The following is a 230686-nucleotide window of genomic DNA, read 5'->3' as shown; positions in this document are numbered from 1 at the left end:
ATCAACAGCTTCTTCTACGACGATGAGCTCTCTCTCGAAAACTATTCTGAAATATTCGATTCTGCTTTCATGATGCAGGCTTTTGGCAACAGTTTATGGTTGTCGATTTGGTCGAGTATTGTTGGTTTAGCGATTGCGACTCTGTTGGTCTCTTCATTGCGCCGCGTTGATTCTAAAATCCGCGATGCGGTGATTGCCTTCACCAACATGAGCAGCAACTTCTCTGGTGTGCCTTTGTCGTTCGCCTTCATCATTATCTTAGGCACCAATGGGGCGATTACCTTATTGCTCAAGCAGTACGGCTTGCTGGGTGATTTCGACCTGTATGGCAAGTGGGGCTTGCTGGCGATTTATATCTACTTCCAGATCCCATTGGCGGTGTTGTTACTCTATCCAGCGTTTGATGCTCTGAGTGACGACTGGCAAGCTGCCTCAGCACTGCTTGGCGCGAAAACCTGGCAATACTGGACCAAAATTGCGTTGCCTGTGCTGTCTCCGGCCTTGTTTGGCACCTTCATCATCTTGATTGCCAATGCGATTGGCGCCTATGCAAGCGTGTATGCGTTGACCTCAGGTAACTACAACGTGATTACGATTCGTATCGCGAGCTTGGTATCGAGCGACCTGTTCCTAGAGCCAAACCTAGCTGCCGCAATTTCCGTGATTCTGATGGCGATGCTGGCCTTCATCACCGTGATTAACCAATGGCTGATCAGCAAAAGCTACGCAGGGAAGAGAAAGTAATGAACACCGTAAATACTCGCTTTCACAAAACGGTTGTCTATTCGATTGTCGGCATCATGATGATCCCGATCTTAGCGACCTTCATCTACTCGATCTCTTCGCGTTGGGGCGCGACGATCCTGCCTGACGGTTTTACTCTGTATTGGTACATCAACCTGCTGACCGATCCTCGCTTCTTACAAGCCTTTGGTCGTTCTCTGTTTATTTGTGTGGCGGCGCTGTCATTGAGTGTGGTGTTGGTTCTGCCTGCGATTTTCGTGGTGTTTTACTATTTTCAGAAACTCGACAAAGTGATGAATATCCTCATCTTATTGCCGTTCGCGGTGCCGCCAGTGGTGTCGTCGGTGGGCTTACTTCAGCTGTATGCCGATAGCGAAATTTCTTTGATAGGCACACCATGGATTCTGATTGGTACTTACTTCACCATCGCGTTGCCATTCATGTATCGCGCGATTGCCAACAGCTTTGAAGCGATCAACCTACATGACTTGATGGACGCTGCTCACCTGCTTGGCGCAAGCACTACTAAGGCGTTCTTATTGATTATTCTGCCAAACCTTAAAAAAGGCTTAATGGCGTCACTGTTCTTGTCGTTCTCGTTCCTATTGGGTGAATTCGTGTTTGCCAACATCTTGGTCGGTACACGTTACGAGACGCTGCAAATCTACCTATACAACATGCGCCAAACCAGCGGTCACTTCACGTCAGCCCTTGTGATGACGTACTTCCTGTTTATTTTCTTACTGACTTGGTTGGCAAGTCGTTTCAGCCAGGGAACAAAATAATGAGCTATGTAAATGCGAAAAACCTCACCAAGCGTTTTGGTGATAACACAGTGTTTGAAGACATTGAATTCTCCATCGAGAAGGGGGAATTCATCACACTGCTTGGCCCAAGTGGTTGTGGAAAATCAACGCTGCTGCGCAGCTTGGCAGGCTTGAATCCGGTCGATGGTGGCGAAATCTGGGTAAATGGTGAGGAGATCACTCACCAAGTGCCGCAACAACGTGGTATTGGCATGGTGTTTCAGTCTTATGCGCTGTTCCCGAACATGACGGTTGAAGGCAACATTGCGTTTGGCCTTAAAATGAAAAAGCTTGCTGCTGACGAGATTAAGCGCGAAGTCGCGAAAGTGATTGGGCTGGTGGACTTGTCGGGCAAAGAGAAATTCTACCCGCATCAGCTATCTGGCGGACAGCGTCAGCGTGTGGCTTTGGCAAGAGCCTTAGTGGTCAAGCCGCGTATTCTGTTGCTCGATGAGCCGCTTTCAGCATTGGATGCGAAGATCCGTAAACATCTGCGTCAGCAGATCCGAGATATTCAAAAAGAGATGAACCTAACCACGATCTTCGTGACTCACGATCAAGAAGAAGCGATGATCATGTCTGACCGTATCTTTTTGATGAGCAAAGGCGAGATCGTGCAAGCAGGCACACCCGAAGAGATCTACACTCAACCGGCCAATGAGTTCGTGGCTGGGTTCATGGGACATTACAACTTGGTGCAAGCGAACAAGGCTAAACTGTTGTTCAACATTGAAACCGAGTGGAAAGTGGCGATTCGACCTGAATCTATCTACGTTAAAGAGCAAGGCCGACAATATGGCGAGCATATCTCTGCGCCGAAAACCGGCACCATTCGCAATCACCAGCTGTTGGGCAACGTGATTCGTTACCAAGTAGACGTTGATGAGTGTGAGCTGACGGTCGACCTACTTAACCGTTCTTCTGAACGACTATTGGCAAACGGCAGCCAACTTGAACTCCTGTTTAACCTTAACGAAATTCAACCTGTGAGAGCCTAAGATGTTCAAACCTTTGTATGTATTTGATATGGATGAAACGCTGATCAATGCCGATGCAGCGATGCTCTGGAATGAGTTCTTGGTTGAAAAAGGCATTGCCACTGTGCCGAACTTTATCGAAGAAGATCAGCGTTTAATGGGCCTGTATTCGGAAGGTAAGCTGAATATGGAAGATTACCTCACGTTCGCCATGCAGCCACTCGCCGATATGCCAACAGAACAAGTTACTGCTTTGGTTGAAGAGTGTGTCGATCAGCATATTTTGCCTAGACAGTTCAAGCAGTCTAAGGCTTTGATTGAGCAGCTAGCGCGCGACAACATCGACATGTTGATCATCTCAGCCAGCATGACTTTTTTAGTGGAAGCGGTCGGCCGCAAGATTGGTATCGAGAACGCACTCGGTATCGATTTGGTCGAAAATCAAGGCCGTTTCACATCTCAAATATCAGGCGTGCCAAGCTACCGTGAAGGTAAAGTGACGCGTTTGAAAGAGTGGTTAGACAATCAAGAAACCAACTACTCAGACATTCACTTTTATACCGATTCAATCAACGACTTACCTTTGTGTGAACACGCTGACTTTGCTTACTTGGTGAATCCATGCCCGCGTTTGAAAGCACTGGCCGATCAACCGAATTGGTCGATTCTCAACTGGGATTAAACTAAATCTTATATTCGAATTAGGCTCGTTCTAGATTTCATCAAGCCGCTGACTACAGCGGCTTTTTTGTATTCAATGCATTTCTGTAAGTTATGCCTGTGCGAATAAAAGCTTACCTGTAACAAGTTATTCACATCCTATGTGAGGTTGTAAATTAAACCACCGCCTTTCAATCCCTTGATAGCACTCACTTTCCTGTTTTAGTTTTTCGTGTGTAACAATTAATTTACAAGTTGACGAGTTTTCACCGTGACCGTCCATTTTCTTCGATGCATTCCATTATCTCGGCTTGTGGGCCAAATTTAATTAAGGACAAAAAACACACAACACTTAATCGTGTAATAGAAAGCACGAATAAAAAGTCACTTAATAAAAAACACGTAATACAAAACCAATAGGTACAAGGAGAAAGTTCATGGTGGATACATACAACCCGCTTGGCACGGATGGATTCGAGTTTGTTGAATACACGGCCGTTGACCACAAGGGAATTGAGCAACTTAAAGCGCTGTTTGTGTCGCTTGGTTTTGCTGAAATCGCCAAGCACCGTTCAAAAGAGGCTTGGCTGTATCGACAAGGTGACATCAACTTTATCGTTAATGAACAACCACACAGCCAAGCTGAAGCGTTTGCTAAAGTGCATGGCCCATCAGTGTGCGGCATGGCGTTTCGTGTCAACGAAGCAACGGCTGCAATGGAACAAGCGTTTAAGGGCGGTGGTGAAGAGTACAAGACAGAAATTGGGCCAATGGAGCTGAGCATTCCTGCCATTTATGGCATTGGTGAAAGTTTGCTTTATTTTGTGGATCGCTATGGCAAGCAGAGCATCTACGACGTTGACTTCCGATTCTATGACGATGCCGAAGAACGCATGGCGAAAGCCGACGTAGGCCTTTATGAGATCGATCACCTCACGCACAACGTGAAGCAAGGCAACATGGACGTGTGGTCTGGGTTTTATGAGCGTATAGGTAACTTCCGTGAAATTCGTTACTTCGACATTGAAGGCAAGCTGACAGGTCTTGTGAGCCGTGCGATGACCTCACCATGTGGAAAAATACGCATCCCTATCAATGAGTCTTCAGACGACAAATCACAGATCGAAGAGTTCATTCGCGAATACAACGGCGAAGGCATCCAGCACATCGCGCTCGCTACGAATGACATCTACAAAACGGTGAAAACCTTGCGTGATCGTGGCATGGACTTTATGCCAACCCCAGATACTTATTATGAGAAAGTTGACGATCGTGTGAAAGGCCACGGTGAAGATACCGATCTACTGCGCGACCTACGCGTTCTGATTGATGGCGCACCGACCAAAGACGGCATCTTGCTGCAAATTTTCACGCAGACGGTCATCGGCCCTGTGTTCTTTGAAATCATCCAGCGTAAAGGTAACGAAGGCTTTGGCGAAGGTAACTTTAAAGCGCTGTTTGAATCGATTGAAGAGGACCAGGTTCGTCGAGGAGTATTAGACGATGCATAAATGGATCTCGTTCCCTCATCGGGAGGGGGTGTGTTCTAAACAAGCGCATGCCGATTTTCCCGAAGAGGCAATCTATGAGCGAGAGGCGGGCCGAAGTGGTTTTTTCGGCCCTGCGGCTCACTTTCATCATCAACATGCCCCAACAGGTTGGTCGGAGTGGGAGGGCGATCTGCGCCCTCGCGCTTTTGATTTTACGCTGGTGGATAAAGCCAGTCAGATAACCCCTTGGGCTGTGCCTCATCTTTTGCACAACGCGGACTGTAAAATCCGTGTTTGGCGTATGGATGAGAAGATGGATTTCTTGGTACGTAACTCCGATGGCGATGAGCTGCTGTTCATTCATCAAGGCAGTGCTGATCTCTATTGTGACTATGGCCACTTAGAAGTGAGCGAAGGGGATTACGTGATGATCCCACGCTCGACCAACTGGCGCTTGGAGCCAAGCGAGCCGATGTTCATCTTGATGGTTGAGAACACCGACGCGGCTTACTCCTTGCCAGAGAAAGGCATGGTTGGCAATCATGCGGTGTTTGATCCTGCGGTACTCGATATCCCGTCGATCAACGAGCAATTCCGCGCTCAGTATTCAGAAAATCAAACCCAAGTTCAGGTGAAACGTCACAACAAAGTTAGCGTGATCACTTATCCGTTCAATCCATTGGATGCGATTGGCTGGCATGGCGATTTAGCGGTGGTGAAAGTGAATTGGCGCGATATCAGACCGCTGATGTCACATCGCTACCACTTGCCACCGTCTGCACACACCACCTTTGTTGGCACAGGCTTTGTGGTATGCACATTTGTACCACGCCCGATTGAGAGCGACCCTGGTGCGCTGAAAGTGCCGTTCTACCACAACAATGATGATTATGATGAAGTGCTTTTCTATCACGCTGGTGACTTCTTCAGTCGCGATAATATTGAAGCGGGCATGGTGACTTTCCATCCTGCTGGGTTTACGCATGGGCCTCATCCAAAGGCTTTCAAGGCGGGTCAGGCACACAAGAAGAAGTTTACCGATGAAGTCGCGGTGATGATCGATACTCGCCACGCGCTGCAGTTCTCTGACGAACTCGACAGTGTTGAGAACAAAGAATATGTCTACAGTTGGCAAGAGAAGTAAGGGGCAACAAGGATGAAATTAGCAACCAAGAAAAATGGCACTCGCGACGGTCTATTGATGGTCGTGAGTAGAGATCTCAAACAGTGTGTGGCTGCCACCGAAATCTTCTATGCGATGCATCTGGCGCCAACCATGCAGGTGGCTTTGGATAACTGGGATAGAGTTGTACCTCAGTTAGAAGAGTTATACACCTCGTTAAACAACGGGCATGTGACTGGCAGTGAAGTCTTTGCACCTCAGTATTGTGAATCACCTCTGCCACGCGCATATCAATGGGCGGATGGCAGCGCGTATGTAAACCACGTTGAACTGGTGCGTAAAGCGCGTGGTGCTGAAATGCCAGAAAGCTTCTGGGTTGATCCATTAATGTATCAAGGCGGCTCAGATGCCTTTATCGGCCCTCGCGACAATATCGAATTTGCTAATGATGATTGGGGTATCGATTTCGAGGGAGAAGTCGCGGTTGTCACCGGAGATGTGCCGATGGGCGCCAGTGCCAAGCAAGCGCATGATTCGATTCGTTTGCTGATGTTGGTGAATGATGTGTCTTTGCGCGGGTTGATTCCGGCAGAGCTTGCGAAGGGCTTTGGCTTCTTCCAATCTAAACCTTCTTCGGCGTTCTCTCCGGTTGCGGTCACACCCGATGAACTTAGCGAACAGTGGAAGGGTAGTAAGGTACATTTACCACTAATATCGACCTACAAGGACCAGCCTTTTGGTTGCCCGAATGCCGGTGTGGACATGACCTTCAACTTCGCTGAGCTGATTGTCCATGCTGCGAAAACTCGCCCTTTGTCAGCAGGCGCAATCATAGGCTCAGGCACTGTGTCGAATAAGCAAGGCACAGACCACGGCACCTCAATTGCGGAAGGCGGCGTAGGCTATTCATGCATTGCGGAAGTGCGCATGATAGAGACGATTCGAGATGGCAAACCGTCGACTCAATTCATGTCGTTTGGTGACTCGATTAAGCTTGAGATGTTCGATGCGGCTGGTGACTCGATCTTTGGCGCGATTGACCAAAAAGTCAGTCAATATCGATCACGCTAGCGATAACGATAAGAGTCAAGCGACAGAAAGGCACGTTATGAACGAGGGCTTTTTATGAACAAGAAGGTCACACTCTATGGTTACTGGCGCTCGTCTGCAGCCTATCGAGTGCGTATTGGGTTGAACCTAAAGCAACTTAGCTATGAGTCGAAATCGGTACATTTGGTGCGCAATGGCGGCGAGCAGCATGATCCACAGTATCGTGAGCTCAATGCCAGTGAATTAGTGCCAGTGCTGGTGGATGGTGATGTTCAACTCAATCAGTCGCTGACGATTTTGCAATACTTGGACGAAAACTATTTGTGTGAGAGCAGCCCAGACACCTTATTGATTCCTGAGCAAACACCACTGCGGTATCAAGCGTTGGCGATGGCTCAGGATATTGCGATGGAAATTCATCCTCTTAATAATCTGCGCGTGTTGCAGTATTTGGAGAGAGAATTATCGTGCGAGCAAGAGGCAAAAATGGATTGGCTTCACTATTGGATGAGCCAAGGTTTCCGTGCTCTAGAAGAGAAGTTGGCCAAACACCGAAAAACACACGGCGACTCGGTGTATAGCCTCACAGATTCGCCTTGTATCGTCGATATCTGCTTAGTGCCGCAAGTCTATAACGCGCTGCGCTTTGATGTTGATATGACGCCTTATCCGCTCATTAATTCGATTGTCGAAGCGTGTAACCAGTTGCCCGCGTTTATCGATGCGATGCCAGAGAGTCAAGCGGACGCTACTTTATCTTTGTAAACAAAAACAACAAGTTGAACCTTAATTAAACTGAGTGTTTTATATCGGCTTTGTTGCGTAATTAAATTTAGAGATAGAGCCACCCCGTTTCGGGTATTTCTTAGTCAATACGACAAGTTTCAGGCATACCTAACCCAGTAAGCTTGTTCAACGCTTTTGTCATCGCGTAAGCTTCTCCCACTTGTGCATTGTAATTTCTTAAGCTTAAACGACCACCAAGTAACTGTTTAACTCGATACATCGCTGTTTCTGAGAGGGAGCGTTTGTGGTAACCATACCGCTCTTTCCAATACTTATTTGAGCCATATAATTTCTGGCAACCCACGGCGAGATTTCGAGGGTGACCACGCTCTCAGAAGGCTGCCCCTTCTCTTGGGGGAACAAGCGCAATGGCTCCCTTAGTCTTAATAGCAGCGTGACACACTCTCGTGTCGTAAGCGCCATCACCAGACACCTCAAAGATACTTCGGCGTGTTTGTTTCAGTAAGTTCGGGAGGACTTCTCCATCTGTAACCGTTGATAAACTTAGCTCGGCGGCAATGATCTCATGAGTGCTTGTATCGACGGCAATATGCAGCTTTTGCCAGACTCTACGCTTGCCATCTGTCCCGTGCTTTTTGACTTTCCATTCACCTTCGCCATAAACCTTAAGGGCTGTAGAATCAATGGCTAGGTGCTGTATCGCTCCTCTCGTTTTAGTCTTAAATGAGACCTCAACTTGCTTGGCTCTACGACTGATGCAGGTGTAATGTGGACAGCTTAATGGAATATGGGCAAGTCTAAAGATTGAGTCGATAAACCCTTGCAGCGCTCTCAGTGGCATAGAAAAAATCCGTTTCACCATGAGTGCTGTCGTGATAGCTAAATCACTGAACCGACGTGGCCTCCCGCGCTTATTCTGTTTGTTTTGCGCCCACCCGCTTATTGCCTCTTCATCAATCCAAAAAGTCAGAGAGCCACGGTTAATGAGTGATTGGTTGTATTGCTTCCAGCTGGTTGTTTTGTAGAGAGATTTAGGCATAGGGCTACGAGAGAGAGTGGACGTAGCTGATCAGATCGTAGGTTCTTGCTTTAGTTCCATTGAATTACGCAACAAAGCCTCCCCAAATTCATAAAGGTCATTGTAGAATCCATCTCTAATATTTTTTTTGGGGTCAATTATCGATATGTCACTATATCCAAGACTCGAAAAAGTTTCTCTATATAGGTTTCCCATATAACCATAACCTATTATCACTATCTTACTCATAATTAGTTCCTTTTATTATATTTTTAAATTATAGGGGGTATTTCTAGGCTAGATGTAACTAACATATTAATTACAATTTGTTTTATATTGATGCTGGCAATATACCAAACGCACTTCAATGAATTTTAGATGTTAATTTTTCTTGTAGTTAAATTAGATAGTAACATTAGCGTTCACTACATTAAACTTCTCAAAATTAGAAGTTGTGGAAATACGAGTTTTTATTTTTAAACATCATTATTGAATATTGGCTAGTTAAGAGATATTAATAGTTATTGTCCTATGAATTACGTAAGTAAAAAGAGAACACATATTTTTCGGGGTTAATCTGTAACCATAGTTACTGCTGATGTCGTATATGGAAATACCTGTTGTCATAAATGTAACAAGCCAAAAATATCTTTGTTGCATATGATGCTTATACAAATAATATGTTCCTGAGGTAGAAATGGAAAAATTCAATATATCCAGATATCTAATGTGCAGCTTTGCCTTTGTTTTACTATATCCAACAGCGATAGATCTCTACTTAGTTGCTTTACCAGAAATTGCTAGCGACCTATCTGCAAACGAATCAGAACTTCATATCGCCTTTTCTATTTACCTAGCGGGTTTTGCATCAACAATGGTTTTTGTTGGACGAGCTGCTGATAGTTTGGGGCGTAAGCCTGTTGCAATATGTGGAGCATTGATTTTTACCTTTTCATCAATGCTTGCTGGCTCTGCTGAGAACAGTAATAGCTTTCTAATGATGCGATTCTTCCAAGGTGTGGGGGCTGCTTGTTGCTATATAGTAGCCTTTGCTGTTTTGCGGGATGTATTGGACGAAAAAAAGCGAACTAAGGTCCTGTCTATGCTCAATGGGATTATATGTTCTATCCCAGTCCTTGCTCCTGTGATAGGTAACCTAATTATGATGAAATTTCCTTGGCCGGCCTTATTCACAGCAATGGCGATGATGGGCGGTGCGATAGGTTTAATTGCTTGTTTTGTGTTGAAAGAAACCTTGCCCAAAACAAAGCATACCTCCCTAGATCCAAGTAAAGAGTTTAATGAGTCCCTATATAATGGCTTTTTTATATCGCGAGTTATTTATACATCTTTAGGCGTCACTGCGATTCTTTCTTATGTCAACACTTCGCCAATGATTGTCATGAATTTAATTGGTTTCACTCGAGGCGAATATTCAACAGCTATGGCGCTGTTGGCAATGGTGGGAATGGCAACATCGTTTTCAGTCCCATTTGTTTTATCTTATGTCAAACAAAATTTTTTGATGTTAGCTGCACAATTGACAAGTTTGCTGTCGGCTATCGTTATTCTCGCGGCTCACTTGAATAGCGATAGTTCGACACTTTATATGCTAGGGTTCATTCTCATTAGCATGAGTTTCCCTATGGGTTTTGGTGTTGCCATGAGCCAGGGTTTAAGCCAGTTCTCTCGAAAAGCAGGTCAGGCAAGCTCTATGCTTGGTATCGGGCAGATCTCTTTATCTGCATTTTACATTTGGTTGATGGCAACATTAGGTGTATCAGCATTAATGATGTTAGTTATAGCCTTAGTTGCTAGTGGTGTAATTGGGCTGGCTATAATATTATTCCACCCACATCAGTATGTTAGTGAGTATCATGAAGAAACCTCTTGCCCGAATTGATTTTAATTTATTGCTCACTTTGCAATTGTTGTTACAAGAGCAAAGTGTTACTAAAGCGGCGAAAAAGCTTAATGTTACTCCGTCAAGTGTGAGTAAATCATTAGGCAAATTGCGCGATTGGTTTGATGATCCCCTTTTTGTTAATACGCCTCACGGGTTAAAGCCAACCAACCTCGCAACCAGTGTACAAGAGCCTTTGTCAGAATGGATGCATATTGGTAACCAGATTGTTTCATGCAGAGGTGAAGATGCTCCTAGTGGAGTGAAATTTAATCTTGGGGTAGAGTCGCCATTATCACTAATCATGGTTGATGAGCTAACTAAACGTATTCATGATTCCTATCCAGAATCAACAATTAAGTTCCATAATTGGGACTATGACTCATTGAGTGCTATTACCAGCGGTGAAATAGACATTGGTTTTACTGGACGTGAAAGTCATCCGCGCTCTAAAGAGTCGTTAGAGCTTCTTCCGTATTTTATTAACTTTGAAGTCTTGTTCTCGGATTTACCTATGGTGTATGTCCGAAAAGATCATCCTGCGCTCAAGCAAAAGTGGAATCTAGATACCTTTTTGAGCTATGCCCACATTAATGTGGCATGGGAGAAAAATGATAGTTGGGCATTAGATGATATTTTGACTGAACGAGGGTATGTTCGGAATGTTAGTCTAACGATGGCAAGTTTTGAGCAAGCTTTGTTTGTTGCAGAGAAGCCTGGACACCAAATGTTAACTACAGCACCAAAGTATTGTCAGCAATATTGCAAGCAGCTCCACCCAAATTTAATTGCTCTACCTATACCTATTTCTGAGGGCTGTCAGCATAAACTACTGATACCATTTACCATGATTTGGCACAAGCGCAACAACAATAACCCCAAGGTATTATGGTTGAGGGAGACTATTAAGAACCTTTATGTTACTAGCTAAAGTTATATTAAGGGTAGAAAGCCCTCCACGAGGTTTATTCGTGGAGGGCTTTTTTGTTTCAAGTTTAAAGCGAAATCACATGCTTTATTTCATTTAACACATCGGCATTGGCTATCGCGCCGATGTTCTTGACGGGTTTACCATTCACGACCTGTTTCACCGCCAATTCCACCAGTTTTCCTGAGCGTGTTTTCGGTACATCGCTGAGCGCAAAGATCTGGCTCGGCACATGCCTTGGTGAGCACGATGATTTGAGCTTGCTCTTGATGGCAGCCAATAGTGTTTCATTTAGAACCACACCTTGCTGCAGCTGAACGAACAGCCATATCTGCTCATTGCGGTCGATGTCTTTGCCGACTGCTATCGAATCAACAATGCCATCAATGGTGTTCACTTGCTGGTAGATCTCGGCAGTACCAATTCGCACGCCACCGGGGTTGAGTGTGGTATCGCCTCGCCCGTAGAACAGATAACCGCCATGCGCGCTCTGCGCGACCTCGTCACCGTGGTGCCACACATTATCGAACCTATCCCAATAAGTGCTGTGATAGCGCTCTCCGGTGTCATTCCAGAAGCCAACAGGGAAGTTGGGTAAGGAATTGGTACACACCAACTCGCCGCGCTCTTGGTTGACCTTGTGACCAAACGAATTGAACACCTTGATGTCGACTCCGAGCCCTGCCTGTTGGCACTCACCGCGATACACTGGCGAGATAGGGTTACCCAGCACAAAGCAGCCACAAATATCCGTACCACCAGAAATGGACGCTAAATGCAGGTCTTGTTTGATGTGTTTGTAAACGTAATCAAACTGCTCTGGGTAGAGCACTGAACCGGTCGAGCACAGTGTTCTTAAGTGAGGAAGATAGTGACTGTCGATAGGCGAGAGCTCCGCTTTCTCAATCGCTTCTAAATACTTAGCTGAAGTGCCAAACAGCGATACATCCGCACGCTGCGCTAAGCCCCACAGTACATTGGGTTGCGGGTAAACTGGGCTACCATCAAAGATCACTAAACAAGCGCCACTGGCGAGTGCAGATACGTGCCAGTTCCACATCATCCAACCACAAGTGGTGTAGTAGAACACGCGATCTTTCAGTTTGATATCACAGTGAAGCTGATGCTCTTTTAGGTGGTTGATGGTGGTGCCACCAACAGCATGAACAATGCACTTTGGCTTGCCTGTGGTGCCGGAAGAGTAGAGTACAAACAGTGGTTCATTGAAGCCGACACGAGTAAATCGAAGAGGTTTTGGTTGATAGTGACTAATGATGTTTTGCCAGCTTTGGGTCGGCACATCTGGTTCAACATCGCTCTTCTCTAAATCATTACTCGGTTTCAAATAACCGATTTCACACACCTGTTTTAATTCGGTTAAGTGCTCGATGATTTCACGGTTCTTATTCACCATATCGAACGTCTTGCCATTGAAGGTGTAGCCATCACAGGTGAACAGCACCTTAGGTTTCACTTGGCCAAAGCGCTCAATCACACTTTCTACACCAAAATCAGGCGAGGTTGATGTCCAAATCGCCCCTAAGCTGGTGGTGGCTAGCATCGCTATCACGGTTTGTGGCAGGTAGGGCGTATACGCAGCAACCACATCACCTTGCTCCACACCGTTATCGATAAGCCATTGCTGAATACTAGAGACAGCTTCACACAGGCTTTTCCATGTATAACTCTGCTGTTCGCCACGCTCATTCTCAAACCAAATTGCAGGCTCATCAGGCATCGACTTGGCCAAACGCAGCAAGTTCTCGGCGTAGTTTACCTGCGCATTCGGAAACCAAACTGCATCGCGATTCGATTTAGTTTGCTGCCAGCGGCTCTCACCTTGCGCTTTGATGTCATCACCTTGCGAGCCGACCACCCCACAAAACTGCCATACGTTCTGCCAAAACGATTCCGGCTGATCCACAGACCATTGATGGAGTTCGGCATAGCTTCTTAGCTCCCTCTCTAACTTCAAGCCTTGCGGTTTTAATTCAGACAGGTCGAGACTGTCGATAAATCGGGTTACGTTGGCATCGGCGATACGTTGCTCGCTTGGTTGCCAAATGGACTTATTGCTTTCGTGCATTCCTTTACCTTTAACAAAAAGTTAACGATTTCAGTCTGGTATTTAGGTTTTATAAAGTCAAAAGATCAGAAAAATAAGCGTTTGATAGAGTTGTGTAAACAAAATGTTACACATCTACCTGTTTAGAAAAATAGTGAAGATTGGCGCTTACAAAGAGTGGAGATAGGCTTAAAGGGAGACATTCGTTAGGAGGTGTGTAATGACTCAATATCATTCTAAGCCCGTGAGCCAAGAGGGATGGGTTGAGTGGAGCCTCGAAGAAGACGCCATTTGGCACGACTTGGTGAAAAGGCAACTGGACGTAATTAGTGACCGCGCTTGCGATGCTTATTTGCACGGTTTGACCTTGCTTGATCTACCGTTAGATAGGGTCCCTCAACTCCCAGAGATAAATAAAGTGCTAAAAGAAACAACAGGTTGGCAGGTTCAGCCTGTTCCTGCATTGATCGATTTCGACCGTTTCTTTGATTTACTCGCGAATAAGAAGTTCCCCGTTGCGACATTTCTGAGAACGCGAGACGAGTTTGATTATTTACAAGAACCTGATTTCTTCCATGAAATTTTTGGCCATTGTGCAATGTTGACTAATACTGATTTCGCGGCTTTCACTGAACATTATGGAAAACTAGGCCAAGCGGCGACATCCAAGCAGCGCGCCTATCTTGCCCGCTTGTATTGGTTTACGGTCGAGTTTGGTTTAGTCAAAGAAGGGCACAAGCTGAAAATCTATGGCGGTGGCATTCTTTCCTCTCCGGCAGAAACCATTTACGCGTTGGAAGGGGACTTGGCCGTTCGTGAGCGGTTCGATCTACAAACCGTTTTAAGAACCCCTTATCGCATCGACATTATGCAGCCGAAATATTATGTGATCGAAGAGCTATCTGAGTTATTCGAAATCAGTCAGAAAAACCTATTACAGCAAGCAGATCTCGCGATTGATGCGGGGTTACTACCACCACTTTTTGAACCCAAGGAACCAACACATGTTGAATGAACAAAAATGCGAAGCCTGCAGTATCGACGCGATTGCCCTAAGTAAAGATGAGCAACAATCTTTACTGTTTGAGTTGTCTGATTGGCAGATCATGGAAAGAGACGGCATCCCGCAGCTTGAGAAGGTGTTTAAGTTTAAGAACTACAAACAAGCCTGGGCATTCAGCAACAAAGTGTCAGAGTTGGCAGAAGAAGAATTCCATCATCCTTCGATTTTATTGGAGTGGGGCAAAGTCACCGTAACTTGGTGGAGCCACTCAATCAAAGGACTACATAAGAATGATTTCATCTGCGCCTCACGCTGCGATGTGTTCGCGGTGAGTGATTAGTTTTGTAGATTTGGGGTTACTCTCTTGCAGCCTTTGTGATGTGATTACCTCATGATTCGGCTCATTAGGTGAGCCAAATACTCACTACTTTCTCATCAAGCTACTTCTCTCAAAGTAGCTTGATGTGCATCAGCGACTTGCTGCTTTCTCGCCCTACACCCCCCACTATTGCTCATAGTATTGGTTTTATGAGCCTGCTCTATGATATATTTCTCGGCCAAGTGTATTACAGACGAAGGCTAATAATGTCTATCAACCTTTCACTCCTTCCACCCAGTGAGAAAAATAAAATCGAACTGGATAAGCAAGCATCGTTTCTTGTATGGAAACTGAAGCAAGCGAAATGTGGCCCTGAAGCCATTGTTGAAGAAGCAATGAAGCTAAGTGACCCTGATGAAAAGGTGTGGTTTGAGCAGTCTGTAGAAAAATACAAACGGGTAATGGGTGTCGCATAAACGCAGATAAACCTTGCCCAGCAATGCTGTAGAATTGAAATGACACAGTAATTTGCTAGAATTTTCACCGTTAATTGAATCAGAGAGAAGATCCCGATGGGAAGAAGTTTTGAAGTGCGCAAGGCCTCAATGGCGAAAACTGCAGGCGCAAAAATTAAAGTTTATTCTAAATACGGTAAAGAGATTTACGTACTGGCTAAGAACGGTAGCTCTGACCCAGACATGAACCTACCTCTTAAGCACCTGATTGCTAAAGCGAAGAAAGACCAAGTACCCGCTCACGTTATCGACAAAGCGATCGATAAAGCAAACGGCGGCGGCGGTGAAGACTTCCAACCTGCTCGTTACGAAGGCTTTGGCCCTGGTGGCACAAGCGTAATCGTTGACTGTCTAACTGACAACGGCAACCGTACGTTCCAAGACGTTCGCCAATGTTTCGTTAAGACTGGCGCGAAAATCGGTGTTGAAGGTACTGTTTCTCACATGTTCGCTCACCAAGCTGTATTCCAGTTCAAAGGCGAAGATGACGAGATCATCCTAGAAACGCTAATGATGGAAGACGTAGACGTGACTGATGTTGAGCTAGAAGACGGTGTTATCACTGTATTTGCTCCAACGACTGAGTTCTTCAAAACGAAGACGGCACTAAACACTGCGTTCCCAGAGCTAACGCTAGACGTTGAAGAAATCACTTTCGTTCCTCAAACGACTACGCCAGTAGCTGAAGAAGATTCTGAGAAGTTCCAGAAGTTCTTAGACATGCTTGACGACTGTGATGATGTTCAGCAGGTTTACCACAACGCTGAGCTGTAATCTTTACAGTAAGAACAGTTATTAAAAAACCGAGCCTAGTGCTCGGTTTTTTTATGTCGGTAACAATGATTAATTACCTTGATCATTGTTCCGGTGGTTCTATAAATAACTTTGTAGTTCATGGCGTTATTCATCGCATAAACTTACTTTGGCTATCGTTTTTGATCTCGGGCGACATAGCCACTCGGCGAGCTTTCTGACTTGTGGTAACAAGGTTAGGCTCAGTGTGAGTGCACACGGCCAAGCAACCAAAAAGCTGTCTAACCAAATTGGTGGCCATGCTTGGCTGAAGCCCATCTTATAACCCGATATGATCCCCGACATCATGACAGCCATGACCAGTGAAGACAGTATCGCGGTGACCCAGTGAAGCTTGTTGTTCATTCGCTCTCCTTAGTGATTTTATTATTGGAATGTATTAAGGTTACTCCTATCCATAAATGAGAAAAATAGGCACATATAGAAGTATGAGTTCCATATTTGGAAATATTGATGATCTATTCCTGTTTTGTACTGTGGTAGAAGAGGGGTCGTTGTTATCGGCATCTAAGCGACTTCAGTTGCCTGTGTCGACCATGTCGCGCCGGTTAACCGCCTTGGAAGAGCGCCTGAGCATCCGTCTTTTGGAAAAGAAAGGACGGGAGCTGGTGGCCACTAAAGATGGAGAGGTGGCCTTCTCAGCGCTGAGCAGTGGCATGGAATCTCTGCATCAAGGCTTTAGCTGCTTGCTTGAAGAGCGTGATGCAATCCAAGGTAAGATAAAGCTCGCGGTGCCTCATGCCTTTTATAGTGGATTTCTTCGTCCGACTGTCGAGCAATACCTCACTCAGTATCCGAACGTGCAGCTCAATCTTATTCTGAGTCAGCAGCAAGTGGTCCCTGAAACTGATCGCGATCTGTTGATCACATTTCAAATATCTGACATGGACGGAATGATTGCGCGACAATTGTTTAAGGCCAAGCACGGTTTTTTTGCGAGTCCAGAATATTTGGATTCCCACGAGGCTATTAAAAAGCCGGGTGATCTAGAACAACAATCGTGGATTAGTGTGGATGAAGTTTTTGACATGCCGCTGTACAAATCCGACCGCTTAGAGCAAATGGTGACGATTAAACCTAAGTTTATTGTTAATGACATTCATGCAGTGGCAGCTGCAGCGCAAAAGGGATTGGGTGTCGCCTCATTACCTTTTCGTCATGTTTCCCCGGAAATGAACCTGATTCAAGTGCTCCCCGAGTATCATCGGGGTGATCGCCAAGCGTATTTAGTGTACAAAGAAAGAAAATATCAGCCGAAGGCATTGACCTTGCTCATCGACGCTTTGATTGAATGTTTTCAATCAGTTCATAGTGATGAGTTCAGTCAAATGAAAAGGAGAAAGAAATGAAAGTAAGTTTTATCGGGCTAGGTGTCATGGGTTTCCCAATGGCGGCCCACCTAGTCAAAGCCGGTTTTGAGGTGACGGTATTTAACCGCACTCATAGCAAAGCATTAGACTGGGCTGATAAACACCAAGGTAAAGCGGCAGAATCTGTTGCTGAGTGTGTCGTAGAAGCTGACGTTGTATTGGTTTGTGTAGGTAACGATGACGACGTGCGCAGCATGACAACCAGCGAAACAGGCGCACTGGCGGCAATGAAGCCAAACGCGATTCTTGTCGACCACACCACAACGTCAGCGGTCCTGTCTGAAGAGCTTGAAGTAGCTGCGAAGAAAGCAGGTGTTCGCTTTATGGATGCACCAGTGTCTGGTGGCCAAGCGGGCGCAGAAAATGGCGTGTTAACCATCATGTGTGGTGGTGAGCAAGCGCTATTCAACGACCTTCAACCTGTATTTGAAGCTTACGGTAAATCGTCAGTTCTGATGGGTAAAGTCGGCCAAGGCCAACGCGCGAAAATGGTTAACCAGATCTGCATCGCGGGTGTATTGAACGGCTTATCTGAAGGTTTAGTGCTTGCTGAAAAATCAGGTTTGGATATCCCAACTCTGGTTGATTGCCTTAAAAACGGTGCAGCAGGTTCATGGCAGATGGAAAACCGCGCTACCACAATGACGCAAGATAAATTCGATTTCGGCTTCGCCATTGATTGGATGATCAAAGACTTAGGTTTTTGTTTAGATGAAGCAGATCGCCAAGGTATCCAACTGCCGTTGACGGAAAAGACTAACAACGCATACAAGGCACTGTCTGCTGAAGGACAAGGCCGTATGGATACCTCAGTTTTGATGAAAGCCGTGGTTGAAGAGACGAAGAAGTAGAAAGTCGAAGTAATAGAAGCTTCGCTTAGATAACTAAAATAGTCGCTGATTAGCGGCTATTTTTTTGCCTAAGATAACTTAGAAATACAAAGAAGCGTTTGTTCTGAAACTCACCGTCGAACAAAATCTTGTTGCAAATCTCATATCACAAGATGAGCTTGGATCATTTCCGAGACTGTAAAAACTGTTCCCGACGTCTTCTGATGGGTGTAGTCCATCGCTAGAGATTGGTTTGGTCTGTATTGTTGGTTAATAATTACCGCATAAACCAAAACACAGATTTACTTTTCATCTAATTAAGGCTTCAAATCATGACAAAACCATCAAAACTCTTTACCAGTATCGCTTCTGCTTTGGCATTGACCGCTAGTGTTTCAGTATGGGCTGATGAGCAAGACTTTAGTTCGATGCAAATGCAAGGTGTCGAAAAAGTCGACATTCAAGTTGATATAGAAGGCGCTGCGCAACGTTTATCGCAAGCGGTTCAGTTTCAAACTATCTCTAACCAAGACCGCAGTGATTTTGATGAGCAGGCTTTTCGTGACTACCACCAGTTTCTTGAAGAATCGTACCCATTAGTGCACAAAACGCTTAAGCGAGAAGAAGTCGGTGACCCGCGTCCTTTCAGCTTAATTTACACTTGGGAAGGTAAAGATCCATCACTTGCTCCCGCTATCTTTATGGCGCACCAAGATGTTGTACCAATTGCGGAAGAGTCTCGCGATGAGTGGAAAGAAGAGCCCTTTTCAGGAGTGATTAAAGACGGTTATATCTGGGGACGCGGCTCTTTAGATGATAAAAACCAACTTCAGGCACTTTTAGAAGCTACTGAAATGAAGCTAAAAGAAGGCTTCCAACCTGAACGTACCATTTTGTTTGTTTTTGGTCACGATGAAGAAGTAGGTGGGCCTGAAGGCGCGAAGCACGCTGCTGATATCATTGAACAACGTTATGAAAAAATCGCGTTTGTTATGGACGAATCTGCTCCATTGGTCCCTGGAATATTCCCTGGCATTCGTGAAAATACAGCATTAATCGGTATTGCCCAAAAAGGCTTCGTTAGTCTTGAGATTGCTATCAATGGTGTTGGTGGTCACTCATCACAACCGGGCGAAGAATCGAATATTGTCGCGTTAGCAAAAGCAGTTGAGAAAGTTGAAGCAGCGCAATTCCCTTACAAAATTCATGATGCGGTGAGATATCAATACCGTTACATGGGTCCAGAGCTTCCAGAAGCGCAACAACCTCTGTACAAAGCCGTAGCTTATGGTGAAAACGATACAGTGACAGATTTAGAGGAAAAGTTTATTGACGTCATGTCTAAAAATCAGGTTACTCGCGCCATGCTTCACACTACAACGGCAGTAACTATGTTTAATGCCGGCATTAAAGATAACGTGTTACCGCCAGCAGCCACCGCTGTTGTTAACTTTAGACCAATGCCGGGTGACACTCCTGAGGTGATTATTGAACATGTGAAGAAAGCGATAGGCGATGAAAGAATGACCATTCGTGATATATCAGCATCAACGCCTGCAACGAATGTTGCGGATCCAAGTGGCCCAGGCTACTCCATGTTAGAGAAGACCATTCGTCAAACTTGGGGTAATGATCTGATTGTCTCACCGTTCTTTGTTATTGGTGGTTCAGACTCTAAGCACTTCCAAGCCCGAGATTTTGCCCCTGATGTATATACAATGACGGCGATACAATTAGAAAGCGTAAAAGAATTCGAAGGCTTTCACGGCGTGAACGAACGTATCTTAGTTGAAGAATACGGCCGCTCTATTGGGTTCTTCTACCAACTAATGGATAACCTCGAAAATCTGTAATTCAAATATTATTGAATGATATAAACGAGACAATGGCTAAGATTTTCTTAGCCATTTGTTTATTGGCTCTTATTCTTATTAGAAAATATTGACATGAAAAATACATTATTAATGGTTATGGCTTGCTGTTTTAGTTTGTTCACACAAGCGGCTGAAACGATATCTTGGGAGTCATTAAGACCTGTGCAGAATCAGTATCAGGTTCTTTCTCCTGGGAATAAGGCACTACTTTCTGAGATTTACGCCTACGAGGCTGTTCAAAAAACTCGTCAGTTAAGTCCAATGGAAAAAGATGGATACAATCAACGCGTGGTATTGGCTGAAAAGTTTGGCTTAAACGTACGTGAGCTGCTTGTACAAAGAACACAACAAACGAACGATATTGTTCCCGACCTTAGTATTAACGATATGAAATTAGCCGGGTTTTTAGTCCCGCTCGAAATGGAAGGCTTAATAGGAACGCAGTTCATTTTAGTGCCAACTGCAGGGGCTTGCATTCACACACCTCCCCCACCTGTAAACCAAACGATTTTGGTCGAATTTCCCGAAGGCCATGAATTGCAAAGTTTATACACACCAGTATGGGTGACAGGGAACATTAAAACAGGGGCGGTTGATACGTCAGTTGCACTTTCTGATGGCAATCAAGATATTCAAACTGGATACGTCATTGATGCGTCGGATATTGAGCTTTATCACTAAATCTGATCAACTAATTTAGAATATAAAGGGTGACTAACGGGGAAATAGTAAGGTTCAGTCGACTCACTATGTGCCGTCTAACTCACTTCTTTTCATGCTCCCCACTTTGATCTTTGATGGAAGCAATCCATCGGAGGCGATGAGGCGTTATTCCGTTTTCCTTATACCGTGTCTGTATTTATACAGGCAACTGGCTCGCAGCTTTTGCATTCAGTTCGCCCTACAGCACTTATATACCCATAGGAAAACCAATATGAAAAACCTAATCGCTATATCCATAGTAACGGCTCTATCTGCAAGCTCAGCGTTTGCCAATGAGAGCGTTAATGAATTATCTACAAATACAGATGTTTACAACACTCATGACTTTTTCTTGAAAAAAGGCAATCGAGTTAAACTTCAGTTTCCTATCGAGCAATCCAAGTTTGCTTGGCAGAACCTAAGTCGTTTCTACCCTACCGCTCAAATTGAACGTGATGGACCTGTTTATCAATTCCCATATCAAATTGATCAAAATATTGGTGAAATATCAGCGGCTGTACACGGTGAGAGTAAAACTCTAAATGAACACCTAGATTCCTACCCTGTCGATGCTTTTCTTGTTGTTAAGAGTGGAGAGGTTGTCTTTGAGCGTTACAACACGATGCGAAAAACAGACAAGCATAATTGGTTTTCAAATTCAAAAATCACAGTAGGTATCGAGCTGGCTAAATTGGTCAACGAGGGTAAAGTTAACCCGAGTGATCCTATTTCTAAATACATTCCTGAATTAAAGGGATCTGACTGGGATACCGTATCCGTTTCTGATACTGCAAATATGGCGACAGGCTTGAACGCAACAGAGCACGATGAGCCAGAGGCTGACTCACGTATAAATCCAGAACAACCTTGGTTTAAATGGGCGGTTTCCATTGGTGTGTTTGAAGGTGAAGGCAACCAAAGCCCACTTGAAGTGCTGGCTGAAATGAAGCGAAGAGCACCGGGCGGAAAAACATTCGAATACAATTCAATTAATACGTTTGTTCTAGCACGACTTATTGAGAACGTTCGTAACTTACCCATGAATGAGATTGTCAGTCGTGATATGTGGCAGAAGATGGGGGCCAATAATGACGCTTATACTGTTGTTTCTCCACAAGGGGGATACCCTTTAATGTTTTTCTCAATGAATACCACAATTGAAGATATGACTAAATTCGGTATGTTACTTACTCCGTCAGCCACAAAGTTGGGCAATGGTGGTGTTAGCAAAGAAGTCATTACGTTAATTCAAGACTCTGGTAAACCAGAAGCTTACGGTGGTGGTTATGTGGGTAAGATGATGGAAAACTCTTTCTACAACGACACAAACATCAAGAATGGTTATCAATTTGATGCAATCTTTGAGGACGGCGATTTATTCAAGGCAGGTGTTGGCGGTCAAGGTATGTATATTTCACCAGAAAAAGATTTAGTTATATCTTTCTTTTCAACCAGTGACGGTAAAAACCAAGAAGAAACTTATGCTCGTGAGATTGCTAAATATTTTAGCCGCTAATTATGCACGGTGATTGCCACCTAATGTGGTTAATCATTGATAGGTTTGGACATTGAATAAGTTTTATTTTTTTGTAACGCCAGTCGCCTGACTGGCGTTTTTTTGTTTGCTGAGCTTGGTTATTGATTCCCTGTGAGTGCGTGATTAAGTATCACTATATCTTTACATTTACAGAGCGATCCATTATCGCTTGTGGTAAGGCCGAACTGAGTAGTAAATCGTGGCTATTTTAATAAAGAAGAGTGAGAGGGTGTAAGGAAAACAAAACTAAAAAAGGCGAATCTCTCGATTCACCTTTTAACGTATTATGGTTTTTGGTCGCTTTAGAAGAATACTTTGTATTGGAACCAAACCACGGTGTCGTCAATGTCTAGTTTTTGATTGGTTGATTCCATGCTTCCATAAGTATTCTCAACCTTGACTTGTCCCCAACGTGTTTTGTCTGCCGAAAAAGGAGTTGCTGCGAGTAGGGTGGTTTTAACAGTACTCGTTTCAATATCACCATCCATGTACGTAAATTCTGGGTAGGCTGCAAAGTAAGTACCATCGGCGCCCGGCTTCCAAACTGCATAAGCAGCAGCCATACCACCTACGATGCTATTGTCTTTCACACCGAAGGCACTAGTTGTACTGTCTGAATATTCACCGCCCATCACTGCTGCGCGGCCAAAAAAGGTCAGGGAGTCTATTGGAGTTCTAAAAATAGCAATACCACCGACTGCAGCTGTAGTAAAGCTTGCATTATCAATGATATCTAATGATGCGGCTACACGAGGTGTCATGGCATTATTTACATTGAACACATGGAAGTATTGAGCTCGGCTGTCTTTATATTTACCTTCATTATCCATTGAGCCTTCCAATGTGACCATAGACATCTGCCCATTGTCATAAGTATATGATAGAGCGCCCGATAGCTTTAGATCACCTATGTTGTTGGTTGCCACATACATATTAGTACTAGCGCGAGTCATATCGGACGGGTCAACTTTTTGAGTGTCATCAGCAAATGCTGAAATAGAAATGGTAGCAAGTAAAGCCGTAGACAAAGCGGTCATTTTGAGTGTAGTCATGGGGAGTTCCTGAATTATTTAAGTTAAGTTGCTGAAGCAATGACGCAACTTTACATAAGGTTTTTAGACTCATTAACTCGCTAGCGATGGGCTTAAACCATCATTGTCATCCAAACAGCGTCGGGAAAGGGGGGGGAGAGCGGTTTCTCGTGGTAAAAAATATATTAGTAAAGTGTATTTTGGAAGATATCTAGAATTGAAGTTAGAGCATGTTGATAGAAGTGTGTTGTTTGATAAGAAAAACAGACGCTGTATTGGTTAATATAGATTCTGGTGGTAGGATTTATTATCGAATATGAGGGCTCGCAGGGCATAACATGAACTTTAGTCTTGAACAATTAAATACTTTCGTTGCGGTATATGAACAACAAGCTTTTAGTAAAGCGGCGATAAAATTAAACAAGCATCGAACAACGGTTGCACAAGTCATCACGAGTTTAGAAGACCAGTTAGCGATCACCTTATTCGATAGGTTGAGCCGCAGTGTCGAACCCACTGAAGATGCAGTACTCCTTTATCATTACGCAAAGCAAATACTAGAGCAGGCAAAAACGCTTGATAGATTTGCATTGAGTCTTTCATTTGGCGGGTTAGAGTCGGTGACGATTGCTTATGCGAGCTTTTTACCTCATCACGTTGTTTCTAAAATTCGTCGACAGCTTTATGAAGATTTCCCATCCATGAGCGTTAATTTTTTGGTCAGAACGAAACCAGAAATAAAAGCAGGAATTGAAGACGGAAGTATTCATTTTGGGATTGTGAACATATATGAAAGCAAAGTGATTAATAGTATTGATTTTACTTTTTTGGGGAATATGCCTTTTGTTCCGTTTGCTCATGCAGAAAGTGAACTATCTGCTAAGCCAACAAACGAGACACTCTCAACGATGAAATCTTTACGCCAGTTTGTATTGAAATCTATGGTCGACGATAACATGACGGAGAAGGCTGTTGTTTCTTCGAAACATGAATATGTTGATCAACTAGCTGTCATTGTTAAGCTTGTCCAAGATAATTTTGGCTGGGCTCTTTTACCTAAGTCTATCATTGAGTCTGAATATGAGACTGAAAACTTGGTAGAGGTAAAATGTGACGAGATCAAACAAGAAATAATGATTCCCATATCCCTTTGGTGTCCACATTCAAAACAGATTGCTCAGGTAAAAAAATCGATCATCAAAGTTGCGGATTATTACATAAATAAATCAGTATACTGAAAAACGGACATTTTATTGAGATGAGTTCATAAGGCAATAGAAGTACTTATCTTGATGAGCTAACTATTATGAACTCGTTTAGGAAATTTTTAAATATAAAATTCCGTAGGTTAATATTACATACCGCGGAGCGGAACTGAGCAAACTTTTAGCATTCTTACTTGAATGACTTGTTATATTTACCGAATATATACACTAAATTAAAATTTACTGAAATCTACATTTGGCAGACTTTCAAAGCCTGGTTTAGCAAATAAATACCCTTGCATTAATTCAATGCCAAAATCTCGCAAGCAGGTGAATTCTTCTTTAGTTTCAACACCCTCAGCTAAAGGGGTTGTTTTTAAATCACGAAATATATTTAAGCAGTTTTTTACTATTGATTGGCGAGCGTGATCTTTATCAATATTGCGAATGAGTTCCATATCAAACTTTACTATACTGGTCTGAAATTCAGCTAACAATCCTAAGCCAGCGTAACCAGAGCCAAAATCATCAATTGCTGTCTTAAATCCTAATTTACTGTAATACTCAACTATACTTTCAATTAAATTAACATCTTCAATTTTTTCAACTTCTGTAAACTCAAACATTATTTTATCAATTGGAAAGTTATATTTATTGGCCGCATCTAATGTTGTTCGAATACAACGTTCGGGTTTGTATATAGCATTTGGTAGAAAGTTAATACTAAGTATTGAATCCATTTTTAATTCGGATGCAAGTGCTATCGCCTTAACTCGACATAGTTGATCAAACAAATAACGATTATCATCATTTACTTTAGATATTATTGAAAATGCTGATTCATTGTTTAAACCTCGAACCAAAGCTTCATACCCATAAATTTTATTCGTTTTGCAGTTGATAATTGGCTGAAAAGCCATTGTGAAGTCGAAGTCAAGTTTACTTTTATCAGAACAATTATCACATGACAATCTGTCATAAATTATAGGTTCTTCTTTCATTTCTATATCCTTAACAAATATAACGCTAAATTAAGAGTAAATATAACATTTTAGTATCGAGCGAGCACGAGTTAATACATTCAGCATATCTCAAGTATTCTACCTAACCAACTGAAAAAAATGCATATAATGCAATATGGGAGTCAATCGCCCTCTGGCTCACTTTGGCGCAGAAATGAGTCAGCTCTGATCAAGGCTTTAATTGGAAAATGTCATATTGTGTTTTGAGCCGTTCATTTTATCCTCTCCTACTCGTACTTTTTGTTTGCTGCTCCTACGACTCACACCTCCACTCAACCATTCACTCCTCGCTATTACCATTCGTCGCATTGATAAAACTGCATGACAAATTCTAGTTAACCTTTCAACGTCAAAAATTTAAAGGGATTAGAAATCATGACTACTTCACACTCATTTACTTCAAGCTCTACCAATTCTCTGCTTAAGCGTTCGTTACTGATTGCGCTTGTTTCGTTTGCACCGTCGTTAGCTTTGGCGAACCCGAGTTCAGATGTGCTTGATATCTATAACCAAGCGGTGCAAGGCAATGAAGACATGGTCGACGTGGCTTATGAACGTCTTAACGACACGCTGCAACAAGACGGCGCGACGCCACTGACTTTGGTTTACTTAGGAAGCACTGAGACTTTAATGGGCCGTGATGCGTTCTTGCCTTGGAACAAGATGAAGTATGTCGAAAAAGGCTTATCGACCATTGATAAATCATTGGTGCTGCTGAAAGACGAAGACCAACCGATTCATGAGCAACCTCGCGTTCAAGGGCTGCCAGATTCTTACCTGACTCGCGCCATGGCTGCGGTGACTTACACCTCTCTACCCGACATGTTTAACCATTTCGATCGTGGTTATGATCTGTTCCTTTCGCTACTGGCGGAAGACGCTTTCCAACAACAACATTTCGCTGCGACTTCGTGGATTTACCGTTATGCCATTACCGCATCGATTCGTGCTGAAGACTTCAATCAAGCACAAGCGTGGCTAGAACAAATGGAAACGGCCGATGCTGGCAATATCGAAACTATGACGGCGAAGGCCCTAGTAGCGAAAGCCAAATAACAGCAGCGAAAACTCAATTGCGGCTTGCGAGAGCTTGAGAGTGGATGGGTAATCAGAGGACAACGGAATGATTGAATTTAAAGATATCGGCAAAGCATATGTCACGGGCGGTCAACGTGTTGATGCACTAAACGGAGTCGGTGGACGTATCCAACGCGGTGAAATGGTCGCTTTGTGTGGCCCGTCGGGTTCAGGGAAAAGCACACTGTTGAACATCCTTGGTTTGTTGGATATGGACTATCAAGGCGAGATCAATATTGATGGCAAAGCGTATCCAACGGAGCAAATCGCCGCTGCGCGTTTTCGTCGTCAGTCGTTGGGTTTTGTATTTCAACGCTTCAATCTCGTTCCTGTGATGACCGCGCTTGAAAACGTCGCTTACCCATTGATGTTGAATCAATACTCAAAACAAGAACAGCAGACCAGAGCGCAAGATATGTTAGAGCGTGTTGGGCTAGGAGATTACGTACATCACCGCCCAGATAACCTTTCAGGTGGTCAGCAGCAACGTGTCGCGATTGCCAGAGCGTTAATCCACAACCCAAGCTTGGTGATTGCCGATGAGCCGACGGCTAGCTTAGACAGCCACACTGCCAACCTTGTGATCGACATTATGAAAGAGCTCGGGCACGAGATGGGCACTACCTTTATTGTCGCAACACACGACCCAAGAATGGCGCAGCGTTGTGATCGAGTGATTGAACTTATCGATGGACAACTGGCACCACAAGCCACAGCAACGGAGGCGATCTCATGGGCGAGTTAATACAAAGAATGAGTACGTTTTTACTTCCTACTTCGGTGCGTTTGGCGTGGCTTAATTTATTGAGAAATGGTCGCCGTAGTTTGTTGTCGGTATTGATTATCGCCATTGCCGTATTTGCACTCACCAGTGCGGGTGGTTATGGACTTTACACATACGAATCTTTGAGAGAGTCGACCGCGCGCGATACTGGTCATCTCACCTTGAGCACGCCCGGCTATTTTGAGCAAGATGAAGACATGCCGCTGAGCAATGGTCTGGATAACGTTCAAGCGCTCACCAAGAGCATTATTGGCGACAGCGACGTGCGCGGTGTGCAGCCACGAGTCTACTTCAGCGGTTTGGTGTCTAACGGCAGTAAGTCGACCATCTTTATGGGAACGGGCGTTAATGAGCGTGAGTTCGACATGAAAGGACCGTTTCTTGATGTGCGCAGCGGTCAAACACTCTCGGATGTGAAATCACCAAGATACGACAGCCAAGAACCACAAGTGATGCTAGGTACCGACCTTGCACGTAACCTCAAAGTTGCGGTTGGCGATTGGGTGACACTGCTTGCGACTACTAGTGATGGCGCTTTGAATGCCTTTGATTTTAAGGTGCAGGGCATCTACTCGACTGGGGTACCTGAGCTAGACAAACGTCAGTTATATGTACACATCACCACCGCACAAGAGCTTTTGGCCTCAGACAAAGTCAGTACCTTGTCGGTGTTCCTATTTGAAACCAACAAGACCTCGACTGTTCAACAGCGTATTCAAACTGCTTTAGATCGAAATAGCGCAAGTCAAAGCGAGCAAGGCACAGAGATCGAGATCACCCCGTGGCAAGATCGCGCGTTTTTCTACACCAAGGTTAAAGATCTTTACGACCGGATCTTCGGCATCATGGGCGCAGTGATGGCATTGGTGGTGTTTGTGTCGCTGTTTAACACCATGACCATGTCGGTGACCGAACGCACTCGTGAAATCGGCACCTTGTCGGCACTCGGCAGTTACCCCTCTGAAATCGTCGCAGGCTTTTTAAAAGAGGCGGGATTACTGGCGGTGATTGGCAGTGCGATAGGTGCGCTAGTGAGTGGCTTAGTGTCGGTGTTACTGCTGGTGGTTGATATACAAATGCCACCACCTCCGGGTCGAACCGAAGGTTACCCACTCAACATTTACTTCTCATTGGAATTGGTTGGTTACGCCACGTTAGGTGTGCTGACGATATGTTTGCTAGCCGCTTATTTTTCTGCTCGCAAAGGCGTGAATAAGCCAATCACGGAGGCGTTGGTTTATGTCTAAATTAACTCGTTCAATTAATACTTTGGGTTCGGTTTTTGTTTTAGCATCAGCTTTAACATCGACACCAAGCTGGGCATTCGATTCACAGCAAGTCACTGATATGATTGCCAAGGCTGATAGTTACCGCTTGAACAGTGCACAAGCTTCTAAGGTGGTCTCTTTAGTCGCGCTATATCAAGACGAACAACTCGACAAAACCCGTGAATACAACGTCTACACAAGACCAAATCGAGAGTCATTAGTGGTCTTTAAATCAGCTGTTGAAGCAGGTCAAAAGATGCTGATGATTGAAGATAACTATTGGTTATTGATGCCGAAATCTCGTCGACCAATTCGTATCACACCGATGCAAAAACTGTTGGGTGAAGCTTCGGTAGGGGATATCTCGACGCTGACATGGAGCGAAGATTACCAAGGTGAGTGGGTTGCCGAACAACAAGTTGAGATGCCGACTGGCGAGACAATCGATACTCACCACCTAAAGCTAGCGGCGAAAACCAAGGGCGCGAGTTATCAATCGATTGATCTGTGGTTAACAGCTGACCGTGCATTTCCAGTTAAAGCGGATTTGTATTTGCGTTCAGGAAAACTAGCCAAGCAAGCGTGGTTTACTGAAGGCGTGCGAGATGGCTTACCAACAGTAGTGTCGATGACCTTGTTCGATAAGATTCAACCAAGTAAAAAAACTGTAATTGAGTACCGCGAAGTGAGCGAACAAAGCTTGGCAGAGAAGTACTACAACCCTGCTTACTTATCACGTAATAGTGTGTCTGGGCTTTAGGTGGGTGCCATGAACGTTTTCAATCGCCGATTCCACATCAAGTCTTCAATCGCTACTTTACTTGCCTTGTCTTGTGTGAGTAACACGATTCAAGCGGATGACCTGAGCTTGGCGTGGGACTGGCAACTGAGTGCAGAAGCCGTTGAATCGAGAGAGTCGCCATTCAGCCCGTTACCCTCTGATAATCGTCAGTCATTCAATGGCTTGCTGGATCTAGAGGTTGGATATAACAATTGGCTTGGTCTGTTCGCAGTGAAAGCCAACGATATTTTGAGCAACAACCCTCAAGGGCAAGAGGCGAGCTTTGAATCGGAATTCATCGTGCGCGAGTTGTTTTGGCAAGGTGGTGTTGAGGTGTCGAATTCAGTAATCGGAGATCACTATCTTGATGTCACGCTCGGCAAGGTTCGCCTCGATTGGGGCGTAGGTTATGGCTACCGACCGTTAGACATCATCAAGCCTTATCGACAAAACCCGGTGGGTATTGTCGCAGAAGAGGGCGCGGGTGTGGCGTCGGCGTCACTGTTCGATATGACGGGCGAATGGACACTGCTTTATAGCGATTCGTCATGGACTTCCCAAGATGTGAATGAGTTCGAAAAGCAGAATCAACAACAAGGCTTTGGGCTGCGTCGTTACAACTTAGTGGGCGATCACGAGTATCAATGGATCGCTTATTACGATGACGTGCGCCACGGCTTGCTTGGAGCGAGCTTAGTATCGGTATTAAACCTCGCTTGGGAGTTCCATGGTTCGATGGTTTACCAGCGACAAAGCCTTGGCTATAGCCAGCCTGATTCAATGATTAAACCGGTTTATCTCGAAGAGCAGGGCGAGGCCTATCAAGCGTTAGCCGGATTAACATGGGCGAATGACACGGGCCACAATGTGGTATTGGAATACTGGTTTGATAGCCGCGCTTGGAGTGACTCTGAGTGGCAAAGTGCGATAGAAAGTGCTTTGCCTTTGTCGGTTAATCCGATGACAGCTTCGTTGTCAGGTTCTTATGCGCAAGGCTATCAGCACGCTAATTTGGTTCGACACAACATCATGTTCCACTGGTCTTTGGATTCGACATATGGCTGGTTTGAAGATATCACGCCGACATTCGATGTGATGTTATCGCCACAAGATGGCGGTTTTATTGCGACTCAGTGGATCAATTACCAGGCTTTAGATAATGGTGATTCATCGTTGAATTTGGAACTTGCTGCACGCTTTCTTGCTGGTAAAAGTGATTCTGCTTATGCCAACTTACCTGATAGTCATATGATTATTTTAAATATCAAAGGGCGCTTTTAATGAACACTTTTTCAAATAGTCAGTTTCCATGGATTAAAAGCTTCATGATAACCACTCTGTTTTGTTTCGTCATCGCCATTACCACACAGACAATTTGGGGCGGTGACCTTGTGGTCAATCTCGCGATCAGTTTTGGTTTTGGTTATAGCGCGGTGGGATCTTCTTTTATTTTGGTTGAGGTGTTGAAGAGGAAATCGAAGGTGTTTGATGTGGGTATCTCTATGGTGGTCGCGATGACTCTTGGTACCTTGAATGCATACTATTGGTTGAATGGATTCTTTGGCTCTAATATCTCTGATCTTAAATCTGTGGTGCTATTGGGCGTTATATTCTGCTCGGTTTGCTTTTACTATTTCTATACACGAGAGCAACAGCTACGGGCCGATAATGAGCTGGAAGTAGCCAAGCGTCGTCAGGCCGATCAAGAGAAGGTGGTGGTATTGAGTCAGCTTAAGCAGCTACAAAGCCAAATTGAACCGCACTTCTTGTTTAACACGCTGGCGACCATCAATGTGTTGATTGAAAGTGATAGCACTAAAGCCAAACTGATGCTCGAAAAACTGACTGACTTGTTGCGTGTGACTCTGAAAAACAGCCGCACTGAGCAATCGACCATCGCACAAGAGGTCGATTTGTTGGACGCTTATCTGAATATTCAAAAGATACGCTTGGATGAGCGCTTAGCCTTCTCGATTGAGACACACGACATCAGCGAGCAGCAAGTGATTCCGCCATTCTTGATTCAACCTTTGGTGGAGAATGCACTCACACACGGTATCGAACCAAAAGCCGCAGGTGGCCAAGTGAATATCCGTATTACCCAACAAGCCGAACAGTTGAAGATTGAAGTGGCTGATAATGGCGCGGGGCTGAAAACGCCTTCTGCGAATACGGGGCTCGGTGTTGGGTTAAGTAACATTCGTCAGCGAATCGACACCCTTTATGGTTATAAGGCGAGCCTAACGATTACTGAACAAGCTGAAGGCGGGGTAGTCTCGACGATCTTATTACCGTTGACTGACGCAACTGCCTAGAATTACAAATCAGAAAGCATAGACCAATGACGAAAGACAGACGATTTACAGTGTGAATTTAAAGGACTAACCATGAACAACCCAGTATTAAAGCCAAGCGTAACGGCGATTATCGCAGACGATGAAGCACTGTTAAGACACCACTTAGACAACAGCTTGGCTGAAGTTTGGCCGGAACTTGATATTGTCAGTAAGGCACAAAATGGTTTGGAGGCGATGCAGAGTATTCAGCAGCTTAAGCCTGATGTGGCTTTTCTCGATATTCGTATGCCGGAGCTGGATGGAATCTCACTAGCGAAACAGTTGAATAAGCTAGATTCACCGCCATTGATTGTGTTCATTACGGCTTATGACGAATATGCGGTTAAAGCCTTTGAGCACAATGCAATGGATTACCTGCTTAAACCGATCAATGAAGAGCGTTTACTTGCCACATGTCTGAAAGTTCAAGCGCGCTTGTCGAGCAACCAAGCGACATCAGATAACACATCATTACAGCCCGATATCGCGGCATTAATGAATCAGCTTCAGCAGTTATCCCAATCAACGTCACAGCAAACGCAGCCTCCTTATCTATCGCAGAAAAAGTACCTCACATGGCTCAAAGCCAGTATTGGGGAAGACATTCATCTGATTTCTGTTGATGATGTCGCTTACTTCAAAGCTGAAGACAAGTACGTCTCGATATTTAAGAAAGGCCAAGGCGGTTCGCTAGAAGAATTTATTCTTCGTGTGTCACTAAAAGAGCTAATTGCGCAGCTCAACCCAGATGATTTTTGGCAGATCCACCGTTCAGTAGTGGTGAAAGTGTCCGCCATTGATAAGGTGAAGAAAGGGCTCTCGGGCCAGATGTCAGCTTATGTGTCGGGCGAGAAGTTACCTATTAGCCGCGCCTCTCAAGTCCGGTTTAAAGGGATGTGATAAACGAGTTTTAAATGACACCTTACCTTTTACTTACTCTTACTCATTCGTGTAATTTATAAATTAAACATTTTCATGCCAATATCGATTACCTCTCAAATCTTAATTGTTTGATTTAATAAGAAATTATTACATTTTATCGATCGGATATATTGAAGAAAATCACTTCAGAGATATCGTTATGAAAGCATACTATTTAGTCGTCGTATTAAGTACCGCGTTGCTAGGTTGCAGCTCAACGCCTCAGCAGCAAACGTTATTGAAATCCGATCCGTACTGGGTCAAAGGAGAGTTAGATAACGGACTAACCTATCACGTGTACCCTGACCGAGAACAACCCGTATCAGTACGCCTGCTTGTTCACGCCGGATCTTTTCAAGAGAGCGAACAACAAAAAGGTTACGCCCATTTTGTTGAGCATATGGCGTTTAATGGCAGCAAAAATTTTTCAGGTAATGATGTAGTAGAACTATTTGAGCAATCTGGTGCTAGCTTTGGCGCTGACTTAAATGCTTATACTTCTTACCAAGAAACGCTCTATAAGTTGGATTTACCCGACAATAAAAATCTAGACAGAGCGCTGGCATGGTTTAGAGATATTGGTGATGGTTTACTGCTCTCCGAAAGTGAGACCAAAAAAGAGAAAGGAGTGATACTTGGGGAGTTTCGACACTCGCGAGTTAAAGATAAGCCTCTTTCGTTTCAGTTCTATAATCATATGGTTGAGGGTACGAATTACCAAAGCCACGATCCCATGGGCAATAAAAAATCCGTTTCTAATGTGAGTGCCAAAGAATTAGAGAGCTTTTATCAAACCTGGTATCAACCTCAACTAACCGAGGTGATTGTTTCGGGTGATATTACACTGGCAGAAGTGATTCCGTTGATCGAAAAAAGCTTCTCTAGTTGGCAAAGAGGCACGACACCGGTTCCCGTGAAGAAAACATCAACGAACTACAATACTCAAGATTTTGTAGCGTACGTAGCAGGGAGCGAGTCACCAAGTATCGGGATTGTCATTGATCGTGGGGAAAGAGTGACACACAGCCATGAGCAGCAACATCAACTTTGGTTAGACGAAATAGCCCAGCAACTTATCCAACAAAGATTGAATTCTGATTTTGTTGACGCTGCGCTACCAGTGCAATGGGTTGCTTCGACTCCCTATTTCTTAGAGTACCAAAGGTATTCCATTACAACGGTAGGCTTTCCTGTCGATAGTCGAGATCAAAGTCAGCAGCAGTTTATTTCTACTCTCGCCTCTTTACGTGATCATGGCGTGAGTGAGAATGAGTTTATGAGTGTAATACAGGCCTACCAAGCGAATCTTGATGACATTCAAGTGAACTGGGAAAAAATGGATGCAGTGGCTCATGCGGATGGTAAGTCGACGGCACTGGTGATTAACCAGACGGTTCAATCACAGCTTGATTATAAATCGAGTTTGAAAGAGTTTCTTTCGAGTACGGATCTCAAAGCCGTAAATGATAATTTAGATGATTTACTTTCAAGCCCTTATATTTTGGGATTAGGTTTATCGTCTAAAGAAGATTTGCAGGCAATGAATGACGAGCTAGAAGATGTCAGGAGAGTCTATAAGAAAACTGGCAACAAACCATTGCTCGTTACTGCAAGCTCTGCGTTTAGTGTGCCAGCGTCTCAAGGAGAAATTGTCAAGCAAGTTCAGGTGAGTGACGATCCTAATTTGAAGCAATGGACATTAAGCAACGGCATTGAAGTGTGGTACTTACGTAACTCTGAGGCGGGTAATAATGTTGGGGTGTACTATGCGAGTGAGGGTGGAAAAGCGGCGTTGGATCCTTCGCTGTTTCCTGCTGTGGAGATTGCGCTGCAAGCTTCGATTCGTAGTGGTGTTGGTAAATTTAGTGGTTCGGAGCTAACCGCTCACTTGAGACGCGAAGACATTGAGATCTATCCCTTCATCAACTTTACTCATCATGGCTTAGAAATAAGCGCCAAGAAAAAGACGCTTGCAGAAGGTTTAGCTGCGCTACACACCATTGTAACTGAACCCAAAATAGACAGTGACCAGCTTGAGGCCGTGAAGTCTGAATTTGCTCAATCTCGTACCGCATATCTAGAAACACCTGTGGGGCAATTTATTCAGGTGGTTAACCGCAATAGCTATCAAACAAGCAGCCGTCATATCATGCTTGAAAGTGACGATATTAAGGCTGTCACGTCACAAGATATACTTAACGTGCAGCATCAACTCTTTCAAAAATTAAGAGACAATACGTTGGTTATTGTTGCTGATATTAATCCAGCTGAAATCAAGCCTCTTGTGCGTCAATATGTTGCTTCATTGCCACTAGAAGCCGTTGTGTCTCCTGATTATCAGGTGGCTTATAGTACTAATTCGAAAGAACGAATGGATATATCCATCAATAATGAAGACAGCAGCCAGTATTTATTGCGTGTAATTTCCCAGCAAGCTCGGGATAAAACCGCAAAAGATGTGTTTATGGACGACATGCTTCAGCGTGTATTGTCGAGCCGTCTAACCGCTTATGTTCGTGAAGAGTTAGGTTTGGATTATGCGCCTTATGTGTACTCGGTCGCACAAGACAGTGAGCCGAGTTATGACTGGCTAATAGGCTCTTTAACGGCTCCAGAAAATTCAGAGAAAATTGAACAGGCGATTGATAAGGTCATTGCTGAAGCGGCAAAAGGGATTTCTGAAGATGAGACTCGAACGGCAGCTAAGCAGCTGGTGGCAGATCTCACTCCACTCCAAACTAAGCCGACTGAACAAGCTTGGTTTATTTCGCGCTACTTAATTCATGACTATGGTGTTGAAGCATTGTTTGATCTACAGGGAATGACGGATTCTATTTCCAGTAAAGACATGACGGAGTATGCGAAAGAGATTTTTGGCGATAACAGTTATAAATTGAAGAACTTGTTAAGACCACAAAGCTAAGCCGATTAAGCTAAATCGCTTTTCAGGTAAGGAACCTATCAGCCCTGTATCTGCGGGTTTGGATCGAAGCCAAATGTTAAGTCATTTGGCTTTTTGTTTTCTCGCCACGCAGGATGCGCAAACACAGCGCAATTAGGTGAACAATTGTCAGCGTAGTGTCAAATGTCGGCGGTTGTGATTTCAAATCAATTGTAACTTTCATAGCTGTTCTATATTGTCGCTGTTTCTACCATTCAGGATTGTTGTTCATTGCTTAAACTAGGTACCCGATTAGTCTTAATGTTATTTTTACTGAGCTTTGGCTTAGTGAATTCTAACGGCTATTCGTTTCCTTCTAAGCCATTTCAAATCGAGACTGCTCAACAGCAATCTTTAGCTAATAAACAATCTTCTTCGGAAAAACAATGTAAGCAAGCCGCGGTTGTTGATCCATCAGCCTATTTAGAGTGCGATAAAGTTCAGTTGGGCACCGCGTCCGTCGGTGACAGTTCCAACTACCACGATACTGAATCGAGCCTTCAAGCGACCACTTACCGACGTATATTAACCAATGATCAAGAAAGCGGGGCCGATTTAGAGCCTTCTTATCATTTGCTTATCGACTTTTCTCCTCCTTCTTTACTGGCCTCTCTGTTGGTCAATACACCTCTGTTGGATCAAAAACAGCACTGGACCAGTATTGTGAGTTCTCCGTCCTCCCGGCTTTCTGGGTGGAAAGAGGGCAACATACAATATTCCCACTTTCGAGATCTTCTTAGCTAATCGTTTGACCCCAAATTGGTCGTATCGATGGACACTTGTGCCCGTTGAACTCGCCAGTTAATCAAATATAGCGACACATAATTTTAGCCTCACTATCGTTCAATCAGCTTGTTCTGGTTGTCGCTAGTCGTCGCTCGTGTTCGCAAAACATTAGTTATACCAATCGTAGTAAATAACTGGTCACCCTAGCTGGTTAAAATGCTCGAACATTTACTGTGATTGGTAAAAAGAAGAGATCTTGACTGTGAAAAAACGCATTCCAAGAAAACAAATCAACCACTACGCAAAGTGGAAATACGTGGTGCTTATTGCCACCATCATCATCATGGTTCTAAGTGCTCTGCCTTCTTGGTATGGCGAGAACGCTTCGGTTCAAATCAGTAATCGTTCTGAGCAAACTATCGATGCTACTCAGGTAACTCAATACCTTGCGAGTGAAGGCATCCAAGCCAAATCAGCCTTTCAAAAAGACAAACGTTTAGTGGTTATCCTAGAAGATGCCGAGCAACAAGCGAAAGCCAAAGAAGTGCTGAATGAGCGCCTATTGGACAACGCAACTGTAGCTCTTTCGATGGAGCCAGCAGCGCCAAAATGGTTGACTGACATGGGCTTCGCACCAATTCAGCTAGGCCTTGATTTACGTGGCGGTGTGCAGTTTTTGCTAGAAGTGGATATGGAGCCGGTTTACCACGCACAAGCGCAAGCTATGGTCGATGAGATCACCAGCGAAGTACGTTATGCCCGCGGCAAAGTGGTGAACAACCAAGTGGAATTCAACTTCCGTACTGACGCGGATTTCGAAAAAGCACAAAAGCTGATCCGTGAAGAGTTCCCGCAATGGTTACGTGATAGCTCAGACAAAAAGCTGACTCTAACGCAGTCTGAAGATGAACAAAGAACGCTACGCAACCTAACGGTTCAACAAAACCTACAAATCATGCGCAGCCGTATTGAAGAGCTGGGTATCACAGAGGCTTCAATTCAGCGTCAAGGTGAAAGCCGTATTCGTATCGAACTTCCGGGTGTACAAGACCCAGCAGCCGCGAAAGACGTGATTGGCGCAACGGCATCATTGGCGTTCTACTCTGTTTACGATAACGCAACGCGTAACACGCAAACGCTAAAAGATACAGATGGCAACCGTGTCGTTGTTGCTCGCAAAGCGGTACTGAGCGGAGAACACATTATCGATGCTCGTAGCGGTATCGGTGAGATGGGCAGCGCAGAAGTAAACATCACGCTGGATTCAGCGGGTGGTAAGAAAATGTCTGAGTTCTCTCGTCATAACATCGGTAAACCAATGGCAACCGTTTACAGCGAGTACAGCCGTGACAAAGCTGGTAACAGCGAGAAAACCAGTGAAGTGATCAGTGTGGCGAACATCCAATCTCAATTGGGTAGCCGCTTTAGAATCACAGGTGCAGGCAGCATGGCTGAAGCACAAGAGCTGGCTTTATTGCTTCGTGCAGGTTCATTGACTGCGCCAGTGACCATCATTGAAGAGCGCACCATTGGCCCATCTTTGGGTGCTGAAAATGTCACTAACGGCTTTGCTGCTTTGGCACTTGGCCTTGGTCTAACTCTCACGTTTATGGCGCTATGGTATCGCCGCCTTGGTTGGGTTGCGAACGCTGCATTGGTCGTCAACATGACCACACTATTTGGTTTGATTGCGATGCTACCGGGTGCGGTATTAACCCTGCCGGGTATTGCGGGCTTGGTATTAACGGTCGGCATGGCGGTAGATACCAACGTACTTATCTTCGAACGTATTCGAGACAAAATGAAAGAAGGGCGCAGCTTTGCGAGTGCCATCGACCGTGGCTTTGATAGCGCGTTCTCTTCAATCTTCGATGCCAACGTCACTACCATGATTGTTGCCGTGGCTCTGTACACCATTGGTAATGGACCGATTCAAGGCTTTGCTTTGACCCTAGGTTTGGGTCTTCTAACCAGTATGTTTACAGGCATTTTTGCGTCACGCGCGATCATCAATTTGGTTTGGGGGCGTGACCAACGCCACGATGTAAGGATTTAAGCATGAGTACTTCAAAAATGACTATTTCAGACCGCTATATTTCAGAACGCTATTTTTCAGATAAAAACATGACTCGCCTTCGTAAGGTGATGTCTGTGATTTCTATTGTGCTGTTCATGAGCTCTGTGATGCTGGTGGCAGTTAAAGGTTTTAACTGGGGCTTGGACTTTACTGGCGGTGTGGTTGCCGAAGTTCAGCTTTCTGACCAAGTAACCAAAGACGCGTTAAAAACAAAACTCGATACGGTTTTCCAACAAGACGTGCAAGTGGTCGGTATGGCAGAACAAGACCGCTGGACACTGCGTTACAGCCAATTGACGGATGCGCCACAACCGAATCTAGTGGATGTTTTGTCATCGGTGAGCGACCAAGTACAAGTGCTTAACAGCAGCGTGGTTGGCCCTCAAGTGGGTCAAGACATGGTCGACCAAGGCGGCTTGGCAGTATTGGTGTGTTTCCTAATGATCATGCTGTACCTGAGTGTACGATTTGAATGGCGTTTGGCACTGGGGGCGCTTACCGCGATCATCTATGACGTGACACTTATCTTGGGCTTATTCGCCTTTACTCAGTTCGAATTCAACCTAACGGTATTGGCGGCGGTGTTAGCAATTTTGGGTTACTCACTCAATGACTCAATCATCATCGCCGACCGTGTCCGTGAGATGCTGCGTGGCAACCCTAACGGTGACACTGATAACTTGCTTAACGAATCGGTGAAAGCGACTTTCTCGCGCACCATGGTGACGTCAGGCACCACGCTAATCACTGTATCAGCGCTTTGGTTGCTTGGTGGCGCGGCACTGCAAGGATTCGCAATTGCATTGGTTGTCGGTATTGTCAGCGGTACGTGGTCTTCAGTTTCAGTCGGTATTACCCTGCCTAAATTGCTTGGTTTGCAACCTTGTCACTACCAAGTAAAAGCACCGGTAGAAGTTGAGGGTGAGTATCCTTAGGTTGTCTATGCTCTAGCAGTACAAGTTAGCAAGTAACGTCAGTAAAGCCCTTCGTTGTAAAAAGACGAAGGGCTTTATTTTTTTTATAAGAGTCAACCAGTTAGTCAAAAGAGGCTATTTCAAAAAACAATAGATTGAGCAAGCAAGCCCTCAAGATATGAAGTATGTTTATATGACGTTAGTAGAGATGAGGCAAGGGAATGGAATATCGACATCAGTGTCATGTAGGCGATCATGGAGATGCACTCAAGCATCCAGTATTGAGTGCTCTGGTTAAATCATTAATGCAGCAACACTCACGCCTCAATGTTATCGACACACACTCAGGAACAGGGTGTTATGATCTAACCACCGCGCCAAGTAATCATGCGGGCGAGTTCGCAGAAGGGGTCGGCTATTTATGGCGAAACAAGGCTTATCTTCCAGAGTCGTTCGCGTCTTTTATGTCAGTGCTGGAATACTACAATCCGAATCAGCTTCTCACGCTGTATCCCGGCTCTGCGGCCATCACCTATCAACAAGGCCGTAGCCAAGATAGCTTCTATTTTTCAGATATTCAACAAGATGAAGCCGATTTACTTCAAACCAATATTGAGAAGTTGCAACGCGAGTTGGATGTTTCAAGCAAGCTCACCATTACCGCGGGTGACGGGCTTAAATCGCTGCCTGACGACGTAGCAAAACACGATAATCACCACCTGATTGTTATCGACCCTCCCTATGAAACCGATGCTGAATATCTGGCAGTGATTGATGCTTTGGTGAAGGCTTATCAACAATCTGAGAAAGTCTCTGCGCTGATTTGGTATCCACTTTACACGGATGACAAAAGTTCACTGATTTTGAACCACTGCGTGACCGCAGTGAAAGATGGTTTGCTACCAAGCCCGATAAAATCGGAATTGCGACTGCGCGCTCCTAAGGGCGATGACCGCCTTATCGGCAGTGGTTTGTTGCTGTTTAATCCGCCACAAGGCATGGCCGGAAAGGTAGCTGACACGCTTGATTATTTACACAATCAGCTCGCAACCAATGGTGAGGGTTATTGGCAAATGAGAAGTCTATAAATGGGATTTATGATGAACTTCTAGACGCCGTTCACTAAACTGCTACTATTTTTGTGGTTAAAATTGACCAAACGCTAACTTTTATTGATTGATTAATTGCAGTGAATCATTTAAAAATAGACTACCAATGCGCAAAGGTGCATAAAGGCTCATAAGTTAAATAATTAATCTGAAGATTAAACTCGATTGCGGTTTACCCCCTAAACTGCATTAGGCTCGCACTAGTCATGCGAGCCTTTCTTTTGCCTGAAGAAAATGCTTGTTTGTGCGTTTCATATCGATGTACCTAATTCTATTATCACCTAAAGCAATAACCTAGAAGGAATGGGTACTGATCTAATGTCATAAATTAATTATGTGTCTCATTGATGAAAACCTTGATGTAACTCGTTGATATCCTGGAATTTTAAGCATAGTGTCTAGTCTCACATCTGATACAAGGCTGAACCAATGTACGAATTCAACCATTTTGATCACTTCAACACCCCTAATTTGGCAGCTGTCAGTAAATTGTTGCAGGCGCATGGCTGTAATATTGCGTTGATTAAAGCATTACCTAAAAATGCTAATGATAAAAATCAGATATACATACACTCAGATGCGAGCTTACTTAACTCGATTTTCGCTCTTAACTTTCGCGATAGAGAAGCTAGTACTAGCCAGACAAAAAAGACCTCAAATCCCGGAAGAAGAATCCCAGAAGCGACATTTGAGCACTTTTCATGGTTATCGACTGACGGAAAATTAGCTAAGACTAAAGCCTGTAAAGCCATCATTTATGCTCAATACCCTGAAGCTCGATTATCAGGGTTTGTAACCGATGATTTAGAGATGCCACGTTCTTTGTCGGTCGATTACACAAAAAGTGATGAGTTGTTACCACGCTATCTTATTATCGGGGCAACGAAGGCTGGTGAGGCTGTCGCAATGATAGCCGTTAATCCGCCACAAGAGTTTGTCAAAGAGTTCAAAGCCCTCGAAAACTACTTTGGTTCTTCGGTGTGCAAGGCGGTTGTCATTGAACAAGAAACCGGAACTCAAAAGCTAAAAGCGATACTTAGAGAAAATGTTGCATCACAAACCTTACTTGGTTGTCGGTTTGACAAAGAGGGAAATACCATCCCTTTCACTGGGACTCAGGTACATGGTTATACTTTAGAGCGTGCTTGTGGAATTAAGCCCAACGCAGATAAAAACGGTGATATTTTTGGTATAGAGCTCAAATGCTTTACACGGAAAAAATTAACGTTGTTCACTCCAGAGCCTGATGGGGGCTTGTATAAAGAAAACTTCAACTTATTCATGACGACCTACGGTTATGAAAAAGAAGGAGCATACCGTCTTACTGGATTGCACCGTGCATATCAAGAGAACACAAAGAGCTTACTTACTCTTAAGATAACCTGTAAGCATGCAATCAAAGAAAAAGATGGAATAACAGGCAAGAAAACAATCCTGTATAAAGCTGGCTACTATGATCCTGAAATTCCAATCACAAAGCAAATGACTGATATGAAAGTTATTCTAGAAGACAGAAGTGGTGAAGTCGCGGCTAGTTGGTCATTGGAACGTTTACTTAACTGTTGGGGTGCTAAGCATAATGAAGTGGTTTATGTCCCGGCTCAAAAGCTAGTTAATGAAGAGCAGAGTACACGAGACAAAGGGTACAAGTGGAAGATTGATTTCACAGATCAAGTACTTTGGTGTAATAAAACAAATGCTGAAAAGTTATTCCAAGCTATTGATAATGGCACTGTCTACTTAGATCCTGCCCCTAAGTACTGCCCTGATAGCCCTAAAGACAACAAGCGCCGTTCTCAATGGCGCATTAATGATATTTATAAGGCTGCAGATAGTCTCTATGAAGAGACAAGACTTGTAAACTTGGTTAAATAACTCCAAAAGGGAATTTTGTGTGATAGCATGACACACAAAATTCCCAACAGAATAAAACCTATGCGATATCAAGAAATACTGAAAGGTGACATTGAAGACGAAAAGCGTATTGAGCGTAACTTACTTGCGACTAATAAGCTTTTGAAATTACTCGTGGAAATCTACGATCAGAAGAACTTGGCGATTAAACTTCAAGAGCTTGGCGGTAACTATTGCGATATCACTCGGGAGAAACTTAATAAGTGGAAAGCCAATCCTGAGGCTGGAATAATCGTCTTTCATGAAAAGGCGTTAGAAGACCTTCAAAATAAGCTTTTGCCTGTAAAACCTGCTCATTGGGATAACCCAGATTTTACTTTCATCGATCTTTTTGCTGGTATTGGTGGATTACGTAAGGGTTTTGAAGACGTTGGAGGGAAATGCGTTTTTACCAATGAATGGGATTCTGCGGCTCGACGTACTTACCTTGCAAATCATTATGTAGATGAGCATGAGCTTCCTTATTTCTTAGATAACGAGAAAGAGAACGTAGAGAAAAACACTTCTTACATGGATATCACCAAGATCACCCAAAGTGGTGATAGCGGTGTCTCAGAAGAAGACAAGCAAGCTAATATACTAAAGCATATCCCTCAGCATGATTTATTGCTTGCTGGTTTTCCATGTCAGCCATTTTCATTAGCAGGTGTATCTAAGAAAAATTCATTAGGTCGTGCCCATGGTTTTGAGTGTGATACTCAAGGAACACTATTTTTTGATGTTGAACAAATACTTATAACACGCCAGCCTAAGTACTTTGTTCTTGAGAATGTTAAGAACCTTAAAAGCCACGATAAAGGCAATACATTTGCGACGATCATTCGTTCGCTTGATCGAGCAGGATATTGGATCGCTGATATTTCCGATGTAGATAGCGATATTGAGGAAGCGATACAAGAAGTCCGCAAACGTAAACCTGAACCGACAGTCATTGATGGTGCACATTTTACACCACAGCATCGTGAGCGTATTGTTTTAGTCGGTGTACGCAAAGATTTAGCAGAAGCCAACCCAAGCTTAAAACGATTATCACTTCGTAATATTGAAAAGCCACAGAAGCATTATACTTTTGCTGAAATTCTATGTCCGTTAACTGATGCAGAAAAGAAAAAATATACGTTAACTCCTAATCTTTGGAACTACTTGTATCACTATGCATTGAAGCATCAAACCAAAGGAAATGGGTTTGGATTTGGCTTAGTAGATCCTAGCAATCCACACGCTGTATCAAGAACACTTTCCGCTCGTTACTATAAAGATGGTTCCGAGATACTAATCAATCAAGATGCTTTGGAACCAGAATATCTAACTGATAATCGAGAACATGGTATTCGTAAGAACCTTGAACGTAATGAAGTTGCAAAATCTTTTGCCGATAGACTGAAATTGAATGACCCAGAAGTCGGAGAGAAAGAGTACAAACTTGCACTTAAGGAAGGTGAAAAGAAATATGATGAGTTACATGGCCGCTACGCGCCTGAGTTTGACTCTCTATATAAAACTCCGCGTCGCCTAACTCCTCGTGAGTGCGCGAGACTTATGGGGTTTGAAAAGCCGGAGTTTGACCGCAATGATAGTGATACCGATTTTAGAATTGTTTGCGCTGATACAGCAGCTTATAAACAGTTCGGTAATTCAGTGGTGGTCCCGGTATTTCGAGCCGTAGCTAACCTTCTGAAAACTAATATTTAAAGCGAAGGCCTACATTCATTATGTAGGCCTTTTTAGTAACTACAACACTGGATAATCGGTGTAGCCTTTTTCGTTACCGCCAAACAGGGTGGCGCCGTCGAGCTCTGCTAGTTCACTGCCGTTTTGTAGACGTGATACGAGATCTGGGTTTGCCACGAATGGGCGACCAAATGCGACGAGATCCGCGTAGCCTTTATTTAGCACTTCTTCGGCGCGTTCTGGTGTGTAGCTGCCAGCGACTACGATGGTGTTGGAGAACAGTTCTCTTAGCTCTATACGGAAGCTTTCAGGGATAACAGGTGCGTCATCCCAGTCGGCTTCTGATAGGTGCAGATAAGCGATGTCACGCGCTTGCAGCGCCTTTGATGCTTCTAAAATTGTTGGCACGATGTCTGGGCAGTTCATGTCTTTGAAGGTGATGAACGGGGCTAAACGTACGCCTACTTTGTCAGCACCAATCGCTTCAATGACTGCATCCACGACTTCAATTAGAAAGCGAAGTCGGTTTTCACGACTGCCACCGTAGTTGTCGGTGCGCTTGTTTGAGTTGGTTCTTAGGAACTGGTCAATTAGGTAGCCATTGCCGCCGTGGATCTCGACGCCATTAAACCCTGCTTCTACCGCTTTTTTCGCCGAGTTCGCAAAATCTTGAACGACGCGATCGATGTCTGCTTGGGTCATCGCTCTTGGTTGGATGCAATCCACCATGTTGCCGTTTCCATTCTCATCAGAAATCCAAACCTGAGTTTCTACTGGTGCCAATGCTGAAGGTGCAATTGGCAGTTCGCCCTTTTGAAAGGTTGGGTGAGACACGCGGCCGACATGCCATAGCTGGCAGAATATCGCAGCGCCTTGTTCTTTTGCGGCTGTGGTTACTGATTTCCAACCTTCAATTTGTGCATCGGTATAAACGCCGGGTGTGAAGGAGTAGCCTTGAGAGTCGTCTGAGATCTGCGTTGCTTCCGTAATGATTAAACCTGCACTGGCGCGTTGCTGGTAATAAGTCGCCATCATATCGTTAGGTACGTTTCCGGGCTGGCTAGTACGTGCGCGAGTCATGGGAGCCATAACCACACGGTTTTGCAGTTCTAGGCCTTTCAGTTCTGATGTTTCGAATAATTTTTTCATGGTGTTTACCTTGTTGGAGTCATGTGGTCTTAAAGTTTTTGGTTTTGGTCTAGTGCTGGTGGCAAGCGGAGTTACCTGCTTTCCTCAGGGCAAAAAATTGAGTGGCTATGTGGCTTGTCAGCTCGGTTGGCTTTAGCGATAAGCAGCAAGCCGATTACAGGCACAACAACGGCTGCGAACGGAATCATTCCTGCGCCTAGTTGGCTGTCGAGAACCATGCCGCCAAGGAATCCCCCAAAGGCATTAGCCAAGTTGAATGCCGAGATGTTGGCTGTGGCGGCAAGCTCTTGTCCTTCACCACCATGGCTCATTACTCGAAGTTGCATTGCTGGAACGTTGGCGAATGAAGCAATACCGAAGATGAATACTGCAGCAACAAATAGGATCTTGTCGTCTAGGACTAGGCCGACCACAACCAATGAAACGATCATCGCGACAGCCCAAAACATTGAAGCTTTACCGAGGTTTTTATCTGAAGAGCGTCCGCCCAAAGTGTTACCGATGATTAAGCCAATACCCACAATGACTAAGATCCAAGTTACTGATTCTTGACCGTAGCCCGTGATGTGCATGGCGATAGGCGCTAGGTAGCCGTAAAGCGTCATAAAGCCAGACCAAGCAAACGCGGTGATCGCTAAACTGATCAGAAGCATTGGATTTTTGAACGCCAGAAGCTGAGTTTTGATGTCTTTCGCTTCACTGTGCCCCGTTGATTTGATTGAGATTAGAATAGAGATCATCGCAACTGTGCCAAGCGCCGCTACGGTAAAGAAGGTGGTGTGCCAACCGAATTGCAAGCTCACCCAAGTACCCGCGGGAACGCCAAGAACGTTAGCGAGCGTTAAGCCTGCGAACATTTGGCCAACGGCGCGACCTGCCATTTTCTCAGACACTAAATTGGTCGCGACAACTGCACCTATGCCATAGAAAGGACCTTGCACTAAGCCTGCGATAACGCGGCTTGCAAGTAGAAGTGGGTAACTAGGAGCTAAGGCTGACAAGATATTGCCGATGATGAACAAAGCCATTAAGCCAATGAGTACCCTCTTCTTATTAAAGCGTGCAAGATAGATGGTTAAGATCGGCCCACCAATAACGATAGCTAACGCGTAAGCACTGATTAGATAGCCTGCTTGGCCTTCTGTTATCGAAAGGGATGTCGCAATTTGTGGAAGAATGCCGGCGATAACGAATTCAGCTGTGCCGATAGCAAAAGCTGCGAGTGTCAGTATCCAAACTTGGAATGGAATCTTCTCTTTATGGATGGCTTCTTGTTTCATGATGAGCTACCTATATTAATTTTTGTTTGTTAGGGCGTTATATACATGCCCTAACAATTGCATTTTGTGTCGTTAAGGGGTTAGCCGAGCAGAGCGCCGCCGTCGATGTCGATGATTGACCCAGTTACGTATGGGTTGTTAATCGCGAATAGGTAGCCCATTGCGATATCTTCAGCCTCTCCGACTTTGCCTGCTGGTAAGTTGTTTCTCGCGTTGTCGTACATGGTTGAACGAGCTGAGTCATCCATGTTTTTGTAGGCAGTTGTCATGGTTAGGCCTGGGCTGACGGCGTTGACTCGAATCGGTGATAGCTCTTTCGCCAGTATCTTAGTCACGCTTTCTAGTGCGGCGTTGATTGCCGTTTTTACGTAAGTGCCAGCGACCACTTTGCGCGATAGCATGCCCGTCGTGAGCGTGATCGAACCGTTAGGTTTCATGTAACGTGCTGCATGCTTAGCAACGTTTAGACTGCCCCAAAACTTGGTATCGAATGCCGACTTTGCGTCGTCGATAGCAACGTCTGTCACTTTTCCAGCCGGAGCGGATGAGCCTGCCGTGACCACCAAGTGATCGAATGGACCAATTGATTCGAAGTATTCACAAATCGATTTTTCATTGCTGATATCAACGCCAGTGTGACGGCTGGCAATGTGTACTGTGTTGTCTTCGTTTCTCAATTGCATTGCTAATGCTTTACCAATACCTGACGTGCCACCAATGATGACGAAGGTGTTTTTTTCTTGGTTTGCTAGTTCGTTGTTCATGTTTTGAATTCCTACGTGTTCTGCTGATGGTTGTTATTATATTTATTCGACTAAATTTGATAATTGGCTAAAATATAAATTCATTATTCGGTTTTAATGAACAATGGGGCGAGGGCACGAATAGCATGGATAAGTTTTCAGACATGGCGATGTTCGTCAGTATTGTGAAACATCAAGGTTTGGCCGCCGCGGGGCGAGAGTTGGGTTTATCACCCGCGACCATGACAGCAAGGCTGCAGGCACTTGAAGAACGATATGGCGTGAAGTTGTTGAATCGAAGCACGCGACATGTGTCTTTGACTGACTCAGGCGAGCTGTATTACAAGGCATGTCTGGAGATATTAGATAATGTCAGCGAGGCTGAAAATCTGATTCAGAATGGTGTCAAAGAGGTTAAAGGCCCATTAAAGATCGCTGCGCCGAAAGACATCGGTAAGCAGTACATCCTGCCTATCTTGTCGGAATTTTGTCAGCAGTATCCAGATGTGATTCCTTACCTGTATTTGAACGATAACCTATCGAATATTGCGGAATCGGGCATGGATATCGTGATCCGTTATGGGGAGTTGGTCGACAGCAGTTTGATATCCAGACGTTTGTCGCCAAGCCGACGTGTGCTGTGTGCCTCGCCTGAATATCTTGCCAAGTATGGAACACCGTTGACGCCACAAGATTTGGTCGAACACGATTGTTTAGCGATGCTGCGCAGCAATGAAGAACTCAAGACATGGCACTTCCAAGATCACGACATGAAGAAGTCGATTACCGTTGTGCCAAAGCGATTCTCAGACGACGGTGAAGTGATTCGCTACTGGGCATTAAAAGGCGAGGGCATTGCCCTTAAATCGGTGCTGGATGTGCAAGATGACATTAATAACCAGCGTCTTGTGACTCTGCTCAATGGTTACATGAAGAACTTTAACACCTCGACTTCTGTATCAAGCGCCGACTTGAATGTGGTGTACATCAGTAAGAAATATCAGCCGAAGCGTATCCGACTCTTCTTAGATTATCTTCTTGAGAATTTTAGTGGTTTGGTCGAGCGATCAGACAAAGAGTAGACGACCTACGTATGACGGATCTCTCGAACTCAGCGCCAGCTTACGGACAGGGATCATTGAACTGGTTATCATACGAGCAACATAAGGATGTGATTGGAGAGAAAAATGAAAGTCGTCGGAGATACGGTTATCCAACCTTTTCACAAAGCCACCTGCCATTGTGGCGCAGTGGAACTAGAGCTCAGCCTACCTAACGGAATAGAGAAGCCGCGTCGATGTGATTGTTCTATCTGTCGTCGCAGAGGCGCGATCGTTGGTTCTGTCGCGCTTGATGGTATCAAGATCATCAAAGGTGCTGAGCATCTCAAGCTCTATCAATTTAACACCAATACCGCTAAGCATTACTTCTGCTCAAACTGCGGTATCTATACCCATCATCAACGCCGCTCAAGCCCAAATGAATATGGCTTTAATATCGGTTGTTTGGAAGGGGTGAACCCTTTTGATATTGGTGATGTGGTCACCAACGACGGTGTCAATCACCCCGCTGATCGTTAATTTATTGAGCACTATAAAGGGAAGGGATTATGTCTGAATACGGAGCTGTCATTCGTTGGAAAAAAGCGGAAGATGAAGCCTTTAGCGACAATCAATACAGCCGTGGGCATACATGGGAGTTCGATGGTGGTGTCACCGTACCAGCTTCCTCTTCGCCTCATGTGGTGCCATTGCCACTTTCGGTGGCTGAGAATGTTGATCCAGAAGAAGCCTATATTGCAGCACTTTCTAGTTGTCATATGCTGACGTTTTTGGGCATCGCGGCTAAACAGAAGTATGTGATCGGCTCTTATGTGGACGATGCAGCCGGTGTGCTTGAAGAAGATGAGTCAGGTCGTTTGTCCGTTACAAAGGTGACTTTGCGACCTGAGATTGTGTTTTTAGGAACTAAACAACCAACGGCCAAACAGATCGAAAAGCTGCACCATTTGGCACATAAAAACTGTTTTATTGCGAACTCGGTAAAAACGGACATTGTGGTAGAAACTAAAGCGTAAACAACACACGTTAACATAGAACAACCGCGAGTCTATTTGGCGCATGACTGGCGGTTTTTTTGTGTCTGTGTAATCCTACACATGGTTTTATTGAGTTGTGATTGAAGTGCTGAGTTGCTGGTAGAAAGCACTTCAGTGATCGGTAAAAGTTGGTTGACAGAGAGTTATGTTTAGCGTCCCACTGAATAGTTTTGTACATCGTGTGAGTGATAAAAGCCAAGTGATGGCGAGTGCGATTGAGTGTGGATGCCAGTTGAAGCGAGTTCGCCGTTCACGCAATTGGTTGTTGGTCGCTCAAGAGCATCAACTCGTTGAATTTAAAGCCCTGCTCACCGATGAAAAAGACGGTTGGATTGCCATTGCGATAGACAAAGTACTGCCTAAACCTGTGGTGTGTTTGGCTTCTCTGTTAGCGGCGACACCCTCGATGACGGTCGCTCAGTTAGTGATGGAATCTGGATGTTCAATGGCAGAAGCAAGGCGTGCGATTGATGAACATGAAGGGTTATAAACGCGAGCTTTAAGTAAGCCGGCTGTGTTGTGAAAAGAGAATCGCGAGCAGCAAAAAGCCCGTAACGATATTGCGTTTTTCAGCGGAATATCGTTACGGGCTTTATCATCTGTGCTGCCGTTAAGCTAAGTCATGTGGCTTATGAAGCATTGACTCGATTAAGAGTTCGCTACTTTTACACGAATCGTGTTTTTGCCAAGCTTAGTCATGTTCAGCTTGTTTAGTGCTGCTTTAGCTTCTTCGTGCTCTGGCATTTCAACAAAAGCAAAGCCTTTTGAGTCGCCAGTTTCTTGGTCTAAAACTAGGCTGCACTCTTTTACTGAGCCAAACTCAGAAAATAGCACACGGATGTCTTGCTCAGAAGTAGAGCGCGATAGGTTACGAACTAGAAGTTTCATAATAAACCTTGAATATGAATTTACGCCGGGCATTGTCGCACACTTTCATGCTCACCCTGACATAATAATTTAAGTTCATGCTTGCTTGGGTTTGTTAAGTCATGCCAGCGATTTTTAGAATCAGGTTACTCTTCGTCGAACTGTTTGATCGTGAACGCGTCTTCGATTCGGTTAAGCTCTTCTTGCTCTTTAACTCGCTTCTCTTCTTGAAGAGTCGCTTTCGTTTCGTTGAAACGTTTTTTCTCGGACTTAGTCAGGAATTTTACAGCTTTTTTGTTGGTCAGTGCGTAAGCAACGACGTCTTCACCTTTTTCTCTGCGGTCGTTTACGCGTTGTGAGAAACGTTCATTGTCGCGAGCTTTACGCTCCGCTGAGGTTAACTTGCTCATGCTTTAAAGCCTTTTCAATTAATCATGGTAGGGAATCTACGCTAAGCGAAACAAACAGCAACTACTGAGTATGAGTCTAGCCCATTTGTGTGCTGGTGGCGCATCTTAGCACAGAGGCTTGAGCTTGCAGGTATGCAATTCGCGAGATCAAACGAAACAGCCCACAACTTATCTTTGTGGGCTGAAATTTCGCGCTAAACGAACAAGATTAAATCTAAAGTTCGCTCAATCAGATTTTCTCGATGTATAAGATGACCTCACCGACCTTAAAGCCAAACTTCGACATCTCGGTTTTGTTGAACAATCGTTTGTCGTCCATTAAGAACATCCAATCATCTAGCACGACTTCATAGGTGCTGCCGTCTACTTCTATTTCTAAATCGTATTTCCAATACAGGGCAGAGCCTTGAGTCTCTCCGTATGCAGTACCCACCACATCGTTAGCGGTTCCTGAATAGGTGTTTTCTCCTGTCTTAATCAGGTTCCAAACTCGAGTTGAACGCTCGCCATCCGCAAAAGAGAACCACTCTTTAATTTCTCCGTTATCACCGTCCCATGTAGCAATAAGCTTAACGTCGAAGCGGCGTAGTAAGTTTCCAGAACGGTCGAGCACCATGCCGTAGGCCATCAGATCGCCATTAAAAAAGGTTTCAAGTTTGAGCTCGGGAGTGGTGTCTACGTGGTTATCTAAACTTGCAGAGCCACAACCCGATAGCCAAGTAAGAGAAAGCAGTGCCAGAGCGAATTTTATTACTTTTATTTTTGGACTCATTTATTTAAACCTAATAGTTGTTTGCGAAGGCCGGGCTCGGATGTATTTTCGGATAGCCAGATTGCCAAAAAGGCTTCACCAAATTGTTTGTCTTGGATGGTGCCGATCGGTTGTTCGTCGAAGTAGAACCGGCTTATATTGTCTTCTGTTACACGGATAGTGAGTGTGCTCCCTGCTTCAACGTTAGGCCACATCTCGTACAAAGGTTGTAGCCAACGTTGAATATTGTTGTTTGAGTAGCCAAGTTTGTTCCATTGCTCTTTGGTTGCGTCTACGAGGTCTTTGCTATCTATCGCGCGGTAATACTCAAGTTTCAATGCTCGATCAGAGTTGGTTGGCGTTGCGTAGAACTCCGCAGAATAAAGTGTCCAAAACAGGTAACTCATTTCGCCTTGGCCGCGCTTGTTGAGATCATCGACGACAGAAGCTTTCGCATTCCCGGTGAACAGGAGTGCAGCAAAAATTAGGGACAGGGTGATAAAGCTGAAAAGTTTGGTCGTTCTTTGCTTGCTTGCTAGGGTACGAAAGCTTGTTTGCGTACGATCGTTTGACGGCGTGCGTGCACGACTGTTGTCGCTCTCATGTTTGAACGCTTGCGTCGGGTTGCGTGAATAAGCCATAAGTCACCTCGTTGTCCTTGCTACTTCAGGTTGTACTAAGTTGGAGTAGGCGGCCACCAGTGAGGGCAACAAAATTCCCCAACTTATTGCAAGGGCAGCAACTACCGATGCATCTGGCCAAGTAGTAATAAGGGCGCCTACTTTGATGCCTCCCCAATAGCTACTAGTACCCGCTACGAACCCTATGGCGAACAAGATCACTTTCGAGCATTTTAAAAGCCAATTTAGGCTGTGATTGAAGCTGATCAAAAACATGATCCATAGACATACGAGCCACACTGGAAACCATGATTGATTGGCAATTTCAGAATCGACGGCAAACACGCCGAAGTAAAGCATGAGGCTATCAAGCAATAGCCCCAATGGAAGTAAACAGAGGATTTTCAGGTCACGACTGCGAGTCGGAGAGAGAAGGAAATGAACAACCACAATCAGTGGCGCGATGAACGGGGCTTGCGCGGTAAAGAAGGCGCTGCAAACCCAGGTCGCTTGAAACAGGACCAGATTAATAATCCAAAACTGTTTCATCTTTTGCTCCAAAGTAACGAGGTTTTCTGGCCACTAGGTGATGTGTGCTGATCACGCGCTCTTTGAATGCCCCTTCACAGTAGCAGAAGTAGAAGATCCATAAGCGCTTAAACTCTTCTGAATAACCGAGAGACTCTAACTCTTGCCAGCTGTTTTCAAAGGCGATGTTCCAGTCGTTAAGCGTGCGAGCGTAGTGCAGGCCTATGTCATTAATTTCTTGGACGACAAGGTCTGTGCTGGTCGCAAGGTGTTGAGTCATCACTGAAACCGAAGGTAGACAACCGCCCGGGAAAATGTACTTCTGAATAAAGTCGACGCCTTTGCGGTATTTATCGTAACGACTGTCGGCGATGGTGATTGCTTGGATCAACATCTTGCCTGAAGGTTTCAGTAGCGAAGAACATTTCTCAAAGAAGGTTTGTAGATATTCATGGCCGACTGCTTCTATCATCTCGATAGAGACCAATTTGTCATACTCGCCATCGAGGTTACGGTAATCTTCTTTAAGGAGGGTGATTTTGTCGGTTAAGCCAAGTGCTTTTACTCTTTGTTCTGCAAGCGCGTGTTGGGCATCTGAGATTGTGGTTGTGGTGACATGGCAACCATAGTGTTGCGCCATGAATATAGCCAATCCACCCCAGCCTGTGCCTATCTCGACCACGTTATCGTTTTCTGACAACTCTAAGCGCTCACAGATGGTTTTCATTTTGTTTTGCTGAGCTTTGGATAGGGTTTCTGCTTCTTCGCTGTAGATAGCGGAAGAGTATTGCATTGAGCTATCTAAGAAGCGCTCATACAGTTCGTTGCCAATATCGTAGTGAGCGAGAATATTTCGCTTAGAGCCCTGCTCGGTGTTGGCATTCTTACGACGCAGCAATAGGTTTTTGATGCGAGAAATCCACTGTGTCTTGTCGTCCAATTCGTCTAGCTGCGATTGGTTGCGCGCCATGATCTGGATAACGCGAGTCAGATCTGGGCTGGTCCATTTACCATCAATGTAGGCTTCGGATGCACCAATACTGCCGTTGATGACAACATCTCTAAAAAAGGTCGCATCGTGAATCACAATTCGACCTTTCAAGTCTGCTTCTCGATCACCAAACACTGAATTTTGGTCTCGCTCGATGATTTCGAGCGTCGCAAATTGCAGGCGTTCTAACACCTTGAAGATTAAAGCTCGATATTTACAGTTGCTTGAAACAGCAACGGCTTTAGCTTGTTGTTTAATGTTGTTGTTTTGTTTTGCAAGCTGTTCCATGTAAACCTCGCTGAGAACTCATTTTAATTTTTTAGGTCAACTAAGGTTGGGTGTTGTTCGTTGGTTTGAGACGCCCAAATCATTAATTGAGTTGTACTATTTAGTGACTGTAAAGGCGTTTAAGACGTTGAGTCTGGGTGCGCCACGAACGGTACTTTTTTCAGGAATAATTTGAGAGCCTGATAATAAATTCCCATCACGACTTTTATCGTCATCGCCGGAATCTTGAATACTGTTCGTCGAATGTTTTGCTTGGTTACTGACTGCTTGGTCAGTGCCAGCGTTGCATCGAAAAGCTTTTCGTCTCGTCGGCTTTCGATGTGGACTAATGTTCGTTTCGCTGGTGGCTTAATCTTCCAAAAGTAGGTCATGTTTAAGTCCATAAAAGGCGATACGTGGAACTCCTTCTTAACCTTTAACTCTTGTTGCATGTCGATCAGGTAGTAATGTCGTTGTCGCCAAGGTGTGTTACTCACTTCAGCCAACATATAGCGACACTCTCCGGTTTCGTCGTAGCAGAAAAAACAGTTGATTGGGCTGAAATAAATACCTAAACAACGGCACTGTGCCAACATTGTCACTCTATTTGACTCAGACCAAACCCCACCAAGTTGTTGCACTTTGGAAGCTATACGTTGCTTAAGTGATTTTGGTTCATTGTTAATGCTATTTTCTTTTTTTTCAGCGAGATAATCCGATTCGACAAAGCGAATCGGGTTATACCATTGAGTTCCGAACAGCGCACTACGCGCTGTGGTTTGGGGCAGTTCATCAAGATCCAGCCCCATCATATATAGTTGATAGCTGAACTCGTGGGTGATGTCGCCGAAACGGCGATGTCTGACGTTACCCCAATAGATCCCGCTGAGTTCTTCACTCTTTTCGGGAGCGCTCCCCATGCCGGGTGTCAGGGCGTGAGTGTTCATAGCGCTGAACTCGTATTCAAATCTAAGCCGAAGCGTTTGGTTACATCAAGTGCGCTGTGGACACCATCTTCATGGAACCCGTTGTACCAGTAAGCGCCTGCGAAGTGAGTTTGGTTTTTGCCACAAATCTGTTCACGCTTGTGCTGAGCTTCAACTGTGTTCGAGTTAAGAACCGGGTGATGATAAACAAAGCTGCGAATGATTTTCTCAGGTGCTATCGCGTCACTTTGATTTAGGGTTACACAGAAGGTGTCTTGGCTTTCAATGCCCTGCAGGATGTTCATGTTGTAAGTAACACAGGCTGGTCGTTTGCTGTCGCCATCGAGCATGTAGTTCCAACTCGCCCAAGCCAGCTTTCTGTCTGGTAGTAAGCGAGTATCCGTGTGGAGTACCACTTCGTTGCGGCTGTATGGAATCTCTCCCAGAACCTGCTGCTCTTGTTCGGTCGCATCACCAAGTAGGCGCAGGGCTTGGTCTGAGTGACAGGCGAATATCACTTCATCGAAGTCTTGTGTGACACCATCTTCAAATTCAATGGTAATACCAACCTCTTGGCGGGTGACCTGTTTGATTGACGTATTCAACGCAACCGGTTTGTTCAAATGTGAAAGGATGATCTCAACATAAGAGCGAGACCCTTTAGGAATCACGTACCACTGAGGTCGGTTGGCGATGTCGAGTAGGCCATGGTTATAGAAGAACTGGATAAAGAACTTGAGCTCAAACTCTTCCATCTCTTCTAAGCTTGTCGACCAAATAGCGGCACCCATCGGCAGAATGTAGTGCTGACTAAAGAAGTCAGAAAACTGGTTATCACGCAAGAAACTGCCAAGGGTAACGTCTGGAGTAAACTCATTGCTTTCAAACTGAGCCTTACACAATTTGTTGAACTTGAGAATGTCAGAAACCAAAGACCAGAATTGAGGTTTGAAGATGTTACTTCGTTGAGCAAACAGAGAATTAATGCTGTGGCCGTTGTATTCAAACTTGGTGGTGGTGTTGTGAACGCTGAAACTCATTTCGGTGGGTTGCCTTTCGACGCCCAGTTGCTCGAGGAGTTGATTGAAATTTGGATAGGTTCGATCGTTGAATACGATAAAGCCAGTGTCGATAGAAAACGCCGAGCCTTGATGTTCAATATCAACGGTGGCGGTGTGCCCCCCAACGTAATCATTTTTTTCGAATACCGTTACGTCGTGGTGCTTATCTAATATGTGCGCGCAAGTGAGTCCAGAGATGCCTGAACCAATAATGGCGATTTTCTTCATTGTTATACCATCCTTGAAGCGAGTTTTTGCCAAACTGAAGTTGGAAGCATTCTTAATAGCTTCATCAACATGATGAATCGTCTTGGGAAATCGATCTCACTCTTTCCTTGAGCAATACCGTTTACGATTCGCTGAGTTGCGACCTCACTACTAATAATCATAGGCATAGAGAACGTATTTCGCTCGGTTAATGGTGTTTCTACGAAGCCAGGGTGCACAATTGAGACATGAATATCGTGCTGTGCTAGGTCAACCGAAAGCGTTCTGCCTAAATACGTGAGTGCCGCCTTAGAAGCGCCATAAGCCTCAGCTCTAGGCAAAGGCAAAAAGCTGGCGCTTGAACTCACCAAAACCAAGCGACCGCCGGGCTTGATGTTTTTGAGCCATGCTTTTAAGGCGTAGCCAATAGAGATCAGGTTGATATTAATGACGCGCTCGAAAAGCTCCGCATCAAAATTCAATGGATCATCGATATACTCACAATCACCTGCATTCAAAATTAGCAGGTCGAGTGGCTTGTTGTGGTCAAGCTCAGGGAAATTGTGGTAATCGGTTAGATCAATACAGAGTGGCTCAATGGATGAGTGTGACAGGTCTGTTTTGTGGGAATCGACTAAAGCCTGCAGTTTGTCTGGATTGCGGCCGCAAGCAATAACTTCATGCCCTTGTTGAGCATAATCGAGTGAGAGTGATTGGCCGATACCTGAGGTTGACCCTGTGATCATAATACGCATTATCGACTCGCTCTCTTTTTGATGGATTTGATAGCACAACCTAACACTGGGATGTGTTCGTACAACATCGAGCCGACGTCGAGATAGTCTCTGTGATAGACCACTTGACCATCAAGCATTTTAAGGTGGCTGTGTCCTTGCACTTCTATTGGCTTTTGACCATTCAACTGCTTGTGAGCAAACTGCATTGTCCAATATATAGACGCCTCATCTTTCACCTCAAACTTGTGCTCTATGTGAAAGTAGCAGCTGGTTACTTGGGAATATAGGTTCTCAAAATAGTGCGTCAGTGCTTCGATCCCACTGACTTGATGCAGTGGGTCTTTGAATTCAATTTTTGGATGATACACCGTTTTCAGCACATCAAAATTCTCGGTACCAAGTTCTCGATACATGTTGAGAAAGTTATCAAGCCATAGAGAGTTATCCATAATACTCACTCTAATTATTTGAAAAAGGCTAAGGCTCTCAATCGTGCTTCTTTATGTTCGACGATGGGTTGCCAGTATTCGCTGTCTATTCCGTTTTTAGCGATAAAGTCATGTGGGAAATGTACATGCTTATCAGGGATATTTTGCAGCTCTGGTATGTACTTACGAATAAAAATGCCTTTTGGATCAAACTTTTCACTTTGAGTGATTGGATTGAAAATTCTAAAGTAAGGTTGAGCGTCACAGCCCGTACTTGACGCCCATTGCCAGCCACCATTGTTGGCACTAAAATCACCATCGATAAGGTGCGACATAAAGAATCGCTCGCCCCAACGCCAGTCAATGAGTAGATGCTTGGTCAGGAAACTCGCCACCACCATTCTTAACCGGTTGTGCATCCAGCCAGTCTCAACTAATTGACGCATAGCGGCATCAACCAATGGATAACCCGTTTTACCTTCACACCATGCTTTGAAGCTTGGGTGGTCCTGATGCCAATCTAAGCCGTTGTACTTGGACTGGAAATTAGAGCCTTTCACTAAATCAGGGTGGTGAAACATCAGATGTTTATAAAAATCTCGCCATATCAATTCATTAAGCCAAGAAAAGGCAGGTAATTGAGTGTCAAATAATAGGTCAGGTTGCTGCTGAATCAATTGAATCGCTAGCCACCTCGGACTGACCGCTCCTATTGCTAAATAGGGTGACAACCCTGACGTGCCTTTAATCGAAGGAATATCCCTAAACGCCGCGTAGTCGTTGACTTTGTTTGCTAGGAAGTTGGGAATCACGCTTTTTAATACATCTTGGCTTAATGGCCAGCGACTTGAATCAACACGCGGAAAGTCGAAATCATAGTCAGCGGAGATTCTTAAGGCTTTTAAGTCGTCAGGAAGCTGTTCTTGTGAAAGCTCAGTAGGCACGAAAGGAGCAGGGTTACAGATGATGCCTTTTACCTGAACTTCTTTTAGCCAAGCGTTCTTAAATGGCGTAAAGACTTTGAACATCTCGCCTTGTTTATTGAGAACGCTACCTAGTGGCAGCATTACATCGCAGTCGCTTATCTTTAGGTTTAGGCCGTTTGAAATCAGCTTTTGATCGCGAGCTTGTTCATCGACCTCAGGCTCTGAGTTGGCGTAGACACATGTCGCATCGAGCTGTTTACATAAGTCGACTAGTTTTGTGGCTTGGTCGTTAAAATCAGTGGCTTTGAGGTGCAGCAGAGTGATACCGAACTCCGAGAGCTGTGATTCTAACTGCTTGAGGTGGCGGTAGATAAAATCTGCTTTGATTGGTGCTAGGTGATGTCGTTGCCATTGCTGCGGGGTAGAGATAAAAACGGCGATAGTTACGCCGTTTTCAATTGCAGCGACGAGAGCGGGATTATCGTGAATCCTTAGGTCTCGTCGTATCCATAAAATATCGCTCAATATCCGTACCTCAGTTTAAGTTCTTGTGGGTGAGGGTTGAGATACACTTGTGATTCAAGGTATTCATTTGGGTATTCCATTAGATAGTGGTTGATCAGTGTTAATGGTACTAACAGAGGAATGACACCTTCGCGGAATGAGGTTATCTGATTGGCAAGCTCTTGCTTATGCGCGCTGCTCAGTTGCTTTTTAAAGTAACCCTGAAGGTGTTGCAAGGTGTTAGCATGACTACCACGGTTCGCGTGGTGAGATAATGCCGTCATCAAGCCTTCAATGTATTGACTTGCTAGTTCATCTATCTCTAAATCATTACTTGCCAGTAGCTTGCCTAGGCTCTTATAGCCTTCTACGTGATGACACATTACTAGGTACTTATGTGCACTGTGGAACTGAATTAACTTGTGTTTAGTCACTCCCTCATCGACAAGGTCTAACCACTTTTGATAGGTGAATACTCGTGTCATGAAGTTTTCACGCAAAATCGGATCGTTAAGGCGGCCGTTCTCTTCAACTGGAAGTAACGGGTTCCCATCCATAATTTGTTGGGTGAACATGCCCACGCCTGTCGATTCAGAACCGCGGCCATGATGGTGGTAAACTTTTACTCGTTCCATACCGCAGGTCGGGCTTTTTTGGCAAACAATGAAACCAGCAATGTGCTGATTGTTTTTTGAATAGTTTTGTCCAAATTCAATAAGCTCATTGGTTACATCACCGGAACCATCTGGTCGAGAGACATGGATGATGTCATCGAGTTGACGAGTTTGACGAATGGTTGGTCTTGGTGTCGGTAGACCAATTGCCATTTCTGGGCAAACGGGCTCTAGTTCGACATATTCTGCAAGGTCGTCTGTGCAGAAGCGAGAACGTTTATGTCCTGTATCAAACCGAACTTTGTGACCAGCAACACATGCACTGATGCCTATTTTGATTTTTTTGTCCATTGGCCAACTCCTTCGCTCTGTGCTGTTTAATTTAGTCTAGGCTAGTTAACAAGTTCAGAGCTGTACATAGCAGCTCTGTAACTTTTTGATTTTAAAAAGCCGATATAATTTTAGACTATTTATTTATTGGTCTCTATACCGTTCTGTATACCTGAATCACACTTATTTTTAGTAAATGTACTTACCCAATGGGTTGAATAACTGACTGACGCCTTTAGTGAAGTGCATGGCGTCGCTTGAAACCGTTAAACACACACAGCCTTCTTTCGTTTCTGGTTGATGAGTGTGTTTACCGTCTAACCAGATGAAATCGCCTTTGTTATAGACACCCATTTCGTCCTCGAAGCTCCCCTCTAACAATAGGGTTATTTCAAAGCCTTTATGTGTGTGGCAAGGTACTTGTCCGTTTTTGTCTATATGCAATAAACTGGTGTGGTGCGACTCATCATCGAAATCGAGTCTTGCTCTCGATATTTTCCCTAAACTTATCCAGTCTTTTAGTGCGACTGAGTTAAGCGCTCTAGGAAGCGTAAAAGTGGTTTTAGCTACTGTTACTTTCTGTATTTCTGGCTCCATTTCAACGGATTGAGATAAGTCAGCGGTGATTGATTCAATTGCATCTAAATCAAACTCTACGTCATCAGAAAGAAAGGTATCGATTTCTCTATGACCCAGAGGGAATTCTAAATTGTCAGTGTCAAATACAGTGTTGGCAGCTTCGGCTGTTAATTGATTAACTTGTTGTTGGCAGTGTTCACAGAGCTCAACATGGCTCGCTACAATCAAAGAAACGGAATCAGCGAGAGAACCCCCAACAAAGCTTTTCAACATATTTAAATTTGGGTGATGTTTAATCATGGTTTTGTTCTCCCATGTGGACCTTAAGTTTGGCTAAAGCGAGTCTTAGACGTGATTTGACGGTTCCTAGCGGGACATCAAGTTGTTGAGCGAGTTGTTCTTGTGACAGCTCTTGAAAGTAAACCCCTTTCACAATCGTTTTCTGGGCGAGAGGTAGTTTCTCTATCTGAGTCATTACATGACGGCTCATTAGATGGTCACCAAATGGAAGCTCGTCGTTTTGAGACTCCGCTATCATTGAATCGATTGGCCAGATATCGTCTGCAATGGTTTGTTCCGCTTTCGCTTTCACTTTTCTCAACATATCGAAAGCAGCGTTTCGCATCACGGTGTACACCCAAGTCGTCGCCGCGCCTTTCTCTTCGTTATAGAGGTGTGCTTTTTTCCAAACATTAGCCATTGAGTCTTGAACAAGTTCATTAGCCGCTGCTTCGCTACCCAACTTGCTGATGCCGAAACGCTTTATCTTGGGAGCAAAAAACTTAAATAAACTAGTAAAAGCCTGCTTGTCTCGTTCTGTACCAACCAAAATCAACCAGCTTGAAAGCTCTGCTGGTACTTTGGTTTCGGTAGGTAATTTGTTATCGGGAATAATGACATGCTCCTTGCCTTTCCCTGAACTTCTCATTTCCACTTGCATAGTATCTGACCATCATGCGAATTTGGTTAACACTACGCAGAAAGTAAAGCTCGGGATCACTTCTATTTAAACTAATTTCTATTATACGAAATTATAGTGAATAAAAATGTCTATTGCCCCGTAATGATTTGATTAAGAAAAGGAACGAGAGAAGGAAAGCTCGCGGGTTTGGTAAATTCGGCTTTTTTTTCTAGAGGGATAGGCAACATTTCCAAGAGTCTTGCACAAGTCCATTGAGAATTTTCGAAGTCAGGTGCTGGATAAAGCGTTCTGATCGATTCATTTTCTCTGAAAAGCTGAACAAGAAACGAGGTCATGATATTTGGGGTTTTGGCATTTAACTCCGGCCAGTGAGGCAAGTTTTGAAAGCAACTGGTGATCAGAGTGTCTTGTTGACGCATTGCGTCCTTAAGCTTAACTAATTGAACGCCTTCAACGTCGATTTCAAGAATATTGTCGTCAGAAATATTGAAGTCCACGATCGTTACTCTGGTTCCCCATGAGCTGAGTGTCTTGGGTTTTGCTGCATCTTGGGGGGCGATGATAAACCCACTTCCTTGAGACGCACTGGAGACCATTTTCAAATATTTCTGTTCGAAAATGCGTAGTCTCTGTCTACCGTTTGGTAAAATAAACAAAGGAAGCGGGAATACTGGCAGTCTGTCAGGTACTTCTGATTCGGTGTTATCTAACGGCTGTATTTTTTTAGCTGATTTAGGCACATAGTACTCCTTAAACATAAAATTCATTTTAGGGATATACGTTCCTAGTTTGGTGTACGATCAATTTGATGAGTCAATGGTTTATCGGGGAGTGGCCGAGTGTAAATCGGTGGTCTGCATTTTTTGTTTCACCTGTTCATAAATTCATTGTTTATCCCTTCTTTCATGATTGCCATTAGGTTATATGATTAAATAGTAGGCGAATGGATAGGTGAGATAGCGAGCGTCTATCTGAAGGAGATTTCTTTATCCGACATCACATCAAAGGAATGGTCATGATCGTTATTTATGGTATCAAAGAGCGTTTAAATCCTATTAAGTTACCGCTCTCTAATGTTTTACAGCAATGTTGGAACAGTGAGATGGGTTTACCTGATGATAAGCGGGCACATCGATTTGTTCCATTAGAAAGAGATGACTTTTTTTATCCTGAAGGGCGATCTGAAGCCTACACCGTTATTGAAATCAACATGATGGAAGGTCGAGCGGTTAACACCAAAAAACGGCTGATTAAGAAGATTTTCTCAGAAATAGAAAAACAGTTAGGTATCTCCCCTTTAGATATCGAAATTACGATAAAAGAGCAGCCATCCCACTGTTGGGGTTTTAGAGGCATGACGGGGGATGAAGCTCAAGACCTCCAGTACAAAGTGAAGGTTTAGCTTATATTTGGTTCTGCTGGCGATTTATCAGATAAATTTCGGTTCGCGTAAACCCTTGTGCTATACTCCGCGCCCCAATCCAAGTTGGCTTGCTTAATCTTAGGAAATTATTATGAGTGCTAAAAACGAACTTCAACAAATTAACAACCGTCTAGACAAGTGTCGCCACAAGTTAGCGGCTGCTAAAACTCGTAATGATCGTCCTGTTGTTCGTCAATTTGAAGACGAGATTAAGAAACTTACGAAGAAAATTGCCCAGCTTAAACACAAAGAAAGCTTCGATGTGAATCAAGAGCGTAAATCGCTGATTGATATGCCATTTAGCCGAGAAATTACCAAAGCTGAGCAAGCGGATATGGGGAAACTGAAAAAGTCTGTAAAAGGATTAGTGATTGTTCACCCAATGACGAAGATTGGTAAAGAGCTTCGTATTGAGGTTATGACAGGTTATGCCCCGAAAAAATTCTAATTACCTGTAATGGTAATAAAAAAGGAGCTAGCAGTAGCTCCTTTTTGCTTTATTAGGCATTTAGAAAGGTATTGAGCGGCGATATTATTTCTGTCGGCTTGTATTTCTTTGAGGTGATTGTTGTTAAAAAAACCTTCGATAAAGGTTAACACGTTACATACATAGCACAGAGCGAACACAGTAATGTGCTCGTTTTTCTAATCTACAACTTCTCATCTATTTACATAAATATAAGCGGAGCAACACATAATTACAGGTCACTAGACTCATTAGGGAATATGAGAACGTAAAAATATAGAGGTTATATGAATCAATTAATTTCAATAGGGCCACTAGAATCTTTCCTAATCGCGATTAGTGTTTTGTTTCTAGGCAATTTTGTAAATGTAAAGCTACCGGTTCTCAAAAAGTACAATATCCCAGAGCCCATCGTGGGCGGCTTGATCGTCGCTTTTGCTATTACAGCCCTACACTTTAATGGCGTTGATCTAGAGTTCTCTTTGCCATTACAGAATACATTCATGCTGATGTTTTTTGCTACCGTCGGCCTTGCCGCTAACTACACACAGTTGATAAAAGGGGGGGCAAAGGTATTTCTGTTCCTAGGAGTCGCCTCTGTTTATATCATCATCCAGAATGGTGTGGGTGTAACTCTCGCCACGGCACTTGGTCTCGAACCTTTAATGGGGCTGATTGCCGGGTCAATTACGCTATCTGGTGGTCACGGAACTGGCGCCGCTTGGGCACAAACTTTTTCAGAGACCTATGGCATTGCCAACACCTTAGAAATTGCGATGGCGTCAGCGACTTTCGGTCTTATCATCGGTGGTATTATTGGTAGCCCGGTGGCACAAAAGCTGATTGATAAAAACAACCTAGAGTCTGAATACGGTACTGGCACACAAACTCACGAACGTTTCCCTGAGTTGGTGACTTACAACGAATATGAAGAAGACAAAGTAACGGCGAAGAAGGTCATTGAGGTTCTTTTCATTCTTCTTATCTGTATCACTGGTGCGAGATACCTAGAACAATGGGTCGCTACTTTTGAAGTTTCGTGGTTGATGATTCCTGACTTTGTGTATGCGCTATTCATTGGTGTGTTCATTACTAATGTTTTTGAAGTGACTAAACTGCACAAAACCGACAGTGAAACGGTCGATATTCTTGGCACCGTGTCATTATCGCTGTTCTTAGCCATGGCACTAATGAGCCTGAAGCTTTGGAATATTTTTGATCTTGCGATTCCATTCTTGGTTATCCTTAGTGTTCAAGCGGTGGTGTTGGGACTTTTCTCTTACTTTGTGACCTTTAAGGTGATGGGGGCGAACTATGAAGCAGCAGTTATGTCGGGTGGCCACTGTGGTTTCGGTTTAGGAGCAACGCCAACAGCAGTAATGAACATGGGGTCTTTGGTGAGTCGATTCGGTCCATCGCCACAGGCGTTCATGGTAGTGCCAATTGTCGGTGCCTTCTTTATCGATATTGTTAATCTGATCATCCTACAAGGGTACATCTCGTTTATAGGCTAGTGGTAATACAGAGAATTGATACAAAGAAAACCAGTCGATTGACTGGTTTTTTTTATTGTTCTACTTTGCCTTTTCTTAACTGCGTTTATGCTTGTGGCGGTGAACTTATTTGTAATTCCTTTAGCAGAGAAAACGCAGATTGGGTGTGTTCACCAGTGGCAATGAATCCTACAAGCTGGTTAGACTCATTAAAGCCTCTGGCAATAATCCCTTTCGGGTCAAACTTCGCTTCCCAACTCTGAACGGTTTGAATATTTCTACCTGCCAGTTGAATAGGATAACGGTGTGTTTTTACCTTAGTAATAATATGCGGCAGCCTTAGCTTGCCTTCTCCTGTGGTGAGTTGTTTAGCTAATATGCTGGCCGACAATACGGCGGGTTGTAGGTAAGCCATTACTTGGCCTTGAATCTCAGTACAATCACCAATCGCATAGACATTTTGTATGCTGGTTCTCATTGCTTCGTCAACGATGATACCTCTGTTCACCTCAATGCCCGCTTGTTTTGCTAGTGTGGTGTTTGGCATTAACCCAGCAGCAGCGATGACCACGTCGGTCTTGATTAATCGAGAAGACGCTGTTTGCAGCCTGACGCCATCAGTAAGGTAAGTCGCATGGCTTACCATCGTATCTGTCTCAACGGTTACTCCTGCCTTGCGAAGCTCATTTTCTAATTCTAGAGAAACAAAAGGCGGCACTAGGTTACTCAACAGGTAACTCGCAGGCTCAATGATGGTGACATCTTTGCCTGCGGTTTGAAGGTCGAAGGCGAGCTCAACGCCAATGAGCCCGCCACCAATGACTGTGATTTGTTGAGCTGCGTCGATCTGAGCTTTGTGTTTTTCGAACTCTTCCAAGCTATTGAGAGTAATCGTTGCCTGAGGAAGTAACCCTTCTGCTGGCGGTATAAAGGGTGTAGCGCCAGTCGCTAGTACAAGTTTTGAGTAGGGGATGACATCATCGCCAGCGACAATAAACTGCTGCTCGGTGTTAATCTCGTTTACCCAAACGTTGGTTTTAATGACAACGTTATATTGCTTTGCTAATTGCTGAGCATTATTCATTACGAGCTGTTGAGGTGTTTGCTCATTACTGAATACGTGCGAAAGGTTCGGCTTGCTGTATTCAACACCAGAGTCCGCTGTTACCATAGTAATAGCAATGTTTTGGTCAGCTTTACGAAGCATCTTTATGGTTTGTAGGGCGGCAAAACCTCCGCCCACAATCACAATGTTATCCATATTACTTCTCCACAAACACATCTTTACCTAGATGGCATTCAGGACAAAGGAAATCATCCGGCACTTGTGCCCATGGTGTTCCCGGTTCAACGCCTTGGTACGGTTCACCTAACTGTGGGTCGTACACCCATTCACACACAGTACAGCGCCAGCAAGTGCAGTCTGCGCTGTGTACAGGCTTATCTTGCGCTTCTTCTGGCTTCTGCTCTGCCGTGTCTTTTAGCTCTGTTGGGGTGCTTGTCGGTGCTGATTCAATACGTTGAACGTTGCGCTCAACTTGTTTAGGCTCACTAACCTCGTTCGCATCGGTGAGCCAAACCTCAGCCAGTGTCATGCCGTAATCGATGCATTGACGAAGGGCGTCTGTGTCTGGTTTCCAATGGATGTGTTGTGGTGCACTGACTTCGAAATTGGCTTCACGTAGGCGAGCATCGATGCGTTTAACTGCGCCACCTGTCCAACCTGAAGACCCGAAGGCTGCGGCTCTTTTTTCTGCAAAGCGTAAGCCGTGTATCTCTTCGAGCAGCGCTGCGATCTGCGGCATCATCACATTGTTCATGGTCGATGAGCCAACGAGTACGCCCTTTGAGCGAAAGATGTTGGCAAGGATGTCATTCTTGTCGTGCTTGGAGATGTTGAACACCTTGATTGCCGTCTCTGGGCTGCCTTTACGGATTCCCTTAGCGATAGCATCGGCCATCATGCGAGTATTATTCGACATGGTATCGTAGACAATCGTAATACGATCTTCTTTGTAGGCCTTAGACCACTCGTAATACTGCTCAACGATTTGCGTTGCGTTATCACGCCAAATACAGCCATGAGAAGTAGCGATAACATCGATAGGCACACCCAAGCTCAACACTTCTTCTATCTTCGCTTTTACCAAAGGCGCGAAAGGCGTCAGGATGTTCGAAAAGTAGCGCAGACATTGGTCATGAAGTTCTACTTGGTCTAGCTGGTCGTTGAATAGGTTCTCATCGCAGTAGTGTTGGCCGAATGCATCATTACTAAACAGGATTTCATCACCGGTTAAGTAAGTCGCCATTGAGTCTGGCCAGTGCAGCATCTTCATCTCTACGAAGATCAGTTGTTTTCCATTACCGACATCAAGCGTGTCGCCAGTTTTAACGGTTCTGAAGTTCCAGTCTGGTTGATGGTGATGGCCAACAATCGAGTTCACTCCTGCTTCCGTACAGTAAACAGGTGTGTTTGGAATTTTGGCTAGTAATGCTGAAAGTGCACCAGAATGGTCTTCTTCGGCGTGCTGACAAATGATGTAGTCGATGTCGTTGATATCGATTTCCATCTCAAGGTTTGCAAGGAATTGCTCAGTAAAGCGATGATCAACGGTATCGACCAGCACCGTTTTCTCTTCACGGATCAGGTATGAGTTATAGCTGGTACCTTTGTTCATGTGGTATTCCTTGCCATGAAAGTGCTCGGTTTCCCAGTCGTGGACGCCAACCCAGTGAACATTTGATTTAACGTGAATAGTCATAATGGTAATACCTTATTTAAATATCTAAGGTCATCACTGCACTAGTTGTGCCATGTTTTTAATGTATTGTTTTGCATTGGTTTTTTTGGATTTACCTATTTGAATGTGTCTTTATGACTGTATAATTTGTGTAATCAAAATGATTCTTAAGTGTCTTTATGACTAATTTTATTCGGGCAACGTTAGGTCGTTAAATAGCAGGAATAAAAAAGGCCAGACGAGTGTCTGGCCAAAACAAGGCAGTGTTATTTAACAGTCTACGGTTCTGTTAAAATATATTTTGTAAAACGAAAAAGCGTTTTAAAGAGTAAAGCGCTGTAGCTATTGGTACATGATGCATAGCGCATGGGAGCTATTACAGCGTAGTAACCACTTCATCAAGAGCTAGACGCGCTTTTGGTTTACCGTGGTTGTAGTCTTCGCCGTCTTTGTGGTAGCCGATAGCGAGTGCGACATCAACAACGTGACCTTCTAGCTCTTCAGCAAATTCTTCGCCGATCATAGCAGCGTCTACACCTTCCATAGGCGTTGAAGCGATGCCTAGGCGAGCTAGTGTGTGCAGTGTGTTACCTAGCGCGATGTAAACTTGAGACTTAGTCCAGTTGCCGTTGAAACCTGTTTCGTCTGTGTTCATTTCTGCGAATGCGTAAGCACCTAAGAATTGCTCGTACATTTCAGCGGGTAGGTGACCAGAGCTTACTTCTGTATCAGCACGCTTAGCAAATTTCTCTTTAGTGTACTTAGGATCATGAGCAAACAGGATCGTGTGTGATGCTTCTTTCGCATGTGGTTGGTTAAACTGGAACATGTTCTCGAAAGTATTGTGGAAGCGTTGTTTTGCTGCGTCGCTCTCAATGATGATGAATTTCCAAGGCTGAGAGTTAATTGAAGAAGCAGACAAACGAAGTGCTTCTTTGATTACTTCCATGTCTTCCGCAGAGATGCGTTTTTCTGCATCGTATTTTTTAGCTGTGTAACGAGTGTTTAGATCTGAAATGATTGGATGAGTCATGTTGAATCCTAATATCTATCAATAATAAATGTTGTAGGGTTTTATGTTCAGTAACGTCAACAATAAACGGATAACGCATTTAGGCTGTATATCTATAGAAGAACAGTAAGTCTCTAAAAGACTGAACGTTTAAATGGTTATCGAACATGCCCCAATAAATCGAGTATCTGCGGTAGCTCAAGTCGATGGGTGTAAGATAATAGAAGATGGGTTGGGGAAAAATAGCGAACATATCAAATCACTATGGTGAATAATGTCCATAATAAGTAATTAAGTGTGATCTTGATGTGTTGTGGTGCGCTAAAATCAGTCGCTTAGTACGCCTTTATGCCATATTGACGCAATAATGGTGGAAGTACGCTGTCTAGGTTTGGGATATCTTCTGGGGTGATCTCAATTAAGCTGAAGCCGTGTTCTGCGTATGTTTCTCTCGTTTCAACGCGTTTGTCTGCTGCTATTGGGGCAGAGTCGGTTCCCCAAAACTGGATGTATACCTTGCCGTTTGGCAGGTAAAAGTCGCTGATCACTTCTTTTGATATTGGCAGCGGACGCTCATACGCATGCACCACTCCTGCCATATAAAGCCAGTTATCGATGATCAGCTCTCCCTTTGAACGAACATAGTGCCCATCTAAGGTTCGGTGTTTGGCCTCAAACTTCTGGCGAAAGCTAGAAAACGATACATCGGTTGAGTGGCTTTCTGCATCGTGGCCTAAAAACTCGACAACAGATTGCTTTAATCGTTTATTGCGGACCAATGAATCGTGCCACACCACGAATAAATTCTCAGTCGCTTTGTCTTCTCTTTGTTCACCTCCGGCTTTTAAGCCTGTAGAGGTGACGTGCCAGCCATCTTCTTCTTTCTTTATCCACCCAAGTTCATTGAGCAATAAGTTGATCTTCTTAGCACTGAGCTCAAAAGCGTGGCCGAGTTGCGTCGCGGTTAATGTTTTACCAGAAAATGACTCTAAGTCGATAAGCAGTTTTTCTGGCCAGACAATAAAGACACCAAACTTCTTGTGTTCGACATACTCCCCACCAAAGCTTTCTCCTCGTTCTGTGAGTACCCAACGTTCTTGTGAGCGCACAATATAGCCAGCGGTTTTTAGATCACTAAATAGCGCTTTGGCTTCTATGCCTTTTTGTTTCGCGAGTGCTGATGTGGAAATTTTGTCTGACATAGTCTTTTCTCAAGAGCAGAGCGATCTGCTGATTCATGTTGAGGCGGTGGTGAAGATGAATAGGTAAATACAATAGCACATCTCTTGCTGCTGACAGCAGTGCGTTGTGATCAGCTTTTGCTGCAAGGGTGTGGTGAAGGTGCGCATGATGTATAAGCCAATGGTGTAATCGAGAAGATGCGATTGGATAATTTTGAGTGTGATCTATGCCTTGTTGTTTTTGTAATTAAATTACACAATGCCAATTAATACTCAAGGGTGTGCGTATATTTCACGCTTTGTATGGCGTTCTTTTATACATGTCTTATAGTTTTATCGAGTGTTATTTTATTAAGTGTGATTTTAATCACTATTTATTTTTAATGATCATACATTAAAGTGTGATATAGATCATTTATTGATGAGAGTTGTTCTCACCAATTTTGCTTTGTAATTTAAATTCATGACATTTTTGTGATCTAAGGCATTGCTGTTAGCCCCAAAGTGTTTTTTGTGTGTGATGTTCATCACGAAAGTTGGGCTAGGGTGCATTTTGGAAATGTTGTGATACATTTTAATCAACTTTTGAGCACACACTTTCGGTCATTTGACCAACCAATACACTACGGGGTTCTACCTATGTTATCACCAGAAGCAAAGATCAAGGTTCAAAACTTTGGCCGTTTCTTATCTAATATGGTAATGCCAAACATCGGCGCATTCATTGCGTGGGGTTTCATTACAGCACTATTCATCCCAACCGGTTGGTGGCCTAACGAAACGTTAGCATCAATGGTTGGTCCTATGATTACGTACCTATTACCACTATTGATCGGTTATACCGGTGGTAAAATGGTTGGCGGTGACCGCGGTGCGGTAGTCGGCGCTATCACAACAATGGGTGTTATCGTTGGTACTGATATCCCAATGTTCATGGGTGCAATGATTGTAGGTCCACTAGGTGGTATCGCAATTAAAAAATTCGATGAAGCTGTTCACGGTAAAGTGAAAAGTGGTTTCGAAATGCTAGTGAATAACTTCTCTGCGGGTATCATTGGTATGCTCTGCGCAATCATCGCGTTCATCGTGATTGGTCCTGCAGTTAAAGTTCTGTCTTCTGGTCTGGCGGCTGGTGTGAACGTGATGGTTGAAGCGGGTGCATTACCTCTTGCTTCTATCTTTGTTGAACCTGCGAAAATCCTATTCCTAAACAACGCAATCAACCACGGTATCTTTTCTCCATTAGGTATCCAGCAATCTGAAGAAATCGGTCGTTCTATCTTCTTCCTAATCGAAGCAAACCCAGGTCCTGGTTTCGGTCTTCTACTTGCTTACATGGTATTTGGTAAAGGTAGCGCTAAGCAATCTGCTGCTGGTGCATCTATCATCCACTTCCTAGGTGGTATCCACGAAATTTACTTCCCTTACGTTCTAATGAACCCACGTCTAATCCTTGCTGTAATCGCAGGTGGTATGACGGGCGTATTCACTAACGTAGTGTTCGATTCTGGCCTTATCTCTCCAGCATCTCCAGGCTCTATCTTCGCAGTATTGTTGATGACACCTAAAGGCTCTTACATCGGTGTGGTTCTTTCTGTTATCGCTGCAACGGCTGTGTCTTTCATCGTAGCTTCAATCCTACTTAAGACTTCAGCTCAAGGTGACGACGAAGATTCACTAGAAAAAGCCTCTGCTCAAATGAAAGACATGAAAGCGTCTTCTAAAGGTGCAGCAGCAGAAGCAAACGTAAACCTAGCGGACGTAAAAGCAGTCTACGTAGCGTGTGATGCGGGTATGGGTTCAAGTGCGATGGGGGCAGGCCTTCTACGTAAGAAAATAGAAACAGCTGGCCTAAACATTGTGGTAACCAACTATGCAATCAACAATCTACCGGCTGATTCGCAAATCGTTATTACGCATAAAGACTTAACAGACCGTGCTCGTAACACCGTTCCAGGTGCAATGCACATGTCTCTGAACAACTTCTTAGATGCTGCAGTATACGACCAATTAGTCGCTGAACTTGTAGAAGCACAAAGTGGGGACGTAAAAGCTCCAGCTCCTGCAGCGGCTCCAACACAAGAAGGTAACAAGTTAGCACTGACTGACGACAGCATCTTCCTTGGTCTAAAAGCGACTCAAAAAGAAGACGCAATCAAGTTCGCTGGTGAGCAGCTGGTAAAACTTGGCAACGTATCGCCTGAATACGTAGCTGGCATGTTTGCTCGTGAAGAGCTTGTGTCTACCTACCTAGGTGAGTCAATCGCAGTACCACACGGCACAATCGAAGCGAAACAATACGTACAAAAAACCGGCATCGTTTTCTGTCAGTACCCTGAAGGTATTCAGTGGGGCGAAGATGAAGATGATATCGCTAAGATGGTTATCGGCATTGCTGCACAAGGCGATGAGCACAACATGGTGCTGATGGCTATTACCAATTCACTCGATGATGAAGAAGCTGTGGAATGTCTACAGAACACAACAAACCCTGCTGATGTTCTACGTATTCTCAACGGAAACTAAAAAGCTCTAGTCAAGCTCCTGAGTGAAGGAGGCCGGTATCCCCCTACTGGCCTCATTTTCGGTCTTAATCTCTCTAAGAAGATTCAGTCTGAATAGCTTACTGCTTAATGCCTAGGGCACATCGTCAAGGCATGTTGTTGAGCCGTTAGCTATCTAGATTCAAATATTTATAAGGTCAAAATTATGAAAGCGTTACATTTTGGTGCAGGTAATATCGGTCGTGGTTTCATTGGTAAGCTGCTTTCTGACGCTGGTATGAAGGTTACGTTTGCTGACGTAAATGAAACGGTTGTAAATGCGTTAATTGAACGCCAAGAATACCCAGTTAAGATTGTTGGCGAAGAGTGTGTTGTTGAAGTTGTTAAGAACGTAACAGCAGTAAACTCAGCAACAAGCGCAGTGGTAGATTGCATTGCTGAGTCTGATATTGTGACGACGGCAGTAGGTCCTACGGTTCTTAAAATCATTTCTAAGTCTATCGCTCAAGGTATTGAAAAGCGTGCAGCAGCAAACAATACTGCGCCAATGAACATCATCGCGGCAGAGAACATGGTTCGCGGTACTAGCCAACTAAAAGCAGCGGTTCTAGAGCATCTTTCTGATGAAATGAAAGCCTTCACTGAACAGCACATTGGCTTTGTTGATTCAGCGGTTGACCGTATTGTTCCACCGGCAGAAGCGGGCGAAACAGACCCTCTAGCAGTCACGGTTGAAACGTTCAGTGAGTGGATCGTAGACCAAACACAATTTAAAGGTGAGATTCCAAACATCCCAGGCATGGAATGCACGGATAACCTAATGGCTTTCGTTGAGCGTAAACTGTTCACGCTAAACACAGGTCACTTGGTAACGGCATATCTTGGTGTGCTTGCGGGCCATGAGACTATCAAAGACTCTATCGAAGACGACAAAATCCGCGCTGAAGTTACAGCAACCATGGAAGAGAGCGGTGCGGTTCTGATTAAGCGTTACGGCTTTGATCCAGAAGCTCACGCGGCATACATCCAAAAGATTCTAGGTCGTTTTGCTAACCCGTTCCTACGTGATGAAGTAGACCGCGTTGGTCGTCAACCAATTCGTAAGCTGAGCCCACAAGATCGTCTAGTCAAGCCATTGAACGGTACGCTAGAATACGGTCTTCCTAATGCGCACCTAGTAAAAGCGATCGCAGCTGCGTTCCATTACAAGAATGAAGACGACCCACAAGCGGTTGAACTTCAGGCAATGTTTGCAGAAAAAGGCTTTGCAGAGACCTTAGCGCATTATTCTGAGCTGAATAGTGACTCAGAAGTTGTTAAACTAGCGGAACAAGCTTATCTAGCATTGAAATGATCAATCATCAAAGTGCCACACCTGTGGCACTTTCTTATTACCGAGCCGTTATGCCAATACATCCTAGTCACGAAACTGAATTACTCGAAGCCCTATCAGAAGCTGAGAGCGCTAGCGCCTGCCTATTGGCAGCTTATGATGCATTGGATGACACGGTAGATGCAGTATTAAAAAACATTTTCAAGAAAGACGATACAGCGATCAAATTCGTTGTCGAGCCCCTTCTCAATAGTGGCGGGCCTTTAGGCGAGATTATGATTCGCGGCAAGCTTCTATTAGGGCTTGGTGTGATCAGCAAAGAGCTTTATGACGATTTAGAGGTTTTCGTAACCTTGAAAGAGTGGGCTAAAATACAAGGTGAAGACACCAGCTTCACAGAAGTTGATGTGATATTTGAACTCAACAAGGTGCACGCGATTCAGCGTATTATGCCTATCGAATATGATGCGGAGATGGTGGAAACCATGTCGGGTCCAATGCTTCAAATGTTCTTGGGCAGACACCATCAGAAAGTGAAGTCGACGATCGTTTTGGCTATCACAGACATCATCAACACCTTGTGCCGAGATAACGCACTAAGTTCTTAGTTTTCGTTATTAAGCGTTTTCTTTACAATTCGGCTCTCTACAACTTGTTTTACCCATCCTAGAATTTACAGTTATTGCGATTTCTCTTGTTAGAGGCGTCGCTTTTTTGTATTCGCGTCAGTATTTATCTTAGCTTTTTATCCGACCTTCTTAGCTATCGCTCCCTCCAACTATTAATTCTATTCCTTAATTACAGTCTTTTGGTTTTTCAGTTTTACGGCCGTGAATTTCAGGCACAAAAAAAGCCACATACAGTGGCTTTTTTGCTCAACAAAACCTTCAGATTATAGGTCTTGGATGTTTTCTGCTTCTAGCTCTCGGAAGTAGCGTAGAGTCTTAACTTTTAGCTCTTGTTGAGCAGGCTCATCAGCAACGATGATCGCTTTACGGTGCATCTGTAGAGCGGTAACCGTCCACATGTGGTTTACAGAACCTTCGATAGCCATTTGAAGCGCTTGTGCTTTGTTGTGGCCTAGAGAAAGGATCATTACTTCTTCAGCGTCTAGAAGAGTAGCAACACCGATAGTTAGTGCGTATTTAGGCACTTGGTTGATGTCGCCATCGAAGAAACGAGAGTTTGCGATACGAGTGTCTTCAGTTAACGTCTTGATACGAGTGCGTGAAGATAGAGAAGAGCCAGGTTCGTTGAATGCGATGTGACCGTCGATGCCTACGCCGCCCATGAACAGGTTGATTTTGCCGTATGAACGGATTTTCTCTTCGTATGCTGCACAGTGAGCATCGATGTCTTCAGCTTGACCGTCTAGCAGATTGATGTTTTCTGCTTGGATATCAACGTGGTTGAAGAAGTTCTCATGCATGAATGTGCGGTAAGACTCTGAGTGGTTTGGGTCAATACCAACGTACTCATCCATGTTGAATGTTACAACGTGCTTGAAGCTCACTTCGCCAGCTTTGTAAAGTTCAATTAACTCAGCGTAAGTAGTTAGAGGTGTGCTACCTGTAGGAAGACCTAGTACAAATGGACGCTCAGCAGTTGGAGCGAACTTGTTGATAGAATCTGCGATATGACGAGCAGCCCATTTACCTACTTTAGCTTTGTTGCTTAATGGAATAAGTCTCATTGATTTTGCCCCTAGAAATTAAATTTTACAGTGTTCTGAAACATTAATTCGCATTATAAAATAAGTTATCAAGTTCTGCTATTGTTTTAGGTCAAGTTTTTACTTTTTTCCTCGTATCTGTGACTAGAACGCTCAAAATTGCACAATTACTGTATGGATATTTGGTGGCGTTAAACAAGATTAATACGCTTGTCATATACAGGAATGTTGATTTGATTCAGTGCCTGAAAGGGTTTGTGCGTTTCTGCAGATTGATAAGCTTTGGTACATTAAAGAGCTGCAGCGTGCTCACAGGCTTTGAGAGTATAGTTGAGACGTGAAAAATAATGATGGCAATGTGCCACTATCGTGATAAAAGGAAGTTATTAAACGAGGTTAGAAGAATTCTGCTGGGTTAGATACCCGTCTGAATGGCTGGGAATAGATGCTGAATCACGCTATCACTATGAATTATCTATAAATATTGGTAAAACCAAGCAGGTTAGCTAAACTGACCAACTACGAAGAAAATCGTGTTTGAAGTTAAAAATAGAAGGTAAAAAAAGCCCAAAGTGATGAGGTATCACCTTGAGCGTTTTTACTAATCTTCTAACACTAACTCACTTTCGTATTCTTCTCTAGGCACTTCGCCACGTTTGCAGCCGTTTAGGGTATGAAAGCGACGGCGTCCACGAGCCAGTTGAATGTATTTCAACCAAACACGCTCTAACTTTGACTTAGCCTTATGAGGGTGAGACAGCACTTTTAAGAAATGTTTTTCTTCAGCATTGGTTGGCGTTAACTCACCAGTCTCAAGTGCTAGCATTGTGTCACCAAATAAGGTCAGGACTTCCTCTTCTGAAAGAGTAAAATTACCTGATTTAGCGAACCCTCGTGGGAATTTAGTGGTGTCATAAAAACGTTTTTTTCCGTGTCGGAATTCGGTCTCAGACATATCAGCCTCAGTAATGTGGTTAGATAGAAATTAGTGTTTATTGTTCACGCGAACATATTGTTAAAAGGCTACAATGGGAAACAAAATGTTTTTGCCTTTACGATAAACAATTCTAGATCGGCTAGTTAGCAGATTTATTACAGAGATGCATTTGATGGATGTGAAAGTATTTAGAACCTTTCTTGAGGTTGCAAGAGTACGCCATTTTGGGCGTGCAGCAGAAAACTTGTATTTAACGCAAGCCGCAGTGAGTGCGAGAATTAAACAGCTAGAAGGCTATTTTGATACTCAGCTCTTTATTCGTGACCGCAACAATATCAAGCTTACCTCTTCCGGTGAACGTTTGATTGGTTATGCTGAAGTGATGGTGTCTACCTTACAACAAGCTAAATTTGAGCTGTCGTTGGAAAGTGGGAAAGCCTTGCAGCTAACGTTGGGTGGTACGCCGAATATTTGGGATGCGTATTTACAAAACTGTTTGAGCGTCGTGACCGATTCCTTGGGTGGCTACGGCTTTATGGCAGAGGTGATGGGGCGTGAGCAGCTCAACCGTCACTTGTTAGAGCGAACCTTAGATATGGCTTTTGCTTTAGATCAGATCAAAGCAGAAGAGCTACACTGTAAGAAAGTCGCAGATTTGGTCTTGGTGTTGGTATCAACGCAACAGGATGATCTAGAATCTGTATTTCAACATAAATACGTTTATGTCGACTGGGGAACGCGTTTTGGTTCTGAACACGCAGAGCGTCACCCTAAAGTGCCGGCACCGTATCTACGTACCTCGACAGCCCGCATTGCCCTAGATTTCATTTTAGAGAAAGGCGGCAGTGCGTATTTGCCAGTCTCTCTAGTCGAACCTTTTATCGATTCTGGCCAGCTGCACAAGGTGAAAGGGGTTGAAGATTGGTATCGCCCAATTTATCTGAGTTACCGTAAAAGTAGCACTTCGGTTGATGCGATCATGCAGGTTGAGAAATTGGTTAATGAGATTGACCCATCGACTGCATATACGTTGCAACAAGCCGCTGATCAAGCGTCTGAATAGTAGTATTCACTTGTCACTATATTGATGAAATAAAAAGCTTATTCTATAAAAAATGGCTCTCAAGAGAGCCATTTTTGTTTTTAAACCAGTTTAAGCCTGGTATCTGTAACCTATTCCAAGGCACCTAGTTATTACGGTGCCAAGTTTTCAAAAGCATCATGTTTTAAAATCGCTATGCTTTCTTTCTAGGAGCTACAGGTTCATTAAGTTCTCAATGGACTCTTCAAGAGAGTGGGACAGATATGAATGAATCTGATTTCCATCGGTTGCGTCTATTTCAATCTTAGAAATCCCGTTGCTCGCTTTATCTTCAAGAAAGCTGAGAGATTGTTCAACTGATTGACTGGTGAGAACTTGTTGGTTTGATAAAACAATACGACACGTGTGCAGAACCATAGCCTTTTTCCTTTTATTCGATAAGCCTCTGCATCTTGGCGTGCTAAGTACTTATCGTTGACGTTGTGAGAAGAATACCTTCTCTAGGTTAAATTTAGTCTAATTGAATAAAATTAAAACTTTTTTTGTGATTTATCTGACCTTAGCTTCCGAAAATGGCTAGCGACAATGTAAGTTAACGGTAAACTTTTAGTAATCAGAATGAAGGTTATGATTAACGGGAAAATACGACATGTCGAAAACTATTCATCACAACAGCACATTAACGAGTGAGCAATGCCATTTAGCTCGTTATGCACGAGACGCTCGTTTTGATGGGATGTTTTTTACTGCGGTGAAAACCACGGGTATTTTTTGTCGACCTATTTGCCCTGCAAGCCCACCCAAAGAAGAAAATGTCGAATACTTTTCTCATCAAGCTCAGGCTTTGAAGGCGGGGTATCGCCCTTGCTTACGTTGTCGCCCAGACAGCGCGCCTTTCTCTCCAGCATGGAAAGGAGTTGAGACCACCTTTCTACGAGCTATGCAATTAATTGATAACGGCGCACTGAATTCAGGCTCGATTGTCGACCTTGCTACTCGATTGGGTATTTCAGATCGTTATCTACGAACCCTATTTGACAATTACATCGGGGTGTCACCGAAGCAATATAGCCTTTATAGCCAATTGATGTTTGCCAAGCAGTTACTGCATACCAGCAGCATGAGCATTACCGATGTCGGCTTTGCGAGTGGTTTTAATAGCACGCGCCGCTTCAATGATGCCTTTCTTAAAGAGCTGAAGCTTTCGCCAAGTCAAATCCGAAGAGCCAAGCCAAATAACAGCCTAAGTAATCATATCCAGTTAAGTTTTCACGGCCCGCTGGACTGGAATCATTTGTTGGCTTTTTATCGACGACGAATGATTGAAGGCTTAGAAGAAGTGGGCGAGGACTATTACCAGCGCACGGTGGATGTGAACGGTTCGAGGGGCTGGTTCAAGGCCACGTTAGTGACAGAGAGCCGCTTGGATATTGAGTTTGAGTTGGACGATATCAATCAACTAAGAAGCTTGATCGCCAATATACGACGCATGTTTGACTTAGATGTCGACATTGCAAAGGTCGAAGCATTCTTTACCACTATCGACCCTAATCTAGTCGCTAAAAGTGGTATTCGTATCCCTGGAGTATGGAGTACTTGGGAGGCAGGAGTCAGAGCTATTCTTGGGCAACAAGTGTCGGTCACCGCAGCGATTGGTCAGCTAAATTTATTGGTTCGTGAGCTTTCTGATACAGATAAGAAACTTTACTTCCCAACACCGAAACAGATAGCCGATGCAGATGTGAGTTTCTTAAGAATGCCGGGAAGCCGCAAGGAAACCCTAAAGCGTTTTGCCGAATACATGGTCGACAACGAAGCCGAGCATCCTTCGAAGTGGATTGACCTAAAAGGCATTGGACCTTGGACGATTCAATATGCGTTGCTTCGAGGCTTAAGTGAACCAAACCATTTGCTAGTCGGCGATTTGGTGGTCAGGAAATTCATCGAGAATCGTCCTGCCATTAATGCACAAAGCGTGTCGCCATGGGGCAGTTACGCCACATTCCATTGTTGGAATCAATCTTAATCGGAATACTAAGCTAGGAGATATCATGGCTAATCGTTTTACTTATTATGAGAGCCCGTTAGGCATCATTACTTTGCAGGCTAATGAGCAAGGTTTGCTTGGCGCTTGGTTTGAAATCCATACCACAAAGCCAGATCAGTTGGGCATTCAAGATGATAGCTTTCCGATCTTCGAATTGGTTGCTGAGCAACTTAATCGCTATTTTGCTGGTGAGGTCATTCAGTTTGATGTGCCGATTGCCGCGAAGGGAACTCCGTTCCAGCAATCGGTTTGGCAAGCGCTCACGACAATCCCTTATGGAGAAACATGGAGTTATGCCCAATTGGCTGACGCGATTGGTAACCCAAAAGCGGTGCGTGCGGTTGGTTTGGCGAATGGCAAAAATCCAGTGTCAGTGATTGTGCCGTGTCATCGAGTGATTGGCAAAAATGGTAAGCTGACAGGTTATGCGGGCGGTGTGGAACGCAAACAGCGCTTGTTGGTGATTGAAGGAAGGGAAGAAGATTAGAGAATTCTTCTATAGGGATTTTTGTTGACGAAACCCTGTCAATCAAAGCAGCAGAACAAGGGGTATTTAAGTGTAACTTCGCAATAAAATCGTCGTCTTCTGGAAAATGCTTGTTTGGTTGCATATCCTTTTATCATGTGTTTTAGGCAAGGATGCCCAAATGAATCGCTATCAATCACTTATGTTCAGCTGCAGTAGCGTGTTATTACTGACAGGTTGCTTAACGGATACCACTCGCCCTTTCGAAGTACCACAGTTGGTTTTGTTCACAGGTATGTATGAAAATGCTGACAGCGGCAGCTATCTGCTTTTTGAGTCGGGGAAAGTGACCTATCAAACCACGGATAATACGGTTACCCGCAGTTATAGCGTCGACGATGATTTGATCATCATTGAATTAAACTCTGGAAGCAGCCGAACTGATTCAGACTTGGTGATGCGAGTTCAGCATCAAGGTGAAGTACTTACCTGCAATATGTGCCCAGCAATGCAGTTAAGCAATGTCTGGACACGAGTTGAGAAGCCGAAGAAAGGTTCATTGAATTAGAAAAGGCCACCATTTAACCACAAATGAGCAGCAATACTGACCACGTAGCCAATCATGATCACTGGCATCCACTTCAAATGACCAAAGAAGGTATATTTTCCGTGTGCCGCCCCCATCAATGCCACGCCCGCCGCGCTACCAATCGACAATAAACTACCGCCAACTCCTGCCGTTAAGGTAATCAATAACCAGTTACCTATCGACATTTGAGGCTCCATTGATAATACCGCAAACATAACCGGAATGTTGTCGACAATCGCGGACAAGATCCCCACCATGATATTGGCCCAAATTGGATCCCATTGGCTGTACATTACTCCAGAAGCAAGTTCCAAATACCCAAGCAGACTTAAACCACCGACACACATTACGACGCCGTAGAAGAACAATAATGTGTCCCACTCGGCATGAGATACTCTTCTAAATACATCAAATGGTACGACTGAGCCTAATCGCTTGAGTGCGCCTTCGTCGTTGTTGGCAATCGCCATCGCTTTTTTCTGGGCGAGTGAGTTGGGTAAGGTTTTACGCAAGTAATAACCAAAGAACTGAAGATAGGCGAGGCCCATCATCATACCCATGACAGGAGGAAAGTGAATCACGGCGTGGAAAGCGACAGCTGTGGCAATCGTCATGATGAACAAAAATACGATCCTTCTCGCCCCGCGTTTTAACTCGATATGTTGGTGCACGGTATCGGGCTGAGATGTCGGAACAAAGTAAGACATGATCAAGGCTGGAACAACATAGTTCATGACTGAAGGAATAAATAGGGGAACAAACTCGCTAAAACTCACGTAGCCTGCCTGCCATACCATCAGCGTTGTAATATCCCCAAACGGACTGAATGCGCCGCCAGCATTGGCTGCTATCACGATATTCACACAGGCAAGGTTAACGAATTTTGGATTTGACCCTGCAACCTTTAGAACGACGGCACACATTAATAAAGCGGTGGTGAGGTTGTCGGCAATCGGGGAGATAAAGAAGGCCAGAATACCGGTTAACCAAAATAGAGAGCGGAAGTTAAAGCCTTTACCTACCATCCATGCCTGAAGTGCATCAAACAGCCTTCTTTCTTCCATTGCGCTGATGTACGTCATCGCGACCAACAGGAAAAGCAGTAATTCGGCGTATTCGAGTAAGTTATGTTCGAGTGCTTGTTTAGCCACCTCGGTGAGGTTGTGTTCTTGGTAGGTGAAGCCAATGATGATCCAGATGAGACCAGCAGCAAGTAAAACGGGTTTCGATTTCCGCAGTTTTAAATACTCTTCCATCATCACAACGATGTAGGCGACAACGAAAATGGTCAGGGATAGGTAACCAACAAATGAGCTGGTGAGCTTGAGAGGTTCTCCTAACTGAGCAGTAGCAGCGCCTGCCACAGTAGAAAAAAACAAAAAAGAGAGAACAACTGAAAGCTGGATACCTAGCATGGATTACGCTCCGAAGTTAATGAGTTATTAACACGCGTAAAAGCGTAGACCTAAATAAGTTCGTGGGGTGTGATAGATATCTTAATAATTCAATAGATTATGATTAAAAGATTGCCTTAGCTAAGCTATCGATAGGGCTTCGTTATTTATGTACAGCTAGGTTATTGGTGTGGTTTTATCTTGGTTTTTTATGTTGAGTTATTTATTTATTTTAGTTTTTGAATCTGGCTTTAAATTTAAATCACAGTTTTATGTTTCGCTATGGGCATTTGGGGTGAATTTATATGCTGTTTGATTTTGGTCATTAATCGTCGGATCATTAACTTGCACTATCTATATGTGTTTTGTTCCACATAAACGAAGGCATATAGAGGTTCCTATGACTAATCCAACACAAAACCATCGTCCAACTACGGTTGGTAGTTACATCGCACTCGCTTTTGCGATTGTGTTCTTTTCTGGATTCATGCAGTCAAATGAATGGTATGGGGTGTTCGATTTTACAACGCTCAACGGTTCATTCGGTAAGGTCGCTTACGATGTGAGTGAATCGGCTGATGGTATTCAAGCGGCAACGACGTCACTGCGAGGCAAAGGCGGAAATGGTGCTCGTGACGGTTTTATTTTTGCTTTGACACTTATTCCGACCGTGATGTTTGCACTGGGTATGATCAACGTACTTGAGCACTATGGTGCACTGGATGCGGCTCGCAAACTATTGACACCTCTGCTTCGCCCTCTAATGGGAATTCCGGGCAACTCAGGCTTGGCACTGATTGCTTCGCTGCAAAGTACCGATGCTGGTGCTGCGATGACGAGGCAGCTGAAAGACGAAGGGCATCTGACTAAGCGTGAAACCGATGTGTTCACCATGTTCCAGTTTACGGCGGGTGCGGCGATCGTTAACTTTTTCTCTTCAGGTGCAGTGCTGTTCACGTTGACGGCAATGGACGGCTCTCTTGCTGTCACGTCATCAATTGGTTTAGCTGTTGTCGTGATATTTATCTTTAAGTTTGTTGGTGCGAACCTATTCCGAATTTATCTCAACATTACTGAAGGCAAAGAAGACAAACCAAAATCAGACAAAGAACAAAAACTGGAAGAGGAAGTAGCATAATGAGTGAAGTTAAAGCAAAGAAACCAATGGTTACTGATATTTTCGTTGAAGGCGCTAAGAAAGGCTGGGTAATTGCCACTACTTCTACGGTACCGAATGTTCTAATGGCATTCGTCATCATCAAGGCATTACAAATCACAGGTGCACTGGATCTGATGGGCACTGTGTTTGCGCCTATCATGGCGGTATTTGGTTTACCTGGCGAAGCGGCAGCGGTACTGATTGGCGCGTGGATGTCGATGGGCGGCGCTGTTGGTGTGGTTATCACGCTGTTTGACCAAGGTATCTTGAACGGCAACCATATCGCTATTTTGGCGCCTGCTATCTACTTGATGGGCTCTCAGGTGCAGTACATGGGCCGTATCATGGGACCAATTGGTACTGAAGGTCGTTACATTCCAGTGATGATCGCGATTTCGGTATTGAATGCTTTTGGTGCAATGTTCTTGATGAACATTATTTTGTAACGTGATTTCTAAATCTTTTTAGACGTAACAAAAAGGAAACCCCGTTTGGCTTTCACCAAACGGGGTCTATTCTTTTTGTAGCCATCCTGCTACTGCGCGTTACTTATCTTTCAATAGGTAACCAATGCTCCCTGCATCGTTCCTTGATCTGGTTAAATCCTTTAACCTATCCAATTCATCGCCTTCCTAGCGGTGTCCTTGCTAACTCATCATCCCGACAAGTGACTCTATCCTAGAGTATAACTTCCTTGCTGATAACTCATCCTAAGTCATCAAATCTTCATCCTGAAGATACCTAATCCGTTAGGCTTTTTCCTGTTCCTGCCAACTCCCTGTCGACACGTACATTAAACACTCTTGAGGCTTTGTTCGCAATTGAGTTGAAGAAGTAAATGAAGACGTTAACTGAAAGAAATATGCGTCGACTCATACAAAACAAGGAGTTGGGGTTGTTTTTTAGGAAACTTCTGCGAAGCTTAGTTGTGATATCTTACTTCTATGTAAGATATCTCTCACAGGTGTTAGGGCATAAATACCACGACGTGTTTACCTCAGCAGTGAATCTATGGGTAAAACACGCCTAATAAACTCCAATTTATAGGGATAGATGATGATTACAGCACTTTACGCAGCTTTGCTAACAGTATTAATGATATGGCTGGCGATCGAAGTTATTAAGCAAAGGCGTATTAATCTTATCGCTCATGCTGATGGCGGTGTTGAGTCGTTGCAGGTAGTACGTTCAGCACAAAGTAACGCAATGGATTACATTCCAATTACGGTAATCTTGATGGGCTTCCTAGAGATGAATGGTGCCAGTGTATGGTTTATTCATGTGCTTGGCGTCGCGTTTTTATTAGGGCGAGTGATTCATGCAAAAGGGATTTTGACGAAGAACTTGAAAGGTCGAAAAGTGGGGATGGTGCTAACGCTTATCTGCATGATTTCTTTGATTGTCCTAAACTTAGTTTACCTACCTTTTGATAAAATGTTCTAGGGAGCATTATGGCATTGCGCCTTCCTCCTGCTTGGGCGATTGTCCTCGCAGGCTTGATACTGAACGTCTTGGTGCCTATCTTAGCTTAGATAATGATTTGCTTTAGCTTAACCTCAGCCTCGAAGCTGCCATTTGAATTGACGTGAAAACAAGCATTAACGTAATAGCCATCGTTTTAGTGGTGTTTGTTCGATACCAACGACCAGCATAAAACTAAGCATAAAGGTACCGAAGAATACGAGGCTATCTTTGGCTAATCCCGTGATACCTAATATTCCACAAACATTGAACAGTAAGATAATGATCAGTAGATGGCTTACATAGATACCCAGCATACGGTTTGAGATCGCGCGAACCCACGTATAGTCGCCGATGTTTGGATTAGCCAAAAGCCACATAAACATGCCCATTCCCCATAGTGCCGTACCAAACAAGAAATCATGCATGTTGAATCCAACGTCGAACGTGGTTAGCCATGCCGCCTCAGCAAAGTGAATCAACATACCTAACGTTAATAATCCCAACGCTTTAGTTGATGATATTTTCCACTGATGATGGCGAATGAGGAAACCTAAAGTCACCATTAACGTGCTAAAGAACGGACCGTTACGCGTGAAAAACGGCGCGCTGAGGTCGGTTAAGCTCGCATAGCTGCCCGCTAACACACCATACACGTAAAGCAGAACAGCCGTTGGCAATAACAGTTTGTCGAGTTTCATCTCAACCATTAAGGCGATGATCAAAACCGCACACACCAAAGCAGGAATAAACCATAAATGCACCAACCCACCCTCTAAGAAAGAGTTGAGCGGGGTGTTCATTAAAAAGCCCCAGTAGCCTTGGCGTTCGCCTAAGTAACCTAACTCTTCAACCTTAGCGAGATTGAATGGCATGACTAGGCAAATGACGCTCCATACTAGCCAAACCTTGAGTAGTGGTTTGGAGTAGTTGATGAAGGTTGTCCAAGGCGATGCTGTGAGTTTAGGTTGAATCAGATACCCTGAGATAAGGAAGAAAAGAGGCACGGCGAAGCGAGCGGCTTGGTTAAGCACATAACCAATCCATGGCACTTCATCGATTTGCCAATAAGTCAGTGCCATTTGGCCGTGTAAGCCAATGATCGCCAAGATAGCAATCACTCGACCCAACTCAATACTGGCGATGCGTTGTGAAGGCGTATGTTGAACGGAAGACATATCAGATCTCTAAGAAAATTTTCGTAGAATCTAACAGCCTTTTTATTGAACCCGTTAGCGCTAAATCAAGGGTTACGACCTTTATTTTAAGGCTTGTATTGATTCTTTGAAGCCTGTCGCAGCTATATTAAATTCATTGCAGTGAGTGCGAATATACCAAGCGTGCAAGTGATAAGAGAAACGACAGTCGTTAGAGCGATAATATTGGCAGCCAATGTTGAATTCCCACCCATCGCACGTGCCATAACATAGCTCGCAGCAGCGGTCGGTGCGGCGCTCATCAAGAAGATAAGACCAAGATCTAACCCTCTAAAACCGAAGAACAGGGCAGCTAGCGTAATCAGTAGCGGAGCCAAAACCAGTTTGTATCCGGTAGAGAACCAAGTCGGGCCCTTATCTTTTTTTAGAGAACGTATATCAAGCGACCCTCCCGTGCACAAAAGGGCTAACGGTAACGTCATATTAGCAAAATACTGCCCTGCATCTGTTACCATTTTTGGTACTGGAATCGACAATAAGTAGAACAATACACCTAAGACGATCGAGATAATAAGCGGGTTTTTGGTAAGTGTTTTAACGATGACTTGAATGGCTTTGTCACCTGATTCTTGCCCCTTTGGAGTAAGCGCAATAACAGCCTGAATATTATAGAGAACCGTCAAGGAGGCGACATAAAGAGCTGCGAGCGCGACACCATCATTGCCGTATATATTGGCAACATAAGCAAGCCCGATAATAGCGGTATTGGCGCGAAAGCCACCTTGTACTATGACACCTTGGTCTTGAGGCTTTTTAAAAGTAATTTTAGTGCTGACAGTGGTGAACACGAAGAAGGTAAGGTTGGCTAACAAGCCAAAAATGACGAGCTTTCCACTTGCGGCAAAATCGTGGTGAGACTGAACAATGCTGAGAAATAACATCGCGGGTAGAGTGACTTGAAAAACTACCTTGGATGCGACATCAATGAAGTTGTCATTGATTAAGCCAATTCGCTTGAGCATCACACCAAGAAACAGCATTAAACAGATAGGGCCTGTTACCGACGCCGAAAACGCAAACTGTTCCCAAAGTGTGTTCATTCTTCTTCCTTTGTTAGTTGATTTCAATTTCCTTTGAATACTGTCGCATTTTTCCACAGTTTCTGACATCAGAGAAAACAAAATAAGTGTTTTGCAAATAAAAATTGCAAAAAAGAACGAACGTGCTAAAAATAACGTATCAGATTTATCGTTGGTGAATAATGAGCAAGGGAAAGATAACCAAAGAGTATATTTTGAGCCATGCGTTCGCGCTTGCGAGTGAAAACGGGCTTGAGAGTTTAACGATTGGCGAGCTAGCCAAGCAATGTGGCATGTCTAAGAGTGGCTTGTTCGCGCACTTCAACTCTAAAGAGAACCTGCAGCTCTCTGTACTCGAATATTCCAACGCCATATTCACTGAAAAAGTCATCATTCCTGCGCGAGAGCTCGGGGATGGCGATATTGAAGCGAAACTAAAGCAGTTGCTCGACAATTGGCTGGGTTGGAATCATTCGTTTCAAGGTAGCTGCATGTTTATTGATGCATGGAAAGATGCGGGCAGCGAAACCTCTGTGATTCAGAAGGCGTTGCAGAAAACCATTTCAGTGTGGATTGATTACTTGACGATTCAAGTAGCCAAAGCGGTTGAGAGCAAACAATTCAGGGCTGATTTAGACCCTAAACAAGCCACTTTTGAGTTATATGGGCTCTATTTGAGTGCGAACTTGTTTTACTCCTTACGAGGGCAGCAAGCGAGCCACACGCATTTTTGGAGTGGTGTAGAACGCTTAGTCGCCAGCTGGAAAGCGGTTTAACTCGTAAGTCACTTAGTTCGTAAACCACGTAGCTTGCAAAACACTTAGTTCGCAAAACATAGAGTTTGCAAAGCATGTGAACTTTGCTGATGTAAGGTCTAACAATTTTAAGAGAAGTGGCGGCAAGCAGCTAAACATAGCTTTGCCCCATTTTTTATATCAACAAATAGCACGGTCGTTCGATTTTTAGGGCCGAGCTCGATACGCCAATGATATGGCGATACAAGGAACGGTCATGAGTGACAAAATCTATTTTAATACATCGAATAAATTCAGCTTCAAGCGCAGCCTGATTGGTGCAACAACCAACCTGCATTATATTCTTGCGCCAAACCATGCGAAGAAAACAGCGCGTAAACTGCTGCTCACACCAATGCGTACCGAGCAAAAAAACGCCGATCCGCAAGGGCTCATCAAAAGTGAAATCAAAGGTCGAGATGGCGTTTTAAAAACCTACTCTTTGGGCACGGGTCCAGTTTGGGTACTTACCCACGGTTGGTCTGGCACGGCGAGTCAGTTCTTTCCTCTGATGGAGCATATCGCCGCTAAAGGTTTTACGGCGTTGGCTTATGATCATCCTGCTCATGGTGGCAGCGATGGTGTTCATGGTCATATTCCTGCGTTTGTGAACGGTCTTGAAACTATTCTCGATTCGGTGGGTGAGGTAGCAGGTTTGGTCGGTCACAGTATGGGCACTGCTTCTGCGTTGGAATGCAGGCACGTGAAATTAGAAAACCAGCCGTTGTTGTTGATTGCACCTGTGTTGAATTATCTAGAAAACTTATTTGAGAGTGTGGCTCGTTCTGGTTACTCAATGAAGCTGTTTGAGGCAGTCGTGGGAGAAGTGGAAGAGCAGTTTAACTATCCACTTCAGTCAGTCGACCCTTATGGGAAGCTAGCACTTCGTCAATCTCAGACAATCATTGTACATGATGAGAAAGACAAGTTTTCGAAGTTTGATGTGTCTCAGCGTGCGGCTAATGAAATGGATTGTATTACCTTGATTGCGACTCAAGGCCAAGGGCACGGTCGAGTGATGAAATGCCCACAAGTATTCGAGAGCTTTGATAACTTGATTGGCTAAGCTTAACGAGCGTGAGTAAGCAGAGCGCCAACTAAGAAAACAAATCATAAAAAGGCCAACCAGATATTCTCTGGTTGGCCTTTGCTGTTAGGTGTTCAACTGATGTTGAACTAAATTCTATTTTTTAGTTGGCACAGCTAGCTGGGCCGATCTCTTTCCACACGCCCCATTGACCTGCTGTGGTTGGATCTTCACCTGTCGTCCACCATTTTGCTTCCCAAACCTTACCGCCTTGAGTCACTTGGTCGCCGCCAGTGTAGACCGCACTTGAATCCCAAGCGTTAGTACACGTACCGCCGCCTGTCGTTTTCTTAAGAACTTTTACTGAAGTAGCCGCTACCGATGTATCTGTACCATCACTCACCGTTACAGAGAAGTTCAGCGTCGTATCTTGCGTGTATTCAGCCGCGACAAAGCTTACCAAAGCGCCTTGTACTGTTGCGTTGATACCTGCTGGTACATCCCACGTGAAGGCCAATGTATCTTGGTCTGCATCGCTAGACGCTGACGCATCTACCACTACCACATCACCCGCATTGACTTCAGACGGAGCTGTAACCACTGCTACCGGAGCGGTGTTGACTGGGCCTGTTTCTTTAGGGTTTACCGTTACAACAACCGTGTCTGTTGACGTTGCGCCTTCGTTGTCTGTTACGGTTAGGTTGAATGTTAGCGTCTCTTGTTGAGTAACTTCAACAACATCGAAGCTTGCAACTGCGGCATTGCCATTAGCCAGTGTTACTGCGGTTCCGCTCACTTGTGACCAAACGTAGCTCGCAATCGTACCGTCGCTGTCTTTTGAAGCGCTGCCATCTAGAGAAACAGAAGCTGGGCCTTCAACCGATTGGTCTGCACCAGCGGCTGCCGTTGGTTTGCGGTTTACAGGATCTGTTGTACCGCCCGCAAGACCTTCATGCATTGCGTTCAGGATGTCGCCGTTATCCGCATCAATTTCCCAAGAGAATAAACCCGCAAGACCAAGGCTACGAACGTACGCGCCTTTTGCTTTTACCGAGCGGTCATCATCAAATGTGATCAACTGACCTGAAGTGCGATTCCAAACGTAAGGCGCTTCTGCCATTTCGTCGTAGCCGTATTCGAAGCCATTGATGCCTTGGTTGTTCGCACCAAGCATGTTCGCTTTAATGCCTTTGTAGTCGATAACACCATCTTCCCAGACGCCTTGTGCAGAGCTGCCTTTCAGTTTGCCGTTACCAACCCCTGTCATCGGGTCGCTAGGATCGGAAAGTGATGATGGTAATACGCCTTCCCAACCACGACCATACATCGCAGTCCCCACCACGAGTTTGTTGGCTGGGACACCTTGCTCAAGAAGCAGCTGGATGCCGTTGTCAGTGGTGTAAGCTGGGCCTGTGTATGGTTCGCCATTTTCATCAAGCCCTGAGCCATCACATTGACCTGGGCGCATGAAGTTACCGCAGTTCAACGCCGTTTGGTGACCCAACACGTTGTTCCAACCGCCGTAGAAGTCGTAAGTCATTGCGAAGATGTAATCCATGTATTGGATAGCATCGCCGTAGTCCACATCTTCAATCTTATCGTGACCGACGCCAATCGCCGAAGTGAGTTCGTAAGTACGACCGTTTTCAGCTTCTAGCTCATCTAGCATCACGCGTAGCTCTGCCATCAGGGCAATGTAAGCTGGGCCATCGTTCACAGGGTCACCAAGTTCGGGCGCCGCGCCGCCTCCACCAGGGAATTCCCAGTCGATATCCACACCGTCGTAGAATTTCCATGTGTTAAGGAATTTCTTAACAGACGCTACGAAGGTGTCACGGTTTGCCTTAGTTGTGAAATCAAAGAATGGGTCAGACAGTGTCCAACCGCCAATTGATGGAATGATTTTTAAATCTGGATTGCGCTGCTTTAGCGCCATCATCATCGCGTAGTTACCCTTGATAGGAGAGCTGTATTCGTGACCTGCTTGAGGGAAACTTTTTTGGAAAGCTGCCCAAGGGTCATGAATCACCACTTCGTAATCGTTAACGCCCTGACATGCTGTCATGAGTGCGTTGTAGCTGTTTCCGCCTACCGATTTTACTGATTCGTTAGGGCCACAAATTGGGATGAAGCCATAAAGTATATGGGTTAAGTTGTCTGCGGGCAGGTTGTCTATTGTGTAGTCACGACCATAAATACCCCACTCCACAAAGTAAGTACCTACTACTGTGTTGGGATCGGTGTTGTATGACTTGTTGTTTGGATCCACATTCATCGCAAGTGGCGCTAAGTGCGCGCCATCGGTATCGGCGATGGTGATCTGCGCAGGTGCACTCTTGCTACAGCCTGTTTCGTCACACGCTTCTATTTCCATCTCGAATAAGCCCCCCTGACCGTATTCGAATGAAGCTGTGGTTTGGCTGCCAGTGATTGGGCCTGTCGCAACTTTAACGCCATCAAAGTAGATGTTGTAAGTGTTTCCTGATGTCCCGCTCCATTGGTTGAATTTAACGTCGACCTTCGCTTTGTCGTGATATTTAACCATCTGGTTGTAGCCTGATGTGGTTTCCATCGCGAGTTCAATTTTAGAAAACTGCAGGTTGTTGGAACCGTACATGTCGATGCTAGGTGCTGTTGGAGCAGCTAATGCTGTACCAGATAGCGCTAGAGCAATGCTCGCAGCACAGGTATTTATACGAATCATACTTTTTCTCTCATTCCTTGAAGGTTACGGAACCAAATGGCCCCATAAACGGCTCCAGTCAGTTTTGAAGGAGCTTCCCTGTCAGTATTCGAGAGAGTTTTAATTTCAGAACTGAAAATAAATCTATTTTCGATGGACAACTAAAAAATTGTACGTTGTTACAAATCTGTTGCTTAGTGAATGAGAGGCTGAGTCCATGTTTTATAAAACAAAACAATGTTCATTAAGAAGATCTCATAAGTGAAATTACACGACATGAAGTTATAAAAATTTGTGACAAACTATAAGAAAAACCGTGAATTGAAGCGGTATCACAAAGCTAAGGGTGTTGGTAAACAAGCAGGCCGGAGGGAGATCTTGCGTAGGGTTACCTTTTGAATTGTTCAGCTAATGAAGCACGTCGTTGTTGCATGATACTATGAGTATCACCGATTGCAGTATCTTCATAGCCTTCTTTAATGAACTGCTGAGAAGGGGTGCTAGGAACCAATCGCTTTAAACGAGGCGAATCGTAAGTGCCACTGATGGTGTAAACTGTTTTTCCAGAACCAGTGTTGATGGTGACAATCTGACCATCAAAATCAAATGCAGTACTGATGAGGCGATGGTTCATCATTACACCCTTATCAGAAAGCGTAAGGATATCGGTATTGTAAGGTGGAGCAGCAATCTCTATCCATGTGCCATAGACATTACTTGGGCTGACAGATTGTTGGTGGGTTTGGTAAGCTAAATAACCAGCGCTGAGGGCAATCATAAAGCCAGCGAATAGGAAGCCGTAGAGTAACAAGTTGGCAAGTAGATCTCTGCTTTTAGTTAGCTTTTTTGCCATTATCTCTTCATTTTTCGACGGATATTGTTTTAGATTCTATTTACTAAAACCTTAGTTTGCAAAAATTGTTGTAAGAGTTAGAAGCAGGATCGAATGTTCCAACAAATTTGGTTGCGCTGGCGGTTTTTAATCTTTACTTCAGTATTTATGCTACCAATAAAATCGAATTCCAGAAATGACTAAGCTATGCGTATTTATTTCTTGTAGGACAGTCTCGAATTGGTTAAAACAATGATCACCTAGATTTACGCATAGGCTTATTCGTTGAGCCCAATAATTGCAATTTTGAGATAACAAGGAAGTACAATGATTAAAGAAAACACATACTTTGAAGGTGGCGTTAAGTCGTTAGCGTTTAACCAATCTGGTGCTGATGTGAGTGTTGGTGTGATGGCGGCTGGTGAATATACGTTCGGTACTGCGGCTCCTGAAAAGATGACCGTTGTTAAAGGTGCTTTGATTGTAAAGCGTGTTGGCGATGATGACTGGACAACATATCAATCTGGTGAATCTTTTGACGTTGTGGGTGATTCTTCTTTCGATCTACAAGTAAAAGAAGCGACCGCTTACCTGTGTGAGTACTTGTAATATCCTTCGAGTTAGTCTTTGACTTGTAAGAAAAAACCACGCTCCAAGAGCGTGGTTAAATAAGTGATAGTAACCGGCAGTGGATAGTGTCACTTGTTTTTACAGTCATCAAATGGATGACCAAATCGTTGTTCGTTACAAAATCTCTTCAATACTTTCGTCAACGTTTAATGCTTAAAACCAGAGCACTAATAAGTTTCAAATACTCCGTTGTTGTAGTCCTGAATAGTCTGTTCAATCTCTGCCATCGAGTTCATGACAAATGGACCATAATGCACAACCGGTTCATTAATCGGTTGACCAGAAAAAATCAGCACACCTGAATCTTCCAGGCTTTCTAAAGACAACAATTCAGCTTTTGTTAACAGGGCCAGTTGACCTTGGTTGATGACTTTGTCGCCGATCTGAATCGTGCCTCGGTACACATAAGTCATGGCATTATGAGCAACTAAAGTCCCTAACGTCACTTTTTGCCCTGAATTCGCTCGCCAATCCGCAACACTTAATGGCACACCTGTCTTTTGTAGTGGACCTTGTGCTCGCAAAATTTCTGAGTCAGCTTGGTTATGTAACTCAAACCCACCGGCTATTACTCGTAACAAACCGCTTTGTTCATTTAGATACTCTGTAATACTTCCACTTTGGAAATCATGATATTGCGCTGGCTGCATTTTGTGTGTTGAAGGTTGGTTTATCCAAATTTGAAAACCATGCAGTGCGCCTTCTTCCATTATCGGCATTTCGCTGTGAATCACACCACGGCCCGCGGCCATCCACTGTGCGCCACCACTGCGAAGTTCTCCAATGTTTCCCATATGGTCTTTGTGTTGAAAGTGACCTTTGAGCATGTAGGTGAGCGTTTCTATCCCACGGTGAGGGTGAGGAGGAAAGCCGCCAATATAGTCTTTGCTTTCATCTGATTTAAGTTCATCAATCATCAAAAATGGAGAAAAGCTCGCGTTGTTAAAACCAGCGAGTCTTTGGATTTTGACTCCATCACCATCGGAAGTGGCATGTGCTGAGATCACATGATCGACTGCTCTTACACTCGTCATTTTTGAAACCCTCATAAACTGAATAATTGTAGTTTAGGTAATTTGATTGAAAAAGAAGATGGCACAGCGTTGAGTGACTTATTCGAAAATATTGAACAGGTAACAATATAAAATTATGTCTATAATTGAATGTAGAATAGACCGCCAAGGAGGCCGCTATGGCAGTACAGCAAAAACATGGCGAAAAGAATGGTCGGGTGGGCTTTGATAACGACTTTACAACAGAGCAAAGTCAGCGTTTTACAGAAGTTGCGAACAGCGCGGTTAAACGTCGCGTGAAAAAGCGTGAGATTGAAGCTCCGTTTATTCAGTCGGCTAAACAAACTGTTCTTAAAACGGTAGTAAGACCTAAAGGCAATAACCCAAACCGAGCACGACAAGTGGTATGGATTATCATCATCGGGTTAGTCAGCCTTTGGCTGATGTATATGGCGGGCTAAAAAGGTATTTATATAGCGGCTAACTTACAGGGCTAGCTAGCGTTGACGAGTTTTTAATTGCGTAACATTGTTCCCTTCAACCTTCGCTTCAAGACAATCTTCAAGTTCAGAGGAATCAGGTTCTGAGCTGGTTAGGTTCGTCGGTAACTCTTCTATTAAGGTCGATGTCGGGTTGTCGTGATAATAAGCGTATCGGTTTTTTCCTGAATGTTTCGCAACATACATGGCTTTATCGGCGCATCTTGTTAACTCATGCAACTCTTTAGCATCCTGCGGGTAAAGTGATACGCCAACGCTGAGTGTCAGCTCTTTGATCCTCTCGTTAGTTTGGCATCCGCTTTCGAATAATCCACAAATCCTATTTAAAATACCGTCTAAATCTTTGCGGTTGGGAATATCGTAGAGCATCAGAACAAACTCGTCCCCAGCAAAGCGTGCAATTGAATAATCGTATTCATGACGTTTTCGATCTCTGGTTCGAATATTATTGCTTAAGCGATTGGCAAAATGCTGTAAGACACTGTCGCCAACATCGTGCCCATAACTATCGTTAATATTTTTAAAGTCATCAATATCTAAAAAAACCAATGCAGTAAGTGATCGCTCACTATCAACGGTCGCAAGCTTTTCAGTTGCCCACCTTTCGAAGCTCCAACGGTTCGCTAACCCTGTGAGTTGGTCCCTGTAGGCTAAGTCTTCAATACCTTCTTTATACAGGCGCTGAATATAACTTACCGCTTTTGTGTAGTAATAAGCTGACGTATGGCATACCAAGCTCATCATCAATAAGCTGAGAATAAAGCGATGGATACTGTTGAATGGTAAAGAAAAATTGCTAGGTAGCGCCGTAATTAGGATGCTGATAAAGACACAAAATGAGGTGCTGAAGATGACTCCAATTCTGAAATCATTGACGAAAATCACGGCGGCCAAAATAGGGTATAGCCAGAGGATTCGTTCTGGGATAGCGTGGCTGTGTAAGAACAGAATAATGCCTTGTACTAATAGTACACAACTTAATATTAATTCAGAATAGTGGGGGGTAATGGCTTTTCTAACATAAATTGCATTTGATATTGCGATAAAAGCAAAGCACAGTTCGAAAGTTAATAAGGTGTAATGCTGTCCTTGAAGATAAGCCCAAGTGTAAAAAATGAACAAAGCTGCGGCAATGAGCGAGAAGGAGTAGACAATTTTTTGTTTTCGAGTGGATCGTATATCCGCCATTTCTTCTATGTGTCTGCCCACTAGCCTGTTCATGTGATTTGTGCCACTAAAATTTGATAATGGCATTAATACTAGATTAAATAACAACCTACGCGGAACCTTTGTCATCTATTTAGTGTGACTACTATCAAGGTTCTAGGTTAAAGGTAGCTGAGTGAGATTTATACAGTGATGTGCATCACTGAATGTGACGGGATAGTGGTAAAGTTACATTGGAGCGTCTAATCATGGAATCTATTTTCATCATTATGTGCTTGCTTTCTAAAGATTTACTCAACATAGTTTGTATACAATAGAACTCAAAGAGACTAATTATGTTAATTACCTTTAATTGCAAAGCTCATGCTAGCGTCACTATGTTTGGTGATGTTGCACTTCATTTTATTAAGATGCTTGGACATAGCGGAACGGTTCCTGGTGCTATTGATGCCGAAGAAGTACCTCAAGCGTTGAACAACTTACGTAAGGCGATTGAAGCTGAGCAAAACCAACCTGCAGAACAAGACGATACCGATCACGAGAACGAAGACAATAGTGCCGAAGTCCCTGTCAACATAAGTAGTAGAGCTTTCCCACTGATTGAACTATTAACAGCAGCAATCAAAGAAGAGTGTGAAGTGATATGGGAAGACGGTAGTGGCAAGCAACTTTAAGGTTGCTTGACGTAAGTAAAGGTTCGTTTATCACTCTAAAGCTTTCACTCCGAATACATAAGTGAACGATGCACAAGTGAACGTAGTTGACTAATGAAAGTGAGCTGAAACAATAGGTTGTATTTATGAAGGTAATTTGACCTAAAGGATATTGGATGCGTTTCTATTCCCAAGCCCGTCGCTACGCCAGTTTGTTTAGTAGCCTTTCGTTGACCTTAGTGTCGGCGCCTAGTTTTGCCGATATGTCGACAACGCCTGTTATTGGTGGGGTGTTCAGTTCCAGTGATGTACTGAAGAATCAAGTGCTTTCAAGCCTAGATTACTCCGCCAAACTCACTCGCGATGCCGCACTTTTCACCATCGGCGGCGTAACATTAGATGCGTACATTCTTGCGCTGCCTTTAGATGCTAAAACGAAAGCGCGAGTGATCGCTCAGTTGTCCAACCCGACTTACTCAATTCCGTTAGGTTATTTTCTCTATAGTTACTACGACCGCTATTCAGGTTTGGGTAGTGAAGATGTATTCAAAGGGTATCTGTCGACAGTCTATGATAACGAGGCTTTAAAAGGCTTTGAACATAGCCTCTATTATGTCGGTGATGAGCCAGTCTCAGAGCATAAAGAGCCAGATACCTCGACTGAAGCAACAGGTCACCATGAAGGGATTCGTATTGATGAACAGTTCATTGCCAATATGGTTGTTATCTACGATGCGCTATTTGAAATCGGTGTTTGGCAAGATATGGATACCCTTCCTGAGAGCTACACCTATTTAACGAACAGCCCTGAAGATTTGGCGATCATCGCTCAAATTCAACCGATCATCGTTGATTTGATCGGTAAAGCGACATTGGGCATGGATGACGGTGACATGAAATCTGCAATGTTGGCAATTGCAGAAGATGGTAAACCAGAAAACGCCGATAAGCCGAATAACAAAGTACAAGCTCTGACGGTCACTCTTATCGATTTTATGCGCTTAAACTTGCTTAAAGCTTACCGACAATTTGTGTTTAAAGAAGAACGCGCAGAAGCGCTCGATGATTGGATGCAGCAAGCATTTAGTGACCAGCCTGATGTGCTCATTCAGTTCTTAGAATCCCAACAGAACAAACGCTTTGCGGTTCAAGTGACGGTCGATGGTTTACAGCAAGGGTTGATCGAAGGCTTGGTCGATGAGAATGCGCCTTTCATCTCGGTGGCGTATCAGAATCATAAAAACCGAGCGCAATACAAACCTAATCTAGAAACAGTGATCGAGCCTGAACATCAACAGCAGGTTCGGTTCATGGAGGTTCTGTCTGAACAAACCTATCGTGATCCGAATTATCTTCCGTTCTTCAAAAAACTCTATCAAGAGCATCGAGACAATATAAGCCGAGTGGGTATCTCTTCTACTCCTACAATCAGCGTACGTAATCTACCTATCATTAAAACGGGCGCAAAAGTGTCTGGTAATGGTGGTACGGGTATCCCTAATTTCCACTTTGTCGATAGAGAGCTCGACCGTGCGTATTACTTCTTCGGTAATGATGCGCTGCAGTTGGATGTATTGATGGCAGACAATAAGGTACAAACCATGTTTGATCGCCTTGATTATCTCAAAACGCTGAACTGCAACGCCCAGTACGATTGGAATGCGCACACGACTTATGATGGCTTAGTGAACTTAGGTTTAGGAGAGTCGTTACGTGATTACGGTGAGAAACGCTGCGTCAAAGAGCTTGAAGAGCGTTCTGAAGTTGAAGCCGTTCTGCGAGAAAAGCGTGAAGCCTTGATTGAAGATATTGAAGCGTACCTGTCTATATCGGGCTTTGATTTTTTCACTAAGCTTTCAAAGAAGGCTCAGGTTAAACAATCGATTACTCAGTTTGCCGAGTTGGATGGAAAAGGGATGCCAGACTATACCTTGGTCTACAATCCATGGCCGGATCACTTTGCGCACTTCACGGGGCCTTTTAGTGACGAAATTTTGATGCCGACTGGAGAGCTTAACCGGTTGGACTATTGGATTCGTCAGATTGAAGCGACCTACCGCAGTGCCGGCGTTTACGATAAAACCCTTTGGGGTATGGCTGGCGATCATGGTTTAACGCCGGTGTTCTACGCTCTAAATCCAGAAAAGCAGGTATTTGAAGGCTTACAAGCAGAGCTAGAGTATCCAATTGTGGTTAAGAAGATATCTTCAGACGAGGGTGAAGGGCCTAAAATCACCAATGCGCTAAGCTACCCAAGCTCGAAGGAATTGGATGTGGTGGTCGCCTCGACTGCCGGTGGTAACTTCATGATGGACTTCTTTAATTCGGCTCAAGGGTGGCAGGTTCAGCCGGTTTACCAAGAACTCACGCAGTGGTCTCCGATTGCAGCGCCAGCTGGTCAGAACATAGACATCATTAATCAGATAGCGCAACGCTTGCCTGAAAGTCTTGATTATATGGTCGTGAGAGAAAGCACATGTGATCAACAACGCTGCGCTGTTCGTGTGATTGGCAACCGTGATTTAAAACGGGTCGATGAATTGATCACTCGCGAGGGTGACAAGCTTTTCTATGAGTCGCTAGAAGAAAATCGAGCGCCGATTTTGCTTAATACGCAAAGGTTAAATCCATACCTAGCATCACCAAGCGAAGCTGATTTTGCACAGTATTCTCAATGGGTAGAAAAGTGTATTAACCGAGCGGTTAAGGCGGATGTGACAACGTGGTGTAGCAGTGTGGAGTGGACAGAGTTAACCCAATTGACTCCTCGACCTGACTCTGTCAATCAACTGGTCAATATCTACCTTGAAGATAGGGCTGGCACGATTAATTTGTTCCCGAAAGCTGGAATTGGTTATAACACCAAAGTTCCGGGGCGTCATGCTGGAGAGGATTACTTAGAGAAAGATGCCTTCATAGGATTCTGGGGAGCGCCAATTGGCGAAAACTCTCAGCCATTGAAAATTGAAGCTAACGGATCTTTAGCGCCGACACTCTTTGAGTATTTGACTGGAGAGCAGGTGGTGGCGGGCGAAAATGGTTGGGGGTATCCGTCGTTGATCGATAAGTTGGATATCTCTGCAGACCGTTAGTAATTGAGCTCTCTACTTAGTCACCGTTTACTTGGTTAGCTAGGTAGAGAGCCAATCCCACAAAATTATCATCGCTATTATCGACAACTTGGCGACGTTGTTCTTCAATGTCTTAAAATAGATTAGCGGCGTATTAGGTTAAACGATTTTAAGCGCGTGATGTCGAGTGAGCTGTTTGTGAAGTGAGTCTTTTAGCTCCATGCGTTCTACTTTGAGGTTGTGCATGCTGTCGTCATCGATAGGGCTGCCAGAGATTTCTAATTGGCGGATGTCGTAGTCGAGTTGGTGATATTTCTGCATGTCTGCTTTGAATTTTTCATCGTCGTGGTTGAGCTGAACAATGTCTAATTTAAGATCTGGGAAATCTAAGATAAAGGCATGGTTTTCATTGAGCATTGGCACTTCCTCTCTTGTCTACTTAACTTCAGTATAGAGCCTATTTTTGAAGATAAATGTGTTCCTAAACACAAAGCGAGAGTAGGATCAAAAAAGGGCATTAACGTTCCATTTTGGATGCGTTACTGCCCTTTATTATTTTAGTAGTATTAAAAACTACTGAGTTTTCTTACCAGAACGTTGTTGCTCTTTATGTGCGAGTTTTGCTTTCTTGCGTTGCTCGATAAGGTGAGCAGCTTCGCCACCGACGTGGGTTTCGCCACGAGCATTCGACAGTTGAACTTGCTTCTCACGTTCACGGAAACGCGCTTTCTGCTCGTCGCTGTGCTTATCAATACACTTAGGGCAGCTTACGCCTTTCTCAAAGTGCTCAGACGCTTTGTCTTCGTCAGTGATTGGTAGACGACAAGCGTTACATACATCGTAACCGCTCTTCTCAAGCTGATGGTTAACGGCAACACGGCCATCAAATACGTAGCAGTCGCCTTCCCACATGCTCTCTTCTTCTGGCACTTCTTCTAGGTACTTAAGAATGCCGCCTTCAAGGTGGTAAACCTCATCAAAGCCTTGCTCTTTCATGTAGGCTGTTGATTTTTCACAACGAATACCGCCGGTACAGAACATCGCAACTTTTTTGTGCTTCTTAGGGTCGAGGTTTTCTTCAACGTATTGAGGGAACTCACGGAAGGTTTCTGTGTTTGGGTTTACGGCGTTTTTGAATGTGCCGATGTCGACTTCGTAATCATTACGAGTATCCACCAAGATCACATCTGGATCTGATATGAGGTCGTTCCATTCGTTTGGCTTAACATAAGTGCCGACAACATGGCGAGGGTCGATGCCTTCAACGCCCATGGTTACGATTTCTTTCTTAAGTTTAACCTTGGTGCGGTTGAATGGTTGTTCTTCGTTGAACGACTCTTTGTAAACAACATCAGCCAAACGAGAATCTTGTTTGAACCATTGAAGAAGAGCGTCGATAGATTCGCGTTTACCTGCAACAGTACCGTTGATGCCTTCACTCGCAAGTAGCAAAGTACCGCGGATTTGGTTGGCTTCTAGCACTTCAGTTAGTGGCTGGCGAATTTCTTGGTAATCATCAAGTGCAACGAATTTATACAGAGCACATACAACATATTGAGACATGGTTTTTCCTTTCTGCGAGCTGGAACGTAAATCCAGAGCGTAGCCTTCTGATCATCGAGGTTCTAAAGTAGAGCCTTGTGTGAACGTCAGCTTATTAAAATCAGGCGCAGTATAACCAAGGCGGTACGGGACAAAAACCAACAAAAAGCAGGGTTATATAACAACACTTATAGTATGGCTATATGTGTGGTAAAAAGGCCGTTATTTGATAAGGAATGTTAGCTCAAATAAACAGTGGTACTTTGTTGTCTATTGAATATTCGGCTAAGAACTTATGTTGTATCTCATCTCAATCAGTTGGTGTTCTCCTACCATTTCCACTTCACGAATGAACTCAAAGCCGAATTTTTGATAGTAACCCTTTAGGTATTGATGGGCGTGGATTTCAATTACCTTGGCACTATGTTCAGAGGCGTGTTTTAGAAGTGCGCTAACAATTTTAGATGCGATACCAGATCCTCGATAAGGTTGCAGAACAGCAACACGCGCCATGGTTGAGTGTCCTGATTCATCAATGTGCAAGCGTGCCGTCGCGACTAAATTATCGTCATCGGTGATGAGTGCATGATGTGAGACAGGATCGAGCCCATCAAGATCCAACACATGGGGGATACCTTGTTCAACAACGAATACTTGATGACGAATGGCTTGTGCTTTCGTTATCAATTCTGGGTTGTTACCAATCACCAATTCCATTTCATTGCTCCATGCTGTCTAACGAATTTTTTGAAAACACCCTATTTGCGAGGGGCTGTACTTTTGTAACTTGCCTTTAAACTAAGGCTTTTGAATAGCTGCTTGTCTCTATATCGATGATCTCTACGGTCAGTGATGCATTGGATAGTGAAAGAGCAAGTAATTGATCCAAAATGGACTTGGAGAGCATCGCTTTAACACTTTCGTTACGCCCAGACAAAATACGCACAGAGACATGCACGAAGTCTTCTTTTACCTCACCGGTTTGGTAATGCTGATAGGCAAGGCTGCGTACTTTGATGTCTTCTCCTGTTGGTGAGAACAACTGAGATTCCATTGCGCCGAGAAACACTTGTTGGTTGAGTTGCTGACCATTAATAGTGGATGAGTGTTCGATAATACAATGCGGCAAACTGATGTCCTTTCTGTGCTTTATGGAGACCTAAAATTAAGGCCAATGTAACTCTCTTGTTGAGAATGGCATTGGCCTTTAATGCTGACTCGTGACGGTTTTCTCGGAAATAAGCCGATCAGGCAATCACCAAAGCGGTCAGTACTGTCAGCGATTACGCTTGGTTAAGTACTTCCGCTAAGCGTTTTACCGCTTCTGTTAATTCTTCTGGATTGGCGTTGGTGAAGTTTAAGCGCAGTGCAGCTTTAGCTTCATCAGCCTTTGGATAGAATACTGGGCTTGGTACAACCGCAACACCATTGGAAAGCAGAGTTTTAGCCAGTTCAAAGGTGTCACACTCTGGGATTTCAACCCAAATGAACATCCCGCCGTCTACTGATTTTAGTACACAGTCTGCAGGCAGCTGTTTTTCTAGCTCTGAAAACAGCACTTCATAACGAGACTTGTACAAAGTACGAATGTTTTCCATATGCAGGTTGAAATCTTCATGTTTTAGAAGACCAACAAGCAGCGCTTGCATGGGCACACTTGAGTGTAAATCCGCACCTTGCTTCACTTTGATCAGTGGCTCAAGGTAGCTGCGTTTACCGGTTACCGCTCCGATACGTAAACCTGGCGATGCAATCTTAGAGAATGAACGAAGGACGATAGAGTTGTCAGGGCAGAAAGATGAAACCATTGGCAGCTCAGTGCCTGTAAAGCGTAGCTCGCGGTAAGGCGCATCTTCAATGAATGCCACGTTGTATTTAATACACAGTTCAGCCACTTTTTGACGAGTTTCTGTTGCCCAACATACACCTGTTGGGTTGTGAAAATCTGGCACGGCATAGAACATCTTTGGAGATTGCTGTGCAAAGCATGTTTCTAGTTCATCGAGGTTAGGGCCAAATTCAGTTTGAGACACAGTCACAATGTTCGCTTGAACCAAACCAAACACTTGCATCGCACCCAAGTAGCTTGGCGCTTCCATTACAACCACATCATTCGGGTCAACATACGCACGAGCAATCAAATCCAAACCTTGCTGAGAGCCAGTACAGATCATTGCTGTGTGAGTCTTTGGCAATTGGTAGCTTTGCGTAAGGTGTTCAAGCAACGGGCCGTAACCCGCGGTCGAGCCGTATTGGAAAACTTCAGGCATGTTCGCTAGGTTTTCTAGCGTTGGCTTCATTAAATCGATAGGGAATGTTTTTTCGTCCGGTAAACCACCTGCCAATGAGATGACATTTGGATCGCTTGCGGCTGCGAGGATCTCTCGAATGTATGAAGATTGAATCTGTTGTAATGACTGTGCGATTTCCATGTGTTGTGTCTCGTCGTTTTTCGTTTTTATTTTATCGCTTGATATTACACGGCAATTGTAAAAAACGACGTGTCCATTTATGCTTATAAACATGTCCATTTATGCTATTTGAACAATGTCGCGACAACATATATCCCGAATCAATGATGTTCTGTTCCATATTCATCAAGACATCAGTCAGCCTTTGTCGGCAAAAGCGCTCTCTGAGATCGCGGCTTATTCCGAACAGCACTTTCATCGCACCTTCAAAAGTGTGGTAGGGGAGTCGTTGCACCAATACATTCGACGCACTCGAATGGAATATGCGGCCAACCAATTGATGTTCGATACCACGTCGTCTGTGGTGGAAATTGCCAGTAAGTGTGGCTTTAGTTCGGTGTCTTCATTTAGCCGAGCATTCAAAGCGACCTTTAACATGTCACCGGGTGAGTGGCGTAAACACGACTTACAGATCGCCGAAAAGCCCTATTTGAAAGATCCCGAAGTGGCAGCGGGCTATTTGAACGTGGCGCAGCGAGTGCTACCTGAGCCTAAGGTAGTTGAAACACCGGATCGCATGGCGGCTTATGTTCGACATACGGGTTATAACCGCTCCATTCGCAACGCATGGCTGATATTGAAAGCGTGGGCTAGCTCTGAACAGCGTGACTTTTCGAGCCAGTTTGGTTTGCATCACTCAAACCCTGCTTGGGTTGAGATGGATCAGTGTCGCTATGTGGCGTGTATCGCGATTAATGAACCGATTAAGTACCGCAGCGTGGTTAATCAGATGGTGATTCCGGGCGGTTTACATGCGGTGTTTCGATTGAATGGTCGCTATGGTGAGTTGCTACCACAGATCAGTATGGTATTAGAAAAGTGGCTACCTACGTCTGGCTTCAAGCAACGTTCTACTCCGGCTTATGTGCATTATCATCAGAATCACTTTCTCAACAGTGATGAAGTGTTTGAACTCGATTTTTACCTTCCCGTGAGTTTTTACTAACCGATTAAAAGCCACTCATTTTGCTTGTTAGCGCAAACTCAATTAACGATGGTTGTGGTGTTTTCTTGAATCAAGAGAGAAATGCTTTGTTGATAATTTACTCTAGTAGATGATGACAACGTACGGATTAAACGATAGCATTCCTTCTAATTGCAAATAGTTCTTAATATCACTCGCTAGAATATGACCATTACCCACAAAGATTATCTAAAAATCGCTTTCCCTTTCATCATCTCAACGGTGACTCAGCCTCTGCTTGGTGCCGTGGATACTGCCGTGATTGGCCAGCTTGGTATTGCTGAACTGATCGGTGGTGTGGCGATCGGCACCATCATCATGAACACCATGTATTGGTTGTTTGGCTTTTTCCGTGTCAGTACGACAGGGCAAAGTGCGATGGCATTGGGGAAAGGGAATCGCTCTGAGCTAGCGGGCAGCTTGATGCGCCCATTTGTGCTGTCTGGTTTGGTGGGGTTGGTTTTTATCTTGATACAACCGCTCATCTGGCAAGGTGCAATGTGGGTGATAGAGCCTGAAGCGAACGTGGCCGAGCACGCGCACACCTATTTTAGTGTTTTGATTTATGGTGCACCTTTTGTGCTGCTCAACTACACCATTATTGGTTGGCTGATGGGGCAGGCGAAAGCCAAAGAAGTCCTTTACACACAAGTGTTTGGTAACGTATTGAACATTGTATTGGATGCGGTGTTCGTACTCTATTTCGACTTGGGTGTCGCCGGTGTGGCATACGCAAGTTTGATTGCACAAATCACCACCTTTGCGATTGGTATGACGCTGGTGATGAAGACGAGCAACATCTCGATCTCTGAGCTCCTGAAAGGATCGAAGATGACCAAGAAAGACCTGTCGACAATCATCTCATCGAATACCGACCTACTGTTACGTACAATTTGTATCTTAGTGTTCTTCAACATGATGGCACGCACTGGTTCTAAACTGGGTACCGATGTTCTGGCCGCTAACGCGATTCTGATGCAGGTGACCTTTATAGTCAGTTACATGTTTGATGGCATTGCTAACGCATCGAGTGTGTTTGCGGGTAAAGCAGTTGGTCAGAAAAGTGCGTCGATGTTGGATCGTGTGTTAAGGCTTAACTTCCAGTGGACGGCCGGTTTTATTGCTGCGCTGACGCTTTTAACCTTGATATTCAAAGACATGATTGTTTTCTTGTTTACCGATATTCCAGCGCTTGTCGTCTTGTATCAAGAGATGGCACCGTGGTTAATTGTATTCCCGCTGGTGGCTGGCTTTGGTTTAACGGTTTACGGTATCTTTACTGGAACAGGAACCACACGTCCAGTTCGAGATTCGAGTCTTGCTACTTTGTTGGTGTTCTTGGCTGTTCAAGCGTTTGCGGTTGGAGCTTGGGGCAATCATGGTTTGTGGCTAGCGTTTACTCTGTTCTATCTTGGGCGTATCGCATTCCTGTATCCGTTCATCTCCCAGGTTAAACAGAAGTGTTTTCCAACAGAAGATACCTCAGCGGCGTGTCATTAATGTAGAACGACCATCGCCACTTCTAAGACTTTATGAAAGCGCTTTACTATTTATGTTCAATAAATTTAGTGAGCGCTTTTTTTCTATCTAATGACTGATTAGAGCCGGTCAATCAAACAGCAAAAAAATGCGATCTAGTTCAATGTTCGCTTTTCATCACCTCAGCTAAATGATAGAGTTGTTATGTTATAACATCTATTTATGAGTATCTGCGTGAAAGCCCCACTTTTGTCTGTTGACCGATTAACGATCAAAACCTCTTCGAAAACACTTTTCCAAGATATTAATTTCGATATGTATCGAGGAGAACTGTTGGCGATCATGGGGCCTTCAGGCATTGGTAAGTCGATGCTTTCACGTGCGATCGCGGGCTTTATGCCAGAAATGGTTGAGGCTGAAGGTCATATCTCTCTATCTGGTGAAGCGGTGTGTGGTTTGCCGATGTTGCAAAGAACGGCAGCACAAAGGCCGGCGGTTATCTTCCAAGATGCGCTTCAAGCGTTAAACCCTCTGGTTTCCATTGAAGGCCAACTTTGCCTTGCCTTGACGGGTACTCGCACCAAGCTTAAATCACAAGACAAAACTAAGCTCACCGAACTGTTGGTGCAGTTAGGATTCCCAAATCCAGAAACCATCTTGCCGTTGTATCCGAGCCAAATCTCTGGAGGACAACGTCAACGAGTGTGCATTGCGATTGGCTTGTTGAGTAACGCCGATATCATCATTGCAGATGAACCAACCAGTGCGTTAGATCCGGTAACAGAACAAGAGATACTCAAGCTGATTCGAGACAATGTAAAGCAACGCCAAATTGGTGGCTTGTTGATTACCCATGACCTGCACAGCGCCTTAGCGTGTGACAAGTTATTAGTCATCGATGATGGCGGTGTGGTGGCTTATGGTGCACCGAAACACGCGCTGGAATCGAGCTCTCATGCTTTCTGCTGTTCATTGAGAGACCTAATCGAATGAGCTCGACTTTATCACTAAATTCAGAAGTCTCACCGCCAATGCCTGTGATTGATTCAGAAACACCGATTGAGATTAAGTTCGAGAATGTCGGGGTTCAGTATTACTCAGTGCCGAGTTGGTTGGGTGGTAAGGCGTTCAAAGCGCTACAGAATATCGACCTCAATGTTGAAGACAAAAGCCTGGCCATTGTTGGACGTTCTGGTGCCGGTAAATCTACGCTGATTGAACTGCTGTTTGGTTTGAAAGCGCCTACTCTCGGTAGCATCAGCTTGTTTGGTCATTCGCTGCCTATTCGTAATAGCAAAGCGCAAGCTACGGTGTGTCGCTTGATTCAATTGGTGCCACAAGAACCACACACTAGTCTTAACCCTTACTACACCGTTCGACAGATCTTAGCTGAGCCGCTAAGTAACTTAAATGTTTATGGCAATCATGAAAGCATCATTGAAGAGACGCTGTTGGACGTTGGCTTACCTGCCACTTTGCTATCGCTAAAGCCCAATCAGCTTTCTACAGGCCAAGCTCAACGTGTAGCCATTGCTCGGGCACTTGTCGTTAGACCCGCGGTATTAGTTGCCGATGAGCCAACCAGTAGCCTAGATCCTGTCAATCGACAGAGGCTACTCGACTTATTGAATTCATTGAAAAAGAAGCGCGATATGCGCCTTATTTTGGTGACACACGACCTAGGTGCAGCACAAGCGCTTTGCGAAGAAATTCTGGTTCTTGACCATGGCGAGATGGTGGAGCATGGACCGACACCTCAAGTGATGAGCGAACCTGCTCATCCAGCGACTCAGATGCTGATCGAATCTCAGCCTCTTTCGAAATCTACTTGTTAAACACAACCTTATTTATTACGAAATACCGTTTATTAACAAAATACAGTTTATTAACGAAGCACAGCTTACAGAGAAAAATAACTATGCGTTTTAATTCAATCAAACTGGCTTGCGCTCTAGCGCTGGCTCTGCCTTTGACGGGCTGCTTTGACTCTCAACCAGAGTCGAGCGATGCGGCGGTCAAATCCGAAATTCGTGTTGCGATGATGCAGCCACCAAGAACAGGTCTATCGCCACTTTCTGATGACGCGTTCAAACTATCACGTTGGAGCACGGCTGAAACGCTAGTCAACCTAAGCCCAACTTCAGAAGCTGAGCCAATGCTGGCAACGGATTGGAAACACGTTGATCCACTGACTTGGCAATTCACGGTTCGCCAAGGTGTTAAATTCCACGATGGTTCGACATTAACCGCAGAGTCTGTTGTGAACTCTCTACAGAAAGCGCTGGAAGCGGCGCCTAAACCACGCATCCTAGATGGTGTAGATTTAGAAGTGAAAGCGATGGACAACTACCGCGTAGAGATCAAGACCAGCTTTGATGACCCTCTTCTACCAAGCCGTTTATCAAGCCCTCAATTAGCGATCCTAGCAGCAAGCGCGTACCAAGAAGATGGTCGTGTTAGCCCAATTGGGGCAGGTACTGGTCCGTTTGAATTGACAGAAATTAACGGTACAACCAGCGCGAAACTAAAACGTTTCGACGGTTACTGGGGTGAAAAAGCACAAGTTGAATCTGTAATTGCAGAATACGTTCCTAACGGCTTTGCTCGTGCTGCAGCTCTAAGAACCGGTACGGCAGACATTGTTGAAGCTGTGCCAGTTTCACAAATCGCGACCATTGATTCGAACCTGCTTTACGAAGTAGCCATGCCTCGTACCAACACGCTTTACCTGAACAATAAGTCAGGCGTATTTAGCGATATTGAACTACGTAAAGTCGCGGCGGCTGCTGTAGACCGTGAGCAAATTGTGAATACTGTTTATGAAAACCACGCGGATATCGCGCAAGGTCTATTAGGTCCAGCTCTTGCTTGGGCTGAGCCGATTCGACCTGAAGGTCAAGCTGTAGATAAAACGCTACAAGCAAACGGTGAAAGAATTGTTATCGGTACCTTTACCGACCGTGCTGAGCTTCCAGAAGTGGCAGCGCTACTTAAACAACAACTTGAAGCGGCTGGCTTCAAAGTTGAGCTGGATATCCGTGAATACGCTCAGATTGAAAACGATGCGCTATCAGGAAAGTTCGATGCGTTCATCCTTTCTCGTGCAACCGTTCTAGATTCGGGTGACCCAGTGGCTTATATGATGAGTGACTTTGGCTGTAAGGGTTCATTCAACCTTGGTCAATTCTGTTCTCAAGAAGTTGACCAAGCGCTAACTCACGCTGACCTACAACCATTAGGTGCACTGCGTCAGCAAGCGATCATCGCAGTTGAGCAAAAAATTCTCAACGACTTCGCTGCTATTCCATTGCTTCACGAACGTGTGATTCAAGGTGAAAGCGAGCGTGTAAGCAATGTGGTTCGTGACCCAAGTGAACGTCGCTTGGTTGACCAAACTACACAGGTTAAGAAAGCGACACAGGTTAACTAACTAAATGCTATCTGCTGAGACTCTGCGTCGAACCTTATTTATCTTGACGCCTTGGCTATCAAGAATTGCCTCACTGATTGTGGTGGTGATTCTTGTTGGCTTGATGCCTGACATTGCAGGCATCGACCCAAGCCAATCCATTCTGCGTGCGAGGGCGGGGCAACAACACCTGCTTACGCCTGAAGCTTTAGCGGCAGTACGTGCTGATCTTCAGCTTGATCGTTCGGCGAGCGAGCGCCTGATCGACTGGATAGGAAGTGCCTTTTCTGGTGACTTAGGTAAGTCATGGATTGATGGTTCTTCGGTTGCATTAGGCATTCAAAAGACAGCGTCTACGTCCCTGTTTTTGATGTCTAGCGCGCTTGTGATGACTTTCGTACTGTGTGGCGCAGGCTTACTGGCTACCTTGCGCAGTTGGAAGAAGGGCAAATTAGGGCAGAGTTACAGCAGTTTAAGCACCGTATTAATATCCTTGCCAGAGTACGTGGTGGCCTCGGTATTAATACTGGTGTTCTCAATCTGGTTAGTTTGGTTACCACCGTATGGTTGGCAAGGCTGGCAAGATATCTGGCTACCGAGTTTAGCACTTGCGCTGCCTGCTAGCGGCCTGTTTAGTCGCCTACTCAGAGACAGTTTACAACGCGTTTTAAATGAACCTTGGGTGATCACGTGGCTCAGTGCCAACGTTCACTCCAACCAAATTATTCGCTTTGCGCTGAAAAGAGCGCTGAGCAGCCTGATCCCACAGATCGCGATGATCGTGATCGGCTTGACGGGTGGCGCGGTCGCGGTCGAGCTTATCTTCTCGATTCCCGGTATCGGGCGTATGATTCTTGGTGCTGCGAAGGCGCAAGATCTGCCGATGTTGCAAGGTGGCTTACTGGTATTGCTTCTGTTTTCGATTGCAGTGAGCAGCATGAGCTTGTTTGTTCAGCAGTTGATTCTTGGCCACAGCCTGAAAAGCGGCAAGCTGATTAGTAGCCACTCTTCGTTTCGTTTTACGCAGAGTCGCGCTAAACGTATTACTGCTTTTACGATTTTCTCATTCCTAATTGCCATCGTGGTTTGGGCTGCATTTCGTGACCCATACACTAGCCAATTTGCACGTTTGGCATCACCGAGCTGGCAAGCGCCTTTGGGTGCGGATGGCATTGGCCGAGACCTGTTAGCGAGAATCGGCTCTGGTATGGTCGCGACCTTCCAAGCCGGTATCTTGGCGACGTTTTTGAGTTTGGTGACAGGCATTATCATGGGTTTCAATACCCGCTTTAGCCAAGGCCTTATCGAGATAACTAAGGGTATCCCTTACATCATTGCCGGGTTGCTAGTTGCGGGTTTAACGGGGATGAACCCGAACAGTGCATTAATCGCGATTGTATTGGTCTCTTGGGCGCCATTAGCGGCGCATTGCTCAAGCTTGATAGTGGAAGCGAAGGCTCAGCCTTATACTCACCTCGCGCCGTTGTGGGGAACCAGCAAACTTAGAATCTTCCGTTTTTATCTGTTGCCTTACGTATTGCCACCGTTGCTAAGACACGCAATGCTGAGGCTGCCAGTGATTACATTGAGCCTGACCTCGCTGAGCTTCATCGGTTTAGGAGCCAAACCGCCTGCACCGGAATGGGGCTTGATGATTGCAGAGAATTTGCCATACATTGAACGCGCGCCAATCGCTGTCATGGGACCAATTGTTGGTCTGATTCTGTTAGGTTCTGCAATTAACATGATGTTTGATGATTAACGAAAAGAGCAGGTTACTTAAGTCCTTGATTGGCTATTCGATTTAGCATTTATGTTGTAACCTTGAGCTTGTTTTTTTGGAATTGGCTTTCGGAACGGTTGTCGACCGGTTTTTAGCCTAGTTAAGTGTTCAGCGTTAAGGATTCAACATGTATCTCGTTTTGTATTGCCACAATATTGGTATGACTGATTTTTCCTTTTTTGAAACGGAAGATTTCGACAAAGAAGAGGGCTATATCGTGCGAGGTAAATGGTCGAATGATAAAGCGTTTCGTGATTACTTGACCAAGGAGTTTGGTGATATGAGTGAGTTCCGAGTGATCGACTTAATTGCCAAAGGCGCAGAAGCAGAACACTACTCTCCAGAAGAGTTGATGCGCTTATCTCTCTAACTGTCAGCTCGTAACAACTAGCTAAATAACATGTTTCAAATCGAATAAACAAATGGCAGCCTGATTGGGCTGCCATTTTTTCGTTTTAAGCTAGAGCACGTCGCTCGCAGTATGAATGGGGTTACTGCGCCACTTCATCCACCAAGTACAAGATTGATTGATACGGAATACCACTGTGATGCGACAAGCCGATCTCACAGGTTCGGCTGTTACTAAAGCCACGAGTGCAGTTGCTCGGCACTTGTTCCTTGAGTGGATGCACAGCTGCTTTATTCAACTCTGGCGTGGTAAAACCTTTATCACCCGCCCAACCACAGCATTGAATATGCTCAGGAACAATCACCTCTTCGGTACAAGCTTTAGCAAGGTTTAACATCGCACCTTCTAAGCCCATTCGGCGAGAGCTACAAGTCACATGCAGCATCACGGTCTCTTTAAGTGGTGCAAGCGTCAGGTGTTCTAACAAGTATTGATTCACAAACCCTGTCGGTTCTAGCACTTCTAATGGCTTAGTGAACTGCTCAATACTGCGTTTGGCACATGGGCTAGTGTCCATCAAGATTGGGTATTCACCCTGACGACTGGCTTGCCACAACACTTCTTCTAGCTGTTGCGCTTTGGATTGGGCTAGGTCGGTCATGCCTTTGCTGTCGTAAGGCATACCACAACATTGGTCATCTAGTTTCTTCGGCAGAATCACCTCGAATCCCGCCTTCCTAAGCAGAGACATGGTCACTTCAGTAAGAGGGCGTTGATCGCCTGCATCGCTCTGTTGCCCCATGGTTCGACTGGCACACGAAGGGAGGTAAACCACCTTCTTAGTGTTGTTCGATGTTTCGGCTGTCATTGGTGATGAGACTAGCGAGTGACTGTTGGATTGCGGCATCTCTGGAATCCAAACCGGTGTCGCGCCTTTAGTCATCGAGCGCAAGCCATTGGTTAGCTTACCGACGGTATTTGCGCCTAACACTTTGCTCGCCATTTGGTTGGTTTTGAGGCCAGCCTTAGTCAGCTTGGTGGTGGTCGAGAAGTGATCCGCTGTCCACTTCGCGATTGGCGTAAATTTCTCGTACTTGGCAATACGAAGCTTTTTAATCAAATCACCGGTGTTGATTCCCACTGGGCAACGCTCAGCACACAGGCCAGTTGCAGCGCAGGTATCAATGCCTTGGTATTCGAAGGTTTTCTCTAGCTCGCTTGCTTCTATTTCTTCACCCGCAGCACGGCGACGTTGCAGTTCTCGGTACAGAACAATGCGTTGGCGTGGTGATAGAGTCAGCGTGCGAGACGGACAAACAGGCTCACAGAAGCCACATTCAATACAGCGGTCAACAAGGTCATCGGCAGCAGGCATTGGCTTCAAATTCGTGATGTGTGAATTTGGATTGTCGTTAATAATCACGCCAGGGTTGAGCAGTCTTTCTGGATCGAACAACGCTTTGATCTGTTGCATCAAGGCGTAGCCATCTTTGCCCCATTCCAATTCCACATAAGGCGCCATGTTGCGGCCAGTGCCGTGTTCCGCTTTCAAAGAACCTTGGTATTTCACGGCGACGAGCTCGGCTACGTCATCCATGAAACCACCGTAACGGTCGATCTCTTCTTGGCTATCAAAGCCTTGGGTAAACACAAAGTGCAGGTTGCCTTCTAGAGCGTGGCCGAAAATGATCGCTTCGCTGTAGTCGTATTTATCAAACAGATCTTGCAGCTCTCGAATACCGTTCGCAAGGTTTTCGACAGGGAAAGCCACATCTTCAATGATGACCGTCGTACCCACTTCACGCACGGCGCCAACCGCTGGGAACATGCCTTTACGAATGCCCCAAAGAGTCGCGACTGTCTTCGGTTCGGAAGTGAAAGGAACCGATTCAACAATCGTGTATTCAGTCAATGCGTCCAAAATTGATTTACATTGTAAATCTAAGTCCGGCTGGGAGCTGGCGTGTGACTCCACCAAAATAGCCGCCGCTTCTAAGTTTAGGCTCGACATAAAGGCAGGCATACCCGGCTTATCAGCCACTGAACGGAGTGCTCTGCCGTCCATTAATTCCACGGCTGCAACCGGAGTTTTGGACAACGTAGTCACGGCTTTACTTGCCTGTTCGATGTCGGCAAATACCAACAGCGCAGAGGCTTTATTCGGGTGTTCAATAACCGTGTTGTAGGTGATCTCGGCGATGAAGCCTAGCGTGCCTTCAGAGCCGATCATCAGGTGTTTGATGATTTCGATTGGGTCGTGGTAATCGACCAAGGCATTCAGGGCGTAGCCAGTGGTATTTTTGAGGCGGTACTTATGGCGGATTCTGTCTGCGAGTTCTTGATTCGAGCTGGTTTGGCGGTGAAGTTCAACAATGCCATCAAACAGCGTTTTGTGTGATTGCTTGAACGCTTCAACGCTAGCATTATCTGCGGTATCGAGCAGGGTGCCATCGCTCAACACGACTTTCATGCTTTCGACGGTGCGATAGGAGTTTTGCGCAGTACCACAACACATGCCACTGGCGTTGTTCGCGGCAATACCGCCGATTTTACAAGTATTGATTGAAGCTGGATCTGGGCCGATTTTACGTTGGAAAGGGGCAAGGTATTTGTTGGCATCTGCGCCAATCACACCGGGCTGAAGAATGATCTGATTGCCGTTATCGACAATCTCATGGCCGCGCCAGTCGTCGGTTAGAGTGATGAGTACCGAGTCTGAAACGGCTTGTCCTGAAAGGCTAGTGCCAGCGGCGCGAAAGGTAAAATGAATACCGAGTTCGCGGCAGCTTTGAATGGTGAATATGACTTCGTCTAAGTTTTTGAGCCTTAGAACCATTTTCGGCACCAAGCGATAGAAACTCGCATCGGTGCCGTAAGCCAAGCGCTTTGCCTCTTGAGTGACAATGCGTTCTGTTTCTATTTTTTGAGCCAGTATTGCTTCAAGCTGCTGATAAGCTTGTGCGTCTACTACTCGCTCATGGGATGTAGTTGTCTCCATCTTTGCTTCCTTGTGCTTCTTATTTGGCACTGATCAGGGCGTGTTGACCTTTCGTGGTTAAATTTTGTTCAAGATAAAAGCGTTTTAATCGCGGCGAGGGGGAAATAGCCTAGTCACTCTAAGCCAATCCCCCTCAACAAAGAGTAAAACGCTTTTAGCTGAACCCTTCAGGCAGCGTTTGCTGGCCATTTCTACTACGTTATCGGCTTCTCATGTAGGCTAGCTACACATCGGCGCCTCTGCCTTGTATAAATACCCAGCAACTCGCTGCAAAAATCAGCTCGAAAGATCAACACGCCCTAGCTTTTTATTTTCCAGTGCTTAAACGGTGTCACAACGGCAGTGGAATTGCTGTGACACCGATTGAACTTCAGTCTAAGTCGACCAAAGCATGAGTCTGAACCTGAATCTGAACCCGAATCTAAATCAGAATCGTGGCGGTTTAATCTAGCCCCACCAAAGATTCACGCGTTAAGTCTTTGATTGTCTTAGCGCCAGTTAGAGTCATCGCAACGCGCATCTCTTTGTCGTACAGGTCGAGTAGGTTTTCCACACCTGCTTGTCCTTGCGCTGCTAATGCGTAAACGAAAGAGCGGCCAAGCAAGGTGCAATCTGCGCCCATCGCCATCATGCGAACCACATCCAAGCCAGTACGAATACCAGAGTCGACCAGAATCTTAGTGTCGCCTTTTACTGCATCTGCAATTGCAGGCAAGGCTTTGGCACTCGATAGAACACCATCAAGTTGACGGCCGCCGTGGTTTGAAACCACAATGCCGTCTGCGCCAAATCTCACGGCATCTTTTGCATCTTCTTCATCAAGAATGCCTTTGATGACCATTGGGCCGTCCCAGAAGTCACGGATCCACTCTAAGTCTTTCCATGAGATCGATGGGTCGAAGTTATCGCCCAACCAACCGATGTAGTCTTCCAGCTTGGTAGGAGAACCGCGGTAAGTAGAGATGTTGCCAAGGTCGTGCGGTTTACCCAATAGGCCAACATCCACCGCCCAACTAGGATGACGCATCGATTGGAATACACGACGCATCGCTGCATTTGGGCCACTCATTCCGGAGTGCATGTCACGGTAGCGAGCGCCCGGTACGGGCATATCAACGGTGAAGACTAGTGTTGTTACGCCAGCCGCTTTTGCGCGTTCAAGAACGTTCTTCATGAAGCCACGGTCTTTTAGCACGTAAAGTTGAAACCACATTGGGCGTTCAATCTTAGGTGCCACTTCTTCAATCGGACACACCGACACAGTCGACATGGTAAAAGGGATGCCTTTGTTGTCTGCAGCTTTTGCTGCTTGCACTTCACCACGTCGTGCGTACATGCCCGTTAGGCCAACCGGAGCTAAGGCAATCGGCATCGCGAGCTTTTCGCCGAACAACTCGGTTTCCAAATTTAGGTCCGACATGTCATTGAGGACACGCTGCTTGAGCGCAATCTCAGCAAGGTCAGCCGTGTTGCGGCGTAGGGTATGCTCTCCGTAAGAGCCGCCATCAATGTAGTGGAAAAGAAACGGAGGCAGTTTCGCTTTTGCTGCGGCGCGGTAATCAGTCGATGCGGATATGATCATAATTTCAGTCCTAAATTCTTGGGATGTTGCCCTTCTATGAGAGCTTAGCTTGAGCTGCTTGTTTTCTTTATAAAATGGCGTTAATACCCGAAGGGTTGATGTGTTCTAGTGTCCATTCCGAAACTCATCAACTGTCTTATGAGACGGTGTTGCAGTCGGGGAATTGGGTACTAACGCCAAGTGCTTTGGTTACGACTTATGGTCTACATAAGTACGTCTGTCATTTTGAACCCGTAGATAACTACGAGGCCGATGATTCCACTCATTACTAAGTAGTAGAACGTTGGGATAATTGTTTTACGCAGTGTTGCGCCTTCGCGTCCCAATAGACCAACCGTTGCCGATGCGGCGACCACATTGTGAATCGCAATCATGTTACCGGCGGCGGCACCCACGGCTTGTAGGGAGACAACTACAACGCTAGAGATATTCAGAGTTTGCGCGACTTCGAACTGAAATTGGCTGAACATCATGTTCGATACTGTGTTCGAACCTGCAATGAAAGCACCTAAAGCACCGACCGTTGCACTCAGTGCGGGGAATGCTCCGCCCACTAAGTCAGCCGCGAAATTCGCAGTGGTTACTGGCATACTTGCCAAATCAGCACCGTTCACGCCAGAGTTAATGAAGATACGTACCATCGGTATAGTGAACACCAGCACAAAGCCTGCACCAATCAGGGTTTTACTTGATTCACCAAAGGCTTTTACTAAAGGTGCTGCGCTGCGTGACTGTATTAGAACTGCAACTAATGCTACGAATACTAAGATACCGCCCGGTAGGTATAGAGGCTGAATCGCTGTGCTTACGCCGGTTTCGCCAAGGATGTTGCTGAATGAAAGGCTAACGCTCTTCAGTAGGCCTTTGAATTCAGGGCTCACACGGCTAGCAACCAGAGTCACTGCGAGCAGCACATAAGGTGCCCACGCCATCGCCATGCTCATTTTTTTATGATCTTTCTTATTGTTTGAATGAGTGTCGTCTACATCGACCTTCAAAGAACCTAGCCATTCAGCAGGCCATTTGTCTTCGCTTTCGAAATCCCACTTTGACTTTGGAACAAGGAAGCCACGTTTCGCTGCCGTTACTACAACAGCAAGGCCAACCAAACCACCAATCAGTGATGGGAACTCAGCACCTAGGAAGACACCAGTGAGTGCGTAAGGAATGGTGAAAGCAGCACCTGCGAACAGTGCGAACGGCAGAATATCTAAACCTTCAGTCCAACTTTTGTTCTTACCGAAGAAGCGAGTCAGCATCATTGCCATAAGCACAGGCATCATCACACCAACGCAGGCGTGGATGATCGCAACACTTGATGTGATCTGTTGTAGGTAAGCATCCCATGTTGAACCATTGGCAATCAGGCTTTCACCGATGTTGTGCGTATCCAAACCTTTGTTTACGCCAACGATGATAGGTGTACCAACCGCGCCGAATGATACCGGCGTAGACTGAATCATCATCCCCATTAGCACGGCAGCTAATGCTGGGAAGCCGATTGCAACCAAGAGTGGGGCAGCGATTGCAGCAGGTGTTCCAAAGCCGGATGCACCTTCAATGAATGAACCAAAACACCAAGCGATGATGATCGCTTGTACACGACGGTCCGCTGAAATATCAGTGAAGCCATTGCGAATGGTGGTGATAGCTCCGGTGTGTTTCAAAGTGTTTAATAAGAAGATAGCGCCAAACACAATCCAGAGAACCGACACCGTAATGCCGAAGCCTTGGAACACAGAAGCCAGCACGCGAGTGCCAGACATATCCCAACTTAATAAGGCGATAGCAACGGTCAATGCAAATGCCACTGGCATCGCTTTTTTCGCAGGCCAATTCAGGCCAACCAGCAGAATCGCTGCAACAACTATTGGTGAAAAGGCCAATAGAGCCAGTAGAGTTTCACTCATGGGTACTTCCTCGTACTTGTTTTTCAAACGTTCATGTTTGAAGTGAATAACACGTCATTAGTTTTGTAGGTGTAATTTGAACCCTGTAGATTCAATTGTTGTAATTAGAGTTGCTTTATTTTTAATCGATCTGATTGCAAAAGCTGTTTTTGTAATTGTTTTGTTAATTTGGCGTGAATCTACCCCTTTATTTTTTATTGATATAGGGAAATAATGAAAATAATTAATTCCAAAATTGGCATAATCAGATGCGAGCAGATGATTTGATCCTGTTTTCACAGGTAGTAGAGCTGGGTAGCTTTAGTAAGGTGGCAGAGCAAAATAACCTTACAAATTCGGTAGTTAGTAAGAGAATTGCGCGTTTGGAAGAAGAGATTGGCGTGCAATTGTTATATCGAACAACACGTAAATTAACGCTTACCGAGGCGGGTAAGGCGATGTTACATAGCGCCAAAAATGTGAAGCAGGCGGCTCAAGAGGCTATGGATGCTGTTTCAGGCTTTGGTGAAAATGTCAGTGGCCACATCAAAATGTCAGTGCCTACTATCTCCGGAGATTTGATTCTCGCAGACGCTGTTGCTGAATTTTGTAATATGCACCCAGGTTTAACGGTCGACATGTCTCTTAACAATCGATTTGTTGATTTGGTCGAGGATGGCCTCGACTTGGTGATTCGAACCGGTTATTTGGAAGATTCCAGCCTCATTGCACGTCATATATTGGATTCACAATGGGTGGTGTGTGCTTCCCCATCTTATATAGCAAAAAACGGTAAGCCTATGCTGCCCAAAGAGTTAGTTGATCACAATTGCTTGCAGTACGCTTACCAAACAACGGGTGCCAGTGAATGGCAATTTTTGCATAGTAAAGACGGTTTCACCGATAACGATAAATACATCGTGCGTGTCTCGGGCTCTTTCTCGACAGACAACGCGACCGCTTTACGCAAAGCGGCCTTGGGTGGTCACGGTATCGCGTATGTACCGCGTTGTTTGGTGTATCACGATATTAGAAACGGCCAGTTGGTAGACATATTTCCAGATTTAGTCGGAAAAAAACTGGGTATCTATGCGGTGTACCCCTTTACTCGCCAACCGCCAAACAAGATTAAGTTATTGATTGAACACATCAGAACTCGCTACCTGACGATTTCACACTATTTTTAAGCTATGAGTTTAAAGCTTAGGTTTCCAAAGTTACGGCTTCCAAGCAACGTTATCGCGTTACCATCACTTTAAATAAGGATCACGATGAGCTATTTAAAAGAGTATCAATATCCAATTACCAACAAACAGATCGTCAGCGATGACTATTTCGGTCAGATCATTGAAGATCCTTATCGCTGGTTAGAAGACGACAGAAGTGACGAAACTGCGCAGTGGGTGGCGAGCCAGAATGAAGTCACGTTCGATTACCTTGCTCAAATTCCGTATCGCGCTGAACTGCGAGAAAGGCTGGCGAAAGCGCAAGACTACAAAAAGAGCTCGCAACCGTTTGTGCGAGGAGATTACACCTATTTCTATAAGAATGATGGCTTGCAAAATCACAGTATTCTTTATCGTCAGAAAGAAGGACAACAAGAAGAGGTGTTCTTAGATCCGAACACCTTCTCGGAAGATGGCACCACATCACTGGGTTCGGTGTCGTTTTCGAAAGATTACAGCTTGGTGGCGTACAGCATTTCTGAGGGCGGCAGTGACTGGCGCAAGATCTTCGTTATTTATACTGAGACCAAACAACGGCTTGAAACGGAAATTACCGACGCTAAATTTACCGGTATTTCTTGGTTAGGTAACCGCGGCTTTTATTACTCTAGTTACGATAAGCCTGACGGCAGTCAGCTTTCAGCTCGTACGGAACAACACAAGCTGTACTTCCATGAATTGGGTACAGAACAAACCGATGACAAGGTGATTTTTGGTGCGGACAGTGCTGAGCAGCATCGCTATGTGTCGGGCTATACCACTGAAGACGACCGATACTTGATCATCCTAGGGCGAAAGTCCACATCAGGTAACAGGCTGTTCTATATCGACTTAAGCTCAGATGAACAAACCCTAAACACACTGATTGATCATGTGGATAGCGATACTTACCTTATCGACAATCAAGATGAGACCTTTGTGCTATATACCAATCTCGATGCGCCTAACGGCAAGGTGGTGAGCTTTGATACGCGCAGTCAAGAATGGAGCGATATTATTTCAGAAAAGTCACAGCCTTTAGAGATCAGCACCGGCGGTGGTTACTTGTTTGCGCACTATATGGTGGATGTTGTATCGAAAATTGAGCAGCTCGATTACCAAGGCAACTTAGTTCGCGAAATCCATTTACCCGGGCTAGGAACGGCCAGTGGTTTAGGTGGTAAAAAAGAGCAAACTCAGCTTTATTACACCTTTACCAACTATGTAACGCCGCCAACGATTTTTTCTTTTGATGTTGAATCAGGCAGCTCAGAAATCTACCAACGCTCAGAGTCTCCGTTTGAATCGGATCAATTTGAGTCTAAACAGGTCTTCTATACCTCAAAGGATGGAACACAGGTTCCGATGCTTATCTCTTATAAGAAGGGCTTAAAACTAGACGGTAACAACCCAACTATGTTGTACGCCTATGGCGGCTTCAACGTTAGCCTAACACCTTCTTTCTCGGGCACTGTTGGCAGTTGGCTAGAAATGGGTGGCGTATATGCAGTCCCTAACCTGCGTGGCGGCGGTGAATACGGTAAGGCGTGGCACAAAGCGGGTACACAACAACAAAAGCAGAACGTATTTGATGACTTCATTGCCGCAGCGGAGTTCTTAATCGCAGAAAATTACACCAGCAGCGACAAGCTGGCGATTCGCGGCGGTTCTAACGGTGGTTTGCTGGTGGGTGCTTGTATGACACAGAGGCCTGAGCTTTTCCAAGTGGCTCTGCCTGCTGTTGGGGTGCTAGATATGCTGCGTTACCACACATTCACGTCAGGTGAAGGCTGGGCGTACGACTACGGTACATCAGCGCAAAACAAAGAGATGTTTGAATACCTGCTTGGTTATTCTCCGGTGCACAATGTGGTACGAGGCGTCGATTACCCAGCAACACTGGTGACCACCGCAGATCACGACGACCGCGTGGTACCTGCCCACTCTTATAAGTTCATCGCAGAGCTACAAGACAAGCATGAAGGTGGCTCACCTGTGATGATTCGTATCGATGTTAATGCGGGTCATGGTGCGGGAATGCCATTGAGCAAAGCGATCGATCTCACGGCTGATATCTATGCGTTTACCCTGTTCAATATGGGCGTTGAATTGTGAGAGGGCAATTTGTCTACTTCCAATAAGATGTGAGTATTTACAATAAAGATTAATTGGTTTTTTACCATATCAAGTAATACGGGGCAGGTAAGCTAAAACACTTCTGCCCCCTTTCTACTTTAGCGTGATACTCAGCAACGGGGTACGCTGCTGAGTTTGCAATACGTGATGTTATGGCAGATATCAGAACATCACTGCACGGACACTTCCAAAAAGTTGTCACTTCTTAACATTTCTAGGCAAGAGTCTCGCCTGTATAATCATGCACCTTGCTTGTGGCGATAATTCGCTATTGGATATAATGTTTGCCAGCGCCTTTGCCAAATTGGCAAAAGATAAATTAACTCAAGTAGACGCTATTTTACTTCTTATACCGAGCGTTTCCTGATGACCTTCAATTCAGGAAAACAGCTGTGTTGCGCAGTAGAGCAATGTCAAAGCTAATGTCATGTTGATAGTTTTGCCATGTTTTTGGAATTGCGATTGAAGTAGTTTACCTGCTACAGCCCATGCTAAGTTGCTAACTAACGCGATAAAAGCAAGTAGCAGACTCGTCGCTGAAACACAGCTTGCCTATAAAATGGCCAATGTATTAAAAGAATTCAGGATAAGAGCACCCAAGGTAAAGCTCTCTCTACAATCCCAAAATTGTTGTCAGATCCGAGATGATTTGATTGCTGACAAAGCCGATTTGGGTGTGTTCTACCAAGTGGGAAGTGGTAATGCGCTGAAGGTTCATGAATTCAAAGAAGAGCCTTTAGTACTGATAGCCTCGCCAATGTTAAAAGGGATGGAACTACAGGAGAGGGATACACACTTTGACTTAGGTTTCATCAGTAACGGCCCCAAGTGTTTATTTAGACAGATCTTTGAAAGTACGATTCAAGAGCGCAACATCACCATCGATAATATGATTGAGCTAAGCAGCATCAACACCATCAAAAATTGTGTCGAAAGCAATATTGGCATCTCTTATCTACCTCGCTTTACTGTCAAAAAAGAATTGCAAGATGGCAGCTTATAAGAACTTAAGTTCACCGATAAGCCACAGATGGTCAAACCACAGTGCGGTTACCATGCAGGAAAGTGTGTAACCCCTGCTATGGAGGTATTTATTGACTGTATGCGGAATGAGTATTAATGGTGTCGTTTCGTAAAGTAATACAGTAACTATGTCTAAATACAGGAACGTTATCGGTAATGTTGTGAGATAAATAAGTTGTAATACAAGGGAGGGCATAAACGTTTCAGGGGAAGGATAATATCTTGCTCAGATTTACTCGTTAAGTCGATAAACTTATTCTCCAATTATAAGAGTCCTTGAAGTTTGGCTTTTTGGGGGAGTTTCTGCGCAAGCAATGCTGTTCATCCATGTTGTTAACTAATAATCTAGTTAACTGGAGTGGTAAATACTCGAAAGGTTCACAAAAGAAAGCTAATGCGAGTAATCGAACCTTCAATGAACACCAGTAAACTATCTACCATTCATACTTAGGTACCAAGCGACTATTAATACTAACGTTATAAGGCCTAATGTTGCAAATTGATATTTTTTTATCAGTTCTTCTGCTTTGTTCCCAGCAATATATACTACCAACGCGATACCAAAGTACCTAATGGCACGAGATAAGCCTGTAGCGAGTAGAAATAAAGGGAGTGAAAAATGAGTAGCTCCTGCTGCCAACATAGCAATTTGGAAAGGAATGGGTGCGATGCCCAAGGTCATGACAAACCAGAAACCCTCGGTTCTTATCCGTAGCATGGCAGTATCTAATTTTTGCTCTGTTACCCAATGAGTGACTACCCAGTCACGTAGTAGTTCGAAAATATAGTAACCAAACGCATACCCCAACAGTGCGCCGACAACACAGCCTAGAGTCGCGATAAGTGCAACTTGCCAAAGCTTATCGCGTCGTTTTTGCAACAACGGAATAAGCAATACTTCCAATGGAATAGGTACAATCGTAGATTCAAGAAGAGAGGCAGTGAAAACACCACTCAACATATTTTGAGACTCAATCAAGTCTTTGGCTTTTCGTTTTAGTATTTTAAGCATGAAATTTTCATCCTTCAAAGTGATACGGATTGAGCCTTAAAAGCTAACTGCGCCTCTCTTTGTCAATAGATCATAATAACTTTCCTCTTCATGCATCATTCGGGATTATTTGATTAGCTTAGAAATAGCCCACCCTGCTATAAAACACATCCAGATCCTAACACCACTTTATTAAACTCAGTCTTATGAACCGCATTAGAATCGATATTCCACACCTAACGATACTTGGTTAAAATCTGTTTCTGTGCTTGCACCATTCGTAACATTCTCTGCATTGAGTTCTACGTCGTACCACATATATTCAGCATTGATTAAGAATTGATCTGTCACTTTGAAACCCACACCGGCGCCAGCGAATACACCTTCGTCGTCTTTACTGCCCCTGAAGTCCGCAATATTGTAGTCTGTCGTGTACCACATTTGACCACCTTTTGCGTAAAGATCAACACGCTTAGCAATAGGAGCTATAACTTTTAGAGCAGCGGTATAGCCGTCTGTTTCGGTATTAGCTAAATTATTACCATAGCTACCAAAATCAATATACCCCCCCTCTAACGCTAAGTAAGGGTTAAAACGATAACCGACTAAACCTTGAGTAGCATCGCTGTCATCATCAAAGTCATCTTGCCCATCAACTTTCAAATAACCATAGTTGGCACCCACATAAACACCATGCTCGTTGGAGTCCGCAGCGTGTGAAAGAGTATTAAAGGTTGTTAAAGTAAAAAGGCTAATCAAAGTAACAACATTGCTTTTCATTTCGTTCTCCTAATATAAGTTCCATTCAAATATCGATTTATATAGAGCAAAAGAAATGCCAACTTTAAAAACCACTAAAAGCATACTAAAACTAACATAACATTAACAAAACCCGGTTGAATATCGATAAAGGAAGAAAAATTAATCTATTTATTACCTTATAAAAACATTTTAATATTAAGGTAAATACACACCGTGAAAAATATTCTTGTTGTTATGTAACTTTTTCAAAAAAATAATAAACATAGATTTTTCTAAACTCGATTCGAAACCACCTATTATTTAGTGAAATTTTAAAATAGATGTGATGACTCTAATTACCAGTTAAGGTGAGAGCATGAAAACGAAGCTATTAGTCGTTTGGGATAGGCTATGTTGCCCAAAGGGTTTATCATGGATACTCATTGCAAAGTACCCTCAGATAATGCGTTCACAACACAGGTATTTGCATGGTTTCATGCCTATCTTACTTCTTCGAATGGATTGAGTACTGCCGAAAACCAGAAAAGCCATCGCTTAACATCACAAGCACTGAAAATCAGGGTGATGGCAATGGCTTGGCTCAAACTGAGGTTAACAATGACAAGCAAACACCGCCAACATCATAAGAGGCCGTGTGACGTGTGCTCATGAACAATTACATCTTAGCGAAATTATTCGTCACTATGCTTGATAGGCTTTCTCCTCCTTTCGCCTCAAAGTCCAGTGTTCGAATAGGAAACGGAATCGTGATACCAGCATCCGACAGTGATTCCTTAATCGCTACAATGCTGTCATTTTGTGCTTCCATGTAACCAAAGTCGCCAGGGTAATCAATCCAAAACCATACCAACAAATTGATGCTACTATCGGCGAAACTGGCAGCATGAACCGCTGTGTCTTCGGGGTTGCTTACATAAGGTTTTTGATTAATAGCTTCTATTATTACTTTGTTCGCTAAATTAGGACAGTCCGCGTATGAGATACCGACAGGAATTTCTATTTTTCTGAGACCTTTTCGGCTGTAGTTCGTCAATATGTTACGAAAAACCATTTTATTTGGAATCATGACGTGCTGACCTGAAAACGTCTCTACAAGAGTATTGCGCAAATTAATTTGAATAACTTGCCCCATAACGCTGTTGGATTCGACAATATCGCCTATTTTAAATGGCTTGCGGATACTCATCGTGATCCCTGAAATCAGGTTTTCGGTCATATCTTGAAAAGCAAAACCAATAGCAAGCCCCAAAATACCCGCCCCTGCTAGGAGTGATGTAACCGTACCTTGCAATCCAACAAAGTCTAAAGCGACAAAAAAACCAACGGTTATAATGATCACTTTAACAATCGATGCTAATAAGTTGGTTGCTTCCTTTGAATCTACGACTCGGTTGCTCAAGTTCCTAAATAATCGACCGCCTAGGTTGGCGATAAAGATAAAAGTAAACAACGTAAAGAGCGCAACAATAAGATTAGGAATCAACTTGATGGTTTCAACAAGCCAATGCTCCAGCTTTTGCTCAATTAAATGGTTAAACTTCTCAATGTCGAAAGAGAGATTCATCTCCATGGTGATGTCCTTCATTCATGATTGGTCTTGTGATCAGTGACTATGGAATGCAAACGGATAAAGCTTGGCTTTTGATGCTTATCTCAAGTGATTCAGCGGAGAACTTTTCTCCATCAATGACATAGTGGATCGGTCGATTTGAGTCTATTTTGACTTGCTTTGCAGGCTCATAGTCAAAAAATGAGACTTGTTCTTTGAGGCCTAAGCTTGAAAGCAACACATCAGACAGCGCTAACGCTCTTTCTCCAAGCGAAGCGGTATTTTCTAAATAGGTAATATGCAATTGACCATCATCAGGTCTTGGCTCTTTCCCCCCTTGGGCAAGGAGCGTGCTAAAAGGCGACGTGTTGGCAACCACTAAGCTTTGTAATTCAGCTTCTCGTGTTGGCTCCCCATCCTTAGTGACTTCAAACCACTGGCTTTCTCCTGCTACAACCGCAGAAAATAAACCCGACAAGTAAGCAAGTTGGCCATTTTTATTTTTCTGTTCACGATGAGCGTAATCAATCATCTTCTCTTCAAACCCAATACCAAGAATAAGCAGTATTGGCTGGTCGTTACAGTACGCCAAATCCATTTTTTTAGACTTGCCAGATAGAATAGCCTCGCAGGCCTTTTCAACCGGTGATACTTTTGTCGCAAAACCATAGAGCACATGGCATAAAGCATTTGCCGTACCCAATGGGATAATTCCGAGTGCCGTGTCTGTCCCCGCGATTTGTCTTGCCACCTCGCTGACGGTGTCGTCTCCGCCAGAGACGATGATATGAGAAGTATTTCGAGCTTTTGCTTGTTCGGCTAGAGATTCCGCTGATACGTCTTTACTGGTGGTCACTATGTCTAAATTGAACTTTTGGGTAAGCTCTCGAATAACCTGCTGCTCACTCGTTTGCCATTTGCCTCCACCTGCAACAGGGTTAGCAATTAGGCAGCATTTGTCTTCAAGATTGAGCAGCCCCTTATCACTGATAGCATTCAGCACCTTTAGTTGCTTTTTGTTCAACTGTGCCGTGCTTCGTACATCATTGATATTTTTGAGCACTTGTTCCACGCTCAGAGATGGATTTTTCGCTAACAGGTATGCTGCAACCACAAACACAAACACAGAGCGACCACGGCCAAGTGCACAATGAACAACTACGGACCTTGATTGGCTTATCTGAGTATCTATCCAATTAAGAGCATGTTTAAGCTTGCGTAACTTAGGGGCTTGATGGTCAAGCACCGGGGTATTGAGGTAATGAAACTCTTCGCTGGTCATCGCACTCTCTAACCCCGAAAATTCTGCGGTGACATCAACAATACACGTTATGTTTTGAGATTGTAGAAATGACAAATCGGAGAGGAGTAGACGTCGAGAAACATATAAACCTTCTCCCACCTGCTGTATGGGATCGACTTTATCTCTTTTTATAGCCCAAGTATTGTATAAACGAATACCTAGAAAAAAAGGAATAAACACTCACCTGATCCACCAGGCTATTTTGCCATCACTATTTTTTCTAAATATGGATGGCATCTCGAAGATATAGGCTGCACTAACGATAGACATCGATAACCCTGACCAAACCAATAGTAAGCTGAATAATACATTGGGAACAAATGCTGCTATAGAAAAACAAGCGATAGCAATGAGTATATAGTACTTAACGATAAACATAGTGAGGCCTTAATTTCTCTGTGTATAAAAAAGCGGGCCCATAAATGGGCCCAAGTTGTTAAACTAAAACCTACGCTTCACTATCCAACATAGGTGACACTTCGAATCAAGCCATCTCTTGCTCATATTTTAGAGCCAAAGTTTCTTTCTGATCTGAGTCTAAAACTTTGCCAGCCGTTTGAAAGAAATGCTGCTCTTCTTCTTCTAAATGATGCTCTACTTTGTGTTTAAGTGTCTTCATCAGTGTGAGCCAAGTTGGTGAGGACATTTCGGTGTCATCGAGCTGAGCAAGCACCTTATCAATACCGTGGTGTTCAGCAATACCGTGCCTAGTCATATCAACGGATTGATCACTCTCTATTAAAGGTGCGTAGAAGTGGCGCTCTTCCGCGACCGCATGCTTAGTTAATTCTTCTTTAAGATTGGAATAGAACTCTTGCCTAGCCTGAGTATCACCTGATGTTTGGAGTATCGCATCCATCAAAAGCCGTTGCTTCTCATGGCTGTCTTTAAGCACATCAAATATGTTTTTCATATCTAGCTCCTGCTTCAATTCTTTTTATGAGGATCGGATGATTTAATTCGTGAGTTAATGCCTTTTAGCAGTCCTGATCTTCCGTACCAAGTTGCTCTTTCACGTTCTCACAGCCGTCCTCTATCTGATTTTGAGCTTCCTCTACCGCTTCATCAGCGCTTTCACCAGCTTTCTCTAAGGGGCCGTCGTCACTACATGCGGAAAGCGTAAAAGCAAAACCTGTTGCCAATAGGAAACGGAAAATAACTGTGCTTATATTCATAAAAAATCCTAACTCTTATCTTTGTTAACTAAACTCATTATCACCGATACAAGCAGCGAAATAGCAAATATATAAAACATAACTTTAGCTACTGTTGCCGCAGCGCCTGCTATACCACCAAATCCAAATAAAGCTGCTATGATGGCAAGAATAAAAAATATTAAAGTCCAGCGAAGCATAATGATCTCTCTTATATCTGTTGGTGAATTTATTATTGAATTACTTCAATTTTATCAATGACCTTATCAACATCGGATGTATTACGAGCAATAGATAGCGCAAGGTCATGTTCCGTATCTGACGTCACTGAACCCTTTAATACCACAGTGTTTTCTTTAGTTTCCACTTCAATATCAGTACCACTGACTCCCGTATTCATTAATAGTCGAGTCTTAACAATGGTCGTTATTTTGGTATCCGTTAAGACCTGTGTTGATTCTTTATTTTTATCTTTTTCATTATCGATGACCGTAAGTTCATTCTTCACCGACTTAACATCATCAAAACTTAGTACTAATTCTTCGGCAAGGGCTTTTTCTGTCTGGTTTTCAACTGAGCCCGTTAAAGTTACAACCTGGTCTTTAACATAAGTGTTAATATCAAAAGAGTTCAAATTAGAATTAAGTAATAGTGTCGTTTCTGCTTTACCATCAATCCAAGCATCTAGCGTATCTTCTTTCCACATGCTATCTGCAACCGCTGCAGAAGAAGAAGTAGCAATAACCGTTGTTAGTAGAATTTTACTTGCAAAATTTTTCATCATTTATCTCCTTTTTTGTACTTGTATTATCACTAAAGCAAACTATATGCCAAAAATTCAAGCGATTGAATTTAAAGGGTTTATATGAAAAACAAAAATAGTATTAATATTTTCAATGATGGAGGATGAATAATTTACAAGGAGTATTTGTAAAAAATATAAATATTTACCTCGTCCGAATTAGTGATACACCATAATAATATTGCTCGATTTTTATCTATCATTTTAAATACTCACTCAGTATTATTCACAAAAAATGTGGAAGAAAAGCAGGAAGAGGAGAAAAATATCCACAAGTGACTTAGACCAGTTTGGTATTTTAGTCGGCTCATCAAAGACCAATGCATAACTTGTATCGCACCCTCAGAGCGGACGATACGATTAGAGATGAACACTCTTGAAGAAAATGAAGGCAACAAAAAAGAAACATCAGAATATTTAGGAATAAGCGTAAAAACGCTCTACAACAAGCTGGAGAAGTATCAGAGTTAGATAAATTATTCACTGTTCTGAAGTAAAGGAAGATCAACTCTGTTAAAGGTGACGAGGCATATTACTTACTGCCAGATTCCATTTCCTGAATATAATTGTTGAACAAACCAAGTGCTTCTTCTCTATGCAAGCAAATTGTAGGATCTGTTCTAATAGAGTACCTGCCTGAGTCGTTTCTGCCGGGCGCTGTGATCAAAATACCACTGCTTATGGGGTATCGAGTCTTTCTGTATGTCAAATGTGGTTGCTTGCCATACCAGTAGTTATTTACAACATTTCTTATGTTTAATTTTTCAAAACTCATTTTTGTCCAAAAACGTTTTCAAAGTTTCTCAATATTTAATCCGACTTTACGTATTGGATGTCAGCTAATCCTGTTAAGAGCCGACAATATGAGCAAGCCTTCATAATCACTGAGTTGATTTTTCATATACGCCAGAAACGAAAAATGTCGCATCCATGCGACATTTCTCTTTTTGGCGGCCAAACCAGTTTTGCTATATCCATTCTAGAGTGCAATTTATTATATTCTTGATACTTGAAGTTGTAGCGTTGTTAACTGCAACTCCAACTATTTTGAGTATAGACACTTATTCAGAATATATTTATAAGACGTTGTTAATGTTGATTAGTTCCTTTTACGCTGCATTTTTTTTCGATTTGTTTTCTAAGTCGAACGATGCTGCGATAAGTTTCTTGGTGTAGTCGTTTTGTGGTGCATTGAAAATATCTTCCGTAGAGCCTTCCTCCATCACTTCGCCCTTTTGCATCACCAATACACGATCCGATAGTGCTTTCACCACCGAGAGGTCGTGGCTGATGAAAAGGAAGCCGATGTTGTGCTTGGCTTGAATGTCTTTCAGTAAGTCAATCACGGTCAGTTGTACCGATCGATCAAGTGCTGAGGTTGGTTCATCCAACAAAATGAAAGAGGGTTCTAGAATCAGCGCGCGCGCAATCGCGATACGTTGTCTTTGCCCACCAGAGAATTCATGTGGGTAGCGGTTAATTGAGTTTGGTTCTAAGCGAACCTCAATCAATGCTTTGCGTGCTCTTTCTAAACGTTCTTGTTTTGACAAGTGAGGTTGATGCACCGTTAAGCCTTCGGCGATGATCTCCCCAACTGTCATGCGTGGTGATAAAGAACCATAAGGGTCTTGGAAAACCATCTGTACATCTTTCTTGAGTTTATGGCGTTCTTTATCGGTTAATAAGCTCACGTCTTGGCCTTTGTAGACAATACGTCCGCTACTTGGCAGCAAGCCGATTAACGCTCGTCCAAGTGTTGACTTACCAGAGCCAGATTCACCCACAATGCCTAACGTTTCACCTTGTTTGAGGGTTAATGAGATGCCTTTTACGGCTTCGAAGTATTGGTTCTTGCTTTGGATGAAGTGAGATTTGATCAAGAACTTTACGCGAATATCTTCGGCACAAAGCAGCTCAGGTGCTGATGCCTCAACAGGCACTTTAGCGCCTTTCGGAATCGAGTTAATCAGCATGCGTGTGTAATCGTGTTTAGGGTGGTCAAATAATGCTTGGGTCAAACCTTCTTCAACCAATTCTCCCTTACACATTACGAGTACGCGGTCAGCAAAGTGTTTCACCACACCTAAATCGTGGGTGATGAACAAAATCGCCATGCCCATTTTTCCCTGAATTTCTTTGATCAAAGAAAGCACTTCAGCCTGAACGGTCACATCTAACGCTGTCGTAGGTTCGTCTGCAATCAGAATGTTGGGCTCATTGATCAGCGCCATTGCGATCATGATTCGCTGTAGTTGACCACCAGAAAACTCATGCGGGTATTTGTTGTACGCCTGCTCTGGCATTGGCAGATGAACGAGGTTGAACAGCGCTAACACACGTTGTTTTGCTTTCGATTTGGATACCTTACGATGGCACATTAGGGCTTCAGTCACTTGAATACCTACTCGCAGGTATGGATTGAGAGAAGTCATCGGCTCCTGAAAGATCATGCCGATTCTGTCACCACGAATCGACTGCATTTCTGGTTCAGTCTTGCCAAGAATCGATTGTCCCTCAAATTCGATGTCTGATTGCTCATCAATAATGGCGTTATCGGGAAGCAAGCGCATAAGTGCGTTAGAAGAGACGGATTTACCTGAACCTGATTCACCAACAATGGCTAAGGTTTCGCTTGAGTTAAGGGTAAAGTTAACCTTTTTCACCGCATCAATGATTCCATCATTGGTTCTGAAGCTAACGGAGAGGTTATTTACTTTAAGAATGGCCCGGTCCGACATGATATATCCTTATCAATTTAAGACATTAGGTGAAGATTGAACTTCTGACGTTGTTTTTAGTTGCCCAAAGTGATGATGAGCACGTTGAATTTGTTCTAGTTCGAGCATCCAATGCGCGCTGCGCTGAGCACTGCAAAAAGCGATAAGGTGATTGAGTAGATCTTCACTTTGTTGTTCCAATAGCCCATAGGTGCGTTGAATCAGCTCGGTGCTCTCAAGCGAGATAAACTGCATCAGTGCGTAAGACTGATTCAAGGTATCGAAGGCCTGTTGATGCTGCCCTAAACGGTTGAGAATCTCAGATTGAGCAACGCTCGCGTCTCTTAAACCTGCAAGTAGGCAAGCAAACTGGCAGGGTTTGATATCGCTTTGATATGCCGCATCTTGGATGTGATGAGGAAGAGAACTGAGAACATCACCATAAAGACGCTGTGCTTCAGGCCAGTGACCTTGTTCCATTAACTGTTCAGCTTTTAGGTAGTGCATCCAGCATCGTTCAATTTCCATGTCCACATCCTCATTTTAGAATATTTTAAAATGTTAATGATATTTATTATCAATTGCAAATTAAAATCATTCACATGTTAAGTCGGTGAATTAAAACCCTCATTATTCTTAAAAATGCGTTAAATTGTACATTATTTACCCGGTTGGACGGTCGTGTAGCGTAAGTCACTAAATTTATAGGAAATTACATCTACACTGATTTTATTTACCCCAAGTAATAAAGGACTAAGGAGGCGGCGATGGCGATGCAAAGACTCAATGCAGAACAGCTGTATCAGGTAGCAGAATTAGAGAAGCTACCATGTAAATCGACCAAAGAACTGGCTCCAATTGATGAGATTGTCGGACAGGAACGAGCACAAAAGGCCGTTGAATTCGCGATGTCAATCAAGGAAAAGGGTTACAACATTTATGCGATAGGGCGAAATGGCCTTGGTAAACGCACCATGATTTTGCGCTATCTCAACCGACATCCTCAGAAAGCGGAAGAGCTTTTTGATTGGTGCTATATCGCGAATTTTGAAGATATCCGTACACCGAAAGTTCTCAAATTACCAACAGGTGTAGGCAGTAACTTAAAGCAAGATATTGAAAAGTTAATGCGTAAATTGCTTAAGGCAATGCCACTTGCCTTTGATAATGAGATGTACTTTAGCCGAGCGGATAGGCTTAAAAACCAGCTAGCGTCAAAGCAGCAGGCTGCGTTGGAAGCGATTAGTCAAGAAGCGAAAGACAAGGGCATCAACCTGACTATCACAACGCAGGGTGATTACCAATTCGTTGCAATGAATGGCGATGAGCTTCATACCGAAGAGAGCTTTGATTTGCTGTCGCCTGAGGAGCAGGAGCAATTCGATAAAACCATCGATGCATTGGAAGTAGGGTTAAGAACCATTTCTCGTGAACTGACGGAGCTTGAAGAAACCTATACAGAGAAAATTCAAAAGCTCAATGATGATACTGCGAGAGACGTCATTACGCACTTTATCAAACAGCTGAAGAAGGATTACAGTCAATATCCAGAGATCAAAAAGTACCTTACGTCACTTCGAAAAGATATTGTCGATAACGCGGATATTTTCTTAGAAGAAAGTACAGAACAAGCTGAAATAGCGACAGCATCTTTAGATAAGAAAATACCTCGCCGTTACAACGTTAACGTGATTGTTAGCCAGAAAAAGCAAACGCTACCGGTTGTGGTAGAAGAAAGCCCGAACTACCACTCTTTGTTTGGCTATGTAGAAACAGCGACTTTTAAAGGTACGGTATTTACTGACTTTTCTCTGATTCGAGCGGGTAGTTTACACCGAGCCAACGGCGGCGTATTACTGATTGATGCAGTGAAAGTATTGGAACAGCCTTATGTATGGGAAGGCTTGAAACGAGCTTTACGTTCGCGTCAACTGAGCTTCACTTCGTTGGAAAAAGAGGTGACGTTGACAGGAGCGGTATCGCTTGATCCAGAACCGATTCCATTAGATGTTAAGATCATTCTTTTTGGTGATTATCGTACTTACCAACTGTTGCAGCACTACGATGCGGAGTTTGCAGAACTGTTTCGTGTAACGGCTGATTTTGAAGATGAGATGAAGCGTACCGCGGACTCGGAAATGCATTACGCGCGTTTCATTTCGAGCATTGTTCATGACAACAACATGCTGCATTGTGATCGTAAAGCGATAGCGCGAATCATCGAACATAGCTCTCGTCAGGCTGGTGACCAAGGTAAATTGTCCTTGCACTCAGCACATATTGCGAATTTGCTTCGAGAATCAAACTACGTGGCGAGAGGAGCGAAGTCGAATTTGATTCGCTCGACACATGTTGAGCAAGCGTTATCGAATCAGCAAATGCGTGTCGGCCGGTTGCAAGACAGCGTGATGGAAACGTTCATCAATGGTACGACCTTACTTCGTGTTGATGGCCTATCGGTGGGACAGGTCAATGCTCTGTCTGTATTGAGTACGACAGATCATATGTTTGGTGCCCCGAACCGAATCACCGCAACCACGGCTTACGGTGACGGTGAAGTGGTTGATATAGAAAGAAATGTAGACCTAGGTGGCAGCATTCACTCGAAAGGGGTAATGATACTATCTGCGTATCTTTCTTCAGTCTTCGGTAAAACGGCGAAAGTTCCACTCACCACTAATATTACTTTCGAGCAATCGTACGGTGGCGTAGATGGTGACAGTGCGAGTATGGCGGAGTTTTGTGCGGTGGTGTCGGCATTTTCGAAGCAGCCAAACCGTCAAGACATTGCGATTACCGGATCTATGAACCAGTTTGGTGAATCTCAGCCAATTGGGGGGGTGAATGAGAAAATTGAGGGGTTCTTTGATGTATGCGAGATCAAAGGGCGTTCAGGTGAGCAAGGGGTGATCATCCCGCGTTCGAATGTTCATAATTTAATGCTGCGTAGCGATATCGTTAAGGCGGTTGAAAAGGGTGAGTTTAATATTTGGGCTATCGATCATGTGACGGAAGCGATTGAGCTGTTCACTGGCAAAGCGGCGGGTGAGCTTAGCGATGAGGGGAGTTATCCAATCAATACTATCTTTGGTATCGCTCAAGCTAAACTTAACGCGCTTCGTAAATAGCTTATCGCCTTACGTAAATTCGCTAAACTCCAGTTAACTGTAAACGAAACAGCCATCGACATTATCGATGGCTGTTTTTTTATTCTTACAATCTCGAGTGCTCAAGCATTCCGTAAACGGAGCTTAATACCGTCGAACTTCAATTTTCCGAGTAAGTTTTTGGCGTTGGCTCTACCAATATCATCAAATTCGATGCCATATCGCGCGTAATGTGTCGACTTTTGTAGATTGCAGACAATCCCTCTAAGCGGAGGGATCAATGGTCCGTTGTAGTTTTCTGGCGTGATCTCTATGGATACTCTATCGGTGATCTGAATGGGTCGAGCAGTGGGTGATGTCACAAAGCGACAACCACTTTTGGATAAATCCCTAATTTCGCAATTCATGCGTTGGTCATTTAAGATAATTCTCGAACTGAGGTTTACCTCATAACGTGTTTCTTTACGAAGCTGAGTTACTTGCATCGTACTTGGCGTGGAAAGAACCAGCAGGGGGAAGGGGTCACCAACATGATGGTGAATCTGACACCTAAAGTGGATCAGCGCGCCTTCACCTCTTAGAGAATATGCACGAGCTGTCATCCAAAAACCTTCTTGGAAGAAAAAATTAAGGTCGTTGTTTGAGACTTCTGGAACCTCAATAAGGATACAGTTCTCACTGTGAGTACCGATAAACTTTGTCGTGGCGAGAAACTTTGTGCCAACGGGTGTCGAGACATTCAGCGTAAGCTCACTCCCGTGTTCGATCATGGCGAGTGCATCAGTGCTGTTAATCGTGGAAACGGTACGATTACGAGGGTCTTGAAGGGCCTGATTATGCTCCAAAGGCTTCTTCAGTGGTGCGTTCATTCTCTACTCTCCATGTGCCAACATGCGTTTGTTCGTTATATGAATAACTTTCTAACAATGGGTTATTACGTGCTAGATTTTATAGGTGTACGTTACGATGGTTTAGAGAGTGTTATCATTGGTTGATAATTTTATATTAAGCCGCGAACTCTAAAAACATTTGCTTTGATTGTAAGTACTTAGTTCTATTTCTATGCGCTTGCGTTAGTCTATTACAAGGAACTAATACTTCAAACTTTAATTGTTTGGTGTATCAATTATTTGTTGGAGTTGAGAATGAAGACCATAAAATGGGATCAAAAAGAGAATCAGATCACAGTTGAGCTAGAGCCTAACCAATTTGCTGTTGTTAAGTACCAGAAACAGGGAGATGTGCTGCATATTACCTCGACTCGCATACCTGATGACCTGCAAGGTAAGGGCTTTGGTAAGGTGATGATGGAGTCTGTGTTACCCGAAATTGAGCAAGCGGGCTTCAAAATTGTCCCTGTTTGTAGCTATGTGGTGCATTACATGAATAGGCAGCAACAATGGTCACACCTTTTAGCGTCTGAGGCATAAAACAGCAGTTATGTCTCGATCAATGGTGTCTCAATCAATATCGTCAAAAAATCCTGTTCAACCCGAAGTCAGTTTGAGTATCGATCAACCTGAACTCTATCAAAAAATTGCCACCTCACTTGGGTGTCATCGAGGGTTTGATACCCAAGTGATTCAACGTTTGTGGGGCGGATATGGTGAGTTGGTCCGTTTGGTTTTTTCTAAAAAAAGCAGTGCTCCATTCAATAGCCTCATCGTTAAACATGTCGCGTTGCCGGATAAAGCGAATCATCCAAAGGGTTGGAACACCAGATTATCTCACCAACGTAAAGTGCATTCTTACCAAGTGGAGACGGCTTGGTATCAATCCTTCACTCAACAGTGGGATGAACGTTGTCCTATGCCTGTAGGATTGCATTGTGAACTAGAAGAGAACGAGTGGCTTATCGTGATGCAAGATCTAGCGGATGTCGGCTTTCCGCTGACCTCTCAGTTTGATGTGCTCTCCGTTTTTGATGAATTGGCTGCCAAAGATACTCAACCTGAGTTAGCACTCCGTTATACATCTTTGGAGGTTAAACAGCGCAACGCTTGTCTAAAGTGGCTCGCTAATTTTCACGCGAAGCACATCCATATCGATCAAGAGCAGTCTGCGTCATTATGGAAAGTTGGCACATACTGGCATTTAGACACGCGTCCTGATGAGTTAAACGCGCTGACAGACTTACCATTAAAGAACCAAGCACAACACATCGACCGTCTACTTAGAGAGTGTCCGTATTCAACTTTAGTGCATGGTGACGCTAAACTTGCCAACTTCTGTTTTGATTTAGCTGGAGAAAACGCGGCTGCCGTCGATTTTCAATATGTTGGAAACGGGTGTGCGATGAAAGACGTGGCTTTGTTCATGAGCAGCGCGATTAGGCCGCAAGATTGCGTTGAGCTTGAATCACAGCTCTTAGACATTTACTTCCAACACTTGAAAGAGGCACTGGCACACTATCAACCACAACTCTCGTTCTATGATGTCGAAGCTGCATGGCGACCTATGTTTTATGTGGCATGGGCTGATTTCCAACGTTTCGTAAAAGGTTGGAGCCCAGAGCACTGGAAGATTAACCCGTATACTGAGCAGTTGACCTTACGAGTGCTCACTCAATTAGACGAACAGGAGTCCGTCAATGTTCGATAGAACCGCGAGCTGGAAAACGCCGCAAAATTTTTTATTACTGATTTCGATTATTGTACCTATCGCATTTTCAAGCTGGATGGTTCTGCTGAATAACTTTGTGATTGAAAAGGCGAACTTTGATGGTTCTGATATTGGGTTGCTACAAAGTGTTCGTGAGATTCCGGGCTTCTTGGCGTTTACTGTCGTGTTTGTGTTAGCGTTCATTCGCGAGCAACGTTTCATGTTGGTATCGCTGGCAATGCTAACTGTGGGGACAGCAATTACCGGTCTCTTTCCGTCATTAACCGGTTTGTTGATGACCACTATTTTGATGTCGACCGGTTTCCATTATTTTGAGACGCTTAAGCAGTCTTTGTCGTTACAGTGGCTAAGCAAAGAAGAAGCACCAGAGATGTTGGGCAAAATGATCTCGGTTGGGGCGCTGGCGTCACTGATAACTTATGGCTCAATTTGGGTGATGTTGGAGCTGCTTAACTTCAGATTTTCTTGGGTGTATGGCATCACCGGAGGAATCGGTTTTATTCTTGTACTGGTAATGACCTTTGGTTTTCCTGAGTTTCAAACTAAGACCCCACAAAATAAGAAACTGGTACTCAGAAAGCGTTACTGGCTTTACTATGCGCTAACGTTTATGAGCGGAGCAAGAAGACAAATTTTTACCGTATTTGCGGGGTTTCTGATGGTCGAGAAGTTCGGCTACTCAGCTGCTGACGTAACGCTACTGTTCTTAGTTAACTACCTATTTAACTTCTTGTTCGCAAAACGTATAGGTAAATTTATTGGGGTGGTGGGTGAGCGTAAGGCATTGATTTTCGAATACGTAGGCCTAATTGGTGTGTTTGTTGGTTATGGTTTGGTACAAAGTGCTGAGTGGGCGGCTGCGCTCTATGTGGTTGATCACTTGTTCTTTGCACTCGCTTTGGCAATTAAAACCTACTTTCAGAAAATTGCTGACCCAGCGGATATGGCATCAACTGCCGGTGTCTCTTTCACTATTAACCATATTGCAGCGGTTGTGATTCCAGTCGTGTTTGGTGTGATTTGGTTATCATCTCCTGCAACGGTTTTCTATATTGGTGCCGTTATGGCGGCAATGTCTCTTGCACTTTCATTGAATATTCCCAAGAAGCCGGAAGAAGGAAACGAAGTTCGTGTCTTTAGCTGGCGCTAACTCGGTATCGTTCTGATGAGATACGCAAAAGCTCCAATAGCGATACTGGAGCTTTTTGTAAGTACTAGAGCGGGGTTATCAGTAAGATTTACTGTGTAACGGGCTTGACCGCTTTGGGTTGTCGGATTGCAAGAATCAACTGAGGCAGCAGTGACATCACGATCATACCTGTCATCAATGAGTATTGAACCGCAGTGAACGATTCGCCCATCAACACCATTCCTGTCACGATACCAGCCACTGGGTTGGCGATACCACCGAAGGTGAAATCAACCACAGACATACGTTGTAGCAACCATACATACATGCCGTAACCAAGTGCTGTGTTCAGTCCAATTACCCACAGTAGACCCATTGCATTACGCGTATCGAAATGAGTGACAGCGTTAACATAAGACTGCGGGTCGATGAACGCATGGACGCCAGATGCGACAGACAAAATCGTACCGCCTAGAATGAGCTGCCAAGTTAAGACTTTCCACCAGTGCATACGGTTGCCTAATGATTTGGTAATGCTGCTGCCGATGACGATACACATGATTGCCGCGAACATCGCACCTAAACCGATTGGGTTCAAAGCGATTTGACTTGGGTTGAATAGAATCCACGCTAAGGTGATCAAGCCAATACCAGAAAGGGCTTGAATCAAGTGCGGACGCTGCTTCTTCACTACCCAATGGAAGATCATTGCAAATACAGGCACAGAGATCATACCCACGCCTGAAATCGCCGAAGGCAGTGTTAGTGCCATCACGAAGATCAAACCAAAGAAGGTCGCGATGTTGATCAGGCCTAAAGTGAAAATGATCTGCCACTCGCCTTTTTTAGGCAGTGTTGGTTTTACGGCTAACAATAACAACCCCGCAGGCAATGCGCGTAAAGCCCCCAATAACAATGGTGGCCATTCTTGCAGCGTAAATTGTGTTACTGCATAGGTTGTTCCCCAAAAAAACGCGGGGATCATTGCTAATAATATATTCATTAAAAATATCTTTACATTAAGATAACTATAGCGTGAACTGTATACCGAGAACTAGTGGTTGTAAAGTATCTTTATGTTAAACTAGTTTGAAGTAATTAAGACTAATAACGGAGCGAGATTGCAAATGGATGCTATCGACCGCGTAGTAGAGCAATGGGCAAAGGAAAAGCCTGAACTAGAAACTGAGCCAATGGCAATGATGGGCCGGATTATGCGTATTGCCAAGTATATGGAGACTCAAGTTGCCGAGCTTCATAAAAAATACGACATGAAACTTGGCGAGTTTGATGTGTTAGCCACCTTGCGACGTTCTGGAAAGCCTTATCGATTGACTCCCTCGGAGCTGATTGGTTCTATGATGCTAACATCGGGCGCGATGACCAACCGTCTTGATAAGCTAGAAGCCAAAGGGCTAATAAGCCGTGAGCACAGCAAAGAAGATAGGCGCAGTGTGAGTGTTAAACTGACCAAAGATGGCCTTGTGTTGATCGACGAGATGATGACTGAGCATGTCGAGATACAGAAGAAACTGGTTAAGTCTCTGTCTGCTAGTCAGAAGAAGAATACCAACCAACTACTAAAAACGTGGTTGAGTGCTTACGAGTAGTCGATGGTGGTTGATTCGACTTGTTGAACGGATTGAGTTAAATCTTATTTGAAAACCGAAGTGATGAGCTTCGGTTTTTTGTTTTTGTCTTGTAACTTAAAGTACAGCGAATTGGCTAGTTAAGCTTGGAGCATTTCGTCACTGAACAACTTTGCGCAGCCAATGCCGTTGATGGCGCAGCTTTCATCGATGTCAGAGATATCACCGCTGACGCCAATGGCTCCGAGTACCGTTTTGTCCTTGTCTCGGATCAGTAGCCCCCCTGGAACTGGCACCATGTTTCCGTGTGCCAGCACGTTTACGGCGGAGATAAATGCTGGCCTGTTGTCAGCATCTTGGGCGAGTTTTCTAGAGGAGCAACCCAGTGCGAGTGCGCCCCAGGCTTTAGCAATGGCGATGTCAGGTCGCATCATGCTAGAGCCATCTTGACGTTGCAGAGAAATCAGTTTGCCACCGCTGTCTAAGACGGCGACCGTCAAAGGTTCTGTGTGGATCTTGTTACCTGCTTTTAAGGTGCCATCGATGATGGTTAACGCTTGTTGTAGAGTCAAACTTCCCATGTTATCTCCTAGTTTTTCAAGGGGCCGTGTACCAAGCTAAGTCAGTCACTCATTACTCTTGTTGGTGAGTATCATTGACTGATTCAGCTCGGTACAAGAGTCCTAACTGGACTCTTGTAATAGCCCATAGCTGGGTAAAGTTAGGAAGGCAGCGAACTCTTCGGCTGTAGAAAGTTGATAGAAAAGATCGGCTGTCTCTTCAAATCGACCTGCTGCGTAGCGCGAGTCACCGACTTCATGTTTTATTGTGTCTAACTCTTGGTAAAGCCAAGAGTGGAACAGTTGTTTGGTAAAGATTTGGCCGTCATCTAGCGTGACGCCATGATGGATCCATTGCCAAATGTTGGCTCTTGAGATCTCCGCGGTGGCGGCATCTTCCATCAGTCCGTAGATAGGTACACAGCCGTAGCCTTGAATCCAAGCCTCAATGTAATACAGCGCAATACGGATATTCTTACGCACACCGGCTTCGTCGCGGCTGCCTTCACATGGTTTAAGTAAGGTGTCGGCATTGATGGTGTGTTCAGGGCTTTGGAAATCCATTTGATTTACTTTGCCACCAAGGTGTTTGTCAAAGATCGACATTGCTAAGTCAACTAGGGCAGGGTGCGCGACCCATGTGCCATCGTGACCGTTATGCGATTCTCTTTGCTTATCTTCGATAACCTTGGCGGTGACACGCGCCATTTCTTGCGGGTCTTTTGCTGGAATAAAGGCCGACATACCACCCATCGCCAATGCCCCACGAGCGTGACAAGTACGAACCAGTAGTTGGCTGTAAGCGTTCAGGAACTCTTGATCCATGCCGATCCCGTGACGGTCAGGCAGGATACGATCTTTATGATTTTTCAGCGTTTTGATGTAACTGAAGATGTAGTCCCAACGGCCGCAGTTCATCGCAACGATATGATCACGCATGGCGTACAAGATCTCTTCCATTTGGAAGACGGCTGGTAGAGTCTCAATCAATACGGTCGCACGGATGGTGCCTTTTGCTACGTTGAAATAGTTCTCGGTGAAACTGAAAATGTCGTCCCACCATTGTGCTTCTTCCATGCTCTCTAGCTTGGGAATGTAGTAGTAAACGCCTAAGCCTTGCTGCGCACGTGATTGATAGTTGTGGAAAAAGTACAGCGCAAAGTCCATCAAACAACCAGCAATAGGTTGATTGTTGAATTGAATGGACTGTTCAGGCAAATGAATCCCGCGAGGGCGAGCGATTAACAACGCAGGGTCGCTGTTTAGCTGGTAGTTCTTTTGCTTCTTCTCATCGAAATAACTAATGGTGCCAAGATTGGCATCTCTTAGATTGATTTGCCCTTCGACCATATTGGCCCAAGTCGGGGAAGAGGCATCCTCAAAGCAACACATGAAGACCTTCGCGCCTGAGTTTAGCGCGTTGATCACCATCTTTCTTTCGATAGGTCCGGTGATCTCTACTCGGCGATCCAGCAATTCTGGCGGCGGTGTCGCCACTTTCCACTCTTTATTCTGACGAATAGAGACAGTGTCCTTTCTGAAGTCGGGTAGCTCACCCTCGTCATATTGAGCTTGTTTTATGTCGCGGTCATTTAGCAGGGTATGACGGCGATCTCCAAACTTGTTAACGATAGCTTCTAAGAACTTCAATGCATCTTTAGACAAGATCTCTTTGTACTCAGGGTTGTCCATATTCCCAAGTACCTGCATACACAGCGTTTCTTCTCTTTCTTTTACGTCATTCATCATTGCTTGTCTCCTTTACACAATACGATGTTGTTTTGTATACAAAATGTTCTTTTTAACGATATTTATATTGTAGAAATTGTAAACAAGCAAATGGTATTTAACATTTATTTATCATTTGATCTTTTTGTAATTTATTTTTACGTAAAGATATTTCATGTAAAGTAATGAATTGTAAGCTTTTCAGGCTTGATTGCTGTTCAATAGGATAGGTTGATGTAACAAAATTGTTTCAATTTGGGCTTGATAAATGCTGAGGATGATTCATAGTACACAAAAGTTAGTTTAATTGTATACAATATGAACTGGAGGTTCGAATGGCAATTATGAAAGCGATTGAAGCAGCGGTTGAAGTGCTTAAACGTGAAGGAGTAGACATCGCATTTGGTGTTCCCGGTGCAGCGATAAACCCAATGTACGCAGCGATGAAAAAGCTCGGAGGAATCGACCACGTCTTAGCTCGACATGTAGAGGGCGCTTCACATATGGCCGAGGGCTACACACGTACCAATCAAGATAATATTGGTGTGTGTATTGGTACTTCAGGCCCGGCAGGAACAGACATGATCACCGGTCTTTATTCAGCATCGGCTGACTCGATCCCTATCCTATGTATCACTGGTCAGGCTCCGCGTGCTCGCCTTCATAAAGAAGACTTTCAAGCGGTCGACATTGAATCTATCGCCAAGCCAGTCACTAAGTGGGCAACCACGGTACTGGAACCGGCTCAAGTGCCACGCGCATTTCAAAAAGCCTTTCATTTGATGCGATCCGGACGTCCCGGCCCAGTGCTGATCGATCTGCCTTTAGATGTGCAGTTGGCTGAGATTGAGTTCGATATTGATACCTATGAGCCACTTGAACCTTACAAGCTACAAGCAACCCGCGCGCAAGTTGAGAAAGCATTAACCATGATGTCTCAATCGGAAAAACCGCTGATTGTATCGGGAGGTGGTGTGATTAACGCTGGTGCATCTGAGTTGTTGCAGCAGTTTGCTGAAATCACAGGCGTACCAGTGATTCCAACCTTGATGGGATGGGGCTCTATTCCTGATGATCATGAGCTAATGGCGGGCATGGTGGGGTTACAAACCTCTCACCGTTACGGTAATGAAACCATGCTGAACTCTGACTTTGTGTTTGGCGTGGGTAACCGCTGGGCTAACCGTCATACCGGCTCTGTCGATGTTTATACCGAAGGTCGTAAGTTTGTTCATGTCGATATTGAACCGACCCAAATTGGTCGCGTGTTTTGCCCTGATTTAGGTATTGTTTCAGATGCAAAATCAGCGCTTGAGCTAATGGTTGAAGTGGCGCAAGAGTGGCGTGATGCTGGCAAACTGCCGAACCGAAATGCTTGGGCAAGTGAGTGTCAGGAACGCAAATCGACCATGCTGCGTAAAACCAATTTCGATGAAGCGCCAATGAAACCGATGCGCGTTTATGAAGAGATGAACAAGGCATTTGGTCGTGATACTTGCTACGTGAGTACCATAGGCTTGTCGCAAATTGCTGCCGCTCAGTTCCTACATGTTTATAAGCCTCGTAACTGGATCAACTGTGGTCAAGCTGGCCCACTAGGTTGGACGACACCAGCCGCATTAGGTGTACGAGCAGCCGATCCAAGTCGCGATATTGTCGCTATCTCTGGTGACTACGATTTCCAGTTCATGATTGAAGAGCTGGCAGTAGGTGCGCAGTTTAACCTGCCATATATCCATGTGCTGGTGAACAACTCTTACTTAGGCTTGATTCGCCAAGCGCAGCGCCAATTTGATATCGATTATTGTGTACAACTGGCGTTTGATAACCAGAATGCGCCAGAGCTTGAAGGCTACGGTGTCGACCATGTAGCAGTAGTTGAAGGCCTAGGTTGTAAGGCGATTCGAGTTCGTGAACCAGACCAAATTGCAGCAGCGTTTGAGCAAGCCAAAGAGCTGATGAACAAACACAAGGTGCCAGTGGTCGTTGAGCTGATTTTGGAGCGCGTGACCAATATCTCTATGGGCGTAGAGATCAACGCCATCAATGAATTTGAACCGCTTGCCGAAAGCCGCGGCGATGCGCCAACCGCGCTAGCGTACAAATAATCATTAAGTCATGTGTATCCGTAGAGCTGAGGTTTAGCTCTACGGAAAGTCTCCAATAGAGCGAGGCTTTACTACAAACAACCAGATTTTCAAAAAATAAAGAATAAGGACAGAGTCATGGCAAAATTTGCAGCAAACTTGTCAATGTTATTCACGGAAGTTGATTTTATGGACCGTTTTGAAGCCGCCGCAGAGACGGGTTTTCAAGGTGTGGAGTACCTTTTCCCTTACGCCTTTGATGCGGATGAGATTAAACAAAAGCTTGAGGCTAATAATCTGGAGCAAGTGCTATTTAACTTGCCGGCAGGGGATTGGGACGCTGGCGACCGTGGTATCGCGGTTGACCCAGCACGCGTTGAAGAGTTTCAGGCGGGCGTACCTAAAGCGATAGCTTATGCCAAGAAACTGGGCTGTAAACAGGTGAACTGTTTGGCTGGCATTGTGCCACAAGGTGTCACTCCGCAAGACGCTCAGGCGACCTTTGTGATTAACCTTCACTATGCCGCAAACGCTCTGGCTGCCGAAGGCATTAGCCTAGTGATTGAAGCGATTAACACGCGTGATATTCCGGGCTTTTTCTTAAACACCACCGAGCAAGCGAAAGCCATTATTAAAGAGGTGGCGAGCGATAATCTTTCTATCCAATACGATATTTATCACATGCAGATTATGGAAGGCGATCTTACACCGACCATGCAGCAGAATATTGGTCAAATCGCTCACGTACAGCTGGCAGATAACCCTGGTCGACACGAGCCGGGTACTGGAGAAATCAATTATCCATTCGTACTTAACTACCTTGATGAGCTTGGCTATCAAGGCTGGGTTGGCTGCGAATATAAACCGAAAACGACAACGACCGAAGGCCTTGGTTGGCTAAACCAGTACCGTTAATTGCGTCTGGTAACCCTCAAACGTTAAGGAGAACAACATGTCTAAAATTGCATTTATCGGAACTGGCATCATGGGTAAACCTATGGCGAGTAACCTTCAAAAAGCGGGTCATGATTTGATTCTGTCGGATCATTTCAACGCTGCTCCAGCTGATTTGGTTGCAGCTGGCGCTACGGTTTGTCATTCCCCAGCTGAAGCCGCAGAGCAAGCGGATGTCATTATTCTTATGGTGCCAAACACACCTCAAGTGGAAGACGTCCTGTTTGGTGATAAAGGTGTCGAGCAAGGCCTAACTGCGGGCGGATCAACGGGCAAGCTGGTTATCGATATGAGTTCAATCTCGCCAATCGCGACCAAAGCCATTGCAGCACGTATCAATGAAGGCGGTGCTTCATACCTTGATGCTCCGGTTTCGGGTGGTGAAGTGGGTGCGATTAACGCCGCCTTGACTATCATGGTTGGCGGTGAACAAGATGCTTTTGATAAAGCACGCCCACTGTTTGAAGTCATGGGTAAGAACATCACGCTGGTGGGTGATAACGGTGCGGGTCAAACTTGTAAGGTGGCTAATCAGATCATTGTGGCACTGAATATTGAAGCGGTCTCTGAAGCGCTCGTGTTTGCTTCGAAAGCAGGCGCTGATCCAGCACGTGTACGTCAGGCGCTCTTAGGTGGCTTTGCTAACTCTAAGATATTGGAAGTGCATGGCGAGCGCATGGTTGAAGGCACTTTTGATCCAGGTTTTAGAATCTCACTTCACCAAAAAGACCTTAACTTAGCGTTAACGGGCGCACAAGAATTAGGTGTCGCACTACCGAATACGGCCAACGCTCAAGAGTTGTTTGGCGAGTGCGCCGAAATGGGCGGTGAAGGGTGGGACCATTCTGCGCTTATCCAAGCGATTGAGAAACGTTCTGACCACTCGATTCGCTAAGCTCTTTTTAAATGATGAATACGGGCTGGCATCGCATGTAATGTCGAATTGTGAATCTACTTTACGCCTCGACAGCACATCGATGAGTTAGCCCACCAGTTTCAAACAGTTTGTTTATAAATCGCGTAGTTTCGTCTCCTTTTATACGCGTTCCTGATACGAGGCAAAGGTTGAAGTTGTTCCTTTCCAACTTGATCTTAGCAGGCACCCTTTTGCCTTGTATTGGGGTTCTTTTTTCTCCGTCAACTAAGGAGTGGCTGATGGACATTGATGCTAAGCAGTTTCTGCAAACCCTTTTCTCAAGTGCTGTTAATCAGGCGCTACCTAAAAATCACATCGAACCTTTTCTACCTCAAGACATATTTTATCGCTCGGCTGATCAAGCTGGGCGAATTGTCGTTATCGGGGCGGGGAAAGCAGCTGCGTCGATGGCAGCTGAGCTTGAAGCGGTTTGGCAGGCAAAGAAACAACAAGACCTAGCACTGCGTGACCTTGAAGGCTTGGTGGTGACTCGTTATGAGCACACCGCCCCTTGCGAACATATTGAAGTGATTGAAGCAGCGCACCCCGTGCCCGATGCGATGGGCTTAGAAGTGAGTCAACGTACGCTGGAATTAGTGAGTAACCTCAACGAAGACGACACCGTGATATGTCTATTATCTGGAGGCGGTTCTGCACTGCTCAGTTTGCCCGGTGGCGACATCAGCTTGGCAGAGAAGCAACAAATCAATAAAGCGCTGCTTAAATCTGGCGCAGCCATTGATGAGATGAACTGCGTTCGTAAGCACTTATCGTTAATCAAAGGTGGGCGACTAGCAAAAGCGGCGTATCCAGCAAGAGTCGTGTCATTGGCGATCTCGGATGTGCCGGGCGATGACATCAGTGTGATTGCATCGGGTCCAACTGTACCCGACACCACCACGCGTTTTGATGCGATGGCAATTTTAGAACGCTACCAAATAGAAACACCACACTCGGCGTTTGAATGGTTGAATAATCCAGAATCAGAAACCGTTAAGCCAGATGACGCCTGTTGGAACAACGCCGAGCATCATATTATCGCGACCCCAATGTCGGCGTTAGAAGCCGCTGCTGCAGAGGCCGAAGGTTTGGGCATTCCTGCTTATGTATTGAGTGATTGTATTGAGGGTGAAGCGCGAGAAGTCGCGAAGGTACACGCTGCATTGGCCAAACAAGTGGCTAATAACAAGCACCCATTCGAGACCCCTTGTGTGCTGCTTTCAGGTGGTGAAACTACGGTAACCGTTAAAGGCAATGGACGCGGTGGGCGCAACTGTGAGTTCCTTTTAAGTTTGTATAACGAACTTAAAGGGCAAGACAACATATTCGCTTTGGCTGCTGATACCGATGGTATTGACGGTGTGGAAGACAATGCTGGGGCATGGATAACCCCACAAACATGGCAAGAAGGCACGTGCTTGTCACTTAAAGCTGATGACTATTTAGATGCCAACAACAGCTACGATTTTTTCAAACAAGTTGGTGTGCTACTGACCACAGGCCCGACGCTCACGAATGTTAATGACTTCAGAGCGATATTGATTCTTTAATCTGAACAGTTTGAAAAAACACTGTTGAATGGTCGTTCTTCTGTACATAAAAACGACCATTTTATTGCTATCAATGCGGTGACCTCGAGTTCTGAGATTCTCTTCTGGACTAATGAAGCACGTTGATTACTATGGCTTAAGTGATGGGCTGTAAAGGATGCAATATGTCTAGGATCAGACAAAAGAATCAAGATTTAATCATCGAGGTCGCGTGTGAACAATTCGCCACCCACGGTTACGCTGCAACAAAAATGGCGGATATCGCAAAAGCGGCTGACATTCCCAAACCTAACGTATTCTATTATTTCAGCTCGAAAGACAAGCTTTACAGTGCAGTGCTCGAAACCGTCATTCAGCCTTTACTGGAAGCATCTCGCCCGATTGAAGAGCTGAGTGATCCCGTTGAAGCCTTGTCTCAATATATTCAAACCAAATTGATCATCTCTCGCGACCATCCACACGCTTCTAAGGTCTTTGCTAATGAAGTGATGTCTGGCGCGAAAGTGCTGCCAAAAGAGATCGGCGATGAGCTGTATAACCAATCTCAGATGATCCTCGATAAGTTCTCCACTTGGTCAGCACAAGGCTTAATGGATGACGTACCAGCACACCACCTGATGTTCACTATATGGGCGGCCACCCAAACCTACGCTGATTTTGGCTGGCAGATTTGCAGCGTGATGCAGAAAGATAAGCTCGATGATAAAGACTACGCAGATGCCGCTGAGTTCATCACCCAGCTAGTGATTAAAGGGTGCGGTGTGAAAAGCTAACATTGCTATGTGTTTTCGTTTAAAGAAGGTCTGCGATTGCAGACCTTCTTTCGCTTCGCTCGTTAGCGTGTACCTAGTTATTCATCGCCAGTTTACCTAACTTCATGGCGGCAGCGTGGTGGCGGTGCATCAGTTGTTCCATGTCTACGCCGATCACTGCACCATCGTTAACACGCCATTTTCCGGCTACCATCACTTTGTCTGCTTGTTGAGCGCCACAAAGTAGTAAAGCTGCCAGTGGATCGTGGCTACCAGAGAAACGAATGTCATCGAGCTTGAACATCGCGATGTCGGCTTGTTTCCCTACCTCTAGCGTACCGATATCCGTTCTGCCCATTGCGCGTGCCGAGCCTGATGTCGCCCAGCGTAGGGCGTCAAAGTGTGAAACATTAGCAGATCCATATTGCAGACGTTGTAGATACATCGCCATGCGCACTTCGGCAATCATGTTCGAACCGTCGTTTGAAGCGGAACCATCCACACCAAGCCCGACTTTTACGCCAGCGGCTTCAAGATCGTTGTTCTTACAAATACCGGAAGCCAGCATCATGTTGGAAGTTGGGCAGTGGCTAATACCAATCCCTGCTTTACCCAAGCGTCTAATTTCTTCTATGTTGAAGTGAATACCATGAGCAAGCCAAGTGCGCTCGTTAAGCCACCCTACATCTTCTAGGTAATCGACAGGGCGCAGACCAAACTTCTCAATACAGAAGTCCTCTTCATCCAGCGTTTCGCAAAGGTGCGTGTGCATCATCACGTTCTCACGCTCACTGATCTTGGCGGTCTCTTTCATTAGATCGGTGGTGACCGAGAATGGCGAACAAGGCGCGAGTGCTATTTGAATCATCGCCCCTTCATCACGCTGGTGGTAATCACGAATCAAGCGCTGGCTGTCATCAATAATGGTTTGTTCGGTTTGAATGGTGTGTCGTGGCGGTAGCCCACCTTCATCTTCCCCTAGGCTCATTGAACCACGTGTGAATATGGCTCTAACGCCTAGTTTCTCTGCGGCCTCGACTTGTAAGTCGATGGCGTGCTCAAGCCCATTAGGTAACAAGTAATGATGATCGGATGCGGTAGTACAGCCCGACATCATCAGCTCAACCAGAGCAAGCTCTGTAGCTAGGCTCATCATCTCAGAATCGAGATTAGCCCAAACAGGGTAGAGGCTTTGCAACCAATGGAAGAGCTCTTTATTGAGCGCGCCGGGGTAGGCTCGCGTTAGGGTTTGATAGAAGTGGTGGTGCGCATTGATAAGCCCAGGAGTCACAACATGACGAGAGGCGTCGACGCTGTAATCTACGGGTAAGGTTGGCTCTTTGTGTTTGCCAACCAGCTCAATGATTGTATTACCTTTAATGACAATGCCGCCTTCTGCATTAGCGAGTGAGCCAGTGTAGATTGCGAGAGGATTCTTAATCCAGATGGTTTCCATTCATAGTAGTCCTTAGCCATCTCTGCCTTTTCAGGGAAGAGGGTCTTTATGTGGTATTTGTTGTTGAAAGATAATATGAACCAAGGGCGCAGAAACTTTCAGTGTTCTCATTACGCCCGCGATTCTACGGAAGTCGGTTTTACGCGAGTTAGCGAACCATTTAGTATGAGGTTCAGCCAGTTAACTCGATCATTAACTAATTAACTAATTAACTAATTAGCTTTGGGTTCAGGATTTTCTGTCGCTGTTTGAACGTTTGTACTGGCTTGTTGAACCTCTAATTGATCGCCTGAGTGTAGTGTTTCTTCAGCTTGCTCTTTCATTTCTAGTTCAACTTGCGCGTGGCTTTCGGCTAGCGCTTCTTGTTCTTCAGCTCGTGAAGATTTCGGCAACACAAGGTTTAGAACAACCGTCATAATCGTACCGGTGGTGATACCAGAGTGAAGAAAGTTCTCTAGATCATGCGGTAAGTGTTGCAGCAGTCTTGGTTCGAAAGTGACGGCTAAGCCAGACGCTAAGCCTACACAGATTACCAAGGCATTTCGTTTGGTGTCTGCGGCCTTTATCAACATGCGGATACCCGCGTAGGCGATCATACCGAACATCACAAAACCTACACCGCCTAACACTGGCTTTGGGATCGTGACGGCAATGGCGGCTAATTTCGGGAATAAGCCACCTAAAATTAATAAACCTCCCGTTGCTGCTACTACGTAACGGCTTGCCACACCTGTGATACCGACAATGCCGACGTTTTGGCTGAATGATGCCAATGGCATTGCGGTGAGAATGGAAGAGAGTGTACTACCAAGCCCATCGCCCAGTAATCCACGTTTTAGATCTTTACCGCTGACTTGAGTATGGCAATTGTTCCCTAGCGCCATGAAGTCTCCGGTTGCTTCAGCGATAACCACGATGTACACCAAGCTCATGCTGATGATGGCGCTGGCAGAAAACGTAAAGCCATATTTGAAGGGCTCAGGCCCACCAACCCATGCGGCAGAACTGATTTGATCAAGATTCACCATACCGAGTGATAGCGCCACAATATAACCGCCTGCTAAACCAATCACGATAGCTGAAGCGGCAACTGCGCCTTTACAGTAAACCGATACGCCGATCACTATGCCTAGGGAGACAAGTGCTAGAAACAGTTTCGGTAAGGTGGCGAATTGCTCTGTGTTGGCTGGAGCGTCGCCGATCCAATTCATGGCAACCGGTAAAATGGTTAAGCCGATTAAGGTAACCACCACACCACTTACCACGGTTGGGAACAGCGTACGAACCTTGTCCATGTAGAAGCTGGCACCTATCACCACAAACGAGCCGATCAGCGCCGAGCCCATAATGGCGGCAACGCCACCTTCGTTACCGATCGAAATAGCCACACCTAAAAAGGCAAAGCTCGAACCCATCACCACTGGCAGTCGAATACCAACAGGGCCAAAGCCGAGACACTGAGCGACGGTTACGATACCTGAGGCCAATAGTGCTGCATTGATCAGTGAAACGATTTCCGTGTTAGGCAGGCCAATCGAGGCTCCAACAATAAGGGGTACTGCGACAATGCCACCGATTGAGGCAAGCATATGCTGCAGCGCGAGTAGGAGAGTTAAGCTATGCGGCGGTCTTTCATTAAGGGTGTAAAGAAGTTTCATTTGATATTCCTTTGCCTGGGTTTCCGTTTACAGGCGATTGGCGGTCAAACATTGACTTCTACAAACTGCGTAGGGTCATAAAAAAGTGCACTAAATCTGTGGGGTCATTTGCTATCGACTCATTAGTACTGTTAGCTTTTTTCAAAAAACTTGGTTGGTGCTTATTTTCATTAGTATTTACATTCGACTGTCGCTCGGCTTTTGAACAAGCTAAGCGGCAGTCATGTTTGGTTGCTAGCCGATGAACACTAGCTTGGCGATGAAGATAACCGCGAGAAAGTACATCGAGATAGACACATCTTTGGTTTTACCTGTCGCCAGCTTAAGTACCGTGTAGGTAATGAACCCCAGTGCGATACCATTGGCGATAGAGAACGTCAGGGGCATCATTAGCGCCGTAATGGCAGCAGGGGCACCGTTTGTGAAGTCTTTCCAGTCGATGTGTTGCATGCTGCTCATCATCACGAACGCAACATAGATGAGTGCTCCAGAGGTTGCGTAAGCGGGGATCATGCCTGCTAGTGGTGATAGGAAAATTGCCGCTAAGAACAATACGCCAACCACAATGGCGGAAAGACCAGTACGTGCGCCAGCGGCAACACCGGCGGCACTTTCTACATAACTGGTGACTGGCGGACAACCCACACAAGCACCAGCCACACTTGAAATACTGTCAGCTTTCAGTGCTTTGCTCAGACCTTCAATTTTTCCCGTTTCAGGATTGGTTAGGTTTGCACGCTCAGCCACGCCCATCAAAGTACCCGCGGTATCGAACATGTTTACAAAAAGGAAGGCCAAGATAACGCTGATCATTGAAACATCGAGAGCGCCCATAATGTCCATTTTTAGGAACGTAGGCGCTAAACTTGGTGGCGCAGCAAAGAAACCGTTGTAGTGAACTAAGCCAAGCATCATACCGACCAAAGTTACACTCAAAATACCAATTAACACTGCACCAAATACTTTGCGCTCACTCAGAACCGAAATAATGAGGAAAGCAATAGCGGCCAGTAGCGCTTCAGGTTTGGTGAAGTCACCTAAAGAAACCAATGTTGCTGGATTTTCCACGACAATACCTGCCGTTTTTAAGCCAATCAGACCCAAGAACAAACCAACACCAGCTGTCATGGAATAGCGCAGACTCACTGGGATACTTTCAATTATCCATTGGCGTACTTTGTAAAAACTCATCCCGACAAACAAAATACCGGATATAAACACCGCACCCAGTGCCACTTCCCAGCTATAACCCATTTCACTCACAACAGTGAACGAGAAGAAGGCGTTCAAACCCATGCCCGGTGCAAGTCCAACTGGCCAGTTGGCAAATAACCCCATTAATAAACAACCGATCGCGGCACCAATACAGGTTGCGACGAATACCGCCCCTGCATCCATACCCGAAGCGGCCATGATCTGTGGGTTAACGAAGATGATATAAGCCATAGTCGCAAAGGTAGTGACACCGCCGACTAACTCATTTTTCACACTGCTTCCGTGAGCCTTAATTTTAAAGAGTTTCTCTAAAATTCCGTTGTTCGCATCTTGGTTGAGTATTTCTGTCTTACTATCACTCATGTCAGCAAGTCCTTTTATGTTGTGATCCATTTATTGAATACAGCGAGATTTCAATATTAATTTTTAAGGTTTTTCCTAGCTCTAACTCGTTATGAATGAGCTTTGCGCGGCTCATTTTTTAACTGTTAACGTTGTTAGTATTTTTATATGAGCGTGTTTAGTGAGTGCACACCTTTTGGGATGCACACATCACGCATGAATCTGTTTATTATTTGGTGGTGAAGCCTAGATCGAGATTCTAAGTTTCGGGACTAACTGCCCCGATAAGTCGAGAAACTGTAAGGTGAGACTAAAAGCGGAACGTGGTAGTGCGCATCGGGGTCATCCAAGCCGAAACGAATCACCACATCGTCTAGGAAAGGCACGCCATCTAACTCCACACCTTTGTTTTTGTAGTAGTCGGCTACATAGAATACCAATTGATATTTCCCCGGTCGGAATTCATTCCCAGCCAGAATCGGCGTATCGGTTCGGCCATCGGAGTTGGTGAGCACGGTCGCCAGCTTTTCTGTTGAGTCTTCGTTGACCTTATAAAGCTCTACCTTGATCTCTGCACCTGGTAAGCCGTGTGTGGTGTCTAATACGTGTGTTGTTAATCTTCCCATAGTCCCTTAATAGCGCTTTTGGCGCTCCTCTGTTCCGTGGTTTATCTGTCTATTTCGATCTTGCACATAATGCAACTCGTCACTTTGTTATCACTAACTATGTACGAACTGTACACAATTAGTAAAGTCAATTGTTGGAAAAATGTTAATCAATATATCTTTTTTTCTGACTTTATAGATCCTTATTATCGGTTTTTGGGCAGTTTTTGTTTGGTTAAGGTGTTGTTTTTAGTTAGATAAACAATCAAAATTTAACTTAAATAACAAAATCTTTACATTGAGATAAATAATTGTATACAATAAATGTACAGGGGTAAGGTTGCTCGGTTTTTGGAAAATCCATTCGTGGAATCATTTTGATCAACCAGCCAAAGAGCGGCTAAGCCAACCACTTATGTTAGGAGTACTTGGATGAATAAGGATTATTCAAGAAATTTGATCGGTTACGGAGCTAACCCTCCAAACCCTCAATGGCCAGGTAATGCGCGCGTCGCGGTTTCTTTTGTATTGAACTATGAAGAGGGCGGTGAGCGTTGTTTGTTACATGGAGACGACGAGTCTGAAGCCTTTCTCTCAGAGATCCCGTCAGCACAGCCGATCAAAGGCGAGCGTCACATCAGTATGGAATCCATCTATGAATATGGTAGCCGAGCGGGTGTGTGGCGTGTTCTTCGCTTGTTCGATGAATATGAAATTCCACTGACTGTATTTGCTGTTGCAATGGCGATTGAGCGTCATCCAGACGTTGCCAAAGCCATGGTCGAAGCGGGTCACGAAATCTGTAGCCACGGTTATCGCTGGATAGACTATCAATACATTGATGAGTCTGAAGAGCGCGACCACATGACCAAGGCGATCGAGATCATCCAACAAGTGACAGGCCAACGCCCGCAAGGTTGGTACACAGGTCGTACAGGGCCGAATACGCGTCGCTTGGTAGCAGAAGAGGGCGGTTTTCTTTACGACTCGGATGCCTACGATGATGATCTGCCTTATTGGCATACCGAAGCTGGTCATCCACAACTGGTGATCCCATACACACTCGATGTGAACGATATGCGCTTCTCAACCGCGCAAGGTTTCAACTCGGGTGAGCAGTTCTTCCAATATCTAAAAGACACGTTTGACACCCTGTATATGGAAGGCGAAACCGCACCGAAAATGATGTCGGTTGGTCTGCATTGTCGTCTGATTGGTCGCCCCGGTCGTATTGCTGCGTTAAGACGTTTCTTAGATTACGTCAAACTGCACGACAGCGTGTGGCTATGTCGTCGAATCGATATTGCCAACCACTGGCACCAACACCACCCATACCATCCAAATAACGCTAATCATCAACAGCGGAAGTAGCAGTGAAGCAAGGAGGCTTAACGTGACTGAATTTCGATCTTGCCAACCAACAACCATGAGCCGCGATACTTTTGTCGCGCACTTTGCTGATGTTTACGAACACAGCCCATGGGTTGCTGAAGCGGTCTATGACCAAGGTTTGAATGCCGAAGATGATCATATCGAGAATCTTCATCTGAAAATGGCATCGACCTTGTTACATGCAGACCAAGGCAAACAGTTGGCTTTGATCAATGCTCACCCGGATTTAGCGGGAAGAGCAGCAGTAAACGGCGAACTTACCGAGTCGTCGACCAAAGAACAAGCGGGGGCGGGCATCGAAAAGTGCAGCGCCGAAGAATTTGAAAAATTCACTTCTTACAACAACAGCTACAAAAGTCGCTTCAATTTCCCTTTTATTATGGCGGTGAAGGGAGCCAATCGTTACCAAATTCTTGAGTCGTTCGAGATGCGATTAGGAAATGATAGTGAAACTGAGTTTGCTACGGCGATTCAAGAGATCAACAAGATCGCGCTGTTTCGTCTCTGGGATATGTAAGTTAACGGAGTTAACAGCTATCTCAGCCCAGTCTTAGTGCGCCAAAGGTTTGATTTGTAAAAACATAAGCCACTAAGTTCTCATTTTATTATTACTTGATTAATTTCATAGGATTACACGGACATGACCCATAAATTTGAACAGTACATAAACCTTGCAGACGAAAAACTCGGCGCAGAAGCTATCTTTGCAACCGACGATTTTTTCGCAGATAAAAGCCGTCTACTCAGCCACGCAGCACCAGAGTGGAAAGACGACTTATACGACGACAACGGCAAGTGGATGGACGGCTGGGAAAGCAGACGCAAACGCGGCGAAGGTTACGACTACTGTGTCGTTCGCCTTGGCCTAGCTGGCACCATTGCTGGCGTTGATATTGATACCTCATTCTTCACAGGTAACTTCCCACCTTCGGCATCCATTGACGCGTGTTATTCACCACAAGGGGAGCCAACTGACTCAACTGAGTGGCAAGAAATTCTGCCTTCAATGGCACTACAGGGTGATCATCATCATCTTGAAGACATCGAAAGTGACCAAGTCTTTACGCACCTACGTTTGAACATCTACCCAGACGGCGGTGTTGCGCGTCTGCGTGTTTATGGCCGACCAAGCGTGGATTGGGACGCAATAGATTCTCAGCAACAAGTCGATCTAGCAGCGGTTGAACATGGTGGCCGAGCACTCGCATGTAGTGACGAACACTACGGCAACAAAGCCAACATCTTAGGCCCAGGCCGCGGTGAAAACATGGGTGATGGCTGGGAAACAGCTCGTCGTCGTACACCGGGTAACGACTGGGTAATCGTGGCATTAGGCCACCCAGGCAACATTGAACGTATCGTTGTGGATACGGCACACTTCAAAGGTAACTACCCAGACAGCTGCTCGATCCAAGCGGCTTGCGTGAAAGGTGGTACCGACGATCAAGTAGAAACACAAAGCCTATTCTGGCGTGAACTCTTGCCTGCACAAAAGCTGCAAGCGCACGAGATTCACGAATTCATTTCTGAGGTAAACGACCTTGGTGCGATTACCCACGTACGTGCAAACATATTCCCAGATGGTGGTATCAGCCGTTTGCGTCTATTTGGTACGAAAGCGAAATAGGTAAGGAAATGAGTATGAGTAATGGAATACGTCGTTTATCTATCGAACCGTTAACCAAGCAAGCTTTTGCTGAGTTTGGCGATGTTATCGAGTCCGATAATAGTGATTTCTTTATGATCAACAGTGGATCAACACGTCGCTACCACAAGCTAGCGACAACGGATGTGCAAGACCAAGACGGAGAAGCGATCATCAGCATCTTCCAGGCCACACCGTTGAGCTACCCACTGACCATCAAAATGTTAGAGCGTCATCCACTTGGTTCTCAGGCATTCGTTCCATTACTTGGTCAACCCTATTTAATTGTTGTTGCACCAAAAGGCGATAACCCAACGTTAGCCAATAGCCGAGCTTTCTTGAGCAACGGCCGTCAGGGAGTGAACTATCACAAAGGGGTGTGGCACCACCCAGTTCTCGCGCTCACCGATCAAGACCAGTTCTTGATTGTCGATAGAGGCGGAGAAGGACATAACTGTGATGAAGTTTATTTCGACAGCGATCGAGTGGCATTGCATTTGGAAGATTTGCCAACGGAAGACAACAAGGAAGAGCAACGCTTAGCTAAAGTGTTGTGATACAGGAGTTTATTATGGATCCGCATATTACAGAGTGGTTGAATTTAGCGATTCGCTGGATTCACATGATTGTTGGTGTTGCGTGGATAGGCGCATCATTTTACTTTGTTTGGTTAGAGAACAATCTTAACCGAGTTAACCCTAAAACGGGCCTTTCAGGCGACTTATGGGCGATTCACGGCGGTGGTATTTATCACCTAGAGAAGTACAAACTTGCACCACCAGAAATGCCAGAGCACCTGCACTGGTTCAAGTGGGAAGCCTACTTCACGTGGATCACCGGTGTGTGTCTACTGGGTGTGGTTTACTACCTTAACGCTGAAATTTACCTGATTGCACCGGGCTCTGGCCTTGATTCAACCACCGCAATCGCGATTGGTATTGGTTCATTTGTTGCCGGTTGGTTTATCTACGATTTACTGTGTGATTCTCCATTAGGTAAAACACCCGTGTTGCTTGGCGTTGTGCTGTTTGTGCTGCTCGTTGCTGCGACCTATGGCCTAACTCAAGTGTTCAGTGGCCGTGGTGCTTACATCCACGTGGGTGCCATCATTGGTACCATCATGGTGGGTAACGTGTTCCGAGTTATCATGCCTGCGCAGCGCAACTTGGTGAAAGCGATTGAAGAGAAGCGCGAACCGGATCCTGCATTGCCAGCGAAAGGTCTATTGCGTTCTCGTCATAATAACTACATGACACTGCCAGTGCTGTTCATCATGATCAGTAACCACTTTCCAAGCACTTATGGTTCGGAATACAACTGGTTGATTCTTGCTGGCTTAGCGGTCTTCAGCATCTTGGTGCGTCACTACTTCAACACCCGTCATGGTAGCCAGAAGTTTGCATGGACAGTGCCAGTAGCGGCATTGGGTATGATTACGCTCGCGTTTGTGACCTCACCTTACGCGAAAAAACAGATGACTCCGGTTGTGCAAGCGCCAGTGGTTCAAGAGACGCAAGTCAGCGCGACAGAATCGGATCCAGAAGAAATTGCTGCGAACAGTACGGCTTCGGCGACAACTGATGCTCAACAGGCTCCAGCGCACGCAACGCAATCTGCTAACCCAGGCGTCAGCTTTGAAACCATCAACAAAGTCATTCAAGAGCGCTGCTCTGTGTGTCACTCCTCAACCCCTAGCCACGCCGCGTTTGCTGCGGCGCCTGCCGGTGTGATGTTTGATACCCCAGAAGAGATCAAAGCCAACGTACCAAGAATTGTTGCTCAAACCGTAACAACCAAGGTGATGCCGCTCGGCAACATGACTCAAATGACTGATGAAGAGCGTGCACTCATCGGCACTTGGGTAGAACAAGGCGCTACGCTTCAATAATGATGTGAATCCTTTACCTAAGAGCATGAGTCTTAGGTGAGGCTTGGAGAGAGTTTGGTTTCGGGCACGCGCCAAACTCATCCCACCCTGTTTCCCCGGTTCCTATAACCGGGGCTTTTTATTTTTGGATAATATGAATTCATAAATATCATTTTATTTGCTTAATGAGTATGCATGCCTGTTTAATGTTCTTGGGGCTAAATTTACCAATACTGCTGATTCTATTTGGTAGTGGTAGGTGACCCCGAGATACCGCTCAAGGCGCCAACGCCAATTCTTGGTGCTGTTTTTACTTTCCCCTTACACTCTTTTCTAATATCGAACCTAGTATCAAATTTCTCTTTGTTATACAGGCAAGTCTCTCATTATGAAGAACTTCTTTGATAGCGAACTCATGCTCTCTAGCTCCTTGAATTTCGTTTTGCTATCACTAGGGCTAACGCTCGTCTTACATATTCCAATTTGGTGTGGGTTCAACTTGAGCCGACGCAAATGGAAGCTTATGGATTATTTATGGCCGCTGTTGGCGGGTATCGGCATGCTGGGTGCGGTGTCTGAAATTCGGGCGTCGGTCGCCGGTGATTGGGTCGAGACCGAACAAATCAGAGCAGTCACTATTTTAGAGTCGATTCAGCAGTTCTCTTTGGATAAATTAAGAAGCGACATCTGTACAGGTCAGCCGTCTTTAGACAATCATGGCCAGCACCATGAGGCATGTTTGTGGTATTTGAATACAGCGATCACATTCAAAGATGTCGATTTCACTCTGTTGCCCAACGCCTCTGATTTCACGGTGCCTGCGCCTAGCGTATCGCTGGTGGAAAGCGATGCCGTGTGGGTGAGTGGCATGCTGAGTCAGTATGAAAAACAAAAGAACCAATACATTAAAACCAGAGAAGCGCAGGTGAAGCAGCCACTAGAAAGCATCTTCTGGTATGTGAGTCCTTACTTAGTGTGTTTTGCGATTGCGTTACGTTTGACGAAAGTCACCGCAGAGCTCAAATTAGATAAATGCGCGTAGTTTGGTTTCTCAGTAATTATATTGAAAGGTGAAGTAATGAATGTGAGTGAGTTTTCTCGGTTGGTGGGTTTGTCGGCTCACACGCTTCGCTATTATGAAAAAATCGGTTTGTTGAAAAATGTTCAGCGGAACAGTAGCGGTCATCGAGTGTATACATCGAAAGACGTTACATGGATTGAGTTTGTGAAGCGCTTAAAAGACACCGCGATGCCACTGGATGAGATTCTAGAATACGCAAAACTGCGGGAGTTAGGGCCAGAATCGACTTCTCTGCGCCAAGTGTTGCTTGAACAACATCAACAGAATTTGCGAACCCATATCGAAGAACAACAAAAGCACATGGCAGCTCTAGAGGCAAAAATTAGTTTGTATCGAGATGGAAAAGTCCGTTGACTTAGAGTCGACTCTAACTTGTAAGGTGTTCCTGTGAACTATAAATACAGGAACAGACTCATGAATCAATCACGTTTCGACATTGGCTTAGAAAGGCTTAATCACATCGACGGAGAAGCAGGGCAACAGGTTATCGAAAGCCTGCAAGATATCTGCCCTGATCTTGCTAAATATACTATCGAGTATCCCTTTGGTGACATCTATTCGCGCCCCGGTTTGGATTTGAAATCGCGAGAGATCGCGACAGTCGCTGCACTTACCGCACTTGGTAATTGTGCCCCTCAGCTTAAGGTGCATTTGAATGCGGCACTCAATGTTGGATGTAGCGAGGAAGAGATTAAAGAAGTGATACTGCAGATGTCGGTGTATGCGGGATTCCCTTCGGCACTAAATGGCATGTTTGCACTTAAAGAGGTGCTTGCGGAGAGAGGCACAGCTTGAGATAAATAGAAAATATAGTCTGAAAAGGGAGCGTCAACTTTGCTAAGTTGCGCTCCCTTTTTATTGATTGGCTGAATTTTAAAGGTTGTAAACCTGAAGGTTCGCGGTTCTTTAAGACTAAAAAGACAGCGCGAACGACAGCAAGATAGGCAAGGTAACCACGCTCAGGAAGTTGCCGAACAATACCATAGACGCGACCTTGGGTGGCTCGACATTGAAGCGTTCTGCGAACAGGTAGTTCATCACGGCGGGTGGCAGCATGGTGAACAGCACCATCATTTGTAAATGCAGCGTAGGCAGCGGAATAAAGAAGTAGATGATGGTAAAGGCGATGGCGCCAGTAAACAGCGATTGAGCCGTGCACAACAAGCCGACCTTTAATCCGCTCAGCCTTAAATTGACCATTTGCGATCCCAGCGACAACAGCATGATAGGGACGGCAGCTTGGCCGAGTAGTGAAGTGGCTTCGTAGATTGGATTCCACACCGCAATGCCAGATAGGTTCAACGTCATCGCTAATGCGGCGGCTAAGAATATCGGCATTTTGAGGATCTGCTTGATCGGATTACCTTCACTCAGTAACGCCAAACCAACACTAATGTGCACGCATGCCGACACCACAAACAGCAATACCGCAGGGGCTAATGCGCTCTCGCCAAAGGTATAAGTGAACAGAGGAATAGCGAGGTTGCCACTGTTGCGGAACATGTGTGGCGGCGCCCAAGCTTTGAAGTTGAGCTTAAAAATCTTACAGATTGGAATCATCAATAAGGCTGGCACTAACACCGCAACCAAAGACGCAGAGATGAGTGGCAGTTGTTCCGTGTCGAGGGGCATGGTGGTCAGCGATGCAAACACCAAAGCAGGAATACAAACATCCATGTTGATGCGATTGATCGGTTTGAAATCGGGTTTGAGCCAACGGCCGACCGCAAAGCCAGCACTGGCTAAAGCAAAAACGGGAAACAGAATGCTGACGACCTGTTCGAACATAGAATTCCTTTCTAGATTGAGTGCTTCCATTTAGCTACGAAACGAATGTTTTAGAGAGACGCTAAAGTGAAGTATGAAATCGAGATGTATAAACATTAACCTATCAATATAATGACTTGGCGTCACCGAAGATCGTTGTTTGTGAACGGTTAATTTATATTTCTTTGAATGAAGCACAAAAAAGACCAGTGGCATCCGCAACTGGTCTTTAGAGGCTAGATAAATCTGGACGGATTTTTAATTAACGACGGTTGTCGCTGTCTAGCGATTGTTACTCGGTTTTCAGTCTAGCTAACGAGCTTCTTGTAGTCTTTGAAATTCACATCGTAGGCTTTCTTACCGTAGATGTAAGTCTCGCTGACGGTTCTGTCGTCACCTAAGCTCATTAATACAAATAGCTTTTCTTCAAGCTTGGTCGCTTGTTCCATTCTAAAGCGCATCAATTGGGTGGCGTGTAAGTCGAGCACCACGAAATCGGCTTCTTTTCCTACTTCCAAGTTACCGATTTTATCTTCTAAATGCAGAGAACGTGCGCCACCTAATGTCGCTAAGAACAGCGATTTAACGGGGTGCAGTTTCTCTTGTTGGAGCTGCATGATTTTGTAGGCTTCGCTCATAGTTTGCAGAATTGAGAAGCTGGTGCCTGCGCCCACATCGGTCCCCATTCCCACGCGAATTCCGTGTTCTTCCATTTTTGGTAGCTTGAACAAACCTGAGCCTAAGAACAGGTTTGAAGTTGGGCAGAAAGCGATTGCCGAATCGGTATCTGCCAGGCGTTTACATTCGCAGTCAGATAAGTGAATACCGTGTGCGAATACGGAGCGTTTGTGCAGCAGACCATAGTGGTCATATACATCCAAATAGCTGTCGCGCTCTGGGAACAGTTCTAATACCCAATCGATCTCTTTCTTGTTTTCCGAAAGGTGAGTGTGCATGTACACATCTGGGTATTCTTCTAGCAGCTTTCCTACCGTTTCGAGTTGTTCTGGTGTACTGGTTGGCGCGAAGCGAGGCGTTACGGCATAGTGCAAACGACCGCGCTTGTGCCACTTTTCGATCAGCTCTTTTGAGTCGACATAGCCTGATTCTGGTGTGTCGGTGAGGTAGTCTGGCGCATTGCGATCCATTAGCACCTTACCTGCAATCATACGTAGATTACGCTTCTCAGCTTCTTCAAAGAAAACGTTAACCGACTCTTTGTGCACGGTACCGAACACGAGTGCTGTGGTGGTGCCGTTGCTTGCTAGTTCGTCTAGGAATAGCTTCGCCACTTTGTGTGCGTAGACTGGGTTTTTGAAGCGTTTTTCTTCTGGGAAGGTGTAGTTCTCTAACCAATCGAGTAGCTGCTCACCGTAAGACGCGATCATCCCCGTTTGAGGGTAGTGGATGTGCGTATCAATAAAGCCAGAGGTGATCAGCTTGTCTTTGTATTCTTTTACTTCGAGTGTTTTAGGCTGGCGAGCCAATACATCATCAGCATGGCCTAAGTCGACGATGTGGCCGTTCTCTACCACTAAAACACCGTCTTCAAAATAGTCGTAAGACTCATCGATACCGACGTCTTTTGGGTCGGCTACGCTGTGTAAAATACTGGCGCGATAAGCTTTGCGTTGCGTTGTCATGTTTACTTCCTTTTAATGACTTCAGCGACGTTATGGCCACTGAAGCTTTGCGACTTGTATTAGGCGATCTTCTCTTCCAATGGTGGTTCGCCTACGTCGCTTGGTTGACTGTGTTGATCGGTCAAATCCTGATTTCGATATTGTTTGGTTGGGCGCTTTTGTTCAAGCGCTTGTCCTTGATAGTGTGCGATCAATTCACCCGCAACCGATACCGCAATTTCAGCCGGATGTTTGCCATTCACCGCACTAATGCCAATCGGACAAATCATGGTTTCAATTTGCTCTTGGCTATAGCCGCGCTGCTCTAAGCGGAAGTCGAACTTTTTACGCTTAGTGAGCGAACCAATCATGCCGAAGTAACGGCTGTCTTCACGGTCGATAATCGCTTTGGTTAAATCGAAATCGAGCTGGTGGTTGTGGGTCATCACTAGGTAATAGCTGTTCGGCGGCATATGTTTTACTTCGCCGACTGGATCGTCTGAGACAAGTTTTTTCACACCGTGTGGCAGCGTTTCAGGGAATACTTCTTCGCGTTCATCAATCCAGGTCACACGGAAGGGCAAGGTTGCGACAATGTGTAGCAGCGCTTTGGCTACGTGGCCTGCGCCAAACAGCACAAGGTGATTCTGTTGAGTGCCAATCGGTTCAAAGCTCAATGTAGCCATACCGCCACAACATTGACCTAAACGAGCACCTAGGTTGAAGCGTTCCACTTTGAGCGATTTTTCGCTGGCAATCAGCATTTCGCGCGCCATTTTAGTGGCCACATGTTCAAGGTGACCACCACCAATCGTAGCGATGATTCGGTCACGAGTGACAAGCATCTTGGTACCTGCATCACGCGGCACTGAGCCTCTGTCTTCAAGCACTGTCACCATCACACACGGTTCGTAGTTCTCTTCCAGTTTTGCCAGTTCGTGAATCCAATTATCCTTAAACATATGTCCTCCTAAATCCCTTCTGAACTTCCTACGCTAAACGAGCGATATGAGCCCTAAGCCGTTTCTGATTGAGCATCGACCGAAGTCGGAGCCGTTTCAGTGACTTCCTGAATCGCCATCAAAATACGCTCTGGCGTTGCAGGTGTGTTGAGCTTAGGAATCGCGCCGTCGACAGCGACATAGCTAATCGCATCTTTCAGTGCGCTCCATACCGACATACCCAACATGAAAGGCGGTTCACCCACGGCTTTCGAGTTGAAGACGGTGTCTTCTGGGTTGCTGCGGTTTTCCAAAAGGTGCGTTCTGAAATCAATCGGCATATCTGCAATCGCAGGGATCTTGTAACTCGCCGGACCGTTGGTCATTAATCGGCCTTGCTGGTTCCACACCAACTCCTCCGTTGTTAACCAACCGACACCTTGCACAAAGCCACCTTCAACTTGGCCGATATCAATTGCAGGGTTCAATGAAGCGCCCACGTCATGCAGAATATCGACACGCAGAATTTTGTTCTCGCCGGTTAGGGTATCGATGATGACTTCTGAACAAGAGGCACCATACGCGTAGTAGTAGAACGGGCGGCCGCGCGCTTTCTCGTGATCGTAATAGATCTTTGGAGTGCGGTAGAAGCCCGTGCTCGATAGCGAAATTTGGTTAAACCAAGCCAGTTCAACAAACGAGTTGAAGGTCATGATCTCATCGCGGATCTGCACCATACCGTTCTTAAACACCACCTCCTCAGGCCACACTTTGAAGTGCGAAGAAGCGAAGTCTATCAAGCGCTGCTTAATGGTTATTGCGGCGTTTTGCGCGGCCTTACCGTTGAGGTCGGCGCCCGATGAGGCTGCGGTTGGTGATGTGTTCGGAACTTTGTCTGTGTTTGTAGCGGTGATCTGGATACGTTCGACATCGACTTGGAACTCCTGTGCAACGATTTGTGCCACTTTGATGTTCAAGCCTTGCCCCATTTCCGTACCACCGTGATTCAAATGAATACTGCCATCGGTGTAGATATGGATGAGCGCACCTGCTTGGTTCAAGAAAGTTGCAGTAAACGAGATGCCGAATTTCACTGGTGTGATCGCTAGACCTTTCTTTAAGATAGGGCTTTGCTTGTTGAACTCAGCGATGTCTTTACGACGTGCGTGATAGTCACTGCTGCGTTCAAGCTGTTCGGTTATCTCAGGTAAAAAGTTGTCTTCAACGGTTTGGTAGTAATGGGTCACGTTACGGCCTTCTTCGCCGTAGTAATTCGCCTTACGTACTTCCAAAGGATCTTTTTTCAGGTAACGCGCAATCTCGTCCATGATGTGTTCAATGGTCATCATGCCTTGCGGGCCACCAAAGCCACGATAAGCGGTGTTCGATGCTGTATTGGTTTTGCATCGGTGACCGACCACAGTTGCATCGCCTAGGTAATAAGCGTTGTCTGAGTGGAACATGGCGCGGTCGACGATAGAACTTGATAAGTCTGGTGAGTAGCCACAGTTACCTGCAACGGTAATGTCGGCACCTTGAATCACACCATTGTCGTCAAAACCGACGGTGTATTGATTGTAGAACGGGTGGCGTTTACCGGTTTGCTGCATGTCTTCATTACGCAGCAGACGCATTTTGGTAGGTCGGCCTGTGAGGTGGGCAATCACCGCAGCCATACACGCTGGAGAGGCTGCTTGGGTCTCTTTACCACCGAAACCACCACCCATACGGCGCATATCAATCACGACTTTGTGCATCGGTACGCCAATCACTTCCGCAACCAGCTTTTGAACTTCGGTCGGGTTTTGTGTCGAGGTGTACACGATCATGCCGCCATCTTCGGTTGGCATCACGCTACTGATTTGGGTTTCTAGGTAGAAGTGTTCTTGTCCGCCGATCTCTAGGTCACCAGAGATTACGTGTTTTGCTTTTGCCAATGCGGCTTTCGAGTCACCACGCTGTTGAGTGTGGCTTTCTGTTACGAAGTGCTCTTTCTCTAGCGCTTCTTTGACATCAAGAATCGCGGGTAGTTCTTCGTATTCAATAATGGCTGCATGTGCGGCTTTACGTGCGGTTTCTAAATCGTTGGCTGCCACGGCAATCACAGGTTGGCCGTAGTATTCTACTTTGCCGTCTGCAAGCAGCGGGTCACCCGGTAGGATGGCGCCGATATCTAGCTCACCCGGTACGTCTTTGGCTTGAATGGCAATCGCCACGCCTTCAAATTCGTAACACGGTGATAAATCTATCTTGGTGATGTTGGCGTGTGCTTGCGTGCTCAGGCGTGCGTATACGTGCAGCTGATTTGGGAACTCAAGGCGGTCATCAATATATACCGCTTCGCCCGTTACTTGCTTGGCTGCACTGTCGTGTTTAACGCTTTTACCCACGCCAGTTTTTAGGTCTTGTTTTGCAATGGTAACCATCTCTTCGTGGGTCATCGCATTGCTCTTGTGAACAGAGGAATTTGATTTAGACATAAGACGTTACCCTTGTTTCGATTTGGTTGTTTTTGTTCTGCTGTTCAATGAAGTAACGACGCAACATATTTGCTGCCGACAGTGAACGGTATTCTTGGCTTGCACGGAAATCAGATAGTGGCTCAAAGTCGTTATACAGTTCCTGCATCGCTAACTTAATATTAGCGTCTGTCCACGGTTTACCTAATAACGTATTTTCACAACGAGTTGCACGCTTAGGCGTTGCTGCCATACCGCCGAAAGCGATACGAGCGTAAGAAACCTTGCCATCTTCAATTTGAATATCAAACGCGCCACACACCGCAGAGATGTCGTCGTCTAAACGTTTCGACACTTTGTAAGCTCGGAAGCTGTCGTTGGTTGGTTTAGGAATGATGATCTGTTCGATGAATTCACTCTCTTTTTGTGCCGTCACTTTGTAGCTGATGAAGTAATCTTCAATCGGCATAGTGCGTGACTCATCTCCGCAGCGAAGTTTGATCTTCGCGTTAAGGGCAATCAGCAGAGGAGGGGTATCACCGATAGGTGAGGCATTCGCCACATTACCGCCAATGGTGCCTTGGTTACGCACTTGCAGTGAAGCAAAGCGGTGCAGTAGCTCACCAAAATCTGGATAGTGTTTTTTCAGTAGTGCGTAAGAATCACTGATAGGTAGGTTGGCACCAATGATTAAATCGGTGTCGGTCTCTTCGCATACCTTCATGTCTTCAACAAGGTTTACGCTGATCAGTGTTTCAATCTCGCGATGGAATTGTGTCACCTCCAACGCTAAATCCGTGCCGCCAGCAACAAGCTTAGCGTTCGGGTGCGCTTGAAAAAGCTTGGCTAACTCATCCGTGCTTTTCGGGGAAAAAGCGGTGAGGTGACCAAGGCGTAAGTTGGCTTCGGTGTCTTGAATATCTTCTAGCTTCTTGATGGTGTTGCGTTCAAGCTCAGCGAATTGGTCGATCAAAGGTTGGTCTGTTGAAAGCGACATCGCAGCATCAACAATTGGTCGGTAGCCCGTACAACGACATAGGTTACCCGCCAGTGATTCCATGACGTCTTCTTTGCTCGCATCGGGTTTGTTTTTGCCTAGCGCAAACATCGACATGATGAAGCCCGGCGTGCAGTAACCACATTGTGAACCGTGAAAATCAACCACCGCTTTTTGCACTGGGTGCAGTGACTTATCTCGGTTTTGTAGATCTTCTACTGTGATTAGCTGTTTACCATGCAGCGCTGAAACGAACGTAAGGCAAGAGTTCACCGAGCGGTATTGCAACTGTCCATCAACCACTTCACCTAAAACGACGGTACATGCGCCACAGTCACCAGACCCACAACCTTCTTTGGTACCCGTTTTATTAACCTTGGTACGAAGGTAGTTGAGCACTGTCATGTTCGGTGACAGATTGTCTTCACGTCTTATTTCCTGATTGAGCAAAAAAGTAATCAAGAGACCTCCTTGTAAATCGACATATTTCCATGTGTATTCTTTTTGACTTCTAACTCAATAATTATCCATCCTGACCTCACGGTCAACTATTTATTTACAAAAATGCAACAATGTTAAGGTTTGATATATTGTATACAATTTAATTTTGGCTGTAGTTGTTTGTTTTATTGGGATTTAAATTGGAAGTGCTGAGTTTTGTGGTGCGAATGAATTAATGGTTATGTATACAAAATAAAGACAAGATTTTTGGCATTGGCGGATCAAATACTGTAGAAGCTAAGAGCGCTATTTAGGCCAGAATCGACAGTGTTTTGAGGCGAAAATGCGCCGATCTTCGCGTCTATCATTATGGGGAGGGCATAAAAAAGAGAAGTAAACGCTGAGGTTTACTTCTCTCCTGTTTTGTAAACAAAAGTTGTTAACAGATGGTTGTTAATCGCTTGTTGAATCTTCTATGACTTGCTCTTAAGCAGATCTGAGAACACCACATGCAGGTCACTAGAAGCCGTACTGCTGTCTAGGTTGAGTTTAGAACGAATGTGACTTAGGTGCTCGTGCATCAACTCTACCGCTTGTTGTTCGTTGCCAGACTCAATCGCATCCAGTAACCCTGAGTGTTCGTCTAGAGAACAGTTTGAGTGGTTACCTGTTTCGTATTGAGCGATCAGCAGTGAGGTTTGCGACACTAAACTGCGTTGGAAAGCGAGCAAAGGTGCGTTTTCTGCCATTTCGGCCAGTTTAATGTGGAACTCACCAGACAATCGTAAACCAGAGCCATAGTCGCCTTGGTCGAAGGCGCAGTTCTCTTTCGCGACCAACTTTCTGCACTCTTCTATCTGTATTTTGGTCGCGTTTTTCACTGCAAGTTCAGTGATCGCTATCTCCATCACTTCACGTGCTTTAAAGATCTGTTTGGCTTCGTCTACCGTTGGAGCAGCAATGACGGCACCTCGGTTTGGGCGGATCACTACAACTTGTTCTAAAGAGAGACGTAGCAAGGCACGACGGATGATAGTACGGCTTACACTAAAGATATCTGCTAGCGCTTCTTCGCTTAGTTTTGTGGCCGGTGGCAGCCTTTGTTCTAGTATCGCGTCGAAGATATGGCAGTAAACAACATCGTCTTGAGTTTGGCCGGTTACTTTCGTTTTTACACCTTTGGAGACAGAATTTTTGAGAGCTGTCATAGAGATAAGGGCCCTTGTTTAGTCGAAGAGGATGGGTCGAGTATATTTCATGAGTGTTACTCTATATTGTATACATTTATCTATACAATGCTACTGAATGAAAGTGCGATGCACGCTTGTTTGTTAATGATTTATAACATGTCGTTTGCACAAAAACAGGTGCATATCGAGCTGCATGAGGTTGTGCAACAGCGATACCAGGGTGTTCTCGTAACTAAACTCGATTGTCACCGCAGCTGTAAGCAACTATCTGGCTGATCTCGCTCAGGCTACGACCTGATTGCTGCTGCCACTCGTTGAAAGCCTTACTTGCCGCGACTTGTGCTCGCTTGGTGTTACGACCGCTATCGATCACATCGGTACTGCGTAGGTGCGCTTCCACGTCAGAAGATAAGATGAACGTATCTTTGCCCATTTGGCGCAAGGTGTAGGCGCCTGTATTTCCGCCCAATCGCTTGCCGTGTTTCTTCAGGTAATCCCACAACTCTGTAATGCGTTCTGAAGGCCAGTCGGCAACCATTTGTGAGAAGGAATCCGCTTCACGCTTGGCATTGTGAATCATCATGGCGTTGGCAGGAATAGTCATCACCTTAGTGAGATGGCGAATAATACGTGGATCCTGCGCTTTCTGCTCCCACATCTCATTCGGCAGCATTAGCATCTTTTCGATATCGAACTCAAAGAATACTTCTTCAAATTGCGGCCATTTCTTTCTCACCACATTCCACGAAATACCACACTGGAATACCTTCTCGGTAAAGGCTGCAAGCCAACGGTCGTCGGTGATTTGTGATAGTTCGGCCTGAGACAGTGGCGCGCGAACAATCTTTTCGAGCTCTGCTGCGCCGCCTTTACGGTGAGCTGCTCGTTGGTAAATGGTGTCGAATTTTTCTTGGGTCATTGAAGGTTCCAAATTACATCTGTGTATCTTGAGTGTGTAGCAATGCTTAATGATATGGGGTCAAACTTGCAGATGAAAAGTAGCCTAAGCTACTTACTGTCTTCAAATCAATTAAACAGCTAAATAGTTTTAAGCCGCAAGGTGTTATACCTCTGAGGCCAGTTGATCAAGAAAGCCGCGCATGTAATCAGTGCGTTTGTTGGCTTCTAACTTGGCAGATTCTGTATTCATGGTTTCAGCGAGTTTAAACAGCTTCACGTAGAAATGGTCGACACTGTAATGCTTGTCATCCAAGTCACGATGCTTCGCGAATGGGTCTTTGTGGTTATACAGCTCTGCGTTAAAGCTCTGACCCACATACAAGCAGCGAGCGATACCAATTGCTCCGAGAGAATCTAGGCGATCGGCATCTTGGACTATCTGAGCTTCTAAGGTTTCAGGTGTGATGTTGGCGCTGTAGCTGTGCGTGACAATCGCGTGATGGATCTCGTCGAGATAGGATGCGGGATAGTCGATAGATTGGAGGAAAGAGATCGCCTTGTCTGCTGCCATTTGTGAGCTTTGGGCTCTGTCTGGGTGGTTCTTAGGAAAGGTGAAGCAATCATGAAGGTAAGCGGCGGGTAAAACGACCTCAAGCTTAGCCTGTTCTTGAGCACACAAAGCCTTAGCGGTTTTGACTACGCGCTTAATGTGGCTAATGTCGTGCGCTGCATCTTGTGTCATTTCTTGCTTTGCAAAATCAAGCAGTTGGCCTTCAATTTTTTCGTTCACGCGTCCCTTCCCCCCACCTTTAGACGTTAGTAATGTTGTTTATCACCTAGCATTTATTTCATATCGACTTTAACAGTTTCAAGCGCGAGTTTTTATCTTTTATAAAAGGAATATCAACAAAAAAACCGACTCTGTGAGTCGGCTTAATATTGGCCTTTATTTGATGTGATGTGCTTTTAAGCTGCGGCCTGTTGCAGTTGCTCCAACACATCATGCAGAGAAGGGCTGATCGTGTGTCCAAGCGCTTTTACTTCTTCACAAGGCTCCACTAAATCTGGGATCTGGAAGCTGATCATGTTCGCTGCCATCGATGCGCGAATGCCGTTGTTTGAATCTTCAAATGCAAGACAAGTTTCAGGAGCAACGCCTAGGCGCTCAGCCGCCAGCAAGTAAATCTCTGGGTGAGGTTTACCGTGAGTCACTTCGCAGCCTGTACTTAATGAGGTGAAGTAAGAATCCAGACCAGCCAACTCAAGCTTCTTCTTTGCGATATCGAGCTGAGTAGAGGTTGCCACCGCGATTGGAATGTTATTCGATTTTAGCCACTCTAGCAGCTCAATCACACCATCTTTTACAGGGATAGCTTGATGCTTAACAATCGCACTGTAGCGCGTGCGCCATTCGTTGTTCAGCGCTGGGTAATCTAAGCTTTCACCGTAGCCATTTCTAAAGATCTGTTCAATGGTTTTTGCGTTGCAACCAATGATGCCTAGATAAACATCCTGCAAAAATGGCACACCTTGCGCGTGACATGCTTCTTCAAAAATTTGCATACAAAGCCGCTCGGTGTCGAGCAGCAATCCATCCATGTCAAAAATAGCGGCTTGAAAATTCATATCCGTGGTTCTTTATGTGTTGTCGTCATTAGGGGGATTATTTTGACATAGTGTCTAGGGATAGGCGAGTCAGCGTTGAGTAATAATCAGAGGAGTTGGCGATGTTATATGCCACTAAATGACTTGGAATGTGATTGATTTCAGTTTAAATAATACCGTTCAGTTATGAATGTGGCATTTTATAGGCCATGTTGTTCTAACAGATACAATAATGGTTATCATACATAACAACTATAGGTCTATCGGCTAGATTACTATTACAATTCATAAACTTACAGTCTTGTTAGCGTGACCATTATCTTATAAAAAACAATTAGCGTGAGCCTGAAATAAGAGTGTGATCAAACAATAAGTAAATTGCTGAACTTACCGAGAAAATAGTACTAGTCCATATTTTTCGTAAGGTTGCTTATGTTGTACTTTGAGTTTCTATTTTTATTAGTTGTACTTTATATCGGGTCCCGGTATGGCGGTATTGGCTTAGGTGTTGTTTCTGGTATTGGCTTGGTTATTGAGGTGTTTGTTTTCAAGATGCCACCAACGTCTCCACCTGTCACCGTAATGCTGATCATTCTCGCGGTGGTAACCTGTGCTTCTATTCTTGAAGCGGCTGGTGGCTTGAAATACATGCTGCAAGTAGCCGAAAGGGTGTTAAGGAAGAATCCGAAACGCGTTACCTTGATAGCTCCGTTTGTGACTTACTCGATGACTTTCTTATTAGGTACTGGCCATGCGGTGTATTCAATCATGCCTATCATCGGTGATGTGGCATTGAAGAATGGGATTCGTCCTGAGCGCCCGATGGCAGCGGCTTCAGTTGCGTCTCAATTAGCGATTACCGCATCGCCAATCTCGGCGGCTGTGGTGTATTACCTTGCGCAACTTTCAGATGTCCAACACTCTATTACTCTGCTTTCTATTCTGTTGGTTACGGTTCCTGCGACATTGTTCGGTACATTCTTATTATCTTTGTACAGCTTGAAACGCGGTAAAGAACTGAACGACGATCCTGATTATCAAGCGCGCTTGAAAGATCCTGAGTGGAAAAAGCGTATTGAAAACACGACGGCGACATCTTTGGATGAAGTACTGCCAACTTCGGCTCGTAATGCGGTTTTGATTTTCCTACTGTCGATTGTCGTGATTGTTATTGTGGCGATGGTGCCTGAGATCAGAACCATCGTAGACGGCGACAAGCCAATCAAGATGTCAGTGATCATCCAAATGATGATGCTCTGCTTCGGTGGTATCATCTTATTGGCGACCAAAACTGACCCGCGTGATGTGCCAAATGGCGTGGTATTCAAATCCGGTATGGTGGCGGCGATTGCTATCTTCGGTATCGCTTGGATGTCGGATACTTACTTCCAATACGCAATGCCTCAGTTCAAATCTGGCATCGTGGAAATGGTAACCAACTACCCATGGACGTTCGCACTAGCGCTATTCATTGTGTCGGTTGTGGTGAACTCGCAAGCGGCGACTGCACGTATGATGCTACCTGTGGGTCTTGGCTTAGGATTAGATCCAGCCTTGCTTATCGGCTTGATGCCAGCGGTGTACGGCTACTTCTTCATCCCGAACTACCCGTCTGACATCGCAACGGTAAACTTCGATGTGTCTGGCACCACCAAGATTGGTAAGTGGTACTTCAACCACTCATTCATGTCGGTGGGTTTAATCGGTGTCGTCGGCGCATGTTGCTTAGGCTACGCACTGGCTCAGATTTTTATCGCTTAATGTAACTGCTTGTCGCTTAATCTGCTAGCGAGATAAGAAACGAAAAATAGCGCCTAAATTGGCGCTGTTTTTGTTTGTACTGTTTGGAAGTTCTGATTGGAACCTAGGTTTCGAATTAATAACCAATATTAACGAGGCTCAAAGGCCAAAGACTGAATCGCTTCTTCTATCGTTAGGAAGTGGATCTTCATCAAGCACACTTCAGCTTTTTGGAACTCGTGGTTTCGAATCAGTTTGGTCACGCTTTCAACCGAATACTGGTCTGTTCGTTTCGCTAGAGACAGTTGGTTTGAGCTCGATTGAAGTGCGTAGCTGTCACCTTCAGAATCGATGAGGTAATCATCTTCGCCCACGATCATGTCTGAGCATTCTGCCTGAAAATCATTCTCGGATGCGACGTAAATAAGCTCATCATCGCCGTCGAGTTTTACTAAAGATGGCCAACGGATCATTACTGCCTCTGAATCATGTGTGTTGAAGTTTGTGTCGACTATAAACGCTTTCGAACCTTTGGTCATGTGCTGTCCAAAATGATTCATCGCTTTGTTTATCCAGAATGTTACTGGCGTAAGAGGCTACTTACTTAAAGAGCGTCCTAACGGAGCAAAATAGCCCAGCATCGCATTGTAGATTTCCTCTCTATGAGTGAGGTCGGGGTACAGAGGGAACATGTCTACCTTTGTTGTGCCGTCGACCAGATACGAGTTCTCGATATCTGAGCAGGACTCAATTGCGGATTCAAAAGCACGAGCCATCATCTCCGTTGGCAATGAGAAGTAACGGGAAGATGTCGCTTTATCGGCAATAACGCTGCGAGCCACATAATCGTGTTTGTCCAAGTTATTGTCGCTGAGCAATGTGGCGTCAAACAGAGACATCAAACTCTCATTTAATGGATGAGGTCGTACCTTTCTATCGTGTAGCCAACAGTCAGTGGCAAATAAGATGTGTTTTCTTGGGCCAGAGGTGTCACCAATCTCAAACGCCTTTTCAGCAATGTAGTGGTCAAACGCATGCCAAAATTCGTGGGCGAGTGCACCTGCGCCAGCGTTCTTAGCGAGCGCTAATTCTCTTTGGTTCGGTGCGTAATGTGCTTGCACGCCTTTTCTGCCACCACTGCCAAACGCTAAACCTAGCGTGCCCCGCAGGCCAATCGCTTCTGGTGGCAGAGCCAAGATATAAGCCAGGTCTGCTAGTGAATCGAATATCAGATTCGCAGCTAACTCTTTTTCTTCTTTGGTGACCCAAGCACCCACACGAATACTGCCCATACCGAAAGTCTGCTTAATGTCCATAAAAGACACCTGGTCGCCATGTCGGTAGTCTGGGCCTTTGCGCGTCTTGTATTTAAAGTGGGTTAACTTCAAAGCGGTCCTTGGAATTGGGTGCAAAGTGCAGGGTTTAGATGTCGTGTCGCCATGTTGTAGGACAACTGGGTTAAGCAGAGAAAGTTAGCACTTTTCGCGGCCAATTACAGAACAAAATGAGTTAGATTGAATTCAAAAGCCTCCCATGAAGTTGGACTGCCTTCTCGTGTCAGCGGAAACAGAGACTTGTCTGGCTTGGCATAGCTTAACCGATGCAGCCTTTGTGTAACATGGTAGCTGTCAAGCCCAGAGATTGTGACTAAATCTAACGCTTCTAAATCAAGGTAGCCATCGGGCATCATGACACGCTTGGGGGATTGAATCGTAATAACTTCACCAATCAACATTTGTGTTTGATTGCTCTTTATTGATATCTGCTCTTTCAAAACCAAGCCTATTTTAAGAGCACTTTCTAATACGAACGGCGCGGGGAACATGTCGTCATAGTACGGAGTGAGCCCGACAGCTTTGAATTCGGATGTCGACTTTGGATAACGAGCCGAGGTTTGATGCGCTTTTTGAACAAAGTCAGCGCCGATGCTGTTAATGGTGAAGTGTCGAGTTTCTAGGATATTCTCTAATGTGTGGCGGCGACTTTCTGCAGGTCGGACTATGAAGCCAAACAAAGGTGGATTCGAACCCATATGAACCACAGAACTCACCACAGCAAGATTTTCTAGCCCTTGTTTATCACAGGTACCAATAAGGTTTGCGCTTTTGAATCCCGATAGGGAATTAATTAAACGAGCACGCTCACGCTGATCCATCGCTTGGATATCTTGTCCTGAAAGGGTCATGTCCTTCATATCTTCTCTTCTTCTCATTTTTTTTTTTGACGACTTGTTTATTAACTGAACTATATATACGCAATGTAGCTTTCTAGCGATCAGCTAGTCTTTGCCACTAGGTTCAAACTAGAAAGGTACGAACTTATTCAATTTGTTATTGCAGCGGTTTGCTATTGAGCGATACCATATAGGGCTATTTCTTTGGTAAAGATTTAATTATGTCAGATGAAAAACTCGCACTAGAGTGGATGCGTCAACAAGCTCATAAAGTTGACCCCTACGTTATCGATCCATCTTTTGATGAATGCGTTGAACTACTTGATCCCGCCTTCAAGAAGGGCAAAAGTGTAGCCCAACTAAAATATCTTTTATCAGAAGCGGATCGCAGGGCGGGCGCGGCAGAGCGTAAACATGCAGCCTTAAAGTATGCCAAAGAAAAAAGCCCAAATGCAGGTCAGATCCTGCGTCTGCAAAGCAAGCTTCAACAAGTCCAGTTGGCATTGAAATTGGCGACTGGCGACAACAATATGACCATATCCCAGTTTTGTGCAGAATACGATGTCTCCAAGCGCGACGGCAATACGGCATGGAATGAGAAACTGGTTGAGCAGGGCAAGAGGAAGTAGTCTTTTAAACGCTTTACTCTTCTATAAACTGTTACGTTAGTTAATGTCATACACTTTTCAAAAACGACCTATTGTTACCAACGAACGCCTTTTAAAAGCCTGAAAAATCGCTGCTCAGGCTTTAATCTTTATAGCCAACCCGTTGCATTTTGTAGCGCCTTTCCTAATTATCGTACTGGATTTTCTCTCTATTTTTCTGAGATCGCTAGTGTGCGCGAGACACTATTTTTCGCCCATTAATCAATTTCACTTGTGACAAAGTTATCAGAATTATGCATTTTCGGTAACGTTCCCGAAAGTATCGATCTATCATCCACCCAGATAAAAAAGTGAAGTAATCAACACGACTGATTTCTATTTCTTCTTCGATATAGAGCTTGTACATCAAAAGTATAAGCCGAAATACGCTTACGAATTATTTTGGGAACGTTTGCAAACAATCCAAAAAAATTAACGTGAGAACATAAGAATGAAACGACACACTTTAGCGGTTGCTGTAACAATGGGGCTAATGACTACATCGGTATTAGCAAGTGAAGACGTTGCAGCATTAGAGCAACGTATTAATGAATTAGAACAAAGAGTTGCACAAACGGAGCAGGTTTCTACCGAAGCCAATGAAAAGGCTTCTTCGTTTGAGTTTCACGGCTATGCACGCTCTGGGTTATTGATCAACGACGACCTAAACGGCGCGACAGGTACTGGTCCTTACATGACAGCGGCGGGTGCGATTGGTGCACCAGTTGGACGACTTGGTGTGGAAGATGATCATTACGTTGAAGCGAACTTGATTCATAAGCGTTTTGCGGATGATGGTTCTAGTGCTTTGTTTCGTATCATGTTGGCCGACAGTACTGAAACAAATAATGAATGGACAGCCAGTGAAAGCCAGTTGAATGTACGACAAGTGTATTCAGAACTGAACCGCCTGAGCATGTTCTCTGAATCCGAAGCGTTTTCTGAAGCAACGTTTTGGGCGGGTAAACGATTCGATCGCGACAACTTTGATATTCACTTTTTCGATTCGGATATTGTCTTCTTATCAGGTACTGGTGCGGGCGTTTATGACGTTCAGATGAGCGACAACTGGAAAGCAAATTTTTCTATTTATGGCCGAGATTTTGGCGAGATTGATAGCTCATCAACAGATGTAGAAAACTACATTGCAACCATGAATAACCGTATTGGTCAATGGCAAGTGATGTTGAGTGGCATGACCTCAGCAGACAACGATAGCCGCTTAAATGGCGCAGCTGAAAGCGGTGTACACGCAATGTTTGCGTACCATGGAGACAACTTCTTTGGTCTGAGCGAAGGTTTCTCTAAAACGGGTATGTTAGTGGGTAGCGGCCTAGGCGCAGAGCTAAAAGGCATCGGTTCAAATGGTGATCTACTGGATGACGCAAAAGCCGTTCGCCTGTTTAGCTACGGTGTCACTCGCATTGGCGACAATTGGCGCTTAGCACCTGCATTAATGGCAGAGCATAGCCAAGATCGTCTGAAGAAGAATGACGAGTTCACATGGGCTTCTTTAAACGTTCGATTGGCTCAAGAGTTCACAGAGAACTTTGAGATGGTTTACGAAGGTTCATTGCAGTACATGGATTTGGACAACTCGACAGAGCAAGCGAGCGGCGGTTTCTACAAAGCGACAGTGGCACCAACACTGAAGCTTTCAACTAGCACTGGTTTCTTTGACCGACCAGAACTGCGTTTCGCTGTGAGCTATGTGGATTGGAGTGAAGACCTGAATGGTTACTCGATCAGCACTGAAGCAGATGCTGCAACGATGGGAGAGGGCGGCGAGGTTCTGTTTGCACTGCAGATGGAAACTTGGTTCTAATTGCCTGATATATCGTTTAGATAGAGAGTGTTAATCATGATGTGATAGTCGCATCATCAAATGCCAACCTTATCGTTTCAACTCGAAGGTTGGCATTTTTTTATCTTGGGATAACCTGATCTCTGAAATAAATTGCTAGCAAGACTCTCGGTTAATAGTGGTGAAGGTCAACACCATCTTGCTCATTTCAAAGCCTTTTTTCTCAATACGGTCGAGCAGCAGCTTGGCTCCATTTTCTCCCGCTTTATCAAACGCATAGTTAAACGTAGACAGCGTTGGTGTGCATACTGAAGCAAGTTCATCGTCACCCACGCCGAGTACCAAGACATCTTTCCCTGGAACGAGGCCCGCTTCTTGAATGGCTCTGATCGCACCGATTGCGATACGGTCAGTTGCGCAGAACAGGCCATCGAGCTTGGTGTGCTCTTTTAGAGACTGTTTAGCCAGTTGGTAACCTGACTCTATGGTGAAGTCGCCACGGGCGTGAAATTGCAGTGTGAGGTCGTTAAATTGAAGCGATTGACCGAAGCCTTCCGATCTCATCTTATCAACCGCAATATCATCGCCTTGCACGCCGATGAATCCCATATGCTTACAACCTTTCGCTATGAGGCGATTACCCGCTTCAAACCCTACGCGAGTGTCGTCGTGCACAATGCTTGGGATGTTAAACATTGAGCCGTCTTGACCCACCAATACCACCGGCACAGCAGAGCTTTGAATCGCTTTGACTAGTTTGTTGTCGAGGTGGGTGGCGTACAGGATGATGCCTTCAACGCGTTTTTGGTTAAATATTTGAATATATTCAAGTTCTTTATGGTGTGTTTGGTGCGTGCTCGCTAATAAAACATGCTTGCCCGCTTGCTCTAAGACGGCGGTTAAACCATCGACACCCTGAGAGGTGGCGTGAGAAGAAACCCTAGGAACAATCACGCCAACTAGGTTGGTTTTTTGAGACTTTAAGTCTTTAGCGACTTGATTTGGGAGGTAGCCACACTCTTCAACCGCTTTACGCACCTTCACCTTGGTTGCGTCTTTTACGCCATACTCATCGTTGATTACTCTTGAGACCGTCGACTTGGAAACTCCAGCGAGACGAGCGACATCATGAAGACTAGCCATTATTCATTATCCAATTGTAATTTTAGTTTTGGGATTGTTTGCAAACAGAGCATCAAATTCACCTGTCATTAGGGGATTTTAACCCTGTCTTCTTATTCTAGGGAGATAATTTGAAGATCATTCTCACAGTATTGAGCAGTTATCTTTGATCATTTGTTATTTCTAAGCAAAAATTTGTTTTGCAAACGTTCCCGAAAATTCAAAAGCTCAAATGATAATCCAATGGGGTATGTAATGAATTATCCAAAAATAGCAAAAGAGCTGCTTTCTCTATTAGGTGGTAAAAGTAATATCACCGCACTTGCACACTGTGCGACTCGTCTGCGTCTTGCGGTTGCAGACCAAGATAAAATTGATGAACAGGCGATTGATAACCTAGAAGGGGTTAAGGGCCAGTTTAAAGTAGCAGGTCAATATCAGATCATCTTTGGCTCAGGCATCGTTAACCAAGTTTATGCTGAGCTGGCTAAGCTGACTGAAATGACGGAAATGTCGACCAACGATGTGGCGTCTGCAGGTGCTGATAACCAAAATATTCTGCAACGCGCGGTGAAAGGTCTGTCTGATATCTTTGTACCAATCATTCCGGCAATTGTTGCTGGTGGTTTGTTGATGGGTATCTACAACCTATTGACGGCTCAAGGCTTGTTCATTGATGGCAAATCTTTAATCGACGCTAATCCGGGTTTGACCGACTTAGCAAACATGATCAATACATTTGCTAATGCCCCTTTTGTGTACTTACCTATTTTATTAGCATTTTCAGCGAGTAAGAAGTTTGGTGGTAACCCATACCTTGGCGCGGCTTTAGGTATGTTGATGGTTCACCCAGATTTGCTTAACGGCTGGGGCTTCGGTGGCGCATCGGTGTCGGGCAGCATTCCAGTTTGGAACATTCTAGGCTTCGAAATCGAGAAAGTGGGTTATCAAGGTTCAGTACTGCCCGTTCTTGTTTCTGCGTTTATTCTAGCGAAAGTTGAGCTTGGCCTACGTAAAGTTATTCCTTCGGTTCTGGATAACTTGCTAACGCCGCTACTGGCTATTTTCGTGACTGGCCTACTGACATTCACGGTTGTGGGTCCATTTACACGTGATATCGGCTTCCTACTGGGTGATGGTCTTAACTGGCTATACAACAGCGCTGGCTTCATTGGTGGTGCGGTGTTCGGTTTGATTTATGCGCCGTTCGTTATTACTGGTATGCACCATAGCTTTATTGCTATTGAAACTCAGCTGCTTGCGGATATCGCAACGACTGGCGGTACGTTCATTTTCCCTATCGCGGCGATGTCTAACGTGTCACAAGGTGCAGCGGCACTGGCGGTTGGTTTCATGAGTAAAGATAAGAAAATGAAAGGTATCGCGATTCCTTCTGGTGTGACCGGTTTACTTGGTATTACTGAGCCTGCCATGTTCGGCGTGAACTTGAAGCTTCGCTACCCATTCATTGCTGCGGTTTGTGCTGCTGCGGTTTCAAGCGCATTTATCACGATGTTCAATGTGAAAGCACAAGCACTGGGTGCCGCGGGTATTCCTGGCATCATCTCAATATCGCCAGAAAAAATTGGCTACTACGTGGTAGGTATGATTATCGCGTTTGTGACTGCCTTTGCACTGACCGTTGTTTTAGGTTTGCGTGAGAGCAGCAAGTAAAACATTAAAGCAACAGCTTAACGTTTCTCCCTAGAAGTGAAGCCCCCCTTTTCATTTCATTTCCTAAGCTTTGGGGTGCTAGCTAGGTGATTTGGCTTAGCTAGCCTTTTTATATTTTTACATGACAGCGTGAGGTGTCACCTTGCTTTCGGTTGCTACTGCTTTCGATTGTCATGATTTTCAGTTTTAAGGTAAGAAAGATGAATCAAGTTTGGGTAACTGGAGACGCCGTCGTCGACCTCATTCCGGAGACTGACGCGACATTATTGAAATGTCCGGGCGGTGCTCCTGCCAATGTCGCGGTAGCGATTTCTCGCCTTTTAGGCAAAAGCGCATTTTTTGGCCGAGTGGGTAACGATCCGTTTGGCACTTTTATGGAAGTGACTCTGCAAAAGGAAGGTGTGGATACCGAGCGTTTGGTGAAGGACCCTGAACAACGCACATCAACCGTGGTGGTTGATCTTGATGACCAAGGCGAGCGCAGTTTTACGTTTATGGTTAAGCCAAGTGCCGACCAGTTTATGTCTGTTGAAGATATTCCCGAATTTAAGAAAAACGAGTGGCTACACGTTTGCTCGATCTCTTTGGCTAATGAACCAAGCCGAAGCAGTACCTTCGAAGCGATCCGACGCATGAAAGCCGCGGGCGGTTACATCAGCTTCGATCCAAACCTTCGTGATGAAGTGTGGCAAAACCCATCTGAAATTAAGTCTGTGGTCATGAAAGCGGTTGAATTGGCTGATGTGGTTAAATTCTCAGAAGAAGAGCTGGATTTCTTAACCGATTCAACTTCGATGGAACAAGGATTGGCTAACATTGCAGATCTTAACAACACGCTTGTTTTAGTTACGCAGGGCGCGAAAGGCGTTTGGCGAGTATTTGAAAAACAAGGAGTGTTGATTTCAGGTCGCTCAGTGACGCCAGTGGATACCACGGGCGCAGGCGATGCTTTTGTTGGCGGTTTGCTTGCAAAGCTTTCTCAACATGAAGAGTGGAATAATCAACAAGTTGTCGATTCTGCAATCCTGTGGGCGAATGGTTGCGGTGCACTGGCAACCACGCAAAAAGGCGCAATGACCGCACTTCCAACGCAAGAGGCTCTCACTCAGTTTATTCAAAAAGACGCTTCAAATACGAATGCCGTCGAGGAGAGTGTATGAGTTTGAACTCGAACTGGACGGTAGAGCAAAGATATCGTCGTATAGAAGAGGTTGCACAAGACAGTATTGATGAGATGGTCAATCTTCGTAAACAAGATGCTGGCTATCCGAGCTACCATATTGCGCCTAAGTTTGGTCTGCTTAATGATCCGAATGGCTTGTGTTTCTTTAATGATGATCACCATCTATTTTACCAATGGACGCCAGTTGGCCCAGTTCATGGTATGAAGTACTGGTACCACCTTTCCACCAAAGACTTCATTCATTTCGAAGACCACGGCATTGCCCTGCACCCAGACCAAGATTACGACTCTCATGGTGTTTACTCTGGTGGTGCATTGGTTGAAAACGACAATGCATTGTTGTTCTTTACGGGGAACAAGCGCGATGAAAATTGGTTGCGAGTGCCAACTCAATGTTTTGCCAAGATGTCTGCTGACGGCAAAATAGAAAAGCATGGCGTGGTTATCGAAAACGATCACTACACCGAACATTTCCGCGACCCAAAAGTGTGGAAACAGGGTGACGATTACCTTATGGTTGTGGGTGCTCAAACGCCTCAAAAGACTGGCTCAATGGCTTTATATTGCAGTCGAGACCTGATGAATTGGCAGCACAAAGGTCCAATTCAAACTCGTTACAACAATCTTGGCTATATGTGGGAATGCCCAGATTTTTTTGAAATAGACAATCAGTCGGTGATGCTGTTTTCTCCACAAGGTGTGTCTAGCGAAAACCCATACGATTTCAAAAACATCTACTCGGTGGCTTATATTGTCGGTGACCGCCTAAATCTTGATTCGGTAGAACTGGAAAACCATCAAGATATTGCGCAGCCAGATTATGGCTTCGATTTCTATGCACCACAGACTTACTTAGATGATAAAGGTCGCCGCATTCTGATTGCTTGGATTGGTCTGCCTGAGATTGATACACCATCTAATGAGCATCAGTGGGCGGGCATGTTGTCGTTGCCACGTGAGCTTCACATCCAAGATGGTTATCTGGTGCAATCGGCTTTACCTGAATTGAAAGCGTTACAAGGCGAAGCAGTTGCGGTTGAGAGCGTTGTTGAACTGGATACAACCAGCTTCATGGTTCAGCTTGAAACGGAAACGGACGAGTTTGAGTTAACGCTTGCTAATGCTGCGGGTGATAACATCGTGTTCAGTGCCACGGAAACGGAGTTCATGCTTGATCGCAGTAAGATGTCTCAACTCTACGCGGAAGAGTTTGGCTCGGTGAGAAAAGCTCCGAGGTTGAGCATTAAGCAAACCATCGAGGTTTATGTTGATAAGTCAGTGATCGAAATCTTTATCAATGGCGGTAAGCACACAATGACCAGCCGTTTCTTCATTGATGATTTGAGTTCATTGTCGATGACTGGTGACGTGAACACCGTTTATCACTCGATGAGCCCAATTAAAGGGCTAGACGATTAAACCCCGTTTATCTTCATCAAGAAAGCCGCTGTTCAACAGCGGCTTTTGTTTGGTCTGCGACATCACTATTGCGCTAACTCTCTGACCTTGTCCATTCCCTGTTGCCCTGCATCTCAAGTCCATTTAGAGCAAACAACCAACGCTAAGGTCGAATATTACTGAAGCTGACTGCCTGCGAGCCATCCCCAAGTTTATCTAGTTTCACCACATCCCCATGATAGTAATACGGTTCCAATGGAATCTCGCTATTGGTTGGCCTTGCGTAGTGAAGTACAGCGGGTTTACCTTCCTTTTGTCGAGCATACAAATAACCGATCAACGCATGTTCAAATTGATGATAGCCATTACCCCAGTGGAAAGCCTTAGTGCGTTTGGGTTCAAGCCCTACGCCGCCATATTTGTGATCAACCCATACATCATGAAACGTCGGTAGTGTGTATTGCAGGACATCTTTCATTGAGCCATCGATCAGCGAAACCGTCATTGCGGCTTGATCGAGCTCTGCCCATTCCCATGATGACGCCCAGTTCGTGTTTGGTCTGCTTTGCCAGCCCGTAATATCTTGTCCTTGCCATGCATTCTGAAGTTCTTCGCCAAAATATTGGGATACGCGCACGAACTCTTTCTGATATTGAGCTTGGTCTAAGGTGTGCTTCATCCCATTCATACCGAATTCTTTCCATTCGGAATTATCCAATGCTTGGCCCGTAAGATAAGTCATCCAATACGCTTTGATGGTGTGTCCAAAATCGTTGTGATTGGCGTTCGGCATCTTGGCTGCTTTGCTGTGAATGGCACCGTAGAAGCGTTGTTCATCTTCGGAGTGGTAGTGCTCGACCATGGTTTGCGTGAGCCAATTCAGGTCATCAAGCCATTGTGTCTTGGTGGGCTCTTTTAGCAGGGGAGCGACTAACAGCATGTAACCGTTAACCTGATCAAGTTGCGCGACCAATTCACGTCGTGTGGCTTTGCTATCTTCGCCGTCAGCAAGTACCCACGCTAAGCCGCTGTTGTCGCTAAGTCGATATTTATCAAAGATAAAAGCTTGTTGGGCGATGAGCGCTTCTTCTACCTGTTTGTCTTGGGTGAGATAGTAGTACATCGCCAATCCAACCAGTGCATACGCTTGATCTTGAGCCGTTCGCTGTTGCCACTCCAATCCTGCTTTACCATCTTTAGTGAAGCTGATGAAGCCGCCATTTTGCTGATCTTCTAAGTGTTCAATAAGGTAGTAAGCCCCTTGCTTGGCGAGCGCCAATGCCTGCTTATTGCCAGTAAGGTGGTAGAGCACTCCATAGGTATAGGTCTGGCGTGATTTCATTCGTGTGAACTCTTTACCAAAGTGCGGCGTGATCCAGCCTTTGTCTAACTCAGGACAAACGTTAGAAACATCAAGCAATGTTCCATCATCACAACGGAAAGTCGGGAAGTTGCCTATCGGTTCTCCCTGTGCGCTAGGCATTAGCCAGTAAGGCGCTAAGCCTTCTGTCGTATGGTTGAGCCAGTTTTCTCCAGAGGGAAGGGTGACATTGGCAGATACAGCGAAACTGGTCACGCTGAGTAATGCGATGGTTGCTCGTAACATGATGTTTATCTTAATGATTTGAATTTTGTTGAATATAAACAATCAGGTCTGCACATTGTGATTAGGCGATCACAATCGACTACATTAATGTGGTTTATAGGAAGGCTCACAGAGTCGTGAGCCTTGAAAGGGGCGGTATTTTACATAGGCTCCCCAGCTTCATCTTCTTCAACCACATCGCTTTCTAAGCTCGCCTCTGCTAGCCATTTTTGTATTGATGGGCTGTTGAGCACGCGTTGTTGATACTGCTGGGCTTTTTCCGAAAGCTGGATGCCATAGGTTTCTGCGCGCAGTGCTACAGGTGCATACATCGCATCGGCAATCGACCATTCACCAAACAACCATCCCTCTGGGTATTGTTCCACTTGTGCAGACCATATTGCGTCGATGCGAGCGATGTCTTTCAGTGCGCCATCACTCAGCGTGAGCTTTCTTTTGGCTCGGCAGTTCATTGGTAACTCATTTCTGATGTTAAAAAATCCAGAGTGCATTTCTGCCGAGATTGCACGGGCGAGGGCGCGTTCTGCAACGGAAGTTGGCCAGGCTGCACCATTCAAATAGGCATCGTTAACGTATTCGAGAATTGCCAATGAATCCCACACCGCAACGTCGCCATCAACTAAGGTCGGGACTTTGGCTGTCGGTGTCACTTTCGCTAACGTGTCGTAAAAATCTGAGGTGAACAGCTTGAGCTTAACAATGTCTGCGTTGAGGTTGTAATGGTCGAATATGAGCCATGCGCGAAGTGACCAAGTTGAGTAGTTCTGGTTTGCGATATAAAGCTGCATAGATGCTTCCTTGCGTTTGGTGGGTATGCATTTGAGCTTAGGGGATTGTATTGCGGCGCACTAACGGATAATTTTGATGACAGACATTAATAAAAACGATGGGTGGTGATTTCAATATGGATATTGATGCTTTGCGAGGCTTTCTCGCGTTCGTGGAAACCAGCAGCTTCACGCGTGCCGCGAAACAGATTAATCGCACCCAGTCGGCATTCAGTGCGCAGATGCGTAAGTTAGAAGAAGAGCTTAACGTCACTCTTTTTCAAAAAGAGGGGCGTAATTTAGTGCTTACTGAAGCGGGCTTAGCGCTGCGTTCTCATGCGGAGCAGTTGGTCGCACTCCATAATATTGCGCTTAAACAAGTGAAGCGTTATGAAGACAAACAGCCGCTTCGGTTGGGGTGCCCTGAAGATTATAACGATACTATTTTGCCGAAAGTGATTCGCCTGTTGCAGCAAGCAGAACCTACCTGTTCAATCCAAGTATTCAGCCTGCCAAGTATTACGCTCAGAGGATGGTTAGATGATGGCAGGCTCGATGCCGCGATTGTCACCCGAGCGCCCGACAGCGAGGAGGGGTATTGGCTCACCAGTGACATCGGAGTATGGATAAGCAGCCCTGATTATGCGTTTGATAATTCCAAGCCTGTGCCATTGGCTCTGTTCCAAACGGATTGTAAGTACCATGCTGCGGCCGTGAATGGCTTAACCAAGCAGGGTACGCCTTATCAACTGTTGGCTTGCAGCAATACGGCTTCGGCGCAGCGCGCTATCGTAAAAGTAGGATTAGCGATTGGTGCGATGGGCAAACTCAGTGTGACCCCGGATCTGAAAATCCTCGACGACATGCCGCCGTTACCTTCGGTCGATATTGTGCTGATCTTAGCGAGCAAGCATCATCCTGTATTAGACAAAGAAGTACTCAATCAACTTGTCGAGTTGGACTCTGAGTAATTTCCGCGCACTTCCTAAAGAATCCCCAAGTTTTTCAGTTTTCTATAAATGGTATTGCGGCTGATACCCAGTATTCTCGAAGTCTTGCTGATATTGCCTTGGTTGGCTTGATACGTTTGCAGCAAGGTTTCTTCAACGGTACTTTTTAAATCGGACTTTGGCCTACCTTCGATGGCATTGGTTGTGATGAACTTATGATGATCATCTTGCGCTAATGACGTGAGGTGTTGAGCAAGATGGCTAGGTACATGTTCTAGCGTGAGTTGTGGTTCATCAATTGCCAATAGAGCTGCAACCTTAAGTAAGTTGTCCAATTCGCGGATATTACCGGGCCAGGAATAGGCGCACAGCAAACTCATTAAGTGCGGGCAGATTGTCTGTTCATCTTCTGCGTATTTATTGTGAATGTGCTCGATTAAGGCGTGTTTGTCTTGTCGGTGTTGCAGGCTTGGTAAAGTGAAGGCTAAGCCGTTTAGACGGTAGTACAAATCTTGTCTGAACTCTCCGGTTGCGACTAACTGCTCGAGGTTTTTATGGGTGGCCGCGATGATCTGGCAATCGACTTGGTAGCTTTGGTTCGAACCTACAGGGACGACTGACTTATCTTGTAGAACGTGCAGCAGTCGACACTGAGCCTCTAATGGCATGTCGGCGATCTCATCGAGAAACAGAATACCGTTATCCGCTTGGCGGATCTTACCTTGGAATCCTTTGTGGCTTGCTCCAGTAAAAGCCCCCGGGGCGTAACCAAACAATTCAGATTCGATGAGATCTTTTGGTAGTGCACCGCAATTCACCGCCACGAGTGGCGAAGATTTGCGTTGGCTTTGCTTGTGTAACGCCTTAACAAACTCGCCCTTGCCGACGCCTGTTTCTCCTAGGATTAATAGGCTAATCCCTTTATCGATAACCTTATTGGCCTGCTGCCAAGCGTGTTCTATCTGTTGCTCCCCATAGTGCAAATCACACGATGCTGAAATAGAGCGTGTGCGCTTGGTAGTAGTTCGTTTGAGGTGCTGTTTTTCAAATACAAAAGGCGTGTCTAATGAGGTTCGGTTGAATAGAGTGTCGATGCACTCGCCGACGATCGAGGTTTGATCCAGCAGTTGAGAGGCGACCTGATTGTGCGCGACCACCTCTCCAGCTTCATTGGCTATTACAATCCCTTGCCAGCCACTGTGCAATAACGATTTCTCACACGCGAGGTCAATACGAGTGGTGCCTTGTGGGATATGGCTCAATAACTGATTCTCAATGAGCTGAACCATATTTTGAACCAGCAGTTGCACCGAACTGTCGTGCTGTTGCTGCTCGCTAGTGATGTCCAATACCCCAACCATTTGCCCTTGATGATCAAATACTGGGCTTGCTGAACAACTGATAAACCGATGCTGGTGGATGAAGTGTTGCTCACCAATGATGGTCACAGGTTTGGCTTCCACAATCGCAGTGCCAATGGCGTTGGTGCCTTTGAGTTGTTCCTGCCAACATGCACCAGAGCTGAGTGCAATCGAAGTCAGTTTTTCCCTAAACCGCTCTTGTCCCCAACTAGCCAGAATCACCCCTTCAATATCGGTCAAGATCAAACGACTGTCGGTACGTGCAAACATCTGATTAAACAGAGGCAGTGCATTGCTCTCGACGATTTGAATCAAGCTTGAGGATTGATGACGTCGCTGCTTAAGAATCGACTGTGGCAGGCGAATATCTTCGGGAAGTCGTCTCTGTTTTAGCCCCGCTTCTGTGCTGCGGTGCCAAGAAGACGAAAGCCAATCTGAGGTGTTTGCTTGTTGAAGGTGCATGACTGTTCCATGTCGTAACAGTGAGGGTGTACCAAATTGGAACAGTTGAACACTGGAGTGCTTTCCATACGGCCGTTCAATGCCAACTCACTTTGGGTTGTAAAGGTTTGGTAATCATAGTTTTACAATTTATTAACAACAAGTTTTGAGGTTGTGGCGTGTGATTTGCGTTGTTCTTGTTGTGAAGAAAACACGAAGTGTCAGTGTTTTAAACAGAAAGCATAAACATGGGCGTCTTGTCATGAGTTCTTTTCTCAAGAGAAGTCGCCACAAAAATAAGACAGCTCTCGCTCAATAACGAACAACAAATCAAAGAAGGATCTAATTATGATTTACGCACAGCCGGGTAGTGACAACGCAGTAGTGAACTTTAAAGCCCAATACGACAATTTTATTGGTGGTGAGTGGGTGAAGCCTGTCAGCGGCGAGTATTTTGATAACACGTCCCCCGTGAATGGTCAGGTGTATTGCCAAGTGGCGCGCTCAACCGAGGCAGACATTAGCTTAGCACTCGATGCGGCGCATGCAGCTCGTGCGAGTTGGGCTGCGACCAGTGTGACAGAGCGTTCGAACATCCTACTTAAAATTGCTGATCGCATTGAAGCAAACCTGGAAGAAATCGCAGTCGCTGAGACGTGGGAAAACGGCAAACCTGTACGTGAAACGCTAGCGGCAGATATTCCTTTGGTTGTCGATCATTTCCGTTACTTTGCGGGTTGTATTCGAGCGCAAGAAGGCAGTGCAGCCGAGCTCGATTCAAACACCGCAAGCTACCATTTTCCAGAGCCCATCGGTGTTGTAGGGCAGATCATTCCTTGGAACTTTCCGATTTTAATGGCGGCTTGGAAATTGGCACCTGCTCTAGCTGCGGGCTGTTGTGTAGTGATGAAGCCAGCCGAGCAAACACCAACCTCAATTTTGGTGATGATGGAGAAGATCGCCGATCTCCTGCCTGCAGGTGTGGTCAACATCGTGAATGGTTTTGGTAGCGAAGCAGGTCAAGCGTTAGCTACCAGTGACCGCTTGGCTAAATTGGCGTTTACTGGCTCAACTGAAGTTGGCCACCATATCTTGAAGTGTGCAGCTGAAAGCTTGATTCCATCAACGGTTGAGCTGGGCGGTAAGTCTCCAAACATCTACTTCCCAGACATTTTTGATCATGAAGATGAGTACCTAGACAAGTGTGTCGAAGGCATGCTGCTCGCGTTCTTTAACCAAGGTGAAGTGTGTACCTGTCCATCACGTGTATTGATCCACGAATCGGTGTACGACAAGTTCATCACCAAGGTGGTCGAGCGCGCTCAAACCATCAAGCAAGGTAACCCGCTAGATACTGACACTCAGGTTGGCGCACAAGCTTCTCAAGAGCAGTTCGATAAGATTCTAAGCTACCTAGAGATTGGCCGCCAAGAAGGCGCGAAAGTACTAACTGGCGGGGAAATCGCGCAGCAACCGGATGATCTGGGTAATGGTTACTATATCCAACCAACTATGCTCGAAGGCAACAATAAGATGCGTGTCTTCCAAGAGGAGATCTTTGGCCCAGTTATCGCGGTAACTACTTTTAAAGATGAAGCGGAAGCACTAGAAATAGCCAATGACACCGAATATGGCTTGGGTGCTGGCGTTTGGACGCGTGATGCAAACCTCGCGTATCGTATGGGGCGTAACATCGAAGCGGGTCGTATTTGGGTGAACTGCTACCACGCTTATCCAGCCCACGCGGCGTTTGGTGGTTACAAGAAGTCAGGCATCGGTCGTGAGACACACAAGATGATGCTCGATCACTACCAAAACACCAAGAACCTCTTGATTAGCTACGATACGAATCCGCTAGGCTTTTTCTAAACTAGGCTTTCTAAAATAGATATGTTCTAAAGATAGCTTTCTGAATTAGAGAAAATTAACAACGCAGTCGGCTTAAGAAAAACAAAAAGCAAAACGCCCAATTCAGTGAGTTGGGCGTTTTTTATGTTTGAAGTATTCTAGCTTTTCGAAAAGAAGATCTCGGGTTTATGAGTTGGGCCGTAGTTGCCTTCTAACTGGGTAAGCTCCAAACCTTGTTTGCCAATTAAAGAACCAACCATTTGGCGGTTGAACGGGTAGTTTTCAGCGTTGTTAATGAACTCTTCCACATCGACCCACTTTGCTTCTGCAATTTCATCGGTGTCTTGAATCGCTATCTCTTGAGTTTGGGCGATAAGGTGACAAACAAAGTAGAGGTTCGATTTACCGAATTGATATGGGTGCCTTGTCGCCATGCCAACTACAGACACGAATGTTGCCTTTATGCCTGTCTCTTCTAATGTTTCTCGAACCACAGACTCTTCAATACCCTCGCCAAGTTCAATGTGGCCGCCAGGTAGTTTGTAGCCTGTCATGCCGTGCTCTTTGATCATCAGCACTTGGTTGTGTTCGTTGGTGATCAGAGCTCCAGCTCCCAAGGTGTGGGTTGGGATGAAAGGCACAAACTCCACAATCTCGGATTGATGGATCAGCGTAATTTCGTCTTCTAGACAGTTGTGGAACACAAAGCCAAGTTCGGTCGCTACCGGAATGAGGTGTGAGAGCGAAATAGGTAGACTAATCCAAATAATGCCTTTGTTATTCTGCTTTGAAAATTCGGTGATCTCGCTAAGTTCGGCGTTGAATGAATCAGCATCTTGAGGCGCTGTCTCTGGGTCAATGATGATGCCGTTAAATTTGTCGAGCGTAAATTCCACGGGTGATCCTTTATTGTTTTTGATTTAAAGGGAGTCGAGCATAGATGGAGCTTATAACATCTGTAGAGCTTATGACACCTGTATGGCTTGTGAGATCTGAAGCGGGAGGCTAGAAACAAAAACTGCGCTTGGAAGCCAAAGCGCAGTTTTAAATAGGGTCTATTGGGAGTCGACTCTAACGAATATAGTTTGCATTAATACTCACGTACCAGTGCTGAAGCTTGCCGTCCGATTTTTTGATCCATAAATCGTTGGTGTAGCTTTCGATCTTGCCGTTAACCGTTAGGCTGAATGTGTTCTCATCGAACTCACCAAGTTTTACGAACTGGTCTGTCGTAATCAGAAATGGATCCATGTCATCCACGCCAACCACATCTGAAATCACATAGTAGTGATAAGTCAGCGGCTTGCTCGCATCATTTGGGTTGCTGCGATACGCCACAAGCTTGAACGGTTCCGTTAATGGAACATCAAGCGTTTGCTTGTCCATGGTCGCTGGAATCGGGATAAACAGCCAAGCGGTAAAAAGACCGCTCAATAAAACCATCAGGAAGAAAAGAGCCTTAATTGCTTTCATAGCAACCTTCAAAATAGGTGATGTTTAAGACGTTATGGTAACAGGTTTGATTTGCTGATTGTAAGAGTATGAATAAGTGAAGGCGATACCAGTCTGTTAGGAAGTTTGAACGGATTGACTCACTGTTCATAACTTTTTGTTTTAAATCTTGGCTCACTACTCTCTGCTAACACCCCTCGGTTTGGATTGATGAGTGTAAGTAAATAACAGGAACAAAAAAACACACCTTACGGTTGCAAGGTGTGGGCTAAATAACGGTGATTACTTGTTTAGGTAAGCAGCGTGGAACTCAATGTGCTCATCAATAAAGCTAGAGATGAAGTAGTAGCTGTGGTCGTATCCTGGCTGCATACGTAGCTCTAAATCGGCATTGGTTACCTTAGCTGCTTCGACCAATTGCTCAGGTTTAAGCTGCTCAATTAAGAAGTTATCTGCTTCGCCTTGGTCTACCAACATTGGCAGTTTAGTGCCTTTGGTTTTTAGAAGCTCAGAGGCGTCGTAGTGTTTCCACTCTTCAATATCTAAGCCTAGATATTGGTTGAAGGCTTTTTGTCCCCAAGGGCATTGCATTGGGTTGGTGATTGGGCTGAATGCCGAGATAGAACGGTAGTTATCTTCATTTTTAATGCCAATTGTTAGGGCACCGTGTCCGCCCATACTGTGACCAGAAATTGATTTTACAGATGTCACAGGGAAGAAAGACTCAATCAGCGCTGGGAGCTCTGTTACCACGTAATCGTACATGTGGTAATGGCTGTCCCATGGTGCTTGAGTGGCATTTACGTAGAAGCCTGCGCCTTGGCCTAAATCGTAGTTTTCATCGTCAGCAACACCTTCGCCACGTGGGCTTGTATCGGGCGCGACAATGGCAATGCCTTGCTCAGCCGCGGCTTTGAATGCGCCGGCTTTTTGCATGAAGTTTTCATCGGTACAGGTTAAGCCTGATAACCAATACAAAACAGGAACTGGGTTTTCTTTGCTTGCGTTAGGTGGCAAGAAAATCGCAAAGCGCATGTTGCAGTCAAGCGTTGCAGAAAAGTGGGTGTATTGTTTGTGCCAACCACCAGCAACCTTTGCTTGGCTAATGTTTTCGATTGTCATCTATTGTGCTCCGTTAGGTTGATGGTTTGGGAGTAAATTTGTCTATATCACTTAAAGTTTCACCACCCACCGGGCAGGAGGTGGTGAAGACAGTTTCGCTCTGATGTTTAAGTCAGAACTGTAGTCTCGACACCTAAGTGCCAAGACTATGGGGTATTATCTATCCATGTGTAGAACAGTACGGATAGATTCACCTTTGTGCATTAGGTCGAATGCTTCGTTTACGTCTTGCAGACCCATAGTGTGAGTGATGAACTCTTGAAGACCAAACTCACCCGCCATGTAACGGTTAACGATTTCTGGAAGCTCAGAGCGGCCTTTAACACCACCGAAAGCAGAACCACGCCATACACGACCTGTTACTAATTGGAATGGACGAGTTGCGATCTCTTGGCCTGCACCGGCAACGCCAATGATGACTGATTCGCCCCAACCTTTGTGACAACATTCAAGTGCGGAGCGCATAACATCTACGTTACCGATACACTCGAAAGAGTACTCAACACCACCGTCTGTCATCTCAACGATAACGTCTTGGATTGGTTTGTCGAAGTTCATTGGGTTGATGCAGTCTGTCGCGCCAAGCTGTTTTGCTAGCTCGAATTTGCTCTCGTTGATATCAACACCGATGATGCGGTCAGCACCAGCCATGCGAGCACCAATGATTGCAGAAAGACCGATACCACCTAGGCCGAATACAGCAACGTTGTCGCCTTTTTCAACTTTAGCTGTGTTCAGTACTGCGCCCATACCAGTAGTTACACCACAACCTAGAAGACAAACCTCTTCAAGTGGTGCTTCTTTGCTTACTTTCGCTAGTGAGATTTCTGGAAGTACCGTGTACTCAGAGAAAGTAGAACAGCCCATGTAATGGAAAATTGTTTCGCCATTGATAGAGAAGCGGCTTGTACCGTCTGGCATTAGGCCTTTGCCTTGCGTTTCACGAACGGCTTGGCATAGGTTAGTTTTACCAGATTTACAGAACTTACATTCGCCACATTCAGCTGTGTAAAGTGGGATAACGTGGTCGCCAATCTCAACACTGGTCACGCCTTCGCCGATCATTTCAACGATACCGCCACCTTCGTGACCAAGAATTGAAGGGAAGATACCTTCTGGATCGTCACCTGATAATGTGAATGCGTCAGTGTGACAAACACCAGTAGCAACGATGCGAACTAGAACCTCACCAGCTTTAGGAAGTTGTACATCAACTTCTTCCATTTTTAGTGGCTCGCCAGCTGCCCATGCAACCATTGCTTTTGATTTTATATGAGTTTGACCAGGTTTAATGTCGATTGTCATTGGATGCTTCCTATATATGTCAGTACTGCGGATAACCGTGCCATTAGCTTCAATCCGTTAAGCGTAGTTGAGCCTAATTGTTTCCGCTCTCTCGTTTTGCTGGATCTAGTATAGATGTGACTCTAGGTTTTGATAATCCCTATAAATTGAAAATGATTATTACACATCTGTAATAAACATTCGGAAAGGAAGAGCTTGAACTAAGCCTGTTAACCATGGCTAGCGGCCCTTTTATTGGTTGAAAGAATGCGTACTTAAGGACCTATTTGTTGGAGAGTTAATAGTTAAGATCTTTTAGGGTACGTCATAATAATTACTTACTGAAAACCACATGAATTAGACATAAAATTACAATATTCTGAATGCCGTATTTTATTGTTGTGGACTTAAACATGCTTTTATCTTTCCCACCACCAGTGATGCTTTCTCTCGCCATCGTGCTTGAAGTTGTCGCGACTTCTTTATTACCTAAAACGCAGCAATTTACTTCTTTACCTGCCACTGCTGCGGTATTGGTTGGCTACGGCTGTGCGTTCTACCTACTGTCTCTAACAGTGCAGACTATGTCTTTGGGTGTGGCGTATGCGATTTGGTGTAGAGCAGGGATAGTGCTGGTCGCAGCACTGTCTTGGTTAGTCTACGGGCAAAAACTCGATATCTTCGCGATCATCGGTATCACTTTGATTTTGGCTGGTGTGGTGATTATTAATTTGTTTTCGAGCTCGGTGAGTCATTAGGCCTATTGTTACTTATATCGGTTTGGTGACAATAGTATTTAACTGATTTAAAAATACGCCACGATAAAAGTGGCGTATTTTTTATTGTATTAGAGATAATTACGTTTAGTCGATATTAACTCGTCTAACGTTTACAAGAACTTTGCCTGTATTATCTTGGTCATTGTCAGCTAAGAAGAAATCCATTTCACCTTTTGTAGAAATGAATATTGGTTTATCTTCAATTGCCACAAGCCGTTTAACACCATCAATGCTCTCATAGGACAAGCCAACACTACCAAACTTGTCACCAATTGAGTTGTGTAGTGCTTGATTCTGTATTATCTCTACTGAATAGACGGTATTTGGCTCAACAATATGAGTAAAGTATGTACCATTGGCTGAATTCATGGTGTTTTCTTCGGCGCTAATAGTTACAATTTCTCCTGAAATCTCAGGTTCGCCAACAACTTTAAATTCTAAATTATTGACAGGCACAGCAGCTTTAACATTGAACTCCAGTGTACCGCTCTTGATCATTTGTAAATATGCGTAGCTGCCAAAGTATGAAGTACATTGATATTCGTCTGACATCGGATACATACTTAGCCCACTAATATGATTACCCTCTTTATCAATGAAGCTTACATTTACCCACTCTGTATCTATTGACTCAAAACTAGCCTTAAAACATAGCTCGCTAACAGAGCTGAACTTAGTCCCAAAGTGAGTAACACCATGGTTTAATACTGGGGTTACTTGTAATGGAAAACCGTTGTCCATTTGTGCTGGTGCATTAAGAGAAGAGCTTGCGTTTGCTGATGCTGCCATTAGCATCGAAATCAATAAAAACTGCTTTTTCACAAAAAACCTATATTATGTTGCATATGAATTGGTTTGCAAAATAAATCATAAGGGATTGATAAGCAATATGTTTTAATGTTCTTGTGTGCTTATTTCGAGGTATAGTTTATTGTGTTTACTGTTTGACCGTGTGGCGGTGTTTTTGTGACCTGTGTTGATTGCGTTCATCTAAGTCGTATTTGCGGAGTCATTATTATTCCGAAATAAATATTTCTACCCCCCCTCACACCCCAACACAGCCAAAAACGCATCCAAATACTGCTCAATAGTCAAATCCGCAGACACTGGCGGTAGTTCCACGGTAATACATGGCAGGTTTCTTTCTTGGCACCATGTGCCAAATGAGCCTGGGGTTTCGTAGTCGACGTCTTCGACGAGCGGTAGGTTGAACTGTTTGCCTAGCCAAGTGGCGAGTTCTGATTGGGTTGGGTCGTCGACCATGGCGAGAGGTTCGTGGAACGAGATAACGAATTTGGGCTTACGCTGTTCGATGAGGTTGATGAGTGATTGCACTTCAGGTTCAAGTTGGTCGGCTTGTCCCGTTTTTACTTTTACATCTCTGATTGGAGTGTGAGAACTCCAGCGGTAAACGGTGCCATTTTCTGTCCAGTTTTGAGTCGGAAAGGCGCGGTTGAGATCGACTTGATTGGCGTTGGCGCGAGTGCCTAACTGATTACCGTCTGGATTCATCGACAAGATCACATCGTGTCGCAAGCTGGCGGCTGGCAAGCTTCTTAACGCGCATGACAAGCCTGCGATTGAAGCGGTTTCATCGCCGTGTGTGCCCGCTAAAATCAGCCCGCGAGACTCGCTTTCTACTTGCGCAGGGAAATAGAGCAAGGGTGCGCCTAAGACCGATTTTCCATATGACAGCGGCTTTATTGAAAATGCAGCTCTTTCCGTTCTTGGAATTAAACTCACCTTTATCTCCTGATTGATCAAGTACTATCAAGTATTCACTATTGGCTATATTAATCATTATCTAAGCCCCACTAGATGAACTCCTTTAAATAAACCATAGCGTCAAAACTCGTCAACCGTCGCATTGTTAACTTTATTACTTGCTTCAAAGATAGGCTAGGAGAGCAAAAAAACATGGATTTTAAGAAACATTCAACGGCTTTACTCATTTCATCTTTATTGACCCCTTTTATCTCAGTAACTGCCGTTGCTGAAACATTGCCTGCTGAAACTTCTCTGGCGAAAGATCAACATTTGGTGCGTGCCAACGATGCAGAAGCGGCGACACTCGATCCTGCAAAAGCAGAAGGCTTGCCTGAAATGCACATTCTCCGCGATCTATTTGAAGGTTTAGTGATTCAAGATCGTGATGGCAACATTACCCCAGGCGTTGCACAGTCTTGGGAAACCGAAGATAACCAGACGTTTGTATTCCACCTGCGTAAAGACGCGCAATGGTCGAATGGCGATCCGGTGACAGCCGATGATTTCGTGTATGCGATAAGACGTGCGGTCGACCCGAAACTCGCATCACCGAATGTGTGGTATCTCAAGCTCACCCAAATCAACAACATTGCAGACGTAGCCGAAGGCCAGAAGCCTGTTGAAGAGTTAGGTATCTCTGCCGTTGACAAGCACACGGTTAAGTTCGAACTGGATAGCAAAGTGCCTTACTTTGTGGCGATGACGGGCCACACATCCATGATGCCCGTTCATAAGATAACGTTAGAGAGCAGCGACAAGCCATGGAACGATCCTAAGCAGTTTGTGGGGAATGGAGCATTTGTTTTAGACGAGTGGGTGGTGAATGAGCGAATTGAGCTAAAGAAGAACCCGAAATATTGGAACAGTGCAAATACGCATTTAACCGAAGTGACTTACATTCCGTTTGAGAATCAGAATGCCTCGATCAACCGTTATGCCGTGGGCGAGGTTGATATCACGTCTGATGTGCCGACACATATGGCTCAGCAACTTAAAACCAAATACCAAGATGCGTTTACCGCGGTGCCTTTGCTGTGCACTTATTACTATGCGTTCAATACTACACGAGCTCCGTTTGATGATGCGCGAGTGCGTAAAGCTGTGTCTTATTCGATGATGCGTGATGTGATCACGAATGGCGTCACTCAGGTAGGCAACCTTCCGGCTTATACCTTTGCCCATGAGTACACGGCAGGTTTTGATGCCACTCAGCCTGAATACAGTGAATGGACTCAAAAGGAACGCGACCAAAAGGCGAAAGAGCTATTGAAAGAAGCGGGCTACGATGCATCTAAGCCATTGGATTTCAAATTGCTTTATAACACCAGTGAATCGAACAAGTCGATTGCGGTGGCGATTGCGTCGATGCTGAAAGGCAATTTAGGCGCACAAGTTGAGTTGGAAAACCAAGAGTGGAAGTCTTACCTAGTATCCCGTCGTCAAGGTGATTTTGATGTGATGCGCGCCTCTTGGTGTGGCGACTATAATGAAGCGTCGACTTTCTTGAGCCTATTGCGCTCGGATTCTTCTGGGAACTTTGCTCGTTACAACAACGACAAGTACGACTCTGCAATGGACAACGCATTAGCCGCAACCAATGAGCAAGATCGCCAAGGTTTCTATGACCAAGCGGAGCAGTTACTAGCAGAAGATATGCCTATCGCGCCAATTTATTACTACATGCAGGCTCGCCTAGTGCGACCAAGTGTCGGTGGTTTTGCGAAGAACAATGTAGAAGGGCGAATCTATTCTAAGGATCTTTACATCAAAGAGTAATTAGCATGACTAGGGCGTGTTGACCTTTCGTGGTTGAATTTTGTTCGAGATAAAAGCGTTTTAATCGCGGCGAGGGGGAAGTAGCCTAGTCATTCTAAGCAAATCTCCCTCAACAAAGAGTAAAACGCTTTTAGTCGAACCCTTCGGGCAGCGTTTGCTGGTCATTTCTACTACGTTATCGGCTTCTCATGTAGGCTAGCTACACATCGACGCCTCTGCCTTGTATAAATACCCAGTAACTCGCCGCAAAAATCAGCTCGAAAGATCAACACGCCCTAGAGCATTAGTTTAATGAGCGCTTTATTACAAGATTAAATAGCGACACATTTTCTTTAGATGGAGATGGCTGACTCTTTGCAAAGTATTATGACAGTTCGTTGGTAAACTGGACCTGCGGTTGGTGAATGAACACAGAATCAATGAGCTAAAAAGGCGGAGGAGCAGATGAAAGAAGCAGGCTTGCTACTCAATTTTATCGAATCAAATTGGCTAGATGCGATCAAATGGATGGAAGCTGTGATTTTCATTATAATTTGTTATGATTAATCGCTGAATTTAAGGCTTGGATGTGTGCATTTATGCGAATCAGGCCTGATTACCTAAAATCAAATGAGAGTAGGAAGATAGTAAATTATACCATGCTCAGTAAAGTTAAAATGGTATGAAATTCTATCATATTTAAGGAAAAATATGGCCCCTTTCCCGTTAGACATAAAAACTCTAAGTATCGTTTTTATTGTTTTCTCACTAACTTTTAGTATCGGCTTGTTACTATTTCAGTCAGCGCAAAAGAAAGTACTCGGTCTTTCCCTCTTTTCATTATCCATATTTGTGATTGGGCTTGGTACAACGATGTTGAATCTGAGAGGCGTTATTCCTGATTTCATCAGCATTATTATTGCCAACGTCACGATTTCCTATGGCTTTCATTTGGTATTGCATAGCCTGACTATCTTTCGTAACCACTCACTTGAAGTTGTCCGTTACAGTCGCATAGCTTTAGTCATGATTTTAGTGAGTTTTGTTTACTTTACTTATTACGAACCTTCCATCAAAAGTCGTATCATTGCCATTAGTCTTTACTTGGCTTTTGTAACCGCAAGTTCGGCCACCGTAATACTTAATGGAAAAAAGAAAGACCTCACTTTAGCTGTGAATATGATGGCTTTAACCTTTATTATTTATAGTCTCTTCATGTTCTTCCGAGCGACAAAGTCATACTTCTCATTGGAAGAGACCGATGGTGTTATCAGTGGCAATTACTTGAATGAATTCTCGTATATTTTTAGCATTATTTTAATTGTCTCCATGTCCTTTTCAATGCTTTGGCTCATTAATGCTAGGCTCGTACATTCACTTCAATGTCTTTCACAACAAGACCCTCTTACGACATTACAGAATCGTCGTGCTCTAGACAGAGCGGTACAAAGGCACCATACACAAGTTAATCACCAGCCGGTGAGTATCGTATTATTAGACATTGATAACTTTAAACAGGTGAACGATCAATTTGGGCATATTGTTGGTGACGACGCCATAAAAGCCTTAGCCAAAACCGTGTTGAATATAGTCGATTTACCCAATACGGTTTTTAGACTTGGAGGAGATGAAATTCTTATTTGGTTACCGGACTCGAATCTTGAACAAGCTGCAGCTCTTTCAGAACAATTACGCTCTGCCATTGGACAGATTAGACTTGAAGAGCATCCATCGCTGCAAGTTACATCAAGTTTCGGTATCAGTTCACTATCAGAAAATGAAAAGTGGAAAGATTGTGTCGATCGGGCAGATAAAGCTCTTTATCAAGCAAAGCTCAAAGGAAGAAATACGATTGTGATTGAAGAATCATGTGAAAATTACTCGATATCAACAAAAGCGGTAAGTAACTCCTAGTTTAACTTAAGAGCTGGTATTCAGTGAGAGTCTAATATTCACACAAGTCGTTCTTAACATGTTTAACCCTGAAAGATTTTGTCGCGTAGAGCGATGATGTAAATTGACAAACTAAGGTTAAAATAAAAGCGCGAACGGTAGATTGCGATTTACGTTATGAGCAGTTTTTAACACATAAATCATGACACATTAGATGGAGAGACAGCAGTTAACGATGAGTAAGGTTAAACAACAGCCGGTATATATAGTCCTCAGTTACTTAATAATTTCATTTTTATGGGTTTTATTCTCTGATCTCGCGGTTGAGTCATTATCAAGTGACTTACAAGAACATGCCTTAGCACAGACAATCAAAGGTCTGATCTTTATCATTTTAACCTCTACCTTATTATGGATAATGGTTCGGAAAAATAATCGAGATTTAGAGAGCGCTAACGACCTTGATAGTGTAACCGGGCTTCACAGCCCATCAGTTTTTTATCGATACTTAAACAAAAGACTGAACAAATCTCAAGCTAGTGGCCAGTATGTCCTTTTTTTACTTGATATTGATAACTTCAAATCTGTCGCTGATCAGATTGGGTTCGAAAGTACTCATTCATTTTTAAAAGACATCGCACGATCTATTGAACTTCCAGTAGAGCATCAACCTCTTTCATCACGGGTACACTCCGATGGTTTTGCGTGTTTAGTCAAACTTAATGATAAAGAAGCTATTGAATCCTACATTTCTCTCGTACATCGTAGATTTAACCAGTGTGCTTATCGTTATAATACCAACGCCACTTGTTGTATTGGCGCCGCGCTATTTCCGTCGGATGGTAATAATGCGAAGCAGCTCATGGCATCTGCGACCCATGCTTTAACTGAAGCAAAGAAAAGTAAAAATACGATTGAATTTCATAACCCCAAACTCACTGAAATTGAACGTCAGCGTCAAGAAATGGTGCAAGAGTTACGTAAAGCGATTGATGATAAAGCGATTGATATTGTGTTTCAGCCAAAATACGACATTGGAAGTAACTCCGTCGCTGGCGTTGAAGTGTTGTCTCGTTGGACGCATGAACGCTATGGTGTCGTTTCACCTGATATCTTTGTCGCGTTAGCCGAAGAGAATCATTTTTGTCGTGATTTGACCACGTTAGTTCTAGAAAAAACTGCGTCACAACTGAGAGCCTGTAGCTTGCTAGGGAGTGTGCTTAATAGTGTTTCGGTCAATATTTCAGCGATAGAGTTAAATAGCGTGGATGACATGGACTATCTGGATAATTATCTACGCAGGGATCCCGAGTTCGCTCGCTTACTTTGTCTTGAAATCACTGAGACCGCTATTTTGAAAGATGTGGATCAGTGTGCAATCGCTGTTCAAAAATTAAAAAAACATGGGGTCTCTTTTTCGATAGATGACTTTGGTGTTGGTTACACTTCTTTTGGTATATTTAGCAAGTTGGATGTTGATGAAATTAAAGTCGACCGCAGTTACATCAATGGATTAGAAGATGATTATCGCTCTAGAGCTATAACGTCTGGGATCATTGACATCGCTCGAGGTTTTGGCATTCAAGTGGTGGCTGAAGGGGTTGAAAATGCCCAACAACTGTCAATTTTAAAAACGTTAAATTGCGAACAAGCCCAAGGTTATTATCTTGGCTATCCGATGCCATCCAAACAGTTAAAAGAAAGCCTCACCTCTGAAATAGAACCGTGTTTAACAACATAACCGATTACTTTTTTATCTAGGCGACAGGGGGAAATATGACTTGTATCGAGAAGGATGCTGTTGGTCTAACTAAGAATAAAAAATCCCCATTCGTCTAGTCAACGAATTGGGATTTTTCTTAGTAGGGGGTAGTTACTTTATCAATAGAGAGCAATCACTAACTTATTGATTCTTCGAGTTAGCCTTCCGTTGCCGTTGGCTTTACGTTTTAAATAGTCACCATGTCTGCGGCTTTCTTCATCGCTTCCTTAGTAGAGCATTCAATCACGTTCGCGTTTGCAAAGCGGTGAGCGTCTTTCACTTGAATATCGTGAGCCAAGATAACCAGTTTCGCGTTCGCTACATCTAGGTCGGTGATGCGGTTCTGAATACCGTTTTGACCTTGTGTTTCTACCTTAATTTTCAGACCAGCTGCCGCACCTGCTTTCTCTAGTGCTTTTGCTGCCATGAAGGTGTGTGCAACACCAGAAGGGCAACATGTTACTGCTACGATGTCGTATTCGCCTTCGCCAGCTACAGGTGCTGTTTGAGCTTGAACTGGCGCTGCTTCAACCATGTCTTCTTCTGTTTCTACTGCGACTGGTTTCCAGAAGCCAACGATAACCGCTGTGGTTAGCGAGCCAAGCGCAATACCGACCACATACATTGGAATGTTGCTTGATACAGGTGCTGTGATTAGGCCACCCCATGGTGCGTGTAGTAGAACGTCTGTCATGAAGCCAAATACACAACCCACGATACCACCGGCAACGATTGAAGGAAGTACACGCATTGGGTCGTTTGCTGCGAATGGGATAGCACCTTCCGAGATACCGATAGAACCCATGATTGCAGCCGCTTTACCTGCTTCTTGTTCTTGTTTAGAGAACTTATTTTTGAATAGGAAAGTTGCCAGTGCCATACCTAGAGGTGGTGTACAAATCGCGATGCCAACACCGCCCATTAGCCATGGTTGTGTATCTACTTGAGTTTGAGCAAATAGAGTTGCCACTTTGTTGATAGGGCCGCCCATATCAAATGCCGTCATACCGCCAAGGATTGTGCCCAGAACCATCTTAGACGCGCCAGCCATTGAAGCTAGGAACTCGTTCATTGAAGACATGAACAGTTTGATTGGCTCGCCGATGCCCCACAGTACAATACCTGCAGAGATTAATGTGCCTAGAAGCGGGTAGATGAAGTAAGCACCCAGCGCGGTCATGTTGGTAGACAGCGGGATCTTCTTAAGTTGAAGTACCACACCACCGGCGATAAAGCCTGCCACGATACAGCCAAGGAAGCCGCCGCCCATATCAGCCATGATGCCAGAAGAGATCATCGCTGGCGCTAGTGCTGGTTTATCTGCAATTGAGTAACCAATAAAGCCGCCAAGAATGATTGGGAAAAGAACAAGGCCCTTAATACCGATGTTAGAGATGTCTGCCAGTAAGCCGTCTGCTGGAACCGCACCTTTACCCGACGCCATTACCGCTAAAGCCAACAGAACACCACCGGCTACGATAAAAGGCAGCATGTGTGATGTACCGAAAAGCAGGTGACCTTTCATGGTACTAAGGATTTTTTTATAGTCGCTACTACTATTCTTATTATTAGAATTACTACTGGTATTCGTAGCTTGATTTGCTAGGGTGCTCATAATTGTCTACGCCTTATGAATTAATTAAAATATTAAGGATTTGATGTTCATCTTTTGCGTTATGGATATCTTGGACAAATTCATCACTGAATTTTCCAAATAGTTCTTGTAGTACATAAATATGATGGTCAGCACCGTTATCTGGTGAGGCAATCATAAAAAATACGGTTGGGTTAATTCCATCTTCGTCGCCATACTCAATGCCTTCACGCTTAACTCCGACAGCGATTGCTGGCTCAGTTACAGCCTTGCTTTTTGAGTGTGGGTAAGCGATGCCGTCCATTGAGGTGATGCTTTGAGATTCACGAATTTCGATGTCTTCCAAGAAGGCTTCTTTATTACTGATTCGGTCGTTCTCAAATAACATGCCTGCCAATTCTTCAAACAGTTCTTTTTTATTATTCGCTTGAAGGTTGTTATTAATTAAGTTGACGTTAGTTAGCTGTGTGATCATTTATTAACTCATTCACTATTGAAGTTCTTGAATTAAAATTAATGGATTAACTCGATTCGTGAAATAGCAAATAAAAGCCCTTCACTGTACATTTGTATCCAGCAAAATTAAGTGTGATTTGCATCATTTATGCGGTGTGATATTGGTCATATTTGATGGCGTTTTGGATTAGGTTTTTGACGCGCTAATAACCTTCGTCAAAAACAAAAATGCCCCGCAAAAGCAGGGCATAGATAGTGTGTGATTAGTGGTGATGGAGCTAGCTGTAAGCGCGCGCTACGCGTCCAACGCAGTCCAGTTTGTAACTCTCAGCATAAGCTGGAATAAACACTGACTGGCCTTTCTCTATCACGCAGGTTTCACCACATTGATGAGTGAGCACCATAGACTCGTCGAGAGGCAACAGGATTTCTGCGCCTTCTGTAGTGATTTGGCGTTGATGCGAATTTTGCACGATAGAGAACTTAAAATCCTCGACTGGAATTTCGTATTCCATCACATCACCTGGCTCAATCGGGTTGAGCAGTAATCTATCTGCTGGCTTTTCATTGAATCGAGTACAGGAAACCAGCTCGTTCACGTCCATGTACTTAGGCGTTAACCCGGCACGCAGCACATTATCGGAGTTCGCCATGATCTCTAAGCCTGTGCCTTTGATATAAGCGTGGGGTGTTTCAGCGTCTAGATACATGGCTTGCCCCGGCTTTAGGGTAATCACGTTCAATAGTAGCGGAGCGAACAAGCCGACATCACCTGGGTATTGAGTTTCAAGCTCTGAAATCAATTGGAATACACGTTTATCAGAAAGCTTGGCCTTCATGATCAACATGGTAAGCGCCATTCCTTTTTGTTCACCTTCCAGAGACAATAGGCTCGCAAAAAAGCAGGCTAAGCCATTCGGTGTTTGATCGCCCGCGAGGTCGTTAACCATCGAGTGCAGCTCAGGAATGTCGAGATAATGGAAGTGTTCAAGGATCTCGCTGATTGACCTAAAACCGTTCATCGCCGTGTAGTCGGTTAGGGCATAAACCAGTTCTGGCTTGTGGTTGGGATCCTTGTAGTTACGGTTACCCGCCGTCATTGGAATGCCTTGCTGCTCTTCTAGAGCATAGCCAGATTCGGCTTGTTGTTTGTTCGGGTGAACTTGAACAGAGAGTGCTTTCTCCGCCGCTAACACTTTAAATAGGTACGGAAGTTCACCAAAACGACTTGCGACTTTTTCGCTTAGAAACAAGTTTAGGTTCTTAGAGATCAAGCTCGCTAATGTGGTCTGCTGCCCGTTGTCGTTCACCATTGAGCAACCATTTGGGTGAGCGCCCATCCAGATTTCCGCTTGCGGCTCACCAGATTGGTTATCAATACCAAACAGTTGGCTGAACGAAGAAGGGCTACCCCATGCGTAGTTTTGAATCACGTTGGTCATAGGGTAGAAAAAGCGTTGTACGAATGAATCGTTCGTTAAAGAAAAATCAGACATCGAAATCACCATGAAGGGAAACATGGCTTGAGCTCTATTCGTTCCTAAAAAACTATTAGCTACTAAAAGCAGTAGGGTCGAAGGGCTCAAGCCATTGGAGTTGAAATGGCTTAAGCCGCTGCTGTTGTCAGCTTGGCTTTGCGTAGATTTTTAAGCGCGATACAAGTAACCGCAGTCACGCCCGCACCTGATGCCATGCAAAGAAGTGCCAGCATTGGGTAGTTCATTGCGCCTAGTAGAGCAACCACAGGGCCACCGTGAGCAACGCTGTTGGTAATACCAAATGAGAACGCCATAACCGCAGCCGTCATTGAACCCAGTACGTTGGCAGGGATAACTGACATCGGGTCTTGAGCCGCGAAAGGAATTGCACCTTCAGAGATACCCACTAAGCCCATCGCGCCTGCTGCTTTACCTGCTTCAATTTCAGAAGATTCGAACAGGTCGAACTTACGGCCAAGTCTGGTTGCGATAGCCATACCCAGTGGAGCGACAGGGATTGCACACGCCATTGCACCCATGAACTGAGTTTGACCGCTGGCAATCATGCCGACCGAGAATAGGAACGCCACCTTGTTGAACGGGCCGCCCATATCGAATCCGGCCATACCGCCTAGTACGATGCCTAGTAGAACCACGTTGCCTGTGCTCATGCTGGTTAGCAGCGCAGTAAGAGCATCCATTAGCCCTGCGATAGGTGCGCCAATCACAAAGATGAACAAACCCGCGATGAATAGAGAGCCAGTGATCGGAGCGATCATGATAGGCACAAGCGGTTGAACGAACTTGTGGTAGTTGAACGACGTAATCCATTTAACGAAGTAACCCACCAATAGGCCAGCGATGATTGCGCCGATGAAGCCAGTACCCGCGTCAGCGCCATAGAAAGAGCCGTTGTTAGCAATCCAACCACCGATAAGGCCAGGGGTTAGGGCAGGGCGGTCAGCAATCGCGTAAGCAATGTAGCCAGCCAAGATTGGGATCATCAATGTGAAGGCAACCACACCGACTTCTAGAATTTGGTTCCACATGCTGCCAGCAGGAATCGCCATGCCAGATTCACTTGGCTCACCGCCAATCGCTAGCGCTAGGGCAATCAAAAGGCCGCCCGTCACTACGAATGGGATCATGTGTGATACGCCATTCATCAAGTAACGGTAAAGATCTGAGCGCGCTTGCGATGCTTTTTCGGCGACAGATTGGTTGGTTGGAGCTTGCTCTGCTTGGTAGCTAGGTGCGTTGAGTGCTTGTTTAATCAAGCCTTGCGCGTCTTTGATTGGCGCTTTTACGTTGGTGCAGATAACGCATTTGCCAGCAAAGCGAGCCATGTCGACCTGCTTGTCACAAGCGACGACAATCGCGTCTGCGCGTTCAATCTCTTCTTGAGTCGGGCTGTTCTTAACACCAATAGAACCGTTGGTTTCGACCTTAACATCGTAGCCAAGTGCAGAAGCGCCTTTCTCTAGCGCTTCTGCTGCCAGATAAGTGTGTGCCACACCAGCGGGGCAACCTGTGACACCTATGATGAAACCTTGCTTCTCAACATTGGTTTCTGTCTCAGCAGGTTCAGGTTTGGTAAGCAGTAGCTCCAATGCGGTTTGCTCGGAGTCGGCATTCATGAAGTTTTCGATGAAACCTTCTTCAATCAATTTTGAAGAAAGCTCTGCCAATACTTCGATGTGGTGGTTGTCGCCGCCATCGGGAGAGGCAATCATAAAGAACAGTTTTGAAGGCTGACCATCATCGGCGCCGTACTCGATCCCTTTTTTGTGGACACCGATAACAACTGCAGGTTTGATCACCGCGCTGCTTTTCGCGTGTGGTAGGGCGATGCCTTCTTCAAACCCTGTGTTGCCTTGTTCTTCTCGAGCCTTAATGTCGGCAAGGAACTGCGCTTTGTCTGAAATTCGACCTTGTGCGTACAGCACGTCTATCAGCTCTTTAAATACGTCTTCTTTGGAATTGGCGCTAAGCGAAAGCTTAATCAAATCTTGATTGATCAATGTTGTGATCATAATGAACCCCTACTCTTTTTTATTTTGTTAGGGGTATTCTGAAATTGATTACTTGCCTTCTGTAGTGAAGAAAAAACGCATTTACTGGATGATTGTTGCGTTATAAATGGAGTGTGATTTTGATCGGTTAGTGGCGCGTTTTTCGGCCTCTATTGACATAGGTTAAGTCTGCTTGAGGCTTTTATTTGCAATGGGTTCGGCGTGTAGAGTTATCGAGGGAACAATGTGTGATATCAGATTTGTGACTGGAGATTTATTCCCACTACTGGATTTTTGTAACCTAGATCTCAAATTGTGATTTTGCTCAATAGCGCTATGTTTCACTAAGGAGTATATCTATTCCCGTAGCCTTATTGCTGCTTATAAGAGTTCGAATAAATGATATTTCATGACCTAATCTCGTCGGTATTAAACGAGCGAGAACCGTTTCACAACATCTGGTTTGCTGGAGATTTTCATACGCCTTCAGCATGCAGTTATCAGGTGAACTTTCCACGTTTAGAGCTGGTGCTAGACGGAGAGTATATAAATGAAATGGAGAGTCATGACCGCAAGATCACCAACGTTATCGCCAAAGCAGGGGATGCGATTTTTATCCCGCCTAACTGCTGGAATAAACCCAATTGGGATACTGACTGCTCGGTGCTGAGCATGTTGTTTGGGCGTCGTCAGCTGGGTTTAAGTTTGGTGAGTAAGCGCAAAGGCGAGGAGAGCTTTTACGACATTCAAAAGCACAGTATTCAGACTCGCTCTGGTTTTGCTATTGATAACATTTTGGAGGCGCTCAGCTCGTTAGCGCGCGAAAGTAACAAGCAGCCGATGGATGAACTGCTACTACAAGCGCTGCTGCAATACAGTAAAACCATGCTAGATGCGCCCGTCGAGAAATCTCACAGCCGAGTGCAGGATGTGTATCAGGGTATTTGTATCTACATTCAAGAGAACTTCCACCGTCATATCACCCGAGACAGCATCGCCTCGCGCTTTAGTATTTCATCGAACCATTTGTCGCGAATGTTCCGCCAACAAGGCCATATGACGTTAGCCGAGTACATTACTCGTGTTCGTGTTGATCGCGCCAAGTTCATGCTTAAGAAATACAACTTCAAGCTCAATGAAGTCTCGGTTCGTTGCGGCTTTAAAGATGTGAACTACTTCTGCCGAGTATTTAAAAACCGTACAGGAAGAACCCCAACCGAATACCGCGGTTCTATTTAGGTAAGCTCAATTTTCTAGTTGAGTCGTTTTAAATCAGACGTGAAGATATGTACATGAGCAGGGCTTGTAGGTCGACACTGCTTCGAGTCTTTTGTAAACGCTCATTGACCTGATCGTGAAGCAGGTTTCTGGTTAGGTTGGTGGCCGCCACAATATGTTCTCGCTGTGGTTTGGTAGGCAGTACCAAAGCGATGGCAACATGTACTTCGCCAATGCGTGAGGCCCAGTCAATTGAGTCGTCACTGACGATGACCGCAATCGAGAGGTCTTGAGTCGATTCAAACATCACATGTGGCAAGGCAATACCTGGGGATACACACGTAGACGAGCGCTCTTCTCGTTTAATGAACGCCAGAATCAGTTCATCCGGATCTTCTGGATACACTAAATGAGCGAGCCCTTTTAGGCATTCAAACTTGGTCAGTTGAGTTTGTGCTTTGGCATGGTGCCACTTGATGTCGCAAGGTGGGCATATCTGCGGCATTCGCTGGATTAAATCGTTTGAGAACTCATGGTTCACTTGCGAACCAACCATGTCGTAGTGCTCAGCAATGACATCTTTAAGAACGAAACAGGCCAGCTCTGCATCAATCCCTACTGCGGTAATCTGACACAAATCACCACGAAGCAAACCCACTTGCAACATCGCGACAGACTTGGAGAGATCAGCCGTTCGGTTTTGAGTGATGTTGATAATACGGATGGTACTTTTGAATTTCTTTGCTAAGCGGCTAAGTGGCTGCGCGACGTGTGAGTTCGCGGCAGGATCGTCAACGAAGAAGGTGATCTGATATTCGTTCATGAAAGGTCTAGGTGCGACAATGCTTAATAAAGACTTTATCGACACTCAACAATACCTCTTCCATAGGAATGAATAAGGTTTTAGCTGGGTCGAAGCGGTTTGGCTGTTCAATGTCTATGTCAGAGACGATCAATACCTTGTCTGCGAGGGTAATGTCCTGTGCAGTCAGTAAGTTTTCAATACCCATAGCGCCTTGTGTTTCAACCTTGATTGAAACGTTGAATTTAGGGGCAGTTTTATTTAAAGCATCAGCAGCCATATAGGTGTGGGCAATGCCTGTAGGGCACGCAGTTACCGCTACAATTCTCATTATTATTCTCGGCTTAATCTCGTCCCTGTTACGTTACATAAGCTACCTTGCAAAAGCTATCTTGCGTGGGAAATCCAGTATGGAAAGCTCGCATAGAGGAGGGGCGATATGTTTATGGGTTCTGTGGATTTTATGGATTGCCGTTTTTTATTCCAAGGTGAAAGTCACACTCTGAGTTCTTGGTTACAATAATCCAGTTAATGCACCTTTCGTCCTATATATTGAGTGCCTTTACACCGTTAATCTTTTCATCTTATTAACCTTATCCCTAGGTTAACAGACACTAATTACTTCAGTCTGAATTCAGGCGAGGCAGAGCAGCATATGGATATCACTAACATTATCGAGCCCGAGATTATCTGCTTAGAACTACAAGCAGACTCCAAACAGGCGGTATTTGAAGAGCTTGTCGAGTTACTCGATCGTGCAGGCAAGCTCTCCAATAAAAGTGAATTCCTTGATGATATCTGGAAGCGTGAGGCCATTGGTAATACAGGCTTTGATGATGGTATTGCGATTCCACATACGAAAAGTACTGCCGTTGCTAAACCTGCTGTGGCGGTAGGCATTAGTCGAACGGGTATTGATTATGGTGCTGATGGCGGTGAACTCTCCGATGTGTTCTTTATGCTCGCTTCACCAGACAACAACGACGACCATCATATCGAGGTACTGGCTCAGATCTCGACCAAATTGATCGAAGATGGCTTTGTTACAAAATTAAAGGCAGTCGAGTCGGTTAAGGAAGCTCAAGAGCTGTTTCTAGAAGCCAATTCAGATTCGTTCGACAGCTATGCTTCTAGCCATCATGAAGTGTATGTCGAGCCGCTCAGCCCTTGGGCACAATCTCTCAATCGCCTTAAAGAACACTTGTTGTATGGCACTTCGCACATGATCCCATTCGTGGTCGCGGGCGGTGTGCTGTTGTCTTTGTCGGTGATGATGTCGGGCCACGGTGCAGTGCCAGAGAATGGCGTTCTGGCGGACATCGCGCAGATGGGCATCGCAGGCTTAACCCTGTTTACTGCGGTACTCGGTGGTTACATTGCGTACTCCATGGCCGACAAACCGGGTTTAGCGCCCGGTATGATTGGTTCTTGGGTTGCGGTGAATCAATACAACACCGGTTTTCTCGGTGCAATTGTGGTCGGCTTCTTTGCGGGTTTTGTGGTGAATCTACTTAAGAAGATCAAACTGCCAGACAGCATGATCTCGTTGAGTTCTATCTTCATCTATCCACTCGTCGGTACCTTCGTTACTTGTGGTGCGGTGATGTGGGTGATTGGCTCTCCGATAGCCCAAGTAATGCTTGAAATGAACCAAATGCTCACGGGCATGGCAGGCTCAGGGAAAATGGTGCTTGGCAGTATTCTTGGCGCGATGACGGCTTTTGATATGGGCGGCCCAATCAATAAAGTAGCAACGCTGTTTGCCCAAACGCAGGTGAATACACAGCCTTGGTTGATGGGTGGCGTTGGCATTGCGATTTGTACGCCACCACTCGGCATGGCTCTTGCGACTTTTATATCGCCGAAGAAGTTTAAGCGCGATGAACGCGAAGCTGGAAAAGCAGCGGGGATCATGGGAATGATCGGCATCAGTGAAGGTGCGATTCCATTTGCTGCTGCCGACCCTGCACGCGTTCTACCTGCAGTTGTAGCTGGTGGTATTGTCGGGAACGTAGTCGGCTTTATGTTCCATGTGGTAAACCATGCACCATGGGGCGGTTGGATTGTTCTGCCTGTGGTTGATGGCAAGATTGGCTACATCATTGGCACACTCGCGGGGGCGCTCACCACGGCTTTGATCGTGATACTGCTGAAAAAGAATGTGGTTGAAGGTGAAGCGAGTGCCAACCAGTTTGCTGGTGGTTCGGTGACCGAAGAAGGGCAAGCGGATGTACTCGCGATCACTTCTTGTCCTTCAGGGGTTGCCCACACTTTCCTAGCTGCTAAGTCTTTAGAAAAGGCGGCGCATCACCTTGGGGTTCGGATTAAAGTCGAAACACAAGGTGCTAACGGGATTGGTAATCGCATCACACCAAAAGACATCGAAAGGGCGAGGTTGGTGATCTTCGCGCACGATGTCGCAATCAAAGAAGTTGAGCGCTTTGCGAACGTGAAAACGTTAGATGTCAGCACCAAAGAGGCAATGCTTAATGCGCAGGCGTTGATCATGACAAAGGTGTAACTCTTAAACACTAAAGCTAATCATCTATAAAGTTAACTAGATCAAAACTAAAAAGACTCCGCTTTAGCGTTTAGCTAACAGTGGAGTCTTTTTGTATGGTTTCTAAATAAGCTCAGCTTTTAGAAAGGGTGATACTTAAATACGTCTTCAACCATTGAGTTAAGCAAATCGATGTCATCACAGGTTTTCGCGTAGGTACGCAGGCCTGCGATCTGAACTTGAACATGTCGAGCAAGCTGAGCGGGTTCGCGCTCTTTGCTGATCTCACCCAGCTCTTGTGATTCCGCAATCAGGTTGGCGAATTCACCTTCCATGATCTTTAGTGATTTCTTTGCTTCTTCTAACAACTCTGCGTGCTCATCAGTCAGCTCTGCGACCGTTTTTGCCAACATACACATGCCATTTGGCGAACTTTGTTTTGATTCAACCACCGCCCGTTTTACGAAGTTTTCGAGTGCTTTGATAGGAGAATCAGTTTCGCTACGGAAACGGTTCAGATTGACGATGCCAAGTTCGGTATAGCGAGCCAATGTCTCTTTAAATAGTCCTTCTTTACTGCCAAATGTCGCATAGATGCTTCCCGGACGCATATCAATCACATCTTGCAGGTTGCGCATAGATGTCGCGTGAAAGCCCTTTTCCCAATACAGGTTTGTTGCTTTATCTACTACGTCTTGTCTATCGAACTTCGCGGTCTTGGCCATAACATCTACTTCATTAATCTGAGCATACGTTCAATATTTTATGCTGAACGTTCGTTCTAGTAAAGGGATGTTTGGTGACTCTGGCTGCTACGCAAAGACCCAGAACATCAAGAGTGAGAGAAACGTGTTAGTCATTAGAAAATTATATTAATCATCAATAACTTCTACGGTCTTATGCTGCGCGCCATAATAGGTACTTTCATCTATGGTATACATCAGTGTTGCTTTGCACTCCGGGCAATCGAACTCTTCATTGGGTTCGATGGCGGCTTCTTCTACCCATTCCCAACCGATATGTTCTTCGCAAGCGGGGCAATCCATAAAAATCTCTCTCAGTTGTTATCGTATGTAACGGCGAGCCTCTATTTAATAAGCTCGTTATTATACATACCTAATTAACGCTGAATAGTTCGTTGGTGCTGAATAGTTAGCGAACTTTAAGCTCATAATTGGTGCATCCCTACCCCTTATGGGTAGTGTAAAATGTGTCAATTTTCAGTCGCTTACGTCAATAAAATATTGGTCTGGGTGTTTTTCGTATCGTTAGGTCATTTAGCTAACAGTTTTATCGATAAACCAATGTATTTTGTAAGGTTAAATGTTACCTTCATCGCATACCAATCTGTGTGGCACAGAAATTGATGCACATTGATCAAGTTGAATAATTATACAGCCACAATTGAGGCGCATCTGATTAGAAGTGTGTCGAGTTAGATGGCTGAGAAAGATTTGTTAGCTGCTAGGGAGATAATAATGAATTTAACCGATATGTCTTTTAAGCAAAAAATCATCGCTTTGCTTATTTTACCGATTTTAGGTTTTCTATGGCTGAGTGTTTCTGCGATTTCAAAAGGCGTCGAAACCACCAGTGAAATGACATCATTAAACCAACTTACGCGTTTGTCAGTCGTGTATAGCGAATTGGTGCATGAGTTACAGAAAGAGCGTGGAATGACGGCTGGATTTATCGGCTCACAGGGCACCAAGTTTGTCAGTGAACTACGAGCCCAAAGAGCCAGTGCTGATAATAGACGTAATCTGAAAACAGAATACTGGCAATCTGCAGGGAGCGACTTACCGCAAATCGCTCGTCTGAACGCTGAAATAAGCCAAAGCTTAAATCAAATTACTTCTATTCGTAATCGAGTCGATTCTCAATCGATTCCACTTTCTGAAGCTTTAGGTTACTACACCAAACTCAATGCCAAGTTACTTAGTGTTTCTGCCTTAATTGCAGAGCTGAGTTCTGATGCCACTATCACTCAAGAAACCATCGCTTACTACAACTTCCTGCAGGGTAAAGAGCGCGCTGGTATTGAACGAGCGGTGCTAAATAATACCTTCTCAAAAAATGAGTTTGGTCCCGGTATGCTGGTTAAATTCATCTCTTTGGTGACAGAGCAAAATACCTACTTCTCGAACTTCAAAGTGTTGAGCACCCCTGACAACGTGCGATTTTTTGAGCAACAGTTAAATGACCGCTCGGTGGCCGAAGTAGAAAAGCTTCGCGATTTAGCGGAATCTAAAATGAGTGGTTTTGATGTCGACCCTGTGTACTGGTTTGCACAATCAACAGCACGTATTGTTCAGTTAAAGAATACGGAAAACCATTTAGCAGAATCATTGATCACGCTTACGGAACAAAAAGCTGCCAGTGCTCGATCGGCAATGATTACCAGTATTGCTATTTTTGTCGTGATTACCTTGTTCTCGATCTTTGTTAGCGTTAAAGCAATTACTGATCTGACGACTCGAGTGAAAGACTTAACGAGAGTGCTATCAAAAGTACGTGATGAGAATGACCTAACGGTACGTGCGACTTACGAAGGTAAAAGTGAATTAGGTCAGATCTCGTTATCGCTTAATACAACTCTAGAGAAGTTCTCTGAAGTTATCGACAACCTGTCTCAATCTAGTCTAACACTCGCGTCTGCTGCAGAAGAGACGGCGCAAACTTGCCAATACAACTCCAACACCTTAGTTGATCAACAAGACCAAATTGGCTTAATTGCAACCGCGACAGAAGAACTTTCAGCAACGGTGAACGAAGTCGCGGCTAAAACACAACAAACAGCAAGTTCAGCTAAGTTGGCTAATAAACAGTCACAAGAAGGCTTGAGCACGGTTCAGCACTCTTACCAATCGATTGAAAACCTAGCGTCTGAGATTAACGATCTGGCTGAAAAAATTACCCACCTACACGACAGTAGCAATAATATTAACAGCGTGATTGACGTGATCAAATCGGTTGCTGACCAAACCAACTTACTCGCGCTAAACGCGGCGATTGAAGCGGCACGTGCTGGTGAGCAAGGTCGTGGTTTCGCCGTCGTAGCGGATGAAGTTCGTACATTGGCGCAGCGCACTCAAGAGTCTACCTTGGAAATTGAAGGCTTCATTGGTTCACTACAATCAGACGTGCAAACCGCGTTTAACGTGATTGATAACAGTAAGGAGATGTCGTCAAGAGCCGTTGAGGACTCACGAGGAGTAGAGAAAACTCTGCAAGATATTTCAATTGCAGTGAGCGAGATATTTAGCATGACAGAACAGATTGCAACCGCAACCGAAGAGCAAGCCGTTGTGACTCAAGATATTGCTCAGAACGTTATGGCGGTAGAGCAGAAGTCGACAGAATCTACGACAGGTGCAACGCAAATTGCTGCGACAGCCAAAGAGCAAGCAGAACTAGCAGCGTCACTGAAACAGCTCTCGAATACTTTTAAGAGTTAAGAGTTAAGAGTTAAGAGCTTGATACGAAGATATGACTCACTTACAGCGGGCATATCTTCGTTAGGCGCTAGAATTAGTGTACGTGTTTAGCGATAAGCTTCGCTAAGGTAACTATCCCTTCCTTCCACTCTTTACTCTCTTCAATATTGGCAACAGTGAATCGCAAACAGTTCCTGTATTGGTCATTCGTCCCAAATACTGTTCCGGGTAAAATGCCTAACTTATGTTTTAAACAATCTTGATAGACCGCGTAGCTATCGACCGATTCAGGTAGTGTTATCCAGTTTAGAAAAGATCCCTCTGGCTTCGATAAATGATAGCGTCCTTTAAGGTGTGGGTAGTTATCCAGTGCTTGTATCAACAAGCTTTGAAACTGCTTTTGATTGGTTTGGTAGAGCCGTTTCATTTTGGATAGGTGACTGCGATATTTGCCAGTGGTGAGAAATTGCCCTACCGCGGATTGCATCAAATTTGAGCTGCCCATGTTGTCGCAAAGCTGATATTTTTCGACCAAAGGCTGGTAACGCCCCGACAGTAGCCAGCCAATTCGCAAGCGCGAGTCTAAGGTTTTAGATAGTGAGTTCACGTAGATAACCCGATCTTGGTTATCAAGCTCTTTGAGGCTGGCGATTGGTCTATCAAACGCCAGACTACCAAACACATCGTCCTCGATGAGCGGTAAAGAGCCAGTGACCTCCAATAATAACTCACGGTTAGCTAACGGCATTCGCGAACCTGTTGGATTGGTAAAGTTCGGTGTGAGAAGCAGCGTTTTTACTTGCCATTTATCAAGTGCACTTTGTAGCGATGGGATGTCTATTCCGTGGCTAACACTGCTTGGTATTTCTAGAGCCTGCAAACCGAGTGATTCAAGTAGCAGCAAGTTGCCGAAGTAACACGGTGATTCTACCGCTACGATGTCGCCCGGCTTGGTTAATGCCCGTAAAGCCAGGCTGATCGCTTGTTGCGCGCCATGAGTAATCGCAATCTCTTTCGATCCCGCAGGTACGCCTAGATCATGGGTGATCTTTAATAATTGCCTTACTAATTGCTCGTCACCGGGTGGTAACTGATAATAACCCGGTAATTGGGTTTGTAAACGGCTGTGTCGACCGATTTCGGCATATAAGCTACGAATCGCGGGGTTGTTGATGTTGGGATGGGCAGAGCCAGCCAGCAGTTTTAAACGACCTTTCGGGGGAGAGAGTACAGATTTTGTGACTGACAATAGATCGACTTTTTGAGGTTGGCTTGGCGTATCCCAGTTAGTGGTATTAGGTGCTTTGACGCGATAACCTGATTTGGGAACAGAATAAACCCAGCCTGTCGCTTCGAGTTCTTGATAGGCTCGAATCACGGTATTTTTACTCACACCAAGTTGTTCACTGAGTTGGCGAATAGAAGGTAATCGGTCATCGGGGTGAAACAAGCCTTTCTCGATCTGAGTTTTAATGTGCTGCTCGGTCGCTAGATACTTGTTGCTGCTGAGTTCTACGTCCACACATTCACCTCTCGTTTGTTTTTAATCTGTAACCATTAAAAGTATTATATCTGTATCTTTATTACTTATCTGTACCCAACTAAGGTAACAGCATTAATGAAGAGTTGGCCAGAGGTTTGTAATGCTGATTAAAATGATTCCTTTTGTGTTTGTAATATTGTGGTCGTCGGGCTTTGTTGGCGCACGTCTTGGTGTTGAATACGCCGAGCCTGCGACGTTACTTTCACTTAGGATGGTCGCTAATGTCGCGCTGTTTTTAGTTTTGATAGCGTTTCTTAAGCGTCGTATTCCTCGTGGTCGAGCATTTTTTCACGCCTGCGTGGTGGGCATTCTGATTCATGGTTTCTACCTTGGTGGAACGTACTTTGCTATAAATTTTGGCATGCCTGCGGGGCTCAGTTCGTTACTTGTTGGCTTACAACCTATTCTCACGGCACTGATCATGGTCAGCTGTACGTCACAACGTTTTAACGCCGCTCAATGGCTTGGCTTATCGCTTGGTTTTGCTGGTATTAGCTTAGTGTTGATGGGGAATATTGAATGGCAATCGGATGATCAAAAAAGCATCGCGACGTTATTGTGCTTAGTCTCACTGGTTGGTATTACCTGCGGTACTTTATACCAGAAGCGCTTTTGTCAGGGGACTGATATGGTAGGAGGGGCGATGGTGCAATACTTAGCCGCCGCGGCCTTGTTTCTTCCTTTCGCGATGCGTTACGAAACCATGCAAGTGAACTGGACTCTGGAGTTTACTCTAACGCTTGCTTGGCTCGTCATTGTTCTATCGTGCGTAGCAATTCTGTTGCTCTTGTATATGGTTGAGCATGGTGCATCCTCAAGCGTGGCATCGGTGTTTTATTTAGTTCCGCCAACGACGGCAATTCAAGCTTGGCTTATTTTTGGCGAGTCGTTTGACACCTATGGTGCAATGGGGTTTGCCTTGTCAGCTACAGCGGTATATTTGGTAGTGAAGAAGCCAGCTTTAATGAAACCGCGAAGACGAGCTGCATTAGACTGATAGATAGCAATAAAAAGAGCCTGAATCATATTCAGGCTCTTTCTGGTGAGTCGTTTGTTAGCGACTAAGAATTAGCGCTTCATCAAGCACGCATAAGCTGTTGTAAATGGAGCTTCTTGGTATTGCTTAAGGCCAGTTTCTTTGAACTTCATCATAAGAGGGTTACGCTTAAGGCTTTCTTTGATGTCAGTTGGTGACACAACAGTGACGTCTAGTCCATCGATCAACTGAATTGCGGCTTCTAGTTTGAAGCCAAAACCACCGCCAGCAAATTTACCTTTTGTTTGGCGTTGACGAATCACAACTTTATCTACTTGGTAATCTTCCATTAACTTTGCAAAAGAGAATTGAAAGTCTTTCATATTCTGTGTGTCGTTTGCGTCGCTAATCGCAACCTTAGAAACTCGGCAATCAGGGATGTTAAATACACCATCTGACAGAGAAAGAAGACAGATGACTGCGTCGTTACCTTTGATTTCAACACCACAAATTTTCATGTTTATACCTATTTACTTTTGAGCCGTACATTATGGTTCTATTTCCATGACTTCTCCAGTATTTGAGCATACCTGTGGTAAATAAGTACAATATTTCTTTTAGTTTTATCTTTTCCAAGTTGCCCCTTGCTTAAACATTCGACAGTCGATACAGGACGCCATGAGTGCTAAGGTTTTGGAAGTGGCTTTCGTAAGTCATGTGCTGATCGTGCAATGGGTCTTCGGATACAGCATTGAGCTGACGGTGATCTCTATGAGGCGTTTAGGGGGATTGATTTTGAATGGTTGTAGTCGGTCTCTCTATGCACATAACCTATCGAGCATGGTGACACTGATTTGTAACTTCAATACACTGTCTGGGTAACCATCGTTCAGTATAGGGTAAATATAGGTATGGCCAATTGGGAAGGGGTAAGTGAGTTTGTTGCAGTGGCAGAACGTGAAAGTTTTACCAGTGCGGCGCAGAAGCTTGCTACGTCAGTGGCTCAAATAAGTCGTAGAGTCGCGAACCTTGAAGAACGTCTCGCGGTTAAATTATTAAACCGAACCACGCGCAAAGTCTCTTTGACAGAAGCTGGCCAGCTTTACTATCAACAGTGTAAGTTGTTGGTTGAAGGTTTAGAAATTGCAGAGCTTGCGGTTACACAGATGCAATCTACACCAAAAGGTCTGCTGAAGGTCACCGCTCCTGTGACCTATGGAGAGCGTCAACTTGCCCCGCTTCTTCACCAATTCTTAAAGCTCTACCCACAGGTAGAATTAGATCTGATGTTAACCAACCAAAAGCTTGATCTTATCGACTCAGGTGTTGATGTAGCGATTCGCTTAGGTCGCTTAGAGGACTCTAGCCTGGTAGCAAAGAAGCTCTCACAGCGACAACTTTATGTTTGTGCTAGCCCCAAATATATTGAACACTCTGGAGAACCGCATACGCTCTCGGAATTGACCAATCATCAATGTTTGGTGGGTGGTTTTGAACATTGGCGTTTCAAAGAAAACGGTCGCCCTCGTTCTGTTCGTGTCAATGGGCGTATTAAGTGCAACAGCGGTCTCGCATTGCTGGATGCAGCGAAGCAGAGCATTGGTTTGGTTCAATTACCTGAATATTACGTAAGCGAAGATCTAGAGTCGGGAGAGTTGGTTGAAGTGCTGTCTGATTACCGAGACGATAAAGAGGGGATTTGGGCGCTTTATCCGCAGAACCGCAATTTGTCTTCAAAGGTTCGCCTGTTAGTGGAGTTTCTTTCCGAGCAATTGGATTAATGGTATGAACCAAGCTGTCTTTGAGTAAGTACAGAATATTGGCTCTACTTGAATGGCTTCTTTGTATTAATACATCATTAAACCAAAATTGGGCTTCAGAATAGAGATTCTGAAGCCCAACATTTAGTTAATGCGAGGCATCTTTAAACATCAAAGTACTGTGTACAGGCTTAAATTAGACGGTGAATCGATCTACCAAGTGGTACAGCTCATTTGCTCGATTGTTGAGGTTTTGGCTACCGGTACGGTTTTGGTTTGCCAATGATGCCGACTGTGAGCTCTGATCTGAAATCACAACAATACGTTGAGAGATTTCTTGGCCAACAATGTTCTGTTGTTCTGTCGCCGTTGCAATAAGCGAATTCATGTCCATGATGGTATCTATCGACGCTTGAATTTTCGCCAGAGCTGCAGCTGCAGCATTTGCTTCTTCCACTGTTTGAGTACTGCGATTTTGGCTCGAATCCATCGCTTTTACAGCAGCATCTGAAGCGGCTTTTAGTTGTTGGATCATTTTGTGGATATCGCCTGTACTTTCCTGAGTTCGGCTTGCAAGTTTACGAACCTCATCGGCAACTACGGCAAACCCACGCCCTTGCTCACCGGCACGTGCGGCTTCAATCGCGGCATTCAATGCAAGTAGGTTGGTTTGCTCAGCGATGTCTTGGATAACCGCCAGTGAAGACGAGATATTCTGTACATCGCCTTCTAAACGAGATACCACTGTGTTCGCTTCTGATACTTCGCTCGCGAGGCCAGCTACCGAGTTTGCAGCAGCATTGACAATCTGTTGAGCTTCTTTGGCGTTATTTTCCGCTTGTTTTGCAGAATCCGCAGCCTGACTTGCATTACCAGAGATCTCTTGTGCGGTCGTGGTCATCTCGGTCATTGCTGTTGCGACTTGTTCTGTTTCTTCACGTTGGCCAGTAGCAATCTCATCGACCTGAGCGGCGCGAGAAGACATGCTGGTGGTCTCTGATACGACCTGCTGACCCACATCACTTACGCTGCGAATGATGGTTTGTAGACTGGCAACGAAGGCATTGAAGTTTTCGCTAAGCCTAGTGAATTCCGGTGCTTTGAACGCCTCCATTCGAGCGGTTAAATCGGCTTCACCACTCGCAAACGCGCTAATCGAACGATCAAACTGCTCTAGGGGTTGCATGATCGTTCTATTCACAGCAACAGCGAATACGGCGACAACAAGGGCAATTAAACCACAGAACATTGCGATAGCAGTTAATGAACTTTGTAGCGCGGCATTGGAGCTTTCTTTCATCTCGGCAATAACAGCGTCGATGTCATCAGTGTAGAAGCCAGTACCCAACATCAAATCCCACTGTGGAACAAATACTGAGTAGCTCAATTTGGGTAACGCGACAGATTGACCTGGTTTAGGGAAATAGTAAGTCGTGAACTCACCTAATTTAGCGTTCTTAATGAGGTCGCGGATTAAGTAATTACCTTGCTTATCTTGCAGATCGTAGTAGTTGTTACCAATCCCATCTTCACTTTGTCCAACCACGACTCGGACACCTTTCGAGTCATAACCAAAAATATAGCCAGACTCGCCATATTCTAAGGTTCTCAATGTTGGTAAAGCTTCTTCTAGCGTTGCACCTCTATCCAAGAATGGACTGATCGAAGAGTAGGCCATTTGTAGATATGCTTTGAGTTCCTTTTCTTTCATCGCCATCATATTGCTACGCGTCGATTCTACTTGCTGTGCGGTTAGCTCGGTGCTCTTCATATAAGTCACGCTCATCATACCGACCGCCATCAGCAGCAAAGGTATGAAGGAGAGAATATAGAGGCGATTTTTGATGGTTAGAGTCATGTCACGGTTCCTGTGCGATTGTCCAGTGCAGTTTTCAACAGATTATTAATGTGAATTAAAAATGTAAATGAACTTGTTGTTTAATTGCTACCCGAAATAGCATTTGTTTTGTAAATATGAAGGTGGTTCTGTTTTCTGCTCGTGAGGCCTATGTAATCAGGGTCAGTGCACGTCATTATCTGGTTGTTTATGTGCTTTTGCATTCGACATTGCTTTGTTAGAATGCGACGCTTTGTAGCACCCTGCTATGCCTATTCGTTAAGTGAGAAAATTCATGAACAAAAGCCATGTGACTATTGGTTTAACTAACCCAAAGAGCCCGACGAATGTCGGCGCTGTTATGCGCGCGGCAGGTTGTTACCAAGTCGATGAAGTTAAATACACAGGGCAACGTTACGAAAAAGCCGCGAAATTCCACACTGATACTAAGAGTGCAGCGCGTACGATCCCGCTTACTGGCGTGGAGTCATTCTTAGATAATCTTGAGCTTGAAACTCAAATTGTGTGTGTAGAACTTGCAGAAGGTGCAACATCGCTTCCGCGTTTTAAACATCCAGAAAACGCTATTTATATTTTTGGCCCGGAAGACGGGTCTATTTCTCAAGATGTAGCTGATAGAGCGGATCATGTTGTTTATGTGCCAACGGTTGGCTGCATGAATTTGGCAGCAACAGTGAATGTTCTGCTTTATGATCGTCTTGCAAAGTCAGATGAAATGGACGAGAGCAACGAGCTTATTAAAAAAAGCCGCGATAACCGTAATCATCTGCTAATCAAAGAAAAGTAAATCTCTTCTTGTCGTGTTACCTATCCTGTAAGCAATCGGAGAAGCCACTCTCTCTATACTTTACTAGAGAGGTTATCTTTCCTTAAAGAACTGCAGCAGTTAAGCACTCGTATTAACCTCTCAAGCCTCATATTGAAGGGTTACTCGCTCAGTTTGATAGCACCACACAGGCAGCTATATAAAGAGACAACTTTATAGATAACAACTTTGCCAATACAACAACCAAAACTTGAGCTTGCTTGTTGAACCATAAGGACATCAATGTGAACCTAAGACAGTTGGAAGTCTTTTACGCCATTATGCAGACCGGCACCGTATCTGGAGCTGCGCGTAATCTGCACGTGTCGCAACCCAATGTAACGCGTATTTTGGCGCACACTGAGCAGCAACTCGGTTTTGGTTTATTTGAACGAGTTAAAGGGCGTTTAGTACCAACGGTTGAAGCCAAAACTTTGTTGCCAGAAGCGGAGAAGGTCTATCAGCAGTTGGGGCAGTTTCGTTCTTTGACCAACAAAGTGAAGCTAGGCCATCAGCATCTACGCATTGGTGCGCCGCCGATTCTGGCAACCAAATTACTGACACCAGTGATCGCCCAAATGTCTCGCGATCAAGAACTCTCTTTTGAGTTACTGACAGCCAACCGCGACGAACTGTGCGCTGGGCTTTTAAAGCATGAGTTAGATGTTGCTATTGCGTTTGGGGATGAAGCGCCGCCGGCGGTATTGGCTGAAACGTTATTGACCCAATCACTGAAGGTTCTGGTTCCATCAGATCGAGTTGATCATTTACCCACGGAATTGACCTTGGATGATCTGATCAATTCTCCGCTGCCAATCATCGGGCTTGATAGTCGAGATCCGCTGGGTTTGCTGCTGCATCAAAGCTTGATAGCGCGAGATGAGCATTATCACCATCCGATATCCGTTCGTGGTTACAGTGCAGCTGCGGAACTGGTGAAGCACCAAGCGGGGCTTGCGATTGTGGATCCGTGGACGGCCGCTCAATACCAAGATGATGAAGCGGTTTGCATGTTGCCACTGAAGCCAGACATACAATTCTCAGTTTCGATTTTGTGTGCGGAACACTCGCCACAGTCGATTGCGGTTAAGCAGTTCATTTCAGCATTACAGTGCTCTTTCTAACTCCTCACTTTTTTGAGCATTACTTAACTTTTCACCTATAACCTTGCGTTATAGGCATTCGATAAATAAGCATTCGGCAGCTTCAAATTTCTTAACTAAAGTAAATCCATACAAGGACTTATTAACTAGGAATGCTCATGTCTATCGCTCAACCTTACCTTCTTTTTCTTGGGGATGTTACCGACCCACTCGCCGCAAAAACAGCGCGTGGTATTCACCAATGGCGACCAGAAATCTGTTTAGGCCAACTGCGTTTAACAGGCAATACGGTTTCTCTTGGTCTAACGGATATGACCTTACAACAGGCACAAGCACAGGGGGTGAAAACGCTAGTGATTGGCACCGCAAACCCGGGCGGCGTTATTCCTGAGTCATGGCAGCCTACGATATTAGCCGCGGCAGAAATGGGACTTGAGATTGCATCGGGCATGCACCAGCGCTTGAGTGAATTTTCACCGCTTGCTGAGACGCAACAGCGAGGATTGACTAAGCTCCATGATGTACGCCATTTTGATGGTGATCTAAAGGTTGGTAACGGTAAGCCACGTCAAGGTAAGCGTCTTCTTACGGTCGGAACAGATTGCTCTGTAGGCAAAATGTTCTCGGCTTTAGCCATTGAAGAATCGCTTAAACAAGCGGGAACATCTGCTCAGTTCAAAGCGACAGGGCAGACTGGTATCTTGATCGCTGGCAGCGGTATTTCGATTGATGCTGTCGTTGCGGATTTCATTTCGGGCGCGGTTGAAGCGATTAGCCCCGATTTTACCGACCACGAATGGGACATCATTGAAGGCCAAGGTTCGTTATTCAATCCGTCTTTTGCGGGTGTGAGTTTGGGGTTATTGCATGGCGCACAAGCTGACGCTTTGGTGTTGTGTCATGAAGTTGGGCGACCACATATTCGCAACTTACCACATGCCAAGCTGCCAACGATCGAACAAACCATTGAAGCGAACTTGCAAGCGGCACGACTGACAAACCCAGGGGTAAAACTGGTAGGTCTCTGCCTGAATACATCAGCGATTAGCATTGAAGAAGCTGAGACATTGTGCCAAAAATGGACCACACTTTATCAAGTGCCAGTGACGGATCCAGTGCGATTTGGTGTACAACACATTACTGATCATTTGCGACATTCATTATAACGCTTTCATCATTTCTACGTTTTCATTTGTTAAAGCAAACATCAATCGAGTGAAATTATGAAGATTACAGCAGAACCTATTACTATCGCGATGCAGACGCCTTTTCGCATCTCTAGAGGCAGCCGAACAGAGTGTCATGTTGTTCGTGTTTACATTGACCATGATGGCAAGCAAGCTCAAGGTGAGTGCACGCCTTATCCACGTTATGGTGAGTCATCAGAGTCTGTGTTGACGCAAATTAAACAAGCTTCGAGTTCACTTGAAACGGTTTTTGAGCGTGGTATGACCGATCCCGCAGAATTAAGAGATCATCTTCAGTCTTTATTGACAGGAGGGGCTGCGCGTAATGCTATAGATTGTGCACTTTGGGATTTTGAAGCGCAGCAGAATGAACAGATATTCCCGAATAACTTATTTGAGTTACCTGCGCAAATTGTTACCGCAATGACGGTCTCGATTGGCACACCAGAAGCGATGGCAACACAAGCTCGTGATTATGTTGCGAATGGTGCGAAATTACTGAAAGTGAAGCTTGACGGCGAGCAAGTGGTAGAGCGTGTTCGCGCAGTGCGAGAAGCCGCGGCAGATGTCCAAATTGTACTGGATGCCAATGAAGCGTGGACAGGATTGAATCTCGAAGAGTTGTTTAATCAACTGACAGAGTTTGATATTGCGATGATCGAACAGCCGTTACCACAACAGCACGATGCGTCACTGGCACACATCAAGCACCCGATCCCACTGTGTGCTGATGAAAGCTGTCATACCACTTCTCAGATCTCATCGCTGTTGGGTAAGTATGAAATGGTCAACATCAAGCTTGATAAAACCGGTGGTTTAACAGAGGCCTTGGCGCTTGCAGAAGAAGCTCAAAGGCTCGGCTTTACTCTGATGTCTGGTTGTATGCTTGGTACATCGTTGGCGATGCGTGCAGCGCTGCCTATTGCAGTTCAATCTGAGATTGTCGACCTTGATGGCCCAGTCTTACTTGGCCAAGACGTTTCTCCTGCTCTGACTTATCGAGATGGGATGATCATTCTCTAAGCTCATTGAGCTTCGGGTTAGTCGATGGGTATGACATCAATGAAATCGCATGAGTGAAAGCTTGTGCGATTTTTTGTATCGATAAATCTTAACTGACTAATAATATTCGACTTTTATTACTTGGCTGAGAGTGATGCATTCACTTATTTAGCTTGGTATTGATAAAGTAATCACGTTTCTGTCGGTGCGGTCACTTTCTATTATCGCAAAACAGACAGCTCAAGCTTCATAAAACAATTGTTATGATATCTTATCTGAAATGTTAATGATTACTCTTCATTTAATAGCTTCACTAAAGCTATTCGATGCGAGGTTGAGTAAGGCGTCGCCCTAACTATCTGAATCATTGACCAATGGCTATTGATTCTTAATGAAAAGAGGGTGGAGCGAGTGAACAGTCATATCTCCAAGGTGATAGAAAATAAAGACAGGTTTGAGCGCCCGTTTTCGGTCAAAATTCCACGTCGTAAGTGGTTTGGTTGGAAAGGCATCGAACTGCGCTTGGTGTTGGCATTGGCTATGTTATCGATGACCACCATTTTCCTTTCAGTTGTCTCCAGCTTTACTTTTGACGATCTAAACCAACGCCTTGTTGAGCTAAAAGAGCGAGAAATCCCTGCCTTAGATAATGCTGCTCGCCTTAACGACATGGTACGAGTGATTATCACGAAGTCATCTCAACTTGGTGACGCTGAATCGAATTTAGAGCGCAAACAGGCGATGCTAAAAATCGAAGACGCTATTTCCGTGATGAATAGCGTTATGGTTCAGTTCCCTGACTATCATGCCTATTTTAAAGATCTTATTGCCCAAGTTAATAACAGCCTTAGCTTGTTGTATCAAAGTGAGATTGAGTCAGAACAGCTCAATCAAGAACTTCGTAATTTGCTCGAAGGTTTTTATCCTCTACTGCAGCAGGCCAGTGATTCAATTGATAACTTACCTCAATCAGCCAAAGATCAAATTCAGTACACACAGCTAAAATCTCTGCTTTATTACCAATTAGGCTTAGTCGAGAAGCTGTATAACGACTCAAGCTTTAATGAGTTGGATTACACCAGTTACCGCTTGGAACAGGTTGGTGAAGAATGGTGGAAACTTTGGGTTAGTGGTGATTTACGAAGCGATTTTCCTGAATTAGATCATCAACTCACGGTGATTTATAACCTCGCCTCAAGCGATAGCAGCTTATATGGATTAAAAAACAAAGCGCTTGATCATCTCTATCAAGAACAATACTTTCTGCAAAACAGCCGTGAACATTTGAATCAGTTAACCGTGCAGATCGAAAGCAACACCAGCAAGGTGAACAGCAATATTGACCAATCGATTCAGCAAGCGCAGCTGTCTTTACAATCGAACCAACAACTCTCTCTTTTTCTTTCTCTGTTTAGCGTGTTGGCGGCCGCTGCTATTTCATGGTTCTACGTGCGTAAAAGCATTCTAGAAAGGCTTTTGCAGCTTAAAGACAATATGTTCGCGATTTCTACGGGACATTTAGATACCGAAGTCTCGATTCGCGGCAAAGACGAAGTGACACAAATGGCTAAGTATTTAAAAGTATTCCAGACCACGGCCAAAATCGTCAAGCAAACCAATCGCAAATTAGAGGCAGAAGTTGAAGAACGCACCTTAGCCGAAGCCAAATTGAGAGTGACCCAAGACGAATTGGTCCAAGCCGGAAAACTGGCTGCGTTGGGGCAATTAAGTGTCGGGATCACACACGAGATCAACCAACCATTAACGGCCGTAAATAGTCACGTTCGCAGTGCGCAGCTTTGGATCGACAAGCAAAGGCCAGAACGAGCGCAAGAGAATCTGAAGAAAATAGAAGTGCTGTTAGAGAAAGTGGCAGCGATTACTCGTCACTTGAAAGCCTTTTCGCGTAAGAGCGACGGCAAGATTGAGAACGTAGAACTGCAGAAAGTGATTGGTGATGCGATTGATCTGTTTGAAACCAGGCAGACCAAAGTGTCGATTCAGTTCTCACCGAAAAATAGCCTGATGGTTCGAGCTAACAGTATTCGCTTAGAGCAGGTATTGGTTAATTTGATCAGTAACGCTTTGGATGCCGTTGAACACAAAGAGCAACCTCAACTCAGAATTTCTACGCACGAGCTCTCACATACTATTCAGATCTCAGTTAATGACAACGGCTCAGGTATTTCTGAAGAGGATATACCGCATCTGTTCGACCCCTTTTATACCCGTAAAACAACAGGCAAAGGGCTTGGGCTCGGCTTATCTATCGCATACAACATAATAAAAGACTTTGGTGGCTCAATTCACGTGGAATCGGTTGAACACCAAGGCACCACTTTTATCGTCACTTTACTAAAAGGCACAGACTCATGACTTCAGATAAACATATAGTTCTTATCGACGATGAAATCGATGTTGTCGACGCTGTGAGTGAAATGTTGGAGCTAGAAGGGTTTAGCGTGACTACTTTTACTGATCCTAACCTTGGTCTTAAATCGCTCAAAGCAAACAGTCAGTCGGTTGTATTGTGTGATGTACGAATGCCACAAGTGGATGGACTGACTCTGTTAAGTTCAATTCAACACCGAGCGGCCAATGTTCCTGTATTGTTAATGAGTGGCCACGGTGATATTCCGATGGCAATAGAAGCGATGAAGCTGGGTGCTTTCGATTTTTTAGAAAAACCACTCAATGCCAGCGAGCTGGTGGAAAAGCTCGATCTCGCATTGACACAATGTCAGCACAATTGCCCTTTAACCTCGGACGGCGATGAGCAAGAGGAGTTACCGATTGAATCTGTGGTTATCGGCCAATCAAAAGCGATGGATACGATACGTAAGCAAGTGCTCGCTTTGGCGCATACTGGCGTTGATACCATTATCAACGGAGAAACGGGAACGGGCAAAGAGGTGATAGCTCGCGCGTTGCATCAATTTAGCCGTCGTAAGGCGAAGCCCTTTGTCGCGATCAACTGTGGCGGCATGACTGAAAGCATTATCGAAAGTGAGTTGTTTGGTCATGAAGCGGGCTCGTTTACTAGCGCGAATAAGAAGCGTATTGGCAAAATAGAACAAGCCAATGGCGGTACGCTGTTTCTTGATGAAATAGAGAGCATGCCAATTACGGTACAAATCAAACTGCTACGAGTGATTCAAGAGCGAATGATCGAGCGTGTTGGCGGCAATGAACTCATACCCGTCGATATTGTGGTGGTCGCAGCCAGTAAAGCCGATCTTGTGAGCTTGAGTGAATTAGGGGAGTTCAGAGCCGATCTCTTTTATCGTCTTAATATCGCGAGCTTAAACCTTCCGGCACTGCGCCAACGAAAAGAAGACATTCAGGTGCTGTTTCGCCACTTTGTGATTCAAGCGAGCCACAAATACAAGACGCGCCCATCGACGATTTACCCCGAGCAGATACAGCAGCTATGCCGACATGAATGGCCGGGTAATGTGCGTGAATTACGCAATGTCGCTGATCGGTTTGTGTTGGGTATCGTCGGTGATGGCTTCGATCTTCAATCGCCAATTTGTGAAACGTCCGGAGAAGACTTTGCCTTTGAAAAGCAGATGGAGCAGTACGAGAGAAATGTACTGACCGAAGCGTTGATAGAAAGCGCAGGTAATATTAACGAGGTATCGAGTAAGCTGAATTTACCGCGTAAAACCCTTTATCGAAAAATGAAGAAACACCAGTTGGATAAAGATAGCTTTAAGGCTTAATTCGTTCAGGTGTTTGTTCAATGGAAAAGCAAACCAAAGCCAAAAGAAAAAGTACAAGACAACAATGACCCATTTGGTTTTTAGTCGAATGGCTAACTGTTTCAAGTGGTTGTAATAAAAGGACTTTAGTATTTGGTGCAAAGCGTGCAATCCCTACATTGTGGCGTCAGTCCACATGAGGTTATTCGGTTTTGAGTCAAAAAACATGACAGTTATCCAACACTGAATGATCGAATAAAGGACATTAGAAAAATAATTGCTTGTTGCAAGGAGATACAAACATGAAGCAAATACTGAAAGGTTCGATTGCTCTGATACTAGGCGTTGATTTTGACTGTTGATAGTTAATCGCTCTGCCAAATAATAAGAGAAAAAGCAGTGAACCAAAGAGCCTTCGGGCTCTTTTTTTACCACTGAAATTGGGCGGGACAGAAATGACCCAAATGATGAGTTTTTCGTTGGACATAAATGACTCAAAGGATATTAGTTATTTTGGGTTTTGTTGTAAGTTGTTGAAATTTAATTAATAAAAACATGGCATAAAGGCTGCAATAGTGAAGGTGACTTTCAACAATAAGTAAAAGTAAGGTTTGAATATGAAAATCAGTGTTAAAGGACTGTTAATCGCTAGCTCATTACTACTTCCTTCAATGGCTATGGCAAGCGACTGCTCTAGTCGTGGTGTGTTAGACGATCGATACTGTGATGAAAACCAAGATTTGGTCGCCGATTCGCCAAAGAATCCAGATGAGTGGAACGACCCAAGTACGCTTGTGTTTACTTACACACCGGTAGAAGACCCTGCGTTATACAAAGATGCGTTCGCGGATTTTCAAGCTCACCTAAGCAAAATTACGGGTAAGCGAGTAATCTATTACACAGTGCACTCGAACTCTGCACAAGTAGAAGCGATGCGCTCTGGTCGACTACACGTTGCGGGTTTCTCTACGGGCCCAACAGGCTACGCCGTTAACCTAGCAGGTTACGTTCCAATTGCGGTCAAAGGCGATGAGTCTGGTTTCCAAGGCTACAACCTGATCACCATTGTGCGTAAAGACAGCGGCATTAATACAATGACTGATCTGAAAGGCAAAAAGGTTGCACATACTTCTGCATCTTCCAACTCTGGCAACCTAGCTCCACGTGCGTTATTCCCTGCGAAAGGTCTAGTGCCAGATGAAGATTACAAAGTGCTTTACTCGGGTAAACATGACCAATCTATTTTAGGTGTTTTCAACGGAGACTATGATGCGGCACCTGTGGCATCTGATGTTTATGATCGTATGGTCGCAGCAGGTCGTGTCGACGACTCTGAATTGAAGATAATCTACCGAAGCCCACGCTTCCCAACGTCTGCTTTCGGCTACGCATATAACCTAAAACCAGAGCTTGTTGAGAAGATCAACGAGGCTTTCTTTAGCTACCGCTTTACACCAGAAATGAGCGCATCGTTTAAAGGTGCTGACCGTTTCTCTCCAATCAGTTACAAAGAAGAGTGGGATGTAATTCGTGATATCGCTCATGCGACAGGTACGGCTTACACCAAAACTGGCTTGAAGAAACTGGCTGAAAAAGATGCGGCTAAACGTGCAAAGAAAAAAGCAGCTGAGCTAGCAAAACAAGCGAACAACGGCTAGCGCTCTGTTCTTTAAGAATATTAGGTTTCTCGAGACTTCGCTCTCTCTGAAGGCGTAGCTTTCTC

At 44.9% G+C, this 230686-nt stretch carries 206 protein-coding genes and 3 pseudogenes (1 of these 209 only partly in view); 112 read left to right on the top strand and 97 right to left on the bottom strand.

What is annotated here, in order from left to right; all coding sequences use genetic code 11:
* The 8 genes from OCU50_RS18300 to maiA form a co-directional block, all read left to right on the top strand.
* Window positions 1-744, top strand: partial view of an ABC transporter permease gene (locus OCU50_RS18300; RefSeq protein WP_060469130.1) — the 3' portion only. The gene continues 150 nt to the left of window position 1, outside the view; the window shows 744 of its 894 coding nt (coding positions 151-894); its start codon lies off the left edge, out of view; it ends in the stop codon at window positions 742-744.
* Entirely contained in the window at window positions 744-1529 is a 786-nt protein-coding gene (locus tag OCU50_RS18295; protein WP_060469129.1) for an ABC transporter permease, read from the top strand. Before OCU50_RS18300 ends, OCU50_RS18295 begins: the two co-directional genes overlap by 1 nt.
* Complete coding sequence (locus OCU50_RS18290) at window positions 1529-2548, top strand: ABC transporter ATP-binding protein (protein ID WP_060469128.1); 1020 nt, start codon at window positions 1529-1531, stop codon at window positions 2546-2548. Before OCU50_RS18295 ends, OCU50_RS18290 begins: the two co-directional genes overlap by 1 nt.
* Before the next feature lies 1 nt (window position 2549).
* On the top strand, window positions 2550-3209 hold the full coding sequence (locus OCU50_RS18285; protein WP_060469127.1) for an HAD family hydrolase: 660 nt from the start codon (window positions 2550-2552) through the stop codon (window positions 3207-3209).
* A gap of 415 nt (window positions 3210-3624) precedes the next feature.
* The gene (gene hppD, locus OCU50_RS18280; RefSeq protein WP_060469126.1) at window positions 3625-4698 is read left to right on the top strand and encodes a 4-hydroxyphenylpyruvate dioxygenase; all 1074 of its coding nucleotides are present in this window, start codon (window positions 3625-3627) and stop codon (window positions 4696-4698) included.
* The gene (locus tag OCU50_RS18275; protein WP_060469125.1) at window positions 4691-5821 is read left to right on the top strand and encodes a homogentisate 1,2-dioxygenase; all 1131 of its coding nucleotides are present in this window, start codon (window positions 4691-4693) and stop codon (window positions 5819-5821) included. The genes hppD and OCU50_RS18275 overlap by 8 nt, the downstream gene beginning before the upstream one ends.
* 12 nt (window positions 5822-5833) lie before the next feature.
* Window positions 5834-6871 (top strand): fumarylacetoacetate hydrolase family protein, encoded by a 1038-nt coding sequence (locus OCU50_RS18270; protein WP_060469124.1) that lies wholly within the window; start codon window positions 5834-5836, stop codon window positions 6869-6871.
* A 54-nt stretch (window positions 6872-6925) separates the two neighbouring features.
* Window positions 6926-7615, top strand: a complete 690-nt coding sequence (gene maiA / locus OCU50_RS18265; protein ID WP_060469123.1) for a maleylacetoacetate isomerase — start codon at window positions 6926-6928, stop codon at window positions 7613-7615.
* A 100-nt stretch (window positions 7616-7715) separates the two neighbouring features.
* Here the strand turns inward: maiA and OCU50_RS18260 are convergent.
* Window positions 7716-8636: pseudogene (locus OCU50_RS18260) on the bottom strand (IS5 family transposase).
* A gap of 676 nt (window positions 8637-9312) precedes the next feature.
* On the opposite strand from OCU50_RS18260, the gene OCU50_RS18255 reads away from it, so the two are divergent.
* Window positions 9313-10518, top strand: coding sequence for an MFS transporter (locus OCU50_RS18255; RefSeq protein WP_060469121.1), 1206 nt, complete (start codon window positions 9313-9315; stop codon window positions 10516-10518).
* Window positions 10493-11449 carry an HTH-type transcriptional regulator YidZ gene (gene yidZ, locus OCU50_RS18250; protein WP_060469120.1) on the top strand — a complete coding sequence of 319 codons (957 nt, stop codon included), beginning with the start codon at window positions 10493-10495 and terminating at the stop codon, window positions 11447-11449. Before OCU50_RS18255 ends, yidZ begins: the two co-directional genes overlap by 26 nt.
* Before the next feature lie 64 nt (window positions 11450-11513).
* Here the strand turns inward: yidZ and OCU50_RS18245 are convergent, their stop codons facing one another.
* Entirely contained in the window at window positions 11514-13532 is a 2019-nt protein-coding gene (locus tag OCU50_RS18245) for an acetoacetate--CoA ligase (protein WP_060469119.1), read from the bottom strand.
* Window positions 13533-13731: 199 nt separating this feature from the next.
* Between OCU50_RS18245 and phhA the strand changes: the two genes are divergently transcribed.
* The 4 genes from phhA (at window position 13732) to OCU50_RS18225 (ending at window position 16122) form a co-directional block, all read left to right on the top strand.
* On the top strand, window positions 13732-14526 hold the full coding sequence (gene phhA / locus OCU50_RS18240) for a phenylalanine 4-monooxygenase (protein WP_060469118.1): 795 nt from the start codon (window positions 13732-13734) through the stop codon (window positions 14524-14526).
* Complete coding sequence (locus tag OCU50_RS18235) at window positions 14516-14854, top strand: 4a-hydroxytetrahydrobiopterin dehydratase (protein WP_060469117.1); 339 nt, start codon at window positions 14516-14518, stop codon at window positions 14852-14854. Before phhA ends, OCU50_RS18235 begins: the two co-directional genes overlap by 11 nt.
* A 245-nt stretch (window positions 14855-15099) precedes the next feature.
* A complete protein-coding gene (locus tag OCU50_RS18230) occupies window positions 15100-15309 on the top strand; it encodes a DUF3283 family protein (protein WP_046222971.1) in 210 nt (69 codons plus the stop codon).
* A 96-nt stretch (window positions 15310-15405) separates the two neighbouring features.
* Window positions 15406-16122, top strand: coding sequence for a YebC/PmpR family DNA-binding transcriptional regulator (locus OCU50_RS18225; RefSeq protein ID WP_017057670.1), 717 nt, complete (start codon window positions 15406-15408; stop codon window positions 16120-16122).
* Between the two features lie 126 nt (window positions 16123-16248).
* Here OCU50_RS18225 and OCU50_RS18220 read toward each other — a convergent pair whose 3' ends face one another.
* Window positions 16249-16506 (bottom strand): DUF2798 domain-containing protein, encoded by a 258-nt coding sequence (locus OCU50_RS18220; RefSeq protein WP_060469116.1) that lies wholly within the window; start codon window positions 16504-16506, stop codon window positions 16249-16251.
* 83 nt (window positions 16507-16589) lie between these two features.
* Here OCU50_RS18220 and OCU50_RS18215 point away from each other — a divergent pair, with 83 nt between their 5' ends.
* From OCU50_RS18215 to OCU50_RS18195, 5 genes are all read left to right on the top strand, one after another.
* Window positions 16590-17510, top strand: coding sequence for a LysR family transcriptional regulator (locus tag OCU50_RS18215; protein ID WP_060469409.1), 921 nt, complete (start codon window positions 16590-16592; stop codon window positions 17508-17510).
* On the top strand, window positions 17507-18382 hold the full coding sequence (locus OCU50_RS18210) for an NAD(P)-dependent oxidoreductase (RefSeq protein WP_060469115.1): 876 nt from the start codon (window positions 17507-17509) through the stop codon (window positions 18380-18382). The genes OCU50_RS18215 and OCU50_RS18210 overlap by 4 nt, the downstream gene beginning before the upstream one ends.
* Window positions 18383-18693: 311 nt before the next feature.
* Window positions 18694-20214, top strand: a complete 1521-nt coding sequence (locus OCU50_RS18205) for a M20 family peptidase (protein WP_060469114.1) — start codon at window positions 18694-18696, stop codon at window positions 20212-20214.
* Window positions 20215-20307: 93 nt separating this feature from the next.
* The gene (locus OCU50_RS18200; protein WP_060469113.1) at window positions 20308-20916 is read left to right on the top strand and encodes a DUF3299 domain-containing protein; all 609 of its coding nucleotides are present in this window, start codon (window positions 20308-20310) and stop codon (window positions 20914-20916) included.
* Window positions 20917-21169: 253 nt separating this feature from the next.
* Complete coding sequence (locus tag OCU50_RS18195; RefSeq protein WP_060469112.1) at window positions 21170-22453, top strand: serine hydrolase domain-containing protein; 1284 nt, start codon at window positions 21170-21172, stop codon at window positions 22451-22453.
* 323 nt (window positions 22454-22776) lie between these two features.
* On the opposite strand, the gene OCU50_RS18190 is transcribed toward OCU50_RS18195, so the two are convergent.
* Window positions 22777-23526: a hypothetical protein gene (locus OCU50_RS18190; protein WP_060469111.1), complete on the bottom strand. Its 750-nt coding sequence runs from the start codon at window positions 23524-23526 to the stop codon at window positions 22777-22779.
* A 317-nt stretch (window positions 23527-23843) separates the two neighbouring features.
* On the opposite strand from OCU50_RS18190, the gene OCU50_RS18185 reads away from it, so the two are divergent.
* A complete protein-coding gene (locus tag OCU50_RS18185) occupies window positions 23844-24743 on the top strand; it encodes a LysR family transcriptional regulator (RefSeq protein WP_060469110.1) in 900 nt (299 codons plus the stop codon).
* Between the two features lie 200 nt (window positions 24744-24943).
* Here OCU50_RS18185 and OCU50_RS18180 read toward each other — a convergent pair whose 3' ends face one another.
* Window positions 24944-25711, bottom strand: a complete 768-nt coding sequence (locus tag OCU50_RS18180) for an EAL domain-containing protein (protein WP_060469109.1) — start codon at window positions 25709-25711, stop codon at window positions 24944-24946.
* Between the two features lie 396 nt (window positions 25712-26107).
* Here OCU50_RS18180 and OCU50_RS18175 point away from each other — a divergent pair, with 396 nt between their 5' ends.
* From OCU50_RS18175 to dcm, 14 genes are all read left to right on the top strand, one after another.
* A complete protein-coding gene (locus tag OCU50_RS18175) occupies window positions 26108-26788 on the top strand; it encodes a hypothetical protein (RefSeq protein ID WP_060469108.1) in 681 nt (226 codons plus the stop codon).
* A 67-nt stretch (window positions 26789-26855) separates the two neighbouring features.
* Window positions 26856-27554 (top strand): ABC transporter ATP-binding protein, encoded by a 699-nt coding sequence (locus OCU50_RS18170; protein WP_060469107.1) that lies wholly within the window; start codon window positions 26856-26858, stop codon window positions 27552-27554.
* Window positions 27542-28840: an ABC transporter permease gene (locus tag OCU50_RS18165; RefSeq protein WP_060469106.1), complete on the top strand. Its 1299-nt coding sequence runs from the start codon at window positions 27542-27544 to the stop codon at window positions 28838-28840. Before OCU50_RS18170 ends, OCU50_RS18165 begins: the two co-directional genes overlap by 13 nt.
* Window positions 28833-29621 (top strand): outer membrane lipoprotein-sorting protein, encoded by a 789-nt coding sequence (locus OCU50_RS18160; RefSeq protein WP_060469105.1) that lies wholly within the window; start codon window positions 28833-28835, stop codon window positions 29619-29621. Before OCU50_RS18165 ends, OCU50_RS18160 begins: the two co-directional genes overlap by 8 nt.
* A gap of 9 nt (window positions 29622-29630) precedes the next feature.
* A complete protein-coding gene (locus tag OCU50_RS18155; RefSeq protein WP_060469104.1) occupies window positions 29631-30923 on the top strand; it encodes a hypothetical protein in 1293 nt (430 codons plus the stop codon).
* Window positions 30923-31957 (top strand): sensor histidine kinase, encoded by a 1035-nt coding sequence (locus OCU50_RS18150; RefSeq protein WP_060469103.1) that lies wholly within the window; start codon window positions 30923-30925, stop codon window positions 31955-31957. The genes OCU50_RS18155 and OCU50_RS18150 overlap by 1 nt, the downstream gene beginning before the upstream one ends.
* Window positions 31958-32029: 72 nt before the next feature.
* Window positions 32030-32878, top strand: coding sequence for a LytR/AlgR family response regulator transcription factor (locus tag OCU50_RS18145; RefSeq protein WP_060469102.1), 849 nt, complete (start codon window positions 32030-32032; stop codon window positions 32876-32878).
* 181 nt (window positions 32879-33059) lie between these two features.
* Window positions 33060-35822 carry a M16 family metallopeptidase gene (locus OCU50_RS18140; protein ID WP_060469101.1) on the top strand — a complete coding sequence of 921 codons (2763 nt, stop codon included), beginning with the start codon at window positions 33060-33062 and terminating at the stop codon, window positions 35820-35822.
* A gap of 279 nt (window positions 35823-36101) precedes the next feature.
* Window positions 36102-36584 (top strand): hypothetical protein, encoded by a 483-nt coding sequence (locus tag OCU50_RS18135; RefSeq protein ID WP_060469100.1) that lies wholly within the window; start codon window positions 36102-36104, stop codon window positions 36582-36584.
* 238 nt (window positions 36585-36822) lie between these two features.
* On the top strand, window positions 36823-38622 hold the full coding sequence (gene secD, locus OCU50_RS18130) for a protein translocase subunit SecD (RefSeq protein WP_082710368.1): 1800 nt from the start codon (window positions 36823-36825) through the stop codon (window positions 38620-38622).
* Between the two features lie 2 nt (window positions 38623-38624).
* Window positions 38625-39578, top strand: coding sequence for a protein translocase subunit SecF (gene secF / locus OCU50_RS18125; protein ID WP_060469099.1), 954 nt, complete (start codon window positions 38625-38627; stop codon window positions 39576-39578).
* Window positions 39579-39778: 200 nt separating this feature from the next.
* Window positions 39779-40645: a 23S rRNA (adenine(2030)-N(6))-methyltransferase RlmJ gene (gene rlmJ, locus OCU50_RS18120; protein WP_060469098.1), complete on the top strand. Its 867-nt coding sequence runs from the start codon at window positions 39779-39781 to the stop codon at window positions 40643-40645.
* Window positions 40646-41095: 450 nt separating this feature from the next.
* Window positions 41096-42541 (top strand): MvaI/BcnI family restriction endonuclease, encoded by a 1446-nt coding sequence (locus tag OCU50_RS18115; RefSeq protein ID WP_060469097.1) that lies wholly within the window; start codon window positions 41096-41098, stop codon window positions 42539-42541.
* A gap of 60 nt (window positions 42542-42601) precedes the next feature.
* Entirely contained in the window at window positions 42602-44272 is a 1671-nt protein-coding gene (dcm, locus tag OCU50_RS18110) for a DNA (cytosine-5-)-methyltransferase (RefSeq protein ID WP_060469096.1), read from the top strand.
* Between the two features lie 39 nt (window positions 44273-44311).
* Here dcm and OCU50_RS18105 read toward each other — a convergent pair whose 3' ends face one another.
* The 3 genes from OCU50_RS18105 to OCU50_RS18095 all read right to left on the bottom strand — a co-directional run bounded on the left by OCU50_RS18105 (window position 44312) and on the right by OCU50_RS18095 (window position 47444).
* Window positions 44312-45400: an alkene reductase gene (locus OCU50_RS18105; protein ID WP_060469095.1), complete on the bottom strand. Its 1089-nt coding sequence runs from the start codon at window positions 45398-45400 to the stop codon at window positions 44312-44314.
* Window positions 45401-45471: 71 nt separating this feature from the next.
* Entirely contained in the window at window positions 45472-46680 is a 1209-nt protein-coding gene (locus OCU50_RS18100; protein WP_060469094.1) for an MFS transporter, read from the bottom strand.
* A gap of 80 nt (window positions 46681-46760) precedes the next feature.
* The gene (locus OCU50_RS18095) at window positions 46761-47444 is read right to left on the bottom strand and encodes an SDR family oxidoreductase (RefSeq protein WP_060469093.1); all 684 of its coding nucleotides are present in this window, start codon (window positions 47442-47444) and stop codon (window positions 46761-46763) included.
* Between the two features lie 125 nt (window positions 47445-47569).
* On the opposite strand from OCU50_RS18095, the gene OCU50_RS18090 reads away from it, so the two are divergent.
* From OCU50_RS18090 to OCU50_RS18075, 4 genes are all read left to right on the top strand, one after another.
* The gene (locus OCU50_RS18090; RefSeq protein ID WP_060469092.1) at window positions 47570-48505 is read left to right on the top strand and encodes a LysR family transcriptional regulator; all 936 of its coding nucleotides are present in this window, start codon (window positions 47570-47572) and stop codon (window positions 48503-48505) included.
* A 105-nt stretch (window positions 48506-48610) separates the two neighbouring features.
* Window positions 48611-49003: a GFA family protein gene (locus tag OCU50_RS18085; RefSeq protein ID WP_050645917.1), complete on the top strand. Its 393-nt coding sequence runs from the start codon at window positions 48611-48613 to the stop codon at window positions 49001-49003.
* 29 nt (window positions 49004-49032) lie between these two features.
* Window positions 49033-49500 carry an OsmC family protein gene (locus tag OCU50_RS18080; RefSeq protein WP_060469091.1) on the top strand — a complete coding sequence of 156 codons (468 nt, stop codon included), beginning with the start codon at window positions 49033-49035 and terminating at the stop codon, window positions 49498-49500.
* 166 nt (window positions 49501-49666) lie between these two features.
* The gene (locus OCU50_RS18075) at window positions 49667-50011 is read left to right on the top strand and encodes a ribosome recycling factor family protein (protein ID WP_060469090.1); all 345 of its coding nucleotides are present in this window, start codon (window positions 49667-49669) and stop codon (window positions 50009-50011) included.
* A 158-nt stretch (window positions 50012-50169) separates the two neighbouring features.
* Here OCU50_RS18075 and OCU50_RS18070 read toward each other — a convergent pair whose 3' ends face one another.
* From OCU50_RS18070 to OCU50_RS18000, 15 genes are all read right to left on the bottom strand, one after another.
* Window positions 50170-50409: an RNA recognition motif domain-containing protein gene (locus OCU50_RS18070; protein WP_017057644.1), complete on the bottom strand. Its 240-nt coding sequence runs from the start codon at window positions 50407-50409 to the stop codon at window positions 50170-50172.
* A 125-nt stretch (window positions 50410-50534) separates the two neighbouring features.
* Window positions 50535-50798: a hypothetical protein gene (locus OCU50_RS18065; RefSeq protein WP_017057643.1), complete on the bottom strand. Its 264-nt coding sequence runs from the start codon at window positions 50796-50798 to the stop codon at window positions 50535-50537.
* A 229-nt stretch (window positions 50799-51027) separates the two neighbouring features.
* Complete coding sequence (locus OCU50_RS18060) at window positions 51028-51570, bottom strand: DUF3833 domain-containing protein (RefSeq protein WP_060469089.1); 543 nt, start codon at window positions 51568-51570, stop codon at window positions 51028-51030.
* Window positions 51567-52190 (bottom strand): chalcone isomerase family protein, encoded by a 624-nt coding sequence (locus OCU50_RS18055; RefSeq protein WP_060469088.1) that lies wholly within the window; start codon window positions 52188-52190, stop codon window positions 51567-51569. The genes OCU50_RS18060 and OCU50_RS18055 overlap by 4 nt, the downstream gene beginning before the upstream one ends.
* Window positions 52191-52193: 3 nt before the next feature.
* Window positions 52194-52718 carry a DUF2878 domain-containing protein gene (locus OCU50_RS18050; protein WP_060469087.1) on the bottom strand — a complete coding sequence of 175 codons (525 nt, stop codon included), beginning with the start codon at window positions 52716-52718 and terminating at the stop codon, window positions 52194-52196.
* The gene (locus OCU50_RS18045; protein WP_060469086.1) at window positions 52696-53976 is read right to left on the bottom strand and encodes an SAM-dependent methyltransferase; all 1281 of its coding nucleotides are present in this window, start codon (window positions 53974-53976) and stop codon (window positions 52696-52698) included. Before OCU50_RS18045 ends, OCU50_RS18050 begins: the two co-directional genes overlap by 23 nt.
* Window positions 53977-54095: 119 nt before the next feature.
* Window positions 54096-54902: a DUF1365 domain-containing protein gene (locus OCU50_RS18040; protein WP_060469085.1), complete on the bottom strand. Its 807-nt coding sequence runs from the start codon at window positions 54900-54902 to the stop codon at window positions 54096-54098.
* Entirely contained in the window at window positions 54899-56170 is a 1272-nt protein-coding gene (locus OCU50_RS18035; RefSeq protein ID WP_060469084.1) for an NAD(P)/FAD-dependent oxidoreductase, read from the bottom strand. The genes OCU50_RS18040 and OCU50_RS18035 overlap by 4 nt, the downstream gene beginning before the upstream one ends.
* Window positions 56171-56172: 2 nt before the next feature.
* Window positions 56173-56904: an SDR family NAD(P)-dependent oxidoreductase gene (locus OCU50_RS18030; protein WP_060469083.1), complete on the bottom strand. Its 732-nt coding sequence runs from the start codon at window positions 56902-56904 to the stop codon at window positions 56173-56175.
* Window positions 56904-57335, bottom strand: a complete 432-nt coding sequence (locus tag OCU50_RS18025) for a nuclear transport factor 2 family protein (protein ID WP_060469082.1) — start codon at window positions 57333-57335, stop codon at window positions 56904-56906. Before OCU50_RS18025 ends, OCU50_RS18030 begins: the two co-directional genes overlap by 1 nt.
* Before the next feature lie 14 nt (window positions 57336-57349).
* Window positions 57350-58765: a deoxyribodipyrimidine photo-lyase gene (gene phrB / locus OCU50_RS18020; RefSeq protein WP_060469081.1), complete on the bottom strand. Its 1416-nt coding sequence runs from the start codon at window positions 58763-58765 to the stop codon at window positions 57350-57352.
* Window positions 58762-59709 carry a YbgA family protein gene (locus OCU50_RS18015; protein ID WP_017057632.1) on the bottom strand — a complete coding sequence of 316 codons (948 nt, stop codon included), beginning with the start codon at window positions 59707-59709 and terminating at the stop codon, window positions 58762-58764. The genes phrB and OCU50_RS18015 overlap by 4 nt, the downstream gene beginning before the upstream one ends.
* A gap of 168 nt (window positions 59710-59877) precedes the next feature.
* Complete coding sequence (locus tag OCU50_RS18010; protein WP_060469080.1) at window positions 59878-60567, bottom strand: ChrR family anti-sigma-E factor; 690 nt, start codon at window positions 60565-60567, stop codon at window positions 59878-59880.
* On the bottom strand, window positions 60560-61207 hold the full coding sequence (locus OCU50_RS18005) for a sigma-70 family RNA polymerase sigma factor (protein ID WP_060469079.1): 648 nt from the start codon (window positions 61205-61207) through the stop codon (window positions 60560-60562). The genes OCU50_RS18010 and OCU50_RS18005 overlap by 8 nt, the downstream gene beginning before the upstream one ends.
* A gap of 110 nt (window positions 61208-61317) precedes the next feature.
* Window positions 61318-61929, bottom strand: a complete 612-nt coding sequence (locus OCU50_RS18000) for an LON peptidase substrate-binding domain-containing protein (protein ID WP_060469407.1) — start codon at window positions 61927-61929, stop codon at window positions 61318-61320.
* Window positions 61930-62204: 275 nt separating this feature from the next.
* Here OCU50_RS18000 and OCU50_RS17995 point away from each other — a divergent pair, with 275 nt between their 5' ends.
* From OCU50_RS17995 to gltS, 3 genes are all read left to right on the top strand, one after another.
* On the top strand, window positions 62205-62591 hold the full coding sequence (locus OCU50_RS17995) for a tautomerase family protein (RefSeq protein ID WP_060469078.1): 387 nt from the start codon (window positions 62205-62207) through the stop codon (window positions 62589-62591).
* A 112-nt stretch (window positions 62592-62703) separates the two neighbouring features.
* The gene (locus OCU50_RS17990; protein ID WP_017057627.1) at window positions 62704-63060 is read left to right on the top strand and encodes a YibL family ribosome-associated protein; all 357 of its coding nucleotides are present in this window, start codon (window positions 62704-62706) and stop codon (window positions 63058-63060) included.
* A gap of 305 nt (window positions 63061-63365) precedes the next feature.
* Window positions 63366-64592 (top strand): sodium/glutamate symporter, encoded by a 1227-nt coding sequence (gltS, locus tag OCU50_RS17985; protein WP_060469077.1) that lies wholly within the window; start codon window positions 63366-63368, stop codon window positions 64590-64592.
* A gap of 85 nt (window positions 64593-64677) precedes the next feature.
* On the opposite strand, the gene norW is transcribed toward gltS, so the two are convergent.
* From norW to OCU50_RS17965, 4 genes are all read right to left on the bottom strand, one after another.
* Complete coding sequence (gene norW / locus OCU50_RS17980) at window positions 64678-65832, bottom strand: NADH:flavorubredoxin reductase NorW (protein ID WP_060469076.1); 1155 nt, start codon at window positions 65830-65832, stop codon at window positions 64678-64680.
* Between the two features lies 1 nt (window position 65833).
* The gene (norV, locus tag OCU50_RS17975; RefSeq protein ID WP_060469075.1) at window positions 65834-67333 is read right to left on the bottom strand and encodes an anaerobic nitric oxide reductase flavorubredoxin; all 1500 of its coding nucleotides are present in this window, start codon (window positions 67331-67333) and stop codon (window positions 65834-65836) included.
* A gap of 355 nt (window positions 67334-67688) precedes the next feature.
* Entirely contained in the window at window positions 67689-68345 is a 657-nt protein-coding gene (locus OCU50_RS17970) for an NAD(P)H-dependent oxidoreductase (protein ID WP_060469074.1), read from the bottom strand.
* A gap of 314 nt (window positions 68346-68659) precedes the next feature.
* Entirely contained in the window at window positions 68660-69526 is an 867-nt protein-coding gene (locus OCU50_RS17965; protein ID WP_060469073.1) for a hypothetical protein, read from the bottom strand.
* 618 nt (window positions 69527-70144) lie between these two features.
* Here OCU50_RS17965 and OCU50_RS17960 point away from each other — a divergent pair.
* The 3 genes from OCU50_RS17960 (at window position 70145) to OCU50_RS17950 (ending at window position 73950) form a co-directional block, all read left to right on the top strand.
* Window positions 70145-72031, top strand: a complete 1887-nt coding sequence (locus OCU50_RS17960) for a PTS mannitol transporter subunit IICBA (protein ID WP_060469072.1) — start codon at window positions 70145-70147, stop codon at window positions 72029-72031.
* A 183-nt stretch (window positions 72032-72214) separates the two neighbouring features.
* On the top strand, window positions 72215-73363 hold the full coding sequence (locus OCU50_RS17955) for a mannitol-1-phosphate 5-dehydrogenase (RefSeq protein ID WP_060469071.1): 1149 nt from the start codon (window positions 72215-72217) through the stop codon (window positions 73361-73363).
* A gap of 50 nt (window positions 73364-73413) precedes the next feature.
* A complete protein-coding gene (locus tag OCU50_RS17950; RefSeq protein WP_201023954.1) occupies window positions 73414-73950 on the top strand; it encodes an MltR family transcriptional regulator in 537 nt (178 codons plus the stop codon).
* A 284-nt stretch (window positions 73951-74234) separates the two neighbouring features.
* Here OCU50_RS17950 and nagB read toward each other — a convergent pair whose 3' ends face one another.
* Both nagB and OCU50_RS17940 read right to left on the bottom strand, forming a co-directional pair.
* Window positions 74235-75035, bottom strand: coding sequence for a glucosamine-6-phosphate deaminase (nagB, locus tag OCU50_RS17945; RefSeq protein ID WP_060469069.1), 801 nt, complete (start codon window positions 75033-75035; stop codon window positions 74235-74237).
* Window positions 75036-75615: 580 nt separating this feature from the next.
* Window positions 75616-75969: a MaoP family protein gene (locus tag OCU50_RS17940; protein WP_060469068.1), complete on the bottom strand. Its 354-nt coding sequence runs from the start codon at window positions 75967-75969 to the stop codon at window positions 75616-75618.
* A 154-nt stretch (window positions 75970-76123) separates the two neighbouring features.
* On the opposite strand from OCU50_RS17940, the gene OCU50_RS17935 reads away from it, so the two are divergent.
* On the top strand, window positions 76124-77014 hold the full coding sequence (locus OCU50_RS17935) for a LysR family transcriptional regulator (RefSeq protein WP_060469067.1): 891 nt from the start codon (window positions 76124-76126) through the stop codon (window positions 77012-77014).
* A gap of 192 nt (window positions 77015-77206) precedes the next feature.
* On the opposite strand, the gene OCU50_RS17930 is transcribed toward OCU50_RS17935, so the two are convergent.
* Window positions 77207-77410 carry a hypothetical protein gene (locus OCU50_RS17930; protein WP_017057615.1) on the bottom strand — a complete coding sequence of 68 codons (204 nt, stop codon included), beginning with the start codon at window positions 77408-77410 and terminating at the stop codon, window positions 77207-77209.
* Window positions 77411-77642: 232 nt separating this feature from the next.
* Here OCU50_RS17930 and OCU50_RS17925 point away from each other — a divergent pair, with 232 nt between their 5' ends.
* The 3 genes from OCU50_RS17925 to OCU50_RS17915 all read left to right on the top strand — a co-directional run bounded on the left by OCU50_RS17925 (window position 77643) and on the right by OCU50_RS17915 (window position 80074).
* On the top strand, window positions 77643-79019 hold the full coding sequence (locus OCU50_RS17925) for an AlkA N-terminal domain-containing protein (protein ID WP_060469066.1): 1377 nt from the start codon (window positions 77643-77645) through the stop codon (window positions 79017-79019).
* 25 nt (window positions 79020-79044) lie between these two features.
* The gene (locus tag OCU50_RS17920) at window positions 79045-79527 is read left to right on the top strand and encodes a methylated-DNA--[protein]-cysteine S-methyltransferase (protein WP_060469065.1); all 483 of its coding nucleotides are present in this window, start codon (window positions 79045-79047) and stop codon (window positions 79525-79527) included.
* 160 nt (window positions 79528-79687) lie between these two features.
* A complete protein-coding gene (locus tag OCU50_RS17915; protein WP_060469064.1) occupies window positions 79688-80074 on the top strand; it encodes a hypothetical protein in 387 nt (128 codons plus the stop codon).
* On the opposite strand, the gene nhaD is transcribed toward OCU50_RS17915, so the two are convergent.
* A complete protein-coding gene (nhaD, locus tag OCU50_RS17910) occupies window positions 80071-81510 on the bottom strand; it encodes a sodium:proton antiporter NhaD (protein ID WP_060469063.1) in 1440 nt (479 codons plus the stop codon). The genes OCU50_RS17915 and nhaD overlap by 4 nt on opposite strands.
* 379 nt (window positions 81511-81889) lie before the next feature.
* On the opposite strand from nhaD, the gene OCU50_RS17905 reads away from it, so the two are divergent.
* The 3 genes from OCU50_RS17905 to OCU50_RS17895 all read left to right on the top strand — a co-directional run bounded on the left by OCU50_RS17905 (window position 81890) and on the right by OCU50_RS17895 (window position 84091).
* Window positions 81890-82627, top strand: a complete 738-nt coding sequence (locus OCU50_RS17905; protein ID WP_060469062.1) for a nucleoside recognition domain-containing protein — start codon at window positions 81890-81892, stop codon at window positions 82625-82627.
* Window positions 82627-83094, top strand: a complete 468-nt coding sequence (locus OCU50_RS17900; protein ID WP_017057609.1) for a YjiG family protein — start codon at window positions 82627-82629, stop codon at window positions 83092-83094. The genes OCU50_RS17905 and OCU50_RS17900 overlap by 1 nt, the downstream gene beginning before the upstream one ends.
* Window positions 83095-83704: 610 nt before the next feature.
* Window positions 83705-84091 (top strand): MAPEG family protein, encoded by a 387-nt coding sequence (locus OCU50_RS17895; RefSeq protein ID WP_060469061.1) that lies wholly within the window; start codon window positions 83705-83707, stop codon window positions 84089-84091.
* Window positions 84092-84246: 155 nt separating this feature from the next.
* Here OCU50_RS17895 and OCU50_RS17890 read toward each other — a convergent pair whose 3' ends face one another.
* Both OCU50_RS17890 and OCU50_RS17885 read right to left on the bottom strand, forming a co-directional pair.
* On the bottom strand, window positions 84247-85287 hold the full coding sequence (locus tag OCU50_RS17890) for an acyltransferase (protein WP_060469060.1): 1041 nt from the start codon (window positions 85285-85287) through the stop codon (window positions 84247-84249).
* Window positions 85288-85409: 122 nt separating this feature from the next.
* The gene (locus OCU50_RS17885) at window positions 85410-86366 is read right to left on the bottom strand and encodes an AEC family transporter (protein WP_060469059.1); all 957 of its coding nucleotides are present in this window, start codon (window positions 86364-86366) and stop codon (window positions 85410-85412) included.
* 161 nt (window positions 86367-86527) lie between these two features.
* Between OCU50_RS17885 and OCU50_RS17880 the strand changes: the two genes are divergently transcribed.
* Window positions 86528-87121: a TetR/AcrR family transcriptional regulator gene (locus tag OCU50_RS17880; protein ID WP_060469058.1), complete on the top strand. Its 594-nt coding sequence runs from the start codon at window positions 86528-86530 to the stop codon at window positions 87119-87121.
* Between the two features lie 235 nt (window positions 87122-87356).
* Window positions 87357-88205: an alpha/beta fold hydrolase gene (locus OCU50_RS17875; RefSeq protein WP_060469057.1), complete on the top strand. Its 849-nt coding sequence runs from the start codon at window positions 87357-87359 to the stop codon at window positions 88203-88205.
* 124 nt (window positions 88206-88329) lie between these two features.
* Here OCU50_RS17875 and OCU50_RS17870 read toward each other — a convergent pair whose 3' ends face one another.
* Together OCU50_RS17870 and OCU50_RS17865 are read right to left on the bottom strand one after the other, a co-directional pair.
* A complete protein-coding gene (locus tag OCU50_RS17870) occupies window positions 88330-90870 on the bottom strand; it encodes a glycosyl hydrolase family 18 protein (protein WP_060469056.1) in 2541 nt (846 codons plus the stop codon).
* Between the two features lie 367 nt (window positions 90871-91237).
* A complete protein-coding gene (locus OCU50_RS17865) occupies window positions 91238-91702 on the bottom strand; it encodes a DUF2850 domain-containing protein (protein WP_060469055.1) in 465 nt (154 codons plus the stop codon).
* A gap of 306 nt (window positions 91703-92008) precedes the next feature.
* Here OCU50_RS17865 and ppnP point away from each other — a divergent pair, with 306 nt between their 5' ends.
* Complete coding sequence (gene ppnP, locus OCU50_RS17860; protein ID WP_017632387.1) at window positions 92009-92290, top strand: pyrimidine/purine nucleoside phosphorylase; 282 nt, start codon at window positions 92009-92011, stop codon at window positions 92288-92290.
* A 188-nt stretch (window positions 92291-92478) separates the two neighbouring features.
* On the opposite strand, the gene OCU50_RS17855 is transcribed toward ppnP, so the two are convergent.
* Window positions 92479-93345, bottom strand: coding sequence for a pirin family protein (locus tag OCU50_RS17855; RefSeq protein WP_060469054.1), 867 nt, complete (start codon window positions 93343-93345; stop codon window positions 92479-92481).
* A gap of 158 nt (window positions 93346-93503) precedes the next feature.
* Between OCU50_RS17855 and OCU50_RS17850 the strand changes: the two genes are divergently transcribed.
* Complete coding sequence (locus OCU50_RS17850; protein ID WP_060469053.1) at window positions 93504-93785, top strand: hypothetical protein; 282 nt, start codon at window positions 93504-93506, stop codon at window positions 93783-93785.
* Between the two features lie 36 nt (window positions 93786-93821).
* On the opposite strand, the gene OCU50_RS17845 is transcribed toward OCU50_RS17850, so the two are convergent.
* Entirely contained in the window at window positions 93822-95012 is a 1191-nt protein-coding gene (locus tag OCU50_RS17845; RefSeq protein WP_065311176.1) for a GGDEF domain-containing protein, read from the bottom strand.
* A 314-nt stretch (window positions 95013-95326) separates the two neighbouring features.
* Between OCU50_RS17845 and OCU50_RS17840 the strand changes: the two genes are divergently transcribed.
* A complete protein-coding gene (locus OCU50_RS17840; RefSeq protein WP_060469052.1) occupies window positions 95327-95665 on the top strand; it encodes a DUF1840 domain-containing protein in 339 nt (112 codons plus the stop codon).
* 155 nt (window positions 95666-95820) lie between these two features.
* On the top strand, window positions 95821-98736 hold the full coding sequence (locus OCU50_RS17835; RefSeq protein WP_060469051.1) for an alkaline phosphatase family protein: 2916 nt from the start codon (window positions 95821-95823) through the stop codon (window positions 98734-98736).
* 138 nt (window positions 98737-98874) lie between these two features.
* Here OCU50_RS17835 and OCU50_RS17830 read toward each other — a convergent pair whose 3' ends face one another.
* The 5 genes from OCU50_RS17830 to OCU50_RS17810 form a co-directional block, all read right to left on the bottom strand.
* Window positions 98875-99132, bottom strand: coding sequence for an HP1242/YdcH family protein (locus OCU50_RS17830; RefSeq protein ID WP_009846137.1), 258 nt, complete (start codon window positions 99130-99132; stop codon window positions 98875-98877).
* A 156-nt stretch (window positions 99133-99288) separates the two neighbouring features.
* A complete protein-coding gene (gene trhO, locus OCU50_RS17825; protein WP_060469050.1) occupies window positions 99289-100278 on the bottom strand; it encodes an oxygen-dependent tRNA uridine(34) hydroxylase TrhO in 990 nt (329 codons plus the stop codon).
* Between the two features lie 264 nt (window positions 100279-100542).
* Complete coding sequence (locus OCU50_RS17820; RefSeq protein ID WP_060469049.1) at window positions 100543-100974, bottom strand: GNAT family N-acetyltransferase; 432 nt, start codon at window positions 100972-100974, stop codon at window positions 100543-100545.
* A gap of 76 nt (window positions 100975-101050) precedes the next feature.
* A complete protein-coding gene (locus tag OCU50_RS17815) occupies window positions 101051-101386 on the bottom strand; it encodes a 5-carboxymethyl-2-hydroxymuconate Delta-isomerase (RefSeq protein WP_060469048.1) in 336 nt (111 codons plus the stop codon).
* A 154-nt stretch (window positions 101387-101540) separates the two neighbouring features.
* On the bottom strand, window positions 101541-102689 hold the full coding sequence (locus OCU50_RS17810; protein WP_060469047.1) for an aminotransferase-like domain-containing protein: 1149 nt from the start codon (window positions 102687-102689) through the stop codon (window positions 101541-101543).
* A 115-nt stretch (window positions 102690-102804) separates the two neighbouring features.
* Between OCU50_RS17810 and OCU50_RS17805 the strand changes: the two genes are divergently transcribed.
* From OCU50_RS17805 to OCU50_RS17775, 7 genes are all read left to right on the top strand, one after another.
* Complete coding sequence (locus tag OCU50_RS17805; RefSeq protein WP_060469046.1) at window positions 102805-103674, top strand: AraC family transcriptional regulator; 870 nt, start codon at window positions 102805-102807, stop codon at window positions 103672-103674.
* A 183-nt stretch (window positions 103675-103857) separates the two neighbouring features.
* Window positions 103858-105192 carry an MATE family efflux transporter gene (locus OCU50_RS17800; protein WP_060469045.1) on the top strand — a complete coding sequence of 445 codons (1335 nt, stop codon included), beginning with the start codon at window positions 103858-103860 and terminating at the stop codon, window positions 105190-105192.
* 213 nt (window positions 105193-105405) lie between these two features.
* A complete protein-coding gene (locus tag OCU50_RS17795) occupies window positions 105406-106164 on the top strand; it encodes an ATP-binding cassette domain-containing protein (protein WP_082710367.1) in 759 nt (252 codons plus the stop codon).
* The gene (locus tag OCU50_RS17790) at window positions 106161-107006 is read left to right on the top strand and encodes an ABC transporter ATP-binding protein (RefSeq protein ID WP_060469043.1); all 846 of its coding nucleotides are present in this window, start codon (window positions 106161-106163) and stop codon (window positions 107004-107006) included. The genes OCU50_RS17795 and OCU50_RS17790 overlap by 4 nt, the downstream gene beginning before the upstream one ends.
* 83 nt (window positions 107007-107089) lie before the next feature.
* Window positions 107090-108601 (top strand): ABC transporter substrate-binding protein, encoded by a 1512-nt coding sequence (locus tag OCU50_RS17785; RefSeq protein ID WP_060469042.1) that lies wholly within the window; start codon window positions 107090-107092, stop codon window positions 108599-108601.
* 4 nt (window positions 108602-108605) lie between these two features.
* Window positions 108606-110342: an ABC transporter permease subunit gene (locus OCU50_RS17780; RefSeq protein ID WP_060469041.1), complete on the top strand. Its 1737-nt coding sequence runs from the start codon at window positions 108606-108608 to the stop codon at window positions 110340-110342.
* A gap of 148 nt (window positions 110343-110490) precedes the next feature.
* Window positions 110491-110733 carry a hypothetical protein gene (locus tag OCU50_RS17775; RefSeq protein WP_060469040.1) on the top strand — a complete coding sequence of 81 codons (243 nt, stop codon included), beginning with the start codon at window positions 110491-110493 and terminating at the stop codon, window positions 110731-110733.
* Between the two features lie 121 nt (window positions 110734-110854).
* Here the strand turns inward: OCU50_RS17775 and OCU50_RS17770 are convergent, their stop codons facing one another.
* The 3 genes from OCU50_RS17770 to OCU50_RS17760 all read right to left on the bottom strand — a co-directional run bounded on the left by OCU50_RS17770 (window position 110855) and on the right by OCU50_RS17760 (window position 117202).
* Entirely contained in the window at window positions 110855-113710 is a 2856-nt protein-coding gene (locus OCU50_RS17770; RefSeq protein ID WP_060469039.1) for an FAD-binding and (Fe-S)-binding domain-containing protein, read from the bottom strand.
* Between the two features lie 442 nt (window positions 113711-114152).
* On the bottom strand, window positions 114153-115292 hold the full coding sequence (gene lldD, locus OCU50_RS17765; protein ID WP_060469038.1) for an FMN-dependent L-lactate dehydrogenase LldD: 1140 nt from the start codon (window positions 115290-115292) through the stop codon (window positions 114153-114155).
* Between the two features lie 203 nt (window positions 115293-115495).
* A complete protein-coding gene (locus OCU50_RS17760; protein ID WP_060469037.1) occupies window positions 115496-117202 on the bottom strand; it encodes an L-lactate permease in 1707 nt (568 codons plus the stop codon).
* 248 nt (window positions 117203-117450) lie between these two features.
* Here OCU50_RS17760 and OCU50_RS17755 point away from each other — a divergent pair, with 248 nt between their 5' ends.
* Both OCU50_RS17755 and OCU50_RS17750 read left to right on the top strand, forming a co-directional pair.
* Window positions 117451-118368: a LysR family transcriptional regulator gene (locus OCU50_RS17755; RefSeq protein WP_060469036.1), complete on the top strand. Its 918-nt coding sequence runs from the start codon at window positions 117451-117453 to the stop codon at window positions 118366-118368.
* Window positions 118369-118452: 84 nt separating this feature from the next.
* Window positions 118453-120501, top strand: a complete 2049-nt coding sequence (locus OCU50_RS17750) for a prolyl oligopeptidase family serine peptidase (RefSeq protein ID WP_060469035.1) — start codon at window positions 118453-118455, stop codon at window positions 120499-120501.
* A 399-nt stretch (window positions 120502-120900) separates the two neighbouring features.
* Here the strand turns inward: OCU50_RS17750 and OCU50_RS20730 are convergent.
* Window positions 120901-121065: pseudogene (locus OCU50_RS20730) on the bottom strand (cysteine/O-acetylserine transporter); the annotation flags it as partial.
* Window positions 121066-121081: 16 nt separating this feature from the next.
* Between OCU50_RS20730 and OCU50_RS17745 the strand changes: the two are divergent.
* Window positions 121082-121525, top strand: coding sequence for a substrate-binding domain-containing protein (locus OCU50_RS17745; protein ID WP_235588160.1), 444 nt, complete (start codon window positions 121082-121084; stop codon window positions 121523-121525).
* Window positions 121526-121975: 450 nt separating this feature from the next.
* Here OCU50_RS17745 and OCU50_RS17740 read toward each other — a convergent pair whose 3' ends face one another.
* On the bottom strand, window positions 121976-122557 hold the full coding sequence (locus OCU50_RS17740; RefSeq protein ID WP_060469034.1) for a YqaA family protein: 582 nt from the start codon (window positions 122555-122557) through the stop codon (window positions 121976-121978).
* A gap of 195 nt (window positions 122558-122752) precedes the next feature.
* Entirely contained in the window at window positions 122753-123316 is a 564-nt protein-coding gene (locus tag OCU50_RS17735; RefSeq protein WP_060469033.1) for a porin family protein, read from the bottom strand.
* 449 nt (window positions 123317-123765) lie between these two features.
* Here OCU50_RS17735 and OCU50_RS17730 point away from each other — a divergent pair, with 449 nt between their 5' ends.
* On the top strand, window positions 123766-123924 hold the full coding sequence (locus tag OCU50_RS17730) for a hypothetical protein (RefSeq protein WP_157769188.1): 159 nt from the start codon (window positions 123766-123768) through the stop codon (window positions 123922-123924).
* Between the two features lie 29 nt (window positions 123925-123953).
* On the opposite strand, the gene OCU50_RS17725 is transcribed toward OCU50_RS17730, so the two are convergent.
* From OCU50_RS17725 to OCU50_RS17700, 6 genes and pseudogenes are all read right to left on the bottom strand, one after another.
* Window positions 123954-124868 (bottom strand): mechanosensitive ion channel family protein, encoded by a 915-nt coding sequence (locus OCU50_RS17725; protein WP_060469032.1) that lies wholly within the window; start codon window positions 124866-124868, stop codon window positions 123954-123956.
* 40 nt (window positions 124869-124908) lie between these two features.
* A pseudogene (locus tag OCU50_RS17720) lies at window positions 124909-126528 on the bottom strand (diacylglycerol kinase family protein).
* A 106-nt stretch (window positions 126529-126634) separates the two neighbouring features.
* On the bottom strand, window positions 126635-127063 hold the full coding sequence (locus OCU50_RS17715) for a hemerythrin domain-containing protein (protein WP_017054944.1): 429 nt from the start codon (window positions 127061-127063) through the stop codon (window positions 126635-126637).
* Between the two features lie 64 nt (window positions 127064-127127).
* Window positions 127128-127325: a hypothetical protein gene (locus tag OCU50_RS17710; RefSeq protein WP_060469031.1), complete on the bottom strand. Its 198-nt coding sequence runs from the start codon at window positions 127323-127325 to the stop codon at window positions 127128-127130.
* A gap of 8 nt (window positions 127326-127333) precedes the next feature.
* Window positions 127334-127504, bottom strand: coding sequence for a DUF1328 domain-containing protein (locus OCU50_RS17705; RefSeq protein WP_065311175.1), 171 nt, complete (start codon window positions 127502-127504; stop codon window positions 127334-127336).
* A gap of 32 nt (window positions 127505-127536) precedes the next feature.
* Entirely contained in the window at window positions 127537-128085 is a 549-nt protein-coding gene (locus OCU50_RS17700; protein WP_060469030.1) for a BON domain-containing protein, read from the bottom strand.
* A 387-nt stretch (window positions 128086-128472) separates the two neighbouring features.
* Between OCU50_RS17700 and OCU50_RS17695 the strand changes: the two genes are divergently transcribed.
* Complete coding sequence (locus OCU50_RS17695; protein ID WP_082710366.1) at window positions 128473-128577, top strand: helix-turn-helix domain-containing protein; 105 nt, start codon at window positions 128473-128475, stop codon at window positions 128575-128577.
* Between the two features lie 638 nt (window positions 128578-129215).
* Here OCU50_RS17695 and OCU50_RS17690 read toward each other — a convergent pair.
* Window positions 129216-130844, bottom strand: a complete 1629-nt coding sequence (locus OCU50_RS17690; RefSeq protein ID WP_060469029.1) for an ABC transporter ATP-binding protein — start codon at window positions 130842-130844, stop codon at window positions 129216-129218.
* Between the two features lie 12 nt (window positions 130845-130856).
* Window positions 130857-131351 (bottom strand): hypothetical protein, encoded by a 495-nt coding sequence (locus OCU50_RS17685; RefSeq protein WP_060469028.1) that lies wholly within the window; start codon window positions 131349-131351, stop codon window positions 130857-130859.
* 239 nt (window positions 131352-131590) lie between these two features.
* On the opposite strand from OCU50_RS17685, the gene OCU50_RS17680 reads away from it, so the two are divergent.
* Window positions 131591-133951: a Lon protease family protein gene (locus OCU50_RS17680; protein WP_060469027.1), complete on the top strand. Its 2361-nt coding sequence runs from the start codon at window positions 131591-131593 to the stop codon at window positions 133949-133951.
* Window positions 133952-134052: 101 nt separating this feature from the next.
* Here the strand turns inward: OCU50_RS17680 and OCU50_RS17675 are convergent, their stop codons facing one another.
* Window positions 134053-134799, bottom strand: coding sequence for a flagellar brake protein (locus OCU50_RS17675; protein ID WP_046223031.1), 747 nt, complete (start codon window positions 134797-134799; stop codon window positions 134053-134055).
* A gap of 276 nt (window positions 134800-135075) precedes the next feature.
* Between OCU50_RS17675 and OCU50_RS17670 the strand changes: the two genes are divergently transcribed.
* The 3 genes from OCU50_RS17670 to OCU50_RS17660 are packed head-to-tail and all read left to right on the top strand — an operon-like array spanning window position 135076 to window position 137702.
* Window positions 135076-135360 (top strand): GNAT family N-acetyltransferase, encoded by a 285-nt coding sequence (locus OCU50_RS17670; protein WP_060469026.1) that lies wholly within the window; start codon window positions 135076-135078, stop codon window positions 135358-135360.
* 10 nt (window positions 135361-135370) lie between these two features.
* On the top strand, window positions 135371-136531 hold the full coding sequence (locus OCU50_RS17665; RefSeq protein WP_060469025.1) for a phosphotransferase: 1161 nt from the start codon (window positions 135371-135373) through the stop codon (window positions 136529-136531).
* Entirely contained in the window at window positions 136521-137702 is a 1182-nt protein-coding gene (locus OCU50_RS17660; protein ID WP_060469024.1) for an MFS transporter, read from the top strand. The genes OCU50_RS17665 and OCU50_RS17660 overlap by 11 nt, the downstream gene beginning before the upstream one ends.
* Before the next feature lie 88 nt (window positions 137703-137790).
* Here OCU50_RS17660 and OCU50_RS17655 read toward each other — a convergent pair whose 3' ends face one another.
* Window positions 137791-138684 (bottom strand): DMT family transporter, encoded by an 894-nt coding sequence (locus tag OCU50_RS17655; RefSeq protein WP_060469023.1) that lies wholly within the window; start codon window positions 138682-138684, stop codon window positions 137791-137793.
* 124 nt (window positions 138685-138808) lie between these two features.
* On the opposite strand from OCU50_RS17655, the gene OCU50_RS17650 reads away from it, so the two are divergent.
* Window positions 138809-139291, top strand: coding sequence for a MarR family winged helix-turn-helix transcriptional regulator (locus OCU50_RS17650; RefSeq protein ID WP_060469022.1), 483 nt, complete (start codon window positions 138809-138811; stop codon window positions 139289-139291).
* A gap of 119 nt (window positions 139292-139410) precedes the next feature.
* Here OCU50_RS17650 and OCU50_RS17645 read toward each other — a convergent pair whose 3' ends face one another.
* Both OCU50_RS17645 and aceB read right to left on the bottom strand, forming a co-directional pair.
* The gene (locus OCU50_RS17645) at window positions 139411-139851 is read right to left on the bottom strand and encodes a GlcG/HbpS family heme-binding protein (protein WP_060469021.1); all 441 of its coding nucleotides are present in this window, start codon (window positions 139849-139851) and stop codon (window positions 139411-139413) included.
* A 102-nt stretch (window positions 139852-139953) separates the two neighbouring features.
* On the bottom strand, window positions 139954-141579 hold the full coding sequence (gene aceB, locus OCU50_RS17640; RefSeq protein WP_060469020.1) for a malate synthase A: 1626 nt from the start codon (window positions 141577-141579) through the stop codon (window positions 139954-139956).
* Window positions 141580-141893: 314 nt separating this feature from the next.
* On the opposite strand from aceB, the gene gcl reads away from it, so the two are divergent.
* The 5 genes from gcl (at window position 141894) to OCU50_RS17615 (ending at window position 147838) form a co-directional block, all read left to right on the top strand.
* Window positions 141894-143666 (top strand): glyoxylate carboligase, encoded by a 1773-nt coding sequence (gene gcl, locus OCU50_RS17635; protein WP_060469019.1) that lies wholly within the window; start codon window positions 141894-141896, stop codon window positions 143664-143666.
* A 117-nt stretch (window positions 143667-143783) separates the two neighbouring features.
* Window positions 143784-144560: a hydroxypyruvate isomerase gene (gene hyi, locus OCU50_RS17630; protein WP_060469018.1), complete on the top strand. Its 777-nt coding sequence runs from the start codon at window positions 143784-143786 to the stop codon at window positions 144558-144560.
* Window positions 144561-144597: 37 nt separating this feature from the next.
* Window positions 144598-145494 (top strand): 2-hydroxy-3-oxopropionate reductase, encoded by an 897-nt coding sequence (locus OCU50_RS17625; RefSeq protein ID WP_060469017.1) that lies wholly within the window; start codon window positions 144598-144600, stop codon window positions 145492-145494.
* 260 nt (window positions 145495-145754) lie between these two features.
* On the top strand, window positions 145755-147065 hold the full coding sequence (locus OCU50_RS17620; RefSeq protein ID WP_060469016.1) for a glycerate kinase type-2 family protein: 1311 nt from the start codon (window positions 145755-145757) through the stop codon (window positions 147063-147065).
* Between the two features lie 164 nt (window positions 147066-147229).
* On the top strand, window positions 147230-147838 hold the full coding sequence (locus OCU50_RS17615) for a TetR/AcrR family transcriptional regulator (RefSeq protein WP_060469015.1): 609 nt from the start codon (window positions 147230-147232) through the stop codon (window positions 147836-147838).
* Window positions 147839-147911: 73 nt separating this feature from the next.
* Here the strand turns inward: OCU50_RS17615 and OCU50_RS17610 are convergent, their stop codons facing one another.
* From OCU50_RS17610 to uraH, 4 genes are all read right to left on the bottom strand, one after another.
* Window positions 147912-149273, bottom strand: coding sequence for an 8-oxoguanine deaminase (locus tag OCU50_RS17610; RefSeq protein WP_060469014.1), 1362 nt, complete (start codon window positions 149271-149273; stop codon window positions 147912-147914).
* Between the two features lie 212 nt (window positions 149274-149485).
* On the bottom strand, window positions 149486-150931 hold the full coding sequence (locus OCU50_RS17605) for a nucleobase:cation symporter-2 family protein (RefSeq protein WP_060469013.1): 1446 nt from the start codon (window positions 150929-150931) through the stop codon (window positions 149486-149488).
* Between the two features lie 234 nt (window positions 150932-151165).
* Window positions 151166-152509, bottom strand: a complete 1344-nt coding sequence (locus OCU50_RS17600) for an NCS2 family permease (protein ID WP_060469012.1) — start codon at window positions 152507-152509, stop codon at window positions 151166-151168.
* Window positions 152510-152760: 251 nt separating this feature from the next.
* Window positions 152761-153114, bottom strand: coding sequence for a hydroxyisourate hydrolase (gene uraH, locus OCU50_RS17595; RefSeq protein ID WP_060469011.1), 354 nt, complete (start codon window positions 153112-153114; stop codon window positions 152761-152763).
* Window positions 153115-153525: 411 nt separating this feature from the next.
* On the opposite strand from uraH, the gene puuE reads away from it, so the two are divergent.
* The 8 genes from puuE (at window position 153526) to OCU50_RS17555 (ending at window position 159873) form a co-directional block, all read left to right on the top strand.
* Window positions 153526-154464 (top strand): allantoinase PuuE, encoded by a 939-nt coding sequence (gene puuE / locus OCU50_RS17590; RefSeq protein WP_060469010.1) that lies wholly within the window; start codon window positions 153526-153528, stop codon window positions 154462-154464.
* A gap of 22 nt (window positions 154465-154486) precedes the next feature.
* On the top strand, window positions 154487-155002 hold the full coding sequence (uraD, locus tag OCU50_RS17585) for a 2-oxo-4-hydroxy-4-carboxy-5-ureidoimidazoline decarboxylase (protein WP_060469009.1): 516 nt from the start codon (window positions 154487-154489) through the stop codon (window positions 155000-155002).
* 123 nt (window positions 155003-155125) lie between these two features.
* Entirely contained in the window at window positions 155126-156112 is a 987-nt protein-coding gene (gene alc / locus OCU50_RS17580; protein ID WP_060469008.1) for an allantoicase, read from the top strand.
* A 14-nt stretch (window positions 156113-156126) separates the two neighbouring features.
* Window positions 156127-156687: an ureidoglycolate lyase gene (locus tag OCU50_RS17575; protein ID WP_060469007.1), complete on the top strand. Its 561-nt coding sequence runs from the start codon at window positions 156127-156129 to the stop codon at window positions 156685-156687.
* A 14-nt stretch (window positions 156688-156701) separates the two neighbouring features.
* Window positions 156702-158018, top strand: a complete 1317-nt coding sequence (locus tag OCU50_RS17570) for a urate hydroxylase PuuD (protein WP_060469006.1) — start codon at window positions 156702-156704, stop codon at window positions 158016-158018.
* Window positions 158019-158520: 502 nt separating this feature from the next.
* Window positions 158521-159039 (top strand): hypothetical protein, encoded by a 519-nt coding sequence (locus tag OCU50_RS17565; protein ID WP_060469005.1) that lies wholly within the window; start codon window positions 158521-158523, stop codon window positions 159037-159039.
* A gap of 36 nt (window positions 159040-159075) precedes the next feature.
* Window positions 159076-159432: a MerR family transcriptional regulator gene (locus tag OCU50_RS17560; RefSeq protein WP_060469004.1), complete on the top strand. Its 357-nt coding sequence runs from the start codon at window positions 159076-159078 to the stop codon at window positions 159430-159432.
* A 60-nt stretch (window positions 159433-159492) separates the two neighbouring features.
* On the top strand, window positions 159493-159873 hold the full coding sequence (locus OCU50_RS17555) for a carboxymuconolactone decarboxylase family protein (RefSeq protein ID WP_060469003.1): 381 nt from the start codon (window positions 159493-159495) through the stop codon (window positions 159871-159873).
* 117 nt (window positions 159874-159990) lie between these two features.
* On the opposite strand, the gene OCU50_RS17550 is transcribed toward OCU50_RS17555, so the two are convergent.
* From OCU50_RS17550 to OCU50_RS17510, 9 genes are all read right to left on the bottom strand, one after another.
* Window positions 159991-160866 carry an AEC family transporter gene (locus OCU50_RS17550; protein WP_060469002.1) on the bottom strand — a complete coding sequence of 292 codons (876 nt, stop codon included), beginning with the start codon at window positions 160864-160866 and terminating at the stop codon, window positions 159991-159993.
* 287 nt (window positions 160867-161153) lie between these two features.
* The gene (gene guaD, locus OCU50_RS17545) at window positions 161154-162488 is read right to left on the bottom strand and encodes a guanine deaminase (protein ID WP_060469001.1); all 1335 of its coding nucleotides are present in this window, start codon (window positions 162486-162488) and stop codon (window positions 161154-161156) included.
* A gap of 59 nt (window positions 162489-162547) precedes the next feature.
* The gene (gene xdhC, locus OCU50_RS17540; RefSeq protein ID WP_017630713.1) at window positions 162548-163429 is read right to left on the bottom strand and encodes a xanthine dehydrogenase accessory protein XdhC; all 882 of its coding nucleotides are present in this window, start codon (window positions 163427-163429) and stop codon (window positions 162548-162550) included.
* Between the two features lie 53 nt (window positions 163430-163482).
* Window positions 163483-165888: a xanthine dehydrogenase molybdopterin binding subunit gene (gene xdhB / locus OCU50_RS17535; protein ID WP_060469000.1), complete on the bottom strand. Its 2406-nt coding sequence runs from the start codon at window positions 165886-165888 to the stop codon at window positions 163483-163485.
* Entirely contained in the window at window positions 165881-167326 is a 1446-nt protein-coding gene (gene xdhA, locus OCU50_RS17530; protein ID WP_060468999.1) for a xanthine dehydrogenase small subunit, read from the bottom strand. Before xdhA ends, xdhB begins: the two co-directional genes overlap by 8 nt.
* Window positions 167327-167778: 452 nt before the next feature.
* Entirely contained in the window at window positions 167779-168513 is a 735-nt protein-coding gene (locus tag OCU50_RS17525; protein WP_060468998.1) for a GntR family transcriptional regulator, read from the bottom strand.
* Window positions 168514-168727: 214 nt separating this feature from the next.
* Entirely contained in the window at window positions 168728-169414 is a 687-nt protein-coding gene (locus OCU50_RS17520) for a DNA-3-methyladenine glycosylase I (protein WP_060468997.1), read from the bottom strand.
* A gap of 144 nt (window positions 169415-169558) precedes the next feature.
* Entirely contained in the window at window positions 169559-170185 is a 627-nt protein-coding gene (locus OCU50_RS17515; RefSeq protein ID WP_060468996.1) for an HD domain-containing protein, read from the bottom strand.
* A 176-nt stretch (window positions 170186-170361) separates the two neighbouring features.
* Window positions 170362-171021, bottom strand: a complete 660-nt coding sequence (locus OCU50_RS17510; RefSeq protein WP_060468995.1) for an HAD family hydrolase — start codon at window positions 171019-171021, stop codon at window positions 170362-170364.
* 411 nt (window positions 171022-171432) lie between these two features.
* Between OCU50_RS17510 and OCU50_RS17505 the strand changes: the two genes are divergently transcribed.
* Window positions 171433-172761, top strand: coding sequence for an anaerobic C4-dicarboxylate transporter (locus OCU50_RS17505; RefSeq protein WP_017054893.1), 1329 nt, complete (start codon window positions 171433-171435; stop codon window positions 172759-172761).
* A gap of 128 nt (window positions 172762-172889) precedes the next feature.
* Here OCU50_RS17505 and OCU50_RS17500 read toward each other — a convergent pair whose 3' ends face one another.
* The 3 genes from OCU50_RS17500 to OCU50_RS17490 all read right to left on the bottom strand — a co-directional run bounded on the left by OCU50_RS17500 (window position 172890) and on the right by OCU50_RS17490 (window position 174934).
* Window positions 172890-173213: a DUF4144 domain-containing protein gene (locus tag OCU50_RS17500; RefSeq protein ID WP_060469405.1), complete on the bottom strand. Its 324-nt coding sequence runs from the start codon at window positions 173211-173213 to the stop codon at window positions 172890-172892.
* 123 nt (window positions 173214-173336) lie between these two features.
* Window positions 173337-174128, bottom strand: coding sequence for a CLCA_X family protein (locus tag OCU50_RS17495; RefSeq protein ID WP_060468994.1), 792 nt, complete (start codon window positions 174126-174128; stop codon window positions 173337-173339).
* Window positions 174129-174232: 104 nt separating this feature from the next.
* Complete coding sequence (locus OCU50_RS17490) at window positions 174233-174934, bottom strand: flavin reductase family protein (protein WP_060468993.1); 702 nt, start codon at window positions 174932-174934, stop codon at window positions 174233-174235.
* A gap of 200 nt (window positions 174935-175134) precedes the next feature.
* Here OCU50_RS17490 and OCU50_RS17485 point away from each other — a divergent pair, with 200 nt between their 5' ends.
* Entirely contained in the window at window positions 175135-175542 is a 408-nt protein-coding gene (locus tag OCU50_RS17485) for a hypothetical protein (RefSeq protein WP_017054885.1), read from the top strand.
* A 469-nt stretch (window positions 175543-176011) separates the two neighbouring features.
* Window positions 176012-177385: a carbohydrate porin gene (locus OCU50_RS17480; protein WP_060468992.1), complete on the top strand. Its 1374-nt coding sequence runs from the start codon at window positions 176012-176014 to the stop codon at window positions 177383-177385.
* A gap of 135 nt (window positions 177386-177520) precedes the next feature.
* On the opposite strand, the gene OCU50_RS17475 is transcribed toward OCU50_RS17480, so the two are convergent.
* A complete protein-coding gene (locus OCU50_RS17475; protein ID WP_060468991.1) occupies window positions 177521-178507 on the bottom strand; it encodes a LacI family DNA-binding transcriptional regulator in 987 nt (328 codons plus the stop codon).
* A 234-nt stretch (window positions 178508-178741) separates the two neighbouring features.
* Between OCU50_RS17475 and OCU50_RS17470 the strand changes: the two genes are divergently transcribed.
* From OCU50_RS17470 to OCU50_RS17460, 3 genes are all read left to right on the top strand, one after another.
* Window positions 178742-180160 (top strand): sucrose-specific PTS transporter subunit IIBC, encoded by a 1419-nt coding sequence (locus tag OCU50_RS17470; protein WP_060468990.1) that lies wholly within the window; start codon window positions 178742-178744, stop codon window positions 180158-180160.
* A gap of 200 nt (window positions 180161-180360) precedes the next feature.
* Window positions 180361-181320: an aminoimidazole riboside kinase gene (locus tag OCU50_RS17465; protein ID WP_060468989.1), complete on the top strand. Its 960-nt coding sequence runs from the start codon at window positions 180361-180363 to the stop codon at window positions 181318-181320.
* Window positions 181317-182762, top strand: coding sequence for a sucrose-6-phosphate hydrolase (locus tag OCU50_RS17460; RefSeq protein WP_060468988.1), 1446 nt, complete (start codon window positions 181317-181319; stop codon window positions 182760-182762). Before OCU50_RS17465 ends, OCU50_RS17460 begins: the two co-directional genes overlap by 4 nt.
* A 142-nt stretch (window positions 182763-182904) precedes the next feature.
* On the opposite strand, the gene OCU50_RS17455 is transcribed toward OCU50_RS17460, so the two are convergent.
* On the bottom strand, window positions 182905-184347 hold the full coding sequence (locus OCU50_RS17455) for an AGE family epimerase/isomerase (protein WP_060468987.1): 1443 nt from the start codon (window positions 184345-184347) through the stop codon (window positions 182905-182907).
* A 140-nt stretch (window positions 184348-184487) separates the two neighbouring features.
* The gene (locus tag OCU50_RS17450) at window positions 184488-185135 is read right to left on the bottom strand and encodes a glutathione S-transferase family protein (RefSeq protein WP_060468986.1); all 648 of its coding nucleotides are present in this window, start codon (window positions 185133-185135) and stop codon (window positions 184488-184490) included.
* A 98-nt stretch (window positions 185136-185233) separates the two neighbouring features.
* Here OCU50_RS17450 and OCU50_RS17445 point away from each other — a divergent pair, with 98 nt between their 5' ends.
* Window positions 185234-186085 carry a LysR family transcriptional regulator gene (locus OCU50_RS17445; RefSeq protein ID WP_060468985.1) on the top strand — a complete coding sequence of 284 codons (852 nt, stop codon included), beginning with the start codon at window positions 185234-185236 and terminating at the stop codon, window positions 186083-186085.
* Window positions 186086-186099: 14 nt separating this feature from the next.
* On the opposite strand, the gene OCU50_RS17440 is transcribed toward OCU50_RS17445, so the two are convergent.
* Window positions 186100-187887 carry a sigma-54-dependent Fis family transcriptional regulator gene (locus OCU50_RS17440; RefSeq protein ID WP_060468984.1) on the bottom strand — a complete coding sequence of 596 codons (1788 nt, stop codon included), beginning with the start codon at window positions 187885-187887 and terminating at the stop codon, window positions 186100-186102.
* A 327-nt stretch (window positions 187888-188214) separates the two neighbouring features.
* Here OCU50_RS17440 and exaC point away from each other — a divergent pair, with 327 nt between their 5' ends.
* The gene (exaC, locus tag OCU50_RS17435; RefSeq protein WP_060468983.1) at window positions 188215-189735 is read left to right on the top strand and encodes an acetaldehyde dehydrogenase ExaC; all 1521 of its coding nucleotides are present in this window, start codon (window positions 188215-188217) and stop codon (window positions 189733-189735) included.
* A 137-nt stretch (window positions 189736-189872) separates the two neighbouring features.
* Here the strand turns inward: exaC and OCU50_RS17430 are convergent, their stop codons facing one another.
* The 4 genes from OCU50_RS17430 to OCU50_RS17415 form a co-directional block, all read right to left on the bottom strand.
* Window positions 189873-190610, bottom strand: coding sequence for an NUDIX domain-containing protein (locus tag OCU50_RS17430; RefSeq protein ID WP_060468982.1), 738 nt, complete (start codon window positions 190608-190610; stop codon window positions 189873-189875).
* A 175-nt stretch (window positions 190611-190785) separates the two neighbouring features.
* The gene (locus OCU50_RS17425; protein WP_060468981.1) at window positions 190786-191187 is read right to left on the bottom strand and encodes a hypothetical protein; all 402 of its coding nucleotides are present in this window, start codon (window positions 191185-191187) and stop codon (window positions 190786-190788) included.
* A gap of 261 nt (window positions 191188-191448) precedes the next feature.
* Window positions 191449-192288: an S-formylglutathione hydrolase gene (fghA, locus tag OCU50_RS17420; protein WP_060468980.1), complete on the bottom strand. Its 840-nt coding sequence runs from the start codon at window positions 192286-192288 to the stop codon at window positions 191449-191451.
* 156 nt (window positions 192289-192444) lie between these two features.
* Complete coding sequence (locus OCU50_RS17415; protein ID WP_060468979.1) at window positions 192445-193593, bottom strand: S-(hydroxymethyl)glutathione dehydrogenase/class III alcohol dehydrogenase; 1149 nt, start codon at window positions 193591-193593, stop codon at window positions 192445-192447.
* Between the two features lie 392 nt (window positions 193594-193985).
* Here OCU50_RS17415 and OCU50_RS17410 point away from each other — a divergent pair, with 392 nt between their 5' ends.
* A complete protein-coding gene (locus OCU50_RS17410; RefSeq protein WP_060468978.1) occupies window positions 193986-194330 on the top strand; it encodes a DMT family transporter in 345 nt (114 codons plus the stop codon).
* 105 nt (window positions 194331-194435) lie between these two features.
* On the opposite strand, the gene OCU50_RS17405 is transcribed toward OCU50_RS17410, so the two are convergent.
* Both OCU50_RS17405 and mpaA read right to left on the bottom strand, forming a co-directional pair.
* Window positions 194436-195173, bottom strand: a complete 738-nt coding sequence (locus tag OCU50_RS17405) for a hypothetical protein (RefSeq protein ID WP_060468977.1) — start codon at window positions 195171-195173, stop codon at window positions 194436-194438.
* Window positions 195174-195386: 213 nt separating this feature from the next.
* Window positions 195387-196094 carry a murein tripeptide amidase MpaA gene (gene mpaA / locus OCU50_RS17400; RefSeq protein WP_060468976.1) on the bottom strand — a complete coding sequence of 236 codons (708 nt, stop codon included), beginning with the start codon at window positions 196092-196094 and terminating at the stop codon, window positions 195387-195389.
* 174 nt (window positions 196095-196268) lie between these two features.
* Here mpaA and OCU50_RS17395 point away from each other — a divergent pair, with 174 nt between their 5' ends.
* From OCU50_RS17395 to OCU50_RS17385, 3 genes are all read left to right on the top strand, one after another.
* Window positions 196269-197894, top strand: coding sequence for an ABC transporter substrate-binding protein (locus OCU50_RS17395; protein WP_060468975.1), 1626 nt, complete (start codon window positions 196269-196271; stop codon window positions 197892-197894).
* A gap of 690 nt (window positions 197895-198584) precedes the next feature.
* The gene (locus OCU50_RS17390; protein ID WP_060468974.1) at window positions 198585-199787 is read left to right on the top strand and encodes a GGDEF domain-containing protein; all 1203 of its coding nucleotides are present in this window, start codon (window positions 198585-198587) and stop codon (window positions 199785-199787) included.
* Between the two features lie 214 nt (window positions 199788-200001).
* The gene (locus OCU50_RS17385; RefSeq protein ID WP_060468973.1) at window positions 200002-201507 is read left to right on the top strand and encodes a putative bifunctional diguanylate cyclase/phosphodiesterase; all 1506 of its coding nucleotides are present in this window, start codon (window positions 200002-200004) and stop codon (window positions 201505-201507) included.
* Window positions 201508-201715: 208 nt separating this feature from the next.
* Here OCU50_RS17385 and OCU50_RS17380 read toward each other — a convergent pair whose 3' ends face one another.
* The 4 genes from OCU50_RS17380 to OCU50_RS17365 all read right to left on the bottom strand — a co-directional run bounded on the left by OCU50_RS17380 (window position 201716) and on the right by OCU50_RS17365 (window position 207089).
* Window positions 201716-203143, bottom strand: a complete 1428-nt coding sequence (locus OCU50_RS17380) for a PTS fructose transporter subunit IIBC (protein ID WP_060468972.1) — start codon at window positions 203141-203143, stop codon at window positions 201716-201718.
* Window positions 203144-203156: 13 nt separating this feature from the next.
* The gene (locus OCU50_RS17375; RefSeq protein WP_060468971.1) at window positions 203157-203597 is read right to left on the bottom strand and encodes a PTS sugar transporter subunit IIA; all 441 of its coding nucleotides are present in this window, start codon (window positions 203595-203597) and stop codon (window positions 203157-203159) included.
* A gap of 259 nt (window positions 203598-203856) precedes the next feature.
* Window positions 203857-205074 carry a mannose-6-phosphate isomerase, class I gene (gene manA, locus OCU50_RS17370; protein ID WP_060469404.1) on the bottom strand — a complete coding sequence of 406 codons (1218 nt, stop codon included), beginning with the start codon at window positions 205072-205074 and terminating at the stop codon, window positions 203857-203859.
* A gap of 110 nt (window positions 205075-205184) precedes the next feature.
* On the bottom strand, window positions 205185-207089 hold the full coding sequence (locus OCU50_RS17365; RefSeq protein ID WP_060468970.1) for a PTS fructose transporter subunit IIABC: 1905 nt from the start codon (window positions 207087-207089) through the stop codon (window positions 205185-205187).
* Window positions 207090-207467: 378 nt separating this feature from the next.
* On the opposite strand from OCU50_RS17365, the gene OCU50_RS17360 reads away from it, so the two are divergent.
* Window positions 207468-208307 carry a helix-turn-helix transcriptional regulator gene (locus OCU50_RS17360; protein WP_060468969.1) on the top strand — a complete coding sequence of 280 codons (840 nt, stop codon included), beginning with the start codon at window positions 207468-207470 and terminating at the stop codon, window positions 208305-208307.
* A 28-nt stretch (window positions 208308-208335) separates the two neighbouring features.
* Here the strand turns inward: OCU50_RS17360 and OCU50_RS17355 are convergent, their stop codons facing one another.
* Together OCU50_RS17355 and OCU50_RS17350 are read right to left on the bottom strand one after the other, a co-directional pair.
* Complete coding sequence (locus OCU50_RS17355) at window positions 208336-209109, bottom strand: PTS sugar transporter subunit IIA (RefSeq protein ID WP_060468968.1); 774 nt, start codon at window positions 209107-209109, stop codon at window positions 208336-208338.
* A gap of 7 nt (window positions 209110-209116) precedes the next feature.
* Window positions 209117-209419, bottom strand: coding sequence for a PTS fructose transporter subunit IIB (locus tag OCU50_RS17350; RefSeq protein ID WP_055319098.1), 303 nt, complete (start codon window positions 209417-209419; stop codon window positions 209117-209119).
* 324 nt (window positions 209420-209743) lie between these two features.
* On the opposite strand from OCU50_RS17350, the gene OCU50_RS17345 reads away from it, so the two are divergent.
* Complete coding sequence (locus tag OCU50_RS17345) at window positions 209744-211609, top strand: fructose-specific PTS transporter subunit EIIC (RefSeq protein WP_060468967.1); 1866 nt, start codon at window positions 209744-209746, stop codon at window positions 211607-211609.
* A gap of 119 nt (window positions 211610-211728) precedes the next feature.
* On the opposite strand, the gene OCU50_RS17340 is transcribed toward OCU50_RS17345, so the two are convergent.
* Entirely contained in the window at window positions 211729-212313 is a 585-nt protein-coding gene (locus tag OCU50_RS17340) for a TetR/AcrR family transcriptional regulator (protein WP_060468966.1), read from the bottom strand.
* Between the two features lie 147 nt (window positions 212314-212460).
* Entirely contained in the window at window positions 212461-212634 is a 174-nt protein-coding gene (locus OCU50_RS17335) for a hypothetical protein (protein ID WP_099049791.1), read from the bottom strand.
* Between the two features lie 432 nt (window positions 212635-213066).
* Between OCU50_RS17335 and OCU50_RS17330 the strand changes: the two genes are divergently transcribed.
* Entirely contained in the window at window positions 213067-215046 is a 1980-nt protein-coding gene (locus OCU50_RS17330; RefSeq protein WP_060468965.1) for a methyl-accepting chemotaxis protein, read from the top strand.
* Window positions 215047-215119: 73 nt separating this feature from the next.
* Here OCU50_RS17330 and OCU50_RS17325 read toward each other — a convergent pair whose 3' ends face one another.
* Window positions 215120-216547 carry an aminotransferase-like domain-containing protein gene (locus OCU50_RS17325; protein WP_060468964.1) on the bottom strand — a complete coding sequence of 476 codons (1428 nt, stop codon included), beginning with the start codon at window positions 216545-216547 and terminating at the stop codon, window positions 215120-215122.
* A 121-nt stretch (window positions 216548-216668) separates the two neighbouring features.
* Here OCU50_RS17325 and OCU50_RS17320 point away from each other — a divergent pair, with 121 nt between their 5' ends.
* Window positions 216669-217565 carry a DMT family transporter gene (locus OCU50_RS17320; RefSeq protein ID WP_060468963.1) on the top strand — a complete coding sequence of 299 codons (897 nt, stop codon included), beginning with the start codon at window positions 216669-216671 and terminating at the stop codon, window positions 217563-217565.
* A 71-nt stretch (window positions 217566-217636) separates the two neighbouring features.
* On the opposite strand, the gene OCU50_RS17315 is transcribed toward OCU50_RS17320, so the two are convergent.
* A complete protein-coding gene (locus OCU50_RS17315; RefSeq protein WP_017054855.1) occupies window positions 217637-218062 on the bottom strand; it encodes a DUF3010 family protein in 426 nt (141 codons plus the stop codon).
* Window positions 218063-218222: 160 nt separating this feature from the next.
* Here OCU50_RS17315 and OCU50_RS17310 point away from each other — a divergent pair, with 160 nt between their 5' ends.
* Entirely contained in the window at window positions 218223-218426 is a 204-nt protein-coding gene (locus OCU50_RS17310; RefSeq protein WP_153011324.1) for a hypothetical protein, read from the top strand.
* Window positions 218427-218455: 29 nt separating this feature from the next.
* Window positions 218456-219325, top strand: a complete 870-nt coding sequence (locus OCU50_RS17305; RefSeq protein WP_060468962.1) for a LysR family transcriptional regulator — start codon at window positions 218456-218458, stop codon at window positions 219323-219325.
* 175 nt (window positions 219326-219500) lie between these two features.
* Here the strand turns inward: OCU50_RS17305 and OCU50_RS17300 are convergent, their stop codons facing one another.
* A complete protein-coding gene (locus OCU50_RS17300; RefSeq protein WP_060468961.1) occupies window positions 219501-221162 on the bottom strand; it encodes a methyl-accepting chemotaxis protein in 1662 nt (553 codons plus the stop codon).
* Window positions 221163-221436: 274 nt separating this feature from the next.
* On the opposite strand from OCU50_RS17300, the gene OCU50_RS17295 reads away from it, so the two are divergent.
* The 7 genes from OCU50_RS17295 to phnD all read left to right on the top strand — a co-directional run bounded on the left by OCU50_RS17295 (window position 221437) and on the right by phnD (window position 230621).
* A complete protein-coding gene (locus tag OCU50_RS17295) occupies window positions 221437-221949 on the top strand; it encodes an RNA methyltransferase (protein WP_060468960.1) in 513 nt (170 codons plus the stop codon).
* Window positions 221950-222212: 263 nt separating this feature from the next.
* A complete protein-coding gene (locus OCU50_RS17290) occupies window positions 222213-223091 on the top strand; it encodes a LysR family transcriptional regulator (protein ID WP_060468959.1) in 879 nt (292 codons plus the stop codon).
* A 137-nt stretch (window positions 223092-223228) separates the two neighbouring features.
* Window positions 223229-224236: an N-acetyltransferase DgcN gene (gene dgcN, locus OCU50_RS17285; RefSeq protein ID WP_060468958.1), complete on the top strand. Its 1008-nt coding sequence runs from the start codon at window positions 223229-223231 to the stop codon at window positions 224234-224236.
* A gap of 57 nt (window positions 224237-224293) precedes the next feature.
* Window positions 224294-225280, top strand: coding sequence for an N-acetyl-D-Glu racemase DgcA (gene dgcA, locus OCU50_RS17280; RefSeq protein ID WP_060468957.1), 987 nt, complete (start codon window positions 224294-224296; stop codon window positions 225278-225280).
* 381 nt (window positions 225281-225661) lie between these two features.
* Window positions 225662-227635, top strand: a complete 1974-nt coding sequence (locus tag OCU50_RS17275) for a sensor histidine kinase (RefSeq protein ID WP_060468956.1) — start codon at window positions 225662-225664, stop codon at window positions 227633-227635.
* On the top strand, window positions 227632-228984 hold the full coding sequence (locus OCU50_RS17270; RefSeq protein ID WP_060468955.1) for a sigma-54-dependent transcriptional regulator: 1353 nt from the start codon (window positions 227632-227634) through the stop codon (window positions 228982-228984). Before OCU50_RS17275 ends, OCU50_RS17270 begins: the two co-directional genes overlap by 4 nt.
* 596 nt (window positions 228985-229580) lie before the next feature.
* Window positions 229581-230621 (top strand): phosphate/phosphite/phosphonate ABC transporter substrate-binding protein, encoded by a 1041-nt coding sequence (gene phnD / locus OCU50_RS17265; RefSeq protein ID WP_060468954.1) that lies wholly within the window; start codon window positions 229581-229583, stop codon window positions 230619-230621.
* Window positions 230622-230686 lie beyond the last annotated feature (65 nt).

It is taken from the genome of Vibrio toranzoniae, assembly GCF_024347655.1.
Classification (GTDB): Bacteria; Pseudomonadota; Gammaproteobacteria; order Enterobacterales; family Vibrionaceae; genus Vibrio; species Vibrio toranzoniae.
This window is presented reverse-complemented; position numbering and strand designations above follow the sequence as displayed.

Excerpts from the sequence above, each read along its gene's own strand:
- OCU50_RS18295 (WP_060469129.1), top strand. The coding sequence starts at position 744 with ATGAACACCGTAAATACTCGCTTTCACAAAACGGTTGTCTATTCGATT.
- OCU50_RS18290 (WP_060469128.1), top strand. The coding sequence starts at position 1,529 with ATGAGCTATGTAAATGCGAAAAACCTCACCAAGCGTTTTGGTGATAAC.
- OCU50_RS18285 (WP_060469127.1), top strand. The coding sequence starts at position 2,550 with ATGTTCAAACCTTTGTATGTATTTGATATGGATGAAACGCTGATCAAT.
- hppD (WP_060469126.1), top strand. The coding sequence starts at position 3,625 with ATGGTGGATACATACAACCCGCTTGGCACGGATGGATTCGAGTTTGTT.
- OCU50_RS18275 (WP_060469125.1), top strand. The coding sequence starts at position 4,691 with ATGCATAAATGGATCTCGTTCCCTCATCGGGAGGGGGTGTGTTCTAAA.
- OCU50_RS18270 (WP_060469124.1), top strand. The coding sequence starts at position 5,834 with ATGAAATTAGCAACCAAGAAAAATGGCACTCGCGACGGTCTATTGATG.
- maiA (WP_060469123.1), top strand. The coding sequence starts at position 6,926 with ATGAACAAGAAGGTCACACTCTATGGTTACTGGCGCTCGTCTGCAGCC.
- OCU50_RS18255 (WP_060469121.1), top strand. The coding sequence starts at position 9,313 with ATGGAAAAATTCAATATATCCAGATATCTAATGTGCAGCTTTGCCTTT.
- yidZ (WP_060469120.1), top strand. The coding sequence starts at position 10,493 with ATGAAGAAACCTCTTGCCCGAATTGATTTTAATTTATTGCTCACTTTG.
- OCU50_RS18245 (WP_060469119.1), bottom strand. The coding sequence starts at position 13,532 with ATGCACGAAAGCAATAAGTCCATTTGGCAACCAAGCGAGCAACGTATC.
- phhA (WP_060469118.1), top strand. The coding sequence starts at position 13,732 with ATGACTCAATATCATTCTAAGCCCGTGAGCCAAGAGGGATGGGTTGAG.
- OCU50_RS18235 (WP_060469117.1), top strand. The coding sequence starts at position 14,516 with ATGTTGAATGAACAAAAATGCGAAGCCTGCAGTATCGACGCGATTGCC.
- OCU50_RS18230 (WP_046222971.1), top strand. The coding sequence starts at position 15,100 with ATGTCTATCAACCTTTCACTCCTTCCACCCAGTGAGAAAAATAAAATC.
- OCU50_RS18225 (WP_017057670.1), top strand. The coding sequence starts at position 15,406 with ATGGGAAGAAGTTTTGAAGTGCGCAAGGCCTCAATGGCGAAAACTGCA.
- OCU50_RS18220 (WP_060469116.1), bottom strand. The coding sequence starts at position 16,506 with ATGAACAACAAGCTTCACTGGGTCACCGCGATACTGTCTTCACTGGTC.
- OCU50_RS18215 (WP_060469409.1), top strand. The coding sequence starts at position 16,590 with ATGAGTTCCATATTTGGAAATATTGATGATCTATTCCTGTTTTGTACT.
- OCU50_RS18210 (WP_060469115.1), top strand. The coding sequence starts at position 17,507 with ATGAAAGTAAGTTTTATCGGGCTAGGTGTCATGGGTTTCCCAATGGCG.
- OCU50_RS18205 (WP_060469114.1), top strand. The coding sequence starts at position 18,694 with ATGACAAAACCATCAAAACTCTTTACCAGTATCGCTTCTGCTTTGGCA.
- OCU50_RS18200 (WP_060469113.1), top strand. The coding sequence starts at position 20,308 with ATGAAAAATACATTATTAATGGTTATGGCTTGCTGTTTTAGTTTGTTC.
- OCU50_RS18195 (WP_060469112.1), top strand. The coding sequence starts at position 21,170 with ATGAAAAACCTAATCGCTATATCCATAGTAACGGCTCTATCTGCAAGC.
- OCU50_RS18190 (WP_060469111.1), bottom strand. The coding sequence starts at position 23,526 with ATGACTACACTCAAAATGACCGCTTTGTCTACGGCTTTACTTGCTACC.
- OCU50_RS18185 (WP_060469110.1), top strand. The coding sequence starts at position 23,844 with ATGAACTTTAGTCTTGAACAATTAAATACTTTCGTTGCGGTATATGAA.
- OCU50_RS18180 (WP_060469109.1), bottom strand. The coding sequence starts at position 25,711 with ATGAAAGAAGAACCTATAATTTATGACAGATTGTCATGTGATAATTGT.
- OCU50_RS18175 (WP_060469108.1), top strand. The coding sequence starts at position 26,108 with ATGACTACTTCACACTCATTTACTTCAAGCTCTACCAATTCTCTGCTT.
- OCU50_RS18170 (WP_060469107.1), top strand. The coding sequence starts at position 26,856 with ATGATTGAATTTAAAGATATCGGCAAAGCATATGTCACGGGCGGTCAA.
- OCU50_RS18165 (WP_060469106.1), top strand. The coding sequence starts at position 27,542 with ATGGGCGAGTTAATACAAAGAATGAGTACGTTTTTACTTCCTACTTCG.
- OCU50_RS18160 (WP_060469105.1), top strand. The coding sequence starts at position 28,833 with ATGTCTAAATTAACTCGTTCAATTAATACTTTGGGTTCGGTTTTTGTT.
- OCU50_RS18155 (WP_060469104.1), top strand. The coding sequence starts at position 29,631 with ATGAACGTTTTCAATCGCCGATTCCACATCAAGTCTTCAATCGCTACT.
- OCU50_RS18150 (WP_060469103.1), top strand. The coding sequence starts at position 30,923 with ATGAACACTTTTTCAAATAGTCAGTTTCCATGGATTAAAAGCTTCATG.
- OCU50_RS18145 (WP_060469102.1), top strand. The coding sequence starts at position 32,030 with ATGAACAACCCAGTATTAAAGCCAAGCGTAACGGCGATTATCGCAGAC.
- OCU50_RS18140 (WP_060469101.1), top strand. The coding sequence starts at position 33,060 with ATGAAAGCATACTATTTAGTCGTCGTATTAAGTACCGCGTTGCTAGGT.
- OCU50_RS18135 (WP_060469100.1), top strand. The coding sequence starts at position 36,102 with ATGTTATTTTTACTGAGCTTTGGCTTAGTGAATTCTAACGGCTATTCG.
- secF (WP_060469099.1), top strand. The coding sequence starts at position 38,625 with ATGAGTACTTCAAAAATGACTATTTCAGACCGCTATATTTCAGAACGC.
- rlmJ (WP_060469098.1), top strand. The coding sequence starts at position 39,779 with ATGGAATATCGACATCAGTGTCATGTAGGCGATCATGGAGATGCACTC.
- OCU50_RS18115 (WP_060469097.1), top strand. The coding sequence starts at position 41,096 with ATGTACGAATTCAACCATTTTGATCACTTCAACACCCCTAATTTGGCA.
- dcm (WP_060469096.1), top strand. The coding sequence starts at position 42,602 with ATGCGATATCAAGAAATACTGAAAGGTGACATTGAAGACGAAAAGCGT.
- OCU50_RS18105 (WP_060469095.1), bottom strand. The coding sequence starts at position 45,400 with ATGAAAAAATTATTCGAAACATCAGAACTGAAAGGCCTAGAACTGCAA.
- OCU50_RS18100 (WP_060469094.1), bottom strand. The coding sequence starts at position 46,680 with ATGAAACAAGAAGCCATCCATAAAGAGAAGATTCCATTCCAAGTTTGG.
- OCU50_RS18095 (WP_060469093.1), bottom strand. The coding sequence starts at position 47,444 with ATGAACAACGAACTAGCAAACCAAGAAAAAAACACCTTCGTCATCATT.
- OCU50_RS18090 (WP_060469092.1), top strand. The coding sequence starts at position 47,570 with ATGGATAAGTTTTCAGACATGGCGATGTTCGTCAGTATTGTGAAACAT.
- OCU50_RS18085 (WP_050645917.1), top strand. The coding sequence starts at position 48,611 with ATGAAAGTCGTCGGAGATACGGTTATCCAACCTTTTCACAAAGCCACC.
- OCU50_RS18080 (WP_060469091.1), top strand. The coding sequence starts at position 49,033 with ATGTCTGAATACGGAGCTGTCATTCGTTGGAAAAAAGCGGAAGATGAA.
- OCU50_RS18075 (WP_060469090.1), top strand. The coding sequence starts at position 49,667 with ATGTTTAGCGTCCCACTGAATAGTTTTGTACATCGTGTGAGTGATAAA.
- OCU50_RS18070 (WP_017057644.1), bottom strand. The coding sequence starts at position 50,409 with ATGAAACTTCTAGTTCGTAACCTATCGCGCTCTACTTCTGAGCAAGAC.
- OCU50_RS18065 (WP_017057643.1), bottom strand. The coding sequence starts at position 50,798 with ATGAGCAAGTTAACCTCAGCGGAGCGTAAAGCTCGCGACAATGAACGT.
- OCU50_RS18060 (WP_060469089.1), bottom strand. The coding sequence starts at position 51,570 with ATGAGTCCAAAAATAAAAGTAATAAAATTCGCTCTGGCACTGCTTTCT.
- OCU50_RS18055 (WP_060469088.1), bottom strand. The coding sequence starts at position 52,190 with ATGGCTTATTCACGCAACCCGACGCAAGCGTTCAAACATGAGAGCGAC.
- OCU50_RS18050 (WP_060469087.1), bottom strand. The coding sequence starts at position 52,718 with ATGAAACAGTTTTGGATTATTAATCTGGTCCTGTTTCAAGCGACCTGG.
- OCU50_RS18045 (WP_060469086.1), bottom strand. The coding sequence starts at position 53,976 with ATGGAACAGCTTGCAAAACAAAACAACAACATTAAACAACAAGCTAAA.
- OCU50_RS18040 (WP_060469085.1), bottom strand. The coding sequence starts at position 54,902 with ATGAACACTCACGCCCTGACACCCGGCATGGGGAGCGCTCCCGAAAAG.
- OCU50_RS18035 (WP_060469084.1), bottom strand. The coding sequence starts at position 56,170 with ATGAAGAAAATCGCCATTATTGGTTCAGGCATCTCTGGACTCACTTGC.
- OCU50_RS18030 (WP_060469083.1), bottom strand. The coding sequence starts at position 56,904 with ATGCGTATTATGATCACAGGGTCAACCTCAGGTATCGGCCAATCACTC.
- OCU50_RS18025 (WP_060469082.1), bottom strand. The coding sequence starts at position 57,335 with ATGGATAACTCTCTATGGCTTGATAACTTTCTCAACATGTATCGAGAA.
- OCU50_RS18015 (WP_017057632.1), bottom strand. The coding sequence starts at position 59,709 with ATGGACAAAAAAATCAAAATAGGCATCAGTGCATGTGTTGCTGGTCAC.
- OCU50_RS18010 (WP_060469080.1), bottom strand. The coding sequence starts at position 60,567 with ATGATTAAACATCACCCAAATTTAAATATGTTGAAAAGCTTTGTTGGG.
- OCU50_RS18005 (WP_060469079.1), bottom strand. The coding sequence starts at position 61,207 with ATGCAAGTGGAAATGAGAAGTTCAGGGAAAGGCAAGGAGCATGTCATT.
- OCU50_RS17995 (WP_060469078.1), top strand. The coding sequence starts at position 62,205 with ATGATCGTTATTTATGGTATCAAAGAGCGTTTAAATCCTATTAAGTTA.
- OCU50_RS17990 (WP_017057627.1), top strand. The coding sequence starts at position 62,704 with ATGAGTGCTAAAAACGAACTTCAACAAATTAACAACCGTCTAGACAAG.
- gltS (WP_060469077.1), top strand. The coding sequence starts at position 63,366 with ATGAATCAATTAATTTCAATAGGGCCACTAGAATCTTTCCTAATCGCG.
- norW (WP_060469076.1), bottom strand. The coding sequence starts at position 65,832 with ATGGATAACATTGTGATTGTGGGCGGAGGTTTTGCCGCCCTACAAACC.
- norV (WP_060469075.1), bottom strand. The coding sequence starts at position 67,333 with ATGACTATTCACGTTAAATCAAATGTTCACTGGGTTGGCGTCCACGAC.
- OCU50_RS17970 (WP_060469074.1), bottom strand. The coding sequence starts at position 68,345 with ATGACTCATCCAATCATTTCAGATCTAAACACTCGTTACACAGCTAAA.
- OCU50_RS17965 (WP_060469073.1), bottom strand. The coding sequence starts at position 69,526 with ATGTCAGACAAAATTTCCACATCAGCACTCGCGAAACAAAAAGGCATA.
- OCU50_RS17960 (WP_060469072.1), top strand. The coding sequence starts at position 70,145 with ATGTTATCACCAGAAGCAAAGATCAAGGTTCAAAACTTTGGCCGTTTC.
- OCU50_RS17955 (WP_060469071.1), top strand. The coding sequence starts at position 72,215 with ATGAAAGCGTTACATTTTGGTGCAGGTAATATCGGTCGTGGTTTCATT.
- OCU50_RS17950 (WP_201023954.1), top strand. The coding sequence starts at position 73,414 with ATGCCAATACATCCTAGTCACGAAACTGAATTACTCGAAGCCCTATCA.
- nagB (WP_060469069.1), bottom strand. The coding sequence starts at position 75,035 with ATGAGACTTATTCCATTAAGCAACAAAGCTAAAGTAGGTAAATGGGCT.
- OCU50_RS17940 (WP_060469068.1), bottom strand. The coding sequence starts at position 75,969 with ATGTCTGAGACCGAATTCCGACACGGAAAAAAACGTTTTTATGACACC.
- OCU50_RS17935 (WP_060469067.1), top strand. The coding sequence starts at position 76,124 with ATGGATGTGAAAGTATTTAGAACCTTTCTTGAGGTTGCAAGAGTACGC.
- OCU50_RS17930 (WP_017057615.1), bottom strand. The coding sequence starts at position 77,410 with ATGGTTCTGCACACGTGTCGTATTGTTTTATCAAACCAACAAGTTCTC.
- OCU50_RS17925 (WP_060469066.1), top strand. The coding sequence starts at position 77,643 with ATGTCGAAAACTATTCATCACAACAGCACATTAACGAGTGAGCAATGC.
- OCU50_RS17920 (WP_060469065.1), top strand. The coding sequence starts at position 79,045 with ATGGCTAATCGTTTTACTTATTATGAGAGCCCGTTAGGCATCATTACT.
- OCU50_RS17915 (WP_060469064.1), top strand. The coding sequence starts at position 79,688 with ATGAATCGCTATCAATCACTTATGTTCAGCTGCAGTAGCGTGTTATTA.
- nhaD (WP_060469063.1), bottom strand. The coding sequence starts at position 81,510 with ATGCTAGGTATCCAGCTTTCAGTTGTTCTCTCTTTTTTGTTTTTTTCT.
- OCU50_RS17905 (WP_060469062.1), top strand. The coding sequence starts at position 81,890 with ATGACTAATCCAACACAAAACCATCGTCCAACTACGGTTGGTAGTTAC.
- OCU50_RS17900 (WP_017057609.1), top strand. The coding sequence starts at position 82,627 with ATGAGTGAAGTTAAAGCAAAGAAACCAATGGTTACTGATATTTTCGTT.
- OCU50_RS17895 (WP_060469061.1), top strand. The coding sequence starts at position 83,705 with ATGATTACAGCACTTTACGCAGCTTTGCTAACAGTATTAATGATATGG.
- OCU50_RS17890 (WP_060469060.1), bottom strand. The coding sequence starts at position 85,287 with ATGTCTTCCGTTCAACATACGCCTTCACAACGCATCGCCAGTATTGAG.
- OCU50_RS17885 (WP_060469059.1), bottom strand. The coding sequence starts at position 86,366 with ATGAACACACTTTGGGAACAGTTTGCGTTTTCGGCGTCGGTAACAGGC.
- OCU50_RS17880 (WP_060469058.1), top strand. The coding sequence starts at position 86,528 with ATGAGCAAGGGAAAGATAACCAAAGAGTATATTTTGAGCCATGCGTTC.
- OCU50_RS17875 (WP_060469057.1), top strand. The coding sequence starts at position 87,357 with ATGAGTGACAAAATCTATTTTAATACATCGAATAAATTCAGCTTCAAG.
- OCU50_RS17870 (WP_060469056.1), bottom strand. The coding sequence starts at position 90,870 with ATGATTCGTATAAATACCTGTGCTGCGAGCATTGCTCTAGCGCTATCT.
- OCU50_RS17865 (WP_060469055.1), bottom strand. The coding sequence starts at position 91,702 with ATGGCAAAAAAGCTAACTAAAAGCAGAGATCTACTTGCCAACTTGTTA.
- ppnP (WP_017632387.1), top strand. The coding sequence starts at position 92,009 with ATGATTAAAGAAAACACATACTTTGAAGGTGGCGTTAAGTCGTTAGCG.
- OCU50_RS17855 (WP_060469054.1), bottom strand. The coding sequence starts at position 93,345 with ATGACGAGTGTAAGAGCAGTCGATCATGTGATCTCAGCACATGCCACT.
- OCU50_RS17850 (WP_060469053.1), top strand. The coding sequence starts at position 93,504 with ATGGCAGTACAGCAAAAACATGGCGAAAAGAATGGTCGGGTGGGCTTT.
- OCU50_RS17845 (WP_065311176.1), bottom strand. The coding sequence starts at position 95,012 with ATGGCGGATATACGATCCACTCGAAAACAAAAAATTGTCTACTCCTTC.
- OCU50_RS17840 (WP_060469052.1), top strand. The coding sequence starts at position 95,327 with ATGTTAATTACCTTTAATTGCAAAGCTCATGCTAGCGTCACTATGTTT.
- OCU50_RS17835 (WP_060469051.1), top strand. The coding sequence starts at position 95,821 with ATGCGTTTCTATTCCCAAGCCCGTCGCTACGCCAGTTTGTTTAGTAGC.
- OCU50_RS17830 (WP_009846137.1), bottom strand. The coding sequence starts at position 99,132 with ATGCTCAATGAAAACCATGCCTTTATCTTAGATTTCCCAGATCTTAAA.
- trhO (WP_060469050.1), bottom strand. The coding sequence starts at position 100,278 with ATGTCTCAATATGTTGTATGTGCTCTGTATAAATTCGTTGCACTTGAT.
- OCU50_RS17820 (WP_060469049.1), bottom strand. The coding sequence starts at position 100,974 with ATGGAATTGGTGATTGGTAACAACCCAGAATTGATAACGAAAGCACAA.
- OCU50_RS17810 (WP_060469047.1), bottom strand. The coding sequence starts at position 102,689 with ATGGAAATCGCACAGTCATTACAACAGATTCAATCTTCATACATTCGA.
- OCU50_RS17805 (WP_060469046.1), top strand. The coding sequence starts at position 102,805 with ATGTCGCGACAACATATATCCCGAATCAATGATGTTCTGTTCCATATT.
- OCU50_RS17800 (WP_060469045.1), top strand. The coding sequence starts at position 103,858 with ATGACCATTACCCACAAAGATTATCTAAAAATCGCTTTCCCTTTCATC.
- OCU50_RS17790 (WP_060469043.1), top strand. The coding sequence starts at position 106,161 with ATGAGCTCGACTTTATCACTAAATTCAGAAGTCTCACCGCCAATGCCT.
- OCU50_RS17785 (WP_060469042.1), top strand. The coding sequence starts at position 107,090 with ATGCGTTTTAATTCAATCAAACTGGCTTGCGCTCTAGCGCTGGCTCTG.
- OCU50_RS17780 (WP_060469041.1), top strand. The coding sequence starts at position 108,606 with ATGCTATCTGCTGAGACTCTGCGTCGAACCTTATTTATCTTGACGCCT.
- OCU50_RS17775 (WP_060469040.1), top strand. The coding sequence starts at position 110,491 with ATGTATCTCGTTTTGTATTGCCACAATATTGGTATGACTGATTTTTCC.
- OCU50_RS17770 (WP_060469039.1), bottom strand. The coding sequence starts at position 113,710 with ATGGAGACAACTACATCCCATGAGCGAGTAGTAGACGCACAAGCTTAT.
- lldD (WP_060469038.1), bottom strand. The coding sequence starts at position 115,292 with ATGATCATATCCGCATCGACTGATTACCGCGCCGCAGCAAAAGCGAAA.
- OCU50_RS17760 (WP_060469037.1), bottom strand. The coding sequence starts at position 117,202 with ATGAGTGAAACTCTACTGGCTCTATTGGCCTTTTCACCAATAGTTGTT.
- OCU50_RS17755 (WP_060469036.1), top strand. The coding sequence starts at position 117,451 with ATGCGAGCAGATGATTTGATCCTGTTTTCACAGGTAGTAGAGCTGGGT.
- OCU50_RS17750 (WP_060469035.1), top strand. The coding sequence starts at position 118,453 with ATGAGCTATTTAAAAGAGTATCAATATCCAATTACCAACAAACAGATC.
- OCU50_RS17745 (WP_235588160.1), top strand. The coding sequence starts at position 121,082 with ATGGCCAATGTATTAAAAGAATTCAGGATAAGAGCACCCAAGGTAAAG.
- OCU50_RS17740 (WP_060469034.1), bottom strand. The coding sequence starts at position 122,557 with ATGCTTAAAATACTAAAACGAAAAGCCAAAGACTTGATTGAGTCTCAA.
- OCU50_RS17735 (WP_060469033.1), bottom strand. The coding sequence starts at position 123,316 with ATGAAAAGCAATGTTGTTACTTTGATTAGCCTTTTTACTTTAACAACC.
- OCU50_RS17730 (WP_157769188.1), top strand. The coding sequence starts at position 123,766 with ATGGTTTCATGCCTATCTTACTTCTTCGAATGGATTGAGTACTGCCGA.
- OCU50_RS17725 (WP_060469032.1), bottom strand. The coding sequence starts at position 124,868 with ATGGAGATGAATCTCTCTTTCGACATTGAGAAGTTTAACCATTTAATT.
- OCU50_RS17715 (WP_017054944.1), bottom strand. The coding sequence starts at position 127,063 with ATGAAAAACATATTTGATGTGCTTAAAGACAGCCATGAGAAGCAACGG.
- OCU50_RS17710 (WP_060469031.1), bottom strand. The coding sequence starts at position 127,325 with ATGAATATAAGCACAGTTATTTTCCGTTTCCTATTGGCAACAGGTTTT.
- OCU50_RS17705 (WP_065311175.1), bottom strand. The coding sequence starts at position 127,504 with ATGCTTCGCTGGACTTTAATATTTTTTATTCTTGCCATCATAGCAGCT.
- OCU50_RS17700 (WP_060469030.1), bottom strand. The coding sequence starts at position 128,085 with ATGAAAAATTTTGCAAGTAAAATTCTACTAACAACGGTTATTGCTACT.
- OCU50_RS17695 (WP_082710366.1), top strand. The coding sequence starts at position 128,473 with ATGAACACTCTTGAAGAAAATGAAGGCAACAAAAAAGAAACATCAGAA.
- OCU50_RS17690 (WP_060469029.1), bottom strand. The coding sequence starts at position 130,844 with ATGTCGGACCGGGCCATTCTTAAAGTAAATAACCTCTCCGTTAGCTTC.
- OCU50_RS17685 (WP_060469028.1), bottom strand. The coding sequence starts at position 131,351 with ATGGAAATTGAACGATGCTGGATGCACTACCTAAAAGCTGAACAGTTA.
- OCU50_RS17680 (WP_060469027.1), top strand. The coding sequence starts at position 131,591 with ATGGCGATGCAAAGACTCAATGCAGAACAGCTGTATCAGGTAGCAGAA.
- OCU50_RS17675 (WP_046223031.1), bottom strand. The coding sequence starts at position 134,799 with ATGAACGCACCACTGAAGAAGCCTTTGGAGCATAATCAGGCCCTTCAA.
- OCU50_RS17670 (WP_060469026.1), top strand. The coding sequence starts at position 135,076 with ATGAAGACCATAAAATGGGATCAAAAAGAGAATCAGATCACAGTTGAG.
- OCU50_RS17665 (WP_060469025.1), top strand. The coding sequence starts at position 135,371 with ATGTCTCGATCAATGGTGTCTCAATCAATATCGTCAAAAAATCCTGTT.
- OCU50_RS17660 (WP_060469024.1), top strand. The coding sequence starts at position 136,521 with ATGTTCGATAGAACCGCGAGCTGGAAAACGCCGCAAAATTTTTTATTA.
- OCU50_RS17655 (WP_060469023.1), bottom strand. The coding sequence starts at position 138,684 with ATGAATATATTATTAGCAATGATCCCCGCGTTTTTTTGGGGAACAACC.
- OCU50_RS17650 (WP_060469022.1), top strand. The coding sequence starts at position 138,809 with ATGGATGCTATCGACCGCGTAGTAGAGCAATGGGCAAAGGAAAAGCCT.
- OCU50_RS17645 (WP_060469021.1), bottom strand. The coding sequence starts at position 139,851 with ATGGGAAGTTTGACTCTACAACAAGCGTTAACCATCATCGATGGCACC.
- aceB (WP_060469020.1), bottom strand. The coding sequence starts at position 141,579 with ATGATGAATGACGTAAAAGAAAGAGAAGAAACGCTGTGTATGCAGGTA.
- gcl (WP_060469019.1), top strand. The coding sequence starts at position 141,894 with ATGGCAATTATGAAAGCGATTGAAGCAGCGGTTGAAGTGCTTAAACGT.
- hyi (WP_060469018.1), top strand. The coding sequence starts at position 143,784 with ATGGCAAAATTTGCAGCAAACTTGTCAATGTTATTCACGGAAGTTGAT.
- OCU50_RS17625 (WP_060469017.1), top strand. The coding sequence starts at position 144,598 with ATGTCTAAAATTGCATTTATCGGAACTGGCATCATGGGTAAACCTATG.
- OCU50_RS17620 (WP_060469016.1), top strand. The coding sequence starts at position 145,755 with ATGGACATTGATGCTAAGCAGTTTCTGCAAACCCTTTTCTCAAGTGCT.
- OCU50_RS17615 (WP_060469015.1), top strand. The coding sequence starts at position 147,230 with ATGTCTAGGATCAGACAAAAGAATCAAGATTTAATCATCGAGGTCGCG.
- OCU50_RS17610 (WP_060469014.1), bottom strand. The coding sequence starts at position 149,273 with ATGGAAACCATCTGGATTAAGAATCCTCTCGCAATCTACACTGGCTCA.
- OCU50_RS17605 (WP_060469013.1), bottom strand. The coding sequence starts at position 150,931 with ATGAAACTTCTTTACACCCTTAATGAAAGACCGCCGCATAGCTTAACT.
- OCU50_RS17600 (WP_060469012.1), bottom strand. The coding sequence starts at position 152,509 with ATGAGTGATAGTAAGACAGAAATACTCAACCAAGATGCGAACAACGGA.
- uraH (WP_060469011.1), bottom strand. The coding sequence starts at position 153,114 with ATGGGAAGATTAACAACACACGTATTAGACACCACACACGGCTTACCA.
- puuE (WP_060469010.1), top strand. The coding sequence starts at position 153,526 with ATGAATAAGGATTATTCAAGAAATTTGATCGGTTACGGAGCTAACCCT.
- alc (WP_060469008.1), top strand. The coding sequence starts at position 155,126 with ATGACCCATAAATTTGAACAGTACATAAACCTTGCAGACGAAAAACTC.
- OCU50_RS17575 (WP_060469007.1), top strand. The coding sequence starts at position 156,127 with ATGAGTAATGGAATACGTCGTTTATCTATCGAACCGTTAACCAAGCAA.
- OCU50_RS17570 (WP_060469006.1), top strand. The coding sequence starts at position 156,702 with ATGGATCCGCATATTACAGAGTGGTTGAATTTAGCGATTCGCTGGATT.
- OCU50_RS17565 (WP_060469005.1), top strand. The coding sequence starts at position 158,521 with ATGGATTATTTATGGCCGCTGTTGGCGGGTATCGGCATGCTGGGTGCG.
- OCU50_RS17560 (WP_060469004.1), top strand. The coding sequence starts at position 159,076 with ATGAATGTGAGTGAGTTTTCTCGGTTGGTGGGTTTGTCGGCTCACACG.
- OCU50_RS17555 (WP_060469003.1), top strand. The coding sequence starts at position 159,493 with ATGAATCAATCACGTTTCGACATTGGCTTAGAAAGGCTTAATCACATC.
- OCU50_RS17550 (WP_060469002.1), bottom strand. The coding sequence starts at position 160,866 with ATGTTCGAACAGGTCGTCAGCATTCTGTTTCCCGTTTTTGCTTTAGCC.
- guaD (WP_060469001.1), bottom strand. The coding sequence starts at position 162,488 with ATGACAACGCAACGCAAAGCTTATCGCGCCAGTATTTTACACAGCGTA.
- xdhC (WP_017630713.1), bottom strand. The coding sequence starts at position 163,429 with ATGTTTAAGGATAATTGGATTCACGAACTGGCAAAACTGGAAGAGAAC.
- xdhB (WP_060469000.1), bottom strand. The coding sequence starts at position 165,888 with ATGTCTAAATCAAATTCCTCTGTTCACAAGAGCAATGCGATGACCCAC.
- OCU50_RS17525 (WP_060468998.1), bottom strand. The coding sequence starts at position 168,513 with ATGACAGCTCTCAAAAATTCTGTCTCCAAAGGTGTAAAAACGAAAGTA.
- OCU50_RS17520 (WP_060468997.1), bottom strand. The coding sequence starts at position 169,414 with ATGACCCAAGAAAAATTCGACACCATTTACCAACGAGCAGCTCACCGT.
- OCU50_RS17510 (WP_060468995.1), bottom strand. The coding sequence starts at position 171,021 with ATGAATTTTCAAGCCGCTATTTTTGACATGGATGGATTGCTGCTCGAC.
- OCU50_RS17505 (WP_017054893.1), top strand. The coding sequence starts at position 171,433 with ATGTTGTACTTTGAGTTTCTATTTTTATTAGTTGTACTTTATATCGGG.
- OCU50_RS17500 (WP_060469405.1), bottom strand. The coding sequence starts at position 173,213 with ATGATCCGTTGGCCATCTTTAGTAAAACTCGACGGCGATGATGAGCTT.
- OCU50_RS17490 (WP_060468993.1), bottom strand. The coding sequence starts at position 174,934 with ATGAAGGACATGACCCTTTCAGGACAAGATATCCAAGCGATGGATCAG.
- OCU50_RS17485 (WP_017054885.1), top strand. The coding sequence starts at position 175,135 with ATGTCAGATGAAAAACTCGCACTAGAGTGGATGCGTCAACAAGCTCAT.
- OCU50_RS17480 (WP_060468992.1), top strand. The coding sequence starts at position 176,012 with ATGAAACGACACACTTTAGCGGTTGCTGTAACAATGGGGCTAATGACT.
- OCU50_RS17475 (WP_060468991.1), bottom strand. The coding sequence starts at position 178,507 with ATGGCTAGTCTTCATGATGTCGCTCGTCTCGCTGGAGTTTCCAAGTCG.
- OCU50_RS17470 (WP_060468990.1), top strand. The coding sequence starts at position 178,742 with ATGAATTATCCAAAAATAGCAAAAGAGCTGCTTTCTCTATTAGGTGGT.
- OCU50_RS17465 (WP_060468989.1), top strand. The coding sequence starts at position 180,361 with ATGAATCAAGTTTGGGTAACTGGAGACGCCGTCGTCGACCTCATTCCG.
- OCU50_RS17460 (WP_060468988.1), top strand. The coding sequence starts at position 181,317 with ATGAGTTTGAACTCGAACTGGACGGTAGAGCAAAGATATCGTCGTATA.
- OCU50_RS17455 (WP_060468987.1), bottom strand. The coding sequence starts at position 184,347 with ATGTTACGAGCAACCATCGCATTACTCAGCGTGACCAGTTTCGCTGTA.
- OCU50_RS17450 (WP_060468986.1), bottom strand. The coding sequence starts at position 185,135 with ATGCAGCTTTATATCGCAAACCAGAACTACTCAACTTGGTCACTTCGC.
- OCU50_RS17445 (WP_060468985.1), top strand. The coding sequence starts at position 185,234 with ATGGGTGGTGATTTCAATATGGATATTGATGCTTTGCGAGGCTTTCTC.
- OCU50_RS17440 (WP_060468984.1), bottom strand. The coding sequence starts at position 187,887 with ATGCACCTTCAACAAGCAAACACCTCAGATTGGCTTTCGTCTTCTTGG.
- exaC (WP_060468983.1), top strand. The coding sequence starts at position 188,215 with ATGATTTACGCACAGCCGGGTAGTGACAACGCAGTAGTGAACTTTAAA.
- OCU50_RS17425 (WP_060468981.1), bottom strand. The coding sequence starts at position 191,187 with ATGAAAGCAATTAAGGCTCTTTTCTTCCTGATGGTTTTATTGAGCGGT.
- fghA (WP_060468980.1), bottom strand. The coding sequence starts at position 192,288 with ATGACAATCGAAAACATTAGCCAAGCAAAGGTTGCTGGTGGTTGGCAC.
- OCU50_RS17415 (WP_060468979.1), bottom strand. The coding sequence starts at position 193,593 with ATGACAATCGACATTAAACCTGGTCAAACTCATATAAAATCAAAAGCA.
- OCU50_RS17410 (WP_060468978.1), top strand. The coding sequence starts at position 193,986 with ATGCTTTTATCTTTCCCACCACCAGTGATGCTTTCTCTCGCCATCGTG.
- OCU50_RS17395 (WP_060468975.1), top strand. The coding sequence starts at position 196,269 with ATGGATTTTAAGAAACATTCAACGGCTTTACTCATTTCATCTTTATTG.
- OCU50_RS17390 (WP_060468974.1), top strand. The coding sequence starts at position 198,585 with ATGGCCCCTTTCCCGTTAGACATAAAAACTCTAAGTATCGTTTTTATT.
- OCU50_RS17385 (WP_060468973.1), top strand. The coding sequence starts at position 200,002 with ATGAGTAAGGTTAAACAACAGCCGGTATATATAGTCCTCAGTTACTTA.
- OCU50_RS17380 (WP_060468972.1), bottom strand. The coding sequence starts at position 203,143 with ATGAGCACCCTAGCAAATCAAGCTACGAATACCAGTAGTAATTCTAAT.
- OCU50_RS17375 (WP_060468971.1), bottom strand. The coding sequence starts at position 203,597 with ATGATCACACAGCTAACTAACGTCAACTTAATTAATAACAACCTTCAA.
- manA (WP_060469404.1), bottom strand. The coding sequence starts at position 205,074 with ATGTCTGATTTTTCTTTAACGAACGATTCATTCGTACAACGCTTTTTC.
- OCU50_RS17365 (WP_060468970.1), bottom strand. The coding sequence starts at position 207,089 with ATGATCACAACATTGATCAATCAAGATTTGATTAAGCTTTCGCTTAGC.
- OCU50_RS17360 (WP_060468969.1), top strand. The coding sequence starts at position 207,468 with ATGATATTTCATGACCTAATCTCGTCGGTATTAAACGAGCGAGAACCG.
- OCU50_RS17355 (WP_060468968.1), bottom strand. The coding sequence starts at position 209,109 with ATGAACGAATATCAGATCACCTTCTTCGTTGACGATCCTGCCGCGAAC.
- OCU50_RS17350 (WP_055319098.1), bottom strand. The coding sequence starts at position 209,419 with ATGAGAATTGTAGCGGTAACTGCGTGCCCTACAGGCATTGCCCACACC.
- OCU50_RS17345 (WP_060468967.1), top strand. The coding sequence starts at position 209,744 with ATGGATATCACTAACATTATCGAGCCCGAGATTATCTGCTTAGAACTA.
- OCU50_RS17340 (WP_060468966.1), bottom strand. The coding sequence starts at position 212,313 with ATGGCCAAGACCGCGAAGTTCGATAGACAAGACGTAGTAGATAAAGCA.
- OCU50_RS17335 (WP_099049791.1), bottom strand. The coding sequence starts at position 212,634 with ATGGATTGCCCCGCTTGCGAAGAACATATCGGTTGGGAATGGGTAGAA.
- OCU50_RS17330 (WP_060468965.1), top strand. The coding sequence starts at position 213,067 with ATGAATTTAACCGATATGTCTTTTAAGCAAAAAATCATCGCTTTGCTT.
- OCU50_RS17320 (WP_060468963.1), top strand. The coding sequence starts at position 216,669 with ATGCTGATTAAAATGATTCCTTTTGTGTTTGTAATATTGTGGTCGTCG.
- OCU50_RS17315 (WP_017054855.1), bottom strand. The coding sequence starts at position 218,062 with ATGAAAATTTGTGGTGTTGAAATCAAAGGTAACGACGCAGTCATCTGT.
- OCU50_RS17310 (WP_153011324.1), top strand. The coding sequence starts at position 218,223 with ATGAGTGCTAAGGTTTTGGAAGTGGCTTTCGTAAGTCATGTGCTGATC.
- OCU50_RS17305 (WP_060468962.1), top strand. The coding sequence starts at position 218,456 with ATGGCCAATTGGGAAGGGGTAAGTGAGTTTGTTGCAGTGGCAGAACGT.
- OCU50_RS17300 (WP_060468961.1), bottom strand. The coding sequence starts at position 221,162 with ATGACTCTAACCATCAAAAATCGCCTCTATATTCTCTCCTTCATACCT.
- OCU50_RS17295 (WP_060468960.1), top strand. The coding sequence starts at position 221,437 with ATGAACAAAAGCCATGTGACTATTGGTTTAACTAACCCAAAGAGCCCG.
- dgcN (WP_060468958.1), top strand. The coding sequence starts at position 223,229 with ATGTCTATCGCTCAACCTTACCTTCTTTTTCTTGGGGATGTTACCGAC.
- dgcA (WP_060468957.1), top strand. The coding sequence starts at position 224,294 with ATGAAGATTACAGCAGAACCTATTACTATCGCGATGCAGACGCCTTTT.
- OCU50_RS17270 (WP_060468955.1), top strand. The coding sequence starts at position 227,632 with ATGACTTCAGATAAACATATAGTTCTTATCGACGATGAAATCGATGTT.
- phnD (WP_060468954.1), top strand. The coding sequence starts at position 229,581 with ATGAAAATCAGTGTTAAAGGACTGTTAATCGCTAGCTCATTACTACTT.